General features: G+C 58.3%; 182 protein-coding genes, 3 tRNA genes, 1 pseudogene and 2 riboswitches (1 of these 188 only partly in view). Of the genes and pseudogenes, 87 read left to right on the top strand and 99 right to left on the bottom strand.

Features of this window, described 5'->3' with window-relative positions:
* A pseudogene (locus ABD815_RS09005) lies at nt 1–208 on the top strand (VOC family protein); the annotation flags it as partial.
* Nucleotides 209–649: 441 nt separating this feature from the next.
* On the opposite strand, the gene ABD815_RS09000 reads toward ABD815_RS09005, so the two are convergent.
* Complete coding sequence (locus tag ABD815_RS09000) at nt 650–1,636, bottom strand: zinc-dependent alcohol dehydrogenase family protein (RefSeq protein WP_344846479.1); 987 nt, start codon at nt 1,634–1,636, stop codon at nt 650–652.
* 316 nt (nt 1,637–1,952) lie between these two features.
* Between ABD815_RS09000 and ABD815_RS08995 the strand changes: the two genes are divergently transcribed.
* Genes ABD815_RS08995 through ABD815_RS08970 form a run of 6 tightly spaced genes read left to right on the top strand, consistent with a single transcriptional unit; the run spans nt 1,953 to nt 6,004 of the window.
* Nucleotides 1,953–2,939, top strand: coding sequence for a thiamine pyrophosphate-dependent dehydrogenase E1 component subunit alpha (locus ABD815_RS08995; protein WP_344846477.1), 987 nt, complete (start codon nt 1,953–1,955; stop codon nt 2,937–2,939).
* A 15-nt stretch (nt 2,940–2,954) separates the two neighbouring features.
* A complete protein-coding gene (locus tag ABD815_RS08990) occupies nt 2,955–3,974 on the top strand; it encodes an alpha-ketoacid dehydrogenase subunit beta (protein ID WP_344846476.1) in 1,020 nt (339 codons plus the stop codon).
* Nucleotides 3,975–4,033: 59 nt separating this feature from the next.
* Nucleotides 4,034–4,267 (top strand): biotin/lipoyl-containing protein, encoded by a 234-nt coding sequence (locus tag ABD815_RS08985; RefSeq protein WP_344846474.1) that lies wholly within the window; start codon nt 4,034–4,036, stop codon nt 4,265–4,267.
* Nucleotides 4,264–4,944: a 2-oxo acid dehydrogenase subunit E2 gene (locus ABD815_RS08980; protein WP_344846472.1), complete on the top strand. Its 681-nt coding sequence runs from the start codon at nt 4,264–4,266 to the stop codon at nt 4,942–4,944. Before ABD815_RS08985 ends, ABD815_RS08980 begins: the two co-directional genes overlap by 4 nt.
* Nucleotides 4,941–5,717: a lipoyl protein ligase domain-containing protein gene (locus tag ABD815_RS08975; protein WP_344846471.1), complete on the top strand. Its 777-nt coding sequence runs from the start codon at nt 4,941–4,943 to the stop codon at nt 5,715–5,717. The genes ABD815_RS08980 and ABD815_RS08975 overlap by 4 nt, the downstream gene beginning before the upstream one ends.
* On the top strand, nt 5,717–6,004 hold the full coding sequence (locus ABD815_RS08970) for a putative quinol monooxygenase (protein ID WP_344846469.1): 288 nt from the start codon (nt 5,717–5,719) through the stop codon (nt 6,002–6,004). The genes ABD815_RS08975 and ABD815_RS08970 overlap by 1 nt, the downstream gene beginning before the upstream one ends.
* A 25-nt stretch (nt 6,005–6,029) precedes the next feature.
* On the opposite strand, the gene ABD815_RS08965 is transcribed toward ABD815_RS08970, so the two are convergent.
* The 4 genes from ABD815_RS08965 to ABD815_RS08950 are packed head-to-tail and all read right to left on the bottom strand — an operon-like array spanning nt 6,030 to nt 10,546.
* Nucleotides 6,030–7,937 carry a sigma-54-dependent Fis family transcriptional regulator gene (locus ABD815_RS08965; RefSeq protein ID WP_344846468.1) on the bottom strand — a complete coding sequence of 636 codons (1,908 nt, stop codon included), beginning with the start codon at nt 7,935–7,937 and terminating at the stop codon, nt 6,030–6,032.
* 46 nt (nt 7,938–7,983) lie between these two features.
* The gene (locus ABD815_RS08960) at nt 7,984–8,892 is read right to left on the bottom strand and encodes a 2OG-Fe(II) oxygenase family protein (RefSeq protein WP_344846466.1); all 909 of its coding nucleotides are present in this window, start codon (nt 8,890–8,892) and stop codon (nt 7,984–7,986) included.
* Between the two features lie 50 nt (nt 8,893–8,942).
* The gene (locus ABD815_RS08955; protein WP_344846464.1) at nt 8,943–9,731 is read right to left on the bottom strand and encodes an SDR family NAD(P)-dependent oxidoreductase; all 789 of its coding nucleotides are present in this window, start codon (nt 9,729–9,731) and stop codon (nt 8,943–8,945) included.
* A gap of 38 nt (nt 9,732–9,769) precedes the next feature.
* On the bottom strand, nt 9,770–10,546 hold the full coding sequence (locus tag ABD815_RS08950) for a CmcJ/NvfI family oxidoreductase (protein ID WP_344846462.1): 777 nt from the start codon (nt 10,544–10,546) through the stop codon (nt 9,770–9,772).
* 98 nt (nt 10,547–10,644) lie between these two features.
* Here ABD815_RS08950 and ABD815_RS08945 point away from each other — a divergent pair, with 98 nt between their 5' ends.
* The 3 genes from ABD815_RS08945 (at nt 10,645) to ABD815_RS08935 (ending at nt 13,561) form a co-directional block, all read left to right on the top strand.
* Complete coding sequence (locus ABD815_RS08945; protein ID WP_344846460.1) at nt 10,645–11,556, top strand: LysR family transcriptional regulator; 912 nt, start codon at nt 10,645–10,647, stop codon at nt 11,554–11,556.
* An 85-nt stretch (nt 11,557–11,641) separates the two neighbouring features.
* Nucleotides 11,642–13,252, top strand: coding sequence for an FAD-dependent oxidoreductase (locus ABD815_RS08940; RefSeq protein WP_344846458.1), 1,611 nt, complete (start codon nt 11,642–11,644; stop codon nt 13,250–13,252).
* 15 nt (nt 13,253–13,267) lie between these two features.
* Nucleotides 13,268–13,561, top strand: coding sequence for a GNAT family N-acetyltransferase (locus ABD815_RS08935; protein ID WP_344846456.1), 294 nt, complete (start codon nt 13,268–13,270; stop codon nt 13,559–13,561).
* 660 nt (nt 13,562–14,221) lie between these two features.
* Here ABD815_RS08935 and ABD815_RS15110 read toward each other — a convergent pair.
* The 7 genes from ABD815_RS15110 to ychF all read right to left on the bottom strand — a co-directional run bounded on the left by ABD815_RS15110 (nt 14,222) and on the right by ychF (nt 18,888).
* Complete coding sequence (locus ABD815_RS15110) at nt 14,222–14,443, bottom strand: helix-turn-helix domain-containing protein (protein WP_425549866.1); 222 nt, start codon at nt 14,441–14,443, stop codon at nt 14,222–14,224.
* Nucleotides 14,444–14,600: 157 nt separating this feature from the next.
* Entirely contained in the window at nt 14,601–14,810 is a 210-nt protein-coding gene (locus tag ABD815_RS08930; protein ID WP_344846455.1) for a MerR family transcriptional regulator, read from the bottom strand.
* 108 nt (nt 14,811–14,918) lie between these two features.
* Nucleotides 14,919–15,434, bottom strand: a complete 516-nt coding sequence (locus ABD815_RS08925; protein WP_344846453.1) for a hypothetical protein — start codon at nt 15,432–15,434, stop codon at nt 14,919–14,921.
* 5 nt (nt 15,435–15,439) lie between these two features.
* The gene (locus tag ABD815_RS08920; RefSeq protein ID WP_344846451.1) at nt 15,440–16,063 is read right to left on the bottom strand and encodes a hypothetical protein; all 624 of its coding nucleotides are present in this window, start codon (nt 16,061–16,063) and stop codon (nt 15,440–15,442) included.
* A complete protein-coding gene (locus tag ABD815_RS08915) occupies nt 16,060–17,256 on the bottom strand; it encodes a tyrosine-type recombinase/integrase (RefSeq protein ID WP_344846449.1) in 1,197 nt (398 codons plus the stop codon). Before ABD815_RS08915 ends, ABD815_RS08920 begins: the two co-directional genes overlap by 4 nt.
* Nucleotides 17,257–17,392: 136 nt before the next feature.
* Nucleotides 17,393–17,482 (bottom strand) — tRNA-Ser (locus ABD815_RS08910).
* A gap of 308 nt (nt 17,483–17,790) precedes the next feature.
* Entirely contained in the window at nt 17,791–18,888 is a 1,098-nt protein-coding gene (gene ychF / locus ABD815_RS08905) for a redox-regulated ATPase YchF (RefSeq protein WP_344846447.1), read from the bottom strand.
* Nucleotides 18,889–19,011: 123 nt separating this feature from the next.
* Here ychF and ABD815_RS08900 point away from each other — a divergent pair, with 123 nt between their 5' ends.
* Both ABD815_RS08900 and trpA read left to right on the top strand, forming a co-directional pair.
* Nucleotides 19,012–19,419, top strand: a complete 408-nt coding sequence (locus ABD815_RS08900; RefSeq protein ID WP_344846445.1) for a VOC family protein — start codon at nt 19,012–19,014, stop codon at nt 19,417–19,419.
* Between the two features lie 60 nt (nt 19,420–19,479).
* Nucleotides 19,480–20,271, top strand: a complete 792-nt coding sequence (trpA, locus tag ABD815_RS08895; protein ID WP_344846443.1) for a tryptophan synthase subunit alpha — start codon at nt 19,480–19,482, stop codon at nt 20,269–20,271.
* Between the two features lie 12 nt (nt 20,272–20,283).
* On the opposite strand, the gene ABD815_RS08890 is transcribed toward trpA, so the two are convergent.
* Nucleotides 20,284–21,177 (bottom strand): alpha/beta hydrolase fold domain-containing protein, encoded by an 894-nt coding sequence (locus tag ABD815_RS08890; protein ID WP_344846441.1) that lies wholly within the window; start codon nt 21,175–21,177, stop codon nt 20,284–20,286.
* Between the two features lie 150 nt (nt 21,178–21,327).
* Between ABD815_RS08890 and ABD815_RS08885 the strand changes: the two genes are divergently transcribed.
* Both ABD815_RS08885 and ABD815_RS08880 read left to right on the top strand, forming a co-directional pair.
* Complete coding sequence (locus ABD815_RS08885) at nt 21,328–22,422, top strand: carboxynorspermidine decarboxylase (protein ID WP_344846439.1); 1,095 nt, start codon at nt 21,328–21,330, stop codon at nt 22,420–22,422.
* A 42-nt stretch (nt 22,423–22,464) separates the two neighbouring features.
* Complete coding sequence (locus ABD815_RS08880) at nt 22,465–23,712, top strand: saccharopine dehydrogenase family protein (RefSeq protein WP_344846437.1); 1,248 nt, start codon at nt 22,465–22,467, stop codon at nt 23,710–23,712.
* 60 nt (nt 23,713–23,772) lie between these two features.
* On the opposite strand, the gene ABD815_RS08875 is transcribed toward ABD815_RS08880, so the two are convergent.
* Both ABD815_RS08875 and ABD815_RS08870 read right to left on the bottom strand, forming a co-directional pair.
* Nucleotides 23,773–26,013, bottom strand: coding sequence for a glycoside hydrolase family 9 protein (locus tag ABD815_RS08875; RefSeq protein WP_344846435.1), 2,241 nt, complete (start codon nt 26,011–26,013; stop codon nt 23,773–23,775).
* Between the two features lie 188 nt (nt 26,014–26,201).
* Nucleotides 26,202–26,975, bottom strand: coding sequence for a ZIP family metal transporter (locus ABD815_RS08870; protein ID WP_344846433.1), 774 nt, complete (start codon nt 26,973–26,975; stop codon nt 26,202–26,204).
* Between the two features lie 143 nt (nt 26,976–27,118).
* On the opposite strand from ABD815_RS08870, the gene ABD815_RS08865 reads away from it, so the two are divergent.
* Entirely contained in the window at nt 27,119–28,282 is a 1,164-nt protein-coding gene (locus ABD815_RS08865; protein WP_344846431.1) for an alpha-hydroxy acid oxidase, read from the top strand.
* A gap of 53 nt (nt 28,283–28,335) precedes the next feature.
* Here the strand turns inward: ABD815_RS08865 and ABD815_RS08860 are convergent, their stop codons facing one another.
* Complete coding sequence (locus tag ABD815_RS08860) at nt 28,336–29,505, bottom strand: MFS transporter (RefSeq protein WP_344846429.1); 1,170 nt, start codon at nt 29,503–29,505, stop codon at nt 28,336–28,338.
* A 211-nt stretch (nt 29,506–29,716) separates the two neighbouring features.
* Between ABD815_RS08860 and ABD815_RS08855 the strand changes: the two genes are divergently transcribed.
* Together ABD815_RS08855 and pth are read left to right on the top strand one after the other, a co-directional pair.
* Entirely contained in the window at nt 29,717–30,358 is a 642-nt protein-coding gene (locus ABD815_RS08855; RefSeq protein ID WP_344846427.1) for a 50S ribosomal protein L25/general stress protein Ctc, read from the top strand.
* A gap of 144 nt (nt 30,359–30,502) precedes the next feature.
* A complete protein-coding gene (gene pth / locus ABD815_RS08850) occupies nt 30,503–31,186 on the top strand; it encodes an aminoacyl-tRNA hydrolase (RefSeq protein WP_344846425.1) in 684 nt (227 codons plus the stop codon).
* A gap of 46 nt (nt 31,187–31,232) precedes the next feature.
* Here pth and trpB read toward each other — a convergent pair whose 3' ends face one another.
* The 17 genes from trpB to miaB form a co-directional block, all read right to left on the bottom strand.
* Nucleotides 31,233–32,486 (bottom strand): tryptophan synthase subunit beta, encoded by a 1,254-nt coding sequence (gene trpB, locus ABD815_RS08845; RefSeq protein WP_344846423.1) that lies wholly within the window; start codon nt 32,484–32,486, stop codon nt 31,233–31,235.
* A 113-nt stretch (nt 32,487–32,599) separates the two neighbouring features.
* Nucleotides 32,600–33,241, bottom strand: a complete 642-nt coding sequence (locus tag ABD815_RS08840; RefSeq protein WP_344846421.1) for a phosphoribosylanthranilate isomerase — start codon at nt 33,239–33,241, stop codon at nt 32,600–32,602.
* A gap of 4 nt (nt 33,242–33,245) precedes the next feature.
* Nucleotides 33,246–33,593, bottom strand: a complete 348-nt coding sequence (locus ABD815_RS08835; protein WP_344846419.1) for a lipopolysaccharide assembly protein LapA domain-containing protein — start codon at nt 33,591–33,593, stop codon at nt 33,246–33,248.
* A 28-nt stretch (nt 33,594–33,621) separates the two neighbouring features.
* Complete coding sequence (ihfB, locus tag ABD815_RS08830) at nt 33,622–33,900, bottom strand: integration host factor subunit beta (RefSeq protein ID WP_344846418.1); 279 nt, start codon at nt 33,898–33,900, stop codon at nt 33,622–33,624.
* 403 nt (nt 33,901–34,303) lie between these two features.
* Nucleotides 34,304–35,983 (bottom strand): 30S ribosomal protein S1, encoded by a 1,680-nt coding sequence (rpsA, locus tag ABD815_RS08825; RefSeq protein WP_344846416.1) that lies wholly within the window; start codon nt 35,981–35,983, stop codon nt 34,304–34,306.
* 329 nt (nt 35,984–36,312) lie between these two features.
* On the bottom strand, nt 36,313–36,945 hold the full coding sequence (locus ABD815_RS08820; protein WP_344846414.1) for a nitroreductase family protein: 633 nt from the start codon (nt 36,943–36,945) through the stop codon (nt 36,313–36,315).
* Between the two features lie 166 nt (nt 36,946–37,111).
* On the bottom strand, nt 37,112–37,600 hold the full coding sequence (locus tag ABD815_RS08815) for a BLUF domain-containing protein (protein ID WP_344846412.1): 489 nt from the start codon (nt 37,598–37,600) through the stop codon (nt 37,112–37,114).
* Nucleotides 37,601–37,662: 62 nt separating this feature from the next.
* Nucleotides 37,663–38,280: a (d)CMP kinase gene (locus ABD815_RS08810; protein WP_344846410.1), complete on the bottom strand. Its 618-nt coding sequence runs from the start codon at nt 38,278–38,280 to the stop codon at nt 37,663–37,665.
* 60 nt (nt 38,281–38,340) lie between these two features.
* Nucleotides 38,341–39,687 (bottom strand): 3-phosphoshikimate 1-carboxyvinyltransferase, encoded by a 1,347-nt coding sequence (gene aroA, locus ABD815_RS08805; protein ID WP_344846408.1) that lies wholly within the window; start codon nt 39,685–39,687, stop codon nt 38,341–38,343.
* 71 nt (nt 39,688–39,758) lie between these two features.
* Nucleotides 39,759–40,823, bottom strand: coding sequence for an amidohydrolase family protein (locus tag ABD815_RS08800; RefSeq protein ID WP_344846406.1), 1,065 nt, complete (start codon nt 40,821–40,823; stop codon nt 39,759–39,761).
* 69 nt (nt 40,824–40,892) lie between these two features.
* On the bottom strand, nt 40,893–41,609 hold the full coding sequence (gene trmB, locus ABD815_RS08795) for a tRNA (guanosine(46)-N7)-methyltransferase TrmB (protein WP_344846404.1): 717 nt from the start codon (nt 41,607–41,609) through the stop codon (nt 40,893–40,895).
* Between the two features lie 164 nt (nt 41,610–41,773).
* The gene (metK, locus tag ABD815_RS08790) at nt 41,774–42,955 is read right to left on the bottom strand and encodes a methionine adenosyltransferase (protein WP_344846403.1); all 1,182 of its coding nucleotides are present in this window, start codon (nt 42,953–42,955) and stop codon (nt 41,774–41,776) included.
* 6 nt (nt 42,956–42,961) lie between these two features.
* Nucleotides 42,962–43,010: riboswitch (SAM-SAH riboswitch) on the bottom strand.
* 48 nt (nt 43,011–43,058) lie between these two features.
* Nucleotides 43,059–44,525, bottom strand: coding sequence for an apolipoprotein N-acyltransferase (gene lnt / locus ABD815_RS08785; RefSeq protein WP_344846402.1), 1,467 nt, complete (start codon nt 44,523–44,525; stop codon nt 43,059–43,061).
* The gene (locus ABD815_RS08780) at nt 44,526–45,491 is read right to left on the bottom strand and encodes a hemolysin family protein (RefSeq protein ID WP_344846401.1); all 966 of its coding nucleotides are present in this window, start codon (nt 45,489–45,491) and stop codon (nt 44,526–44,528) included. It abuts the gene before it with no gap.
* 42 nt (nt 45,492–45,533) lie between these two features.
* Complete coding sequence (gene ybeY, locus ABD815_RS08775) at nt 45,534–46,022, bottom strand: rRNA maturation RNase YbeY (RefSeq protein WP_344846399.1); 489 nt, start codon at nt 46,020–46,022, stop codon at nt 45,534–45,536.
* Between the two features lie 17 nt (nt 46,023–46,039).
* Nucleotides 46,040–47,050 carry a PhoH family protein gene (locus ABD815_RS08770; RefSeq protein WP_344846397.1) on the bottom strand — a complete coding sequence of 337 codons (1,011 nt, stop codon included), beginning with the start codon at nt 47,048–47,050 and terminating at the stop codon, nt 46,040–46,042.
* A 382-nt stretch (nt 47,051–47,432) separates the two neighbouring features.
* A complete protein-coding gene (gene miaB / locus ABD815_RS08765) occupies nt 47,433–48,758 on the bottom strand; it encodes a tRNA (N6-isopentenyl adenosine(37)-C2)-methylthiotransferase MiaB (RefSeq protein WP_344846395.1) in 1,326 nt (441 codons plus the stop codon).
* 191 nt (nt 48,759–48,949) lie between these two features.
* Here miaB and ABD815_RS08760 point away from each other — a divergent pair, with 191 nt between their 5' ends.
* The 3 genes from ABD815_RS08760 (at nt 48,950) to ABD815_RS08750 (ending at nt 50,939) form a co-directional block, all read left to right on the top strand.
* The gene (locus ABD815_RS08760) at nt 48,950–49,813 is read left to right on the top strand and encodes a hypothetical protein (RefSeq protein WP_344846393.1); all 864 of its coding nucleotides are present in this window, start codon (nt 48,950–48,952) and stop codon (nt 49,811–49,813) included.
* Between the two features lie 114 nt (nt 49,814–49,927).
* Entirely contained in the window at nt 49,928–50,356 is a 429-nt protein-coding gene (locus ABD815_RS08755) for an FKBP-type peptidyl-prolyl cis-trans isomerase (RefSeq protein ID WP_344846391.1), read from the top strand.
* A gap of 91 nt (nt 50,357–50,447) precedes the next feature.
* Nucleotides 50,448–50,939 carry a hypothetical protein gene (locus ABD815_RS08750; RefSeq protein WP_344846389.1) on the top strand — a complete coding sequence of 164 codons (492 nt, stop codon included), beginning with the start codon at nt 50,448–50,450 and terminating at the stop codon, nt 50,937–50,939.
* Here the strand turns inward: ABD815_RS08750 and ABD815_RS08745 are convergent.
* From ABD815_RS08745 to irrA, 3 genes are all read right to left on the bottom strand, one after another.
* Nucleotides 50,936–51,610 carry an FAD-binding oxidoreductase gene (locus tag ABD815_RS08745; RefSeq protein WP_344846387.1) on the bottom strand — a complete coding sequence of 225 codons (675 nt, stop codon included), beginning with the start codon at nt 51,608–51,610 and terminating at the stop codon, nt 50,936–50,938. The genes ABD815_RS08750 and ABD815_RS08745 overlap by 4 nt on opposite strands.
* A gap of 56 nt (nt 51,611–51,666) precedes the next feature.
* Entirely contained in the window at nt 51,667–52,272 is a 606-nt protein-coding gene (locus ABD815_RS08740) for a DNA-3-methyladenine glycosylase I (protein ID WP_344846385.1), read from the bottom strand.
* Between the two features lie 68 nt (nt 52,273–52,340).
* The gene (irrA, locus tag ABD815_RS08735; protein WP_344846383.1) at nt 52,341–52,772 is read right to left on the bottom strand and encodes an iron response transcriptional regulator IrrA; all 432 of its coding nucleotides are present in this window, start codon (nt 52,770–52,772) and stop codon (nt 52,341–52,343) included.
* A gap of 153 nt (nt 52,773–52,925) precedes the next feature.
* Here irrA and fabA point away from each other — a divergent pair, with 153 nt between their 5' ends.
* The 4 genes from fabA to ABD815_RS08715 all read left to right on the top strand — a co-directional run bounded on the left by fabA (nt 52,926) and on the right by ABD815_RS08715 (nt 57,226).
* Nucleotides 52,926–53,435, top strand: coding sequence for a bifunctional 3-hydroxydecanoyl-ACP dehydratase/trans-2-decenoyl-ACP isomerase (gene fabA / locus ABD815_RS08730; protein ID WP_344846381.1), 510 nt, complete (start codon nt 52,926–52,928; stop codon nt 53,433–53,435).
* Nucleotides 53,436–53,616: 181 nt separating this feature from the next.
* The gene (gene fabB, locus ABD815_RS08725; protein WP_344846379.1) at nt 53,617–54,846 is read left to right on the top strand and encodes a beta-ketoacyl-ACP synthase I; all 1,230 of its coding nucleotides are present in this window, start codon (nt 53,617–53,619) and stop codon (nt 54,844–54,846) included.
* 5 nt (nt 54,847–54,851) lie between these two features.
* Nucleotides 54,852–55,640 carry an enoyl-ACP reductase FabI gene (locus ABD815_RS08720; RefSeq protein WP_344846378.1) on the top strand — a complete coding sequence of 263 codons (789 nt, stop codon included), beginning with the start codon at nt 54,852–54,854 and terminating at the stop codon, nt 55,638–55,640.
* A 422-nt stretch (nt 55,641–56,062) separates the two neighbouring features.
* A complete protein-coding gene (locus tag ABD815_RS08715) occupies nt 56,063–57,226 on the top strand; it encodes a Hint domain-containing protein (RefSeq protein ID WP_344846377.1) in 1,164 nt (387 codons plus the stop codon).
* A gap of 46 nt (nt 57,227–57,272) precedes the next feature.
* Here the strand turns inward: ABD815_RS08715 and ABD815_RS08710 are convergent, their stop codons facing one another.
* A complete protein-coding gene (locus ABD815_RS08710; RefSeq protein WP_344846376.1) occupies nt 57,273–57,881 on the bottom strand; it encodes a hypothetical protein in 609 nt (202 codons plus the stop codon).
* A 231-nt stretch (nt 57,882–58,112) separates the two neighbouring features.
* On the opposite strand from ABD815_RS08710, the gene ABD815_RS08705 reads away from it, so the two are divergent.
* From ABD815_RS08705 to ABD815_RS08675, 7 genes are all read left to right on the top strand, one after another.
* A complete protein-coding gene (locus ABD815_RS08705; RefSeq protein ID WP_344846375.1) occupies nt 58,113–58,892 on the top strand; it encodes a hypothetical protein in 780 nt (259 codons plus the stop codon).
* 51 nt (nt 58,893–58,943) lie between these two features.
* On the top strand, nt 58,944–59,630 hold the full coding sequence (locus tag ABD815_RS08700) for a haloacid dehalogenase type II (protein WP_344846373.1): 687 nt from the start codon (nt 58,944–58,946) through the stop codon (nt 59,628–59,630).
* Nucleotides 59,623–60,459: an alpha/beta fold hydrolase gene (locus ABD815_RS08695; RefSeq protein ID WP_344846372.1), complete on the top strand. Its 837-nt coding sequence runs from the start codon at nt 59,623–59,625 to the stop codon at nt 60,457–60,459. Before ABD815_RS08700 ends, ABD815_RS08695 begins: the two co-directional genes overlap by 8 nt.
* Nucleotides 60,456–61,247: a 3-oxoadipate enol-lactonase gene (pcaD, locus tag ABD815_RS08690; protein ID WP_344846370.1), complete on the top strand. Its 792-nt coding sequence runs from the start codon at nt 60,456–60,458 to the stop codon at nt 61,245–61,247. The genes ABD815_RS08695 and pcaD overlap by 4 nt, the downstream gene beginning before the upstream one ends.
* Nucleotides 61,234–61,956, top strand: coding sequence for an alpha/beta fold hydrolase (locus ABD815_RS08685; RefSeq protein ID WP_344846368.1), 723 nt, complete (start codon nt 61,234–61,236; stop codon nt 61,954–61,956). The genes pcaD and ABD815_RS08685 overlap by 14 nt, the downstream gene beginning before the upstream one ends.
* 39 nt (nt 61,957–61,995) lie before the next feature.
* Nucleotides 61,996–63,213 carry a TCR/Tet family MFS transporter gene (locus tag ABD815_RS08680; protein WP_344846366.1) on the top strand — a complete coding sequence of 406 codons (1,218 nt, stop codon included), beginning with the start codon at nt 61,996–61,998 and terminating at the stop codon, nt 63,211–63,213.
* Nucleotides 63,214–63,293: 80 nt separating this feature from the next.
* Complete coding sequence (locus tag ABD815_RS08675) at nt 63,294–63,482, top strand: hypothetical protein (RefSeq protein WP_344846364.1); 189 nt, start codon at nt 63,294–63,296, stop codon at nt 63,480–63,482.
* Nucleotides 63,483–63,519: 37 nt separating this feature from the next.
* On the opposite strand, the gene ABD815_RS08670 is transcribed toward ABD815_RS08675, so the two are convergent.
* Nucleotides 63,520–63,596, bottom strand: a tRNA-Arg gene (locus ABD815_RS08670).
* A gap of 79 nt (nt 63,597–63,675) precedes the next feature.
* Nucleotides 63,676–63,987: an ETC complex I subunit gene (locus ABD815_RS08665; protein WP_344846362.1), complete on the bottom strand. Its 312-nt coding sequence runs from the start codon at nt 63,985–63,987 to the stop codon at nt 63,676–63,678.
* Nucleotides 63,988–64,451: 464 nt separating this feature from the next.
* Here ABD815_RS08665 and uvrB point away from each other — a divergent pair, with 464 nt between their 5' ends.
* Entirely contained in the window at nt 64,452–66,629 is a 2,178-nt protein-coding gene (gene uvrB / locus ABD815_RS08660; RefSeq protein WP_344846360.1) for an excinuclease ABC subunit UvrB, read from the top strand.
* A gap of 62 nt (nt 66,630–66,691) precedes the next feature.
* On the top strand, nt 66,692–66,946 hold the full coding sequence (locus ABD815_RS08655) for a hypothetical protein (protein WP_344846358.1): 255 nt from the start codon (nt 66,692–66,694) through the stop codon (nt 66,944–66,946).
* A gap of 69 nt (nt 66,947–67,015) precedes the next feature.
* Here the strand turns inward: ABD815_RS08655 and ABD815_RS08650 are convergent, their stop codons facing one another.
* On the bottom strand, nt 67,016–67,609 hold the full coding sequence (locus ABD815_RS08650; protein ID WP_344846356.1) for a rhodanese-like domain-containing protein: 594 nt from the start codon (nt 67,607–67,609) through the stop codon (nt 67,016–67,018).
* Nucleotides 67,609–67,926 (bottom strand): antibiotic biosynthesis monooxygenase family protein, encoded by a 318-nt coding sequence (locus tag ABD815_RS08645; RefSeq protein WP_344846354.1) that lies wholly within the window; start codon nt 67,924–67,926, stop codon nt 67,609–67,611. Before ABD815_RS08645 ends, ABD815_RS08650 begins: the two co-directional genes overlap by 1 nt.
* Before the next feature lie 148 nt (nt 67,927–68,074).
* On the opposite strand from ABD815_RS08645, the gene ABD815_RS08640 reads away from it, so the two are divergent.
* Nucleotides 68,075–68,566, top strand: coding sequence for a pyridoxamine 5-phosphate oxidase (locus tag ABD815_RS08640; protein ID WP_344846352.1), 492 nt, complete (start codon nt 68,075–68,077; stop codon nt 68,564–68,566).
* A gap of 54 nt (nt 68,567–68,620) precedes the next feature.
* Here ABD815_RS08640 and ABD815_RS08635 read toward each other — a convergent pair whose 3' ends face one another.
* The 3 genes from ABD815_RS08635 to ABD815_RS08625 form a co-directional block, all read right to left on the bottom strand.
* Entirely contained in the window at nt 68,621–70,912 is a 2,292-nt protein-coding gene (locus ABD815_RS08635; RefSeq protein ID WP_344846350.1) for a right-handed parallel beta-helix repeat-containing protein, read from the bottom strand.
* A 172-nt stretch (nt 70,913–71,084) separates the two neighbouring features.
* Nucleotides 71,085–71,483 (bottom strand): DUF4864 domain-containing protein, encoded by a 399-nt coding sequence (locus tag ABD815_RS08630; RefSeq protein ID WP_344846348.1) that lies wholly within the window; start codon nt 71,481–71,483, stop codon nt 71,085–71,087.
* Nucleotides 71,484–71,548: 65 nt separating this feature from the next.
* Nucleotides 71,549–73,192, bottom strand: a complete 1,644-nt coding sequence (locus ABD815_RS08625; protein WP_344846346.1) for a lysine--tRNA ligase — start codon at nt 73,190–73,192, stop codon at nt 71,549–71,551.
* A gap of 320 nt (nt 73,193–73,512) precedes the next feature.
* Between ABD815_RS08625 and ABD815_RS08620 the strand changes: the two genes are divergently transcribed.
* On the top strand, nt 73,513–73,956 hold the full coding sequence (locus ABD815_RS08620; protein ID WP_344846344.1) for a tellurite resistance TerB family protein: 444 nt from the start codon (nt 73,513–73,515) through the stop codon (nt 73,954–73,956).
* Here ABD815_RS08620 and dacB read toward each other — a convergent pair.
* Nucleotides 73,944–75,467 carry a D-alanyl-D-alanine carboxypeptidase/D-alanyl-D-alanine endopeptidase gene (gene dacB, locus ABD815_RS08615; RefSeq protein ID WP_344846342.1) on the bottom strand — a complete coding sequence of 508 codons (1,524 nt, stop codon included), beginning with the start codon at nt 75,465–75,467 and terminating at the stop codon, nt 73,944–73,946. The two genes, ABD815_RS08620 and dacB, sit on opposite strands and share 13 nt — an antisense overlap.
* 41 nt (nt 75,468–75,508) lie before the next feature.
* Complete coding sequence (locus tag ABD815_RS08610; RefSeq protein WP_344846340.1) at nt 75,509–76,117, bottom strand: nicotinate-nucleotide adenylyltransferase; 609 nt, start codon at nt 76,115–76,117, stop codon at nt 75,509–75,511.
* 150 nt (nt 76,118–76,267) lie between these two features.
* Between ABD815_RS08610 and ettA the strand changes: the two genes are divergently transcribed.
* The 3 genes from ettA to ABD815_RS08595 all read left to right on the top strand — a co-directional run bounded on the left by ettA (nt 76,268) and on the right by ABD815_RS08595 (nt 78,773).
* Nucleotides 76,268–77,923, top strand: a complete 1,656-nt coding sequence (gene ettA, locus ABD815_RS08605) for an energy-dependent translational throttle protein EttA (protein WP_344846337.1) — start codon at nt 76,268–76,270, stop codon at nt 77,921–77,923.
* 112 nt (nt 77,924–78,035) lie between these two features.
* On the top strand, nt 78,036–78,422 hold the full coding sequence (locus ABD815_RS08600) for a DUF302 domain-containing protein (protein WP_344846335.1): 387 nt from the start codon (nt 78,036–78,038) through the stop codon (nt 78,420–78,422).
* Between the two features lie 108 nt (nt 78,423–78,530).
* On the top strand, nt 78,531–78,773 hold the full coding sequence (locus tag ABD815_RS08595) for a hypothetical protein (protein WP_344846333.1): 243 nt from the start codon (nt 78,531–78,533) through the stop codon (nt 78,771–78,773).
* 108 nt (nt 78,774–78,881) lie between these two features.
* On the opposite strand, the gene ABD815_RS08590 is transcribed toward ABD815_RS08595, so the two are convergent.
* Nucleotides 78,882–79,223 carry a hypothetical protein gene (locus tag ABD815_RS08590; RefSeq protein ID WP_344846332.1) on the bottom strand — a complete coding sequence of 114 codons (342 nt, stop codon included), beginning with the start codon at nt 79,221–79,223 and terminating at the stop codon, nt 78,882–78,884.
* Nucleotides 79,224–79,497: 274 nt separating this feature from the next.
* Here ABD815_RS08590 and ABD815_RS08585 point away from each other — a divergent pair, with 274 nt between their 5' ends.
* On the top strand, nt 79,498–79,704 hold the full coding sequence (locus tag ABD815_RS08585; RefSeq protein ID WP_344846330.1) for a cold-shock protein: 207 nt from the start codon (nt 79,498–79,500) through the stop codon (nt 79,702–79,704).
* A gap of 55 nt (nt 79,705–79,759) precedes the next feature.
* Here ABD815_RS08585 and ABD815_RS08580 read toward each other — a convergent pair whose 3' ends face one another.
* A complete protein-coding gene (locus tag ABD815_RS08580; RefSeq protein WP_344846328.1) occupies nt 79,760–80,269 on the bottom strand; it encodes a PhnA domain-containing protein in 510 nt (169 codons plus the stop codon).
* Nucleotides 80,270–80,446: 177 nt separating this feature from the next.
* On the opposite strand from ABD815_RS08580, the gene ABD815_RS08575 reads away from it, so the two are divergent.
* From ABD815_RS08575 to ABD815_RS08555, 5 genes are all read left to right on the top strand, one after another.
* A complete protein-coding gene (locus ABD815_RS08575; protein WP_344846326.1) occupies nt 80,447–82,228 on the top strand; it encodes an autotransporter assembly complex protein TamA in 1,782 nt (593 codons plus the stop codon).
* Nucleotides 82,225–86,172, top strand: a complete 3,948-nt coding sequence (locus tag ABD815_RS08570) for a translocation/assembly module TamB domain-containing protein (protein WP_344846324.1) — start codon at nt 82,225–82,227, stop codon at nt 86,170–86,172. The genes ABD815_RS08575 and ABD815_RS08570 overlap by 4 nt, the downstream gene beginning before the upstream one ends.
* Before the next feature lie 71 nt (nt 86,173–86,243).
* Nucleotides 86,244–86,963, top strand: a complete 720-nt coding sequence (locus ABD815_RS08565) for an ABC transporter ATP-binding protein (RefSeq protein WP_344846322.1) — start codon at nt 86,244–86,246, stop codon at nt 86,961–86,963.
* A 22-nt stretch (nt 86,964–86,985) separates the two neighbouring features.
* Nucleotides 86,986–89,334 (top strand): ABC transporter permease, encoded by a 2,349-nt coding sequence (locus tag ABD815_RS08560; RefSeq protein ID WP_344846320.1) that lies wholly within the window; start codon nt 86,986–86,988, stop codon nt 89,332–89,334.
* A 3-nt stretch (nt 89,335–89,337) separates the two neighbouring features.
* Nucleotides 89,338–90,540, top strand: a complete 1,203-nt coding sequence (locus ABD815_RS08555; RefSeq protein ID WP_344846318.1) for an efflux RND transporter periplasmic adaptor subunit — start codon at nt 89,338–89,340, stop codon at nt 90,538–90,540.
* 347 nt (nt 90,541–90,887) lie between these two features.
* On the opposite strand, the gene ABD815_RS08550 is transcribed toward ABD815_RS08555, so the two are convergent.
* From ABD815_RS08550 to trxC, 5 genes are all read right to left on the bottom strand, one after another.
* On the bottom strand, nt 90,888–91,622 hold the full coding sequence (locus ABD815_RS08550; protein ID WP_344846316.1) for a proteasome-type protease: 735 nt from the start codon (nt 91,620–91,622) through the stop codon (nt 90,888–90,890).
* 14 nt (nt 91,623–91,636) lie between these two features.
* Nucleotides 91,637–92,434 carry a transglutaminase family protein gene (locus tag ABD815_RS08545; RefSeq protein WP_344846314.1) on the bottom strand — a complete coding sequence of 266 codons (798 nt, stop codon included), beginning with the start codon at nt 92,432–92,434 and terminating at the stop codon, nt 91,637–91,639.
* 4 nt (nt 92,435–92,438) lie between these two features.
* Nucleotides 92,439–93,380, bottom strand: a complete 942-nt coding sequence (locus ABD815_RS08540) for an alpha-E domain-containing protein (protein ID WP_344848587.1) — start codon at nt 93,378–93,380, stop codon at nt 92,439–92,441.
* Between the two features lie 5 nt (nt 93,381–93,385).
* Nucleotides 93,386–94,807, bottom strand: coding sequence for a circularly permuted type 2 ATP-grasp protein (locus tag ABD815_RS08535; RefSeq protein WP_344846312.1), 1,422 nt, complete (start codon nt 94,805–94,807; stop codon nt 93,386–93,388).
* A gap of 212 nt (nt 94,808–95,019) precedes the next feature.
* Nucleotides 95,020–95,478 carry a thioredoxin TrxC gene (trxC, locus tag ABD815_RS08530; RefSeq protein WP_344846310.1) on the bottom strand — a complete coding sequence of 153 codons (459 nt, stop codon included), beginning with the start codon at nt 95,476–95,478 and terminating at the stop codon, nt 95,020–95,022.
* 68 nt (nt 95,479–95,546) lie between these two features.
* On the opposite strand from trxC, the gene ABD815_RS08525 reads away from it, so the two are divergent.
* Nucleotides 95,547–95,729: a hypothetical protein gene (locus ABD815_RS08525; protein WP_344846308.1), complete on the top strand. Its 183-nt coding sequence runs from the start codon at nt 95,547–95,549 to the stop codon at nt 95,727–95,729.
* Nucleotides 95,730–95,750: 21 nt separating this feature from the next.
* Here the strand turns inward: ABD815_RS08525 and gcvP are convergent, their stop codons facing one another.
* The 4 genes from gcvP to gltX form a co-directional block, all read right to left on the bottom strand.
* A complete protein-coding gene (gene gcvP / locus ABD815_RS08520) occupies nt 95,751–98,603 on the bottom strand; it encodes an aminomethyl-transferring glycine dehydrogenase (RefSeq protein ID WP_344846307.1) in 2,853 nt (950 codons plus the stop codon).
* 14 nt (nt 98,604–98,617) lie between these two features.
* Nucleotides 98,618–98,989, bottom strand: coding sequence for a glycine cleavage system protein GcvH (gcvH, locus tag ABD815_RS08515; RefSeq protein WP_344846305.1), 372 nt, complete (start codon nt 98,987–98,989; stop codon nt 98,618–98,620).
* A 27-nt stretch (nt 98,990–99,016) separates the two neighbouring features.
* Nucleotides 99,017–100,132: a glycine cleavage system aminomethyltransferase GcvT gene (gcvT, locus tag ABD815_RS08510; protein ID WP_344846303.1), complete on the bottom strand. Its 1,116-nt coding sequence runs from the start codon at nt 100,130–100,132 to the stop codon at nt 99,017–99,019.
* A gap of 131 nt (nt 100,133–100,263) precedes the next feature.
* Nucleotides 100,264–100,358, bottom strand: a riboswitch (glycine riboswitch).
* 129 nt (nt 100,359–100,487) lie between these two features.
* A complete protein-coding gene (gene gltX, locus ABD815_RS08505; RefSeq protein WP_344846301.1) occupies nt 100,488–101,810 on the bottom strand; it encodes a glutamate--tRNA ligase in 1,323 nt (440 codons plus the stop codon).
* A 99-nt stretch (nt 101,811–101,909) separates the two neighbouring features.
* Between gltX and ABD815_RS08500 the strand changes: the two genes are divergently transcribed.
* The 4 genes from ABD815_RS08500 (at nt 101,910) to ABD815_RS08485 (ending at nt 105,235) form a co-directional block, all read left to right on the top strand.
* Nucleotides 101,910–102,320, top strand: coding sequence for a metallopeptidase family protein (locus ABD815_RS08500; RefSeq protein WP_344846299.1), 411 nt, complete (start codon nt 101,910–101,912; stop codon nt 102,318–102,320).
* 78 nt (nt 102,321–102,398) lie between these two features.
* On the top strand, nt 102,399–103,319 hold the full coding sequence (locus tag ABD815_RS08495) for an MBL fold metallo-hydrolase (protein WP_344846298.1): 921 nt from the start codon (nt 102,399–102,401) through the stop codon (nt 103,317–103,319).
* A gap of 126 nt (nt 103,320–103,445) precedes the next feature.
* Nucleotides 103,446–104,396 carry a 1-phosphofructokinase family hexose kinase gene (locus ABD815_RS08490; RefSeq protein WP_344846296.1) on the top strand — a complete coding sequence of 317 codons (951 nt, stop codon included), beginning with the start codon at nt 103,446–103,448 and terminating at the stop codon, nt 104,394–104,396.
* A 59-nt stretch (nt 104,397–104,455) separates the two neighbouring features.
* On the top strand, nt 104,456–105,235 hold the full coding sequence (locus tag ABD815_RS08485; RefSeq protein ID WP_344846294.1) for an SDR family NAD(P)-dependent oxidoreductase: 780 nt from the start codon (nt 104,456–104,458) through the stop codon (nt 105,233–105,235).
* Between the two features lie 5 nt (nt 105,236–105,240).
* Here the strand turns inward: ABD815_RS08485 and ABD815_RS08480 are convergent, their stop codons facing one another.
* Nucleotides 105,241–106,899: an NAD+ synthase gene (locus tag ABD815_RS08480; RefSeq protein WP_344846292.1), complete on the bottom strand. Its 1,659-nt coding sequence runs from the start codon at nt 106,897–106,899 to the stop codon at nt 105,241–105,243.
* A 233-nt stretch (nt 106,900–107,132) separates the two neighbouring features.
* On the opposite strand from ABD815_RS08480, the gene ABD815_RS08475 reads away from it, so the two are divergent.
* Nucleotides 107,133–108,548, top strand: coding sequence for an MORN repeat-containing protein (locus ABD815_RS08475; protein ID WP_344848584.1), 1,416 nt, complete (start codon nt 107,133–107,135; stop codon nt 108,546–108,548).
* 9 nt (nt 108,549–108,557) lie between these two features.
* Here ABD815_RS08475 and ABD815_RS08470 read toward each other — a convergent pair whose 3' ends face one another.
* Nucleotides 108,558–109,232: an SDR family NAD(P)-dependent oxidoreductase gene (locus ABD815_RS08470; RefSeq protein WP_344846290.1), complete on the bottom strand. Its 675-nt coding sequence runs from the start codon at nt 109,230–109,232 to the stop codon at nt 108,558–108,560.
* 244 nt (nt 109,233–109,476) lie between these two features.
* Between ABD815_RS08470 and ABD815_RS08465 the strand changes: the two genes are divergently transcribed.
* From ABD815_RS08465 to ABD815_RS08435, 7 genes are all read left to right on the top strand, one after another.
* Complete coding sequence (locus ABD815_RS08465; RefSeq protein WP_344846288.1) at nt 109,477–111,054, top strand: 2-isopropylmalate synthase; 1,578 nt, start codon at nt 109,477–109,479, stop codon at nt 111,052–111,054.
* Between the two features lie 381 nt (nt 111,055–111,435).
* Nucleotides 111,436–112,473, top strand: coding sequence for a rod shape-determining protein (locus tag ABD815_RS08460; protein WP_344846286.1), 1,038 nt, complete (start codon nt 111,436–111,438; stop codon nt 112,471–112,473).
* Between the two features lie 59 nt (nt 112,474–112,532).
* Nucleotides 112,533–113,465 (top strand): rod shape-determining protein MreC, encoded by a 933-nt coding sequence (gene mreC, locus ABD815_RS08455; protein ID WP_344846284.1) that lies wholly within the window; start codon nt 112,533–112,535, stop codon nt 113,463–113,465.
* Nucleotides 113,458–113,997: a rod shape-determining protein MreD gene (locus ABD815_RS08450; protein ID WP_344846282.1), complete on the top strand. Its 540-nt coding sequence runs from the start codon at nt 113,458–113,460 to the stop codon at nt 113,995–113,997. The genes mreC and ABD815_RS08450 overlap by 8 nt, the downstream gene beginning before the upstream one ends.
* Nucleotides 113,994–115,913, top strand: a complete 1,920-nt coding sequence (gene mrdA / locus ABD815_RS08445; RefSeq protein ID WP_344846280.1) for a penicillin-binding protein 2 — start codon at nt 113,994–113,996, stop codon at nt 115,911–115,913. The genes ABD815_RS08450 and mrdA overlap by 4 nt, the downstream gene beginning before the upstream one ends.
* On the top strand, nt 115,910–117,058 hold the full coding sequence (rodA, locus tag ABD815_RS08440) for a rod shape-determining protein RodA (protein WP_344846278.1): 1,149 nt from the start codon (nt 115,910–115,912) through the stop codon (nt 117,056–117,058). Before mrdA ends, rodA begins: the two co-directional genes overlap by 4 nt.
* Nucleotides 117,055–117,987, top strand: coding sequence for a 2-hydroxyacid dehydrogenase (locus ABD815_RS08435; protein ID WP_344846277.1), 933 nt, complete (start codon nt 117,055–117,057; stop codon nt 117,985–117,987). Before rodA ends, ABD815_RS08435 begins: the two co-directional genes overlap by 4 nt.
* 3 nt (nt 117,988–117,990) lie before the next feature.
* Here the strand turns inward: ABD815_RS08435 and ABD815_RS08430 are convergent, their stop codons facing one another.
* Together ABD815_RS08430 and ABD815_RS08425 are read right to left on the bottom strand one after the other, a co-directional pair.
* Nucleotides 117,991–118,779 carry an SseB family protein gene (locus ABD815_RS08430; protein WP_344846275.1) on the bottom strand — a complete coding sequence of 263 codons (789 nt, stop codon included), beginning with the start codon at nt 118,777–118,779 and terminating at the stop codon, nt 117,991–117,993.
* Nucleotides 118,776–119,354, bottom strand: coding sequence for a uracil-DNA glycosylase family protein (locus ABD815_RS08425; protein ID WP_344846273.1), 579 nt, complete (start codon nt 119,352–119,354; stop codon nt 118,776–118,778). The genes ABD815_RS08430 and ABD815_RS08425 overlap by 4 nt, the downstream gene beginning before the upstream one ends.
* Nucleotides 119,355–119,441: 87 nt before the next feature.
* On the opposite strand from ABD815_RS08425, the gene ABD815_RS08420 reads away from it, so the two are divergent.
* The 8 genes from ABD815_RS08420 to ABD815_RS08385 all read left to right on the top strand — a co-directional run bounded on the left by ABD815_RS08420 (nt 119,442) and on the right by ABD815_RS08385 (nt 127,344).
* Nucleotides 119,442–119,795 (top strand): ArsR/SmtB family transcription factor, encoded by a 354-nt coding sequence (locus tag ABD815_RS08420; RefSeq protein ID WP_344846271.1) that lies wholly within the window; start codon nt 119,442–119,444, stop codon nt 119,793–119,795.
* Nucleotides 119,788–120,813, top strand: a complete 1,026-nt coding sequence (locus ABD815_RS08415) for a permease (protein WP_344846269.1) — start codon at nt 119,788–119,790, stop codon at nt 120,811–120,813. Before ABD815_RS08420 ends, ABD815_RS08415 begins: the two co-directional genes overlap by 8 nt.
* Before the next feature lie 119 nt (nt 120,814–120,932).
* Nucleotides 120,933–122,213: a Na+/H+ antiporter NhaA gene (locus ABD815_RS08410; protein ID WP_344846267.1), complete on the top strand. Its 1,281-nt coding sequence runs from the start codon at nt 120,933–120,935 to the stop codon at nt 122,211–122,213.
* 212 nt (nt 122,214–122,425) lie between these two features.
* The gene (locus ABD815_RS08405) at nt 122,426–123,079 is read left to right on the top strand and encodes an ABC transporter ATP-binding protein (protein WP_344846265.1); all 654 of its coding nucleotides are present in this window, start codon (nt 122,426–122,428) and stop codon (nt 123,077–123,079) included.
* Nucleotides 123,063–124,808, top strand: coding sequence for a KpsE/RkpR family capsule polysaccharide export protein (locus ABD815_RS08400; protein ID WP_344846262.1), 1,746 nt, complete (start codon nt 123,063–123,065; stop codon nt 124,806–124,808). The genes ABD815_RS08405 and ABD815_RS08400 overlap by 17 nt, the downstream gene beginning before the upstream one ends.
* Nucleotides 124,809–124,955: 147 nt before the next feature.
* Nucleotides 124,956–126,455, top strand: a complete 1,500-nt coding sequence (locus ABD815_RS08395) for a phosphomannomutase/phosphoglucomutase (RefSeq protein WP_344846260.1) — start codon at nt 124,956–124,958, stop codon at nt 126,453–126,455.
* Nucleotides 126,456–126,573: 118 nt separating this feature from the next.
* Nucleotides 126,574–127,134 (top strand): EF-hand domain-containing protein, encoded by a 561-nt coding sequence (locus ABD815_RS08390; protein WP_344846258.1) that lies wholly within the window; start codon nt 126,574–126,576, stop codon nt 127,132–127,134.
* A gap of 135 nt (nt 127,135–127,269) precedes the next feature.
* A tRNA-Gln gene (locus ABD815_RS08385) sits at nt 127,270–127,344 on the top strand.
* A 165-nt stretch (nt 127,345–127,509) separates the two neighbouring features.
* On the opposite strand, the gene ABD815_RS08380 is transcribed toward ABD815_RS08385, so the two are convergent.
* Together ABD815_RS08380 and ABD815_RS08375 are read right to left on the bottom strand one after the other, a co-directional pair.
* Nucleotides 127,510–128,784, bottom strand: coding sequence for a ribulose-bisphosphate carboxylase large subunit family protein (locus tag ABD815_RS08380; RefSeq protein ID WP_344846256.1), 1,275 nt, complete (start codon nt 128,782–128,784; stop codon nt 127,510–127,512).
* Nucleotides 128,781–130,121: a four-carbon acid sugar kinase family protein gene (locus ABD815_RS08375; RefSeq protein ID WP_344846254.1), complete on the bottom strand. Its 1,341-nt coding sequence runs from the start codon at nt 130,119–130,121 to the stop codon at nt 128,781–128,783. Before ABD815_RS08375 ends, ABD815_RS08380 begins: the two co-directional genes overlap by 4 nt.
* Before the next feature lie 128 nt (nt 130,122–130,249).
* Between ABD815_RS08375 and ABD815_RS08370 the strand changes: the two genes are divergently transcribed.
* On the top strand, nt 130,250–131,077 hold the full coding sequence (locus ABD815_RS08370) for a phosphogluconate dehydrogenase C-terminal domain-containing protein (protein ID WP_344846253.1): 828 nt from the start codon (nt 130,250–130,252) through the stop codon (nt 131,075–131,077).
* 93 nt (nt 131,078–131,170) lie between these two features.
* The gene (nanR, locus tag ABD815_RS08365; protein ID WP_344846252.1) at nt 131,171–131,887 is read left to right on the top strand and encodes a transcriptional regulator NanR; all 717 of its coding nucleotides are present in this window, start codon (nt 131,171–131,173) and stop codon (nt 131,885–131,887) included.
* Here the strand turns inward: nanR and ABD815_RS08360 are convergent.
* The 7 genes from ABD815_RS08360 to ABD815_RS08330 all read right to left on the bottom strand — a co-directional run bounded on the left by ABD815_RS08360 (nt 131,865) and on the right by ABD815_RS08330 (nt 140,399).
* Complete coding sequence (locus tag ABD815_RS08360) at nt 131,865–133,607, bottom strand: D-apionate lactonase family protein (RefSeq protein ID WP_344846250.1); 1,743 nt, start codon at nt 133,605–133,607, stop codon at nt 131,865–131,867. The genes nanR and ABD815_RS08360 overlap by 23 nt on opposite strands.
* 8 nt (nt 133,608–133,615) lie before the next feature.
* Nucleotides 133,616–134,632, bottom strand: coding sequence for a Gfo/Idh/MocA family protein (locus tag ABD815_RS08355; RefSeq protein WP_344846247.1), 1,017 nt, complete (start codon nt 134,630–134,632; stop codon nt 133,616–133,618).
* Nucleotides 134,633–134,642: 10 nt separating this feature from the next.
* On the bottom strand, nt 134,643–135,707 hold the full coding sequence (locus tag ABD815_RS08350) for an ABC transporter permease (RefSeq protein ID WP_344846245.1): 1,065 nt from the start codon (nt 135,705–135,707) through the stop codon (nt 134,643–134,645).
* Complete coding sequence (locus tag ABD815_RS08345; RefSeq protein ID WP_344846243.1) at nt 135,708–137,246, bottom strand: sugar ABC transporter ATP-binding protein; 1,539 nt, start codon at nt 137,244–137,246, stop codon at nt 135,708–135,710.
* A gap of 2 nt (nt 137,247–137,248) precedes the next feature.
* Nucleotides 137,249–137,896 carry a DUF2291 family protein gene (locus ABD815_RS08340; RefSeq protein ID WP_344846241.1) on the bottom strand — a complete coding sequence of 216 codons (648 nt, stop codon included), beginning with the start codon at nt 137,894–137,896 and terminating at the stop codon, nt 137,249–137,251.
* 69 nt (nt 137,897–137,965) lie between these two features.
* Nucleotides 137,966–138,913, bottom strand: a complete 948-nt coding sequence (locus ABD815_RS08335; RefSeq protein ID WP_344846240.1) for a D-ribose ABC transporter substrate-binding protein — start codon at nt 138,911–138,913, stop codon at nt 137,966–137,968.
* Nucleotides 138,914–139,259: 346 nt separating this feature from the next.
* On the bottom strand, nt 139,260–140,399 hold the full coding sequence (locus tag ABD815_RS08330; protein WP_344846238.1) for an alpha-D-ribose 1-methylphosphonate 5-triphosphate diphosphatase: 1,140 nt from the start codon (nt 140,397–140,399) through the stop codon (nt 139,260–139,262).
* A 78-nt stretch (nt 140,400–140,477) separates the two neighbouring features.
* Between ABD815_RS08330 and ABD815_RS08325 the strand changes: the two genes are divergently transcribed.
* Entirely contained in the window at nt 140,478–141,167 is a 690-nt protein-coding gene (locus tag ABD815_RS08325; RefSeq protein ID WP_344846236.1) for a DUF1045 domain-containing protein, read from the top strand.
* On the opposite strand, the gene phnN is transcribed toward ABD815_RS08325, so the two are convergent.
* The 8 genes from phnN to phnG are packed head-to-tail and all read right to left on the bottom strand — an operon-like array spanning nt 141,149 to nt 147,086.
* Nucleotides 141,149–141,691: a phosphonate metabolism protein/1,5-bisphosphokinase (PRPP-forming) PhnN gene (gene phnN, locus ABD815_RS08320; protein ID WP_344846234.1), complete on the bottom strand. Its 543-nt coding sequence runs from the start codon at nt 141,689–141,691 to the stop codon at nt 141,149–141,151. The genes ABD815_RS08325 and phnN overlap by 19 nt on opposite strands.
* Nucleotides 141,691–142,374, bottom strand: a complete 684-nt coding sequence (phnL, locus tag ABD815_RS08315; protein ID WP_344846232.1) for a phosphonate C-P lyase system protein PhnL — start codon at nt 142,372–142,374, stop codon at nt 141,691–141,693. The genes phnN and phnL overlap by 1 nt, the downstream gene beginning before the upstream one ends.
* 3 nt (nt 142,375–142,377) lie before the next feature.
* Nucleotides 142,378–143,331 carry a CorA family divalent cation transporter gene (locus tag ABD815_RS08310; RefSeq protein ID WP_344846230.1) on the bottom strand — a complete coding sequence of 318 codons (954 nt, stop codon included), beginning with the start codon at nt 143,329–143,331 and terminating at the stop codon, nt 142,378–142,380.
* A gap of 3 nt (nt 143,332–143,334) precedes the next feature.
* Nucleotides 143,335–144,105 (bottom strand): phosphonate C-P lyase system protein PhnK, encoded by a 771-nt coding sequence (gene phnK, locus ABD815_RS08305; protein ID WP_344846228.1) that lies wholly within the window; start codon nt 144,103–144,105, stop codon nt 143,335–143,337.
* Nucleotides 144,102–144,974 (bottom strand): alpha-D-ribose 1-methylphosphonate 5-phosphate C-P-lyase PhnJ, encoded by an 873-nt coding sequence (locus ABD815_RS08300; protein WP_344846226.1) that lies wholly within the window; start codon nt 144,972–144,974, stop codon nt 144,102–144,104. The genes phnK and ABD815_RS08300 overlap by 4 nt, the downstream gene beginning before the upstream one ends.
* Nucleotides 144,971–146,065, bottom strand: a complete 1,095-nt coding sequence (locus tag ABD815_RS08295; protein WP_344846225.1) for a carbon-phosphorus lyase complex subunit — start codon at nt 146,063–146,065, stop codon at nt 144,971–144,973. Before ABD815_RS08295 ends, ABD815_RS08300 begins: the two co-directional genes overlap by 4 nt.
* Nucleotides 146,065–146,634 (bottom strand): phosphonate C-P lyase system protein PhnH, encoded by a 570-nt coding sequence (phnH, locus tag ABD815_RS08290; protein WP_344846223.1) that lies wholly within the window; start codon nt 146,632–146,634, stop codon nt 146,065–146,067. Before phnH ends, ABD815_RS08295 begins: the two co-directional genes overlap by 1 nt.
* On the bottom strand, nt 146,634–147,086 hold the full coding sequence (gene phnG, locus ABD815_RS08285) for a phosphonate C-P lyase system protein PhnG (protein WP_344846222.1): 453 nt from the start codon (nt 147,084–147,086) through the stop codon (nt 146,634–146,636). Before phnG ends, phnH begins: the two co-directional genes overlap by 1 nt.
* 94 nt (nt 147,087–147,180) lie before the next feature.
* Between phnG and phnF the strand changes: the two genes are divergently transcribed.
* Nucleotides 147,181–147,891 carry a phosphonate metabolism transcriptional regulator PhnF gene (gene phnF / locus ABD815_RS08280; RefSeq protein WP_344846220.1) on the top strand — a complete coding sequence of 237 codons (711 nt, stop codon included), beginning with the start codon at nt 147,181–147,183 and terminating at the stop codon, nt 147,889–147,891.
* On the opposite strand, the gene ABD815_RS08275 is transcribed toward phnF, so the two are convergent.
* From ABD815_RS08275 to phnC, 5 genes are all read right to left on the bottom strand, one after another.
* Nucleotides 147,892–148,506, bottom strand: coding sequence for an LbetaH domain-containing protein (locus ABD815_RS08275; RefSeq protein WP_344846218.1), 615 nt, complete (start codon nt 148,504–148,506; stop codon nt 147,892–147,894).
* Nucleotides 148,507–148,538: 32 nt separating this feature from the next.
* On the bottom strand, nt 148,539–149,858 hold the full coding sequence (phnE, locus tag ABD815_RS08270; RefSeq protein WP_344846216.1) for a phosphonate ABC transporter, permease protein PhnE: 1,320 nt from the start codon (nt 149,856–149,858) through the stop codon (nt 148,539–148,541).
* Entirely contained in the window at nt 149,858–150,709 is an 852-nt protein-coding gene (phnE, locus tag ABD815_RS08265; protein ID WP_344846214.1) for a phosphonate ABC transporter, permease protein PhnE, read from the bottom strand. The genes phnE (ABD815_RS08270) and phnE (ABD815_RS08265) overlap by 1 nt, the downstream gene beginning before the upstream one ends.
* Nucleotides 150,710–150,775: 66 nt before the next feature.
* Nucleotides 150,776–151,681: a phosphonate ABC transporter substrate-binding protein gene (phnD, locus tag ABD815_RS08260; RefSeq protein WP_344846212.1), complete on the bottom strand. Its 906-nt coding sequence runs from the start codon at nt 151,679–151,681 to the stop codon at nt 150,776–150,778.
* A 64-nt stretch (nt 151,682–151,745) separates the two neighbouring features.
* Complete coding sequence (gene phnC / locus ABD815_RS08255) at nt 151,746–152,570, bottom strand: phosphonate ABC transporter ATP-binding protein (RefSeq protein WP_344848581.1); 825 nt, start codon at nt 152,568–152,570, stop codon at nt 151,746–151,748.
* Nucleotides 152,571–152,761: 191 nt separating this feature from the next.
* Here phnC and ABD815_RS08250 point away from each other — a divergent pair, with 191 nt between their 5' ends.
* Nucleotides 152,762–153,829 carry an AbrB family transcriptional regulator gene (locus ABD815_RS08250; protein ID WP_344846210.1) on the top strand — a complete coding sequence of 356 codons (1,068 nt, stop codon included), beginning with the start codon at nt 152,762–152,764 and terminating at the stop codon, nt 153,827–153,829.
* On the opposite strand, the gene ABD815_RS08245 is transcribed toward ABD815_RS08250, so the two are convergent.
* Genes ABD815_RS08245 through ABD815_RS08235 form a run of 3 tightly spaced genes read right to left on the bottom strand, consistent with a single transcriptional unit; the run spans nt 153,823 to nt 156,005 of the window.
* On the bottom strand, nt 153,823–154,746 hold the full coding sequence (locus ABD815_RS08245; RefSeq protein WP_344846208.1) for a phosphoadenosine phosphosulfate reductase: 924 nt from the start codon (nt 154,744–154,746) through the stop codon (nt 153,823–153,825). The two genes, ABD815_RS08250 and ABD815_RS08245, sit on opposite strands and share 7 nt — an antisense overlap.
* Complete coding sequence (locus ABD815_RS08240) at nt 154,743–154,967, bottom strand: hypothetical protein (protein WP_344846206.1); 225 nt, start codon at nt 154,965–154,967, stop codon at nt 154,743–154,745. Before ABD815_RS08240 ends, ABD815_RS08245 begins: the two co-directional genes overlap by 4 nt.
* A 3-nt stretch (nt 154,968–154,970) precedes the next feature.
* The gene (locus tag ABD815_RS08235) at nt 154,971–156,005 is read right to left on the bottom strand and encodes a hypothetical protein (RefSeq protein WP_344846204.1); all 1,035 of its coding nucleotides are present in this window, start codon (nt 156,003–156,005) and stop codon (nt 154,971–154,973) included.
* Nucleotides 156,006–156,219: 214 nt separating this feature from the next.
* Between ABD815_RS08235 and ABD815_RS08230 the strand changes: the two genes are divergently transcribed.
* The 3 genes from ABD815_RS08230 to ABD815_RS08220 are packed head-to-tail and all read left to right on the top strand — an operon-like array spanning nt 156,220 to nt 160,395.
* The gene (locus ABD815_RS08230) at nt 156,220–157,233 is read left to right on the top strand and encodes a glycosyltransferase family 2 protein (protein ID WP_344846202.1); all 1,014 of its coding nucleotides are present in this window, start codon (nt 156,220–156,222) and stop codon (nt 157,231–157,233) included.
* Nucleotides 157,226–159,454, top strand: coding sequence for a glycosyltransferase family 2 protein (locus ABD815_RS08225; RefSeq protein WP_344846200.1), 2,229 nt, complete (start codon nt 157,226–157,228; stop codon nt 159,452–159,454). Before ABD815_RS08230 ends, ABD815_RS08225 begins: the two co-directional genes overlap by 8 nt.
* 20 nt (nt 159,455–159,474) lie before the next feature.
* Entirely contained in the window at nt 159,475–160,395 is a 921-nt protein-coding gene (locus ABD815_RS08220) for a hypothetical protein (RefSeq protein ID WP_344846198.1), read from the top strand.
* On the opposite strand, the gene rpe is transcribed toward ABD815_RS08220, so the two are convergent.
* The gene (gene rpe, locus ABD815_RS08215) at nt 160,392–161,078 is read right to left on the bottom strand and encodes a ribulose-phosphate 3-epimerase (protein WP_344846196.1); all 687 of its coding nucleotides are present in this window, start codon (nt 161,076–161,078) and stop codon (nt 160,392–160,394) included. The genes ABD815_RS08220 and rpe overlap by 4 nt on opposite strands.
* A 183-nt stretch (nt 161,079–161,261) precedes the next feature.
* On the opposite strand from rpe, the gene ABD815_RS08210 reads away from it, so the two are divergent.
* The 4 genes from ABD815_RS08210 (at nt 161,262) to ABD815_RS08195 (ending at nt 165,954) form a co-directional block, all read left to right on the top strand.
* A complete protein-coding gene (locus tag ABD815_RS08210) occupies nt 161,262–162,104 on the top strand; it encodes a helix-turn-helix domain-containing protein (RefSeq protein ID WP_344846194.1) in 843 nt (280 codons plus the stop codon).
* 70 nt (nt 162,105–162,174) lie between these two features.
* The gene (deoC, locus tag ABD815_RS08205) at nt 162,175–163,173 is read left to right on the top strand and encodes a deoxyribose-phosphate aldolase (RefSeq protein ID WP_344846193.1); all 999 of its coding nucleotides are present in this window, start codon (nt 162,175–162,177) and stop codon (nt 163,171–163,173) included.
* 47 nt (nt 163,174–163,220) lie between these two features.
* Entirely contained in the window at nt 163,221–165,554 is a 2,334-nt protein-coding gene (locus ABD815_RS08200; RefSeq protein ID WP_344846191.1) for an aldehyde dehydrogenase family protein, read from the top strand.
* Nucleotides 165,541–165,954: a DUF1801 domain-containing protein gene (locus ABD815_RS08195; protein WP_344846189.1), complete on the top strand. Its 414-nt coding sequence runs from the start codon at nt 165,541–165,543 to the stop codon at nt 165,952–165,954. Before ABD815_RS08200 ends, ABD815_RS08195 begins: the two co-directional genes overlap by 14 nt.
* Here the strand turns inward: ABD815_RS08195 and ABD815_RS08190 are convergent.
* The 3 genes from ABD815_RS08190 to ABD815_RS08180 are packed head-to-tail and all read right to left on the bottom strand — an operon-like array spanning nt 165,951 to nt 167,239.
* Nucleotides 165,951–166,568: a DUF1523 family protein gene (locus ABD815_RS08190; protein WP_344846187.1), complete on the bottom strand. Its 618-nt coding sequence runs from the start codon at nt 166,566–166,568 to the stop codon at nt 165,951–165,953. The genes ABD815_RS08195 and ABD815_RS08190 overlap by 4 nt on opposite strands.
* A 12-nt stretch (nt 166,569–166,580) precedes the next feature.
* Nucleotides 166,581–166,847, bottom strand: coding sequence for a hypothetical protein (locus tag ABD815_RS08185; protein ID WP_344846185.1), 267 nt, complete (start codon nt 166,845–166,847; stop codon nt 166,581–166,583).
* Nucleotides 166,848–166,867: 20 nt separating this feature from the next.
* Nucleotides 166,868–167,239 carry a hypothetical protein gene (locus ABD815_RS08180; RefSeq protein ID WP_344846183.1) on the bottom strand — a complete coding sequence of 124 codons (372 nt, stop codon included), beginning with the start codon at nt 167,237–167,239 and terminating at the stop codon, nt 166,868–166,870.
* Nucleotides 167,240–167,344: 105 nt separating this feature from the next.
* Here ABD815_RS08180 and ABD815_RS08175 point away from each other — a divergent pair, with 105 nt between their 5' ends.
* Nucleotides 167,345–167,902, top strand: coding sequence for a hypothetical protein (locus ABD815_RS08175; RefSeq protein ID WP_344846181.1), 558 nt, complete (start codon nt 167,345–167,347; stop codon nt 167,900–167,902).
* Nucleotides 167,903–167,987: 85 nt separating this feature from the next.
* Nucleotides 167,988–169,466, top strand: coding sequence for an NAD-dependent succinate-semialdehyde dehydrogenase (locus ABD815_RS08170; RefSeq protein WP_344846180.1), 1,479 nt, complete (start codon nt 167,988–167,990; stop codon nt 169,464–169,466).
* Nucleotides 169,467–169,470: 4 nt separating this feature from the next.
* Here ABD815_RS08170 and ABD815_RS08165 read toward each other — a convergent pair whose 3' ends face one another.
* The gene (locus tag ABD815_RS08165; RefSeq protein WP_344846178.1) at nt 169,471–170,679 is read right to left on the bottom strand and encodes an aminotransferase-like domain-containing protein; all 1,209 of its coding nucleotides are present in this window, start codon (nt 170,677–170,679) and stop codon (nt 169,471–169,473) included.
* Nucleotides 170,680–170,845: 166 nt separating this feature from the next.
* Between ABD815_RS08165 and ABD815_RS08160 the strand changes: the two genes are divergently transcribed.
* Complete coding sequence (locus tag ABD815_RS08160; RefSeq protein ID WP_344846176.1) at nt 170,846–172,999, top strand: esterase-like activity of phytase family protein; 2,154 nt, start codon at nt 170,846–170,848, stop codon at nt 172,997–172,999.
* Between the two features lie 85 nt (nt 173,000–173,084).
* Here ABD815_RS08160 and ABD815_RS08155 read toward each other — a convergent pair whose 3' ends face one another.
* From ABD815_RS08155 to ABD815_RS08135, 5 genes are all read right to left on the bottom strand, one after another.
* A complete protein-coding gene (locus tag ABD815_RS08155) occupies nt 173,085–173,555 on the bottom strand; it encodes an Hsp20 family protein (protein WP_344846175.1) in 471 nt (156 codons plus the stop codon).
* A gap of 125 nt (nt 173,556–173,680) precedes the next feature.
* Nucleotides 173,681–174,460 (bottom strand): trypsin-like serine peptidase, encoded by a 780-nt coding sequence (locus tag ABD815_RS08150; protein WP_344846173.1) that lies wholly within the window; start codon nt 174,458–174,460, stop codon nt 173,681–173,683.
* A gap of 59 nt (nt 174,461–174,519) precedes the next feature.
* Nucleotides 174,520–175,803 carry a glycolate oxidase subunit GlcF gene (gene glcF / locus ABD815_RS08145; protein WP_344846171.1) on the bottom strand — a complete coding sequence of 428 codons (1,284 nt, stop codon included), beginning with the start codon at nt 175,801–175,803 and terminating at the stop codon, nt 174,520–174,522.
* Complete coding sequence (locus ABD815_RS08140) at nt 175,803–176,900, bottom strand: FAD-binding protein (protein WP_344846169.1); 1,098 nt, start codon at nt 176,898–176,900, stop codon at nt 175,803–175,805. The genes glcF and ABD815_RS08140 overlap by 1 nt, the downstream gene beginning before the upstream one ends.
* Nucleotides 176,897–178,333, bottom strand: a complete 1,437-nt coding sequence (locus tag ABD815_RS08135; protein WP_344846166.1) for an FAD-linked oxidase C-terminal domain-containing protein — start codon at nt 178,331–178,333, stop codon at nt 176,897–176,899. Before ABD815_RS08135 ends, ABD815_RS08140 begins: the two co-directional genes overlap by 4 nt.
* An 88-nt stretch (nt 178,334–178,421) precedes the next feature.
* Between ABD815_RS08135 and ABD815_RS08130 the strand changes: the two genes are divergently transcribed.
* Entirely contained in the window at nt 178,422–179,117 is a 696-nt protein-coding gene (locus tag ABD815_RS08130) for a DUF599 domain-containing protein (RefSeq protein ID WP_344846164.1), read from the top strand.
* Nucleotides 179,114–179,467, top strand: coding sequence for a hypothetical protein (locus tag ABD815_RS08125; protein ID WP_344846161.1), 354 nt, complete (start codon nt 179,114–179,116; stop codon nt 179,465–179,467). The genes ABD815_RS08130 and ABD815_RS08125 overlap by 4 nt, the downstream gene beginning before the upstream one ends.
* A 6-nt stretch (nt 179,468–179,473) precedes the next feature.
* Here the strand turns inward: ABD815_RS08125 and ABD815_RS08120 are convergent, their stop codons facing one another.
* The 3 genes from ABD815_RS08120 to ABD815_RS08110 are packed head-to-tail and all read right to left on the bottom strand — an operon-like array spanning nt 179,474 to nt 182,741.
* Nucleotides 179,474–180,283 (bottom strand): tyrosine-protein kinase family protein, encoded by an 810-nt coding sequence (locus tag ABD815_RS08120; protein WP_344846158.1) that lies wholly within the window; start codon nt 180,281–180,283, stop codon nt 179,474–179,476.
* A gap of 26 nt (nt 180,284–180,309) precedes the next feature.
* A complete protein-coding gene (locus ABD815_RS08115; RefSeq protein WP_344846155.1) occupies nt 180,310–181,863 on the bottom strand; it encodes a GumC family protein in 1,554 nt (517 codons plus the stop codon).
* On the bottom strand, nt 181,860–182,741 hold the full coding sequence (locus tag ABD815_RS08110; RefSeq protein ID WP_344846153.1) for an ExeA family protein: 882 nt from the start codon (nt 182,739–182,741) through the stop codon (nt 181,860–181,862). Before ABD815_RS08110 ends, ABD815_RS08115 begins: the two co-directional genes overlap by 4 nt.
* A 668-nt stretch (nt 182,742–183,409) precedes the next feature.
* Here ABD815_RS08110 and ABD815_RS08105 point away from each other — a divergent pair.
* The 5 genes from ABD815_RS08105 to ABD815_RS08085 form a co-directional block, all read left to right on the top strand.
* On the top strand, nt 183,410–183,985 hold the full coding sequence (locus tag ABD815_RS08105) for a sugar transferase (protein ID WP_344846151.1): 576 nt from the start codon (nt 183,410–183,412) through the stop codon (nt 183,983–183,985).
* 209 nt (nt 183,986–184,194) lie between these two features.
* The gene (locus ABD815_RS08100; protein ID WP_344846148.1) at nt 184,195–186,663 is read left to right on the top strand and encodes a tetratricopeptide repeat protein; all 2,469 of its coding nucleotides are present in this window, start codon (nt 184,195–184,197) and stop codon (nt 186,661–186,663) included.
* Nucleotides 186,664–186,778: 115 nt separating this feature from the next.
* Nucleotides 186,779–187,360 carry a rhomboid family intramembrane serine protease gene (locus tag ABD815_RS08095; RefSeq protein ID WP_344848578.1) on the top strand — a complete coding sequence of 194 codons (582 nt, stop codon included), beginning with the start codon at nt 186,779–186,781 and terminating at the stop codon, nt 187,358–187,360.
* A 200-nt stretch (nt 187,361–187,560) separates the two neighbouring features.
* The gene (locus ABD815_RS08090; protein WP_344846145.1) at nt 187,561–188,979 is read left to right on the top strand and encodes a mannose-1-phosphate guanylyltransferase/mannose-6-phosphate isomerase; all 1,419 of its coding nucleotides are present in this window, start codon (nt 187,561–187,563) and stop codon (nt 188,977–188,979) included.
* 424 nt (nt 188,980–189,403) lie between these two features.
* Nucleotides 189,404–192,053, top strand: partial view of an SdrD B-like domain-containing protein gene (locus ABD815_RS08085; protein ID WP_344846142.1) — the 5' portion only. 1,454 nt of this gene lie beyond the right edge of the window; only the first 2,650 of its 4,104 coding nucleotides appear in the window; it begins with the start codon at nt 189,404–189,406; its stop codon lies beyond the right edge, outside the window.

Genomic DNA, 192,053 nt, shown 5'->3' with positions numbered 1-192,053 from the left:
CCCGATGCCGACCGGTCGAAAGGACGGCCAAACGCTTGTTAAGCTGGTTTTCGACGTTAAGGATGTCGTAGCATTTTGCCGAGACTCCGAAAAGCGTGGATTGAAGTTCGGCTCTATTCATCGTGCCGACGGCTACTGCTTCACCAACGCGAAAGACCCCGCCAAGAACTCCATTTCCGTTTCAAGCCGGGCTTTTGTTCGTCAGTAACTCTGGGCTCCTTGCTGCCGTTAGCCGCGTTGCCGCATCATAGCGGTTTGACTGGTTGCCGGTTGTCACTCACGGCCCAAAGCAGACATTCGACCACTGCAAAACCCAATAGGCCACTTTGCTGAAAGCTGCCGTTCGAGCAGAGTGCAACACTTTGAGTTTGGACGCCGTCTACCGGTATTCTGAAATGCCACGTAGCGACCCGTTGAAGCGGTTGTTGGTGCATTGTTCAACACAAGATGAGCGCGAGAAGGGTCATCCGCGAGGTACGGCAACCGATCCAATTCTGTCGCTTTCAAGAACAGCTGTGGCGTATTATCTCTAGCTAAACGTCGTGCTCAAGTAAGAAGCAGAGTTTAACCCAATCGCAAACAAAAAGAGAGCCGGCGGAAATCTTCGCATATAGCTCACGAAACCACCGGCTCTAAATGTTCGCCAAGCTTAAATTTCGACGACGACCTTGCCGATCGCTTGGCCACTGGTCAGGCGGTCATAGGCGGCGTCAACGGCGGTGAGGTCAAAGCTGTGTTCATCCAGAAGCGGTTTCATAGCCCCTGCATCTACGATCTTCGCGAGTTCGGCCAAGATTGCCCCGTGCTCTTCGCGTTTGTGATTGTGCAACATCGGTAGCAACATAAAGATGATGTGCAGCGACAGGCCTTTGAAGTGCGCAGGTGACAGATCAATTTCCAGTAGACCGACTGTTGAGGCGATGTTCCCGTTCAGGGCGGCAGCCTCGAACGAGTTTGTCATGTTGGCACCGCCGACAGTATCAAAAATGACGTCGAAACCCGCGCCATCGGTGTATTTGGCCACGTAATCCGCGATCTTTTCGACTGCAAAGTCGATTGGCGTCGCACCATAGCTCTTGATCACTTCAATCTGCTTCTCACCGGTTCCGGTTCCATAAACGTCTGCGCCAAAGTGCTTTGACAGTTGGACCGCCAGGTGGCCCACTCCGCCAGCGCCACCCTGAACGAGAACCTTTTGGCCTGCCGTGACGCCAGCGCGTTGCAAACCTTCATAGGCCGTGATGCCAACCAATGGGATGGCCGCAGCTTCGCGCATCGAGATGGACTTTGGCTTGTGTGCAATCAGTTTGGCGTCGGCCAGCATGTATTCCGCCAAAGCCCCTTGCAGATCAGCCAGACCACCGGCGCAGCCGTAAACTTCGTCGCCCACCGCGAAACCGGTCACACCTTCACCGACTGCATCGACTACACCTGCAAAATCCATGCCGAGAACGGCAGGCAACGCAGGCGATAGCGGCAGGTCAGTGCCCATCGTGCGGATCATGGTGTCAACAGTATTTACGCTACTTGCGGCAACGCGGACCACGACATGGCCGGGAGTCGCGCTGGGCTTTGGCAGGTCCGCTGGCTCGAATTTAGCATTCTCGCCGTAGGCTGTGATTGTTGTGGCTTTCATTGGGGCAACTCCTGAATGTGTTTGATAGCCATCACTTAAACTATCCATAAATCAGGTAAATTGGCCCACTTATAAGTTCAGTATTCCGATTGCGAATATAATGCAGATTCGATCCCATGGCGCGGGACTGGCACTGCCCCTACCCCCAAGCCGCCGAGCGAAAAGCGCACCAAACTGTCTCAAACTGTCTCATGTTGAGACAGTTCTGGCCAAAGCAATCGCCCCGCCCATCTTCTTTATTGCCGAAAAGACAGCGCGGTCGCAGCGTTTATCCAGAAGCCAAGCAGCAGAGCCGCTGCAGTTACGGGAGGAACACATGGCACCTACACGCGATCAACAACATTGGATGTATCGCAACATGGTCACGAGCAGAAAGTTCGAAGAGACCATTGCGAAAATCTACTTCGAAGGAAAAACACCTGTCTTCAGCATGGCGGATGGCCCAATCCCGGGCGAGATGCACCTGAGCGATGGGCAAGAACCAGTAGCTGTGGGAGTCTGCGCGCACCTTGAAGCTGACGACATTGTAACGGCAACCCACCGCCCACACCATCAAGCCATCGCTAAGGGCGTCGATCTGGACAAAATGGCCGCCGAGATTTTCGGCAAGAAAACTGGTCTGTCCGGCGGTCGAGGCGGGCATATGCACTTGTTTGATGCAGACGTAAATTTCGCCTGCTCGGGCATTATTGCACAGGGCATGGGGCCTGCGGTCGGCGCGGCCCTTAGCCGGAAGATGCAGAGCAAGCCGGGCGTCGCCGTTGCGTTCGTCGGTGAGGGCGCGGTGAACCAAGGCGGGTGGCACGAAGCCATGAACTTGGCCGCAACTTGGAAGCTCCCGTTTGTCTGCATTATTGAAGACAACGATTGGGGAATCTCGGTCGCCAAGGGCGATTCTACAGCCATCGCCAACAACGCAGATCGAGCGGCGGCCTACGGTATTCCGGGCAAACGCGTTGCCGACAACGATCCATACGCGATCTTTGAGGCGGCTGGCGAGGCCATTGCGCGGGCGCGCGCAGGCGACGGCCCGTCCTTGATCGAGATCGAGACCTACCGTTTGGCGGGGCACTTTATGGGGGACGCCGAGGGATACCGCCCGAAGGGTGAAAAAGATGCGCTGTTCGCCAAGGATCCAATCCCGAAAATGCGTGACCGGATGTTGGCTGACGGAATGGCCACTGCCGATGAACTTGATGCGATCGAGGCAGAGTCCGCCGCCCGTGTTGAAAAAGCCATCACATTTGCCCGCAAAAGTGCGGATCCAGCGCCCGAAGACGCGCTAACCGCTGTGTTTGCCTGAGGAAAGGAAAAAATCATGACCAAATCGAATGAAAGAAAACTCACGATTGCCCGCGCAATGGCCGAGGCAGTGCAACAGGAAATGCAAAAGGATCCGACCGTCTTCGTGATGGGCGAGGACATCGGAGCCCTCGGCGGCGTTTACGGCAACACCCGCGGGTTGCTCGAAGAATTCGGGCCGGAACGTATCCGCGACACGCCGATTTCCGAGACCGCCTTTATCGGGGCCGCTGTTGGCGCCGCGATGGACGGTATGCGGCCCGTGGCGGAGCTGATGTTCGTCGACTTTTTCGGTGTCTGCTTTGACGCGATCTATAATCTGATGGCCAAGAACACCTACTTTTCCGGCGGAAATTCAAAGGTGCCGATGGTGCTGATGACCTCGACAGGGGGTGGGTATTCCGACGGCGGCCAACATTCGCAATGCCTTTACGGAACCTTCGCGCATCTGCCCGGGATGAAGGTGGTCTGCCCATCCAACGCTTACGATGCCAAAGGCCTTATGACCGCCGCCATGCGCGACGACAGCCCCGTCGTCTACATGTATCACAAAAGCCTGCAAGGCATGGGGTGGCTGGCGACTGAGCCAGGCGCGACGGTCCATGTGCCAGAAGAAAGCTACACGCTTGAAATCGGCAAGGCGAAAGTTGCGCGTCAGGGCGACGACGTCACCATCGTCTCTATGGGGCTTGGCGTTCACAATGCATTAAAAGCCGCCGCGCAGCTAGAAACGCAGGGCGTGAGCGCTGAGGTTATCGACCTGGTCAGCCTTGTGCCATTGGATCGCGACACGATCCGCGCTTCTGTCGCCAAAACCGGACGGCTGATCGTCGTCGACGAGGATTACATGTCCTACGGCGTCTCGGGAGAGATCATTGCGAGCGTAACGGAACACGACATTTCGGCCCTGAAAGCCGCGCCAAAACGGGTGGCCTATCCGGATGTGCCGATCCCGTTCGCGCGGGTGATGGAGCAGTTCTGTCTGCCAAACCCCGAAAAGATCGTTGCGGCCTTTGATAGCATGAAAGCCGCCTGACCACACACCCTCAGGGGCTGCGCAGATGTGTGCGGCCCCAGCCAGCAGAAGGAAACGACATGTCAACGAACATCACCATCCCCACCGACCTCTGGGACGAAGACGAAGAGACCGTAATCACCACTTGGCTGGTCAGCGACGGCGCCAAAGTTGAAGAAGGCGCACTGATTGCCGAGATCATGACCGCGAAGGTGCAGTATGAAATCAACGCACCTGCCTCCGGCACCGTGACAATCACCGAAGAGGCCGATGCCGTTGTGCCCAAGGGTGCGGTTATCGGAACAATCGAATGAGTAACAGTGTGCGCACAGTTCCACTAAAAGGGGTGCGCGGCATGATTGCCGACGCGATGGTCAAAAGCCTCGCGACGGCGGCGCAGCTCACGCATCATGGTAGCGCGGATGCAACGGCGCTGATGGCTGAAAAAGCACGTCTGGCAGAGAATGGAACCAAAGCCTCGGTCGAGGATCTTCTCATGCTGGCTGTGGTTCGGGCGCTTAAGAAACACCCGAATGCGAACGGCCGTGTTGAGGGCAAAGAGGTCAAGCTGCACGATGCCATTGATTTGTCCGTCGCCATCGCCCTGCCGGGAAATCTGCTGGTCGCACCAGCATTGTTCGGCGTAGGGGAGATGGACGTCAGTGCATTGCGGACCGCGCGTCAGGACTTGGCAGCAAGGGCTAAGGCCAACAAGCTGACGGTGACAGAAATGACGGGCGGGACATTCACCATCTCGAACCTCGGCCTTACGCGGGTCGAACATTTCACCCCGATCCTGAATGCTGGACAGATTTGTATCCTTGGCGTTGGCCGGATGACGGATCGCGCGGTGCGCACGGCGGATGGCGGGATTGAACTGCGCCCCTTTGTAGGCCTGTCTCTGACATTCGATCACCGCGCCTTTGACGGCGCACCTGCGGGTGACCTGCTGACCACGATTTGCGACGAAATCGAGGGGATGGCGGTATGAGCAGCGCCTTTCAAAGCGTAAGAACCGCAGCTGACGGGCTGAGATATGAGGACGCTTTGTTCATGGCTGGCGGTCCGCGTGTCGGACTATGGTCTGCGACCCAGCGGTCATTGGTCTGTCCGCGCGCCTTTGGCGCTAAAGTGGGCTACGGCGAAGGGGCCGCCCTTTCCGCCGACAGCGGCTGGCCGGTTTTTCAGCGCCCGACAGGTGGTGGCGTCGTGCCGCAAGGGCCGATGGTCGCCAATCTTGCGCTCGCGTTTGATGCCCCGCGCGGCTTCATGATCGAAGATGGCTACCGGCTTTTGGTTATGGTCATCAAGGCAGCCTTGGGTCCCCATGGAAATGCTCTCGGCGTCAGCGACACACCAGACAGCTTTTGTGACGGTGCTTGGAACCTGACCGCGGGCGGGCGCAAACTGGTCGGGACAGCCCAGCGTTGGCGACCAACCAATGACGGCCGCGCGCGGGTTCTGGCCCATGCCATGATCCTGATCCGCGATGGAATCGCCCCTGCGACTCAGGCTGTTTCAACATTCCACAATGCCATCGGCCTCGCGCCGGTTCGTGCGGATGCGCATACGAGTCTGGAACAGGCTTTCAGCCTACGATCCTTGCCTATTGACGCCATGCATCGCGCAAGCGTGGAGGCATTGGCCGATCTTCAAACATTTAAAGACATCAACTCTGGGAGGAAAATATGTCTAACGAAACCATCCACGTCCATCTTGAGGTCACAGTACCAGACGCAAACCGAGCAGGCTTTCATGGCCTGATGTCTGAACTTGTTGGCCGAGCAAGCAAGGAAGACGGCACGCTTGTTTATGAATGGTATGAGGTCGGTGACACCGGCACATGGCACATCCTCGAACGCTACAGTGATGCGGAGAACGGCGACCTTCACGTCAAGGGCTTCGCCGAGAACTACGCGGGCCGCTTCTTTGACTTGGTCGATAGTTGCAAAGGCATCGTCTCTGACAATGCCACACCATACATAAAGAGCGTGCTCGAAGGTATTTCGCCGCTCTACATCACGCAGAAAGGCGGACTAAACCGCTTCTAACGCTACTTGCCGTGTTCAAGCACGTTCAAATCGGGCGCGCGATGCCAAAGGCCTTCATCTTTCTATGGATCGTCGCCCGCCCGATGCCTAATGTTCGGGCGGCTTTCGAGACGTTCCAGCGGGCGCCGTTCAGGGCGTCGAGTAGCGTTTGTTCCTCGTTATATGGTGAGGGACGCATCGCGATACAGGGTGTCGAAACAGGCGACGAAGTTGCTAGCGCAAGGTCAAGGCGCGTTATTTGCGTGCCATCGCCTTGGATCAATGCCTGCCGCAGCACGCTTTGCAGTTCCCGCACGTTCCCCGGCCAGCCGTAGTTGCTGATCTCGTCCGTGGCATCCTGTGTCAGCGTAACCTGTTTGCCCGCAAGCCTCTGCGCCATGCATTTAGCCAGTGGTCTCGCGTCGCGGTGACGTAGTGGCGGCAGAATGAAAGCAGCGCCAGACAGCATGTAATAGAGGTCATCCCGAAAGGTCCTTTCCTCGACCACATCTTTCAATGGGCGACGGCACGTCGTGACGATAACCATGTTAGCGTCGAATGTAGAATGGGCCTTTCCAGTTTCATCCAGAATATTACGCAACGCCGCCTGCGCGAAGGGGGGCATCTCGTCCACATTGTCAAATACCAGAGCGGTCTTTTGCGGCATTGCGCCATCCAGCGCTACGGCAATACGTGCTTGTTCGATCAAGGATCGGACGTAGTCACGGTTTTCGTCAGAGGCGTCCAAGGCAGCGCAATCAACGGTCACAGTGTTGAACGCATTACCCAGCAACGCCGTAATCAATGCGCTTTTGCCGGTTCCAGTTTCTCCCTCAATCAAAATCGGAAGGCCATGATCCAATGTGGCCTTTGCCCGGTCGCAAATTTCGCGCAGTGCGGGGCTACCGATTGCAAAGTCCTTCAAGGTTGGCTGCTGCCTTTGATGCCGGACCGGCATGGTAACTGGCCGCCAACCGACGACAGCACGATTGTCTTGCAGGGGCGCCCGTGACCAGAGGTCTAGCATAGGCCCCTGATCCCTGCGCACGCTGAGGACCCGTCCCGGAACGTGATCTATGTTCGGCATCTCGGCGCCAAACGCGTCTTCAAACGAGAGACCGGTCAAGTGTGCGTGCGTCTCGTATCCAGCCAAGCTATGTGCTTGGGACGTCGCGCCGAGGATGATCCCGTTTTCATCTACGGCGATCAACTCAGCCCCTTTGATCAGATCGCGCCGACCGTGTGCCGCGACAGAGACAATGCATTGATCTGTGAATTTCTTTTCGAACAACGTTTGCTGAATGCGGCTCGCTGCGGCCCTGAGGAGTTGCTGTGCGAACAAGAAATCCGTTGGGTTGCCGGTGTCGATCGAGGACAGATTAGCGACGCCGATGATCTCATTGGCCGCGTCGCGCAAAGGGACCGAGCAACAGGCGAAGGGTTTCAGCTGGGAGTAGAAGTGATCTTTGCCACGAACGGTGAAGTCCCGACCTTCTGCCAGGGCCATAGAGACACCGTTGGTCCCTGCAATTCGTTCATCCCAAACCGACCCAAGCGCAATCCCGTTCCAATCCTCGCCCGCGTCTTTACTTTCGAGACGGACCAAAATACCGTCTCGGTCGGTGACAATTAGACAGTTCCCAGCGTTCGCCGCGAGAGTTGCAAGTTGGCGAAAGATGCCTTGCTTACCGCCTGTGCGGTCAATCATTGCTTCTTGGCGGGGCGCAACCTCGGACGACTGCAGGCGCAAGATAGGTTGGGCAGCATTGCGTTTAAGGTTGTAGACACGTTCGCATCGCGCCCAAGACGCTGCAATCGCCGGAACCGCGTTTGTTTTTGTCATGTAATCGGCCATCAAAATCCCCTCCCAAAGATTTCGTTCCGCGATGTTTGCCGAGGCTATATCAATCTTAAGTGCGAGTCTTGCTCGATAAAAAGTGAACTGAATCGGCACGTGGAGGGGCGGATTTCGCCGCCCATCCCGTTATTCACTGCGCAACCTAGAACGGCGCGAAACCATCGCCCTTGGTTGTCGGTACGGACCATCGCGCGCGAGGATCAAGTTTGGTTTCACTCCCGCCAAAACGAGGCACCTGACCATCATCGCCATACAGCCAAAGGACGAAATTCGAGCGCTCGCCTTCGGTGATCGGCATGGATTCATGTGCCACGCTGCCGTGGTGGATCAATGCTGTGCCAGGGGCGAACGTCAGCTCGCTGACCTGACGGGTATCGCGATCAACGAACCGCACTCCGGAGCCGGAAAAATCTTCACCGGGCAGGTTGAGGTTGATGTTCAACGTCACCGAGGAGGCGTCCGTGTGGGCGCGCAGGGAGGTATCAGCATTCGCCTGCCACTGGATCGAAAACCCGAACGTTTGCGTGTCGTACCCAACGATATCGGGGAAAAGCAGGCGCGAAATCGGGCGCATGTAGGCATCCATCAAACCACGATAGAAGGTCTGGAAATTCGGCGCACCGAGGTGCCCTTCGGAACGTTCATCAAGCATAGCCCCGCCACGGTTCAGCGAAATTCCATAGGGCGGGCGCAGCGGAATATCAGCGTCTGCCACGCCTTCAAGGTAGTCGCGCAGAACATCCAGGCGATCTGGATCAAAGAATTGGGTTTTGTAGACGCCGGGGAACACTTCTTCCCACAGGTCTTTAACAGCACCTTCTTTGGTGGGGTCTTCCCATGCTTGCTCAACAGCAGCGCGCAATTTTGGGTCGTAAAGGCTGCTGTCGAGAACTGCGGTCTGGCCTGTGCTGTCTTCCCACTCTTTCCAAGCGTCTTTGAACAGGTCCTTGTTTTGGCTCCAGAACTGCTGAACTGAAAATGTGCGTTGCAGCATTTCATCACGGGTGGGACGTTCAATCGCGCGAGCGCGGTCTAGGACATTCGTTTGCATTGTAAATACTCCTGATACGGGGCGCAGGCCCCTTTGTTTGTTGGGTTGGGTTAGCCCAGCTCGGCGATGGCGTCGGTGATGCCTTGCATCACACTCATCACATGGCCGCTGTCCATTGCGGCGGGATGAGGCTGCGTAAAACGCTGGCTGTCGTTGTCGAAATACTTGCCAGTGGCGTTTGCAAAGGATGCTCTCAATGCAGCTTCGCGCAGGATGCTTGCGCCGATGCTCAGATCGTTCCCCGCGATGCCATAGCCCTCTTTCACCATTTTGGAAGCCAACAGCGAACCGGGGTTCACCGCAATAACCGCAGGCCCATCGGGGAGTTCTTTGGCCAACTCTTGTGTCCAGATCGTAATGGCCAATTTGCTTTGGGCGTACGCAGCCGAGTCGCCGACGGGTTTGCGCCCAAGTAATGCCGCAACATCAATTGGTGCTTGTGCGGCGGAAGACAAATTAACGATGCGGCCGTCCTTGGCGATGATCGGCAAGAGGGCGCGGGTCAACACGTAGGGCGCAATGGTGTTGACCATGAACCGCAGATCAAAACCGTCTCTTGTGACCGTATTCGGCGCCTTGAGAACACCGGCGTTGTTTATGACGACATCAAGCTGGTCGTGATTTTTGCGGATGTCTGCCGCAAGCGCTTGGACGTCCGCCATGCGGGACAGATCGGCGGTATAAGTCTTGGTCGTGCCGCCGACCTTCTTTGCCGCCGCCGCTAGTTTTTCCGCACTGCGGCCATGCAGCAATATCGTGTGGCCCTCAGCTGCGAGGTTTTGCGCGGTGAGAAGGCCGATGCCATCGGTGGCCCCTGTAATAAGAATGGTCTTGGTCATGTGATTGTCTTTCGTTCTTTATCCGGGCGTTGGGGCGTTCAGTACCGAACCAGCGTCCGGCTCTCGATGCTTTGGCGCACGGTATGGATGTTTGGATCTTCGACCATGTCCAACGCGCTATGCCCGATAGAGGGGCGACCCTGGTTGTCGTAAATATTGAAATAGGCGACATCGTCCGGCGTCATCTTGGATCTGTAAATCCATCGATGATCAGGGTTCGCCGCCAGGCCCAAGATTTGCCCCTTGCGATCCGGATAAATCAGGTCGAGCAAGATCCAGTCACATTTTTCAACGCTATCCGGCAGGATGAAGCCAAGTGGGGCCGAATTGATAGGCGCACCCACTGGCCGCCAGACGTTGACGAACGCGTAGTGGCCTTTGGCCCATTCCGCCGCTGTTTCTTCGCCCAGAATGTCGATGAGGCGTTGTTTGGCCCCGTGCAGGCTATAGTCACTATGCACGTTGCGTGCGGGTTTTCGAGCGGAATTGGGGTCATCGGAGCGCACGGTATGATCGAAAATGATGACTTCTTTGGCGTCAATTTCGGCGGTCAGAAGCGTGGTCAGTTCGGCTTCATATGTGTGCTGCCAATTCGAGACATCAAAGGCGCGAACCTTCGTCGGAGAGGTCGTAAACCCGACGGAGGATTCTTCGAACGTTGTGCTGGCGCCGACGGCGCGTTCATCAAAGACCTGTACCTGTGTGGGGGCAAGTTCGGGCGATAAGAGGTTGCCAACAATCCCGCCTGCGTCCAACTCAAACGCCTGCCGTTCCGGTTTGTGGACATGGTAATTCACTGTCGCTGTCTGGGTCATGAAAGCCTCCGTTCTTCAGCTTGACACCAGAGATATCAGTATGGAAAAATATAAAAACTTGACAAAATTGATTTCAGTATTTCGAAAAAGGATATAATTTGGACACCCAAAGTCTGCGCCTTTTTGTACTTGCTTGTGAAAAGCTAAATATCAGTGCGGCGGGGCGCGCGCTGGGCATGGCGCCTGCTGTGGCGAGTACGCGCATTGCGAAGTTAGAGCATTTTGTTGGTGCGGAACTTTTGCACCGCTCAACGCGCAAAGTGTCGCTATCGATAGAAGGGCAGGATTTCTTGCCCTACGCCCGCGAGATGATTGCGCAGGAGGAAGCAGCATTGGCGGCGCTTGGAAAAGGGCGCACACAAATCAGTGGCACCTTGCGCTTCGCCGCCCCCAGTTCGTTCGCACAGCTTTATATCGCGCCGCAATTGCCAAAGTTCATTGACCTCTACCCCGACCTCACGCTGGACCTGCACCTCTCCGACACGCAGTTCGACCTGATTGAGGGCAGTTATGACCTTGCCCTGCGTAACTCCGTCCTGGAAGACAGCACACTGACAGCGCGCAAGCTTGCCGACGACCAGCGCATTTTATGCGCTTCTCCGGAATATCTGGACCGACACGGGACCCCCAAGACACCTGACGATCTGCAAACACACCGATTGATTGCTTTCCGCAATTTGGAACAACGCGACCTTGTCTCAACTGATGGGACCTCAGCTGTGTATGACCCCAAACGCGCAGCCCATCGATTACTTTTGAATGATGGCATGACACAAAAGAAATTGACCGTAGAAGGGATGGGGATTTCGATCAATTCCCTCTGGTCTGTCCATAAAGAATTGTCGGACGGATCCCTCATTCGGGTCTTGGATGACTATGAACTGGCCGACACGCCCGCGCTCTGGTTGATTTACCCCAAGAGCAACGTGGTCTCTGCCAAGGTGCGCGTTTTTATGGATTTCCTGATTGAGCAAATCGGCCGTAAAAAGCCGTGGCATGGGGTACCTTGAGGGCTCACCAATAGTGCGGTTATCCTAATTAAAGTACATACGACGCGCCCGAACCCGCCAACACTCAGTAAGAAGGACGCCGAGCATGGAAAGCTTTGCCAACGATCTCAGCCAGATGCAGCGGACTCCTTTACAGGCGGACCATGTAGAAGCATTGCGCAAGGTTGGCACGTCGCGAACCTATGCGGCGGGCGAGACGATCATCCGCCCAGGAGATCCGTTGGATGAACTGCTTTATATCGAAAGTGGCGAGATAGAGGTCGTGCATCCGGTCACGCAGCAGCGCACTATTTCGGCAACGATGGGGCCGTCGCAATTTACGGGGGAAATCGGGACGCTCTCAGGTGCCGCATCGATGATGCAAATGCGGGCGTGTGCCGCCTCAACTGTGATCGTCGTAAGGAACACAGACTTGATCAAGCTAATGTCTCGCATCCCCGAAATGAGCGATATCATTCTGACAGTCTTTGCTGCCAGACGGCGCGGCAACGTCGAACTTGAGCAAACCGAACTTAAACTGATCGGCGCGGATGTTGATAAGAACATCCAGAAGGTCGCCATCTTCGCGCAGCGTAACCGGATCGCCGCGCAGTTAATTGACCTTGAAAGTGCCGAGGCGGACTCGGAACGCGCAAGCTGCGATTTGAAAGGATGCGGACCAGCGGTCATTTTCGGCGGGCAGGTCATTGACGATCCAACCCCGGAAAAACTCGCCCGCATCTTGGGGCTTGAACTGTTAATCGCGAACGACGAGGTCGTGGATGTTTTGATTGTCGGCGGCGGCCCTGCGGGCGTAGCCGCCGGAGTTTATGCGGGGGCCGAAGGATTGTCCGCCGTGGTTGCCGAAGATATCGCAATCGGGGGGCAAGCGGGCACCTCTAGCCGGATCGAGAATTACATGGGCTTTCCTACGGGTATCTCCGGCGGTGATCTGGTGTGGCGTGGCGAGGTGCAGGCGATGAAATTCGGTACCCGCTTCGCCATGCCCTTGCGGATCGAGGCGCTGGCCTGCCGCGATGACCGTTTTTATGCAACCTGTTCAAATGGGCGCGAATTGTGCGCGCGCTCTATCGTCGTGGCCACGGGCGTTCAGTATCGCAAGCTGCCCATCCCACGGCTGGAAGAATTCGAGGGCGCGGGTGTTTATTATGCGGCGACCGAGATGGAATCTCGGTTCTGTCGCAATTCCGAGGCCGTCGTTGTGGGTGGAGGCAATTCGGCGGGGCAAGCGGCCATGTTCCTAAGCCGCGCGGCGGCTCACGTGCATCTGCTGGTGCGTTCTGGTAGTCTGGCTGCGTCGATGTCGAATTATCTGTCGTCGCGCCTTGAGGCCGATCCAAGGATAACTATCCATTATCAAACCGAGATTGCCGAATTGCATGGCGACAGCAGGCTGTCCGCCGTAACCGTAAAAAACAAATCCGAAGGCACGCTGCATCGCTATGAATGCAAGGCGGTTTTCATTATGGCGGGAGCCGCGCCAAACACCGACTGGTTGGCGGGCCATGCCGCTTTGGACGACAAAGGTTTTGTGCTGACCGGACCCGGACATGGGGGCCGCTCGCCGTTCGAAACCTCGACCCACGGAATTTTTGCGGTGGGCGATGTGCGTGCCGGTTCGGTCAAGCGCGTTGCGTCCTCGGTGGGCGAAGGGTCGGTCGTGATGAGCGCCGTTTGGAACCACTTAAACCAATAGAGTAGGATTCACATTATGCCAGAGACCCAAATGCAGGTGGATTTTGAAGACGGCGAGACCGGCGGGCGCTATGTCATCCGCACCAGCGCCGGAGACGCCGAGACAACGTTTTCCAAGACCGGCGACAAAATCATAATTATAGATCACACTGATATGCCCGATGCTTTGCGAGGTCAGGGCTATGGCGCGGTTCTGATCGAACGTATCGTCGCCGATATGCGCGAACAGAGCAAAAAAATCGTGCCGCTTTGCCCGTTCGCCGCGTCACAGTTCAGGAAGCATCCTGATTGGTCTGATGTGCTGAATTAGGCTGACGAGCTTTGGCGCGACCAATTTCATGCGCGATTGCGACTGTGAGATTGCAGAAATTCCAGCCAGTCCTATTGCCAATGCCTGATCCGCATTTTGAGCCTTGTGCGCATGGCTTTCGCCGCAGTTCGCGCATATGCCGGAGCCCTATCGCAGTGCAACGAAGTTGCAGGCAACGCCACGGCTGCATGTTCCGCGCTGCCAGCGCTCAGCGCGCGGAAAGCGACGTCTCAGTTTGGGGTCTCACCTAACGGACCCTCCATCTGTATATGACGAAAGCTGAATCGTGCCTATCAACGCCCGCTTTTGACGACCCGTCCAGATTTGCTTTCACCCGCAGCGAACGACCACATTCCGCCCATCCCGCGCATCCTCCACCAAACAACCCTGGGCTTTTTTCCTCAATTGCGACCGCACAAAAATGATGGTCCCCCCTCCGGCCGATAGGCAGGTCGCTAGAATTTTGAGATACCCCCCCCTGCCCTTCGCGCTTAGGCGGCGCGCTGTGATTTCGCTGGTATGGTAGGATGTATATATGGCGCATTTTTTGCGCAGTGGCGGGGGCTGGTTCTATGGCGCAGTTTTCGGGCTTTCGGGTTCCCCCTCGGCTCGATTATTGCGCCGGCCTGCCCCAAATCCGTGCCATGTCATGCCCCAAAATCATGCCGGGGTTTTGTTTTTGAACTCCAGTGTTGCCGGTCTTCCGTCGACACCGAGATGCGTCAGGGCCCAATGCGCCGCCTGGCCCACACCTTTAGGCCCTAGGCAGGCGCCCCGCGTTTTGACCACGAAGCCCGCCTCTTCGAGCTCGCGATAGTAGCGGCTGACAGTATTGCGCGAGCATCCTAGCCTCTCGGCGGCCAAGCGTTGTGAGAGGAACAGCCGCCCGTTGTTGTGGCCGTTTTAAACGCGGATCAGCTCCCAGTGCAGACCTCGCGCCCCGAGCCCAAGACGCCGGTAGGCGGGTCGTCCAAAAATCCAAGTATCGAGTTTGATAAAGCTCGCGGCATTTCCGCGCTTGTCACGCTTTGCCATGCGCCTAGCCCTCCGAACGAGGCGACACCCGCCGCGCATTGGCCCAGGCGTTCAGATCCGCGCCGTGGTAGACGATCTTGCGCCCCAACCGGAAGTAGGCCGGAGACCGACCATGGTGACGCAACTGTGCCTGGCGGGCTTTGCTTCCCAAAAGCGCCAGGATTTCCGGATCTTCGGGCAAATAGGCCCGCGCTTCATCAAAAAGATTGTTCATTGGATTGCCTCAAGTTTCGAACTCAGGCTTCCAATTATCTTCAGATCTTTTGGGTTGGGAACAGAGTTATCCGATGCCTCGAGCGGCTCGCAGATTTCCCAAAACCGCTTAAGGGGTTTTCTGGAACAGTGCGTAGTACTGCGATTTGTAGGGCTCCGTGGAACGGATGTCGTCGGACAAATAGGCCTCCATCTGGCCCTTACCCTGCCGCCAAAGATCGGGGTCATTCGCGACAGCGTTCTCAAAGGCCTGAGCCACGATACGCTCTTCGGTCATTTTCGGGAACAGATCCGCCAAGGCCTCAATCTCGGACCAGAAAGCCGCCACGCGCGCTGCACGCTTGTTATTGGAGGCTTGGCCTGAGGCAGCGCCGCGCTTGCGTTTGGCCTCCTTCATCGCGACCACCTCATATTCCAACGGCTTGCGGTCAAAGGCGGCGGCGCTCATACCCGCCATGAAGCTGATTTCAGAGGCCTCTTTCAATAACCGATCCGCCTCATCTGGGATCAGCGCCCCGTGCGCCGCATTGCGCCCCGCGCGCTGGCGCACGTACGTGAACCAATCATAGCCTAGGACAACATTGATGGCATGCCAAAGCGGGGTCGACGGCTCGACCTGCCCCAAACTGATCAGCCCCCCAGACTATAGGTCCCATTGCGCCAGGGATACTTGTTCAGCCATGCTTCGGCCCGCGCCCTCTGGGCCGCTGTGACCACGGGATGATAGGCGGGGGGCAAGCCATCACCGGTATAGCCCGGCTCAAAACGTAGCATCCTTCCGAATATGAAGCCGATCTCGCGCCGCGCCCTCATCAGCAGGTTTTGGTAGAAATCGAGATCGATGGTGACGTATCGCTGCCGCCGTGGCGACCAAAAGACGATGGTTGTCTGTTCGTCCATGAAGTCGATGCCTTGCTCCCTCAGATACGCGCGAGCAGCGCCCTCTGCATCAGCAAAAAAGGTCGTCTCATCAGTCGGGCGTTCACTTGTGATCTCGCCCAAAGAAACCCGCAACCAATAGAGCTCTTTCGCAGCCGCCGCCTGCTCCGACGTTGCGGCATGCTCGGGCCGAATGAAGTCCTCATAGGTATCCGTTCCGTCCCCATAGGTGCGCGTGGGCACGAGCGCGGCCAACGTGTGTCGGCGGGCCTCTTTGTCACTCAGAGACGTTGTCACAAGGCTTAATAATTCTTCTTTCACAACGCTATATAGCTCGCCCTGCCAAAGCTTTGGTTCGTCTGACGCGCCCGTCATGTTCCTACCCCCGTGTCCAAGATGCCGCCCGTCACAAAGGCCGACCACTGCTCCATCAACTCCCGCCGCCGCTCGAGCAGATCCGAGCGCGCATAGGCCCGCTCCACGTCCGAGCCGACTTTATGCGCGAGGCTCATCTCCGCTACCTCGCGCGGCGCATTTGCCACTTCGCCGGCCCAGTCCCGGAAAGTCGATCGAAAGCCGTGCACCGTCGCATCCTCGACACCCATCCGGCGCAGCAGCATCAGCATCGCCATGTTCGACAGCGGCTTGTGCCGTTTCTGCCCCTCAAACACCACCTCGGAGCGCAGATCTCGCAAGGGCTCGATCAGGGCCCGCATCGCCTCCGTCAGCGGCACGCGGTGGTCTTCTCCCATTTTCATGCGCGCCGCGGGGCAAGTCCACAGCCGCGCCTCACCGTCAATCTCGTCCCACCGCATGCCGAGCACCTCGCCCGTCCGCGCGCCACTCAGGCAAGTGAACATGAGCGCTTTCGCCGCCATGCCACTTTGCTCTCCCAGACGCGCGTAAAATTCCGGCACATCGCGCCATACCATCGCGGTATGGTGGCGCGGTTTCTTGGCAACTTTTGGCAGAACGCCGCCGTCGCGGGTGGCCGTGACAGGGTTTTCCCCGTCTCGGAATCCACGCGAGCGGGCCACGTCGAGCACGGTCTTGATCCTCTGCGCGAGCCGCCGGGCGGTTTCGTGTTTGGAGGTCCAGATCGGCGCGAGGCACATAAGCACTTCGGGCTGGCCGATGCTATCGACCGGCATCCGCCCGATCTTCGGGAAGGCATAATCGCGCAGCGTGTTGATCCACTGCTGGCCAAGCTTGGCATTCTTCCACGTCGGCATGCGGTCGATATGCACTTGCTGGGAGATCTCTTCAAAGGTCGGGATTTCGCGGGCCGTGTTGAAGCGCGGGTTCAGCCCCTGCTTGGCCATACGGCGATATTCCAGCGCCCGCTCGCGCGCCTGATTGAGCGTGACCGTGTCCGCACCACCCAGACCGAAGTCGGTGCGAAGTGGCGCACCCTTGCGGTTCATCTGACCCTTAACCGTGACCCGCACGATCCAGCGCCGCGCGCCAGAAGGGTCCGCCACTAGGTAGAGCCTATCCCCGTCACCATGGCGACCCGGCCCCAGTTTCTCGACGAGCTTCTTTGTTAGCTTCCCGCTCAGCGCCGCCATGTTTCATACCAGCAACCGAACGCAGACCGGAAACATCGGGCAAAATCCAACCAAACCCGCACTTGCCGCAAACCTAAGAAATAAAATGAAAAAGGCCGCCAAAGGCGACCCATTCAAACCGACCAAAATTGTATGGTGGCGGAGACGAAGGGATTCGAACCCTCGAGACCCTTCCGGGCCTACTCCCTTAGCAGGGGAGCGCCTTCGACCACTCGGCCACGTCTCCGCCGACCCGTTTAGTGGGCAGGCGCGAGCGTGACAAGGTGGAAATGCGGAAATTTTTGGTCAGTGGATTTCATACTCAGGGCAATGGTCGGCGCTGCTTGGGGTCGATGAAACACAAGCTTCGCTGCAATGTCATGAAACCGAGATGTTACTCCCCTACCCCGCAGGAGTGAGGTTCCATGTTCACGGAGTAGCCCGATGACCGAAATTAATCCGATTACCTTCGTTTTGGATTGCCTCTTTGAGCCGTCGCAAAACGGACTACGTGCCAGGCTGAACAAGGTCCTGTGGCGGTAATGCGTCGTTCGCTCAGGTGTTGAACAGGAAGTGCAACACGTCGCCGTCCTGAACAACGTAGCTTTTGCCTTCGGAGCGCATTTTGCCGGCTTCTTTTGCAGGCTGCTCGCCGCCCAAAAAAACGAAGTCGTCATAGGCGATCGTTTCGGCGCGGATGAAGCCCTTTTCGAAGTCACCATGGATGACACCCGCCGCCTGCGGCGCAGCGGTTCCATGTTTGATCGTCCATGCGCGGGCCTCTTTGGGACCGACCGTGAAATAGGTTTCAAGGTGAAGCAACTCGTATCCCGCGCGGATGAGGCGATCCAGACCGGCCTCATCGAGGCCCATTTCGGACAGGAACATTTCCGCTTCTTCTGCATCGAGCTGCGAAATCTCTTCTTCGATCTTTGCGGAAATCACGACTGCGCCGGCACCCTGTTCGGCAGCCATCTTTGCGACAGCTTGCGAATGGGCGTTGCCGTTCGCGGCGTTTTCTTCCTCGACGTTGCAGACGTAAAGGATCGGCTTCTGGGTGAGGAGCTGTAGCATCCGCCACGCTTTGGCGTCCTCGGCATCAACCTGCACAGTGCGCGCGGGTTTGTCCGCCTCGAGCGCGGCCTGAGCCGCGACGAGAAGGCGTTCTTGCTGCGCGGATTCTTTGTCGCCGCCTTTCAGTTTGCGCACGAGGTTGGCGCGGCGCTTTTCGATACTTTCCAGATCGGCCAGCATCAACTCGGTTTCGATGACCTGCGCATCGTCAACCGGATCAACGCGGCCCTCGACATGGGTCACATCCCCGTCCTCGAAACAGCGCACAACATGGGCAATGGCGTCGCATTCGCGGATGTTGGCCAAAAACTGGTTGCCCAGACCTTCGCCCTTCGAGGCGCCTTTGACGAGGCCTGCGATATCGACGAACGTCATGCGTGTCGGAATGATCTGTTTGGATCCCGCGATCGCCGCCAGTTTATCGAGGCGTTCATCAGGGACCGCAACTTCGCCGACGTTCGGCTCAATGGTGCAGAAGGGAAAATTCGCCGCCTGTGCAGCGGCTGTTTTCGTGAGAGCGTTAAAGAGCGTGGATTTGCCCACGTTCGGCAGCCCGACGATGCCCATTTTGAAACCCATAGCGCAGTCCTTTACTGGTGTTGCGCCTCCATAGCCAAGGGCGCAACTCGGCGCAAGCACGGGGACGTCTGTCCAAACTCGCGGTCAAATGGTAATGTGAGTGTAGTTTGCAGGAGCACGGCCATGATACATCCCTATATCCATTTCCAAGGAAATTGCCGCGAAGCGATGGAAGCCTATCAGAGCATCCTAGGCGGAAAGCTCGAATTAATGGGCTATGACCAGATGCCGGATGCGCCGGATGACTTGGCCAAAAGCGATCTTGTGATGCATGCGTGGTTAAATAGTCCCCTCGGCGATTTTGGTGGATCAGATTTCCCACCGGGAGAAGAGGGCGACCCGCAAAAGGCGGTCACGATATCTCTGACGATTGACGATCCGGACACGTCGGAGAAAACCTTTGGCGCGCTCATGGAGGGTGGCGCCCTCATCCAGGCCTATGGTCCGTCATTCTTCGCAGCCGGTTTCGGGATGGGCAAAGACCGTTTCGGGACGCATTGGATGGTTATGGTAGGGGCAAGTCCCGCCTGACCCCTTGCCCTTCGCGCCCATTTGCGGCACTTCGGTGGCAAGCCAACCGGAGTGCCAAACATGACCCGTATTGACGCAAAATTCGCCGACTTGAAAGCCGCTGGAAAGAAGGCCTTTGTTGCCTATGTGATGGCGGGCGATCCGGACGAAGAAACGTCACTGGAAATCGTCAAGGCGCTGCCTGCAGCGGGCGTGGATATCATTGAATTGGGGCTGCCCTTCACCGATCCTATGGCAGATGGGCCGACGATCCAGCTGGCCGGTCAAAGGGCGCTAGATGCGGGTATGACCCTCAAAAAGACACTGAACGTCGCACGGGCGTTTCGTGAAACAGACGACACCACCCCGCTGGTGCTAATGGGCTATTACAACCCGATCTATTCTCACGGCGTGGACCAGTTCCTCGTAGACGCGAAGGAAGCAGGTATCGATGGGCTCATCGTCGTCGACCTTCCCCCCGAAGAGGACGATGAACTCTGCATCCCCGCTCAGGCGGCCGGTCTGAATTTCATCCGTCTTGCAACACCGACAACGGATGATGTTCGTCTTCCCAAGGTTCTTCAGAACACATCGGGATTTGTTTACTATGTTTCCATCACCGGCATTACAGGTGCTGCAGAAGCCTCTGGTGCAAACGTGGCGCCCGAAGTTACGCGGATCAAATCACAGACCGATTTGCCCGTAATCGTCGGTTTTGGCGTGAAGACCCCCGAAAAGGCCCAAGAAATCGCGGCGATCGCGGACGGAACCGTCGTGGGCTCCGCCATCGTCAACGAGATTGCTCAGGGCAAATCGGTAGAACAGGTCGCAGCCTTCGTAAAATCACTCGCCGATGGTGCGCATCGCGCCTAACCGAGGCGAAACTCAGGCGGGGCGGTTCAGGAAATGGGCCGCCGAAGCCAATGAGCGATATGACGGTTCGTAGAACTGGCCGAAGTGATTGAAGCCGTGGTTGACGTCCGCGAAGAAATCATAGGCATGATCGATCCCCGCATCGGCGTATAGCGCGGCCAACCAGCGACTGTCATCAGCGAGGCAGTCCAACTCGGCCTCGCAAAACCACGCCGGTGGCAATCCCGTGACGTCGATGCCGGATAGGTCGCCATAGGGCGCATCCGCCCCGTCAAGATACCAGTCCCAGCACCGCTGCATCGCCTCCGTGGTGAGGCCATATTCGTCGCCGCCGTACGCCCGATGACTGCGCGTATCGAAAGCCTTTCGAAAACAGCCATACCATAGGAGGAGGTCGGAGATCAGGTCGTCCTTGCCTGCATCGCGCAGCTTGGCCGCAGCACCGACACTCAGATTTGCGCCCGCACTATCACCGCCGAGGACGATCCGTGCGCCTTTACGCGCAGCCGCCACGTCTTCGACCAACGCCACAATGTGATCGAGACCCGCTGGATAGGGGTCTTCGGGGGCCAGAGGGTATTCAGGCCCAATGATCTCACAGCCCGTCAGATGTGCAAGATCGACCATCACAGCGCCATGGGTAAAGGTGTCGCAATTCACCCAACCACCGCCATGCACATAGATAACCACGGTAGAGGGGTTGCTATTCGCATCCGGCATGAACAACCGCCGGTCATCCAACTCTGTCACCGTGACGATGTCCGCATGCCGTCCGAGCAAACCACGGCGCGCCTCGGTGGCCGCCTTTCGGATATCGGGCATGCGCTCTTTCGAGTCCTCAATGAAGGTCTTTGCCGAAAACCGTTCAGCGACCGACGTTAGGGCCGGATCAGGCAATTTGGTCATGTCTCTCTCCCTGCATTTATCCGAGTTTCGACCGGTCATTGCACGGGAGCAAGCCCAATCGGCACACAGCGAGTGCGCGGTTTTGCTTGGCAAAGTAGGTGTGATGGCCTATCTGGCCCCTTCAATTCCTTATCCGCGCAGGGGAATCCGATGATCCAGACACCCTACTACCTCATCGACAAATCGCGCCTGCGCCAGAACATGGAAAAGGTCGCGCACTTGCGCGACCGTTCGGGCGCGAAGGCCCTGCTGGCTCTGAAATGCTTTTCAACCTGGCCGGTTTTCGACTTCATGCGCGACTACATGGATGGCACGACCTCATCCTCCCTGTTCGAGTTGAAACTCGGCGCGCAGAAGTTCGGCAAAGAAACCCATGGCTACTCGGTCGGCTGGGCTGATCACGAGATCGAAGAAGCCGTGGCCTGTGCCGACAAGATTATTTTCAACTCGCTGGGGCAGCTCGACCGGTACACGGATGCGTCCGCCGGGATCGCACGCGGTCTGCGTCTCAATCCTCGGTTCTCGACATCCGGTTTCGACCTCGCGGACCCAGCGCGGCCCTTCTCCCGTCTCGGCGAGTGGGATATCGCGCGGCTAGAAGCGGCGGCGGATCGCATTTCCGGCGTGATGATCCACTACAACTGCGAGAACCGGAATTTTGACCTCTTTTCAGAGCAATTGAGCCGGATCGAAGCCGAATTCGGTTCGTTTTTGAAAAGAATGGAATGGGTCAGTCTGGGCGGCGGCATCCATTTTTCGGCCGACGACTATCCGATCGACAAACTGGCCGACCGGCTGCGCGCGTTTTCCGACGCGATGGGTGTGCAGGTCTACCTCGAACCGGGCGAGGCGGCGATTACCAACTCGACATCGCTCGAAGTGTCCGTTCTCGACATTCTCGACAATGGCAAAAAAATCGCCATCGTGGACAGCTCGATCGAGGCGCATATGCTCGATCTGTTGATCTATCGCGAAACCGCAAAGCTGCCCCAAAACGGGGCGCATACATACCAGATTGCTGGCAAAACCTGTCTTGCCGGCGACATCTTTGGCGACGCGCGGTTTGATCATCACCTCAAGATCGGCGATCGTATCTCCATCGCGGATGCCGCCGGTTACACGATGGTCAAAAAGAACTGGTTCAACGGCGTGCAAATGCCGTCCATCGCGATCCGCGAGCTGGACGGAACAGTAAATGTTGCGCGCGCGTTCGGCTATGACGACTTCGTTTCGGCGCTCGGGTAGCGCCGTTTTCGCCCTGTTTCCACCAAAGGAGGTCTTGGACCCTTGAAACGCAATGTTCTCATCATCGGCGCCGGTGGCGTCGCGCAGGTCGTCGCGCATAAATGCGCCCAAAACAACGATGTTCTGGGTGATCTCCATATCGCCAGTCGCACCGTGTCGAAATGCGAAGCGATCCTGGACACAGTCCGCGACAAGGCCGCGATGAAAGAGGACGGTGTATTCGAGGCCCATGAAGTCGACGCCACGGACTCGGACGCGGTGGCGGCCCTGATTGGCTCCACAGGCGCGCAAATCGTCATCAATGTGGGCACAGCATTCGTCAACATGCACGTGCTCGACGCCTGCATTGCGACAGGGTCGGCCTATATCGACACGGCGATCCACGAAGAGCCCGACAAAATCTGTGAAACTCCGCCATGGTATGCAAATTACGAATGGAAACGGCGCGAACTTTGTGCCGAAAAAGGGATCACCGCGATCCTCGGCGCGGGATTTGATCCGGGCGTGGTGAATGCCTTTGCCCGTTTTGCCATCGACCAGATGGACGAGGTCACCAGCATCGACATCGTCGACATCAATGCAGGCAGCCACGGCAAATACTTCGCCACGAACTTTGATCCGGAGATCAATTTCCGCGAGTTCACAGGCGTTGTCTATTCTTGGCAAAACGGCGCGTGGCAAGAGAACACCATGTTCGAGGTGGGCCGTTCGTGGGACCTGCCGGTTGTCGGCCCCTCGCAGGCCTATATGTCGGGCCATGACGAAGTGCATTCACTGGCGACGAACTATCCGCAGGCAGACGTGCGCTTTTGGATGGGGTTTGGCGACCACTACATCAACGTCTTCACGGTGCTCAAAAACATCGGCCTCCTCTCCGAGCAGCCGGTTATGACAGCCGAAGGTCAGGAAGTTGTGCCCCTGAAACTGGTCAAAGCCTGCCTTCCCGACCCGTCGAGCCTCGCGCCTGATTACACCGGCAAAACCTGTATCGGTGATCTGGTTTCGGGTCGCAAAGACGGCAAGCCGGTCGACTACTTCGTCTACAACGTGGCCGACCACAAAGAGGCCTACGAGGAAGTCGGCAGTCAGGGTATTTCCTACACCGCTGGCGTGCCGCCTGTTGCCGCTGCGATGTTGGTCGCCACTGGAGAGTGGGACGCGAAAACGATGCGCAATGTCGAGGAGCTCGACCCCAAACCGTTCTTCACCATTCTCGACGCGATTGGCCTGCCGACCCGTGTTCAGATCGGTGGATTGGGTGGCAAAGATATGCCCTGGACGGAAGTCTAGGACGCCAAAAAGTAGGCCCGCCGGATTGGCGGGCCTTTTTATTTTCCGACGCTGGGTGGGTCAGTAGTCCCGCAAAATACCTGCAATCTGGGCCAAAGAAGCATTCCAGTTGATGGTAATCTCGTTCGTCGACCAGCTTTCGATTTCATCCAGATAACAGAACTGCGCCACGCAGTCGGGGATCACCCTTTGGGCAACCGGATCCTGAATGGAGGAATTCGGGCCCCCTGCGAGGCTTCCTTTGGGCGGATTTGGCAAACTGGGTTTGATCTGATTGGCGAACCAACGCGAATGCTGGTTCTTCGCGAACACCTCCCCATAGCCCGTCACGTAGGACAGATTGAGCGCATTGCGCCCGAAGATGTAATCCATCGCCTCCAGAACCGCGTCGCGATATCGTTTATCGCCCGTCAGGTCATAGGCCTTGGCCACGACAATGGCGTTTTGCAGATGCAGGTGGTTGGAACCCCAATCGTAGTTGTATGAACCGTCAGCTTGCTTGGGCGCGTAAATCTGGCCGAAGTGCTCGCCCGCTTGCGCCTCAACATAGGCGTCGGATGCGTCGATCACTGCCGCCTCGAGTTGCGCGCGGAAGTCCCCGGGCAATTCGCCGTGCGAAAGCAGATTAAGGACCGGCAAAGCACCTACGTTTTTCCAATCAAAGGCTGCAGGGCCGAATAGTTTCTCGACCGACGGCACCCGCGCACGGGCTTCCTGCAGCCACGTTTCATCGCCCGTGGTGATGAACATCTCGGCGGCCGCCCAAAAGAATTCGTCCGATACATCGGTGTCGTCATAGGGACCACCGCCAGAATTGCCGTCTTGCGGTGTTGCGAACAGATCGGGGGTCGCCAAGGCCGCGTCCCACCCTGTTTGAGCGGCCTCCATCAACCGATCCGCAAATTCAGGATCATAGGCCCTCCATAGCCGCGCGCCCTGAGCGGCGGATGCGACAAGATTGAGCGTCGCCGCAGTAGACGGGCGGTGAAGCGAGCGCGGTTTGTCATCCTCATGCGGCATGAGCGGCAATCCGGTCCATTCATCGTCGTGAATTTTGTGGTGGACCATACCCGCGAGCGGCAGCCCTTGTGGCACCTGCATGTTCAACATGAACTCGAGCTGCCATCGCGCCTCATCGAGGATATCGGGGACGCCATTTGACGCTTCCGGAATCGGGAGGGTCCCATCGGGGAAGGCGTCCGGCGCGCGTTCGTGCAGCGCCATGATTTGTGCCACCGAAATTCCGCCGTTCACAACATATTTGCCGTGGTCGCCCGCATCGTACCAGCCACCGGTCACGTCGAGCGTATAGTCGCAACTCCAAGGTGTCCCATAAGCCGCTTGGGAACTCTCGGGAGACTGGCAGGGAACAGCAGTATCGCCGGTATTGGGTGCCACGCCGACGTGGCCCGCCGGACGGGCATAGGCCGCGCCCGCGATCGCGCCGTCAATCGCAATGCCGGACCGGACGGGGTAGAAATAGGTCAAAGCGTCCCGCGCGAGGTCGGCGTAAATATCTGCACTGATGTCAAATGCGTGGGAACGTTGACCATCAAATCCGATCATCATCCCCTCACCCACATCACTCCACTCCGAGAAATCGATGAGGTGTGTCGTTAATCCGCTGGACGCATCCTCGCCCTGCGGAATGGTCTTTCCACGCAGTTGCACTTTTCCCTCGCTATTTCGAAGGGTCCACCCACCTGGCGTGGTGGACTTGGTGACAACGGTTGCGCGTTTTGGGCCGTCGGGAAGGTAACCCACCATATTCACGCGAATATCGGGACCCGTATCGGGACGGTAGGCCTGCACCTCGGCGCCGCCCAGCAAGGCCACATTATCGAGGCAGAAACGCCATGGGTCGGGATGCCCGCCGACCTGAAACGCGACCTGTGCGGCAGGATCATTTGCACTTCCGGGAAAGGTGTTCGAGATGGTGGAGAATTCAGGCGTCGCAATCGGCACAGTAGAGTAGAAAACGGTCCATGGCGCCTGCGCTTCGCCGACGAGCGCGCGAATGGGGGCCGGCGCAGTGCCCATAGCGTCAAAGCGGAATTCGTAGGCCTCGCCCAATTCCTGCGGCACGCCGTTTTGGCCAATGATGGCATCCCATGGATTTACCGTCCCACCGGGCACATCCGCACAGACCATGCCATCCACCAACTCCATGGTGATGTTCTCGCTCGAGAACCAGCCGTCTGTGTTTTCGTCAAAGGTGCCGTTTGTGACCTGATCCGCGGCTAACGCGGGTGCGGTGGCGAAGACGGCCAAGGCCAATGCGTTCATCGAAATGCGTGTCATGTGATCCTCCCAAATCGCTATGACTCGCACTGTTACAAAGGAAACAGGACCTGTCACCTACGTTGGGCACCACAATCTAAAACGTTTTAGGATTTCGCGATTTCTTGCCGATAATTGGCACGTGAACCTTAGAAAAAGCACTCGGCGCGCATGGTGGTTTTATGCGCGCCGCGTCGTGTTTGCGGAAATTAGCCGAGGGTTACATCGAGGAACATCATCAGGATCAACCCCGTCAGAAGACCCCCCGTGGCATAGTTCTGGTAGCCTTTGCGATGGGTCTCGGGGATAATTTCATGGCTAATGATGTAGAGCATCGCACCCGCTGCGAAGGTGAGGCCCCACGGCAAAACATGTTGGGAAATATGGACAAGGCCAACACCCAATGCGCCGCCAACAGGTTCAACCAATCCGGTCAAAAGGGCCAAGGTAAACGACCGCCACTTTGAATAGCCCTGACCACGCAATGCAACCGCCACTGCGAGGCCTTCTGGCGCGTTTTGCAGACCAATGCCGGTCGCTAGGCTGAGGCCATTCGCAATATTGCCGCCCCCGAAACCGATCCCGACGGCCATACCTTCGGGAAAGTTGTGGATCGTGATCGCGATAATGAAGAGCCAGACTTTCGACAATGCGCCCGGATCGGCACCTTCGGGCCCGACGATGAAATGTTCATGAGGCAAAGTCTCATTGAGAAACGCGACGGCCAGTGCACCCAATGCGATCCCGCCCGCAGCGATTGCCGCAGAAATCCAGACGACCCCATAGAGTTCGTCGGCCACATCCAGACCCGGAACGATCAGGGAAAAGTAGCTCGCCGAGATCATGACCCCAGCAGCAAACCCCAAAAGCGTGTCGTTTGCGCGCACTGAAAGCGCTTTGCCGAAAAGCACAGGAATGGCGCCAACGCCTGTCATCAGGCCTGCGCCGAGTGATGCCAAAATTCCGAGCCAGATCACGTCCATGGGAGTCCCTCTAAATGGTTCCGGCAACGCCTACGCTTCTTGAGAATGATTTGCAACTGGAATTGCATTTTGACTTGGCAATAGGCCCCTTTCGTGCAAATTGGTTTATAAAACATACCAATTATGCCCGCTCGGAGATCGAAATGCCCGTGATTACCAATATCTACGACCTCAAACGGCTCCACAAACGGCGCACCCCAAAGATGTTCTACGACTATTGCGAAAGCGGTTCGTGGACTGAGCAGACGTTTCGCGAAAACGTCACCGACTTTGACAAAATCCGGCTGCGTCAGCGAATTGCCGTGAACATGGAGGGGCGATCGACCGCGACGCAAATGATCGGGCAAGATGTTGCGATGCCTGTGGCGCTGGCCCCAGTCGGCCTGACGGGCATGCAGCGCGCCGATGGCGAAATCAAAGCCGCCCGCGCCGCCGAGAAATTCGGTGTACCCTTTACGCTTTCGACCATGTCGATCTGCTCGATTGAAGACGTTGCCGAAAACACGGAAAAACCATTCTGGTTTCAGGTCTACACCTTGAAGGACGACGACTTCATGCGCCGGCTGCTCGATCGGGCCAAAGATGCAAACTGTTCTGCGATTGTCATAACTGTCGATCTGCAAATCATGGGGCAGCGTCACAAGGACCTCAAAAACGGTCTCTCAGCGCCACCCAAGCTCACCCCGAAATCGATCGCCGACATGGTGACCAAGGTCGCATGGGGCCTTGAAATGCTCGGGACGAAGCGGCGCTTTTTTGGCAATATTGTCGGCCACGCAAAGGGGGTGACTGACCCGTCATCGCTGTCTTCCTGGACGGCTGAGGCCTTTGATCCCGCCCTTGACTGGGACCGCATTGCGACCCTGCGCAGGATGTGGGACGGAAAGGTCATCCTGAAAGGGATCCTCGACGTGGAGGATGCCAAACGCGCCGCAGAAATCGGGGCCGACGCGATTGTCGTGTCCAACCATGGCGGTCGCCAACTCGATGGCGCGCTCAGTTCAATCCGGATGCTGGAGCAAATCGTCGAGGCCGTTGGTGATAAGGTCGAGGTCCATCTCGATAGCGGTATCCGGTCAGGTCAGGATGTGCTCAAAGCCGTCGCTATGGGCGCGAAAGGCACCTACATCGGGCGCGCCTTTGTTCACGGGCTCGGTGCAATGGGCGAAGCTGGCGTTACAAAGGCGCTGGAAGTCATTCACAAGGAGCTGGATGTTTCGATGGCGCTCTGTGGACGCCGCGACATCAAAGAGGTTGATCGTGACATCCTTCTTGTCCCCGAAGATTTCGCAGGTCGCTGGGCCTGACTGAAGCGGCGCCCCAAAGGGCGCCGTTTTTCGTTTGCGTCACCTGTGAGCCGTTAGCGTGCCACGGCGGCCGCATGACGGCGTGCCTTGATTATCAAAACCGCCGGAATGATGAACGACACCATTATTGCCACGCAGACAAAGGCGATCCGTAGCCCATATGCCTGCGAGACAAAGCCGATGAGCGACGGCCCAATGAAGTAGCCTGTGAACCCGAAGAGCCATGCACGTGAGATCGCGAGAGCGCGCTGCTGACGGTGAACGAGTTTGCCGAGGAGCGAATTGGCCGTCGGCACGATCACAGCCATGCCCACCGCCGTGATGGCGATGCCGATGAGGACAATGCCTTGGGACTGCGCGCCCGCAATGACGAGCGAGCCGATAACGCCGAGAACCCCCGACCAGAACACCACCCGTTCCTCACCGAGCTTTTCGGTTGTGACCTGCCCGAGCAACCGGAACACAGCCATCACGAACCCGAGCGTCGAGGGGCCAAAGCCGCCCTCCCCCGCTTCGCCGCCCAACTCGCGTTCAATGAACAAGGCCGACCATGCCTCTGTGGCGTTCTCACCAACGAAGGACACAAAGAGCATCACACCAGTCAACGCGATGAACAGCCATGGCAGGTGCTGCGGCACATCCGTGCCTTCCGGTTCGGGGTCGACCGCGCGCCACCTTTTACCTTCCCACACCAGCCCCCCGAGCAGGAATGCAATCCCCCCCATCATCGGAAATACCTGACCGACCGACCACCCGGCTTGTCGCAGGGTCGCGACAATCAAAGCAGCCGCACCAAAGCAAAGGGAAAACATCGCATGGTTCACGTTCATCAGATGCATGCCATGGCGTTCTTCGAGTTGGCTGATACGCATATTGGCATTGATATCGAGGCCGGAGATCGTCACCCCGAGCGCCGCAAGGATCGGGAACAACATCAACGGGGACGAGACAAGCGCGGGTAGCTGCATCGCCGCGACCATCAGTAAAAGCAACACGGGTAGGATGTAGCGCCCGAGCGCCTGCGCCATACGGGGGGCGAGGTACATCGCCGCCATGCCCCCGACCGACGCCCCCAAGAGCGCGAGGCCAAACTGGGCATCCGATGCCCCCGCCTGTTGCTTGATGACAGGAACCATTGCAGCAAAGGTGCCCCAATAAACGCCAATTGCCCCGAGCGCAAAAAACGGGGCGCGCGAGACGGAAATGGCTTTCAGGATCGACATTTAGCGGGCCTCCCGAGAAATTGTGAGCGCTTTCAAGTCGCTTTGAGCGACGGTAGGCGTCACCCGTGTTCGGCTCAATACGCATTTTCGCAAGGCTCATTCCAGAAATGAAAACAGGGGTTCCCTTCACCCGGATTCTCGCCTATACGCGCGGAATTCATGCGGGTCTACAGCCTTGGAGGAGGCCCGCCCTAATTTTGGAGATTGCAACATGGCAGGCGAAATTCCTGATCTTATTGCCACGGAACGCGCGGGGACGGGCAAGGGCGCCGCTCGCCAGGCTCGTCGTGACGGGCTGGTTCCTGGTATCGTATACGGTGGCGAAAAAGAACCGCTTCCGATCAACATCCCTTTCAACGTGCTGCTTAAGCGCCTGAAAGCAGGCCGCTTTTTGTCGACGCTCTTCAACCTGAAGGTTGAAGGTCAAGACGACGTCCGCGTGATCTGCCGCGGCGTTCAACGCGACGTGGTCAAAGACCTTCCCACGCACGTTGACTTCATGCGTTTGCACCGTACTTCGCGCATCAACCTCTTTATCCCCGTGGAAATCGTGGGCGAAGAAGTTGCACCGGGCGTGAAAAAGGGCGGCGTTGTTACGCACGTACGTACCGAAGTCGAACTGATGGTGACGGCAGGCGAGATTCCTGACCACATCACTCTGGACGTATCCAACGGCAACATCGGCGATGTGTATCACATCTCCGACGTGACCCTGCCCAAGGGGTCGAGAGCTGTCATCGAGCGTGATTTCGTTATCGCGAATATCGCGGCTCCTGCCAGCCTCGGCGGCGGCGCTGCTGATGAAGACGAAGCAGAAGTCGAAGCAACCGAAGAAGCGGGCGCTGAAGAGTAATACTTCTCTCCATCGAATTGATCATGAACGCGGGCGCTTCGGGGCCCGCGTTTTTCTTTGCGCCCCAATTAAGTCTACGCAAATCGTTGTCCCTCGGTTCGACCCTTTGCTAGTCTGCGCGCGACATGGAACAGGGAGGTCGTGATGCGGCTCTTCGTTGGCCTGGGAAACCCGGGCGCAAAATACGCGGGCAACCGACATAATATCGGCTATATGGCGGTGGACCGGATTGCATCGGATCACGGGTTTTCCCCATGGCGTGCCAAGTTTCAGGGGCAAGTTTGCGAAGGGCGGCTGGGCCGCGACAAAGTCATCCTCCTCAAACCGGAAACCTTCATGAACCTGTCCGGCCAGTCCGTTGGCGAAGCCATGCGGTTCTACAAACTCGAACCAACGGACGTCGTGGTGTTCCACGATGAATTGGACCTCGCACCGGGAAAGGTGCGCACCAAGTCTGGTGGCGGACATGCGGGGCACAACGGGTTGCGCTCAATCCATCAACACATCGGCGTCGATTATGATCGCGTCCGAATGGGCATCGGGCACCCCGGCCACAAAGACCGCGTTGCGCCATACGTCCTGTCCGATTTCGCGAAATCCGATGCGGATTGGTTGGACGACGTTATCCGTGGATGTTCTGACGGGGCTGCGTCACTCGCCGATGGTGACACTGCCAAGTTTTCAAACGCGGTTGCTTTGCGGGTCAATCCACCGCGCGCGTCCACGGGGACCAAACCGGCCACTCCCAAAAAGGCGGAACAAACGCCAGCCGCCGTCGAAGACACCCGCAGCGCCTTTGAAAAGCTCCGCGACAAGTTCAGGACATAGAAACGGGGCCGCAAAGGCCCCGCTCACACCCATAGGACCAATCGAATTAATCGGTGCTGTCGCGGCCCTCTTCGCCCGCGATGTCGAACCCGAGGTGACGCGCGACTGCGAAGATGTCTTTGTCGCCGCGTCCACACATGTTCATCACGAGAATATGGTCGTTCGGCAGGGTTGGCGCGATTTTCATGACATGGGCGAGCGCGTGGGATGGCTCCAACGCGGGAATGATGCCCTCTGTGCGACAGGAGAACTGGAACGCCTCCAGCGCCTCTTTGTCGGTGATCGAGACGTATTTCGCGCGACCGGTATCGTTGAGCCATGCATGCTCCGGCCCGATGCCGGGATAGTCCAGCCCTGCAGAGATCGAAAACCCTTCGAGGATCTGCCCGTCATCGTCCTGCAACAGGTAAGTGCGGTTACCGTGCAGCACGCCGGGACGCCCGCCGGTAAGGGAGGCGCAGTGCTCCATCTTTTCGTTCACGCCTTTACCGCCGGCTTCGACGCCGATGATATTCACGCTTTTATCGTCGAGGAACGGATGGAACAGACCCATGGCGTTCGAGCCCCCGCCAATCGCGGCGATCAGCGTGTCGGGCAGACGCCCCTTGCCTTCATGTTCCTCCAGCTGCCAGCGAACTTCTTTGCCGATCACCGACTGGAAATCACGGACCATCGCCGGATAGGGGTGCGGGCCTGCGACGGTGCCGATGCAGTAGAAGGTGTCGCGCACATTGGTCACCCAATCGCGAAGCGCGTCGTTCATCGCATCCTTGAGCGTACCACGCCCGGATGTGACAGGGATAACTTCGGCGCCGAGCAGGCGCATGCGGAACACGTTGGGGCGCTGACGCTCCACATCATGGGCGCCCATGTAGACCACGCATTTCAGCCCGAATTTGGCACAGACGGTGGCGGTCGCCACGCCATGCTGACCGGCGCCCGTTTCCGCAATGATGCGCGTTTTGCCCATGCGGCGCGCGAGAATGATCTGGCCCAGCACGTTGTTGATTTTATGCGCACCGGTGTGGTTCAACTCGTCGCGCTTGAGGTAAATCTTCGCGCCACCGAGCTCTTCGGTCATGCGGGAGGCAAAGTAGAGCGGGCTGGGGCGGCCCACATAATGCTTCCACAGATCATCCATTTCCGCCCAGAAATCGGCGTCATCTTTGGCGCGATTGTATTCTTCCTCGAGCGAAAGAATGAGCGGCATGAGCGTTTCCGACACGAAGCGCCCGCCATAGTTTCCAAAGCGGCCCTTTTCGTCAGGCCCGTTCATGAAGGAATTGAAGAGATCGTTCATTTGATGGCTCCCATGCGTCGCGAAAGACCTAGCCCAAGCACCCAAGCCCGTAAAGTGTCCTACCGGTACTTCGCGGTGATTTACGTCTGTGAGACCCGCAAGAGCAAATCGCCCTAGCCTGCGCGCAACGCCTTCATAAAGGCGCGTATCATCGCAGGGTCCTTCACGCCGGGTGCGGATTCCACGCCAGAGGACAGGTCCACCTGCTTGGTACCGGTCATCTGGACCGCCTGCACCACGTTTTCGGCTGTCAGGCCACCGGCGAGCATCCACGGCGCATTCCAGCCGCGTTTGGAGATAAGCCTCCAGTCAAACGGCAGCCCGTTCCCGCCGGGCAAACCATTCTCCTTTGGCGCTTTAGCATCGACGAGAAGCTGATCCGCGACCATCCCATAGGCATCAAGAACCTGAAGGTCGCGCGGCTCGGAAACACCAATAGCCTTCATGACAGGCAGACCATAGCGCGCGCGCACTTCGCTCACGCGTTCGAGGCTTTCATCGCCGTGCAATTGCAACATGTCGAGGGGGACCTCGCCGGTCAGCCGGTCGAGTTCTTCATCGCTGGCGTTCATGACCAATGCGACCTTGGCCACCCCCACGGGAACGTCCAATGCCAGATCGCGCCCCGTGGGAATGTCGACGTAGCGGGGGCTCTTGGGTACAAAGACGAAGCCGACGTATTGGGCCCCCGCCTCAACGGCAGCCGCAACCGTGACGGGCGTTTTCAGCCCGCAGATTTTAACGCGCGTGTCCATTGGATCAGTTGTCGAGAAGTGCGAGCACTTCGTCGCCCTCAGACTTGGCTTTGTCGGTTTTCAGGCGTTTGACTTCACGGGAAAGACGCTGCTTTGCGAGATGGTTGTCGCGGGCCGCTGCACGATGTTTGTGCTCGCGCATCCATTCCCAGAAAAAGCCGATCAAAAGCCCCGCAACGATCGCGCCAAAGATCACGACATAGAGGGGCAGGCTCACAGAGAAGTCGACACCGACAACCCGACCAAGCTCGGAAGGCAGCAGGGCCAACGTGACGGGTTCGCGGTTCGCGAGCGCAACGGTGACGAGGACTACGGCAAGTGCAGCGAGAAATAGATAGCGAATGGTGCGCATCGGCGCGCTCCTCTCGAATAGGGTCGGATCAATCGTTCAGACGATCTCGTAACAGCTTACCGGTTTTGAAGAAAGGCACATGCTTCTCTTCCACCGGCACACTCTCGCCGGTCCGTGGGTTACGACCCAGTCTGGCATCGCGTTTTTTCACCGAGAATGCGCCAAACCCACGCAGCTCGACACGGTCGCCGCGCGCCATGGATTCGATAATCTCTTCGAAAATGGTGTTCACGATCCGCTCCACGTCTCTTTGGTAGAGATGCGGGTTCTCGTCTGCGATCTTCTGAATGAGTTCAGACCGGATCATGAATTCCCCCGTTTTTGTCGGCGTTGGGCCCGTCTCGTGATGCAGGCTTGCCCAGACTATAGGGGGCGATGTGGTTTCGTGGAATAGCCACATGCGCGCTGAGAGGTGTTTTTTCGGCCTAATACCCTGAGTTTGGGCAAGAAAATTTGCCTTTTTCAAATCAACGGGCCTCGATGGCACCTCCCTCACCGGTTGCTGCATTGCGGCACGCGTAGCGCGATTCGGCGCGTTTCAGCCATTGTCAGGCGGCTGCGCAAAGAGCGCCACCCGTTTCACGCCGATGCTCCAAGCGACCAAAACCCCGAAAAGCGTGCGCATGAAGGGCATCCGCCTTTGCCCAAAACGAAAAACGGCCCCGGATCTCTCCGGGGCCGCTTAAAATCAGTTCGCTTGGAACCTAGACTTATTCGTCGCCGGTCTTCAGAGCAGCGCCGAGAATGTCGCCGAGCGACGCACCGGAAGCGGAGGAACCGTACTGTTCGACGGCCTCTTTTTCTTCTGCAATCTCGCGGGCTTTGATGGACAGACCCAGACGACGGGTTTTCTGGTCCACGTTGGTCACGCGCACGTCGATGTGGTCACCGATCTGGAAGCGCTCAGGGCGCTGCTCGGCACGGTCACGCGACAGGTCGGAGCGGCGAATGAAGGATTTGGCACCCTCATATTCTACTTCGATGCCGCCATCTTCGATCGCGGTGACAGTCACGGTCACGATGGAACCACGTTTCACGCCTTCAACAGCACCAGAGAAGCTGTCGTCGAGGGCTTTGATCGAGAGCGAGATACGCTCTTTCTCGACATCAACCTCGGTGACAACGGCTTTGACCATGTCGTTCTTGTGGTAGTTCTGGATAGCGTCTTCGCCACGCTCTTCCCAAGACAGGTCGGAGAGGTGAACCATACCGTCGATCTCGCCTTCGAGGCCAACGAACAGACCGAATTCGGTGATGTTCTTGACTTCACCTTCAACAGGCGTGCCTTCGGGATGGGTTTCAGCAAAGACTTCCCACGGGTTGCGCATGGTCTGCTTGAGGCCGAGGGAAACGCGACGTTTCGCGCTGTCGATCTCGAGAACCATGACTTCCACTTCCTGCGAGGTGGAGACGATTTTGCCCGGGTGGACGTTCTTTTTCGTCCAGGACATTTCGGAGACGTGGACAAGACCTTCGACGCCTGGCTCCAGCTCGACGAATGCACCGTAGTCGGTGATGTTCGTCACGCGGCCCGTGTGAACGGACTCCAGCGGGAACTTGGCTTCGACGGCATCCCAAGGATCGTCCTGCAGCTGTTTCATGCCGAGGGAGATACGGTGGGTCTCTTTGTTGATCTTGATCACCTGAACCTTGATCGTCTCACCGATTGTGAGGATCTCGGATGGGTGGTTCACACGGCGCCATGCCATGTCGGTGACGTGCAGCAGGCCGTCTACGCCGCCAAGGTCAACAAACGCACCGTATTCGGTGATGTTCTTGACCACGCCGTCAACTTCCTGACCTTCGGTGAGGTTGCCGATAACTTCAGCGCGCTGTTCTGCACGGGACTCTTCGAGGATCGCACGACGGGAGACAACGATGTTGCCACGACGACGGTCCATCTTGAGGATTTGGAACGGCTGCTTGAGACCCATGAGCGGGCCTGCGTCGCGCACGGGGCGCACGTCAACTTGCGAACCCGGAAGGAACGCAACTGCGCCGCCGAGGTCAACCGTGAAGCCACCTTTGACGCGGCCAAAGATTGCGCCTTCGACGCGCTCTTCTGCTGCATAGGCTTTTTCGAGACGATCCCATGCTTCTTCGCGACGGGCTTTGTCACGGGAAATAACGGCTTCGCCGCGGGCGTTCTCGACGCGGTCGAGGAAGACTTCGACTTCGTCGCCTACGGCAACGGTCGGTGCTTCACCGGGATTTGCGAATTCTTTAAGATCGACACGGCCTTCCATTTTGTAGCCGACGTCGATGATGGCCTGACCTGCTTCAATCGCAAGCACTTTGCCTTTAACGACAGACCCCTCTTCGGGTGTGTCAATTTCGAAGCTTTCATTCAGAAGGGCTTCGAAGTCCTCCATAGATACGTTCTGAGCCATGTGGTCTCAATTTCCTTTTCAAACGTTTATGCGGGCCGCGCGGTTGTCTCCACGGGTCTTAGTTTCATTTCGTCTCGGGTCGTTTTTGGCGTGTCGCAGATCAGGGTGCGCAAACACAAACAAGAAGGGCCGGAGGTTTCCCTCGGACCCTGCTCACCCTTGCCCACGACTCTTAACGGCCTTCAGACAGGCGCGCGTATAGGCCGTTTAGGCCATATAGGCAAGGGCAAAGCACGTTCGCGGGGCATGGGTGACTGCGCCGCATGCATGCAAAAAGGGCCGCCCAAAAAGAGCGGCCCCATGCAATATCTTCAATTCAGATCGGGCGGTCAATCGATGCGCACGAACAGGGCTTCATCCGGTTTGCGCACCTTTTTCATGTTTACGAGCCAATCACCTTCTTCGGCACGGGTGCCAACGGCGAGAATGGACAGGGATTTCAACCCCTGCTCGGGCAGTCCGAGAATGGCGTCAACCGCGGCGGGATCGAACCCTTCCATCGGTGTCGTGTCGATTTCCAACTCTGCCGCAGCCGCCAGAGCAAAGCCGAGCGCGATATAGGCCTGACGCGCCGCATGTTCCGCGTTCACATGTGCGTCGCGGGGAAGATAGATGGACTTGAGCATGTCGTAATATGCATCCAACGCTTCACGGGTGCCGGGACGTTCCTCGGCGTGCTGGGCGACGACTTCTTCGATGCGCTCTTCGGTGTAGTTGTCAAAGCCTGCGAAGACGAGAACATGCGACCCTTCCAGGATCTGCGCCTGGTTCATTGCCGCCGCCGCGATTTTTTCGCGGGTCTCGGTGTTCGTGATCACGAAGACTTTGAACGGCTGAAGGCCCGAAGACGTCGGTGCGAACCGGATAGCTTTGAGCAGACCCGCGATTTTTTCATCGGACACCGGTTTTGTCGGGTCCATTTTTTTGACGGCGTAGCGCCAGTCCAGATTATCAAGCATCATCAATCCTTCGAACTGCACCCACAGCGGGCGCGCGTATAAATCAGATTGTGTACTTGATGTGTTACGGGGTCGGCGGCAACCTTCGCAGGTGCAGAATGCCTGTGCGCCAATGCAGGGTCGTGCAGGCTTTAATATCGCGCCGCCGCCACCATGCTGCGGGCAAACCTCAGGTCAGTCGTGCGAGGCGCGCGATATAGTCGCCCTCGCTCTCTTTGGGTTTGCGCGCAAAGGGGAATGCGCCCCCGAATTCGCTGGCGTCACGCGCAGCCTGAGCCATTTCATCAATCACACGCATCGCCTTTTCGGGCGAAATGGGCGGACGGGTGCCATCGAGTTGCAGTGACACGCCGAGTATATCCGCACCGACAATGTCATAGCCCATTGACCACTCCGAGAACCGCGTCGGCTGGTCGGTATGTGCGTCATGCAGGACCTCGATGGAGTGGTGACGCGGGTCTTTGAGGATGCGGGCAAAGATCGAACGCACGGCGTCTTCGGTGCCATGGAGGACCTGAAAGAACTGCATTTCAGCACGCCACAGGTATCCGGTGACGCCGGCCGCGCGATTATTGACCAGCGCTGCGCGCAGAATTTCGATGTCGCTGGAATCCAATTCGGGATTGATTGCAACGGATCTGTAGAGAAGCTGAAGCATCTTCGTGGCCTTGAAATTTCGCCCTGTGGACCAACTACCCACGCCATACTGTTTTAATCAACTTAAACCCGCGCAGCCATGGCCTGCGAAACAATCTGCGCCACTATTTTGACCGCCTCATCAATTGTCATATCGGATGTATCGATCACCATTGCATCGTCGGCGGGTATGAGAGGGGCCGCCGCGCGCGCGCTGTCGCGTTCGTCGCGTTCGCGCAGGTTTTCAAGCACCTCCTCGACGCTCACATCTTCACCCGACGCGATGAGTTCTGCGTGGCGTCGACGCGCGCGCACTTCATCGGTTGCGGTAATGTAGAGTTTGACCTCGGCTTCCGGACAAATGACCGTGCCAATATCGCGCCCGTCCAGCACAGCACCACCAGAGCGGCGGGCAAAAGCACGCTGGAAATCGACCAAAGCCGCGCGAACCTCGGGGATCGCTGCGACGCGGCTGGCCGCCTGTCCCGCATCGCCACTGCGCAGATCATCCCGCGCGAGATCATCGGCAGTGAGGCTCTGTGCGGCGTCAATGGGTGACAGTCCCTCATAGGTTTTCGCACCGGTCGCGCGGTACAATAGACCCGTGTCGAGGTAGGCAAGGTCGAATTCGCTCGCAACCGCGCGCGCGACAGTTCCCTTACCGGCTGCGGCGGGACCATCAATAGCGACACAGAACGGCATGGCAAACTCCTTCAATCGGGCAACCTTTTTCGCCGCAAGCAGGCGCTGTGTCAAACGCCGTTAGTTGTCGCGCGAAACCTCTGCGCCAAGGCCGGTCATCAATTTTTCAAAATCGGGAAAGGATGTCGCAATGGGCGAGCCGTCGTCAACCTGGCAGCCGTTCTGCGCGGCCATGCCAAGAACCAGAAACGACATCGCGATACGGTGGTCGATATGGGTCTCGCAGGTTGCGCCGCCTTTGACGCCATTTGGCCCCAAACCGTGAACGATCAATGTGTCGTGATCTTCCTCGATCGTGACCCCGCATTTCTCCAGACCACGCGCCATCGCATCGATCCGGTCGCTTTCCTTGACGCGCAATTCCTTTACGCCCTTCATTACCGTTTTGCCCTCTGCAAAGGAGGCGACAACAGAGAGGATCGGGTATTCATCAATCATCGATGCGGCCCGCTCGGGCGGCACGTCGATGCCTTTGAGCTTCGAATATTTCACGCGCAGGTCCGCGACGGGTTCGCCGCCCTCTTCGCGCTCGTTTTCATAGGCTATGTCCGCGCCCATCTCGACCAGAGTGGTGTAGAGCCCGTTGCGTGTTCCGTTCTGGCTAACACCGGGCACGAAGATTTCGGAGCCTTCGACGATCAGCGCCGCACAGACAGGAAAGGCCGCAGACGAGGGATCGCGCGGAACGGCCACGTCCTGTGGCTTTAGCTCCGGCTGGCCGGTGAGCGTGATCTTGTAGCCCTCGGCGGTCTTTTCGGTGGTGATATCGGCACCGAACCCTTTGAGCATCCGTTCGGTGTGATCGCGGGTGGCTTCTTTTTCAATCACGACGGTTTTCCCCGGCGCGGTGAGGCCCGCGAGAAGCACGGCCGACTTCACCTGCGCGGAGGGCACGGGCGTCGTGTAGGTCACAGGAACCGGTTCCGCCGCACCAATCAGCGTAAGGGGTAGACGCCCCTGAGAGCGGCCAACTGAGCGTGCGCCAAACAGAGCCAGCGGATCGGTGACACGCCCCATTGGCCGTTTGCGCAGGGAGGCATCGCCGGTAAAGGTCGTGGCAAAATCATGCGTCGCGACCGCGCCCATGATCAGGCGCACGCCGGTGCCCGAGTTGCCACAATCGATCACATCTTCGGGCTCGCTAAACCCGCCGACGCCAACACCGTTGACGCGCCATTCACCTGTCCCCTCGCGCGAAATTGCGGCCCCCAGCGACTGCATCGCCTTGGCGGTATCAAGAACGTCCTGACCTTCCAGAAGGCCCGAAATGCGTGTTTCCCCGACAGCCATCGCGCCGAAAATCAAAGCACGATGGGAAATGGATTTGTCGCCCGGAATAGAGGCTGTACCTTTGAGCGCGCCGCTTTTGCGCGCAGACATCGGGATCGGGGTTGCGTGGGCGGACATTGACGTTCCTCGCTCGAATGATCGTGGTTCGCCGCCGGAGTTACCGCAAGGTGATTTGCGCGTCTACCGGATTACGTCCGCTCACCGAGCCAAATTTCAGGATTGTGCTGGGCGATGTCGCCGAAAATCTCTTCGCCCAACGCATCGCGCAGGGCGAGGGAGACGGCTTTTTCGGAATGCTCTTCCTGCAGTGTCATATAGAAATCCGACCCGAACAGGACACGCGTTCGGATGCTTTCATCACGCAGGAAGAGTTTCAAAAGCGGCTGGAAACTCTCGAACCGGAACATCGTGTAGGAAATATCGACCCAGAGGTTCGGATAAGCCCCGCTGGTGAGCATTTTGTTGATTTGATAGACCCAGTTGCGGGCTTTGGAATGGGCCAGATCGGGGTCGAACCCGTCATCGATATAGGACGCCCAATCCTCCTTGCCGCCATAATGCGCCAGACAGAGCCGCAAATCGGGAAATGACGAAAGCACACGCCGGAACGCATAGGGCTCACATACCGCATCGCGCTGCGCCCCATCCCAGCCCTTTAGATATACGCCGCCACGTGAGCAATGGACCATAACAGGCAAATTATTTTCGACGCAGTAGGGATATATCTGGTCCATCAGAACCGGATGGTCCGGCGCGAAACCGGTTGGGGGATAAAGTTTAACCCCCCGAAATCCCAGTTCCTCAACACAGTGGCGCAACTCTTCCATCGCGGTGTGCGGGGCCTCGCGATCGGGATACACGCAGGCAAATGGAATGATGTTGTCAGGGTGCTTCGCCGTCAGTTTCGCCAGTTCTTCATGCTGGTCACGGATCGGTTTTTCGACGGGCCCGTGTCCAATCAGATCCATATCGAGCGGCAACACGACGAACCGCGTGTCGGCGGGGTAGAACCGGCGCAGATGTCGGAACACCTCGGCTTGTGATGTGCGTTGGCCCGCGCGATGGAACGCCTCCAAGCGCAGCATGCTCGCAGCGAAGCTTTCATAGGGGAGCAACTCCGCGACCCACCGCGCAAAGCGCACCAGTCCGGGGAAGTAGCGAAAGACGACCACGAAACGGTTCGGGAAATAGCGCGGCGTATGAGCCGTCGTGAATAGATGCACATGGCAATTGGTAATACGGATGTCGCTCATGTGGTCCCCCCGACGCTACTTCGGGGGAGCCTAGCAGATTTGATGCGCTCTGTGCAGACCGCTCGCCCGCTACTTACGTTCAAAAGTCATGTAGTGTGGTGTGCGCCCTTCACGGAGTGCTTTTTGTTCATAGCGCGTGGAAATCCAGTCCTCCCACGGCGTGTGCAACTCGTCCGGCCCACCCGCGAGCCATCCAAAACCGGCCTTGGGCACCTCTTCAATCGTCTGGCGCACGTAGTCTTCAATATCGGTCGACACGCGAAACTGCGCGCCCGGTTTGAGAACGCGGTGCAAGGGTTCGAGATGCTCCTGTGTCACGAACCTGCGCCGGTGGTGGCGCTTTTTCGGCCATGGATCGGGATAGTTCAGGAACGCTCTTTCGACGGATCCGTCCTCAAGCACATCGAACAGATCACGCGCGTCGCCTGCATGGATGGCGACATTGTCGAGCCCTCCGCAGCGCCGCAGCCGCCCCAGACACATCGCCACCCCGTTCACAAAGGGCTCGCACCCGATGATCGCGATATCGGGATAGGTCTGGGCCATATGGACGAGATGCTCACCGCCACCAAATCCGATCTCGACCCAAATCGGCCTGCCGTCAAAGCGGGTTTTCAGGTCGAGCTTTTCGCGGTCCGGGTTTTCTTCCCAGCTCACAGGACCGGGCGCGAGACCCGGAAGGTCCTCTTCAAGGTAATCGATCTGAGCCTTGTTGAGAGTTTTGCCATGGATGCGGCCGTAGAAATTACGCCACGGGGCGCCGGATTTATGGGTATCTTCTGTCATGCGCGGTCGCTTAGCAGTCCGCCGCATTCTCGGCAAGCCACGCGCGCGGTTCCAGGACGAATGCGCGAACGCTGCGCAGGGTTGTCATCTGCTCCGCGCGCACGCTTAGAAAGCAAAAAGGCGCGCCCCTTATGGACGCGCCTTTTTTAACATATGCGTTCACATCACACAGCGTTGGCCAACGCCTCTGCCAAATCGGTCCGTTCCCATGAGAACCCGCCATCTGCCTCGGGCGCGCGCCCGAAGTGACCGTAGGCCGCGGTGCGCTGATAAATCGGCCGATTGAGCGAAAGATGCGTTCTGATGCCGCGCGGCGTGAGATCCATCACCTTGGGGATCGCGGCCTCGATGACTTCGGGGGCCAATTGGCCGGTGCCATGCAGATCCGCGTAGATCGACAGGGGAGCCGCCACGCCAATCGCGTAAGACAGTTGGATGGTGCAGCGATCGGCCAAACCTGCGGCGACGACGTTTTTTGCAAGATAGCGTGCCGCGTAGGCAGCGGAACGATCCACTTTGGTCGGGTCTTTGCCGGAGAAGGCCCCGCCACCATGTGGTGCCGCGCCGCCATAAGTATCGACAATGATCTTGCGCCCCGTGAGACCGGCATCACCATCTGGTCCGCCAATCACGAATTTTCCGGTCGGATTGACGTGCCAAACCGTGTCGCCGGTGATCCAGCCATCGGGCAGCGTCTCGCGAATGTAGGGTTCGACGATGGCGCGCACATCGCTACTGTCGAGCGTTTCGTCAAGGTGCTGTGTCGAGAGCACGATCGACGTCACACCAACGGGAACGCCATTTTCATAGCGCACCGAAAGCTGTGACTTCGCATCCGGGCCGAGTGCGGGCTCTGTACCATTCTTGCGCACTTCGGCAAGGCGGCGCAGGACAGCATGCGCGTATTGGACAGGCGCGGGCATCAACGCCTCGGTTTCATTGGTGGCATAGCCGAACATGATGCCCTGATCACCGGCACCTTCGTCCTTGTTTTCGCGGGCATCGACACCTTGGGCGATATGGGCGGACTGTTCGTGCAGGAAATTGGAGACCTTCAGAGTCTTCCAATGGAATTTCTCCTGCTCGTAACCGATGTCGCGCACACAATCGCGCACGATACCGTCGATACGGCCCATGTATTCGGTCAGACGGTCCTGATTTGACAGGCCAACTTCGCCGCCAATCACAACGCGATCCGTGGTCGCGAAGGTTTCGCAGGCAACGCGCGCTTCAGGTTCCTCGGCAAGGAAGGCATCCAGCACGGCATCGGAAATGCGGTCGCACACCTTGTCGGGATGTCCCTCGGATACGGATTCCGAGGTAAAAACATAGTTCGGTCGGGACATGAAAATCGCTCCATTGGCTGTCGCCCGTCACGCCAGGAAGCCGTTGTGCGGGCCGTCAAGCGACTCGGATATCGGGGCGGTCGGTGGCGGTCAACCGTTATTTCTAATACCCGCTGCGGGTCCGGACCCGCCGCGAGATACCTCCGATCAATAGTAAGATGATGAACGAAACGATAACGGGCCATTCGCCGCGACGCGCATAGGGCGTTTCAGGCAACGGCTGAGGCAATGCAGCCTCGATCGCACCGGCCTCGCCAAGCGGCAATGACGCCACGACATCGCCGCGCGCATCAATGATCGCGGAAATGCCTGTGTTGGCCGCTCTGACCATGGGCAGTCCGGTTTCGATGGACCGAAATCGCGCCTGTGCCAGTGACTGTTGGGGGCCGGAATAGGTTCCAAACCACGCGTCATTCGTAATCTGCAGCAGGTAGTCGGGACGGCTTTCGGTGCGCAAATCCCGTGGAAAAATCGCCTCGTAACAAATCAGTGGCAGGGCGCGACCAATGGGTGTGTCAAATATGACCGGCGCCGCACCGGCAGAGTAGCCGTAGCCATTCCTCGCAGTGAACGCCTGTAGACCGATGGTTTCCAACAGTCCCGGAAGAGGAATATATTCGCCAAAGGGCACCAAATGCCGTTTGTCATAGATCTGTTCCGGCGCGCCGGTTGCGTCCAGCAGAATGGCACTGTTGTAGCCTTGCCAAAGGTCAACGCGATTGAGCCCCACAATGGCACGCGCTTTTCCGGCGGCCTGCGCGACGGCCACGAGTTCCCGCCCTGCCCCGTCGAGCGGTGTGGCGATGGATGTTTCGGGCCAAACCACCAAATCGGCCGCCCGCGACGGCGTCAGTGCCAGCGCGGTGTCAAAGAACATATCGGTGTATGCAGGATCCCATTTCAGATGCTGCTTTGCATTTGGTTGAACGACCCGAACGACATGATCGGTGGGCGCGGGTGCTGGCTGATCGAGTATAACACCAACAGTGGTCAGGGCGCCCGCCACGACGACAAAACCGAGCAGTGCAGGGGCATTGCGGCGCAGAACCGCCGCCGCCGCAAGCGCGGCCAGCGCAAAGGAAATAAGGGTGAGACCATAGGGTCCCGACCACGCCGAGAGCGCAGCAAGCGGCGTGTCGAGCCAAATGTATCCCGGCAATGCCCAGGGAAATCCGGTGAAAACCCATCCGCGCGCAAGCTCCAATGCGCCCCAAAGCGCCACCAGTCCAGCGAGCCCGAGGTCGAACCTCTTGGCCAGATAAAACGCCGCGCCCCAAAACAGGGCAAGCCCGCCTGACATGGCGAAGAGGGCAAAGGGGATCATCCAGCCATGGCGCCATGGCTCAACGAGGAAGGGATTGGCCAACCACGTCAGGGACACTACGAATGCGCCAAGGCCGAACACCCAACCGGTCCAACCGGCATCGCGCGCGCTGTTAGATCGGGCCCAAAGCACGACCCCGATCGTCAGCCCAACGAACGCCACTGGCCAAGCCGAAAGCGGCGCCTGACCGAACGCAACGGCAACACCGCCGAGCGCGGCGAGTAACCGTCGCAGACGCCACTCCATTCAGGCTGTCACTTTTGCCGCAACTTCCGCAGCCTTGCGTGCGGCACGGGCCGCTTGTGGCAGGCGCACGCGCACACGTTTGATCCGGCGCGGGTCCGCATCGACAATCTCGAACTCGGTCCCCGAAGGGTGGCGGATCACTTCGCCACGCGCAGGAACGCGGCCTGACAGCAAAAAGACCAGACCACCGAGGGTGTCGATTTCTTCTTCGTCTTCCTCGGGTGCGAGCTTCAGGCCGGTTTCGACCTCGAACTCTTCGAGCGGTGCCTTGGCCTGTGCGATGTAGACGCCCGGCGCGGATTTGGACCAAAAGGCGTCCTCTTCCGTGTCGTGTTCGTCTTCGATCTCGCCGATAACCTGTTCGACCAGATCTTCCAGCGTCACCAAACCGTCGACACCACCATACTCATCAATCACGAGCGCCATGTGCATCCGTTCGCTCTGCATCTTTTGCAAAAGAACACCGATGGGCATTGAGGGCGGGGCATAAAGAAGAGGGCGCACCATCCGTTTGAGGTTGAACCGTTCGCCTTTGCCATTGAAGCCGTGGCCCAAGGCAAAGTCTTTTAGGTGCACCAGACCAATGGGGCTATCCATTGTGCCCTGATAAACCGGCAGACGCGTCATTCCACTGTCGCGGAAGATCGTCACCAGATCATCTTTGCGGATATCATGGGGAACGGCGACCACCTCTGCCTTGGGGACCATCACGTCATCCACACGCATCCGGCGCAGGTTCACCATTCCCGGACGCGACAATGATGTCACGGCCATGGCTGGGGGCGCGCTAACGGGTGATGTTTCGGCTGATTTCGATGAACCAAGGAGGGTCGCGAAGCGACTCCACATGGATTTTGGCCGGCGCTCAACTACACGAGACGCGTCCGAAGACGCGCCACTCTTACTCAAAGGATCCAGCGGCGCGCTCTGCGCTGCCGTAGAAGATCCAGGCTCTTTATCGCCCATAGGCCCTTTCCAGTATTACTTACCCATTTCGTGGGTAGATCTCTAATATGGGTCCGGTAGACCCATAATGACAAGTATCTCCGTCTCCGTGCCTTCCATTATTTCGGCATCTTCGTCGGTGATGTGATCATAGCCCAACAGATGTAACAGTCCATGAACGAGCAAATGGGTTACATGATGGTCAAATGATTTGCCCTGCTCATCGGCTTCCCGCGCGCAGGTGTCAAAGGAAATCGCCACATCCCCCAATTCTATCGCCCCCTCAAAGTCCGGCTGTGGCAATGTGGGGCGGTTTCCGGGGTTTGCGCGTTCCTCTGCGGGCCACGATAGCACATTGGTGGCTTTGTCTTTTTCGCGAAACCCTGCGTTGAGTTCACGGATGCGGGGATCATCACAGGCTAGAACAGCCCCTTCGCAGGCTTCGACATCAATTCCCAGATGCGCGCACAATGCCCCAATAGCCGCCTGCGCGAGCGCGTCCATGCCCGCCGTTTCCCAACGGGCATCTTCGATCACAACCTCGATGGGCATTGGCCCGGAACTCCTGCTTATTGCGCCTCGTCGGCCTCATAAGCTTCGATGATCGCGGCGACAAGCGGATGTCGCACGACGTCCTTGGAGGTGAAATAGTTAAACGACACTTGTTTGACGTCAGCCAGAATGCGTTCCGCGTCCCGCAGACCCGATTGAACCCCGCGGGGCAAATCGACCTGAGACCGGTCGCCGGTAATCACCATACGCGACCCCTCACCCAAACGGGTCAGGAACATCTTCATCTGCATAGTTGTTGCGTTCTGAGCCTCGTCGAGGACCACAAAGGCACGGCTGAGCGTACGCCCCCGCATGAAGGCAAGCGGCGCAATCTCGATGACTTTCTCTTCACGCATCTTGAGAACCTGCTTGGCCGGCAGAAAGTCGTTCAGCGCATCATAGAGCGGCTGCATATAAGGATCGACTTTCTCATCCTGCGTGCCGGGCAAAAACCCGAGCCGCTCTCCCGCCTCGACGGCGGGGCGCGAGAGGATCATTTTATCGACCACGCCATTGATGAGCATGTTAACGCCCACCGCGACCGCCAAATATGTTTTGCCGGTACCCGCAGGACCAATTCCGAAAGCCAGTTCGTTTTTGAACAGGTTGGCCACATAGGCCTTCTGCGCTTCGGTGCGTGGCTCGACAAGCTTTTTGCGGGTCTTGATCTCGATATCGCCGCGCTTGAACATTTCCATCTGGTCGCCAAGCGTTTTTCCCTCAGGATCCTTCGACCCCATACGGATCATGCCGTCGATCTCGCCCGCGTCGATTTCGCGGCCCGCTTCCAGTTTACTGTAGAGTTCCTGAAGCACCGCGCTGGCTTTACCGCGCCCGTCCCCCGTGCCCATGACAGACAGCATATTGCCGCGTCGCACGATCTGAACATCCAGTTTGTGCTCAATCTGGGCGAGGTTTCGGTCGAATTCCCCGCACAGGTCGATCAACAACCTGTTGTCGTGAAATTCCAGCAACGTTTCGTGGACTGCGTCCTTCGAGGTCGGGGGGGTTAACGCGCTCAGGCCCAAATACTGTCTCCCTAGGAAGATTCTATACCCTCAGCTTGGCAAGGGATTGCGTTCAAAGCAAGCGGGGACACAAAATCTTCTTCTACGGAGCACAAATTTGCGTGTGAGGCGCGTGATTGCACAGTCAACAGGCACAGTGAAAACAATGCCGGATCCGCGCGCCGCAAGCGCGCCAAAAATAGTTAACGCGAACTGGGATTGGTGGCGCGACGCCAGGCCCCTCACTGCGATGTCGTCGCGCCGATCGCCAAGGGAACCCGAGGCGACACCCTGAACTTAGCAGGTTGTCCGACGCCAATAAGACTTAATCGCAAAGGTATTGTATCGGGTTTCGTATCCAGTCTTGATAAATTGGGGAGACTGTCCCGCGACGATACTATGGTTAACGGATCACCCGACCGCCCAGAGAGTTTGTCGCGCTTTCAGTAATCGCGACTCGCACCATGTCGCCCACGGCCACGGTATCGGTCACATAAACCGCATGCAGATGTTCCGACTTGCCAACCATTTGACCCGGCATCCGCCCTGCCCGCTCTATCAGAACGGAGACTTCGCGCCCGACCATGGCATTCTGGAATTCACGTTGTTGCGCGGTGATCAACTCCTGCAAGCGGTACAGACGTTCGGTTGCCACGGCAGGATCAACCATCTTGTCACCCTTTTCTGCCGCGGGCGTGCCTGGACGGGGTGAGTATTTGAACGAAAACGCGGAGGCGTATTTGACCTCGCGCACCAGCGCCATGGTGTCTTCGAAGTCCGCATCCGTTTCACCGGGAAAGCCGGTGATGAAATCGCCGGACAGGGCAATGTCGGGACGCACTTCACGCATCCGCTCTATCAGGCGAATGTATTCGGCGGCGGTGTGTTTGCGGTTCATGGCCTTGAGAATGCGGTCGGAACCGGACTGCACGGGCAGATGCAGATAGGGCATGAGTTTTTCGCAATCACCATGAGCTGCGATCAGGTCGTCATCCATATCGTTGGGATGGGAGGTGGTGAAACGGATGCGTTTGAGCCCGTCGATTTCCGCCAACCGCCGGATCAGGCGCGCGAGCCCCCAAGTCCCATCGCTCCCCTCACCGTGGTAGGCATTCACGTTCTGCCCCAGCAAGGTAATCTCGCGCACGCCGCGCTCCACGAGGTCTTCAGCTTCGCGAAAGATGCGATCCACCGGACGCGACACTTCGGCGCCACGGGTATAGGGCACAACGCAGAAGGCGCAGAATTTATCGCACCCTTCCTGAACGGTCAGAAAAGCCGCAGGGGCGCGTTTCGCTTTGGGGCGGGCTGTGAGTTTCTCGAATTTATCTTCTTCGGGAAACTCGGTATCGAGCGCCTTAACACCCCCGCCTGCGCGTCGCTCCAACTCCGGCAAGCGGTGGTAGCTTTGCGGGCCAACTACCAGATCGACCATGGGCTGACGGCGCATGATCTCTTCGCCCTCGGCCTGCGCCACACATCCAGCGACACCGATTTTCAGGTCCGGCTTCGCGATTTTGAGATCCTTGTAGCGGCCCAGTTCGGAGTAGACTTTTTCGGCGGCCTTTTCGCGGATGTGGCAGGTGTTGAGAAGGATCATGTCCGCCTCTTCGGGGCTCGACACCTCGGCATAGCCCGACCCGCCCAGCGCTTCGGCCATGCGTTCACTGTCGTAGACGTTCATCTGACAGCCGTAGGTTTTGATGTAGAGTTTCTTCTCGCCAGCCATGGGCCCGCCCGCGCATATCAAGGGAAAGACAAAGCGGTTCTCTATAGGAAGCGGCGCATTGGGGCAAATGGGTTTTGGCGGATGCCCGCCTGACCGGTCACCCAAAGGCCGCGCGGCGCGCGCTTGCATTCGCGCGCCCTTCATGGCCTCTTGGCCGGTATTGGCACACAACGCCGCTAAACGGACGCCCTATGCATTACGACACGCTCGACCAATTCATCGCAGATGGAAAAGACGTATTGGCCAACGGGCCGATTGCCCTCATTTTCGCTGAAGACCCTGTCGAGGTTGTATCTACCCTTTCACATCACCTGAATCTGGGGTTCGGGGCAGTGATCCTATTCGCGCCCGACGAAATCGGGGTTCCCGCAGAAACTGCTGCGCAAATCCATCGCGTCCGCGTCAACACCACAGGCCCCGACGTGGTTCCGTCGACAGTCAATCGTTTGATCGACGAGGCCAGCGGCACCTGGATGTTTTTCTGCTACAACGGCGAATACCTCTTTTTCCCGTTTTGCGAGACCCGAACCATCCGCGATCTGGTGACGTTCCACGCAGAAGAGCGGCGAAACGCCATGCTCACCTATGTGGTCGACCTCTACGCCGGCGACCTCGCCACTGCGCCCTCAGGTGTTGACCCTTCTGATGCCTATCTGGACAAATCGGGCTACTATGCGCTCGGGCGATCAGGTGATGACGGGCGCTCAAAAGAGCGGCAACTGGATTTTCATGGCGGCCTTCGGTGGCGGTTCGAAGAACATGTCCCCCCTGCACGCCGCCGCATCGACCGCATTTCGATCTTTCGTGCCAAGAAAGGCCTGCGCCTTCTCGATAATCGCGTGTTCAATGACGAGGAATACAACACCTATGCCTGCCCTTGGCACCATAACCTCACAGCGGCAGTTGGATCGTTCCGCACGGCCAAGGCGCTCAAGGCAAACGCAGGCTCGACCTACGACATCCCCACATTCCGGTGGCACAATTCGACACCGTTTCAATGGAATAGCCAGCAGTTGATGGATTTGGGCCTGATGGAAACCGGACAGTGGTTCTAGCCACGGGTTTACATCCGTCGATTTAGCCCTATCCTGCCTGCCGTAAACGAGAACCTGCGTGGCCCTGACGTGCCGCGTGGCCTCCAAACTCACCCCCGACACGAAAGCTATCCTATGACCGAAGTTAAATCGGGCGATACTGTCCGCATTCATTATACCGGAACTCTGGAAGACGGGACTGTATTTGACAGCTCGACCGGTCGCGACCCGCTCGAATTCACAGTGGGATCGGGCCAGATCATTCCCGGCCTCGACAAACACCTGCCAGGCATGAACATCGGCGAACAGAAAACCATCGTTGCCGAAGCCGCAGAAGCCTATGGTCCCCGCCATGATGACGCGCAGCAGGACGTTCCCCGCGAACAGATCCCTGCGGAAATCCCGCTCGAAGTCGGGCTGCAGCTGCAGATGCAGAGCCCACAGGGTCAGGTGATCCCGGTGACTGTCATTGAAGTGACCGAAGAGAAAGTCACACTCGACGCCAATCACGCGTTGGCAGGCAAAGACCTGACATTCGCGATCGAACTGGTCGAAATCGTCTAGGGCGCAAACGCACCATCGAATTCTAAAGGGCAGCGCAGAACGTGCTGCCCTTTTTCATTGAATATCATCGACTGACGCGCCAAAGGAAATTATGGAAGAGTTCAATCCGGATTGCGAAAACTGTGCGGCGCTGTGTTGTTTCGCGCTCGCCTTTGATCGCGGCGACATGTTCGGCCATGACAAAGATGCAGGCGTGCCGTGCCATAGGCTCGACGGGAATGCGTGCTCTATTCACGACAAACTCGCGGATCGCGGATACCATGGCTGTGTCGCGTTTGACTGCTTGGGCGCGGGTCAACGCACGACAGCCCTCTTTGATCCGACGTGGCGCGAGGACAGGTCCGTCACACGCGCAATGATCGCGGCCTTTTCAGGGATGCGTGCCCTTCAGGAGGCGCGGCTCATGTTGGCGCTAGCGATGCGCGGCGGACCGGTTGCACTCACAGACGACCAAAAGCATGAAGCCGCGCAATGGGATCAACGCCTGCAGAGCATCGCGGAAGATGTGGACGCTGTGTCCCGATATGACTCAAAGCCGCTGCACGAATGGCTGCAGAGCCTCGCACCAATGGTCACGCGCTAGTCCAGATCTTCGCGCACGATACGGTCCTCATCCACGCCCAGCGCGATCAAGTTCTCGCGCACATCGTCGATCATCTTTATCGGACCACAGACGTAGAAATGCCCAACGCTCGGATCGATGTGATCGGCGAGGAAATCGCGGTCAATGCGACGCGTCGCAACGCCTTCGGCATCCTCTTCGTCGGTCACGGTGAACACGGTTTTCAAACCGGGCATCTGCGCCAGTTCTTCGCGGAGGATGATGTCGTCGGTGGTTTTGTTGGAAAAGATCAAGGTGCAATCCGCCAGCGATCCGTTCGCGCGGGCCCGTGATCGCAACACGGCGAGAAAGGGCGTGATACCTGCTCCTCCGGCGATGAATACACCCGGGCCTTCGTCCGAAATGGCGCCCCAGGGTTCGGATATTTCCACCATCTCGCCACTTCGCAGGGTCGGAATTTCTTTCGTCACGCCGTTGTGGTCGGGATAGGATTTGATGACGAACTCCAATGTCCGCTCATCCGGTCCGTTCACCGGCGTAAAGGGACGTTTTTCATCCCGAAATCCCTCTCGCAGGATCGCAAAGTCAACCGCCTGACCGGGCGTAAAAGTAAACCCTTCCGGCTTGGCAAAAACCAGATGGCGGGTGTCGTGGGTGACTTCTTCGTTCAATTCGAGTGTCAGCAGTGGCATGTCGCGCCTCCTTTTGATGTCAAAGGATGAACGCGGGGAGCCGCCCACAGGTTCCCCTATGCCGGAGGTGTAAAGCCTTCGCGCAGGCGTTTCGCCTTTTGGCGATGTTCGCAGTCGGGCATGTGATCGTTCACCAATCCCATCGCCTGCATGAACGCATAACAAGTCGTCGGGCCGACAAGTTTCCAGCCGCGTTTTTTGAGATCCTTGGACAACCGCTTTGACGTTTCCGTTGTTGCAACCATCAACTGACCATCCTTCTCGTCCTGCGTGGGCTCAAATGACCAGAAATATGTGGCGAGCGACCCGAACTCCGTTTCCATCTCGATCGCACGGGCGGCGTTGTTGATAACCGCTTCGATTTTGCCGCGATGGCGCACGATGCCCGCGTCCTGCACGAGGCGCTCTACATCGGCCTCGTCAAACCGCGCCATTTTGTGATGATCGAAATTCGCGAAACCGGCGCGAAAATTTTCACGCTTTTGAAGGATTGTCCACCACGACAGGCCGGACTGGAATCCTTCGAGGCAAATCTTTTCAAAGAGCCGCCGGTCGTCATCAACCGGATAGCCCCATTCTTCGTCGTGATAGCGGATGTATTCAGGATCGGATGCGCACCATGCACATCGAACCTGTCCATCATTGCCGGTAAAAGTGTTCATGGGCGATCCCCCTGCTGCGCGCACCACAAAAGCCGCGCAGGCATGGTGAGGTCAACAGTCAGATCGGATCAGGTGGATTTTGGCCGCAAACGGATCACCACATCGACCGAGGCAATTTCCATCCCCTCGGGGGCGTCCGGCAGCCGCGCGATTTTGAGCTCTTTGGCGGGCGCATCGGTCAGCTCACCCTTATCTTCCCAGAAGAAATGCGGGTGCTCGTCCATGTTGGTGTCGAAATACGACCGTGTGCCGTCTACCGTGACTTCCTGCATCAGGCCCGCGTCGCAAAAGGCGCGCAATGTGTTGTAGACCGTGGCAAGGGACACCTTTTCACCGCTGTCGGCGACCGCGTCATAGAGGCTCTCGGCTGTGACATGGCGATCATGACCGTCGCCCACCAAAGCACGCGCAAGAGCGAGACGTTGACGCGTCGCCCGCACGCCCGCCTGCGCAAGCCATGCCTCACCGCGACGGATCTCTATTTGGGTAGATTGGCTCATGCATCACCGGATTGCTTCACTAGAGCGCAATATAGGGCCTATGCCCCCCGTTTTTCAAACGAATTCCCATTCCCCCTCCAGCCTTGCACCCGAAGGCGGCGGGGTGGTAGAGGGAGAATAAGCAAAGAAAAGCGTAGGAAGGCGAGAGCAGCCATGGCAAATTACCCCACCAGCTTCACCAAAGAAGACCTTCTGAAATGTGCCGCAGGCGACCTGTTCGGCCCCGGAAATGCGCAATTGCCCGCGCCACCCATGCTCATGATGGACCGCATCACCGAGGTCTCCAGCGACGGGGGCGCGCACGGCAAAGGTCACATCATGGCCGAGTTCGACATCACGCCTGACCTGTGGTTTTTCGACTGCCATTTTCCCGGCAACCCGATCATGCCCGGCTGTCTCGGCCTTGATGGCCTGTGGCAGCTTACCGGTTTCAACCTCGGCTGGCGTGGCTGGCAGGGGCGCGGTTACGCACTCGGTGTGGGCGAAGTAAAGCTCACCGGAATGGTGCGCCCTGACCGCAAAATGCTGACCTATAAAATCGACTTCACCAAAGCGATCCAGACACGCCGCCTGACCATGGGTGTGGCTGACGGCATCGTCGAGGCCGACGGCGAAGTGATTTACATTGTCAAAGACATGAAGGTCGCTCTGTCGGAAAGCTAAGCTGCGCGCGGGTCGATCGCCTGCCCGATCTGCACGCGGGCTGCGGCCGTTTCTGATCTCAAATCCGGGGCGCGCATTGGGCGATGTGGCAGGGTTCTACCTCTGCCGCCAAACCCGTTCACGCTTGCACCCCTACGTCAGGCTGGCTTACACAGGATTAACCAAAGGTACAGGAGTATTCATGCGTCGTGTCGTCGTCACCGGTCTCGGGATCGTCTCCGCAATCGGCAATAATGCCGAGGAAGTTCTCGCCTCTCTCAAGGCAGGAAAATCCGGCATAACCGCCAATGAAGACATGAAGGAATACGGGTTCCGCAGCCAAATCGCCGGTGCCGTGGACCTCGACATCAAAGAGCATGTCGACAAACGCGCACTGCGTTTCATGGGACCTGGCGCCGCCTACGCGCATATCGCGATGGGTCAGGCAATTGCCGATGCCGGTCTGGAAGAGAGCGATATTGTCAACGAACGCACGGGCCTGATCGCGGGCTCCGGCGGTCCGTCCACCTCCGCCATGTTTGCCGCACACCAGACGGTTTTGTCTTCTGGCGCGACGAAACGCATCGGGCCGTTCGCCGTCCCCAAATGCATGTCGTCGACGATCTCCGCGAACCTTGCGACGGCCTATAAAATCAAGGGCATCAACTACTCCATCACCTCGGCCTGCTCGACTTCGCTCCATTGCATAGGGTCTGCCTCCGAGCAGATCATGATGGGCAAACAGGACATCATGTTCGCGGGCGGCGGTGAAGAACTCGACTGGACCCTTTCGTGCCTGTTCGACGCGATGGGTGCGATGTCGTCGAAATTCAACGACACCCCAGCAAAGGCCTCGCGCGCATTCGATGCGGACCGCGACGGCTTTGTGATCGGTGGCGGTGGCGGCATTGTGGTGCTTGAGGAACTCGAGCACGCTTTGGCTCGCGGCGCGACGATCTACGGCGAAGTCACCGGCTTTGGCGCGACGTCCGACGGCCACGACATGGTGGCACCATCCGGTGAAGGCGGCGAGCGGGCGATGAAGATCGCACTCTCCACCCTGCCCGCAGATCGCACGGTCGGCTATATCAACGCACATGGCACCTCCACGCCGGTTGGCGATGTGGGCGAAGTCGAAGCGGTGCGCCGCACCTTCGGCGAGGGCAAAACGCCCCCGATCTCTTCGACCAAATCCATCACCGGTCACACGCAAGGCGCGGCAGGCGCACTTGAATCGATCTTCTGCCTACTGGCGCTAAAGCACGATTTCATCATTCCGTCGGTAAACGTCGAAACGCTCGATCCTGCGATCCGTGAAGGCGAAATTGCCACCAAACTGGTCGAAAACGCCGGTCTGGACACGGTGATGACGAACTCTTTCGGTTTCGGCGGCACCAACGGCTCAATGCTATTGTCGAAATTTAAAGGGTAATCACCATGGGCGGACTTCTCAGCGGCAAACGTGGCCTGATCATGGGCGTTGCAAATGAACGCTCTATCGCATGGGGCATCGCGAAATCCTGCGCTGAGGCGGGTGCCGAACTGGCATTTACCTATCAAGGGGAGGCTTTTGGATCGCGTCTCAAACCGCTCGCGGAAAGCGTCGGCTCCGATACAATGGTGGATGTGGACGTCACAAACCCCGACCAAATGGATGCGGCCTTTGCTGCTCTGAAGGACAAATGGGGCTCCCTCGACTTTGTCGTCCATGCCATCGCGTTTTCTGACAAATCCGAACTGACCGGCCGGTTCCGCGATACCTCTGTCGAGAACTTCAAACACTCGATGCATATCTCCTGCTACAGCTTTATCGACGTGGCAAAACGCGCCTCCGAGATCATGACGGATGGCGGCACCTTGATGACGCTGACCTTTGAGGGCTCAAACAAAGTGGTCCCGAACTACAACGTCATGGGTGTGGCAAAAGCCGCGCTCGAAAGCTCGATCCGCTACCTCGCCAACGACCTCGGCCCCGAGGGCATCCGCGTCAACGGCATCTCGCCCGGCCCGATGAAAACACTCGCTGGTGCGGCAATTGGCGGTGCGCGGCGCACCTATAAGCACACTGAACAAAACGCCCCGATGCAATCCAACGCCACGTTGGAAGCGGTTGGCGCGACGGCGGTCTACCTCGCCTCGGACGGCGGCGCGTTCACGACCGGTGAGATTATCCGCGTCGACGGCGGCTATCACATCATGGGCATGCCGCGGATCGAAAACATCTGATGTGGTTCTCCTATCTCCCGCGTATGTGAGGAGAGATAGATCCCACAGAACCGTCGCAGGATAGCGTTTTGCATAGGAGGGCCGCTCCACAACAGGGAGGCGGCCCTTTCTACGTTCTAAGGGCGGCACCAACTCCGTCTGAAACCCCTGTAGCACGCCCACCCTGCACGATATCCACAGCCTATGGGTGATACACTTCGGGCGCATTCTCTGAGCCATTCGGGGATGCCGTCTTTGGCCGCTCACCCGAATTCCTCTCTCGGAACATGACCAATAGACTGACTGACTATCCCAAAGGAGTAGATGGTTAATACCGATGTTACCGGACTATGCCTTTGCGCGTCTGTGCGGTTCCGGGCGGCTCAAATACCCTTAGTTCATACGAATTTTGAGCCCCTTTTCCCAGACCCCGAGGCAATCCAATGGCAACCGAAACCTATACCGATCCGGTCCTGTTGACCGGGGACATGATCGCCACTCTGACTGGGCAGCCAACGAACCAAGGCAACCCCGGAGATGCAAATTTCGGCATCATAATGCCAAACGCCACGGCTCTTGCGACACCGGACGATTTGTATCGCCTCGTTTGGTATCAAAACATCAACACCTCCGCGACGGAGTTCGGGAACGGACAGTTCTGGCGTCTGGAAATCTACACCGCCGCTACCGATACAGATACCGACCCCGCCAATGGCGATGCCGGTTGGACTGCTGTGCCCGGCTTTGACACGCTCAACCCGAAATTCGACCTCGTGAGCGGTCTCGGTGCGGGCGACAACTACATTGTTCTCGAAGGGCCCGGTGGCTACCTGCTCTACAACCACGACGGTGGGCTGCCGACGACGCCGACCACTTTGGTTTACGAGCAAACCATCGAAAACGGCGACCCGTTGGTCGGTGACGAAGATGGTAACCTCGATTTCTATGATATGTATGCGGCATATGAGGCGCTCGTCCCGTGCTTTGCGAAGGGCACGACGATTGCTACCGACACCGGAAACGTGGCTATCGAAGATCTCGGAGTCGGCATGTTGGTGGAGACGCGTGACAATGGACTTCAAGAGATCCAGTGGATTGGAAACCGCACACTCAACGCCGCGGATTTGGAAAAATCTCCGAACCTCAAACCCATCCGAATTCGCGCAGGCGCGCTCGGGCCGGACCTTCCCGCACGCGACCTCGTGGTGTCCCCCCAACATCGCATCGTCGTGCGCTCCAACATCGTTTTGCGCATGTTCGACGTTGCCGAGGTGCTGGTCGCGGCCAAACACCTGGTGAACATTCCCGGCATCGAGGTCGCAGAAGATCTGACAGAGGTCACCTACTACCACATGCTGTTTGAGCGCCACGAAATCGTCCTGTCGAACGGGGCAGAAACGGAGTCACTGCACCCCGGCAAGGAATCCCTCAAAGCCGTCGGAGGCGCCGCGCGGGACGAGATTTTCACGCTGTTTCCCGCCCTGCGTTTCTATGGAAAGGCAAACCCGCCGCCGGGTGCCGCGCCCTTTGTGAAAGGTCGGCAGGGACGTGCATTGGCCCATCGGCATGCCAAGAACGATAAACAACTGGTCGCGCGGATCGCATGAACTCGCATGGTGGGCTAAGCTCCATCGCCGGTCGCATCCACATGCCTCAGTGGCTGCACCCATCGCAGCCTTCACAGGCACGTGCACGGTCTTTCATCTCGATGAATTTCTCGTCCCAGCTTTCGCCATCCCCGTAGTCGAGGAAGTTGGCGTAATGGGTGTGCCGGTCCGGCATATGGCGTGCGTGTTTTACAGGACACCAATAGTATTCGGTGCGCCCCGCAACCTCGCGCACGTAGGCCAGCACGCCGTTGCAATACCCGCAATAAACGCAATTGAGCTTTTGCATGACGTTCAGATAGGTGAGTTTGTGGCGATCAACGGCGATGAATTTTCGCCGCTCCACCTTTGGCAGCCCGTACACCGGAAAGCAGATGGCCTGATAGATCGTTACCACGAGGTCGAGAAAGACGAAGGGCACGATCAGACCGTAGATCACCGGCGCCGTCACGATTTCCCATGGGCGCGCACGCCGCAGGAAGACCGACCATTTGACCCGCAATTCCCGCCCGCGCCGACGCGCTTCTTCTTCGAAAATGACACGCCCGCCGGCGATGGAATAGCGGAACTTTGCCCGCGCTTCGCGCGCCTCGTGCTCCAGTTGGCTCTGCATCTCGCGCAGCGCAACGCGCAGCTTTTCTGTTGTGGTGGTCATTCTTGCCTCCGTGAAACGTCGCTCTGTCAGACCGCTTTACACATTAGGGTAGTTTTGCGTCGTTTTTATTGATTTGTCTTCAATCGCCTTGGTTTCGCTAAAAGAAACAGTCCGTTGAATGCCTATTTTGTTGGCTCCGAACGGCCCGCCCGCCACATTGTCGCCACAATGTCGTCCAAATTGAGACCAACTGCATCGGCTGGGGTGCTTTGGGGTATTATGGGGGCGTTTATGGCGTTTTTGACATTAAGTTTGGCCTTGGGCCTTTTCGCGCTGCCGCTCTACAAATTCGAGCGCAGCATATCAGGACGCATCACCGCAACCGGCCTTTCGGGCCCTGAGTTCTTTTTCGGCTTCGCGATCACCACTGCCATTTCGTTGGTGACATCCCCCCTTTACGGGATCGGCTTTGTCATCGCGGTTCTGTTGCACGAAACGGTGACCGCATTGGCCTGTCGCCATCTCGGCTACGACGTGGCACGGGTGCGCCTCGTGCCGCTACCATGGGTGGCGCAGCCCCGGTGTGACCACGCACATGAGCGCGACATCGATGAAGTATTCGAGGCACTCTACGGGCCCGCCCTCGCAATTGTTCCGATGGCCCTTTCGTTCAGCCTGTTCCACGTGCTTTCTGCGCCTGCCCCGCAGCTTGCGGAGGCGTTTCGCGCCATCGCAATCATGTTGGGCTGTTTCAATTTCGTTGTGCTGCTTCCCTTTCTGCCATTCGCAGGTGGGCGGGCGGTTCGCGCGGTTTCCGCATCTTTTTGGCCACAGCTCGCCCCCGCCGTAACGGTTTTCATGACGGCGGCCTTTGCGACGGCTGCGCTACGTGACGGATCGATTGCCATGGGCGTCTTGGCGGCGGTTGGCGCACAGAGCCTCCTGCACCGCAAACAACCCGACCAACAGCGGCTTTCGCCGAACGAAGCGCTTCTGATCATGGCCTGCTACGCCTTCACGATGACCGTGCATTTCCTCGGTGGTTTCGGGCTATTGAAAGGCGCGATCTGATCTTTCCCCCGTCGGGCTGGCATGCCAGTCTGGCGAGAGGGAGGCTATTCGATGCCAATCACGACATTCGTTTTTGATGCCTATGGAACGCTGCTGGACGTCAACGCGGCAGCACGAGCGGCGGCCAGCGAGCCCGCCTTTGCCCGTCTCGGGCCGATCTGGCAGGATGTCGCAACGACGTGGCGCAACAAGCAACTCGAATACAGCTGGCTGCGCGCCATAACGCAGGCCCATACGGATTTCTGGACTGTTACGCAGGATGCGCTCGACTGGGCGCTAGAGGCGAACGATCTGGACGGTGATGAGGCATTGCGTCAGCGTCTGCTCGACCTCTACCGCGAACTTGACGCCTATCCGGAAGCTCCTGACGTACTGTCCAAACTAAAGAGCGCCGGCAAATCGACGGCAATCCTGTCAAACGGCTCGCCCGACATGTTGGACGCGGCAGTGAGCGCCGCAGGTTTGGGGTCTCTTCTGGATGACGTGCTTAGCGTGGAAACCGTTGGTGTCTACAAACCCGATGCCCGTGTCTACGGGATGGTCGAGGCTCGATTTGGCGCCAACCCGTCGCAGGTCCTGTTCGTTTCGTCAAACGGGTGGGACGTGGCGGGGGCTGCCGCCTTCGGGTTTCAGACCATTTGGATCAATCGTGCAGGTTTGCCCGTTGATCGCATGCCGGGCCGCCCCGCCCATATCGCCGCCGATCTGACCGCAGTGCTGGAGACTGCGGGTGTCTGAGCGCTTTACCTCAGAGGATGGCATCCAATTGGCCTTTGATGTCGCAGGGAGCGGTCCGCCGTTGCTTTGCCTCGCCGGTCTGTCGCGCAATATGGCGGATTTCGAGCCTGTCGTCGCGCAAGTGGAACATCGCGCCACGGTCATCCGCCTCGACAGCCGCGGGCGCGGTGCGTCGGATTTTGCCGATCCATCGACTTACACGATTGGCCAGGAAGGCCGCGATGTGATCGCCCTGCTTGACCATCTTCAAATAGAGCGGAGCGCCATTTTGGGCACGTCGCGTGGCGGTCTTATTGCGATGGCGCTGGCTCCTACGCATGCGCACAGGTTTTCGGGCGTCCTGTTCAACGACATCGGACCCGACCTCGCCGCGCAGGGGCTATCCCCGATTATGGACACGCTGGGGCGTCCTCCCGCTTATCGGTCGTTTGAGGACGCCGCAGATCGCCTGCCCGTCGCGCTCGGAGCGGCCTTTGCGCATGTGTCGCGTGAAGAGTGGCGGACCTATGCAAAGCGTTTGTGGCGCGAAGGCGAGCGGCGTTTGGAATTGCGCTACGATCCACGGCTAAGAGACGCAATTCTGGCGCATGGGATAACCGATGCGTTTGACGATTTCTGGCCGCTCTACGATGCTCTGGCAGGCATTCCGCTCGCGCTCTTGCGGGGAGAAAACTCGACCCTGCTGACACGCGAAACCGTCGCCGAAATGGCACGGCGGCAGCCGGACCTGATCCACGCCGAGGTGCCCGACCGCGGGCATGTGCCTTTCCTCGACGAACCCGTTTCACAACGCACTCTCACCCAGTTTCTCGACCAGATATACCCATGATGATTTCAAACGGCGACATTGCCCTCCATTTCGCCGACGACGGCCCAAGAGACGCTCCGGCTGTTGTTTTCGCACATGCACTCGGGACCGACCTGACACTATGGGACGCGATGATTGCGCACTTGCCCGAGGGTCTGCGGCTCGTGCGGCTCGACATGCGCGGTCACGGCGGATCAGATGCGCCACCAGCCCCCTACAGCATGGGGCAGCTTGTCTCGGACGCGGAGGCGGTGCTCGATGCGCTTGGCCTGCGCGATGTGGTGTTTGTGGGCATTTCGATCGGCGGCATGATCGCGCAGGGGTTGGCGGTGAAACGGCTCGATCTCGTGCGCGGTGTGGTTCTCTCCAACACCGCCGCGCGGATCGGCACGCGATCTCAGTGGGACGACAGGATCGCCTCCATCCGCGCTCAGGGATTGCACGCGATGGTCGAGCCAACTCTGGAACGGTGGTTTGCCAAAGGTTTTCGCGCCTCGCCAGTCGCGCACACGCTGGGCACCACGCTCTCACAGACGAATATCGAGGGGTACACCGGCTGTGCCGCGGCGATTGCGGGCACTGATTTTTACACGCCGACATCGGGTCTGCGCCTCCCCTGCCTCGGCATCGCCGGCAGTCATGACGGGTCAACCCCGCCCGATCTGGTACGCGAAACCGTCGAGCTCATCCCCGGGTCCAGTTTTGCGCTCATGCGGCGGTCGGGGCACCTCCCCTGCGTTGACGCCCCCGAAGACTACGCGCGCATTTTGACGGAATTTTTGGAGAGTATCGGGCATGTCGCGACCTGAAGTTTTGCTCGTCCACGGGTCGTGCCATGGGGCGTGGTGTTGGCGCGATTTGCAGGAGTCGCTAAAGGAGCACGACATACCTTCGCGCGCGATCGACCTCCCCTCTCACGGCAATGACCCGACACCCTATAGCGACGTCACGCTGGCGCATTACCGCGACGCCATCCTCGGCGATATCGCGGATCACGGGGACGCGCCGGTGATTTTAGTGGGCCATTCAGCAGGCGGATTCGCAATCTCCGCCGCAGCAGAAGTAGCGCCGGACAAAATCGTCCACCTCGTCTACGTGGCGGCCTATGTCCCGATCTCCGGCATGAGCCTTGCCGACATGCGCCGTCTCGCGACGCGCCAGTTGGTCCTCGACGCGATTGAGAAAACCAATGACGGGCGCGCGTTTACCTTTTGCGCCGACAGGGCTACCGCAGCGCTCTACAATGACTGCTCGGATGAACAAATCGCCTATGCACTGGAACGTCTGTGCCCCCAACCGATCGCCCCACAGGAGACAGCCCTCTTCCTGAGCGAGGCCTATGAGAGCGTGCCTCGCACGACAGTGATTTGCACCGACGACCACACAATTGCCCCCGAAGAGCAGGAAAAAATGGCGCTAGGATTCGAAACCGATAGTATCCACCGCCTCGCCTCGTCGCATTCACCGTTTTTCTCGATGCCCGACGAATTGGCGAAGAATATTGCGCAAACCACCTGACAACTTGATTTTCTGAGCGCACAGGTTCACATCCAAACCATGCAACACCGCCTCGCCACCGTCTTTATCGTCGTCACATTGCTTATCGACGGGATTGGCGTGGGACTGATTTTCCCCGTGATGCCGGACCTGATCCGCGAAGTCACCGGACGCGCGCTTGCCGATGCGGCCATTTGGGGCGGTGTGCTTGCGACCGGCTATGCGCTTATGCAGTTTTTCTTTGGGCCGCTTGTAGGCAACCTGTCGGATCGGTTCGGTCGCAAACCGGTCCTGATCTCGGCGCTGCTTGTGCTGTGCGTTGATTATCTCATCATGGCGGTTGCGGGCACGATCTGGTTGCTCCTGATCGGACGCCTCGTCGCGGGGATGACTGCGGCCACGCATTCGACAGCATCGGCCTATATGGCAGACATCTCTGCCCCCGAAGATCGCGAACGCAATTTCGGTCTGGTCAATGCGGCCATCGGCATCGGCTTTGCTTTGGGTCCGGTCATTGGTGGGATGCTAGCGGGAATTGATACGCGGGCCCCGTTTTACGCCGCCGCGATCCTCGCCGGTGCGAACGCCATTTTCGGAATTCTCGTCATGCCCGAAAGCCTACCCAAAACGAAACGGCGCAAATTCACCCTTGCGCGGGTCAACCCCTTTGCTGCCTTTCGCGCCATTGGATCCCTGCGCGGCGTCGCCCCGCTCCTCGTCGTCTTCGGGCTCTATGAAGTTGCCTTCTTCGTCTACCCCGCAATCTGGGCATTTTACGGTCAGGAATTGTTCGGTTTTGACGCGCGCATGATCGGCTTCACTCTCTTTGCCTTTGGCCTCGCGATGGGTGTCGCGCAGGCGTTTATGATTGGCCCATTAACCAAACTCCTCGGCGGGTACCGCGTCGCCATTGCAGCAATGGTGGTTGATATCGTGGCCTTTGCATTGTTCGGCTTCACGACGAGCGTGGTTGTCGTGTGGATCCTCACCGTGAGCACAGGCATCGCCTCGATTGCCATGCCCGCCGTACAGGCGATCCTGAGCCGCGCCACGCCGGAGGACCAGCAGGGCGAAATGCAGGGCGTTCTAGGTGCGATTGCGGCCCTCGCGACGATTGTGAGCCCGCTGGTAATGACGGAGATTTTCGCAATTTTCTCGCGCGACACGGCGCCGATCTATCTCCCAGGTGCGCCTTTCCTACTGTCGTGTGTACTCACGATCATTTGCGTCGCGCTATTGATGTCGTGGCGACGCGGTGTCGGGGCAAATCTGCGCTAGAAACCGCGCGCTTTGACCTGACCACAGGACGAACCAAAACAACTGTGCTATGGTCATATTCCCTGAAAGGAGGATTTGAGATGTCAAAACATATCGTAGACAAGGCACATGCCGCCTCAAAAGAAGCTCGGCTGGTTCACTACGCCAAAATTGAAAAGGCCGAAAAACCGAGCGCCGCAAGCATCGCGCTGCAGCGCCGTGCCAAAAATGCTTCGTCAGAAGAACGCGCAAAACAATACGCTCGGATAGAACGCAACATAGAGGCCTGATGCGGCCCGTCTGTCTTAGCGGTCTAGGTGAATTAGGTGGCGATCCCTTGAGGACTCGAACCCCAAACCTGCTGATTAGAAGTCAGCTGCTCTATCCAGTTGAGCTAAGGGACCGCACTTGCGTCGTCTTTCGACCAAAAAGCGCCGGTCATTTGTGAACCGGCGCTCTGAATAACGTGATGACAAAGCCGGATCAATGGGTCCAGGGCATACGTCTTTGAGTCGCGAAGTTTTCGCCATAGCCACCGGGCCGGATGTTATGCGAGCGCGGTTTGGGCTCTTGCACTACGGCGTCGATGCCATTTGCCTCTGCATAGGCCACTGCCGCCTCTTTGGACTCAAAACGCAGGCGGACCTGGCTCTGCGTGTCGCTTGACGATGTCCACCCCATCAACGGATCAATGTCGCGGTGGGATGCGGGCACAAAGTCGAGAACCCAAAGCTTTGTTTTGCCTTGGCCGGACTGCATTGCATTCCGGGCCGGTTGGTAGATACGAGCACGCATCGTCGACTCCTCTTACATATGCCCGACTTATCCCCGTTTATGCCCATCGTTGCAAGCCCTTGGGCGCACGACGGCCTATCGGCGGGGGACACCTAAAAACCCGTATGATCGGGGTGGATCATACGGGTTATAGGATGGAGGTAGTGTAGGCTGCCCAGCCGCGACTGAGGGAGTGAGGGGTGGGGTGGGTTCGTCACCCGCGGCCGGGCAGCCAAGTCTGCTGCTTGCCCTTAAAAGCTACGGCGCGAGATCATTCAAAGCAAGCTTTAATATCGTTTAAGTTGTAATTTTTTATTCATTACTCTCCCCTGAGGTGTAATGATTTCTTAACCTTTTTGGCCATCAGAGCATCCTCCTGCCAGTTTCCGTCATCAAGTCATGCGACATTTTTCTTGAACGACTTGAAACGTGAACAAAAAGGGATCACTTGTTAACGACCCCACCCAAACCGCCGAGTTCCCCCAATGGACCTACCGATCCTCCATTCCCCCGCACCAGACGTGCGTTCGCGCCCGAAGCTCGAAGGGGGGCGGAAGTTCGTGTTGAACACCGACTTTGAATCGGCGGGCGATCAACCTACTGCGATCCGCGAACTCACAGAGGCGATCCGAAACGGTGAGCGCAATCAGGTGCTTTTGGGGGCAACAGGGACCGGTAAGACGTTTACGATGGCCAAGGTCATCGAAGAGACGCAGCGCCCCGCAATTATCCTCGCCCCGAATAAAACTTTGGCTGCCCAGCTATATGGCGAATTCAAAGGGTTCTTCCCCGACAACGCGGTGGAGTATTTCGTCTCTTTCTACGACTACTACCAACCCGAGGCATATGTCGCGCGCTCGGATACCTTCATCGAGAAGGAATCCCAGATCAACGATCAGATCGACCGAATGCGCCACTCGGCGACCCGCGCGCTTCTTGAACGTGACGACGTGATCATTGTCGCCTCCGTGTCCTGCATCTATGGCATTGGGGCCGTGGAAACCTACGGTGCGATGACCCAGGATCTCCTCGTCGGGCGCGAATACAACCAACGCCAAATCATGTCCGACCTCATCGCGCAGGCCTACAAACGCAACGACTCCGCGTTCCAGCGCGGCACGTTCCGCGTGCGGGGGGATAGCCTCGAAATCTGGCCGGCGCACCTTGATGATCGCGCGTGGAAGTTGTCGTTTTTTGGCGAAGAGTTGGAAACGATCACGGAGTTCGATCCGCTGACCGGCGAGAAGACCGATACCTTCGACAAGGTGCGCATCTACGCGAATTCGCACTACGTCACGCCCCAGCCAACGATGAAACAGGCCATCGTGGGCATCAAAAAGGAATTGCGTCAGCGCCTCGATCAACTCACCAACGAAGGCAAACTGCTGGAGGCGCAGCGCCTCGAACAACGCACCAACTTCGATGTGGAGATGTTGGAGGCCACGGGTGTGTGCAACGGGATCGAAAACTATTCGCGCTACCTCACAGGTCGCGCACCGGGTGAACCGCCCCCCACGCTATTCGAATTCATCCCCGACAATGCCATCGTTTTCGCCGATGAAAGCCACGTCTCTGTGCCCCAGATCGGCGGCATGTATCGCGGTGACTACCGGCGCAAGTTCACACTGGCCGAACACGGGTTCCGCCTGCCATCCTGCATGGATAACCGCCCTCTCAAATTCGAGGAATGGGATGCCATGCGTCCGCAGTCCGTCTTCGTGTCGGCTACGCCTGCGTCATGGGAGCTTGAGCAATCCGGCGGCGTTTTCGTCGAACAGATCATCCGACCCACGGGTCTACTCGATCCCGTAATCGAAATTCGTCCCGTCGAAACCCAGGTAGACGACCTTCTCGACGAATGTCGAAAACAGGCCGCCAATGACTCCCGCGTGCTCGTCACCACGCTGACCAAACGCATGTCCGAGGACCTGACCGAATACCTGCACGAACAGGGTATCCGCGTGCGCTACATGCACTCCGACATCGACACCATCGAGCGCATCGAAATCCTGCGCGACCTGCGGTTGGGGGCCTTCGACGTGCTTATCGGGATCAACCTTCTGCGCGAGGGCCTCGACATCCCCGAATGCGGCCTCGTCGCTATTCTGGACGCGGATAAGGAAGGTTTCCTGCGTTCCGAGACTTCGCTGATCCAGACTATCGGGCGCGCCGCGCGTAACGCCGAGGGCAAGGTTATTCTCTACGCCGACCGCATTACCGGATCGATGGAACGCGCCATGGGCGAAACCGAACGGCGCCGTGAACGCCAACACGCCTATAACGTGGAACACAACATCACCCCGGAAACGGTCAAAAAGAACGTCGAGGATGTCCTCGCCGGCCTCTACAAAGGCGACGTCGATATGAACCGCGTCACCGCCACGGTCGACAAGGCCCACGCGGGCGCAAATCTCGCCGCCGTCCTTGAGGGTCTCAAAACCGACATGCGCAAAGCAGCCGAGAACCTCGAATTTGAGGAGGCCGCGCGTCTGCGCGACGAAGTCAAACGCCTCGAAACCGTCGATCTCGTCCTGCACGACGACCCACTGGCCCGCCAATCCGCCGTCGACGCGGCGGTGGAGACGTCGAAAGCGAAAAGCGGCCGTTCAACAGCCGGTCGCCCGGGGCAAAGGGGTGGTAACGCGGGGCGTCGCAAACGATAGCGACACTGTTGTTGTAAATCCGATTTCGGTTTGAGGTTGGGCCAAGGGCGCATCGCGAAAGAATGTCTATAAAATGGCGACCGATACTCGTTCTTGAGGCACTGGCCGCATGTTCGGGCGAATTTCCTCAGAGCCTCGATACGTCCAGTGGCCAAAGCGACTTGATCGGGGAAGTAGGGTTGGGTCAGGCGCCGCTCAAAACGACCACGGGTATTGTGGCATTTGGTGGTAAGCCGATCATGGACACGGCCGAGCCATCCCCGGTGAACGGGTTCATTGATGACTGGCTCACCATCAGGGCCGTCACGGACACCTGATCGCGCCCCAAATGTCCTTCTAGATGGAAAAGACGCGCGCATTCTCACGCGTTTCGCGTGCGACTTCGATCAGTCCCCCGTCACCGTCAGCCCCAGCATTCGCCACCCCTGCATGCCCGCGCGGTAGTAGTAGATTTTGTCCGCCGGAAACCCCGCCTCGATCATGCGCCGCGCCGCGGTCGGGCTCTGTCCGCACCATGGGCCATTGCAGTAGAGAGCCACCGATTTAACCTCCGGCCCGTCGCAGATGAACCCATCAAAGTCCGGCTCACATCCCAATTCGCCGAGGCGGTCGGCGGCCTCCGTATAGGGCACGTTCACCGCTCCGGGGATGGAGCCACCTTCGAAATCGGGGCGCACGCGACCGTCGATGACCACCACATCGGGATCATCTAGGAACCCGAGCAACTCCAACTCCCCGATCGGGGTCACACCCTCGGCGGGGATCATCGGCTGAATACAGAAATTCGGGCAGGGCCGCGCGATTTGGGCGAAATCGCCTTCGATCACCGCCGCATTGTCCTGCACACGGGATATCTCAACAGGACCCGCAGCTGTTTCTACAGTCACGCTCATCATATCCTTCGTGATGCCAACAGGGTCGGCCATCACTCCTCCTGCCGCGCCGATCACCAACGCAAACGCCAGTCCAAAATACCGCATCAGTATACTCCCTGCACATCGTACATGACCGGCTCGAAGGTCTTGCACATCTGGTTGATTTCGCGATTGCGTTTGCGCATTTCGTCGCTGCGTAACATCGCCTGATAGTCTTCCCGTCTCTCCCATTGCGAATAATTCGCCACCCGCGTCTGAGCATCATTCATATGCAGCGCAGCGGCGATGAAGCCGGGTTGTTTTGAAATGCATTCGGCGTAGGCCGCCTGCAATGCCTCAAGCAGGTCAAGAGCCGAAGCAGGTGTGGTTTCAAATGTTGTGAGCACTGTCTGATGGCCGGTGCCAGTTTGAATGGTGAGCATGGTTTCTCCTCCCTTGCTTACCCCATCCTACCACGGTTTGGCGCAATTGAAGCCACTGTTCACTCTCTCGAACCGCGACAGGTTGCAGCACGCAAATGCAAATGCAGATCGCTTGCCTTGTGCGCTTGGCAGGGCTTAGCATCCGGCCATGAGCGACAAACCGACATCCCCGATCCGTCAGACTGACGACGAGGCACGCGCACTCGCCGCCAGTATTCTAACGGGTGCGCGGATCGCCGCACTTGGTCTTTGGGATGCGGACGCCGCGCGCCCTCACGTGACCCGCATCGCCTTTGTGCACGATCCTGACCTTGGCTACTTCACGCTGGTCTCCGATCTCTCGAAGCATGCATCGCTCATGAAACAGAGCCCAGTTGCGTCGCTGCTGATTGGGGAAGCCCCTGACAAGGGCGATCCACTCGCCTTCCCTCGACTGACATTGGCCGCCGATGCCGCATTCATCCCCCGCGATGCCCGCGAACGGGTCGCGATGCGCGCACTTTGGCTGGAACGCCATCCGAAGGCCGCGCTCTACATCGACTTTGGCGATTTCAACTTTGTCCGGTTCACGCCTCTGGGTGCCGATTTGAACGGCGGATTTGGCAAAGCCTTCCGCCTATGCAAAACGGACCTGCCCTGAAAAAACCGGCCCCAAAAATGGGGCCGGCGTTTTGAACTTTGGTGTAAGCGGCCCTTAGACCGGTCGATCGACCCGTGCCACAACTTGCACTGTGCCTTTGCAAGCGGTCTTGAACGTGATCGCAGCGCTGTTGGATTCCGCACCATATGCCAAGGTGGCATAGGGCGTTTCATAGACACCTTGCCCCGCAACAGAAGTCAGCGCCCCGACAGGCACCACGCTTTCCACACACCGCGCCCAGCCTTTGAACGGCAGGTACTCCGAGAAATCGAGAACCCATGTCGTCGCCTCGGTGTTTTGCGAAAACTCGAGCGAAACGGGGTTATAGCTTTTGTCGGTCACACCATTGTAAGTGTTGCCGGCGAAGACGACGTTTCGCATCCGACCATAGTCAAGATCAGCATAGGTCGTGTCGACGCGATCAATTCGTTCAATAAAGCCATTGAGCGATTTGAACGTGTTCCCTTGTACTGAGAGACCTTGGATAAAGTGCCCCGGTCCATAGGGTTTCACCACGATAAAGCTGAACCAGTCCGCACTATCGTTCACGGTGAAAATGTTGCCCGTAATCGTGAGCCCGCCAAAGGAGTATTCGTTGGAAAAATCGGGCTGCGCATCATGTTCGTTCGTCATCTCGATAAACGAGTTGTCGATATAGTTGCCTGTCACGACGGATTTGACATTGGGATAGGTGAACACCAATCCCGCCAAACGCGGGCTGTCCGTATCGCCATCGCCCTGAAACCAGTGGTTGCCTGTGAACAGGTGACCGTTGCCAAAACAGATGGCGGTGTGACCAAACCGCTGGAACCGGCTGTCGCGGATTTTTGTATCATTCCCGTTCACGTTGAAAGCGATGGACTGACGGTTCTCGGCACGGACGTCTTGTTCATTGGAAACGAACGAACAATTGTCGATGTGCAGGTCCTGGCACCCTCCCCCATGCGAGGTGATCCCACGGTTGAGCGGCGATTTGAAATGGCAGTTCTTGACCGAGAAATTGTTACCCGCCGGCGCGAGCAGAATGCCGGATGCACGTCCGTTCAACAAAAACTCGACATGGCTGATCTCAATCTGGGACAGTTTGGAAAAGCCGGAGAAGTCGAGCGCATATTTGAAACGCGTGAACGTATAGGTCTGCGATCCGGGGGCTGCAAATAGAGGCTGCGACAGGGTCACGGTTTGCGCCCCGACGTTCACCGCCTCCACATAGACCTCGCGACCGACGCCCTGCCCCGTCACGAGGCTACCGACGGCCACGTTCGCGACATTGGCCACGTTGGTCAATTGGCGCGGATTGGCGACTGAGTAGGCCCCTGCCGAAGTCACTACGTCGCTGTCCCACGCACTGGAAGCCTGCACGTTGATTTGGCCGTTGTGGATCAATCGCCGGATTTCAAAGCTTGATTGATTGCCAACAGCGGCGGCTACGTCGATTGGCGACGTGATTTCGATCCGACGCCCGCAAAGATCAAGCGCTTCGTGATCCGTGTAGTTCAAAAGCGCCTGAAACGCCTTTCTCAGCGCCAGTTCTTCATCGCCAAACGCATCGATGTAACTGTTGAGATCAAAGCCCCGTCGCAACGCGAGACGATCCCCGTCAGCCATGACCAAAGTGCCCTGAAACACCGGTTCATGCACCAATGTCAAATTGCCTGCGATCCTGTAGGACCCGGTCGGCACGATGATTTTGCGCCCGTTGGCCGCCGCATCTGCGGCATTGAACGCGGCCAGACAATCTGTGGTCCCGTCGCCCACCGCGCCAAAGTCGCGAACATCAATGACGCCAGAGCTGTCGGCGAGGAAAAAACCGGAGACATCCTCGATCCGGATGTCATCAATGCGCACTGTGCCCCCATTGGAGCCGGTCAGGTCGAGTCCGAAGTGGCCGTAAATCGAAGACAGGCCCCAAGGCATGTCCACGCCGCTGCGCGCGCCGGACCCCACAATCGCGGACACTTCAACCACCTCGCCATAGGAGGTAAGCGCGACAGTTTCGCCCGTCTCGACTAAGCCGGATACATGGGTCTGGCCACTCGCACCGGCCCAACCGGCAATGCGTACAGAGGGCAAATTGCCCGATACCGCTTTGATGCGCGCTGTGATGCGAAGGTACATGCCAGGCAGCAAAGGCGTCTCGCCCATGTAGCGCAATTTGGTGACCGAGGCCTGCTTGACGATCTCGAGACACCCGCCGAAATCGGCATCCGCCGCTACGATTGCGGCGTTGGGTGCGCCTGCATAGGTCGCCGACCCCACCGTACCATCTTCGCTGGACCATTGGCCCAACCCGTTTGCAAATGCCGGCGGCATAAGCACCAACCCGTCCGTAATCGCCTTGTTCATCGAAGCCCCTTTCACATCGGAAAGGACAGACGCGACCCCCAAACTCACAGCCCGTCATTAACCGGCCGTAGGTTCGGTCAGGCGCGTGTGTCCCGATATGAAAAGCGGTTTACCCTCTCACCCCTGACTTCGCGGTTACACCTGCGCGCGCCCTAGCCGCATGCACGCAACGCTAAACGGCAAAATCCGGCATTTCGACAGGGCGCACCCCGTTGATCTTCCACCCCGCGTCCGTTTCGACCATGTCGTATTCGAATGCCTGCAGCGCACCGCCTTCGCCTTTGATCACCACCGTCTGGCGCAGGCGGCCGTCCTGTTCAATGCGCTCAGAAAACGTCGCCCCGCGATTGTCCCAGATGACGCTATAGCCATTGCGCACCATCATCTCGAAATTCTCGGGGGATCCGAACATGCCTTGGATCATAGGGCTTGCATGGCCCCACGCCCGCGCCACATCGCGCGCGGCAAATGCGCCGAGTTGATCGGAAATGACATCCGTCACCGCATCGGCCATCGCCGATAGCGGCAGGCACAGCGCAAATAGGGTGGCTGAAATTCGTTGTGCAAACATGAAAAACCCTCCGAAAGACTGCCAAAAGGCTAGCCCGCCGGAGGGTCAATTCAAGACGTCAGGTTTTAACCCAACTCGCCGTTCAACCCCTGCTCGATAAGCACACGGGTTTCTTCGGCACCGTAGAGGGCGGCAAAGGAGCCAAAACGTGGCCCTTGCGATTGTCCCAAAAGCACCTCGTAGAGCGCTTTGAACCATTCACGCAGGTTTTCGAACCCATGGTTCTTGCCGACTGCAAAAACGATGGACTGCAGGAAATCACCATCCGACATATCGGCGACAGGCAATGCCTCGTCGACGCCCGCAGCGGCGTTCTTTTTCGCGATCTGTGCGAGTGCAACTTCGGGCGACCCAAAGGCCGCGCGCAGGTCTTCCATCGCGGCGCGCTCGGCCTCGGTTGGTGCGCGAAACACCTTCTCGGGTTTCACGAAATCATTGTAGTAGCGCACAGCATAGCCTGCGGCGGCGTCCAACTGCGGATTGCCCTCAGGCGACGCATCGGGCGCATAGCGGCGGATATAACCCCAGAGCTGGTCCTTTTCCTCAGCACCCGCCACGGAGGCAAGGTTGAGGAGCATCGAAAACGGCACGACCATGTCAGAGGCCGGCACATCCTCTCCGTGGATATGGAACACCGGATTGTTCACACGCTGGGCCGCATCCTGCGTCGCGTAGGCGCGCAGCTGCTGGTGATACTCGTCCATCGCACGCGGGATCACATCGAAATGCATCCGCTTTGCCGTTTTCGGCTTTTGATACATGAAATACGACAGGCTCTCGGTCGAGGCATAGGTCAACCATTCATCAATGGTCAGGCCGTTCCCCGTCGATTTCGAAATCTTCTGACCATTTGCATCCAGAAACAGCTCATAGGTAAAATGCGCGGGTTTCACACCGCCGAGGATCTCGCAAATCCGGTCATAGATCGGCGTGTTAGTGCTGTGGTCTTTACCGTACATCTCGAAATCGACATCCAGCGCCGCCCAACGCGCGCCGAAGTCAGGTTTCCACTGCAATTTCACATTGCCGCCCGTCACGGGCAACGTCCACTCGCGTCCGTCTTCGTCGTCGAAAGTGATCGTGTAGTCGTCACGGTTTACCGACTTCATTGGCACGTAGAGAACCCGCCCCGTTTCGGGGTGAATAGGCAAGAAGATCGAATATGTCTGCTGACGCTCATCGCGCAGAGACTTCAACATCACTTTCATGACGTCATCATACTTGTCGACGGCACGCTTGAGCACCTCGTCGAACTGGCCCGATTTGTAGAAATCCGTGGCGGAGTAGAATTCGTAATCAAACCCGAAGGTATCCAGAAACCGGCGCAACATGGCATTGTTATACGCACCGAAGCTTTCGAACTCTTCAAACGGATCGGGCACCGAGGTCAGTGGCTTTTGTGTGTTTTCGCGCAGCATTTCCTGGTTGGGCACATTACCCGGAACTTTGCGCATCCCGTCCATGTCATCGGAAAAACAAATCAGCCGCGTCGGAATATCCGAGATCACCGAAAAGGCGCGCCGGATCATTGTCGTGCGCAGGACTTCGCCAAAAGTCCCGATGTGGGGCAGACCCGAGGGACCATAGCCGGTTTCAAAGAGCACATAGCCCTTCTTGGTCTTGGACGCCTCATACCGTTTGAGCACCGCCCGCGCTTCTTCAAAAGGCCAGGCTTTCGTGGTCATTCCGGCGTCGCGCAGGTCACTCATCTGAGGCGTTCCTTGATCCATCGCGGAAGGGTTCCCGCAAAGTCCGGTTCCTATTGCGGGCTGGCCGCATGGTCAAGAATTTCCATACATTCATGACGCAGTTGCCCCAATTTCCTGCAAGCCTTCCAAACCTGTGCGCTGCCTTTCGAAGTGCACTTCAACATCGCAGTTTGCCGAGGAGCCTTTGTCGCGATGGTGTCTGGCTAATTTGATGCAGACCACAACCTAAATTCGAAAATTCTCCTCACCCATGACCACCACCCTTGCCGGTAGCGGTATGGAGGCATATCTTCAGGTGTGGTAAAAAAAGTGAAAACAAAATGACAGACATGCCCCATTCCCTCACGCCGCAGGATTGCCTCGTCGCCGTGATGATTGCCGTGTCAATGTCCGACGAGAACATCCGCACTTCCGAGCTTATCACGATCGAAAACATCGTGAACCATCTACCGGTTTTCGCGGATTTCGATCCCGACCGCATCAAAACCGTATCTTCGACAGTGTTCGATCTGTTCGGCGAAGAGGACGGTCTGGACGCACTATTTGGCCTGATCCGAGACAACCTGCCCGACTACCTGCATGAAACAGCCTATGCTCTGGCCTGCGATGTCGCGGCAGCCGATGGTCACACCTATGAGGCGGAACTACGCCTGCTCGAAGAAATCCGCTACGAGCTGTCAATCGACCGGTTGCACGCGGCCGCGATCGAACGGGGTGCACGCGCACGCTATATGAACTTCCACCCCGAAGATCAGAGCGCGTAATAGGCGCCCCAGCGCCGCAAAAGCGCCTGCTGCATCCGTTTGGCACGGGTATTATAAGTCTTCGCGCCGCGCGGCACCTCTGCGCCATTCGCTTTGGCCGCGGCGCGCGTTGCCTCATCACCGGCAAAAATCGCGAACGCCATCCGCTTTCCGCCCGGTGCCGTCACGTAGCCCGCGAGCGTTGAAACGAAATCGAGCGTTCCGGTCTTTGCCACCACCGACACAGGCGGATCGAGAGCATTGCCATCTAGGTCGTAAACCGGAATTGGTTTCAGAATCGGGGCCAACTGCGCCTCGACACCCTGCGCGGACAGCATTTTGACCATATCCGCGACAGACACTTCTGACGCGCCGCCAAGGCCGGAATGATCAACAAAAGACATATGTCGCATCCCGAGCCGAACGCGCGCCCACGCGTTCATACGCCGCGCAGAGGCCTCCAAGGATGTAATTCGCCCACCCCGCGCATGGCTCGCCGCGATGCCAATTACTTCTGCTGTCAGGTTCGTTGAGTACTTCAACATATCGCGCAGCATATGCGTCAAAGGCGGGCTGTCATGGCGCGCCAGATCCTTGGCTTCCGGTAAATCGGACACTCGCTCGGCTCGGGGCAACCGTAGGCTTTGTGCACCGCACAAGGCGACGAAAACCTCTCCCGCATAAAGTGCGGGCAATCGTACCGGCAACCACCGCGCGCCCCCGTTACCCAAAGCGCCGCGTGCGACTGACCACCGGTCCACACTCTCACCCGGCTCATGATCAAACACCGGCACCGCACGATCAGAGATGACCATCCGCGCAATGCGCACATCCGGGGCGTGGGCTTGCGCGCGCGCGTCCATTTTGACGGAGTACCCGTCCGAACCCCGTTTCCACTCGAAATGCACACGGTTGTAATTGAGATTGAGCCCTGAAATCGTGGGGTTGTATCCCGCGTATTCTGTCTGGGTCGCGTCGATTTCCTGTATTCGCGGCAATTCTCCGTCCCACACCAGAAACCGCCCCGTTACACCGTGCACGCCCGCATCCACCACTGACTTGGCGAGACCTGCCAACATATCGGTGTCCAACGTGGGATCACCGCCGCCTGCGAGGATCACATCCCCTTGCACGACGCCCTCCACGACCGGTCCGGTCGCCAAAACTCGCGTGCTAAATCGATACTCCGGCCCCAGCGTTTCTAACGCATAGAGCGCCGTCATCGCCTTTGCCACGGAGGCGGGCGGCAACTGGCGCAGCGGATCATGCATTTCTAGAACTGCGCCCGTTGCCACATCGGCCAACGCATAGGATACCGCGCCAGACAGCCCCGCTTCGTCAACAATCTGGTCGCCATCCGGGATCGCACGCAGACCCAAACCGGTGGGGCGCGCCAAAGGCAGGGGGGAGCGCACCACTGGCTCGCCAAAGGCCGCCTGCGCTACACCACCCAAAAGCAGCCCGATCGCACCGCGTCGTGATAAGCGAGCGGCGACGGGATGTGTTGTGCGGTTTGTATTCTTGCCTGTCATGGGCGCGAATTAAGCCTTCGTTGGCACCAAAGGGCAATCCCTCACGTGTCGGCTTTCCACTCACCGGCCTGACGAATGCGTGTAGAGGAGGCGTCACTCATGGGCACATTGATGAAACACCAACACGGTGGCGTGCGCCGCCCCAACAACCGCGATGCGCGCCCGGGTAATTTCGCGGCGCCAAAGGTCTGGGCTGCCACCGAATTTCGCGCAGCTCCACGCGTTCCCGGACGGGCAATGACGCCGACTGCAACCCGCTCCATAATTCCCTGCCAATCCTGCCAACGATGAAACTGCGCAAGATTGTCCGCCCCCATCAGCCACACGAAATGCACACCGGGATAAAGACGCTGGAGGGCCTCCAATGTCGCCGCCGTGTACCGCGTCCCCGTATGTGTTTCGATATCAGTAACCTGCACTCGGGGATGGTCCATAACCGCACGCGCATGTGCTAGGCGCTTTTCCATCTTCGCAGGCCCTGCCTGTTTTAGCGGATTGCCCGGACTGACCAGCCACCACACTCGATCCAACCCGAACCGTTTCAGCGCCATTTTTGTGATATGCACGTGCCCTTCATGCGCGGGGTCGAACGATCCCCCGAGCAAACCGATCACCTGACCGGCGCGGGCATATGGTAGCGAATGTCTCACCGCCTCTGATTGCTGGGCACAGTTCCTATTGTCAATCGTCGCGCTAAGTAACGGTCCCATGAATCCATGCCTCGGGGCGAAAACTGACGCCCCATTGCCCCGCGCGTCGCGCTCCGGTATTCAGCGCCAAACCCATTCACGGAGTCCCCCATGGCAGCCAATAAATTCGTCTACTTCATGGACGGCGTGTCCAAGACCTATCCCGGCGGGAAAAAGGTCTTTGAAAATATCCGCTTGAACTTCCTGCCCGGCGTTAAAATCGGCGTCGTCGGTGTCAACGGCACCGGTAAATCGTCCCTCATGCGGATCATGGCCGGCATCGACAAAGACTTCCAAGGCGAAGCATGGGCCGCCGAAGGTGCACGCGTCGGCTACCTCCCGCAGGAGCCCGAACTCGACCCGTCTCTCGATGTACGCGGCAACGTGATGCTCGGCGTGGCGGACAAAAAGGCCATCCTCGACCGCTACAACGACCTCGCGATGAACTACTCCGACGAGACCGCCGACGAGATGGCAAAACTCCAGGACGAAATCGACAGCCAGAATCTCTGGGACCTCGACGCGCAAATCGACGTTTCTCTGGAGGCCCTGCGTTGCCCGCCCGATGATGCCGATGTCACCACCCTCTCGGGCGGCGAAAAACGCCGTGTCGCGCTGTGCAAATTGCTGCTCGAAGCGCCCGACATGCTGCTCCTCGACGAACCGACCAACCACCTCGACGCCGAAACCATCGCATGGCTGCAACAGCACCTGATCGACTACAAAGGCACCATCCTTATCGTCACCCACGACCGCTACTTCCTCGACGATATCACCGGCTGGATCCTCGAACTCGATCGCGGCGCAGGCATCCCTTATGAAGGCAACTACTCCGCCTGGCTCGAACAAAAGGCAAAACGCCTGTCCCAGGAAGCGCGCGAAGACAAATCCAAACAGAAGACGCTGGAACGCGAACTCGAATGGATCCGCCAAGGCGCCAAAGCCCGTCAGGCCAAACAAAAGGCCCGTATCAACGCCTATAACGAGCTCGCCGGTCAGTCCGAGCGCGACAAAATCACCCGCGCCCAGATTGTCATCCCCAACGGCCCCCGCCTCGGCTCCAAGGTGATCGAAGTAAACGGCCTCAAAAAGCACATGGGCGACAAACTCCTGATCGAAAACCTCTCCTTCTCGCTGCCCCCCGGCGGCATTGTCGGCGTGATCGGCCCCAACGGCGCGGGTAAATCCACTCTGTTCAAGATGCTCACCGGTCAGGAAAAACCCGACGCAGGCACCGTTGAATACGGCGACACCGTCAAACTCAGCTACGTCGACCAGTCCCGTGATGACCTCGACCCCAACGCCAACGTTTTTGAAGCGATTGCCGACGGTCAGGACATTATCAAACTCGGCGACGCCGAAGTGAACGGGCGTGCCTATTGCTCGACCTTCAACTTCAAAGGCGGCGACCAACAGAAAAAGGTCGGCATCCTGTCGGGTGGTGAGCGTAACCGCGTCCACCTCGCCCGCCTGCTCAAAGACGGCGGGAACGTCCTCCTCCTCGACGAACCGACCAACGACCTCGACGTCGAAACACTCCGCGCTCTAGAAGACGCGCTGACCGACTTCGCCGGCTGCGCCGTGGTCATCTCCCACGACCGCTTCTTCCTCGACCGCATTTGTACCCACATCCTCGCCTTTGAAGGTGAAGCGCATGTCGAATGGTTCGAGGGCAACTTCGAGGACTATGAAGAAGACAAGAAGAGACGACTTGGAGCAGATGCGCTGGAGCCGAAGCGGCTCAAGCATAAGAAGTTTGTCCGCTAAACAAACAAAGGCGCCCTCGGGCGCCTTTGTTATGCGTGCGCCGCGCCCTCCCCCACTTGCCCAACCCCCACCAACACCCCACATATCCCTTAACACCAATGGGAGATCCAAAATGTCCTACACCTTCAACCGCCTCATCACCGATGCTGATTTTGACGCCGTGGATGCGCGCACGCGCAAGGCGCTTCAGGACGCAGGGTTTGGTGTCCTCACCGAGATTGATGTCGCCGCGACGATGAAAAAGAAACTCGACCGCGACATGCCCGCCTACCGCATCCTCGGCGCCTGCAATCCCACGATGGCCTATGAAGCGATCCAGATGGAACCGCGGGTCGGCGCGATGCTGCCCTGCAACGTGATCCTGCGCGACACGCCAGAGGGCGTCGAAGTCTCCGCCATCAACCCGCGCGCGTCCATGGCCGCAATCGACAACCCCGATCTGCCCGATCTCGCCGGTCAGGTCGGCGAAATGCTCAAAGGCGCGATTGCCGCGATCTAACATGCGTTTTCTGCGCGAAAATTCGCTGCTGGAAACATCGCCACTATCCTTGAATGCAAATATTCTTATTTATGCACGCATTGAGAAACTAAAGAAGAATTATGGCGCATGAAAAACTTGATCCGTCCCGTGGCCTTTGTCGTTCTGGCCGCTCCCGCGTTTGCAGGCCATAACAACCCTTGGGCCACGGCAAATGACGTGATCCTTGAACAATACCATACTGAAAATCAGGCACAGAGCATCAATACGCCCGGCGAAGATGAGATGCGCGGCGTCATGGTCCAACGCGCCCGTGGCAAACTCGACCCCACTGTCGGCAAACCCGATGGCGCCGGAATTGCGGCCGATTGACTGCATCCGCCTCGGCCATAGATTGGCCGGGGCGGCGCGACTTGGTTCGCAATTTTACATGGTTTGTGGGTTAGATTCGGCCAACGCCGGAGGTCCTTAAATGCGCCGTTACTTTGCGGCCTTTTCGACAGCCGTTTCGACAACATCTTCAACCGCATCTTCGGCCGCCTCGGCGGTCTCAGCGACCTCTTCGGCTGCCTCGTCCACGATCACGTCCTCGCCCTTTTCCGCAGGCGTCGGCGCGGGCAAAGCAAGCGCTTCATCGGGAAAATGTTCCGGCAAATCGAAAGCAACATGGCCCGTCGCAGGGTCGATCGTCACTGCCGGCTTGTCGGGCAGTGTATCGAGCGCTTCATTGAGTTCACTAACCAGCCGTTCAAAAGTCTGGCGCTGCGACTCAATCGCGACCTCGGCTTTGTGGCCTCGGCCAAAACGTAAGAATTTGAACATGTTACTTCCCCCAATGACGATTCTGCACGTGCAGCATAGCCGCTGCATACACGGCAGAAAGGGTGAAAAAATCGAAACCCTCGTCACTTAGCGGGCCTCCGCCGACCCAGAGCAATTCCCCTATACATCCCGCCAAAAACCTGTCATATGCGCGATTGCTACGTTATCTCTTTCGACCCTTCTGTTCTCCTTCATCGGCCACAGTCCTCGATCGACGCTTGACTGAGCCAAGTTGCCGCAACTCCGCGGGCAACGTAATTTAGGAGTACACACGATGGCTAATGGCACCGTGAAATGGTTCAATTCTACTAAAGGTTTCGGCTTTATCGAGCCCGAAGGCGGCAAAAAAGACGTGTTCGTTCACATCTCTGCTGTTGAGCGCTCCGGCCTCACCGGTCTCAAAGATGGCGCGAAAGTTACTTTCGACATCGAAGCTGGCCGTGACGGTCGCGAATCCGCAGTGAACCTCGAACTGCTCTGAGCTTAACTGCTTGGTTAGAAAGAGAAAGCGCCCGCATTTGCGGGCGTTTTTGTTTTTAGCGCTTGCGCACGAATTCGGTGAGGATCACGATCCGCTGACCTTCGACACGCCCTTCAATTTGCCCTGCATTATCCGCCACGAGTGAGATACCGCGAACTGCCGTTCCCCGCTTTGCGGTGAACCCCGCGCCTTTGACCTGTAAATCCTTGATGAGCGTGACATTGTCGCCCGCCGATAGAACCGCGCCAAGGCTATCGCGATGGATGACCTCCGGTCCTACCGCCTTTGCCCAAGCTTCCACCTCAGGCTCAAGATAAAGCATGTCGAGCGCGTCTGTCGCCCAGCCCTCAGCACGCAACCTGTTCAAAAGCCTCCACGCGAGCACCTTTACCGCGTCGTTTTGCGACCACATGGCATTCGTCAGCGCCTGCCAGTGCCCGTCCGGAACCGCCTCGCCCCGAAGCCCCGCTGCGCAGGTTCCACATAGGCGGGCCACATCGGTTCGCGGCGCCACAGGCGTATCGACCAAAGGCGAAAATGCGCCACAAATTTCACACCCGTCCACATGCGCCTCCTGACAATACAGGCCTACCCTAGGCGCGCGCCAAGATCGCGACAAGACGCATTGCGCCGACCACCAAAATCCACATAAACTCCCCGTGACGACCACTGGCATCTGACGCGCGAAAGCCGCATAGTCATAACGCGTTTTAAAAGTGACGCCATACGGGGTGGGGCCTTCGTGAGCAGTTTTAGACTAACCACTTTCGCACTATGCATTGGCGTCGCGGCGTCAAGTGCCGCGGCTTTCGACGCCACTTTTGAGATCAGCGGCGACGACAAGGATACCAAACGCGCAATCCGCGCGGCCTCTGCGCTCGCCATCGCGGACAACGACGACGTCACGCGCCCCGACGAAATCATCGCCGCCGCCCAAGCCGACTATCGCAACATCGTCGGCTCCCTCTACCGCGAAGGCTATTATGGCCCTAGCGTTTCGATCCGCGTTGACGGGCGAGAAGCGGCGGATATGTCGCTCATCTCCCTGCCCGCGTCCGTGGGCAACGTTGTGATCACGGTCGACCCCGGGCCCCGTTTCCGTTTTGGTAAAACCATCGTGGCACCGCTCGCGCCCAACACCGTGCTGCCAACCGAATTCGCCGCGGGCGCCATTGCCCGCGCACCGGTCGTTGGTGAAGCAAAAGATGCCGCTGTTTCCGGCTGGCGCGCGGTGTCCTACGCCAAGGCGCGCCTCGCAGACCAGAGCATTGTCGCCGACCATCCCAACAAAGAACTGGACGTCGCTCTAGCCATTGATCCCGGCCCCGAAGTCCGGTTTGGCAAGCTTAGCTTTTCCGGTGACACAGGCGTGCGCGAAAACCACCTGCGGCGCATGGCGAACCTGCCTGAAGGTAAGGCCTTTGATCCCGATGCCCTCTTGCGGGTTTCGCGCAGACTGCAGCGCACGGGAACCTTCCGGTCGGTGACGGTGCGCGAGGCTGAAACGCTCAACCCCGACGACACACTCGACATCACTGTCCTACTGGAAGAGGCCGAACCACGCCGCTTTGGATTCGGCGCAGAGGTGTCTTCGCTTGAGGGCGGGGCTGTCACGGCATATTGGATGCACCGAAACATCACCAATCGCGCCGACCGGCTTCGCTTTGACGCCTCGATTTCAGGTATCGGGGGCAATACCGGCGTCGACTATCGACTGGCCACAACGTACCGGCGACCTGCGACACCGACGCGCAAGACTACGCTCGTCCTGGGTATCGAAGTTGCCCAGACCGAAGACCCCACATATTTCGAAAAGAGCGGCCAGTTTACCGTCGGTGCCGAGGTCGAAACGGACGCCTTTTCGAACTTCGAATTCGCCATCGGCTATCGCTACTCCGAAGTGCAAGACGATCTGGGAACGCGCCGTTTCCGCCACGTGATTTTCCCGATCGAAGGGTATCGTGACGAACGTGACGATTCGCTCGACGCCACATCCGGCTACTACTATGCCGCTGAAATAACGCCATTTATTGGTGTCGATGGATCCGCGTCGGGGACACGTGTGCATGCGGACGGGCGCACCTATTTTTCCTTTGGCACGGATGACCGTTTCACCCTCGCAGGCCGATTGCAGCTCGGCGCGATTTTTGGTGCCGAGGGTGCGGATGTGCCTCCTGAAATGCTGTTCTTTTCCGGCGGCGGCGGGACAGTTCGTGGCCAACCCTACAAATCGCTCGGCGTGGACCTCGGGGGCGGCATTGAAATAGGCGGGACCGGTTTCATCGGACTTTCAACCGAGCTTCGCGCCGGCATATCCGAGAAAATCGAGGTCGTGGGTTTCTACGATATCGGCGGCATAGGACCCGATCTGCCCGGAGAAAACGCAGAGTGGCATTCCGGTGCGGGCCTAGGCCTACGCTACGACACCGGCTTTGGTCCGATCCGTCTAGACGTGGCGGCTCCTGTGAGTGGAGACACCGGTTCGGGCGTGCAGTTCTACATCGGGATTGGTCAAGCATTTTGAAACGCGCCCTCACCATAGCCGCGACTCTGATCGTTCCTACCGCCCTTTTCGCGCAGGACGATACCGCGCAAACCGAACGCGATCGCTCGCTGATCGTCGCCTTTATCGAAGACAACCTGTCGAGCGCAGGCCGTGACATCCGGATCGAAGGATTTCGGGGCGTTCTCTCGAATGAGGCGACCCTCGACCTCCTGACCATCGCCGACGAAGACGGCGTCTGGCTCACGTTGGAAAATGCGGTTCTCGACTGGAACCGGCGCGCCCTTCTAACCGGTCGGCTGGATGTGACGCGCTTGTCCGCGCAGAGCATAGAACTCACCCGCCTGCCGACGGTGCCATCCGATGGACCAACGCCACAGGCCACCCCATTTGCCTTGCCCGACCTGCCGGTCGCCATCGACATTGGCGCAATCGAAGCGGAGCGTGTCCGCCTTGGTGCCTCTGTTTTGCGCATCGGCGGGTCGGTGGACATCTCTGTGAGCGGCGCGCTCCAACTGGCAGATGGGTCGGGCGCTGCCCACTTGGACATCGCGCGCCTCGACGGACCAGAGGGCAATTTCAACGTCGATGCGTCCTATTCCAATGACACCGAAATTCTTGCCCTTGACCTGTCCCTCACCGAGGCCGCGGGGGGCATCGTTGCGGGGCTTATCAACCTGCCGCGCGCACCGGAACTCGCATTGAGTGTCGCCGGAGAAGGTCCCCTAGATGATTTTGCGGCTGAAATCGCGCTAAGCACCGAAAACCAACCGCGCCTAACCGGCACTGTCGCCATTCGCGCCGCAGAAGATGTGCCAGCGGACCCCGAAACGCCACCTGCGCGGGTATTCGACGTTGACCTTGCAGGCGACATGTCGCCGCTGGTCATTGCGGAGTATGCCGCCTTTTTCGGCACAAACTCGGCGCTACAGGCCACGGGGACGACATACCCCGACGGACAGCTTTCGCTTGACCGTTTTACCCTTTCAACCCGTGCCCTGTCCCTGTTCGGCTCACTGGATCTGGCCGCCGACGGCCTGCCCACGGCCTTTGGCGTCTCGGGCAAGATCGCAGACCCCGACAACCGCGCAGTCCTCCTGCCGACTGCCGGGACACGCACCTTTATCGACGGCGCAGAACTAATCGCCCGATATGACCGCGCCGAAGGGGAGGCATGGACGTTGAGCGGGGACATTTCGAACCTGCAACGTGACGGCCTTTCCGTGGACACTATCGCTCTCAGCGGTGGCGGCACCATCGCGCGTGAAGGCACCGACCTCGCCACGTTGCTGCGCGCCGTCGCGGCGGAAATCGATATTGATGCACTGGGCATCCTGTTCGACGACGAGGCGCTGGCCACTGCCGTTGGACCCATCCTATCCGCTCGCAGCGCATTGCGCTGGCGGGACGGTCAGCCCATGGTTTTCGACAGCCTTGCCATCGACGCAGGCGACGCGCGACTAGAAGCGGCCGGGCGCCTTGGCGGTCTTTCGACAGGCCTCGAATTTACAGGAAGTCTTTGGGCCAATGCCCCTGATTTGGCGCGGTTTGCGCAAATCTCCGACATGGACCTCGCCGGCAGTGCCTCCGCCAAGGGACGTGGAACATTGCATCTGCTCGACGGACGGTTCGATTTGGACCTGAACGCAAATGCGCAGAACCTCCAGACCGGGGTGGCGCAAATCGACCCGATTGCTGGCGCGACCACGGCGATCCAGCTGGACGCCAAACGCGACGAGACCGGACTGCAATTGCGCAACATTGTTCTGGCGACACCCACTCTGGACGCCACGGCGACTGGCGTTCTGTCCAGCGATCGTGATGGAAAATCATCCTTTGACGGTCAGATATCAGCCGACGCTCGCGATCTCTCTGTATTCTCCGCCCTTGCCGGTCAAGACCTGTCAGGTAGCCTCCAAACCGACCTCGAAGGTGCGCTTTTTCTCGATGCGTCCCGATTTGATCTGCGCGGCACCGCCGTGGCCACGGACCTTCAGACCGGCATGGCAAAATTCGATCGCATTCCCGGTGCGCGCACGACCATCGACATCGCCGCGGCGCGCGACGCAGGCGGTATTTCACTGAGCCAATTCAAGGTCGCGACACCGACACTCGACGCACAGGGCGCGGGGCGGTTCACCGATCTGGACACTGACGCGCCCGTCTTCGATGGCACAGTCGACCTTTCTGCGACCGACCTGTCTGTCTTTGCCCCGCTCGTCGGGTATCCGCTCCGCGGTGGACTGGATGCGCAATACGCAGGCCGGATGTCTCTCGACGCCCAAAGCTTTGACATGGAGGCCACGGCGACCGCGACTAATCTGGTCACAGGGATAGACCGCGTCGATGCGCTCACCGGTGCGCGCACAGTGATCGATTTCGCCGGCGCGCGCGAAGGGACCGAGGTTTCGGTCCGGCGTGGACAGCTCTCCTCCGCCGCCCTCGACGCCACCCTGTCAGGGGCCATTACCGGCAGTCAGGGGGCGCTCGATCTGAACGCGCGCCTTGATGATGTTGCTCGCCTTGGCACTGGCTTGTCCGGCCCATTGACCGTGACCGGCCAACTGGGGCGCGCGGTATCGGGCACTGCATGGCGCACAGACGTGAATGCAACCGGACCAGGTGGTGCATCTGCGCGTGTTGCCGGCACACTGTCGGACGACTTCAAAACCGCGAACCTCGACCTTAACGGCACCGCGCCACTGGGGTTGGTCAATAGCTTTACCTCGGCGGCTTTGCTACAGGGCACCGCAGCCTTCGATCTCGCTCTCAACGGGGCCCTCGAACTCGGCTCACTTTCGGGCCGCATTACTACACCCCAAGGCGCGCGGTTGGTGGTCGTCAGTCAGACGCTCGCATTTGATATCAACGCCGCCACCGTGGACTTGCAGGGCAATGAAGCCCGCGTCGACATCACTGCGCAGGCTGAAACAGGCGGGCAAGTGTCGCTTGCCGGCCCGATCGGCCTCTCCGAGGGGTTGCGCGCCGACTTGGCCGTCCGCCTGCGTGACCTCGTTCTCGAACAACCCCGCCTCTATCGAACATCCGTTTCCGGCGATCTGAGCATTTCCGGCAACCTATCCGGTGGTGCGCTCATCGCAGGTCAGATGGAATTGGGCGAGACGAACATTTCGGTCAACCCCACAGCGCTTGGCGCGAACGAGGATGTGCTCGACGTCACACATCTCGGGGCACCATCCGATGTCACACAAACGAGAGAGCGCGCAGGTCTTCTTGCCAGCGAAGGCAGCACCACCACGGCCTCCCGCGTGGCCTATCCCATCAATGTGCGGGTCAGCGCTGCGAACCGGATATTCGTGCGCGGGCGCGGGTTGGATGCGGAAATGGGCGGCTCCCTCACTGTGCGCGGCACCACCGCAAATGTCATTCCTGTGGGTCAGTTCAACCTCGTGCGCGGGCGTCTGTCGCTCCTTGGCAACCGGATCGACATGCAGGAAGGACAACTGACCCTGCGTGGCGATCTCGACCCCACTTTGCGCCTCGTGGCGAGCACAACCACCGATGATCTCACCGTCTCGATCATCCTTTCCGGCCGCGTGAGCACGCCCGAACTGACTCTCGCATCCTCTCCGGAACTGCCCGAAGAAGAAATCCTCTCCCGCCTGCTCTTTGGACGCGGGATCACGGAAATCACAGCCATTCAGGCGGCACAAATGGCCGCGGCGATTTCAACGCTGACGGGGGGCGGGGGCGGTCTCGTGGGCAATATTCGTGACAGTTTCGGCCTCGACGATCTGGACCTGACCACCTCCGAGGAGGGCGATGCCTCCCTGCGCGTCGGCAAATACCTCTCCGAAAAGGTCTACACGGACGTCACAATCGACAGCAACGGACGATCCGAGATTAACCTGAACCTCGATGCCACGGACAATGTGACGATCAAGGGCACGTTGGGGTCAGATGGGGAAACCGGATTGGGCGTGTTCTTCGAAAAGGACTACTGACGGTTTGACCTTGGTCAAGCGAAGTTGGTGCCGGGGTGGTATACTGTCACCTCTAAAAGGAGCGCCGACCTTTGACCGAACCTGATCGCGAAGCAGTCTTTCGCACCGAAAACCTTGTGAAAACATATCACACGGGTGGTGTGGACGTGCACGCATTGGCCGGTGTGGATTTAACACTTTATGCGCGCGAATTGTCCGTGCTTCTCGGGCCATCAGGTTCGGGAAAATCTACCCTTCTGAATATTCTTGGCGGCCTTGATCATGCGACTTCGGGAAGCGTGCGGTTTCGCGATCTTGACCTGAACACGCTCAATGACCGCCAATTAACCCGATACAGGCGTGACCACGTCGGCTTTGTGTTCCAGTTCTACAACCTCGTGCCATCGCTCACGGCGCGCGAGAATGTGCAAATGGTCACGGACATCTCGCCAAACCCGATGCGCCCCGAGGAGGCATTGGACCTTGTCGGTATGGGCAACCGGATTGACCACTTCCCCGCCGAGCTTTCCGGCGGCCAACAACAACGCGTTGCCATTGCCCGCGCGATTGCCAAGCGACCAGAAGTTCTGTTGTGCGACGAACCCACCGGCGCGCTCGATATCACTACCGGCGTTCAGGTCCTCGATGCGATTAAGCAGATCAACGAAACGCTCGGCACCACTGCGATTGTCATAACCCACAACGCCGGCATTCAGGCGATGGCCCATCGTGTCGTGCGGTTTCTCGACGGGAAAATCGCCTCCGTCGTAGAAAACGACACGCGCATCGAACCGTCACAGATCGAGTGGTGAGACAATGCATGCGCTCGACATAATGCTGCTGAGAGACTTCCGGCGATTGTGGAGTCAATCTCTGGCCATCGCGTTGGTTTTGGCCTGCGGCGTGATGATCCTTCTTACGGCGTTTGGTATGCACCGCGCGCTCGACGACACGTTGACCGCGTTTTACGAACGCAACGAGATGGCGGATATCTGGGCCAATGTGGACCGCGCGCCATCCCACGTGGTGAATCAGATCGCAGCCCTCGACGGAGTGACACAAGCGCGCGGGCGTATCGAGAAATACCTCATCCTCGACATCCCCGGCCGGATAAAATCCGCCTCTGGCCTCGCGCTGTCTCTGCCCGTCGATGGTGATCTACCCGATCTCAACGTCCCAATCGTCCGATCCGGACGGCTCCCCGCCCCCCGTGCCAGTGATGAGGTCATGGTGAACGAACCCTTCGCCATCGCCAACGGGTTCGAAGTGGGTGACACGTTCTCGGCGCTCCTGTCGGGCCAAAAACGCGAATTGACCATTACGGGCACCGCATTGTCGCCGGAGTTCGTCTACGCGATTGGACCGGGAAATCTCATGCCCGACGATGCGGGATTTGGTGTGCTGTGGCTGCCCGAAATCGCCATGGCAGCCGCCTTTGACATGACCGGCGCGGTAAATTCTATAGCCGTGTCCCTGACGCGAGATACCCAACCCGAGGCAGTGGTCGCCGACATCGACGACCTGCTTGACCCCTATGGCGGCTCGGGCGCGTTTCTGCGCAAGGACCAGATGAGCCACGCCTTCGTTTCAACCGAGATCGAGCAACTCAAAAACATGGCGATCATCCTGCCACCGATTTTCTTCGGCATCTCCGCCTTCCTTGTGAACATGGTGATCGGGCGGATCATCGCGTTGGAGCGCACCGAGATCGGATTGATGAAGGCACTGGGCTACGCCGACCTGCACATCGCCGCCCACTTCGTGTTGCTCGCAGGTTTGACAGCCTTGATCGGAATCGCGCTTGGGTGGCTCACTGGTGGTCTGGCCGCGCGGGGCATGGCGGGGCTCTATGCGCAGTATTTCAAATTTCCCTATCTGATTTTCAATGTGTCCTATGACGCTTATGCCATCTCCGGTTTCCTCGCCCTTCTGACAGCGGCCATCGGTGCCTTGCGCTCTGCCTTGGGGGCTGCCCGTCTACCTCCTGCGGTGGCAATGTCACCACCGGCCCCCCCGCGCTACAAAAAGGGCCTTTTGGATCGCATGCTGTCGTCCCTGCGCCTGTCGCAGCCGACGATGATGATCTGGCGTTCGCTCCTGCGTTGGCCTGTGCGCACGTTCATGTCCGCAGTTGGCCTGTCCATGGCGGTCGCGGTGCTGATCGCGGCGGGATTTTTCATCAGTGCGATGGATAAGATTGTCGATGTCGCCTTTTCTCAATCGAACCGCCAAGACGCCATGCTGGTCTTTACCGCACCACGCCCCCTCTCCGCCCTCGAAGACGTGCGCCGCCTGCCCGGTGTCATCGCGGTCGAGGGAGAATACCAAGCGGCAGTGACATTGCATAACGGGCATCTCAACAAACAACTCGCCATCATCACCCGCGGCGAAGGGGCCACTCTCGCACGCGCGGTGGACGATCAGGGACGGACTGTCGAGCCACAGGGCGAAGGGATCATCATCACCAACCGCGTTGCCGAGGTTCTCGATCTGGCGCGGGGTGACATGGTTGACGTTGAGTTCATGACGGGGCGCAAGGAAACCTTCCGCCTTCCCGTCAGCGGCGTCGTCACGCAATACTTCGGCCTTGGCGCCTATATGGCGCGCGATGCGATGGCGCACCTCACGCGCGACGGGATTGAAATATCGCTGGCCAACATCTCGCTCGACAGCGCGGCGAGCGACGCCTTCAACCAGACGATCAAGGAAACCCCTGCAATCGCAAGTGCCGTGCGGCTCGGCGATATGCTAAGCGGGTTCGAAGATACGCTCGACCAGAACGTGAACACCACGAACACGCTGTTCATCGTCATTGCGATGCTGATCACTGTGGGCCTGACATACAACAGCGCGCGTATCCTGCTGTCGGAGCGGGCGCGCGAACTGGCCTCGCTGCGCATTCTGGGGTTCTCCAACTCCGAAGTATCCTATGTCCTCGTCGGGGAAACCATGCTGATCGCCGTGCTTGCCCAACCCCTTGGCTGGATATTTGGCGCGCTGATCTCATCGGCCATGGCCAGCTCCTTCACCTCCGACCTCTACTCCATCCCATTGGTCCTCACCGCGGCGAGTTTTGCGAAAGCTTCGCTCGTTGTCTTGGGCACCTCCCTGTTGGCCGTCTTGTTCGTGCGGCGGCGCATTGACCGTTTCGACCTCGTATCCGTAATGAAAACCCGTGAGTAACCCATGACCTCAAGATCACGCAAATCGCTCCTGTTCCTGCTCGTCGCGGCCCTCGCGGGGGCACTGTTCTTTGTGGCATTCCGGCCCCATCCGGTTGCGGTAGACATTGCGACCGCGACGCGGGGGCCTCTGCAGGTCACCATAAACGCGGACGGAAAAACCCGTATCCGCCACCTCTACGAGGTCTCGGCACCCATTTCGGGCACCGCCCTGCGCTCGCCAGTGGCAGAGGGCAACGAGGTCATTGGGGGGCAGACGGTTGTGGCACGCGTTGAACCCGTTGCCCCCGCACTCATCGACAGCCGGACGCGTCTGCAACTCGAAGCCGCGATTAGCGAAGCCGAGGCCGCATCCCGCCTTGCGACCGCACAATTACGTCAAGCCGACGAGGAGCTTGCCTTTGCGCAACGTGACTTTGAGCGCACTCAGGCGTTGGTGGAACGCGGGGTCGCCTCCCTCACAACTTTGGAAAACGGTCAGCAGGTTCTCAAGCTACGCCTCGCCGCACGCGAAGCCGCCGCATCCAATGTGGACATGGCGCAGTCCTCCCTCGCGCGCGCCAAAGCCGCGCTGGTTGATCCCAATGGCAGCGACGACACCAAAGCGATGGATATCGTCGCCCCGATCAGCGGCGTTGTTCTGTCCATCACTCAAATTTCCGAACATGCGGTGCAGGTCGGCGCCCCCCTCATGTCGATTGGTGCGGTCGGAGATCTGGAAATCACGGCGGATCTTTTGTCTTCGGACGCTGTCGGCCTCACGGTCGGTGCCCGCGCGCTGGTGGAACGGTGGGGCGGAACGCCTGCGCTAGAGGCACAACTCACGAGCCTCGCCCCCAAAGCGGAAACACATGTGTCGTCCTTGGGGATCGAGGAGCAACGCGTCTCTGCCGTATTCGATCTTCTGACACCACCGGAGGGCAGGATTGGTCTCGGCCATCAATACGCCGTCTTCCTACGGGTCATCACATGGGAAGATCCCGATGTGCTGCGCGCGCCGATTTCGGCGCTGTTTCGCGATGGACCCGATTGGGCCGTCTTCACTGTGCAGGGCAACGTCGCGAAGGTGACGCATGTCGAAATCGGGCACCGTGCCGAAGACCTCGTCGAAATCACTGGCGGACTAAATGAAGGTGATCAGGTGATCACGCACCCGAGCAACGAGGTTGCCGAAGGGGTGACGATCGTCGAACGGACGACCCTCTAACCCGCTCTGAGAGGTGAATCCACAATCCTTTGTCGCATTTTCGCCCACATATTAGGCATTTGCGACTTAAAAGTGCGATAATTTCGCAACGCGCGCCTTTACTGCACCTGCGGGGGCCACTCCCTATTTCGGGATATGCTGCAGAGCGGCATAGTTGAGGTGTGGAGCATTGCTGTGGCGCTCCAAAACGACGGCCCCGACGGCCTACTTAAATATCGTTTCTTTAAGTAACCAAGGGTTCGAAAAGCCGCGTGATCCGCTACCTTACCTCCTCCCGAGGTGGTGTGATCCGCGGCTTCCCTAATTTCGGATGGCTAGAATTCTGACGTCACCCATTCGAGGTTTCGTCATTCCATCGTGTAGTCTGGCAGGCTATCCAGAGTTGCTTTCAACGCATCTCCCCACCCCTGCGACAGGTCGTTGTAATAGGGATCTTCGGCCTCAATGCGCCCTTTGTGACGAATTTCAAGACTGTCAGTTTCGTAAAAATGGAAATCGAACGGCGCAGCCACCGTCAGGTTCGCCTTCAACGTGGAATCGAAACTCACGAGCAAAAGCTTCATCGCCTCCTCAAACCCCATTTCGGGATCATAGGCGCGCACGAGGATCGGGCGACCGTATTTTGTCTCGCCCACCTGAAAGAACGGCGTGTCTTCGCTGGCTTCGATGAAATTGCCCTCTGGGTAGATCAGGAACAATCGCGGAGGTCCGCCCGCGATCTGCCCGCCCAGAATAAGGGTCGCGTGGAACGTGCTGCTTGCGCGCTGTCCGACGTTCGCGTGCCCGTCGATCACTTCGCGCAGGGTTTCGGCAACCATGCGGGCCGCCTGAAACATGGACGGCACGGCCAAAAGTGACGGTGCGCGGTCCTCGGGGCTTTTGGAGCGTTCGTCGAGAATGCTCACAACGGCCTGCGTCGTGGCGAGGTTGCCCGCGGACATCAGGGTCAGAACCCGATCGCCCGGCGTATCCCAGGTCGTCATTTTGCGGAACTTGGAGATATTATCGAAACCGGCGTTTGTACGCGTGTCCGACATGAAAACGAGGCCCTTTTCGAGCATCATTCCTACACAATACGTCATATCGGTAATTCCCGTTACTGCTGCGCGACTTCTATTTCGACGCTGAGCTCTTCGCCTTTGCCGCCCACTCGCGTTCCTGATACGGGAGCGGCATCTGAATAGTCCAGCCCCGTCGCGACACGGACGTAACGTTCATCAGGCGAGATGCCGTTTGAAACGTCAAACCCGACCCACCCGAGACCGTCCACATGCGCCTCGGCCCATGCGTGCATCGCGTCCTGTACCGTCCGGTCGTCCAGCATCAGATAGCCCGACACATATCGCGCCGGAAATCCCATAGCGCGGGCGCAGGCGATAAAGATGTGTGCGTGATCCTGACACACGCCTTTACCCGCCTCCAATGCATCCTCGGCGGACCAATCAGACATCGATGACCCGACTTCATAGGCCACGGTATCGCGAATTCGGTCCTTTAGCGCGTGCAATTCGGCAAGATCCCCCTCGCCTTCCAAGTCGCGGATCAGCGCCTTGGCTGCGGACCGCGCTTTGGTGCGTGGCGTTTCGCGCTGAAATAGCCACAGGGGTGCGGGACCTAAATGCCGGCCAAGTACGCCATGCGTGTTGGTCAGCTCCACCTCTCCCTGTGAGGTGACCGTGAGAACCTTTGCCCCACGATCAATACTGATCAGTTCGACAACATTGTTATGGTGATCGTCGTAGGATAGCTCGCTGCGCCCGCCCTCAATGGTCGTTGACCAATGGATCACCGACTGCTGGTGGGATGATTTGGGCGTTTTGCGCAATTGCTGCAGGCCTGACTTCACAGGCTCTTCGAAACGGTAGGTCGTTTTGTGCAGAATGTTCAATCGCATGACATCACTCATAGAACCTGTAATCGATTTCGATTTGTTGCGCGAGTTCCCGGAATTGCCCGAGCATTTTCTGGATGAACTCGTGGAGACCGTAATCGAAAACAGCTTCGATATCGTGCGAAAGATACATTCGCTCCATATGCGAGACCAATTTCTGGCTCGGCAGGCTTTGCCCTGTTCCGGACCCCAAATGGGTCAGGTTCTCGCGCAGCTTGCGCGTGCAAAAGGCCAGAGATCGCGGCATGCGCCGGTCCAACACGAGGAAATCGGCGATTTCCTGTGGCCCTGCCCCGCCACCATATTCCATCCGGAACCCGCCCCGTGCCGACACAGACCGCAGGATCGTTTCCCACTGCACGTTATCGAGAGATGTCCCCACCGCCGAAACGGACGGCAGTAGCACATAGTATTTCACATCAAGAATCCGCGCCGTGTTGTCCGCACGTTCCAAAAAGGTGCCAATACGGGCGAAATCATAGATCTCGTTGCGCATCATCGTCCCGTGCGTCATCCCGCGCACCAGTGCCGCGCGCTGCCGGATCGCCCCCAGAACTTTCGGCAAATCGCGTTCGCTCACCTTGCGGGCCAACAACTCCCGCGCCGCCATATAGGCCGCGTTCGTCGCTTCCCAGACTTCGCCGGTGAGTGCCGTTCGAACGAGGCGCGCGTTATGGCGCGCAGAGTTCATGCATGACAGGACCGAGGAGCCGTTTGTTTTCGAACGAAGAAGATAGTCGATGACATCGTCTTTGTTGACGTCGTCATATTCTTCCTTGAACGCTTCATATGCGCCCGCGGATTGCAGAATGGATTTCCATTCGTCATCGGCATCGCCCAACCGCGTCAGCGCAATCCGCTGACCGGTCTCGATCAAACGAGCGGTATTTTCTGCCCGCTCCAGATAACGGAACATCCAAAAAAGACCGTTGGCGGTTTTTCCAAGCATCGCCATCAGTCCTCCAAAACCCAAGTGTCTTTGGTGCCGCCGCCCTGCGATGAGTTCACCACGAGTGAACCGCTTTTCAACGCGACACGGGTCAACCCGCCCGGCGTCACACGAATGCCCTCCGGACTAACCAGCACAAAGGGGCGCAAATCCACGTGACGCGGCGCCAATCCGTTGCGCGTAAAGATCGGTACGGTGGACAAGGCAAGCGTAGGTTGTGCGATGTAATTTGCCGGACGCGCCGAAAGTTTCTTGCGGAAGGTCGCGATTTCCTTTTTGGACGCCGTCGGGCCGATCAGCATCCCGTAGCCACCTGACCCGTGCACCTCTTTGACCACCAATTCTTCGAGGTGCTCAAGGACATATGCCAAGGCATCAGGTTCAGAACACCGCCACGTTGGAACGTTCTGCAGCAACGGTCGCTCACCGGTATAGAACTCAACGATTTCAGGCATATAGCTGTAGATCGCTTTATCATCGGCGATGCCTGTCCCCGGCGCGTTGGCAATCGTAATCCCGCCGGAACGGTAGACATCCATAATACCGGGAATGCCGAGCGAGCTTTCAGGATTGAAATTCAAGGGATCGATGTACTCGTCATCAACACGACGATACAAAACATCAATCGGCTTGTAGCCGCGTGTCGTGCGCATCGCGACTTTTCCATCGACGACACGGAGGTCATTGCCTTCGACCAACTCGACGCCCATTTGGTCGGCGAGGAACGCGTGCTCGAAATAGGCAGAGTTGAAAATGCCCGGAGTCAGCACTGCGACAACCGGCTTTCCCTCAACCCGATTGGGCGCACAGGCGGCAAGAGACCGGCGAAGGTCGGATGGGTAGGATTGGACCTGTTGCACGCGATTGCGCGAAAACAGCTCTGGGAACATCTGGAGCATCGTCTCGCGATTTTCGAGCATATAGGACACGCCCGACGGCGTGCGCGCATTATCCTCCAGCACAAAAAAGTCGCCCGGCCCCGTGCGCACCAAATCGATGCCAACGATATGGGTGTAGACCCCACCGGGAGGCTCGACACCAATCATATGCGGTTCGAACGCGATATTTCTCGAAATCATTTCGGCCGGAATCCGGCCCGCTTTGATGATCTCTTGCTTGTGATAAATGTCGTAGAGGAATGCGTTGATCGCGCGAACGCGCTGCTCGATACCGCGCGTCAGTTTTTGCCATTCGGCGTTCGAAATGATCCGCGGAATAATGTCGAACGGGATCAAACGCTCTTCGGCTTCGGCGCGACCATAAACGTTAAATGTAATGCCGGTCAGGCGAAAAAGGTCCTCGGCTTCGCGTTGCTTTGCGCGCAGCCGCCCGAGGTCTTCACCACTGAACCAAGCGTCAAAACCGCGATATGGATCCCGCAGGGTTTCGTCCTGCCCCCACATCTCGTCGAATACAGGTGTTGTCATATTTTGATCCCCATACCCAAACTAGACACGAGGTCGCTAGGGAGGATCAAGCCCCCATCGCATATCTAAGCCTTCAATCGGGCTACATTTTTTACCGCACAAAAAGTAGTCACGCGCAATTGGGACAGGGTATCACATGCCGCACAGCGCGGATTGGACCCCGCACCGCCGCCAATCTGTCGCCGCACTGAAAGAGATTGCGCGCGATGCCTTTAGCGCGGCAGTTTTCCGTTTTCTTCGACAAAGGCCACGATATCACGCGCCGGACGCGCGCCTGCGATCCGGCCCACCTCTTTGCCACCCTGATAGAGGATCAGCGCCGGAATGCCGCGGATGTTTTTCTTCATTGATACTGCCGGATGGTCTTCGGTGTTGATTTTGGCAAAACGCGCGCGGCCCTTTAGCGCCTGAGACGCTTTTGCAAATTCGGGGGCCATCATCCGGCACGGTCCGCACCACGGCGCCCAGAAATCCACCAGCACCGGCAGGTCGTCTTTTTTGGACAGCGCATCGAGCGTTCTTGGGTCCAGTTCCTTGACCTTACCGTCCAGCAATGGCTCGCCACAGGTGCCACATTTCGCACCACTTCCGAGCCGGTCCACAGGAACCCGATTGACCTGACCGCAGGTTGTGCAGGCACATTTGACGTCGGTTTTGTCGAGCAGAGCCATGCAGGCCTCCTTTATATTCTCTTGATTGAATATATATAAAGCTGGGCCTTAACTTCAAGAGGCCGCAGATGACCCCGTTCCGTGATCTCCCGCGAGAAATCCAGACCAGCCTGCGTGACGCTTACGCCGCCGAGATGGCGCTGCAGACCACGACCTGTTCACTCGACGAAAAAATCAGACGGTTCGCCGCATGGCTGGCCCCGCAAGGGATCAGCTTTGAAGCAAACGATCTACCGCAAAAGCGTGGGTGAGCCGGACCAGAGTCCTGCCGGCTATTCCGCGGCTTCGATGTAGCTCTCGACCGGCGGGCAGGAGCATACGAGATTGCGATCGCCATAGGCGTTATCGACCCGTCCGACGGGTGGCCAATATTTGTCCACCTTGAACGCACCGGGAGGGAAACACCCCTGCTCACGGCTATAGGGACGATCCCAATCGGCAACCAAATCGCCCACAGTGTGAGGCGCGTTGACCAAAGGATTGTTGTCCTTTGGCATCTCGCCCGTCTCGACCTGCGCGAGCTCCGCGCGGATCGACAACATCGCCTCGCAAAAACGGTCCAGCTCCGCCTTGGGTTCACTCTCCGTGGGTTCGATCATCAGCGTGCCCGCCACCGGCCAACTCATCGTTGGCGCGTGGAAACCGCTATCGATCAGACGCTTGGCAATATCGTCCACACTCGTATCCGTCGCCTCGCAGATCGCGCGCGGGTCGACGATGCACTCATGCGCCACGAACCCTTCACGCCCCTTGAACAGCACCGGAAAAGCCCCGTCCAAACGTGCCGCGATGTAGTTGGCGTTCAGGATCGCCACCTTGGTTGCCTGCGTCAGACCTTCGCCGCCCATCAACATGCAATAGGCCCATGAGATCGGCAGGATCGACGCGGAGCCGAAGGTGGCCGCAGAGACCGCCCCCTCTGCGTCCGGTGCGCCGTCCACGGGCGCGCCTGGCAAGAACCGCGCGAGGTGCTTTTTCACACCAATCGGCCCCATGCCCGGCCCGCCGCCGCCATGCGGGATACAGAAGGTTTTGTGCAAGTTGAGGTGGCTCACGTCCGACCCGATGTCACCGGGCTTGGCCAATCCAACCAAGGCGTTCAGGTTCGCACCATCCAGATAAACCTGCCCGCCATGATCATGCGTGATCTGGCAGACTTCGCGCACAGATTCCTCGAAAACCCCGTGGGTCGAAGGGTAGGTGATCATGCACGCAGCGAGGCGATCACCTGCCGCCGCCGCCTTTGTACGGAAATCGTCCAGATCAATGTCGCCATTGGCAGCCGATTTAACGACCACAACCTTCATCCCGCACATCTGCGCAGAGGCCGGATTGGTGCCATGGGCGCTCACGGGGATCAGGCAGATATTGCGCGCTCCCTGCCCGTTCGCACGGTGGTAGGCCATGATCGTCAAAAGCCCCGCATACTCGCCCTGCGCGCCCGAATTGGGCTGCATCGACATCGCGTCATAGCCGGTGATTTCGCAAAGCTTCGCAGAGAGATCATCGATCATCTGCGAATAGCCCTCTGTCTGATCCGCAGGGGCATAGGGGTGCAACGCGTTGAATTCAGGCCATGTAATCGGCATCATCTCGACGGCTGCGTTGAGCTTCATCGTGCAGGACCCAAGCGGGATCATAGTGCGATCCAGCGCCAGATCACGGTCTGCAAGGCGGCGCATATAACGCATCATTTCCGCTTCCGCGCGGTTCATCCCAAAGATCGGGTGTGTCAGATACTCGCTGACACGCTGCAACTTTGACGGCACAGCGACTGCGGGGATCGCCGCAGGCACCTCTGCGTCGCGGCCAAACGCGCGCCAGACCTTTTCGATGATTTGCGCATCCGTCGTCTCGTCGACCGAGATTCCGATCCGGTTTTTACCGATCTTGCGCAGGTTGATCCCTTCGGCGACCGCCGAACGCAGGATCACGCCCTGCATTGCGCCGACTTCGACCGTGAAGGTGTCGAAAAACGCTTTGGGTGCGATGTTAAAGCCATCGGCACGCAGCCCTTCGGCCAAACGCACAGCGTTGAAATGTACGCGCTCACCAATCGCGCGCAGGCCTGCAGGACCATGAAAAACCGCATAAAACGACGCCATGACCGCGAGCAACGCTTGCGCGGTACAGACGTTGGATGTTGCTTTTTCACGGCGAATATGTTGCTCGCGCGTTTGCAGGCTGAGCCGGTAGGCACGTTCGCCACGGGAATCGACGGAGACGCCCACAATCCGCCCGGGCATGGAGCGTTTCATGTCGTCACGACAGGACATGAAGGCCGCGTGGGGTCCGCCGAACCCCAAAGGGACGCCAAACCGCTGCGCTGATCCAACCGCAATATCTGCGCCCAGCGCGCCGGGTTCTTTGAGCATCGTGAGTGCCAAAAGATCGGTAGCCATGATCGCCACGGCTTTGGCTTCATGCAGGGCGGAGATCTGCGCCGAGAAATCAGGGATGTCACCGAAGGTACCCGGATACTGGAAAATCGCGCCGAATACTTTGGCCGCATCCAGTTCATTCGGGGCGCCAACGATAATTTCGATTCCGAGCGGCGCGGCGCGCGTTTTCATGACGGCAATGTTCTGAGCGTGGCAATTTTCGTCCACGAAGAAGCGCGTCATTTTCGATTTCGACACGCGCTGCGCCATCGTCATCGCCTCTGCGCAGGCCGTGGCTTCGTCCAACAGCGATGCATTTGCGACCGGAAGGCCGGTCATATCCGACACCATCGTCTGGAAGTTCAACAGCGCCTCTAGACGCCCCTGTGCGATCTCCGGTTGATAGGGCGTGTAGGCGGTGTACCATGCCGGATTTTCAAGGATATTGCGCTGGATCGCGGGTGGCGTAACGGTGCCGTAATACCCCTGACCGATGAGCGAGGTCATGACCTTGTTTTGCCCCGCGACCTTGCGGATGTGGTCAAGCACCTCGAACTCCGTTTTCGGCTCCCATGTGAGAGGCGACATTTGCCGAATGCTCATCGGAACAGTGCGATCGATGAGCGCATCCAATGATGCCACGCCAATCGTCGCGAGCATTTCTTCCATCTCTGAAGGAGACGGGCCGATGTGGCGGCGATTGGCGAAATCGTAGGGATTATAGGTGCTTGGGGTATAGGTCACGGGGGTTGGTGTCCTTAGCCGATGTGCTTGTTGTAGGCCGCTTCGTCCATGTAGTCGTTGAGCGCGGACATATCTTCGATCTTCATTTTGAAGAACCACGCCTCGCCCATCGGATCATCGTTGATCTTGGACGGTTCGTTCACGAGCACTTCGTTGACTTCCATGATCTCGCCGTCGAGCGGGGCGAGAATATCGGAGGCCGCTTTCACGCTTTCGATCACGACCACTTCGTCGTCTTTGGAAACAACCGTGCCCTCTTCGGGCAACTCGATAAAGACGATGTCGCCAAGCTGGGTCGCGGCATGTTCGGTGATCCCGACAACGATGAGGTCATCCTCAACGCGGAGCCATTCATGTTCTTCGGTGTATTTTGTATCGATGGTCATAGGATATCTCTTCTGCAGAATCGGACGTTAGCGTTTGTAGTTGGCAGGATGGAACGGAAGTGGCGCGACGTGAAGAGGCAAGCGCTTTCCACGCACCTCTCCCCACAGCGCCGTCCCTTCGGCTGCAAATCTCGTAGGCACATAACCCATAGCCACGGGCGCGCCGACTGTCGGGCCAAAGCCGCCCGAGGTAACCGTACCGATAGGCGTTTGCGCGGTCTCACTTTCAAATAGCACGACACCTTCTCGCATCGGGGCGCGCCCCTCGGGCAAGAGGCCGACGCGGATACGGGTGGGTTTACTATCGAGTTCGGCGAGAATCCTCTGTGCGCCGGGGAAACCGCCCGCACGTGCGCCACCGTTCCGGCGCACTTTCTGGATTGCCCATGCAATATTGCCCTCAACCGGACTCGTGGTGGTATCGATGTCGTGGCCGTAAAGGCAGAGCCCCGCTTCGAGACGCAGACTGTCACGCGCACCGAGGCCGATGGGTTCGACTTCCTCCATCGCGACGAGGCGCTCGGCCAGATCGACCGCTTCACCGGCGGGCAGGGAAATCTCGAACCCGTCTTCGCCGGTATATCCCGACCGCGAAATCCACCATTGCGACCCGTCAACATCAAATGCGCGGCTATCCATGAACCGCATATCCGAAACTTCGGGCACAATGCGCTCCAGCGCGGTTTGCGCGCTCGGGCCCTGCAGCGCGAGCAGCGCGCGATCAGTGATTTCGGTGACAGTGATCGTGTCGGGCAGGTGCGCGCGCAGGTGGGCGATATCGTCGACCTTGCAGGCCGCATTCACCACGAGAAACAGGTTTTCGCCGGTATTCGCGATCATCAAATCGTCCAGAATACCGCCGTCCTGGTTGGTGAAAATCCCATACCGCTGCCGACCCGCCTCAATCCCGATGACGCTGACAGGTACGAGGGCTTCCAATGCTTCGGCCACATCGGGACCGGCGAGGATGACCTGCCCCATGTGGCTCACATCGAACAGGCCCGCTGCGGCACGCGTGTGCAGATGTTCTTTCATCACGCCGAGAGGGTATTGTACCGGCATGTCGTATCCGGCGAAGGGGACCATTTTCGCACCCTGTGCGACATGGAAATCATATAATGGCGTACGTTGGTTATCGGCCATCGGGCCCTCCCCTGCGCCATAAGACGCGGCATGCATGACAGGGTTATCGCCTGCCCGATGCCCCCTCTGTCCTTTGCGCCTGAGATCGTTATCCCTTCGGCGGGTGCGCGTGCACCACTCTCCAGAGTTCTATCCTCGCGAAGGTCCTTGGGCCTGAGAGTTTACCGGGGCGGTTGCTCCTTCGGCACGCATCCCAAAAGGGGCGGCGTTCTCCCAACGCGAGATATTTCGCGGACGTTAGGCGAGGCATGGATTCGGGGCAAGAGCGATGTTTCCTATCGGAAACAGATTTTTCAAATCGCGTCACATGCCGCCGCCATACGGGTAGAATTCAACCCCGATTTCAGTCGCAGACCTAAAGCGAGGGCGCTTTCTGCAGGAGTGGCAAAACGTCCGCCATTTCCGGCCCGCGCTGCATGCCTGTGATCGCTTTGCGCAGGGGCATGAAGAGGCCTTTGCCTTTGCGACCTGTGGCTTCCTTTACGGCGCTCGTCCACTCTTTCCAAGTGTCGCCATTATAGGGGTGCGCGGGCAGCATGCTGAAGGCCGTGGCGATAAATTCGCGGTCTTCCTCGTCCACCAGAGGTGTCGCACCATCGCGGAACAGGGCCCACCAGGTCGCCATGTCACCTTTGACGGTGATGTTTTCACGCACAACGTTCCAGAATGCTTCGGCCTGATCTGCGGGCACACCGAGGGCCAGAACATCGTCTTTCACATCCGCAAAGGGGCGGGCGTGGTTAACTTGGGCTGTCAGGGGTTTGAGGTCTTCGGCGTCGAATTTCGTGGGCGCGGAGCCAAAGGTCGAAATGTCGAACCCTTCGATCAATTCGTCCATCGTGGTGCGCAATTCGACTGGCTGGGACGAGCCCAGACGCGCGAGAAGCGACAGCAACGCCATTGGTTCGATCCCTGCTGCGCGCAGATCGCGCAGCGCCAAGGTACCAAGGCGTTTGGAAAGCGCTTCACCCTGCGGACCGGTCAAAAGAGAATGGTGCGCGAAGGCCGGCGGCGTCGCGCCGAGCGCTTTGATGATCTGGATTTGCGTCGCGGTATTGGTCACGTGGTCGGAGCCGCGCACAACGTTAGTGATCCCGAAATCCACATCGTCGCAGACCGAGGCGAGTGTGTAGAGGAACTGGCCATCGGCACGGATCAAAACAGGATCGGAGACGGAAGCCGCATCAATCGACAAATCGCCCAGAATACCGTCAGTCCATTCAATCCGCTCGTGATCGAGCTTAAAGCGCCAAACACCGTCGCCGCGCTCGGCGCGCAGGGCATCCTTTTCGGCATCCGTCAGGTCGAGATGCGCGCGGTCGTAGACCGGCGGCTTGCCCATATTCAGTTGTTTTTTGCGTTTCAGATCGAGTTCGGTCGGCGTTTCGAAACACTCGTAAAACCGCCCCTTGGCGCGCAATTCATCGGCCGCAGACGTGTATCGATCCAGTCGATCAGACTGCTTTTCCACCCGATCCCACGTCAGACCGAGCCATTCGAGATCTTCCATGATCCCGTCCGCATATTCCTGCCTGGAACGCTCCGGATCGGTGTCATCAAGGCGCAGGATAAAGGTCCCGCCGTTCTTGCGCGCGATCAGGTAGTTCATCAACGCGGTGCGAAGGTTGCCGATGTGAATATATCCGGTGGGTGATGGCGCGAAACGTGTGACGGTCATGGGTGTCTCCTGTTGGCGCTTCCTCTTTCATATCGCACGCGAAGAGTCCATATCGGGGCGACGCGCAAAACCGCCACGCCAACCCGAATGGACCCCGCGATGACCCTCGAAGATGCCTATGCCCCCAACCTCGATGTTGTCGAACAAATCGCCCGCGCCACCATTGCCGACTTGCCCGAAGGATTTCGGGTTCTGGCAATGGGCCTGTCGCTGGCGGTGATGGACTTCGCGCCCGAAGATTTGCTCGCAGAAATCGGGATCGAAGACCCCTTTGAATTGACGGGCCTCTACACGGGTATTCCTCTCACCGAGAAATCCGTGATGGATCAGGCAACCGCGCCCGACACCATCTGGCTATTCCGCCGGCCTATTCTGGACGAATGGATCGCGCGGGGAAACGTGACGCTTCAGCAAATGGTGGCCCATGTCACGGTTCACGAGTTGGCGCACCATTTCGGATGGTCGGACGAAGACATTGCGACCATCGACAAATGGTGGGAATTCGACTGACGCGAAAACGCATCGCCTTCCATACCCGCCATGCTATACATGCAGAAGAATGCATGTTTTGAACGCAGGGAGGGCGACATGCCTAACACCAATTTTTCGCGCCGCCGTTTTCTAACCACCACTTTGGCGGCCCCGTTTGTCGCCTCTTTGCCGAGCATAGCACAGGCGGGCGCTCCCATGTTGGGCGCAGCACTTCCGCCCTACCGCCGCTTCATGCTCGGGTCCTTCGAGGTGACGACATTGCTGGCGGGCACGCGCGAGGTTCCCAATCCGCACAACATCTTTGGCATCAACGCCAGCGACGAAGACTTTGCTGCCGCCTCGGCGCAGAACCTGATCCCTGTCGACAGGACGCAAATGTTCTTTACGCCAACGCTGGTAAATACCGGGCCAGAACTCATCCTGTTTGACACCGGACTTTCCCCCACAGGCACCACAGCCGCACTGGAGGCCGCAGGATATACCACCGACCAAGTGGACCGCGTGGTCATCACCCATATGCACAGCGACCACTTTGGCGGGATTTTTGACGGCACCCCGACCTTTGGTAATGCGTCCTATGTGACGGGCGGCATCGAAATGGAGCATTGGGATTTCTCGGGCGACGAAGGATTTGAGGCCAAAGTCCGCCCCCTCGAGGATCAATTCGACCTGCTCGATGATGGCGATGATGTCGTCTCCGGCGTCACGGCGGTCGCCGCTTTCGGCCACACACCCGGGCATATGGCTTATCATTTGGAGAGCGACGGCAAACGCCTTCTGCTAGGCGCTGATTTCGCCAATCACTACGTATATTCCCTCGCCCATCCCGATTGGGAAATGCTCTTTGATGCCGACAGGGCGCAGGCGGCAAAGACGCGCAGGCATTTGTTGGACATGCTGGCGACGGACAAAATCCCCTTTGTGGGCTATCATATGCCGTTTCCGTCGTTGGGTTTCGTGGAAACCCGTGGCGATGGGTTCGCCTATGTGCCCGAAAGCTATCAGGTCATGCTCTGACATCGCATAGCGGGCATTCCAATTCATCACGCAGGATCTCTGTCGAACGTGACATGCATCAAAGTTGTTACCGCTATCCTGAGGCGATACTAATGCGACTGAATCGTTTGCAAGCGGGAGGCAGGGATGTCCGACATACTCACGGTGACGCTGAACCCGACCGTGGACCTGTCCACATCGGCTCCGAGCATTTCCGCCGGACCCAAGCTGCGCTGCACGACACCCAAAGCCGACCCGGGCGGCGGCGGGATCAACGTATCGCGCGCCATCCGTTTTCTGGGGGGCGACAGCACCGCGTTCATCGCCACCGGCGGCGAAACCGGCGCGCGACTTTTGCGCCTGCTGGCCGCTGAGGGGGTCAAATTCACGGCCTTTTCGGTGACCGGCGACACGCGCCAATCCATCGCCGTGACTGATAGCGGTACCGGCGAACAATATCGGTTCGTCATGCCCGGGCCCTATTGGAATGCCGACATGGTCGACGAAGCCCTTAGCGCGATCGATAGCGCTGCCGCGCGTGACGGAATTGTCATTCTGTCAGGTTCACAACCCCCCGGCGTACCCGTCGATTTCCCCGCCAGACTGTCCAACAGGCTGTCCTCGCACGGAGGCCGCCTGTTTGTGGATACCTCCGGCGAACCGCTCCACCTTTTGGTGCGCGAACCTGCGAACACATCGGTTCTGCGCATGGATGATGTCGAGGCCGAAGACCTCGCCGGGCGTGCGTTGCCGACGCGTCTGGACACCGCCGACTTTGCAACCAGTCTTGTTGAACGCGGCATCGCCGAAAACGTGATCATCGCGCGCGGCGCGGATGGGTCGACCTTGGCCAATAGCACGGGTCGTTGGCACTGTTCGCGCGCCGTTGACCCCGCCGAAGTGGTATCGGCTGTTGGGGCAGGCGACAGTTTTGTCGGGGCCTTCAGCCTCGCCCTCGCACGCGACGAAGACATCGTGGATGCACTCAAATTCGGGACTGCGGCGGCTTCGGCGGCCGTGATTACCGAAGGCACGGACCTGTGCTCTGCCGAAAACGTGGCCCGTTTTCTTCCGGGCTGCGAATTGACCACGCTCTAACGCTTGACGCTCGCCAAGGTGCGGTGCGAAGTTTCTTTCCTGTCAGGGGGAGGACACTCATGGATCTTGAGCTCGCAGGAAAACGTGCCGTGATTACGGGCGCGACAAAGGGGATCGGATTGGGCGTGGCGCGCGCGTTTGCGCGCGAGGGCGCAGATGTCGTCATCGTCGCCCGCTCACAGGCGTCGATAGATGACGCAGTCGCAGGCATCTCAAAAGACTTCGGGACAATCGCCACGGGCGTTGCCGCAGATGTAGCGACAGAAGCCGGTTGTGCGGATGTGCTGGCCCACGTGGCCGCGCTGGGTGGCTGCGATATTTTGGTCAATAACGCTGGCACCGGGTCGAACGAGACGATCCTTGAGGCGGGCGATGACAAATGGTTGGAGTATTGGAACCTTCACGTGATGGCGGCCGTTCGCCTCGCGCGGGGATTGGTCCCGCAGATGGCCACGCGCGGGGGCGGTGCCATCCTCAACAACGCCTCTATTTGTGCGGCCCAACCCCTCTGGTACGAGCCCATCTACAACGTGACAAAAGCCGCGTTGATGATGCTGTCCAAAACCATGTCGACCGAATTTATCCCGATGGGCATTCGTGTGAACTGCATCAACCCAGGCCTTGTTCGCACGCCGGACTGGGAAAACACCGCCCGCGAGCTTTCCGGCGAAAAATGGGAAGACTACCTGCAATCGGTCGCGGATGAACATGCGTCGATCAAACGGTTCGGGACGGTCGAAGAACTGGCCGATTTCTTTGTCTTTCTTTGCAGCCCCCGCGCGGCCTACTCGGTCGGATCGACCTACTTCGTGGATGGCGGGATGCTCAAAGGACTGTAGTGCCGTCAGCTTTCGTCGCGCCAGCGGTTCACAATCGGGTAGCGGCGGTCGAGCCAGAATGCCTTTGGCGTCAACCGCGTGCCCGGCGCGGATTGGAAGCGTTTGTATTCGCTGATGTACAGGAGGTGCTCGACCTTTTTAACGGTCGCACGATCAAACCCCTTTGCGACGAGATCGGAAACGCTCTCCTCGTGATCCACCAAGCCTTCGAGAATTGCATCGAGAATGTCGTACGGTGGTAGGCTGTCTTCGTCCTTTTGGTCGGGACGCAGTTCCGCAGAGGGGGGTTTATTGATGATTGATACGGGAATGACCTCGCCTTCGGGGCCCTTCATCCAATCGCGGTGGTTGGCATTGCGCCAACGGCAGGTCTCAAAAACCCGCATTTTGTACATGTCTTTGATCGGATTATAGCCGCCGTTCATGTCACCATAGATCGTCGCGTATCCAACGGCGACTTCGGATTTATTCCCTGTGGTCAGGACCATTTCACCGAATTTGTTCGACAACGCCATGAGGAGCAGTCCCCGCAGACGCGATTGGATATTTTCCTCGGTGATGTCGGCATCGCGACCCTCAAACAGTGGCGCAAGCGTGTCTGTGATCGCATCGCGCCCCGCCTTTATCGGCACAAAATTATACGTGCAGCCAAGGCGCTCCGCGATATCTTTGGCGTCGTCCAGCGAGCTTTGCGACGTGTATTCGGACGGCAGCATCACACAGCGTACGTTTTGCGCCCCGATGGCATCCACCGCAATTGTCGCCACGATGGCAGAATCAATGCCGCCCGACAGACCAAGCAGAACCTTTTTGAAACCGGTTTTGCCGAGGTAGTCGCGCAACGACAGAACCATGGCGTTATAGTCCTGCTCCCACACATCGCCGTGGTGCACGATGTCACCGTCTTGGGCGACCCAGCCGGACCCTTCGTTCACGAAGTCGACGTGGCGCAGAGCCTCGGCAAAAACCGGCAACTGATGGGCAACACGGCCATGGCGGTTCAAGACAAACGATCCGCCATCGTAGACCTGATCATCCTGCCCGCCCACGAGATTGAGATAGACAAGCGGCACATCATTTTCGGTGACACGGCTCACCATATGGGTCAGGCGGATGTCGAATTTGGCCCGGAAGTAGGGCGACCCGTTTGGCACCAACAGGATTTGCGCACCGCTTTCGACCTGCGCTTCCGCGACGTCTTCGTGCCACGCGTCTTCGCAAATCGGCATCCCGATGCGCAGTGGCCCAACCGCAACCGGCCCGTCAATCGGCCCCGATGCAAACACGCGCTTTTCATCAAAAACATTGAAGTTCGGGAGGTGGTGTTTACGCACAACATGGGCCACGCGCCCGTCCGAGAGAATCCAATAGCCGTTGTAGAGTTTGTCTCCATAGGCATATGGCCCTCCGACACCCATCGCCGGACCATCCAGCGTTAGCGCCGCGAGGTTTTCCATCTCCGCCATCGCTGCATTCACAAATGCCGGCTTCATCACCAAATCCTGCGGCTGGTAGCCGATCAGAAACAGTTCGGGAAACGCGATCATCTGCGCGCCCGCAGCCTTCGCTTCGGCGTAAGCCGTGCGTATCTTTTCTGCATTGGCGGAAATCGCACCCACTGTGGGATTCAGCTGCGCGAGGGTGAGACGGAAACTCTCGGTCATGTGAACAGGCTCTCTTTGCACTTCCTGTGCGCTTCAACTCGCGGTTTACCAGACTGAGCGGCAAGGGGAAGCCAACGCCACCAAAAACATTTGCGCCGGTCGGGCCGGTTGCCTAGGTTTGACCCGATCGGGGCGTGGGCACATTTGGGCGAACGCCGGTGGAAATTGGGACGGGAACACATCACGTGGCACGACTTTGTTCGACTTTGACCGTCACGGCGCTCTGCGCCGCGATGACATTGGCCAGCGCGGCTTATGCGCAGGACGACACCCGTGTGCAGACCCGTCAGTACGACGAAGGCGGCATTTACGAAGGCACGTTCAAAGACGGCGTCCAACACGGAACGGGCACCTATCGCCTGCCAAACGGGTTTGAATACACCGGAGAATGGATCGACGGTGAAATCCTCGGACAAGGCATTGCGCGATATCCCGATGGGTCTGTCTATGAGGGTGCCTTTGCCAAGGGCAAACCCGAAGGGTTCGGAAAAATCACTTTTGCGGATGGCAGCACCTACGAGGGCGATTGGGCGGATGGCCGCGCCTCGGGATCCGGCGTTGCGGTCTACGCAAACGGCATCCGGTATGAGGGCGGATTTCTCGCCGACAACCATCACGGTCAGGGTCGCATGGAAAGCCCGTCGGGATATGTCTACGAGGGCGCGTGGATCAATGGCGTCAAAGAGGGGAAGGGAAAGATCTCCTACCCCGAGGGCGCGATCTATGAGGGCGAGTTGAAAAACGACGAACGCGACGGCGCAGGCGTTTTGACTTTGCCCGAAGGCCTCATCCTCGATTGCCAATGGGCATCGGGACAATGTAACGGCACCGGAAAAATCACCCAGCCTAACGGCGACATTTACGAGGGTGATCTGGTCAACGGTAAACGTCAGGGCCAGGGAAAGGTCGTCTACGCCAACGGTGACATCTACGAAGGCGCCTTCGTTGACGACAAACGCCACGGTCAGGGCGCATTCACAGGGTCGGACGGCTACGTTTACCAAGGCCAATGGACCGAAGGCCGCATCGAAGGCATGGGGCGCGTCACCTATCCCGACGGCTCGGTCTACACCGGCGAATTTCTCGACGACCTGAGCCATGGCAAAGGCACAATCGTCTACCCCAACGGGACCAGCTACACCGGCGACTGGACCTATGGCGTTATTGAGGGCGAAGGCCGCGCCGAGTATGCCAACGGGCTGATCTATGAAGGCGAATTCAAGAACGCCCAGAACCACGGAAAAGGCAAAATGACCTATGCTGACGGCTTCATCTACGAAGGTGACTGGGTAGAGGGTCAGCGACAGGGCCAAGGCACGGCGACCTATGCGGACGGGACAGTTTACACCGGCGCGTTTGTCGCAGGGCAACGCGAAGGCATGGGCTCGATCACGATGCCGTCCGGATTTAGCTACACCGGCGAATGGAAGGCCGGCGAGATCAATGGCGAGGGCCGTGCGACCTACGCTAATGGTGATATCTACGAAGGCATGTTCGTCGCCGGAAAATCCAATGGCCGCGGCACAATCACCTATGCGGACGACGGGCGATCCGTGTCAGGGGACTGGGTCGAAGGCGCATTGGTCAACGAAGACGCACCAGAAACGCCCGCACAACCCGATGATACCGGCGAAGCCCCAGCGGAATAACTCCAACCCTCACCACGCCACAATATCGCCGCGCCAGTCGTAGAATTTGCCGGTGTCCTCAGGGCTGCGGGCCTCCATGACCTCGACCAAATGCTTCGCGGCTACTGCGGGCGGCATCGATTTGTGTGACCCTTGATAATCTGCGGTAAATGGCGTGGCGACTGTGCCCGGGTGGTATGCGTAGACGCAGGACTGTTTGAATTTTCGCGCCAACTCAATGGCCGCGCCATGCACGATCTGGTTCGCCGCCGCTTTCGCAGCGCGGTAGCTATACCACCCTCCCAAACGGTTATCGCCGATTGATCCGACACGGGCGGTCAGAACGACAACCTTGCTCGGCCGGTCACGGGGAAGAAGGTTTTCGATGTGCTGCAAAATCAACGCGGGGCCAATAGCGTTGATTGCGAATTGATCTGCCATGGCCTCTGCCGTCAGCGCCGCGAGAGATTTCTCCGGCGGGTGGCCCGCTCCATCGAGTTTTCCCGTGGCAATGACGATGCGATCGAACGGTCCTTCGAGATTGCCGAGTGCATTTGCGACGCTTTCGGGGTCGCTCACATCCAACCCGTCATCGCGGCGCGATAACCGCGTGACCGCCCACCCCATTTGCTCAAACTCGGACGCGGTGGCAGCACCAATGCCTCCCGATGATCCGATTACCAACGCGCGTTTTTTCTGTTCCATAATCCTAATACGCCCCAAACGCCTATCGAGTTCATTTTGGGGGTTTTCTTTGAACCCGCCGCGACTATAGTTTGGCCCCATGACGACTTTGGCACATATCCCTGCCCTGCCCACGTGCATTTGCACGGGCCGTCGTCGTGAGCTCCTCCTTCTTAGCTGCCTCTGAGCGTGCCTTTGGCGCGACCGCTCAGAGGTGACCATTGCGCCGGAACGCAGAGCTAAGGATCAAGAGAAAGACATTCCGATGACAAACGAGACCAAACAGGACCGCGTCCTGATATTCGATACGACGCTGCGCGATGGCGAACAAAGCCCGGGCGCCACGATGAGCCACAATGAGAAGTTGGAAATCGCCACGCTGCTCGACGAGATGGGCGTGGATATCATCGAGGCGGGTTTCCCGATTGCCTCGGAAGGTGATTTCCAAGCGGTCAGCGAAATCGCAAAGCTCTCCAAGAATGCGGTGATCTGTGGCCTCGCGCGGGCGAACTATAAAGACATTGATCGATGCTGGGAAGCGGTGAAGGGTGCCGCCCGTCCCCGCATTCACACCTTCATCGGCACCTCGCCGCAACACCGCGCGATTCCGAACCTGACTATGGACGCGATGGCCGACCGCATCCATGAAACGGTTTCTCATGCGCGAAACCTCTGTGACAATGTCCAATGGTCACCGATGGATGCGATCCGAACAGAGCATGACTACCTGTGCCGCACGGTTGAAATCGCGATCAAGGCCGGCGCGACCACCATCAACATCCCCGATACCGTCGGCTACACCACGCCGCGCGAGAGTGCCGACATCATCAAGATGCTGCTTGAGCGGGTTCCGGGTGCCGATGAAATCGTATTCGCGACCCATTGTCATAACGATCTGGGTATGGCGACCGCCAATGCCCTGGCGGCCGTTGACGCGGGCGCGCGCCAGATTGAGTGCACGATAAACGGCCTCGGCGAACGGGCGGGCAACACCGCGCTCGAAGAAGTTGTGATGGCGATGAAAGTGCGTGGCGACATCATGCCCTACCACACAGAAATCGACACGACGAAGATCATGAACCTGTCGCGCCGCGTGTCACAGGTCTCCGGCTTTGCGGTGCAATACAACAAAGCAATCGTGGGCAAAAACGCCTTTGCGCATGAAAGCGGCATCCATCAGGACGGCATGCTGAAAAGCGCCGACACCTTTGAGATCATGCGACCGCAGGACATCGGCCTGTCGGGCACGTCCCTGCCTCTCGGCAAACATTCCGGGCGTGCGGCCCTGCGCGCCAAACTGGGCGAGATGGGATATGAGTTGGGCGACAACCAACTCAAAGACGTTTTCGTGCGCTTCAAGGAACTCGCCGACCGCAAAAAGGAAGTCTACGACGAAGACCTCACAGCCCTGATGCGCGACTCGGGTGCCGGCGAACAGAACGAGCGGATCAAGGTCAAATTCCTGCGCGTCATCTGTGGCACGGAGGCTCCGCAATCGGCTGACCTGATCCTAGAAGTGGACGGCGTTGAGCGTCAGGAAACCTGTCAGGGCGATGGCCCGGTGGATGCCACGTTCAAGGCGATTAAGGAAATCTTCCCGACCTCTGCGCGCCTGCAGCTCTATCAGGTGCATGCGGTAACAGAGGGAACAGATGCACAGGCCACAGTGTCGGTGCGACTGGAGGAAGACGGCAAGATCGTCACGGGACAATCGGCAGATACCGACACGGTTGTGGCCTCTGCCAAAGCCTATGTGAATGCGCTCAATCGGCTGCTGGTGCGTCGCGAAAAAACCGGGCCGGATGCGGATGTGAAGATGGTGAAATACACCGACGTCGGCTAAGTCAAGAACAGGCCAATGCCGCCCCTCGGGGTGGCATTGGTGCTTTTTCGAGGTAATCGAATTGCAATTTTCGAGAACTTTAGCCTGCTGACACGGCACACAGGGCGAAGTTGAAACTTGTCATATTCGAACATTTTGACGCGAAAGAGCGGCTACTGCTCCCCCAATTTGTAATTCTGCCACTATTTGCTCTGGTCCGCCGCGCGGACATCGCGCGTTTTCGCCCTGTGAACGCGGCGCAATTGGCGGAAGGTCGCACAAATCTGGGCGCGGTGCTCTTTCAACTAAGCCAAGCCACTCTTATAAGATAGCGGGTCGGGGCCAGAATCTGTGGGTCCGATCATTGGCAAATGACAGGTTTCAAAGGCGGCGTAGGAACATATGGCTTGGTTTTCGGGTATCTTCTCTTCGGACATGGCGATTGACCTCGGGACGGCAAACACGCTCGTCTATGTCAAAGGCAAAGGCATTATTCTGAACGAACCTTCTGTGGTTGCCTACCACGTGAAAGATGGCCGCAAACAGGTTCTCGCCGTGGGCGCGGACGCAAAACACATGCTGGGTAAGACACCTGGGTCCATTCAGGCAATCCGCCCGATGCGGGATGGCGTGATCGCAGATTTCGATACCGCCGAAGAGATGATCAAACATTTCATCCGCAAAGTTCACAAGCGCACGACATTCTCGAAGCCAAAGATCATCGTCTGTGTCCCCCATGGCGCGACCCCAGTTGAAAAACGCGCGATCCGCCAATCGGTATTGAGTGCCGGTGCGCGGCGCGCAGGCCTCATCGCCGAACCGATCGCGGCGGCAATCGGAGCCGGCATGCCGATCACCGATCCGACGGGAAACATGGTCGTGGACATCGGCGGCGGCACGACCGAGGTCGCGGTGCTCTCGCTCGGCGACATCGTTTATGCGCGCTCTGTTCGTGTCGGCGGTGACCGCATGGATGACGCAATCATTTCCCACCTGCGCCGTCAGCAGAACTTGCTCATTGGCGAGGCCACGGCCGAGCGGATCAAAACCACAATCGGCACCGCCCGCATGCCCGACGACGGGCGCGGCGCGGTTCTGACCATCCGTGGGCGTGACCTTCTCAATGGTGTGCCCAAAGAAATTGAAATCAATCAGGCGCAGGTCGCAGAAGCGCTGGCCGAGCCCGTTCAGCAAATCTGTGAAGCTGTGATGACCGCTCTGGAAACCACTCCGCCGGACTTGGCGGCCGATATCGTCGACCGCGGTGTGATGCTGACAGGTGGCGGGGCGCTATTGGGCGAACTCGATCTGGCGCTGCGCGAACAGACAGGTCTGGCAATTTCGGTGGCCGATGAGTCACTGAATTGTGTAGCCTTGGGCACGGGAAAAGCGCTGGAGTATGAAAAGCAACTCCGGCATGTGATCGATTACGAAAGCTGACGGTCCGGCCCGCTCCGGCGGGCCATGGGCCACCCACCACCGGTTCTTGAAAGGCGCGTGTGGCCAGAGACAGAGGAAATGGCGACGACTATGTCCGCCCGATCCGGCGTTTGCTGGTCGGGCTGCTTGTCGTTGTGCTTTTCGGCCTCTTCATTCTCTGGCGCATTGATAGTCCGCGCGTCGAACGAATCCGCGCGCAGATGGTCGACCGTTTTGTGCCCTCGATGGAATGGGCTCTCGTGCCGGTGACGAAATTCGTCTCCATGGTCGAGAACTTCCAAAGCTATCAACGCATCTACGATCAGAACCAAGAGCTGCGCCGCGAGTTGCGTGACATGCAGGCATGGAAAGAGGCCGCCGTTCAACTCGAACAGCAGAACGCAAAGCTGCGTGCGCTCAATGCCGTGCAGGTCGACCCAAAGCTCACCACTGTTTCTGGGATTGTGCTCGCCGACAATGGATCTCCGTTCCGCCAATCCGTGCTCATCAATGTTGGCGCGCGCGACGGGATACGTGACGGATGGGCCACGACGGACGGTCTGGGCCTCGTCGGGCGGATTTCGGGCGTGGGCGAAAACACGTCGCGCGTGATCCTACTGACCGATTCCAACTCGCGTTTGCCGGTGACGATCCAGCCCTCGGGGCAGCGTGCGATCCTGTCGGGCGACAATTCTGCGCGTCCACCGTTGGACTTCATCGAAAGCCCGGAACTGGTGCGTCCCGGGGATCGTGTGGTGTCATCGGGCGACGGCGGCGTGTTCCCTCCTGATATTCTGATCGGGCAGGTTGCTCTGGGAACGGACCGGCGGCTGCGAGTAATATTGGCGGCAGATTACGAGCGGCTCGATTTTCTGCGCGTGTTGCGCACGCATGACGAAGAGAGAATCGAGGGGCCCGGTAGCCTGATCCTTCCCATGATCCCCGTCGAAACCTTTACCGAGGAAAACCCGACCGGAGATGCGGGCGAACAAGAGGACGCCGCCGATGGTTGATCCCCGCACGCTTCGCCGATGGCTGTACCGCATTGTCTTTGTCGCAATCGCGTTTGTCGCGGTCTTTATCTATGTTCTGCCCCTTCGCGTCGGATCAGCGCATTGGCCCGGTCCCGATCTCCTTTTGGCGCTGGCATTTGCCTGGGTCATGCGGCGTCCGGATTACGTGCCTGTCCTTTTGGTCGCGGTTGTCATGCTCACGGCCGACTTTGTGTTCATGCGGCCGCCCGGTCTATGGGCCGCGCTCAGCATCATTGGTTTGGAGTTTCTGCGCCGACGTGAACCTACGTCACGTGACCTGTCATTCCTTTTGGAATGGGCGATGGTTGCGGGGGTGATGTTGGCGATGGCCGTCGCCTATCGTCTTGTCCTCGCGATCTTCATGGTTGAACAGGCCACTTTGGGCCTCGTGATCCTTGGACAGGTTTCCACGCTTCTGGTCTATCCTTTGGTTGTTGTGGCCTCGACATGGGCGCTCGGGATCACCAAAATCACACCATCCGAAGCGGATGAGATGAGATCGCAGTCATGAAACGTTCGCCCGCAGACACCGCCGCCTCCGCCCGCAAGATCACCCGCCGTGCGCTCTTTCTCGGCGGCTCGCAGGCGGCGTTCATGGGCGTCCTTGGGTTGCGAATGCGGTACATGCAGGTCGAAAAGGCCGACCAGTTTCGCCTGCTCGCCGAAGAAAACCGGGTCAAAATCCGGCTTCTGCCACCGGCCCGCGGATTGATTTACGACCGCAATGGCAAAGTGCTGGCGGAAAACGAACAAACCTTCCGGATCGTGATCCGCAAAGAAGATGCCGCGCAACTCGATGAAGTTCTGGTCCAACTCGAAAAACTGATCGGGCTGTCGCAGGACGAGCAGGACCGCGTGCGTCGCGAATTGCGCAATGCAGGTCCATCGGTGCCTGTCACCATTGCCGACCGCCTGACATGGGAAGCCTTTTCAGCCGCCGCGGCCAACGGTCCGGCCCTCCCCGGTGTCACACCGGAGGTCGGCCTGTCGCGCCACTATCCTTTCTCGACGGACTTTGCGCATCTGGTTGGATACGTCGGGCCCGTGTCCGATTATGATCTGTCGAAAATGGACGTCATCGATCCGCTCTATCGCACGCCCAATTTCCAGATCGGGAAGTCCGGCGTGGAGGCGCGCCTCGAACAGGACCTCAAAGGTCACGCAGGCACGCTGCGGGTAGAGCAAAACGTGCACGGGCGAATTATTCGCGAACTTGACCGGCGCGAAGGCGACCCGGGCACGAATATCCAGATGACCGTAAATTCAGACCTGCAGCATTTTGTGCAGGCGCGCTTGTCAGGCGAGAGTGCAGCAGCGGTGGTTATGGATGTCGAAACCGGAGATGTGCTGGCCTCCGGGTCTACTCCTGCATTTGACCCGAACCTGTTCGTACGCGGGATTTCCGTGTCCAACTACAACGCGCTGCTGGAAAACAAATTCCGCCCCCTTCCCTCGAAATCGGTTCAGGGCGCATATCCTCCCGGCTCGACCTTTAAAATGGTTACCGCCTTGGCCGCATTGGAGGCGGGTGTGGTCAGTACCGATGAAACGGTTCGGTGCGTGGGCCATACAGAAGTTGGCGGAAGACGTTTCCATTGTTGGAAGCGGTCGGGCCATGGCAATATCAACCTCAGCAATTCGCTGCGCCATTCCTGCGACGTCTACTATTATGAGATGGCCCAGCGCACGGGCATCGAACGGATCGCGGAAATGGGCAGACGCCTCGGGCTCGGCGAGGCCTATGACCTGCCGCTTCCGGGTGTGAATTCGGGCCTGATGCCGGACAAGAGTTGGAAGCTCGCCAAACGGGGTGCCGATTGGGTTGTGGGCGACAGCCTCAATGCCTCTATCGGTCAGGGCTTTGTTCTGGCCACGCCGCTGCAGCTGGCCGTGATGAGTGCGCGGCTGGCGACGGGTCGCGAAATCGTGCCACGTCTGGTGAAATCCGTTGATAGTGAAGAGCAGCCGATCCGTGGTGGCGCCCCTCTCGGCATCAACGAAAATATGCTGCGCGCCGTCCGTCAAGGGATGTTCGAAGTGTCCAATTCGCCGCGCGGCACCGCCTATGCGTCACGCATCGCGGAGGCCTCAATGCGGATGGCGGGCAAGACAGGCACCAGTCAGGTGCGAAATGCCGTGGTGGATAACAAAGAGGTGCCGTGGGAGCAGCGTGATCACGCGCTTTTTGTCGCCTTCGCCCCCTTTGATGCCCCCAAATATGCGGTTTCGGTCGTGGTCGAACATGGCGGTGGCGGGTCGGCGGCGGCAGCACCCGTCGCGCGCGACCTCATGCTATTTGCCTTGCATGGCAAACTTCCCCCGCTCGACTCCTACCCATCGGGGCAACGCGAGCGCATTCGGGAATTGTTTGAATCCCTGCCGCTACAGAACCCGGATGACGCCGCTTCTGGGAGCAGCCGCGCGTGAGCTATCTCGAACATAATCTAAAGACGGTCCCGACCGGCCTGAGCAAAATTCTATACGTCAATTGGGCGCTCGTGGTTCTGCTCACCGCTGTGGCATGCGTTGGTTTCTTGATGCTCTACTCCAATGCGGGTGGCTCGTTCCTGCCTTGGGCGGAGCCGCAAATGAAACGCTTTGCCGCGGGTGTGTTTCTCATGCTGATGTTTGGCATGGTGCCAATCTGGTTTTGGCGAAATCTGGCGGGACTGGGGTATATCCTGTCTTTTACGCTGTTGGTTTTCGTGGAATTTTTTGGCGAAGTCGGCATGGGGGCCCAACGTTGGATCGACCTCGGATTTATGCGGCTGCAGCCCTCCGAATTGATGAAAATCTCGCTCGTTATGCTTTTGGCGGCCTATTACGACTGGCTCGACATCTCCAAAGTGTCACGACCGCTCTATGTGCTCATTCCCGCAGCGCTCATTCTTATCCCGACCATGCTGGTTCTCAGGCAGCCAGACTTGGGGACATCCATTCTGCTGATTGCCGGTGGCGCGATTGTCATGTTCGCAGCCGGCGTGAGTTGGTGGTATTTCGGGGCCGTCATCGGAGCCGTGGGCGGGTTGGTTGCTGCCGTATTGACCTCGCGCGGGACACCGTGGCAATTGCTCAAGGACTACCAGTACCTGCGCATTGACACCTTTCTGGACCCTTCGGCGGATCCATTGGGCGCAGGCTACCACATTACCCAATCCAAAATCGCCTTTGGGTCGGGGGGCTGGACGGGACGCGGATTTATGCAGTCGACCCAGTCACGCCTGAATTTTCTGCCCGAAAAACACACCGATTTCATCTTCACCACATTGGCCGAAGAGTTCGGGTTTCTCGGCGTCTTCTCACTTTTGATGCTCTACGCGCTCATCATCGGGTTCTGCCTCTTCTCGGCTATGGCGAACAAAGACAGGTTCGGATCGCTCGTCACGATCGGCATTTCTGCGACGTTCTTTTTGTTCTTTGCCGTGAACATGTCGATGGTGATGGGGCTTGCGCCTGTGGTTGGCGTGCCTTTGCCGCTGGTCTCTTATGGTGGGTCGGCCATGCTCGTCCTGCTCGCCGCATTCGGCATTGTCCAATCCGCCCATATTCACCGACCTCGGGGCCATAAATGACTTTGAACCTGTTGTTTTCTGCGCCGGAAGGCCGTTGGGCGAGCTATCGAAACGTCCTGCCGCGCGCCTGCGACGCCGCTGGATTGGATGTGAATCTGTCCCGCGATACCGCGCCCGGGGATGTGGACTACGTCGTTTATGCGCCCAATGACACAATGTCCGATTTCGCCCCCTTCACCCGCGCGAAAGCTGTGCTGAGCCTTTGGGCCGGTGTCGAAAAAATCATTTCCAATGAAACGCTCACACAGCCGCTAACGCGGATGGTTGATCCGGGTCTGCGCGAAGGCATGCGCGACTATATTGTGGGGCACGTCATGCGTTACCACCTCGGGATGGACGCCCATATCAATAACCCCGACCGTCTATGGGTTGCAGACGCGCCTCCTCTGGCCCGGCATCGGCGTGTGGGCATTCTCGGCCTTGGCGAGTTGGGGGCGTTTTGTGCCAGCGCGCTGTCAGAGCTCGGCTTCGATGTCGCAGGATGGTCGCGTCGTGAAAAGACGCTTACCGGTGTTACAACCTACGCAGGCGAGGACGGGTTGCGTGAAATTCTCAGCCGGTCCGAAATCCTCGTCCTCCTGCTTCCATCGACCCCCCAGACAGAGAACCTCTTTAGTGCGGAAGCTTTTGCACGGCTCCCGCGTGGCGCGCGCATCATCAATCCGGGCCGCGGAGCGTTGATCGATGATGACGCTCTACTCGCCGCCTTGGCCGCAGGGCGCGTGGCGCATGCGACATTGGACGTGTTTCGCCAAGAACCTCTGCCACGCGATCACCCGTTTTGGTCAGAGCCGCGCATTACCGTCACACCGCATATTGCGTCCGAGACCCGACCGGAAACGGCCAGCGAAGTTATAGCGCAAAACATCAAACGATCAGAGGCGGGTGAACCCCTCCTCTATCTCGTTGATCGCTCGGCAGGCTATTGATGCCTATCTGAGTTTTGGTGGGGTATCCGGGTCCATGCCCGGTGCCGCGGGGCCGGATTGTTCTCGGGCCAGATCCGGCAGATCAAAGCGGAGACCGAAGCGTGCGAAGGATGCGCAGATCGGATCGGACGCTTTGAAGAAGGCGACGTCGAGAACACCGGCTTCGACGCCGGAAAAAATCAGCGCCTCCGACACCAATCGCGCCAGCGCGTCCTCTGACCCCGGCACCGGATCGACAAAGGCAAGAAGGTGGGATTTGAGCCCGCCTTCATAGGTTACACCGGCCAGATACACCAATTTCGCTAAACCGGCAGCCAAGGCCAGCTTGGTGTCGAGCGCGGTGATCAACACCTCGGGCAGGCCATGTGGGGGCGCGATTTCTTCGGGACGTGCCTGCGATTCTTGCGGGGTATTTCCCAGTGTTGAATGTAGCCAATCGACCGCTTGCGCGGGCAGGAGATATTCCGATGGCGCGACCGACAGGTTCAACCCAAGTCCGATACCCGAACCGGCGATCATCTCGACCAGCACGCGCCCTGACATCGCGACATAGGGCGCGGCACCCGCGAAATCGGCCAAACGCCCTTCGCGGTCGAAAACCAATGCGAACTTTTGGTCCTCAACCTCAAACAGGCGCGGCGTGACCGGACCTTCGGGCTTCGGCTCTTCTTCGAGCAGCAGGAACAACTCGCCATCCGCAATCCTCTCAAAGAATCGCAAACGTGCAGCGTCATCGTTGGGGGCGTTTTGCATCTGCGCATGCGCGCGGTCGAGGGGCGTCGTCTCGGTCATATCAGCTCCTTCACGCGGGCCCGCAAGACGGGGAGGAGATCGTCTTCAAACCACGTGTTTTTCTTTAACCATCCCGTATTGCGCCATGACGGATGAGGCAAGGGAAAGGCGCCGGGCGCATGGTCGCGCCATTCCCTCACCGCGACCGTGAGCGGCGTTTTGATCCTTAGGTGATAGCGGATCGCATGCAGACCGACGGGAATAACGAGGTCGACCGAAGAGAGCACGTCCATGACCTTTCCATGCCATGTCTCCGCGCAAATTGGCGGAGGCGGTAGATCGGAACCGCGCGCGTCATAGCCGGGAAAACAAAACGCCATCGGGACAATCGCAATCCGGTCCCGGTCATAAAACGTTGCCTCATCTAGCCCGAGCCATTCGCGCAGTCGCGCGCCCGACGCGTCCGTAAAGGGTCGCCCGCTCTCGTGCACACGCGCGCCGGGGGCCTGACCGGCAATCAAAATGCGTGCGCCTTCGCGAAACCACGGGACCGGACGCGGCGTATGTGCCGTGGCGGTTTTTGCGAACCTGTCCGCGCAAATGCGGCAAGAAAAAATGTCATCAGTAAGGGTCATGAAATCAGGTGTACCGGTTCGTTTGCCAAATCTCCACTTGACTCATTTCGATATTTTTAGAAATGTAGAATCATTGGAGGCTTTCGCATGAAACACACCGATTTGGACGACGCACAACTGGCGAGGGCAGCCAGCACCTTTGCGGCACTTGGATCAGAGCAACGATTGATCGTGTTGCGGGCTCTGGTGCGTGCAGGGCCGACGGGTCTCAGTATCGGCGACTTGGGGGCCCGCACAGGGATTACGGGTGCGACGCTCACACATCATATGAAAACATTAGCCGCCGCACGTTTGGTCCGTCAGGAAAAACAGGGCCGCTCAATCATCTGTATGGCCGCCGACTACCGCGAGATCGAAAATCTGGCGAGCGGGTTGTTGGCCGAGTGCTGTGCGGATTGCGATAACGAAACCTGCACCGAGGACGAGCATTGCCATGACTGATATCAGCACCACGCCCCCCCTCCTTCCGCGTTTGTGGAAAAAGTCGGACAAAGCGCTGTTGTTCGCGGGAACGGTCCTCTTGGCCATTGCAGTATTTGACCCTTCGGGGCTGCCGGATCGGGTGGGTTTCGCCCTGCGCGCGCTTGCCGAGGCTGCCCCGTTCCTTCTCTTTGCGGTCTTGGCCACTTCCTACGTGAAAGCGTCGGGTGCCGAGTCCCTTTTGTCGCGTGCATTCGAGGGGCGCGAGGTGCGCATGATCGTGATGGCCGCTGTGATCGGAGGGATTTCTCCGTTTTGCTCCTGCCAGGTCATTCCTTTCATTGCAGGCGCATTGGCGGTGGGCGTCCCTCTGACGGCTGTGATGGCCTTCTGGCTTTCGTCGCCTCTCATGGACCCTGCAATGTTCATCATCACCGCAGACGGATTGGGCCTCGACTTTGCGATCGGGAAAACCGTCGCGGCGGTTTCTGTTGGACTGCTGGGCGGTTTCGGCGTGAAAATCCTTGCTCGAACGGCCATCTTTACCGACCCCCTGAAACCGCGCGCCGCACCGTCGGCCTGTGCGACGGCGTCCCTGCGCGGAACACCCGAATGGCGGTTCTGGCGCGACGGGAAACGTATTCAGCGGTTCAGGGATAACTTCGTCGAGAACCTGCTTTTCTTGGGGAAATGGCTGCTGGTTGCCTATATCCTGGAGGCGGCAATGATCGCCTATGTGCCGTCAGAATGGATTGCCACGGCTCTGGGCGGCGAGGGTCCCCGTCCGGTTCTGGTCGGCGCTCTTATCGGTGCCCCTGCGTATCTAAACGGGTTTGCGGCCGTTCCCTTAATGTCCGGCCTTCTTGAACAAGGCATGGCCAAGGGTGCTGCCATGTCCTTTATGGTCGCTGGCGGAATTACGTGCATTCCTGCCGCCGTTGCGGTCTGGGCCCTCGTCAAACCGCGCGTCTTCGCCAGCTATGTCGGCTTTGCGTTTCTGGGCGCGCTGCTCGCAGGGACCGTTTGGTCGCTCATCTAACAGGCTGACATCGTATAAACGGCAAAGCCGGCGCGCGGAAACGCCCGCCGGTTCTTGCTCTGGCCCTTGGCTTCAACTATGTCCGTTTTGACATCAAGAACACCAGGGAGACGACGGGCATGTACAGGGTTTGGGGCTTCATCGCTAACTATTCGCTTTTGTTGATCGCAGGCGCCACAATCGCGCTGATCTGGGCGAATGTGGATGCTCATTCCTACCATGCCTTCGTCGAATACCCGATCTTCGACAATTTCTTCATCGGACACCTGCATGATGACGGCCACGGCCACGTCACGCGTACTTTGACACTGCATTATCTGGTCAATGACGTGCTTATGGCGCTATTCTTTGCCATTGCGGCAAAGGAAGTCTGGGAAGCCGTCATCCTGAAAAACGGCTCACTTCGCGGTAAAAAGGCGGCAACGCCACTGGTCGCGACCGTGGGCGGCATGATCGGACCGATTGCTGTTTACCTCGGCCTTGCGGCGTTCCTCGGCTCCGACACCTATGACGCTGTCGCAAATGGCTGGGCTGTTCCAACCGCGACCGACATCGCATTTTCCTATCTTGTTGGGCGCATTGTATTCGGCGCAGGCCACCCGGCAGTTCGCTTTCTTCTCCTGCTCGCGATTGCCGATGACGCAGCCGGCCTCGTCATTCTCGCGATCTTCTACCCAACGGGTGAGTTGGCAGTATCGTGGCTGCTGCTGTCGCTGGTCGCGGCGATTGCCGTTTTTGTCTTTGCCAACTGGCTGCCGCGCAAACTCGATACCGGTAAGGAACTGCGCCCGAACTCCACATGGGTTCGCAAAGCGCTCGGCTTCTGGCCATACCTCATTGCAGGATGTCTGTCGTGGTATGGCTTTATGCGCGCAGGTATCCACCCCGCTCTGGGCCTTCTGCCGATCGTGCCAACCATTCCGCACGCAGATCGCGCGTTCGGTTTCTTTGCCGAAGCAGAACGCCACCTGTCCGACCTGCTCAACGAAATCGAACACAAGCTCAAGACACCAGTCGAGGTTATTCTGTTCTTCTTCGGCCTGCTCAATGCGGGCGTTGAATTCAACGCAATTGGAGATCCGACGTGGTTGGTTCTTGCAGGGTTGTTGATCGGTAAACCATTGGGCGTTCTGGTGATGGGGGCGCTCGCGGCGCATGTATTCAAACTTGGCCTGCCAGCGGGGATGCGGACCATCGACCTATTCGTCATCGGCTGTGTGGCCGCGATTGGGTTTACCGTTTCGCTTTTCATCGCCGCTGTGGCTTTTGACAGTTCGACAATGCTCGGCGACACACCAGTGCAGGACGCGGCCAAAATGGGGGCTCTGTTCTCCTTTGCAGCAGCGTTCATCTCGATTGCTGCGGGAAAAATTTGTCGGGTTGAGAAGCAGCATTCATAAATCGCAGGGGTAAAACCCAGCAATTTATCGCTCAAGACGCTGAAAACGGCCGTTTTCAGACCATTTTTACCTGCGCGCGCTATTCGGTTATGGATTCAGCGCGCGCCGGGCGACATACTGGCGCAAAATCATGGGCCGCCGTGAGGCCCGTCGACAAGCCCGCAACGGGCACAGGGTCAGGCAGCCCCAGGCAGTTTCGAGGCGCACCGCGAATGCTCGAATTCGATAACGTCAGCAAGTCCTTCTGGACCGGTAAACAGCGCAAGGTGATCCTTGATCGTGCGTCGTTTCGCGTTGAACTCGGCAATAGTCTCGGCATTCTTGCACCCAACGGGACGGGGAAGACCACGATCATCAACATGATGTCGGGTCTGGAAAAACCCGACGAAGGTGAAATCCGCCGCAACTGTCGCGTGTCATTCCCGCTCGGGTTCATGGGCGGGCTGATCAACAAACACACAGGCCGCGAAAACGTTCGCTTTATCGCGGAGCTCTATGATCTGGACCCCGATTATGTGGAAGCGTTCTGTCGCTGGCTCTGCGGGTTGGAAGAATATTTCGAAATGCCGGTGGCCACCTATTCTTCGGGAATGCGGGCGCGACTTTCGTTTGCATTGTTGCTCGCGCTCGATTTCGATATCTATCTAATTGACGAGGGCATGCCCTCAACTGCCGATGTGGAATTCAATCGCAGAGCTGGCGCGATCCTGCGCGAGCGGCTGGAGAAGGCCACCATTGTCGTCGTGTCGCATCAGGCGGCTACGTTGGAAAAGTTCTGTCGCTCTGCTGCCGTGTTACGCAAAGGCAAACTGCACATGTTCGATACGCTGGAAGAGGCGAAGGCGCTGTATGAATACGAAGGTTAAAGCTCAGAAATTCCGTTTGCGCCGCGCCGAGCGCACAGGTGCGCCCACCGCAGATGATGCGAAATCACCCGCGGATGACGCCGCGCTTTTTGACAACGCTGGCGCAGATGACGGTTTCGGTGACGAGGCCTATCCTGGCTCAGCGGCAGCGGACACGCCATCCGATCCCGCAACAAAACGTCCAACAAGGCGCCGTGGCGCTGCCGCTGCGACTTTGGGCACGCCCGGGGGTAAAAGTGAGACGGACGATACGCCCGCAACACCTGCAAAACCTGAGCGCGCGTCGGAAACCTCCACTGACATTGAGACGGTCCGCCGCGAGGGCCTGACAGGACGGCAGCTACGCATGGCACGGCGCGTCGCGCAAAAACACGGGATCGAGACAACATCCGATTTCGAGGCGGTTCTTCTCCTGCGCCAAAAAGGCATCGACCCGTTTCAACGCAACGCCATGCTCGAACTGGTTTCTACTGAGGCCAGCGAGTCGCGCGAACTCACCACTACCGATGGCAATTCCAACCTGCCGGCCGAAATGGGTGGCGGGGCAATGCCATCCAAAGCCATGCTTGATCGCCTGACACGCGACGACGAGATATCCCGTATCCAACAAGACATCGCCCGCCGACGCCGCCGCAAGATGCTGCTACTGGTGGCGCGGCTTGCCGTTTTTGTCGGCATTCCGACCCTAATCGCCGGTTACTATTTCTACAAAGTCGCGACCCCGCTGTACGCGACGAGTTCTGCCTTTGTCATTCAGCAGTCCGAGGCCCCTTCCGCCAGCGGTGGATTGGGCGGGCTGTTGTCGGGCGGCCCATTGTCGGGCGCGCAGGATTCGATTTCGGTTCAGGACTATCTGGAGAGCCGCGACGCGATGCTGCGTCTGGATGCGGATGTCGGGTTCAAGGAACATTTTTCTTCTGAAGCCATCGACCCGATCCAACGTCTGCCAGAGAACCCGTCCAACGAGCAGGCCTATAAGGTATACGGCAAGCACGTCACCATCGGCTACGACCCCACCGAGGGTCTGTTGCGGATGGAGGTCGTTGCGGCCGATCCGGAGACCTCCCAGCGCTATAGCGAAGCGCTGATCCAATACGCCGAAGAACGCATCGACCAATCCACCGAGCGTTTGCGTGAAGACGGCGAAAAGGGTGCGCGTCAAAGCCTCGAGGAAGCCGAGCGCAAAATGCTCGATGCGCAGGAACGCGTCGTCGCGCTTCAGGAGCAGCTTGGCATCATCTCGCCAGACGCCGAAACCTCTGCGGTCATGGGACAGATCGGGAACTTCGAAACGCAGCTGCAGGAAAAGAAACTTCAGCTACAACAGTTGCTCGACAACACCCGACCCAACCAGGCCCGCGTCGATGGCGTGCGCGGCGATATTCGCAGGCTGGAGGCAATCATTGCCGATCTGCGTTCACAACTGACCCAAGAGCAAGGCACATCCGGTTCGCTGGCACGTATTTCGGCTGAATTGCGCATGACAGAGGTCGAATTGCAGACCCGCCAAGCGCTCGTGAGCCAAGCCGTTCAGGCATTGGAAACTGCGCGCGTCGAGGCCAGCCGACAGGTGCGTTACCTCTCCCTCACCTCTCGCCCGATTGCACCTGATGAACCGACGTATCCGCGCAAGTTCGAGAACACGCTCCTAGCGATGCTGATCTTCTCCGGCATCTATCTGATGGCATCCCTGACTGCCGCGGTTCTACGCGAACAGGTGTCAGGCTGACGGTGGAATGCACGAAATACCGGCTGCGCCCACATGGCGGTGATTATTCACTGCCCACGGACCTACGCTTGGAAACCAATCAGATTTTTGCCAAGTTGAACAACGAGTGACGCCGAAAAGCGTCGTAAAGAAACGGAACCGATTGAAATGAGCAAAATTCCCGCCCCGACTTCGACGCCAAACACGTGGGAGTTTTTGCGTGACCCCATGATTACCCCGACGGGTTTCCGTGAGTATGACGCGCGTTGGAAATACCCCGATGAAATCAACCTGCCGGGGATGACTGCTCTCGGGTTGGGCATAGGCACGCAGATGAAAAAGCGCGGCCTGACCCCCGAAATCGCCGTGGGTAATGATTATCGCGACTATTCGCTGACAATCAAAAACGCGCTGATCGTCGGGCTTATGCAGGCGGGCATCAAAGTCAAAGACATCGGACCCTGCATTACGCCGATGTGCTATTTCTCTGCCTTCCATCTCGATACCCCCGCAGTTGCGATGGTAACTGCGTCGCACAATCCGAATGGGTGGACGGGTGTGAAGATGGGGTTCGAAATGCCGCTGACTCACGGGCCGGACGAGATGGCAGAACTCAAAGACATCGTGCTGAACGGCAAAAGCGAGCCGTCTGATGGCGGATCGTATGAAGTCATCGACGGTGTGTGGGACGCCTATATGGATGACCTCGTCGGCGACTTTAAAATGAGCCGCAAACTGAAAGTGGTGTGCGCGACGGGCAATGGCACAGCGGCGGCATATGGCCCTGCCCTGTTCGAACGCCTTGGCGTCGAAGTTGTCGAGAGCCACAACACGCTCGACTACACCTTCCCGCATTACAACCCGAACCCCGAAGCTATGGAAATGCTCCATGACATGTCCGACAGCGTAAAAGCCTCCGGCGCGGACTTCGCGCTCGGATTTGACGGGGACGGTGACCGCTGCGGCGTAGTGGATGACGAGGGCGAAGAGATCTTTGCCGACAAGGTTGGCGTGATCATGGCGCGCGATCTGATCAAACTATACCCCGGTGCGACCTTTGTGGCCGATGTGAAATCCACCGGCCTCTTCGCCTCTGATCCCGACCTGATCGCGGGCGGCGCAAAGGCGGATTACTGGAAGACCGGACACAGCCACATGAAACGCCGCGTGCATGAACTGGGTGCTTTGGCGGGTTTCGAGAAATCGGGCCACTACTTCCTCGCCGGGGACATCGGGCGCGGGTATGACGACGGGATGCGGGTCGCGGTTGAAATCTGCAAACTGATGGATCGCAATCCGGATATGAAAATGTCGGACCTGCGAAAAGCTTTGCCTGTCACCTATTCGACCCCGACCATGTCGCCCTACTGCTCGGACCTCGAAAAATATGACGTTCTGGATCGCATCGTGGCCAAACTCGTGGCGATGGCCGACGCAGGGGAAACACTCGCCGGTCAAAAGATCAAAGAGGTGGTGACGGTCAACGGTGTGCGTCTGATCCTTGAAAACGGCTCATGGGGTCTCGTGCGTGCATCGTCGAACACACCCAACCTCGTTGTGGTGTGCGAAAGCTCCGAAAGCGACGCGCAAATGCGCCAGATCTTTGCGGAACTCGACGCTGTCATTCAAACCGAACCGGCCATCGGGGAGTACGATCAGAAAATCTGATCCTGTCGTTATTGAAACTCACCAAGCGCCCGCCCAACCGGCGGGCGTTTTTCTTTCGACGGAATCGGGCAAGCCATCCGTTCAATGAGTATCGCTGATACGAATTGGAGGACTCGCCATGAGAGCCGGTATCGCAATCGCCCTGACAAGCCTAATTCCCCTCGCTGCAACGGCTCAGGTTTTCACGCCCGGTGAAAATTTCCTGCTGAACTGGGATGTCAACGAAGACGGCGTTGTGACGCGCGCAGAGGTGGATGTGCGCCGCGCGGATATGTTTTACGCCTTTGATGGCGATGAAAACGGCGCGCTCGACACAGAAGAAATGGGTTGGCTCGACGAAACCGCGAAAATGTCGCGCGACGCTCAGGATCGTCCCGGTATGGGAAACCGGCAGGGCGGCCAAAAGGCCGGAAATGCGGCCGGACAGGGCCTCGGCAATGGTCAGACCCCTCCGGGGCAAGGCGGCGCCCTAGCGAGCCGTGGTGGCGGCCTGAACCGCCAAGAGGCCCAATCAGCAATGCTGTCAGCAAGGCTGGGTCCTTATGACCATGCAATTCTCGACACCAATGGTGACGGCCTGCTTTCGCGCGCCGAATTCATGAAGGGAAGTGACATGTGGATGGCAGGTCGCGATCGCAACAAAGACCGTGTCATCACATCCGCTGACTTCGGCCAATAGCCATTTAATAGCGGGTCCTTCTGTGTCCCTCGGGGCCCGTTCGGACGCGTCGCACGTAAACCACGGCGGCGCGTCCAATTTCACCCAAAAAGGGGTTGCGCCGCAGCCGTTGGCAGACTAAATAGCGCGTCACGTTGGGATGTAGCCAAGTGGTAAGGCAACTGTTTTTGGTACAGTGTACCGTAGGTTCGAATCCTACCATCCCAGCCAACTTTCAAAACTCATTGATGTGATTGAGACGCGATGCGCGTTTCGGGAATAGACCCCCCATTTGCACCTCGTTCATGCATCTCGCTCGGCTCGCGAAGCAGGACCTCGCTGCCTCTGCGCGCAAGGGCCGGTAGCGTCCGCGTGTCACGCGCATCTGGCTACGGCTTAGAAATCAGAAAGAGTTATGTTTGGCTTTTTGAAGGTCTCGATGGCTTTTCGCAGCGGCGAATTGGGCGTGGCGAATTCTTCGAGAGGGATGTCCAGGCGCGCGGCTTCGGCGGCGGCCCTCAGGCTATTTACCCCGTCTGCCACGCCGCTTGGGTGGCTCATGATCCCACCACCGGCGCAATAGATGAAGTCGTCGTTTCCTAGCAATTGTCGTGCGGGATCGACTTGCCAGATGGTTTGACCGGACGAATAAACGGGCATGGCGGTATGGGCCGGACCACCATGTTTGGAGATGGGTTGTTGGACGGATCTGGCCGCGCGGGCAACCACATCATCGCTTTCGGTAAATTTGTTCGCGAGGCCGTTTACATGCAGGTGATCGACACCGGCCAAACGCCAGAGTTTTTGCATGACCCCGAAGTCGACGCCAATGTCAGGCGAGCGTGAAAACAGCCCCCACCCTGCGCGGTGCCCGTGGATCAAGGCCTTGCTTCGACTACGGACGGCGCGCAGACCGGTCAAGCCGACGGAATTCACGCAGACCATGGCGCAGGTTGCGCCGACGCGATCCATTGCGTCGAGATTGCGCCACATCTGGTCGATTTCGTCGGTAATGTTTACCGCATAAAGGACCCGTTTCCCGGTGCGTTCCGCATGGTCATTTATGACCCGCATAACCGCGTTCAGCCGGTCCTCAAACGGGCAGTCAGGGCCATTGGCCTGTAGTTCATCGTCCTTGATAAAATCAATGCCCGCGGTCACGAGTGTCTTTACGAGGTCGGCGGTTTCGTCAGGTGTGAAACCGATGCTTGGCTTGATGATCGTGCCAATCAATGGCCCTTTGTGTCCGCCCATAAATGCGCGCGTTCCCTCAACCCCAAATTGCGGGCCGGGATGATCATGGGCGAACTGCTCGGGTAAATCGACGTCAACCAGTCGGATGGCGGAAAGCTCGGCCAGTTCAAACAGGTTGCCTGCAAGCGTCGACATCAAAGTTGGAAGGGATGTCCCGAAATTGCCCATGGGCCAACTGACAGTGACTAGGCCGCGTTCGTATGTGTCGCCTGTCTTGCGACTGGGCAATGAGGGTGTTTTTGCGGTTGCGGTCTGCGTGATGTTTTCGACACGGGCGCCGGAGCGATCTCGCAGTTCATCAGTTTCGCTTGCGAGCCGGACGAATGTGCCGGTTGACTGTTCACCTGCCAATACGGCGGCCGCGTGGGCAAGTCCCGAAGGGGTTTCGATGTCATAGGTTGCCGTAATGCGGGTCATCGGTGTCCTCCTCCGTCACGTATCCACCCGAAATAATCGGGGCTTCCCATCTGGCCACCTTTCAACGCGAGTTCCAAACCATCCATTGGCCCGTCCGCGTGCGCCTTGCACAGTGACGCGCCCGGTATTGTCGGGGCCAGCGCCGAAAGTGCAAAAATGCCCAACTGTTTCGTGGCGTAGCCTGACGTATCCCCACCTGAAATGACAGCGCGGCGGATGCCACTCTTCGTCAGGATACGATCGAGCATTTCGCCCAGGGCCTGACCGATCCGACGGTTCACCGCACCCATGTCAGCGCCCGCGGCATCGACGGCAGAATTCAGACCTGCGACTGCCGGGTCATCGGGCCCTTCGGCGGTAAATATCAACGGGTCTCGCCCCGCAGCAATCGCCGCAAGGGCTTCGTGTACGATGCGGTCCACTTCCGCGGACAATGCGCGGGCGTTTGCGACTGCCCGAGTAGCGTCGAAGCGGAGAGTTTGAAATCCGTTCGCGCGTGACCACGAGATTTGCCCGGCAGTTGTTGGAGACACCGACCCTGACACGACAACCATCCCATTCGCACGTCCCGCGCCCTTGGGGGGGTCAACCTGCTCCAACGCCCCCGTTTCGACCCAATGGCGCACCAGCGCGTATTCAACTCCCTGAGAGCCGACAACAAATCTGTTCTCCGCGTGGCCTTCCCATATCATGCGCCCTGCACCGGTTTCGGTACGGGCATCTTGGCTATCGAGAGTGACCACTTGGATGGTATCGGGCCGCGAAGGTGGCGGTGCGCCTGTCCACAGGGTCGCGTTAATCCGGTCTGACTGGGCCGCGATGTGGCGCGCGACATCGGACTCCGCCATTGGCGTGACGGGATGGCGTGCCATGACAGGGTGGCGGTCAAGGCGGTAAACCTGATCGCCAAGCCCCGCAAACAAATGGCCAAAGACCTGAAATCTCTGCATCTGTGGCGCTGCGATTAGGACCGGAACGATCTGTGGGTCTGTTAAATCAGCGCCAATTTCGATCGCGCGCCCGATTGATCCAATGACGGGCGAAGAATCCAGTGTCGAGCAAACTTTGTAATGGAGAAGTGCCGGGTCCAGCGAAAGAAGCGCGGCGAAAGCGGGTGTCAGGGCGTCGTCCATTTCGTCGGGTGAACTCGCGCGCGCAGTTGATGCAACACCTACCGCGCGCAAATCCGGATACTGTGCGAGCTGCGCCTCAGTGGGCACATCCAGAAACAGCATTGCGGGAATTCCCGAGAAACTGAGCACCTCCATAACAGCGGCGGCACCGGTGAAATCATCGCCATACCACGCAACAAGAAGTCCGTCGGGGAGAGAATTCATCTTCAGTTCCTTTTAGGGGGACAACCGCAAATCGGCCCCTTGACACTCTGGCATACTTAGTAACTTATTATACCAGTTGTCAATTTCGATATATGAGCGGCAGATTGACATGCAATTGGAGGTGTCGTGTGACAAAACTAGCGTTGTTTGGTGCGGGTGGGAAAATGGGCGTTCGGTTGTCCAAAAACCTCGCTACGTCGGAATTTGAGACTTTTCATGTCGAGGTTTCTCCCCAAGGTCGGGCGAGGTTGAAGGAAGAGCTCGGGTTTGACTGCCATGACCCTGATGTCGCCCTGAAAGACGTTGATGTTGTGGTTCTCGCAGTGCCGGATACGGCAATCAAACAGGTCGCTGCGTCGATCATTGATAAGGTTCCATCGGGCGCGATGATCGTGTGTCTGGATGCCGCTGCGCCCTTTGCGGGGCATCTGCCCAAACGCGATGATGTGACCTATTTTGTCAGCCATCCTTGTCACCCACCAATCTACAATGACGAAGAAACGATGGAAGGCCGAAAAGACTATTTCGGCGGGGTTGCAGCCCAGCAAGGCATTGTAAACGCACTTATGCAGGGCCCTGCGAGCGATTACGATCTCGGAGAGAGAGTCGGTAAAACCATTTTCGCACCCGTCGCGCGGTCACATCGTGTCACGGTTGAACAGATGGCGCTTCTTGAACCCGGCCTGTCGGAAACGGTCTGCGCATCCCTGCTCGATGTGATGAGAGAAGCGATGGACGAAGTCGTCGCGCGCGGCGTTCCAAAAGAGGCTGCCCGCGACTTTCTTTTGGGCCATATGAACATCCTCGGGGCGGTAATTTTCAAAGAGATCGACGGGGTCTTTTCAGACGCTTGCAACAAGGCAATCGAGTTCGGAAAGCCTGTTCTGATGCGCGATGACTGGAAGCGCGTCTTTGAACCCGATGAGATCGCTGCAAGCATCGAAAGGATCACCTGACCTTGCAATTCTGATCCTCTTGTAGCACCAGTTGATAAGTTTCGAATGCAGGGGCACGCGCGCCTGCACACCTAACGGATCTGGATGCGCAAGATGAATGACTCTGACGGTAAAATTGTTCGTATGAAACTGTCGGATCAGGTGTTTGAGCGACTGCGCGAACTCGTCGCAAGCGGTGAACTTTCGGCAGGTGACGTTGTTCCATCCGAACGCGTACTGATGGAGCGATTTGGTGTTGGTCGACCTGCGGTGCGCGAAGCCCTGCAGGCGATGCAAAGCAAAGGTCTCATCACGATCACGCACGGCGGTCGCAGCCGCGTAAACGCATTGACCGCAGGCATTGCGTTCAGTCAGGTCGATGACATCGCGAAGTTGCTGTTGTCCAGCGAACCCTCCAACGTTGATCATCTCAAACAAGTGCGCCATCTCCTTGAACTGGGAACGGTCAGGATTGCTGCGCAGAAATGTCGTGCAAAAGATGCCGATGATCTGGTGGAACTCGTCGAAGAACAGCGCACAAATCTGGGCAATGCCGAAGCGTTCATGAAATCCGACATCGCGTTTCACACGCGGTTGGCTTTGATCACTGCAAACCCGCTTATCCATTCCATCACCGAGATGATGCTGACGTGGTTATTTGAATACCATTCGTCACTGCTGTTGTGGTCGGGTCAGGAACACAAAACTCTGGACGAGCACGCCGCGATTGTTGATTTCCTGCGCGCCAATGACGAAGAAGGTGCAGTTCGCGCGATGGAGGATCACCTCAATCGCGCAAAATCCAGATTCACGTCGTCTCCCCAGCGTTAGCAGCAACAATCGACCACGCGTAGGGGCCAAGTGATTGCTGCGCTTTTGATGTCAGGTTTGCATTCAATCTCACATTCCCGACAAATGCCTCGGCGATCCCGTCGGCAACCTGCGTACTATGGATTTTCTGGCCTGCGCATTCTGCCAAGCCTTTAAGGGCTGTTGAAATTGGCCAATGCCCGTCGTCCGCAATCACGCCACGCGGGCCATAAAGGGCAGCTGGCGTCCAGACAGACAGTCCCGCAGGCGCAAGTGCGCAAGCCAAGCCAATGACATAGGCGGCGCCGAACGTGCCGCGATGGCGCGGATCATCATGGGCCATGCAGATACGCTGGTTGTCAGGGTTGGGGATCGTGCGTGACCCGTACGGGTTTTGGCGCATGGCGATCGTCGAGGGGCCGATCCGGTATTCCTTGTCGCCGAAAATGGCGCGGGCGCTGCGGGTGATATGCGCAATCGCCTCAAGGGTTTCCATTACGGAGACATCGTCCGCCGCATGCACGATCGGGCACAACCCGTGGCTTACAAAATCCAACTTTTCGTGGGGCGGGCGTTTGCGGTTGAGTTCGGGGAAGAAACTCACCATGCCGCCTCCCCGTTTGACATCAGGAAAAGCAAAGGATGCTGCGGTGTGGATATCGGCCAATGAGGGGCAGTCAGGCCAATCGGATCCAGGTGGCGTGGATTGGCGATCCACCGACGGGCATACGAGGACACTGTCAGGCGCAAAGCCAGCGTCGCGCATTTGCGCAGCCATAGAAGACAATTCGGTCGCGGGATCATCGGCGAAAAGGCAGATCAACTCCAAATCAAATACCTGATCTGGGCAGGCCCGTTGCGCCGCTGCAAAGGCCTCAAATTGCGCGGGCGTATCGCCGAGTTCCGCATCGAGGTGGCAGAGTAACCGCTGAGGATTCACAACCGCGATATCACCGGGGTGTCGGGCCAATCGCAGTGCATCTTGCGCATCAATTACCAGCGCCATTTCCGGAAAGGTGGCGTCAACGACACCTGTTTCAACACGCGATGGGGGCGTGGTTGAGCACGGGGTCCAACTAAGCTCGACCGACTGCGACAGGCGCTCGCCATCCGCGATTGTGTAGGGCCACGGCAATGCCAACGGACGGTTATAGGTTTTGTAGGACGCATCGCCCCATTGCCGTTGATCTTCCATCTCGAAGGTGTCGCCATGAAATGCGCAACATAGCTCGGCTTTCCCAACCTGATTGGTGAGGGCTGTGATGTCCTTGAAGGGCTGCCAAGGTTCGATCAGGTCTGGGAAGACGCTGTCCTCGATCGACCCATCGCTGTGTTTCACGCGGACTGGTCGGCCAGCGACATCCTTGATCGGATGCAGAACTGTGAACCCGGCCCGGTTCGTTTCGAACGGTCCCAGCGCGTCACCCGTTGCCGACATGACAAGACTGTCGGGCCCGACATCAATCGAAACACGCACGGCCAGTTTCGCATCTGCGCTCTGGAACACTGCGTCGTAAGTAATGCCCAAACTCGTATCGGTTTGGGCAACCTGCATATTGTCGAGCGTCGGCGTCAACGTGCCCCAATCGCGGTCCCTGACCAGAAACGCGATGTTGCGAATGGCTTCCTGCCCATGCAGCGCGATGTGCCGCAAGGCGCCGTTTTCGAGCGTGAACGACCACGGACCAACAGCAAAACATTGACCCTCAACGGGGGGCTGATCTGTTCCGAAAAGGGTCACGGCGTCACTCATATGTCTGCAAGTTTCACAGTGCGTCCTTGCTCTGCGGCCAGATAGGCTGCTTCGACCAAGGCCAGTGTTTTAAGGTTGTCAGCGCCAGATGTTTCCGGCTGGCGTCCAGAGTTGATGCAATCAACGAAGTGCTGCTGAATAGTCAGAACGCTCTCTTGAATATTGTGCCACGGTTTTTGCGCCCAATGCAGGAGAGGCGGAGAGACATCCGTTTGCGTTTCCCCATCTGCCTGCACCGTCAACCGGTACCCGGCATCAAGTCGCAATGTGCCAAGTGTCCCGTCAATTTCGAGCAATGATTGCGGGAAGGTTTCGGGCGTTCGCTGCGTGGCATAGGAACAATCTACAACGCTTGTGGCACCATTTTCATGGGTCAACATCATCGTCGCGACGTCTTCGCCGTTGATCTTGGGGTTAATGCGACGCGTCGTTGCCGCAATCCGCGTGGCATCGCCGAAAAAGGCGCGCGCGATGTCGAGGATATGGATCCCGAGGTCCTCAATTATGAACCGTTTGCCCTCTGCCAAATAGGGCTGGCCTGAAAACACGTCATATCCGGACCGAAAACTAACGCGACCAAAGAAGGGTTCACCAATAGTGCCGGCTTTCACGATTTTCAGGGCCGCCTGGATAGGGGATTGCCACCGGAAGTTCTCATGAACCATGAGGGTTTTTCCAGCCACCTTCGCAGCATCAACCATGGCGCGGGCGTCAGTCATATTCTCGGCGAATGGTTTCTGGCAGATAATATGGACGCCCGCTTTCGCAGCCATTTCCACCAACGCGCGGTGCGACCCGACAGTCGTCGCAATATCAACGAAATCGAAGCCGCCTTCTTCAAACATCTTCGCCGCATCGGTGTAGCAGCGCTCGACGTTAAAGGCGGCAGCGCTGGCGTTCAGACGTTCAGCGTCCTGATCACAAAGCGCGACGATCTCAACGCCCTCAATGTCACGCCAAGCCTCTAGTTGGTTCTGTGCGAAAAATCCGCACCCGATGACTGCGCCTTTCATGGCCTCTCCCTTAGTTGTCGATGGCCGATTGCGCCTGTAGCGCGACGCGGGCCTGCACCTTTTGTTGGGCCTGATCGATGACCACAGCGGCGATAATAACCAGTCCCTTTATGACGGTTTGCCAGAAAGAGGACACGCCCATCATGACCAAGCCGTCCGATAGGACGCCGATAACGAAGGCACCGATGATTGTGCCGCCGATGCGTCCACGACCACCCGACATTGATGTGCCCCCGAGTACCGCCGCAGCAATCGCGTTGAGTTCGAATGTGTTGCCTGTCGCGGGGTGGGCGGCGACCAGTTGCGACGAGATGATGAGCCCCACCAAAGCGGCGCAAAAGCCGGAGAAGATATAGACGAAATATTTGGTGCGATTGACCTTAATCCCAGACAGACCAGCGGCCCGTTCATTGCCACCAACTGCATAGATATGGCGGCCAAGCGGTGTGCGTGTCGCGATGTAGGCCGCCAGAAGACCGACGGCGATGAGCATAACAATAGATACGGGGACGCCCAGAATGTCACCGGCACCGATCCAGCGGAACGTGTCTGATCCGTATTCCGGATTGCCGTTCAGGTTCGGGAACGTCCGCCCGTCCGAGCTAAGCATGGCGGCGCCGCGGGCCACATAGAGCGTCCCAAGCGTGGCGATAAAGGGGGCCACGTTTAGCTTGGTTATCAAAAACCCGTTGATCGCGCCGATGAACACGCCCACGCCAATGACCAGCAAACAGATTTCGAACGTATTGAACTGAATGGACCACCCAAGCCCGACATCAATGCCGTTCAGCACCAGATATCCCGCTACCATGCCACATAGTCCGACGATTGAGCCGACGGATAGATCGATCCCTCCGGACACAATGACGAATGTCATTCCGATCGCCAAAAAGGCGTTCAGCGCCACGTGTTTGGACATAATGACCATGTTCGCCGTCGACAAAAAGTTCGGCGCGTTGAAGGCGAAAAAGGCAAACACCAGGATCAATGCGATGAAAGTGCGCGCCTTGAGCAAGATCAGCAGGGCATCGGGGCTCGATGGCGACGGTGGGGCAGAAACAGTTTGATCGGCCATTTAGACGTGCTCCTTTTTACGGCTCGAAGTGGCATGGCCAATAGCCGATGCCTCGACCAATGCGCCGTTCGTTGCGTCCTGTCGGTTGAATTCACCGGTCACCCGCCCGTTGGACATCACCAGAATGCGGTCCGACAGAGACATGACTTCGTCGAGGTCCGAGGTCACGAAAATGATCCCGAGCCCTTCGGCGGCGAGTTTACGCATGACCCGAAAAACCTCGGCCTTGGCGCCAATATCGATCCCGCGCGAGGGTTCATCCATCAACAGGACTTTGGGGTCTGTCATCAGCGCCTTTGAAATGACCACCTTTTGCTGGTTCCCGCCGGACAGCGACGACACCGCGTGTTCCGCAGAAGCGATTTTGACCGTCATGCGTTTTACAAAATCCGCGACGGTGTGACGTTCGTGGGTCAGGCTCATGTATAGTCCGCGGGTGAACTTCTTGAGGCTCGACAGGGTCATGTTTTCGCGGATCGAGAGAATTTCAACCAATCCGTCGTTCTTGCGATCCTCTGGAATAAGCGCGAGACCGCGGCCAATTCGGCCCGCGACGGTCTTCTCTTTTAGGGCAACGCCATCCACGTACATCTGGCCCCGCGCGTGCGGATGACGGCCAATGACACATTCGAGAAACTCAGAGCGCCCAGCCCCCATCAGGCCATAGATCCCCAATATTTCCCCGTGTTTCAGCGAGAGGGAAACATCATCCACCAACAGCCCGCCTGCAGAGCTGCCAAGCGATACATGTTCGGCACGGAAAACCTCTTCGCCAAACGGGTGATCAATTTCCTTGGCAAAGTCCTTACCGCTTTCGCCGATCATATTGCGCACGATCCAATCAATATCGACGCCTTCCATCGAGCGCGCGCCTGTGATGACGCCGTCGCGCAGAACCGTGATGTAGTCCCCGATGCGGATCAATTCCTCAAGGCGGTGGGAAATATAAACAATACCAACGCCGTTCGCTTTCAGATCCGCAATCACGCGGAACAGGATTTCCACCTCGGCGGCGGAAAGGGCGGACGTCGGTTCGTCGAGGATCAGGATGCGGGCGTCATGGGCGAGTGATTTCGCAATTTCGACGATCTGTTGTTGCCCCACCCGCAGATCGCCCACCAGATCATCAGGGTCGATGTCCTGTTCAAGACGTTCCATCAACGCGCGGGTCTGTTCGCGCTGCGCGGCTTTGTCGATGTCTACGCGACCACGGGTTTTTTCGCGGGCGATGAAAATGTTCTCCGCCACAGTCAGGTTCGGGAACAGGTTCAGTTCCTGAAACACAATCCCGATCCCGTGGCGGCTGGCTTCGTCGGTAGTCCTGAACGTGACGGGTGTGTCGTCGATCAGGATCTGACCGCTCGTCAGCTGCTCGACACCTGAGATGACTTTCATCATCGTCGATTTACCTGCGCCGTTTTCCCCGACAAGCACGTTGACCGCGCCCATATGCAGATCAAAATCTGCAGAACTCAGCGCAACTGTGCCCGGGTAAACCTTGGTTCCGTTGCGAATGGAAAGACCGATAGGGTGTTTCATCGTCACTCCCCGACGGTCATGGCGGTGGGGACCACTTCGAGCGTGCTTTCCAGATCCTTGAAGGTGAACATACCCTCGAACGTTACGGTTTGGCCGACAAGATCCCCCTCCGGGATCGTCAGTCGTTCATGCGCCATCGCGTTCAGACCGTTGCCGAGTTTCGCAAACTCGATCTGGTCGCGGAAATTGCTAAAGAGCAGGAATGGCATCGCATCGCGCAACGTGGTTCCCCGCACGATCGGACCAAGCTGCAAGGTCACATCAATCTCGCCGTCACCGACTGTATCGAGGTGCAGCTTTGCCGCGCGGCTTTCGGTTTTGGCCTCGATCACCGACCCTGTGCCGGTGATCGCGAAATTCCACGGGTTCGCTTCACCGTCAGGGCGCAATCCATGAGCTTCGCCGGCGGCGTCAACGTCGTGGGCGAGTGCGCTGCGCAATTCGTCAAGCGGAACCAAATGCGCCGCGACAGTCGGGATCACATCAGTGTCCCATATCTCACGAGCGTAGTTTGCCATGCGTTCTTCATCCGTCATCGCGGCGGCAACTTCGCCGGCTTCGTTTGGGTCAACGTTCTTGACGATCTTGCAACCCGCCGTTGCCGAAAATGTGCCTATGGCGATGACAGTAAACAGAAATGAATGACGCATGGCTCCCCCGGTTCATCAGAAAAGAACCCGACCGTGAAATCGGGTCCATCTTTTTTGAAGTCTCGCGACCTACCCGCTGAGCGAGAATGTCTCGAGATCGGCCGCGTTATCCGCGTTGATCAGCACGCAATCCATGAGCTGCTTTTCTTCAAGCCCGGTTGTCCCGGTCTGGATGTACATATCCGCCTGCTCAACCGCGAGCTGCGCTTGGCGATAGGCAGGCTGCAGAACAGTCGCCTTGATGCCACCGGCGAGAATGCTGTCGCGAACGTCGTTGGACCCGTCAAAGCCCACAACAATCACGTCGTCACGACCCGCAGCTTCCAGTGCAGCCCATGCGCCCATAGCCATCGTATCGTTGCCACAGATGACGCCCTTGATGTCAGGATTTGCCTGCAGAATGGACTCCATCTTTTCGAAGGCTTCCGTTTGGGACCAATTCGCAGATTGTTGCGCGACCATGACCAGATCAGGATATTGGTCGATGATGTCATGGTAGCCAGACGACCGGATGCCGGCGTTTGTATCTGCTTCACGACCAACCAGTTCAACGTAGTTGCCTTCTTCGCCCATGATCCGGACGAACTCTTCAGCGCCCAACTGCGCGCCTTGGTAGTTGTTCGAAACGATCTGGCTGATGGCGATGCCTGTTTCTTTGATTTCGCGGTCGATCAGGAACGACGGAATGCCCGCATCCTTCGCGCGCTGAACGGCAGCGACCGTCGCATCCGCACCGGCGTTGTCCAGAATGATTGCAGCTGCGCCACGTGCGATGGCGGTATCAAACAGCTCGGATTGCTTGTTTGGGTCATCGTCGTGCACGAGAACAATCGTATCGTAGCCCAGCTCGATTGCGCGTGCTTCTGCGCCAACGGCTTCGGCCTTGAAGAACGGGTTGTCATGGCTCGGCGTCAGAATGGCGATCAGCCCTTTGTCTTGTGCGAAGCCTATTCTGGTACTGGCGAGCGTCACGACACCTGCGAGCCCCGACATAAAAATACGACGGTTAGTTTTCATTGGTAGTCCTCCCTTTGTCTCAGCCAGTTAAGCGCATGGCTGATTGACAAATACCATTTCGACTGCAAGTCACATTGTCAACAGGTATGATGAGTATGTCAAAATGCGGAGCGAACTGCCCGAGACGCACGCTTGCTTGACCCTTGTCACGCGATCCATCGCGCGTTGCAGGCTGGGCGCGTATCTCCCTCCCGTCGGCTGAGTGCACTCTCATAAAGTGGGGATCGCGTCGGTCAATTCGACGCTCTGATCGTGTGCGTCGACTTCGGCTTGAAGCCAAAGATCAACCCTACCACCGATCACACCGTTTGGGCCTATGGCCACCAACAAACAGCGCTAATGCGCCCTATCCGACCTGTCGTCCGTGACACCACACGCCGCGGATCACGGGTGATCCATCGAGGCGTGTAACGCGAACCAGATCTGCGTGTAGTCCCGCCGCGATCCGCCCACGATCATCCAACCCCGCTGCCTTTGCCGGCGCAGACGTCACGGTTGCAATCGCGCGTGGCGTGTCGTCCCACAGGTCGGCCAGAAGAAACGCAGACGACATCAGCGCCGAGGGCACGTAGTCCGATGACACGATGTCCAAAAGCCCACGTTCTGCCAATTCATGCGCAGCGACGTTTCCCGAGTGGGACCCGCCACGGATCAGGTTGGGAGCCCCCATCATCACGGCGATTCCGGCCAGCCGGCAGGCCTGCGCAGCCTCGATTGTGGTAGGGAACTCCGCCACTTTCACACCGTGTTCGCGCGATGTGGCGACATGATCCGCCGTGGTGTCGTCATGGCTGGCAATCACGGCTCCAAATCGGCGCGCCGCGCGGACTGCGGCTACCTCGTGGCGATCACCATGCGTGTCGCGCAGCGTTTTCAGTTTGATGACATGTTCGTCAAATTGCGCATCCGTCATTCCGCGCTTTCGCTGGACATAGTCTTTGAGCTTTGAGACATCGCGGAACTGCCGCTGGCCCGGGGTGTGATCCATAAGGCTCACGAGGCCCACGCGATCCTGTGGCCCGAACTCTGCCAATTCTTCTTCCAGCGTTTCAGAACAAACTTCGGCGCGAAGGTGGAGATAGTGGTTGATCCGCAAGGCGCCCTTCGTGCGCAGGTCCATCAGTTCACGCGACAATGAGCGGGCATATTTCCCGTATCCGTCGTTCTCGTCAGGGATCGACCCGACCCGCATGGCATCAAACACAGTCGTGATCCCGACCGATGCCAATTCTCCGTCATGTGCCAAAATCGCCGCCGCGTGAGGCCAGTCCACGCGCGGGCGAGGTTCAATGTGGCGTTCCAGATTATCTGTGTGCAACTCGATCAGGCCCGCAATGACCATGTCGCCGTCAAAGTCCGTCGCGCCCGGAACAGCGGACCGGCCCTGCGATACCTCGGCTATCTTGCCGTCGCGCAGAACCAGCGTGCCCTCGATCACGTCGGTCTCCAAAACGAGCCGCGCACCGGTGATGATTGTTTCTTGCATGAGAATCCCCTGTTAGACCTGCGCGGATGCCACAGCTTTGTCACCGGATTGTGACAAAACCCGAATAGGTGCGGAGCCATGGAAAACTATCAAAGATTTGCTGTCTACTACGTACCGCCTACGGGACCATTTGCCGATTTCGCCGCGCGTTGGCTCGGGTGGGACGCGGTCACAGGTCGCGACATGGTGCATCCCGACATGGACGGGCTCCCGTTGCCGGTAAGCGACATCACCGCGACGCCGCGAAAATACGGGTTTCATGGCACGATCAAACCGCCATTCCGGCTGGCAGACGGGTCGTCGCGCGCGCGGCTCGAAAGCGATCTCGGGAGGCTTGCGGCACGGCTCAAACCGGTTGAATGCGAGGCGTTGCAACTGCACCGTTTGGGCGGGTTTCTCGCGCTCGTCCCGACGGGAAACACGCGGGACCTCGCGGCGCTGGCGGCCGAGGTTGTGATGGGCCTCGACGCCCACCGACGCCCCGCCCCGCCCGAAGAACTCGCACGCAGGCGGGCCCGCGGGCTGAGCGCTGATCAGGAATCCAACCTGGTCGAATGGGGATATCCCTACGTCCTCGACGCGTTTCAGTTTCATCTGACCTTGTCGGGCGAGCTGGACCCTGAGGGTGCCGAAAAGGTCGCCGAAGTCCTTGAGCCCGCGATCATGCCGCTCACGCCCCGTCCGTTCTCGGTGTCCGAGTTGACGCTGTGCGGCGCAGGAGATGACGGGCGTTTCCATGTGTTGCATCGCTATCCGCTGACCGGCTGAAGCGCGCTCAGGAACGCGCTCACGGCGTCTTCCAGCACGCCATCGTTGATTACTTGGCGAACGGGTAAACCCGGTGCGATGTCATATTGCGCGCGTGACAATCGTTTCTCGATCTGCACCCGCGTTTCCCGCGCCCGCGACGCGAGGCGGTCGGCCAAAACCTGCGGAGAAGCCGTGATCAGTATGACGCCCAGATTTGGGTATATCTCATAAGCGGATGGAAGGATCGCCCGCGAGCCGTTGAACAAAACATCGCGCCCTTCCGCCAGAGCCTTGTCGATCGTCGCAGGCACGCCATAGCGCAGCCCATGTGCGTCCCAATGAAGGGCAAAGTCACCCGCGTCGAGGCGGCTTTGGAATTCAGGCTCGCTGACGCCTTCAAAATCTTCGCCACCCGCGCTTCTCGGGCGCGTGATGACCCTTTTTGCGACATGGATGTCATGGCGCCTCGTCCGCGCGGCGTCGATCAATGTGTCCTTGCCCGCACCCGATGGGCCGACAACGGCAAATAGACGTCCCACCATTATGCAGCCTTTCTCGGTGTAAAGGCACTGACATCCACTTCGCGATCGGCCACGCGGTCGCGCGCCGGTTGGTCGTGGAAAATCCCGATAATCGCGGCGCCGCGCGATTTGGCCTCTTCGATCAGGCACAGAACCGTTTCGCGGTTCGCCGCGTCGAGCGAGGCGGTCGGTTCATCGAGCAGCATGGCTGGAAAGGTATGGGCAAAGCCGCGCGCGATGTTCACGCGCTGTTGTTCGCCCCCCGAGAACGTCGTCGGCGAAAGTGCCCACAGCGGTTGGGGAATGTTCAGGCGGGTGAGAAGGTCACGCGCGCGCGCAATCGCTGCCTCGCGCGGTGTACCAATCGCCAACAGCGGCTCGGCCACAACATCGAGCGTCGCCACACGCGGCACGACCCGCAAAAACTGTGACACATAGCCCAACGTGGTGCGCCGCAACGCGAGGATATCGCGCGGCTCTGCGCGGGCCACATCCGTGTCACCGACCATGATCGAACCGGACGCGGCGAGGTAGTTTCCGTAGATCATGCGCATCAGGGTGGATTTGCCCGCGCCCGAGTCCCCGACGAGCGCCACACATTCGCCCGCGCCGACATCAAATGTCGCCCGATCCATAACGCGGATGGAGGCACCGCCCTGATTGTGGAGGGTGAAGGTTTTGGAAACACTATCGACGCGGATCATTTTCTACAGCCATTTCATCCATTTGAAGAGAAGGAGCGAACCCACGGCAGACGCAATCATGAGCACCGAGGCGATCAAGTAGCCCTGCGGATGGTCGAGCCCGGGAAGGTTTGAAAAGTTCATGCCGTAAACCGAGGCCACGAGAGTCGGCGGCAGGAACATCGTTGCAACGACGGACAGAATCCGGCTCGCAGAGGATTGTTCGAGGTTGATCATTCCCATCGCAACGTCGGTCAATTGAGCCAAACGTCCCGAGAGGAAATCGGAATGGACGGAGAGCGATTGCACGTCACGCAATTGCGCCTTCGACACCTGCTTCAGATCGATAGTCCCATGTCCCTCAAGATTGACACTGAAGGTCGAAAGAGCCCGCTCCACCGTCACCAGGCCCTGACGCAGGCGGGCGATCTGTTCGCCTTGACGTCCCATCGCACGCAACACCCCTGCAAGCGCCACACTGCGCGGCGCAGGTTCGAGAAATAGCCCGTGCGACTCCTTGTCGAGCGTATGCCCAACGCCTTCGAGATGATCGGCAAGCCGCGCCACGATTTCTTCGATCAGCCCGAGGAAGACATGCCGCACACTGCGGCAACCGGTCGACGATTGCCCTGCATGGGTGGGAAAGGTTTGAAACGGTCGCGGGGCGTGATGGCGCACTGTGACGAGGCGCGTTTCGCTCAGGATGAAGGCGACCGGGCCAACTGTCTGGCGTTCTTGCGCATCCTGTCCGGGCAGAACCACGGTCAAGACCTCTGTATCCCCTTCGCGGTAGAGCCTGTTGGAAACCTCGATCTCCTCCATGTCCTCGCGGCTCGGCACGGGAATGCCCAGCTCTTTTAGAGCGTCAACTTCGTTTTGCGAGGGTTGGAACACATCGATCCAGAGCGCATCGCTCAGCGGTGCTTCGGGCGAATTTCGGGAGAGGTTTTGACCCTCAGTGCGATAGGCAAACAGCATGTCTCATACCTGTAAAACGGAGGAAACGAGCAGTTGCGTATAGGCGTGTTGGGGATCATCCAATACCTGATCGGTTAAACCCGTTTCGACCACCCGCCCCGATTTCATGACCATGAGACGGTCGGCCAAAAGACGGACAACCGCAAGGTCATGCGTAACGATGATCGCAGAAAGACCCATTTCGCGCACCAAACCGCGCAAAAGGTCAAGAAGACGCGCCTGAACCGATACGTCGAGCCCGCCTGTCGGTTCATCCATGAAAACAAGTCGCGGTCCCGTGACAAGGTTACGTGCGATTTGCAGACGCTGCTGCATGCCGCCCGAAAATGCCGACGGGCGATCATCTATGCGGTCTTCGGCGATTTCGACGCGTTCGAGCCAATCGACCGCTTGGCCGCGAATGGCACCATAGTTGCGCGCGCCCACCGCCATGAGGCGTTCACCGACATTGCCCCCCGCAGAAACCGACATGCGCAATCCGTCCCGCGCATGCTGATGCACAAAGGCCCAGTCCGTGCGCGACAGCATGCGCCGTTCAGGTTCCGACATTGTGAAGGTATCGCGTAGCCCATGCGTGCGCGTATCGAACATGACCGCGCCTGCATCGGGTTCAATATGGCTGGCAAGGCAGGACAAAAGTGTCGATTTTCCTGAACCGCTTTCGCCCACAATTCCCATGACTTCTCCGGGATAGAGGTCAAAGGACACATCCGCGCACCCGATCCGGTTGCCGTAAAATTTGGTAAGGTCACGGACCTGAAGGAGCGGGGTCATGCCGTATCTCCCGTTGGGGCCGCCATCGCGCCATGATGTCCCGCTGACTGCCGCTTGGCGCAGTAGTCCGTGTCCGAGCAGACGAACATGCGTCCGCCATCGTCGTCGATGATCACCTCGTCGAGATAGCTCGATGTGGCGGCGCAAAGACCGCATGGGTGATCCGCTTTCGAGGCCTCGAAGGGGTGGTCTTCGAAATCGAGGCTAACGACTTTTGAATAGGGCGGCAGGGCGTAGATGCGCTGTTCGCGACCTGCGCCAAAAAGTTGGATCGCGGCCATTGCCATTTTCGGGTTGTCGAATTTCGGGATCGGGCTGGGGTCCATGACATAGCGTCCTTCGACCTTGACGGGGTAGGCATAGGCGGTCGCGATATGGCCGTGGCGTGCAATGTCTTCGTAGAGCTTCACATGCATGAGGCCGTATTCCTCCAAGGCATGCATTTTGCGCGTTTCTGTTTCCCTCGGCTCCAGAAATCGCAGTGGTTCGGGGATCGGCACCTGATAGACGAGGATCTGCCCCTCGCGCAGCGGCTCTTCGGGAATCCGGTGGCGGGTCTGGATAACGCTCGCCTCATCTGTGCGTTCGGTCGTCGATACGCCCGCAGTATGTTCAAAGAATTTCCGGATCGAGACGGCATTCGTGGTGTCATCTGCACCCTGATCGATCACTTTAAGGGTGTCATCGGGTGTGAGTGTCGCCGCCGAAACCTGCACACCGCCCGTTCCCCACCCGTAGGGCATCGGCATCTCACGGGACGCGAAAGGAACCTGGTATCCCGGGATCGCAATGCCTTTCAGGATTGCGCGGCGGATCATTCGTTTGGTCTGTTCATCCAGATAGGCGAAATTGTAGTGCTGGTCCCTCATTCGGCGGCCTCCTGCGTTTCCGTCATGGCCTGCGCCTGATCGCGACGGATTTTTCGGACCAGTTCCAACTCGGATTGGAAATCCACATAATGCGGTAGTTTGATGTGTTCGAGGAAACCGGTGGCCTGAATATTGTCGGAGTGCATCAGAACGAATTCTTCGTTCTGCGCGGGGGCACCCAGATCGTCCTCTCCGAGTTCTTTCCAACGCAGCGCCCGATCCACCAGCGCCATGGAAATCGCTTTGCGTTCGGTTTGTCCAAAGACCAGTCCGTACCCACGGGTAAACTGGGCCGGCTGCGTTTTCGATCCTGTGAATTGATTGACCGTTTCGCATTCCGTGAGAGTGATTTCACCGATTTCCACGGCAAAGTCCAATTCGGGGATATCCATCTCCACCGTCACTATTCCGATGCGAAGTTCACCGACGAAGGCGTGGTTTTTCGCGTAGCCGCGCTGGGTTGAATAGGCGAGCGATAGAACAAAGCCCTCGTCCCCGCGGGTGAGGTTCTGCAATCGCAAATCGCGCCCCGCCGGAAACTCCATCGGCGCGCGGGTCAAATCGGATGGCGTGGCTGCGTTGTCGGTCTCTTCCTGCATCAATCCCTCTTTGTTCAGAAACGACAGAACATGGGGCACAGGGTCGCCGTGCGCGCGCGCAGTTTCGGGCTGCGGGGCCTCTCCTTCTGCAGCGAGTTTGAAGTCGAGCAACCGGTGTGTGTAGTCGAATGTCGGGCCGAGAACCTGCCCGCCCGGAACGTCTTTGTAGGTCGCCGACACGCGCCGATCCACGGCCATGTCCACCGTCTCAACCGGCGAGGATGCGCCAAACCGCGGCAAAGTCGTTCGATAGGCGCGGATCAGAAAAATGGCTTCGATCAGGTCGCCACGCGATTGTTTGATCGCCAAGGCGGCAAGGTCTGGGTCATAAAGTGACCCTTCGGCCATCACGCGGTTCACGGCGAGCGTCAGCTGTTCGCGGATTTGATCCACCGAAAGCTCGGCCACTGATGTGTCCCCGCGCCGCTCCTGGGCAAGCCATGCGTGGGCATTGTCGATCGCGCGTTCCCCGCCTTTGACAGCCACATACATCAGGGTGCCTCCACTTTTGTCGACCGCGGGATCGCCGCAACGTGGTTTCCGGCGGTAAAGAAAAAATCCAGGCCCAGCGGGTAAAGAGTGGCATTACCGGCAAAGGCATTCACCTCGGGCAGGTTCAAAAACGAGACGTCTTTTACGCCGGGTCCGCTCAACTTTGCGCCGCTCGGCTCAAGAGATTGCACTTCGACAATGAGCGTCGCTGACCGGTCGGGATACTCGGCGGTCCCGATGGGAAAATCGTGGATTGGTCCCAAGGCGTCCCACGTGCCGAGCGCAAACATTGCTTCTGAACGGGACGCAATAGGTGTACCGGTGTGGAATGCGATCCATTGGCGGATTTCGGGTGAATCGTGCTCTCCTGCGAGGTAGATCGGTGTCTCATGATCGCACAGGGTGAGGATCAGTGTCGCCGCCGCCTGCGAAAGCGGTTCGGGTGCATGACCGCCCACCATCTCTTCTATGGTGCCCGGACGTGCCATGGCGTTCAGCGCGGCACGAAAAGCGTAGGATGATTGTACAGGCGGGTCGGAAAACCCTCCGTCGAGAGCATCTGTCTGCATCAATCTTCTCCCCTGACGAGCGTGAAGAAATCCACCTTGGTCGCTGCGGCTTTTTGCGCTCTGTCGCGCTTTGCCGCCGCCATTTCAGTGGAAAGCGGGTCGAGAACCTTTGCACGCAACTCGGGCGCGCGGTCGGTTTGCATGAGCGCATCGATGAGAGCCGCACTTTGCGCATGGGCTTTGTCGCGACCCTGTACATAGGCATGCCCGACCTCCCCGCTGACCAGTTTCACCGAACACCTCGTTACACTCATTTCACCGAGGTTGAACGCCGATCCGGTTCCTCCCATCCGACCGCGCACCATCACGGAACCAATTTCCGGGACACGCAGCCATTCGAATTCGGGCGAGCCGAATGCATCGAACAGGTCAACCACGCGACGCGGCGGCGCTTTTGCAAGGAGGCTCATCCAACCTTGGCGGGCCTGTTTGTTCGGAGATAAATCGGACACTAGACATCTGGCCTTTTGATCTAGACAACTATACAAATATTATCAGAGCGCTCGTCGAACGGGCAAGATGAGTCTTGTGAAGTTTTGGTGACAGATGACACGCACACCGGTCTGGAAATCTATCGCAGCGACCCTGCAGAGCGAAATCGCGGCCGGCCATTATCGCGCCGGTGACCGGCTTGCCACGGAGGCCGCACTCGCCACCCGTTTTGGCGTGAACCGCCACACGGTGCGCCATGCAATCAGTGATCTGGTGGCGAGAGGAATGGTGCGGACCCGCCGCGGATCGGGGGCCTTTGTCACCGCTGAGCCGACGGAGTATCCGTTGGGAAAAAGGGTCCGTTTCCATCGCGCCATTGCAGCCACAGGTCGCGTGGCCGCTAAACAACCGTTGCGCATCGAAACCCGTCCCTGCGATGCCGGCGAAGCCGAAGCGCTGCGTATTCCCGGGGGCGATCCGGTCGTTGTTTACGAGGGCCTGTCCAATTCGAACGGCACGCCGATTGCACATTTCATCTCGGTTTTTCCGCAGGCTCGCGTTGGGGATCTGGCCCAGACATTGCACAATGAACATTCGGTCACGCAGGCTTTGGCGCAAAATGGGATCGCCGACTATCTGCGCGCCGAAACGCGCCTGTCTGCCGTAGCGGCGACACCAACACAGGCTTTGCACCTCGGCCTGAAAGAGGGTGATCCAATTCTACGCTCGCTCGCGATCAACACGACGCCGGACGGCATCCCCGTGGAACGCGGCGAGACCTATTTTGCAGGCGATAAAGTCACGCTGACCGTCACGGGTGACTGATCACTCGTAGAGGGCGAGGAAATCTCGCGCTTCAAGGACGCGGAAATTATCGAGTGCCGCGCGCAAGCGGTCATGACCCCAATCCCACCACGCGAGCGCTTCCATGCGCGCAGCCACGCCATCGGGGTATCGGGCGCGGATCGGGACGGCGGGGATGCCCGCGACAATCATGTAGGGCGCGACGTCTTTGGTCACCACCGCGCCAGCCGCCACGATAGCGCCGTTGCCAATCGTCACTTCGGGTTTGATGATCGCACCATGTCCGACCCATGTGTCATGGCCGATATGCGTGCGCCTTGAGGCGCGATGACGAAAGAACGCGGGATCATCCTCTGCGTCATCCCAGTAGTATGACGACCGGTAGAGAAAGTGATGCAGCGATGCAGTTCGATAGGGATGGTCTGTCGGCCCGATCCGCGTAAACGCGGCGATATTGGCGAATTTACCGAGAGTGGTGTTGGCAATATCCGCGAATTGGTCGCAATAGGCATAGTCCGAGAATTCGCAATTCTGGACACGGCTGCCTTTGCCCACCTCGCAGAATGCGCCAAACTGCGATCCGCTGACGACAACCCCCTCGTGGAGGTATGGCTCGGTTGCGCTAAGCTTTGGCATCTGGTGACCTCACGCGGGTTGATGTTGAATTCTCATTCGCCACGGATCAGTTTGCGACGCAGCCATCCCGATACTGAATCCATCACCATGACCATGATGATCACCAGGATGATGTAATAGGTCACCTCTTCCCAGTCCTTTTGCGTGATCATCGCTTGCGTCAAAAGCAGGCCGATCCCGCCGCCCGTGATCGCACCGATTATGGTGGCCGAGCGGATGTTGGATTCAAAGAAATAGAGGACTTGGGACAAAAGCACGGGCGTGACCTGTGGGATCACCCCAAACCGATATCGGTGGGCAACCGACGCCCCTGTGGAGGCGACGCCGTCGATCTGCTTTCCGTCAACATTCTCGAGCGCTTCGGAGAACATTTTTCCAAATGACCCCGTGTCGGTGAGCAGGATAGCGAGAGCCCCGGTCATCGGCCCGGGTCCGAAGGCGCGACTGAGCAGGATTGTCCAAATCAACCCGTCGATACCACGGAACAGGTCGAAGACACGGCGCAGCGCGAAGCGGATCGTCTGCAGGGGGGCGAAATTCTTGGCCGCGAGGAAAGCCAGCGGGAGGGAAATGACAGCCGCACCGAACGTGCCCAGAAAGGCCATCAGGATCGTTTCGAAAATAGCCCATGCCACATCCACATGGCGCCACATCGGGTTTTCCCAGAAATCATTCCATGCGCCCGCAATATTGGATCGGGCGGGGTCGATCCGGTCCCCGAACAGGATCTCGAAGAGACCATGACCGGCATAGGGACTGTCGAGCGTGAACCAGAAGAGTTCCCATCCGGTGAAGTAATTGAACACCTCCGACCTATTGCGTGTCAGCGATACGCGGCCTTCGTCGGTGGTGATCTGCAGGCGGGTTTTGGAAAAGGACACCCATTCAGGCAGTGGCTCTGTCAGGTTGGTGGTGATGGTGCGGCCGTCAACCTTTGCCTCGATCGTCCCGAAGTCGGGGATGACGAGCCTAAGCGCGGAATCCGCCAGAAACGTCACCTGTTGACCGCCGCCGAGATCGACATGCGTTGTTGCGCCGTCAAAGACGACCCAGTCTGGTGAAGTGCCTTCGGGATAGGCCCCTTTGCGTTCGCCTTCGACTGCGACCTTGGTCTCGCCTGTGCGATTGTCGCGCGAGACCACGGTTTTGTAGGAATACATGTCCGATACCAACGTTTTCGCATTGTCCCACCGCGCGCGTTCGGCGAGGCCATGGATATCAAAAGCGAAAAAGATGTAGGTCAAATAGGCCAGAACGACCAAAGGCAGCCCGATGGAGACCAGCTTTTTTCTGGCAATGATCCAGTCGGCCTGACCGTGCAGATCGACCATTTCTAGCATCGCGTCAGACATCAGTGGTGCTCCTGAGAAACAAGCCGGTTGCGCACGTAACTCGACAGTTGGTCAAAGACGACGATCGTCGCGAAGAGAAGGATGAAAATTGCGGCGGCTTCGTCGAACTTTCCCTGCCCCCAACTCATCGCGTTTTTGAGCTCGTAACCAATGCCGCCCGCCCCGACAAAGCCGAGAATGGCCGAGGCGCGGATATTGATTTCGAACCGCAGCAAGGCGTAGGAAAAATAGTTCGGCGCAACTTGCGGGATGATGCCGAGCCACATGCGCTGCCCCCATGTCGCGCCCACCGAGGCGAGGCCTTCGACCGGTTTCAGGTCGGCGTTTTCATTGACCTCGGAAAACAGTTTCCCGAGCGCCCCGCCGGTATGAAAGGCAATCGCAATCATCGCCGGCACCGGCCCCCCGCCGAGTACAAAGATCAACACCAGAGCAATCACGATTTCCGGAATTGCCCGCATCAGATCCATCACACGGCGAAACAGGGGCGCCAAACGGGGCCAGCGCGCAAGACCACGGGTAGACAACAGGGATAGCAACATGGCCAGCGCCGTCCCGATGAGTGTCGAGGCGGCGGCAATATTGACCGTTTCAACAAGAGCGGGGAAGTATTTAGCCAGATGCCCGGGAAGCAGATCCAGACGCGGCAAAGTGTCGGCAATCACATCGGATGGAAATCCGAGGATATTGGGGAGCCCATTCCAAAAACCGCCGGCATTGCGATCATCCGCCAGCACGAAACCGGAGACGAGCAACAACACGAAAACCGCGAACATGATGCCACCGTAAAGGCGTTTGCGCTGCACGAGCGCCAAGTAGTGAGCCCGTGGATCGTGGTCGACGTAGGCCATTGGAAAATGCTCCTAAAAATGGGGCCCGCCGCGCGAAACGGCAGGCCCCGAAGACGGGTCCGGTGATTAGTTGGACTTGGACTTGCGTGCTTCGATGATCGAGAGGTACGCGTCGTGAGAGATCGGATCGAACCCGAGGGATTCACCGGCGGAGATGTTGTAGGTGCATTCCTTGTCGGCGTCATAAAGACCGTCGATGAGCGCGGTCATTTTGGCTTTGACGTCATCGGGCAGCGATTTGCGCAGAACGATCGGACCCTCGGGGATCGGTTTGGAAATCCAGATTTGAACAAGGTCGTTCATGTCGACGAGACCTGCGTCTACCGCCTTGCGCAATGCGCCAGAGTTAAAGCCGTCTTCCCATGCGCCCTGCCCGTCTGCCCAGGTCACACCGCCATCGATGTCGCCATTGTTCACGGCAACGATTGTCTGCTCGTGACCACCGGTGAATTTGACTTCACCAAAGTATTCGCCGGATTCCATGGTGATCCCGTCTTTGTAGGTCGGGATCTCGATCGAGGGGATAAGATAGCCGGAGGTTGAATTCGGATCACCAAAGCCGAACACTTTGCCTTCCATGTCGTCGAGCGAGTTGATGCCGGAATCTTTGCGTGCGAACCCGATGGAGTGGTAGCCGTAGGAGCCATCGAGATTGATTTTTACCAGAACCGGCTCAACCGCTTCGGGGTCCTGTAGGTATGTAGCAGCATAGGCAGATGCGCCGAGCCACGCCATGTCGATAGTGCCGCCCAGAAGGCCCTGAATAACGCCGTTGTAGTCGGCCGGGGCAAAGAGTTTGACCGGAACACCGAGGGCCTCTTCGCTATAGGATTTGAGGCACTCGTGGTTGTTCAGACGGTCCTGCGCGTTTTCGCCGCCCAGAATTCCGATGTTGAACCCAGAGATATCCTGAGCGGTGGCGGCACCGACCAGAGCGGTGGTGGCAAGAGCGGCAGCAAGCAGTTTCTTCATCGTTCTCTCCAGTTGTTGAAACCCGCGTCAGTCATTCATGCGGGGAAAGGGTTTTCGTATGTCGTCAGACCCGCACCTCGGCGGCGCGGATTTCCGTTTCCACGACCGTGTCATGGCTGCGGATTTCGGTGGATGTCGTGGCTTCGGAAAAATCCGCCCCCGCGCCGTAGATGTCGCGGGCGGCACCGGTCGTCAGCTGCTCGGGGGTGCCGTCGAATACCATTCTTCCATCCCGCATCCCGATGATCCGGTCGCAATAGCGCCGCGCGGTATCGAGAGTGTGCAGATTGGCGATCACCATGCGGCCGTCTTCTTCGTGAATGCGGCGCAAATCCTGCATGACCTGTTGGGCGTTCATCGGATCGAGCGATGCAATGGGTTCATCGGCGAGGACAATTTTGGGGTCCTGCATCACCGCACGGGCTATCGCCACCCGTTGTTGTTGGCCGCCCGACAAGGCCTCGGCCCGTTTGGCCGCGTGTTGTGCAATGCCCAGACGTTCGAGGATATCGATCGCTTTATGTATGTCTTCGCGCGCGAATAAATTGAACATTGTCGCAACCGTCGACTGACGCCCGAGCGTGCCGTGCAACACGTTGGAGACCACATCCATGCGGGGCACGAGGTTGAACTGTTGAAAAATCATCGCGCAGTCGGATTGCCACGCACGCCGCTCCGCCCCCTTCAGGGAGAGCACATTGCGGCCATTAAAAATCAGCTTTCCCGATGACGCGTCGGTCAGACGGTTCATCATGCGCAAAAACGTGGATTTTCCCGCGCCGGAGCGCCCGATGATGCCGATCATTTTCGGCCCATCCACAGAAAAGGTCACGCGATCAACGGCGGTATTGGCGCCAAAAGTTTTGGTCAGCTCTTCTACGACGAGCATGTTGTCCCCCACGTCCAGTCGGGGGGACCTAACGCGCGTGGCGACAAGTTTTTGTGACAGAATTTCGAAGGTTTTGTAACGGCCACCGGCGCCCTGTAGATAGGCGATCCGGCTGGCATTGGCTGCAATTCGTCTTGCCCCACCACGCGGGCGCGGGTAGGCAACCTCTATCAACAAAGGATGTCGTTCTGGTGTCTGCCCGTCTCCCTATTGTTCCTCGGCTATCATTGGCGACACTCGCAACCTTGGCGCTTGGGGCTCTGGGTGGTGGGTTGTTTTTCGTTCTCGGTTTGCCTTTGCCTTGGATGCTGGGCGCGATCCTAGTGGTGTTTGTCGCCGTGATGGCGGGGGCCCCGCTGGAAGGGCCCGACAACCTACGCCCCTTTGTGATCCCCGTAATTGGGGTGATGCTCGGATCCGGTTTTGACACCGACACCTTCGGGAACCTGCTCCACTGGGGGCTCTCGCTATTGGGTTTGACGGCGTATATCGGCATCGCCGCATTGTTGGTGGTGCCGTTATACATGAAGGTCGGGCGCCTCGATCCCTACACTGCGTTCTTTTCGGCCATGCCCGGCGGGATCAACGAAATGATGGTGATTGGCGAAGCGATGGGTGGAGACGCCAAGCGCATCATCCTCGCCCACGCAGCCCGTATCGTCCTGTCGATTTCGATCATCGCATTCTGGTTTCGTGTCGTTCTGGGGTACGAAGTCTCAGGCATTATCACGAACTCCGACCCGACGGCGGCACTCACTTGGGCGAGCGCTGGCATTCTATTGATCTGCGCGGTTGCCGGCTCGTGGTTTGGCACACTCCTGCGCTTGCCTGCCCCGGGATTGCTCGGGCCGCTGATGTTTTCGGCGGTGGCGCATATGGTTGGCATCACCCATTCTTCGCCGCCTGTCGCGCTTATTATCGCGGCGCAGATCATTATGGGGGCCACGATGGGTTGCCGTTTCCGGGGGGCGAGCGGGCGTCTCGTGGCGCAAACAGTTGCCCTATCCTTTGGCGGTACAACCATCATGCTTGCAGTGACGCTCGCCGCCGCCTTGGCGTTTCACACGGCTTTCGGGCAAACCACGGAACAAGTGATCCTTGCCTACGCACCGGGCGGATTGACGGAGATGTCGCTGGTGGCGCTCGCGATGGAAGCGGATGTTGCCTATATCTCCATCCACCATCTTGTGCGGATTGTGATCCTGATCGCGATAGCCCCCACGCTCCTGACGCGGATCGCCAAACGCCTCGCCTACTGAGATTTGGTCCCCGACAGCTTCCTTTGGGCGCGGGTCATTGCCTGTCGGAACCGCGGACCGGCACTGCGGGCAAGCACCGCACGGCAATAGATCACGATCAGCCCGGGGCGATCTATTTTCTCAAGCCGCTCAAGCATTTCGCGTTGATAGCGACGCAATTCGCGGCGTTCGCGCAGGAGGTGATAAAACTCTTTCTCGCTCAAGGTGCCCGTGATCGCGCCCTCAACGATAGGTTTGAGAACCCCCATCCGCCCCCACATCGACGCAATTCGATGGCCGAAGTAACGGCATCTGAGTTTCAGAACGTTTGCGCCCCGAAACAGCGCGGCGTGCATGGCGTCCAGTGGGGCAAGCGGGTCATAGAAAAGGTACACCTTATCTGCATCTGAGAGCATGTCAGGCGCATAGCCGTAGCGGCCCGAAAAGTCGCGAGACCATGCTTTCCGGTACCGGGTCTCCCAACTGGCATCATCGCGCGACAGCGTGGCCTGTGGGGAAATCAGAACAACCGTGGCCCCCGGTGCCGCCGCCGAAAAAGCCGCCGCCGCATAGGCGCCCATCGATGCACCATAGAACACCACCTTTTCGAACTGCTCGAAGAACCCTTCCCTGGCGAGCCGGTCGAAGAAATCGAGCACGGCCTCATCGCGGTACCACGTCCAGTCGTGCGCCATCAAACCGAGGAGCGACCACCCGTTGTTGGTCACAAAATCATAGCCCCACGGCAATTTCCCATCGTTGAAATCGAAAACATGATCGAGGTTTTCAAAGGTCACGATGAGCGTTTTGCCCCGCGCAACATGGAGCGCCGAATGTTGGCGACCGAGCTCTTCGAAAAACCCCTCGGCCTCGCCGAGCGTGCGCAGGGTTTGACGCCACTCCACCTTGGTCTCGGCTGTGATCCCATCCTGCGTCATGCGATATCGCCGAACTTGCGTTGGACATCTTCATACATGTCGATACCTGCCTCTTTTTCCAAGTTCGCCATCAACGTCTCGAAATCAGCCGCCCAGTCGGGCTTGAAGTTCTTCATAAAGACAAACCGGCGCGCCGGGGGATCGAACGATGGCAGGTTCACGGTCTGTAGGAAATGCCGCCAATGCGGATAGTTGCCGATGATATCAGCGCAGGTCACCATAAATCAGGTCCCGTCAAAAAGCTTGGCCGCGTTGTCACGGATTTGATCACGACAGGCGCGCACGAATTTGCGGTCCACGTCGAATTCCTTAGCGACCGCGCCGAAGGTAGAGCCGTCTTTCAATGCGGCGAGGCCGATTTGGGCACGAAACTGCGGATCATCGCGATCGACGCTGTCGTCCTCGGTAGGTTTCTCTTTAATCGGGATCAGCGCCAGCGACGGGTCGATGCCGTGGCGGGCCAGCAGCCCGTGCATAAACGAGCCTTGGCGCGGGACGTTATTCTCCTGCTCCGCCAATCTCGGCTTCATCCGTCGTGCCCAAAAATGGACGCCGCACGTATCATCAGTGAACCGGTCTTCGACGGTGAAGCGGCTCATGATCATGTGGTTACGTTGTTTAAAACTGACCGGGTAAAAGGCCGGTTCCGGCAGTGCGTTCTCAATCTCTCCGGTTTCATTGAGAAAATGGGTAACGGATGCGGGTCCGGTAAAACCCCATTCCTGTTCAGTCATATGCACCGGATTTCCTGCGTCACGTGCGGCCTCCAGTTCGGCGATCTGCCAGTCCTTCAACCATGGCGCAATTGCGTACTCATCGTTGAAAAACGACAAAAGCCCATCGAGCGCCTTGCTGTCGCGCGGAAGGCCCAGCACGGCATTGCAGACCAAGCCAGGCTTTTCCCAGCCAAAGACAAACTGGCTCGTGAACGCAAAGGGGCGATAGCAATACATGTCCGCATCGACCCATATCTTGTCGGTTTTTTTCAGCAAATTCAGCCGCCACATGTCGGCGTGAATGGCCGGGGACCCTGTTCGTGCGTGACGGAGAATGGGATCGCCTGGATAGATTTGTGCCGCATCCGCGGTATGCACACCGTGCGGGACGTTTGAAATCGGACTGTAAGAGTATAGCGTCGTGTGGTGGCCCGCATCCGCAAAGCTTTTCAGGCAGAGTTGCTCGAGCCAGCTCAATTCATCGCCGATCCATAGTGACGCTATCTCGGGAAGTGTGGTCATTTTTACGTCCGTCTTGCTCAATCCTGCTCCGTTGGGAGCGCGTTCTATGTCCTGTTTCAGCTACCCTAGCCGATTTGGTGCGCCACGTCGCAGGGGAAAAGAGACAATAAATGAACGGATTTCGTGAGGTTATACAAGGGTTGAGGCATCCTTGACTTGGTCATACCCCTGTGAGACCAACAAAGGACGAAAAAAGCGGGAAAACCGCGGGCGGGGGCAGGATAGGACAATCGGTTTGGAGCGACTTGGCATAACCTGTTTGCGCGATGAGGGGCCTTGGCTTCTCGACTGGATTGCGCATCATCAGGCGGCCGGGATCACGCATTTTCTGATTGCGTCGCATGACCTATCCGACGGCTCGGGTGCCCTTCTCGATGCACTCGCGGATGCCGGTCACATCACGCATCTCCCCTTTACCCCCAAAGGCCCCAGACCGCCGCAATGGCAGGCGCTGAAACTTTTCGCCAAACACGATCTCTACCGCGCAGCAGAGCAGGCGTTGTTTTTTGATGTGGATGAGTATCTTGTCGTAAGCGACGGAGGCAACATCTCAAATCTATTGCCAGATGATGCTGACGCAATGCCGCTGCGGTGGCATCTGTTCGGTCATTCCGGGCGATCCCAGTGGGAAGACACACCTGTCACGGACCGTTTTACCCGCGCCGCGCCGGACTTTGTCGCCGTGCCAACCGCAAATCATTTCAAAACACTCCACCGCCCTTCTGCATTTGACGGATTGGGTGTGCACCGCCCGAAAGGCAAACAGGCGCGTTGGGTTGATACCTTTGCAAAACCCATGCCGTCGCGGTTCATGGAAGGCCAAAGTTTCATTCAGCTCCTCGGTCATTTGACCCTGCCGGAACGTGCGTGGCTCAACCACTATTCCGTGCGCTCTATTGAGGAGTTTGTTCTCAAAGCTGCGCGTGGATTGCCAAATCACACCGAAAAACCGGTCGATGCGGGCTATTGGGCGCTGCGCAATTTCAACACACAGGAAGACCTGCGCATCGAGCCCATGCAGGAAGCCACACGTGCCGCCCGTTCGGCCTTGGCGGAGTTCAACCCGCTACATGACGCCTGTGTGAGCTATCACCGTGGGGTTCTGGAAAAGCTCAAACGACGCAAGGAAGTCGTCGACCTGATGTGGCAACTGGAGCTGATGCAAACCTCCACGCCGCCGCGATTTGGAAAACTTCGCGATCACGCGCGTCTCATCCAGGGCATCGGGCAGGAGGTCTCGGATGGGTGAGTTCTTTGAACGCCGGATTTCCGCCCAACGCCTTGGTGCCGCAACGCTTTTGCAAGCTATCGAAGCCGACGACGGGCAAGCGGAGATGTTTTTTTCGGTTGGGGACCAGGTGTCCCAAGCGGTCGCGGAGAATCTTCTGGGCGACCCTTCGATAGGAACCATAGGCAACGCACCCTGTATTCGTGGCACCCTCAGGGATGGCGGCGTGCGCGCATATTTTGAAGGCGAGGAAATCGTCGTAGCGCTCACAACGCCGGAGCCCGAAATGTTGGAGGGTCGTGATGTTGCGGTCTCGATCCGCAACGGTGAAACGGCTGCACAGGTTTGCGAATGGCTCGAATTTCACGCGCAGCACCAAGGAATGAACGGCGCGTTGATCCTTGACCGATCTGCCCCTGATGCGGACAGGGCGTTTGTTCAGAACCTTCGCGATTGGGTCACAGCGTATGATGGCGATTTACGCGTCATCGTTGTGCATGCAGACGTGCCCCTCGGGCAGCCAGACACCGCAGCGGAGCATTCGCCCTACGCAACTCCGGGCGCTCCCGGAAAAGACCGCATGAAGGTTCCCAAAGACGACCCTTGGCACGCGCCTCTCGGTGCGGTGCAGATATATGAATTGTTGCGCAAACGGTTTCTCGGAACTGTCCGTGCGGCGGCAAATTTCGACGTCCATGATTTAGTGCCATCCACCGATCGCGGGACGATTTTCGACCAAGCGGCGGCCGCTCCCGAAGGGATGATCCAACTCGTTGGCCGCGCCTGTTATCCGTGGCGCGTGCGCAATGGCGAAGACGTGCGATTTGCAGACCACATCTGCGTTCAATTCGATGAACCCGGGCGACGTGGCCGGTGGTGTGTCGCGCCCGCCAACCTGCCCGAGTCCGCCGTGTTCCGGCTGGTGCGCATTGGTGGCGTGACACCGCGCAGCTCGGCAGAATTCTATCGCTGTATGGCCCTGAGGCATCGTGCGCCGACGGTCTCGAAAATTGTGCCAAAGGCGTCCTTGATCGAACATGCCAAACTGATCGATCTGGCGAAATCCGAGTGGGGTCACGACGCTGTGCGGATGCCCGAAGAAAAGCTGTCCAAACCTCCGCGCGGCGACAACTCCGTGACCATCGTCACATGCATGAAGAACGAAGGCCCCTTTATCCTCGAATGGCTGGCCTACCATCGCGCGATCGGTATCGAGGGATTTCTGGTCTACACCAATGACTGCACGGATGGGACGAACAGCTTTTTGCAGCTCCTTCAGGACAAAGGCTATGTCCAGCATCGCAACAATGACTTCCACGGCAGCGGCCTGAAACCCCAGCATTATGCGCTGCAAAAGGCGGAAACCGAAGACGTGGTGACCAGCGCGGATTGGGCAATTTCCATGGATGTCGATGAGTTCGTCAATGTGAAAACCGGCGACGGGACGATTACGGCTCTCTTTGCAGCCGTGCCGGATGCGAACCTCATTTCCTGCACGTGGCGCCTGTTTGGAAACGCGGATATCCATGGCTACGAGGACCGGTTCCTGATCGAACAGTTCACCCGATGCGCGCCAGAATTCGCCAACAAACCGCATCAGGCGTGGGGGTTCAAAACCCTGTTCAAAAACATCGGCCTGTTTAAAAAACTTGGCGTGCACCGCCCCAAGGGGCTTAAACCGCAAATCTGGGATAAAATCCGCTGGTACAATGGCTCCGGCGTGGCGATGCCGCGCACGGAGTATCGCAATGCCTGGCGCTCTACAGCGCGCACCTATGGATACGATATCGTGCAGCTGAACCATTATGCTGTGCGCTCCGCCGAGAGTTTTCTGGTCAAACGGGACCGAGGGCGTGTGAACCACGTCGATCGCGATCAGGGCATGGCCTACTGGTTCCGCATGAACAACAATGGCACCGAAGACCTTTCAATCCAGCGGATGATGCCGAAAGCACGCGCCGAGTTTGACCGCCTGATGGAAGATTCTGATATCCGTGCGGCGCATGAAGGATGCGTTGCAGCGCATCGCGCAAAGATTGCCGAATTGAAAGCGGCGGGAAATTATGCGGCCTTTTACGACGAATTGACCTCTGAACGGCTGGAGAAACTGTCGCGGATGCATCATCATTTCGGGGCTAATGTCTTTCTCTCCGGCCCGGAGTCGATTCCCGATGAGATCGTGTCGCGCGATCCAGAAGACGAGTTCTTCTTCACGGTCGAAAAGGGTGAAACCGCGCATTAGGTCCCACGGAGGAGCCAAGGATGCGAGTTACACTGCACGTCGGACTGCATTTCGCAGGCGCACCCCGCCTCATCGCTGGTCTGCGCGCCAATAATCCCGCCTTTGAGGCGGGTGGTACTTTCGTGCCGCGCCAGAAAGAATACCGCGCACCGGTCGCCGACATCCTGCAGAAACTCGACGGTCTGCCACCCATCGAAGCGGAGCAAATCGAGCTCCTGTCGCAGATCCTCAAGAACCGGAAAACGTCGCATTTGTTGATGTCCGACGTGCTCTGGGCAGGCGCGCTCGATGCGGCCTTCAGCGAAGGTCGATTGTACGCCGACCTCGGGGTAAATGTTGCCCGCGTGGCAGAGCTTTTCGACACTTCCGACGTCAGGATTGCGATTTCACTGCGCGATCCCGTGGGCTTTGTGAGCGATGCACTTTCGACACCCGAACTTGCCGGGAAAATGACGCCGTTCCTGCGCAACTGCGACACTGCCACGCTCGGATGGGAACAGGGGCTGCAAGAATTGCGAGCCGCCCTACCGACGTCTTCCATTGTCGCTTGGCGCGAAGAAGATGCGCCCCTGATTTGGCCACGTGTGCTGCGCGAATTGGGGCGCCTGCCACGCGACGCACCCGTCGCGCGGTCCTATGCGCCGCTGCGGCAAATTTTGAGTGCGAAAGGGATGCGTCAGCTATTTGGTGAGGTTGCATCGACCCCACCGGTTGATGACATTGCCTTCGAAAACCTCGTTCGACGATTCCTGGCCGAATTCGCAGTCCCTGACAATTTGCCCGACAGGCCCGTCGGAAGCGTGAACATTCCGGGCTGGTCACAAGAAGCGTATCACGGCATCACCCAGCGGTATTGGGCGCAAACCGCCGCATTCGGGAAAGAAGAGGGCGTGACCTTCATCGCGCCGCTCTCAGAAGGTGAAGATTCAGAGGGCGCTTAACGTGCAGCCTCGGCTGCCGCGCGAATTGCAGTGATATTGGTGCCGTAGGCCGCCGGCTGCGCCGACGAGCCACCACGGAAAACCGCGGATCCCGCCACCAACACATCTGCCCCGGCTGCCGCAACGAGGGGAGCCGTTTTGGGATCAACACCACCGTCGATCTCGATCGAAATATCGCGATCCCCGATCATCGATCTCAATTTGCGGATCTTTCCGGTCATATCGATAAACGATTGTCCCCCGAAACCGGGGTTTACCGTCATCACACAGACGAGGTCCGCCAGATCGAGAAGGTGCTCCACCGCCTCTGCCGGTGTTGCAGGGTTGAGTGCGACACCCGCCTTGGCTCCGCTCGCACGGATCGCCTGCAGCGTGCGATGGATATGGGGGCCAGCCTCGACATGTGCCGTGATGATATCTGCCCCCGCCTCGGCGAATGCATCGATGTAGGGGTCCACCGGCGCGATCATCAAGTGAACGTCCATCACGGTTTTGATGTGGGGACGGATCGCTTTGCACATCGCGGGGCCAAAGGTCAGGTTCGGCACGAAGTGTCCGTCCATCACGTCGACATGGATCCAATCGGCTCCCTGCGCCTCGACGGCTTCGATCTCACGTCCGAAATCCGCGAAATCAGCGGCGAGAATCGACGGAGCGATCTTGATGGGGCGTGCAGATGACATGGGCGATTCTCCTTGGGTTTTCGTGTTCGGGGCTTAGCTTTTTTGTGGGACCGTGTCACCCTCGACAACCTGAACGCGACAATCTGCTCGCCAAAGGTGCACAGCGACGAAAGCCGCCTTTAAAAATCAGAATTGCATGGGATTTTGACGCCGCAACCGGTGAGGCTGTGATAGGGTGAAGCCATGCTGGCCTCGAAGCTCAATCAAAAAGACATACTTGCGTCCGGAGAAGACTTTCACTTCTCACGATCGGTTCTGTCAAACCGGCGCCCAAAGGCGTTGCATAGTCAGGACTACTTTGAACTCTTCTGGCTCCACAACGGGCGTGCGCGCTTTGTGACCGAGGAAGGACGCGAGACCCTGAACGAAGGCGACATCGTCTTTGTCTCCCCTGGCGTGGCGCACGGGCTGCAGGGCGTCGGTGAGGAAAGCCACCTCGTAAACATCATCATTCGCCGCCGCCGCATCAAAGATATGTGGGAGCGATACCCTCAAACCACGCGGTTCTTTCGTGAGGCGGGCACTGCACCGGTGCGCGTGCACCGCGATAGCCGCCATCTCGCCCGCCTTTCCTCCTCAGCGATTGCGCTGGAAGGCGCGCCTCGGTCGCAACTCTATCTCGATGCTTTTCTCCTGCCGCTCATGGCGGAATTGTGCGGGGAATTGCGCGAGGCACCAGCTGCGGCTCCGACATGGCTCGTGACGGCGATGGCCGCGGCGCAGGACCCCAATGTCTTTCGTGAAGGTGCGGCCGGACTGGTCGCGCAATGCGGCAAAGCGCACGCCCATGTGGCGCGCACGATGCGGGCCCATTTCGATCAGACCCCATCGGATTTCGTGAATGCGCTGCGCATGGACTATGCCGCGCGCCAATTGGCGGGAACACCCGACCCGCTTTCAGAGATTGCGGATGAGATCGGGATCCAGAACATGAGCCATTTTCACCGCCTCTTTCGAGCACGTTTTGGAATGACGCCGCGGCAATATCGCGTCAAACACCAAAAAGGCGTCATTCAGCCAGTTTGACCATATGGTCAAACATTGCCAATGTCCTCTTTCCGTGCGAGCCTTTGCAGGACGGCCACGGAGAAACGCGATGACGAGCGACACCCTCACAAAATCGACACTGGCAACGCATCTGCCACAGGTCCATGAACCGCGTAATGCGGGCATGGCTCTGGACATGGATCTCGTCTTGGCGGTGCAGGCCAATACGTCCGCCATCGAGCGGCGATGCGCGACCCTGCCCGGGCGGCGCAGTGTCAAAAAAGAGTATCAGGCAGCGTGGCTTTTGAAGGCGATTACGATGATCGATCTCACCACATTGTCGGGCGATGACACCGCAGGTCGCGTGCGTCGGTTGTGTGCCAAGGCGGCACAGCCCGTGCGCGCAGACATCCTCGACGCCCTCGGCATGGGGCCCATCACCACCGGCGCGGTCTGCGTTTACCATGATATGGTCGAGACGGCGGTCGCCGCGCTAGACGGGACAGGCATACCGGTTGCGGCGGTGTCCACTGGTTTTCCCGCCGGCCTCTCGCCCTTTCACCTGCGTATCAAAGAGATCGAAGAGAGTGTGAAGGCTGGTGCCAAAGAAATCGACATCGTGATCTCGCGTCGCCATGTCCTCACTGGAAACTGGCAGGCGCTCTACGACGAAATGTGCGCGTTTCGCGCTGCATGCGGCGAGGCACATGTTAAGGCAATTCTGGCGACGGGTGAGCTTGGCTCATTGCGCAATGTCGCGCGTGCCTCCTACGTTTGTATGATGGCGGGTGCGGATTTCATCAAAACATCGACCGGCAAAGAGAGCGTGAATGCTACCTTGCCCGTGTCGCTGACCATGATCCGCGCGATCCGCGACTATCAGGCGCGCACCGGATTCCGTGTGGGATACAAACCCGCAGGCGGGATTTCGAAGGCCAAGGATTCACTCACCTATCTGGCACTTATCAAAGAAGAGCTCGGCGACCATTGGCTGTCGCCCCATTTGTTCCGGTTTGGCGCATCCAGCCTTCTGAACGATATCGAGCGTCAGTTGGAGCATTACGTGACCGGAAATTATTCGGCATCCTGGCGCCATGCGATGGCCTAACGCATGGATGTTCTGGCTAGGAAAAAGACCATGAAGGGCGGCGAGAAATGAACGTGAAAGAGATATTCGAGACCATGGACTACGGCCCGGCTCCGGAAAGTGCGTCGGAGGCGCTCGCGTGGATCGAGGCCCGTGGAGGCATCGCAGGAAACTTCGTGGATGGGAAATGGGGGCCGGTTCGTGATGATATGGACGTCCTCAATCCCGCTACCGGCAAACGACTGGCCGGGCTGACAAAATCCACGGCAGACGACGTGGCCACAGCCGTTGCTGCCGCCCGCAAGGCGCAGCCCAAATGGGCAAAGCTACCGGGTCACCAGCGTGCGAAATACCTCTATGCGATCGCGCGGTTGGTTCAAAAACACAGCCGTCTCCTGTCCGTCATCGAAACGCTGGATAACGGGAAACCGATCCGCGAAACCCGTGATTTGGACATCCCACTGGTCGCGCGGCATTTCTATTACCACGCCGGTATGGCGCAACTCATGGATAGTGAATTGCCTGACCGTGAGGCGCTCGGCGTTTGTGGCCAGATTATTCCGTGGAACTTTCCGCTTCTGATGCTCGCGTGGAAAATCGCACCCGCAATTGCCATGGGAAACACCGTTGTCTTGAAACCGGCGGAATACACGTCACTTTCTGCAATGGTCTTTGCCGAGATCTGCGTCGAGGCCGGATTGCCCAAGGGCGTTGTGAATATCATCACCGGGGACGGTGAAACCGGTGCCGCGCTGGTCGATTCCGATGTCGACAAAATCGCCTTCACCGGCTCCACCGCGGTCGGGCGTCGCATCCGCGAAGCGACCGCGGGCTCTGGAAAATCCCTGACCTTGGAGTTGGGCGGGAAATCGCCCTACATCGTGTTTGAGGATGCCGATATCGACAGTGCCGTTGAGGGGTTGGTGGATGCCATCTTCTTTAATCAGGGGCAGGTTTGCTGCGCGGGATCGCGCCTGTTGGTGCAGGAAGGGATCGCGGATGATTTCCACGCCCGCCTGATTGAACGGATGGCGAAACTGCGCACGGGTGACCCGCTCGACAAATGCATCGATGTGGGCGCGATCGTGGACCCTGTCCAACTGAGCCGGATCGAGGATCTCGTGGCCAAAGGCGGCCCAGAGGGCGTTGTGCATCAACCCTGCGCGGTGCCGGAAGGGTGCTATTACCCGCCGACGCTGATCACCGGACTGCATCCCGCCGCAATGTTGATGCAGGAAGAAATCTTTGGTCCGGTTCTGGTTTCCACGACCTTCCGCACGCCCGCGGAGGCCGTCGAGGTCGCCAACAACACACGCTATGGTCTGGCCGCGACCGTGTGGTCCGAGAACCTCAACCTTGCGCTCGACGTGGCGCCGAAACTCGTGGCCGGTGTGGTCTGGGTCAACGGCACGAATATGTTCGATGCCGCCGCAGGTTTTGGCGGTGTGCGCGAAAGCGGGTTCGGGCGCGAAGGCGGTTGGGAGGGGCTGATGGCCTATTCCAAACCCAAAGGCAAAGCCACGCCCGTGAAACCGGCCCCTGCCGTAAAAGCACCCGACGCGGCCATTGTCGAAGGCCTCGACCGGACATCGAAACTCTATGTCGGCGGCAAACAGGCACGCCCTGATAGCGGTTATTCCCGCGCGGTCTATGGCCCAAAGGGCAAGTTGCTCGGCCACGCGTCGCTCGCGAACCGCAAAGACCTGCGCAATGCTGTCGAAGCGGCACATGGCGCAAAAGGATGGACCAAGGCCACTGCGCATTTGCGTGCACAGATCCTCTATTACATTGGCGAAAACCTGTCCGCGCGCACAGATGAGTTTGCGGGCCGCATTCATGATCTCACCGGAGTGTCCGCGGCAAAAGCCACCTCAGAAGTTGACGATGCGGTGTCGACGCTTTTCACCTACGCGGCGTGGTGTGACAAATACGACAGCGCGGCGAAGCCCGTCCCGATGCGTGGTGTTGCATTGGCGATGAACGAAGCCGTGGGTGTCATCGGTGCGTTCTGCGATGATCGGCCTCTCGGCGGCCTCGTAGACGCGATTGCGCCCGCCATTGCGATGGGCAACCGTGTGATCGCCGTCGCATCTGAGGCCTACCCATTGGCGGCGACCGATTTCTATCAGGTTCTGGACACATCCGATGTGCCCGGCGGCGTGGTGAACATCCTGACGGGGAGCCACACGGAGCTGGCAAAACCGATGGCGGGGCACCTCGACATTGATGCTGTCTGGTCCTTCTCATCTGCAGATATCTCGACCGTGATCGAACGCGAGAGTGCGGGGAACCTGAAACGCACATGGGTCAACAACGGCACGCAACGGGCGTGGTCCGCACGCGATCGGCTCGCGCAGGCGACCGAGGTCAAAACGGTCTGGGTCCCCTATGGAGAAGGCTGAACCAGCCTTCCGTGATCCAGCCACCGAAGCAGCATTTGCTGATTTCGACGAAGATGCGCGGACTGCGTTGTTGCGGGTGCGCGCCATGATCTTCGATGTCGCACGCTCAACACAGGGCGTCGGGCGGCTGGAGGAAACCCTGAAATGGGGGCAACCATCCTATCTCACACCTGAAACAAAATCAGGGAGCACCATCCGCCTCGGCGCGCCGAATCCCGGTAGCATCGCCATATTTGCGCATTGTCAGACGTCCATCATTTCCGATTTCGCCGCGCATTTCTCGGGCGCATTCAGTGTCGAAGGAAATCGGGCGGTGCATGTGAAAGTCACTGACCTAGAGGCCGCAGAGGGCCCCATACGCCACCTGATCGCGAGCGCGCTAACCTACCACAAACGCTAGCGTTTGCGGCGGAACCACCCGCGTGCGCGGGTCGTGGTATTGTCCCACGCTTCATCGACATCTTCGACCAGTGGATCAATCGTGCGTTCGCGGAACTGCAGCCACATACGACGCAGCAGCACGACAATGATCAGCAAAAAGGTCAGAAGGATGATGTTGACCCACGGAATGATGCGCACATCCGGTCCGGCAACGGTTTTGATCCCCATCGCATTTGGGAAAATCGACAGGACTTCGGAACGCCAGCCGTAGTGGGTCACAGAGACCCATTCTGGATCGTCCTTTGTCGAAATGGCATCGTTGGCCTCGGTATAGAGGTTCGCCGTGTCGAATTTGAAATACGGCGGCCATCCCCAACCGGTGTCTTCGTTACGATAGACAATGGATTTGCCGTTCGGGCGCACCGCCTGAATGAACTGCACATCGCGGTTCTGGGTCGTGGCCGTGCCATTGTTTGACCCCTGCCAGAACATGGAGGTCCAACCGGTGAGCTCCTGACGTTCCTCATAGGTGTTTACGATGCGCACAATGTCATGTTGCGGCATGGAGTAATGCAGAAACCCGAATACAAAGAGGATCAGGAAAGCGATTACTGAATATTTGAAATAGCGCATCGGCGGGTGCCTTCAGGAGAAGTTCATAATGTAAAATATCACGCAGAATGCGATCAATGGCAGGACGTAAACGAGTAGGAGAAGCTTAGGAAGGAAAGATTTCTCATAGGCGTCCATCCCCTCTTTTACATAGGTATCCAGATCGCCGATTGAACCCTCTTCGGCCCATTCATCTTCGAGCCGTTCGCGTGTGAGCGAGCGCACATAGAGGACAAGGAGCCCATAGAGAACGCTCAGCGCAATGAACCCAATGATGAGAAAGCGAAAGAACCCGACCAACACCGATCCCCTTTTTCGTTTCAACCGCGGCCTTGCCGCACGATATCGCGGGCGCGGGCATCTTCGATCTGTCTGGCGAGGCTATACCATGACAACGCCAGAATGGGACCCCAGATCAGGACTGCGTAGGCAGATCGTATCAGGAAATACCACATCACGGCAAACGGACGGACCTCAATTAAGGTCAGGCTCGCTCCGCCGCCCAAAATTCTGAGTGCTGCAAAGAGCGCGGCCCCCACAATGACCAACACGACTGCGGAGATCAAAACCGCGCGCGCCAGTTGTCGGTGAGATCGCGTGCCGCGTGGCGCCAAGACATGGGGCAACACCCAACCGAGCACAGCGAGCAAAGCGACGGGCAGAACGACCGTGATCCAGAAATTGCCATTCACTGTTTTTCCTCCCTGCATCTACCGGTGCCTGTCACGGCTGTTCGTTTCACTTTTAGGGTAAGAGATTGTACAATTGTCAGACACTAAAATGAATGGAGCATTCCCATGTCTCATTTGCGCACTGCCGCCTTCGCAATGATCTTCGCAGCATCCCCAGCACTGGGCGACGATGTCACCGATACTTTGGATAGCGCGATGGCGGCCTATGCCGACGGCGACATTTCCTACGCGATCGAAGAACTCGATTATGCCAAACAGCTTTTGCAGAGCATGCAGACCGGCGCGCTCGCCGATTTCCTGCCTGAGGCACCTGACGGTTGGAGCCGTGAAGATGATAGCGAACTGGGTGCAGGCATGGCCATGTTCGGAGGCGGCACGGGGGCAAGTGCGCGCTACTTCAACGACGCAGGTGAGGAATACACACTGACCATCCTTGCCGACAGTCCGATGATCACCATGATGAGCGGCATGATCACCAATGCGGCGATGATGGGCCTCAAAATGGAACGGGTCGGGCGTGAAAAATTTGTGAACCAAGACGGCGAACTGTCAGGATTGATCGGCAACCGCATTCTGGTTCAGGCCTCGGGCGCGGACATCGAAACCATGAAAAATGCGCTCGGGCAAATCGACTATAAGGCGCTCGGCTCATTTGGCGAATGATCGGAACCTTATTGTACGCATCTAGTTGATATGGACAGCCGACCTTCGGGGTGGTTACTTCCCAATCTGACTGCAGGAGCAACCCATGTCCGTATCCGTTTCCGATAGCCTATCCGCCCGCCTCGCCGACCCCGAACTACTCTGCGGCTACGCATTGGTTGACGGGGCGCTGGTTGGCGGTGCCTCCGGAGCGACCTTTGAGGTGACGAACCCTGCCACGGGCGAGGTCATCGCCAATGTGGCCGATCTGGACCGCGCGGATGTGGCCAAAGCCATTTCTGCCGCAAAGACGGCGCAGAAAGAATGGGCTGCGCGCACGGGCAAGGATCGCGCGGGCATTTTGCGCAAATGGCATGATCTCATGGTCGCGGCGAAAGACGACCTCGCCCTCATTTTGACCTCCGAACAGGGGAAACCTTTGAGCGAGGCGGCGGGCGAAATCCTCTACGGGGCATCCTACGTGGAATGGTTCGGCGAAGAGGCAAAGCGCGTTTACGGCGAGACCATTCCCGGGCACCAACCTGACAAACGGATCATGGTTATTCGCCAACCCGTCGGCGTCGCGGCCTCTATCACGCCGTGGAATTTCCCCAACGCTATGATCGCGCGAAAGGTCGCGCCCGCCCTCGCCGCCGGTTGCACATTCGTCGCACGTCCCGCCGAACTTACGCCTTTATCGGCGATCGCCATGGGAGTTCTCGCCCAACGCGCCGGCGTCCCCGCAGGTGTCTTTAACGTGGTTCCCTCATCTGATTCCTCCGCAATAGGCAAAGAGTTTTGCGAGAATGAGGACGTGCGAAAAATCACCTTCACCGGATCGACCCGCGTGGGGCGTATCCTTCTCGAACAGGCGGCCCCTCAGGTCAAAAAAGTATCCATGGAACTGGGTGGCAATGCCCCGTTTATCGTATTTGATGACGCAGACCTCGACGCTGCCGTCGAGGGCGCGATGCAATGCAAATTCCGCAATAACGGCCAGACCTGCGTCTGTGCCAACCGGATTTACGTGCAGGACGGCGTCTATGATGCTTTCGCCGAAAAGCTCGCCGATGCGGTACGGGCCCTGAAAATCGGCGACGGCGCGGAGGCAGGCACTGACATCGGCCCGCTCATCAACACAGCGGCGGTCGAAAAATTCAACGACCATATCGCCGATGCCAAATCAAAGGGCGCGCAGGTGAAACTGTCGTGCACAACCGGTCTGGGGGGCACTTTCGTGGCGCCGACCATCATGACCGGCATCACGCAGGATATGAAAGTCGCCAAGGAAGAGACCTTTGCGCCCCTCGCCCCGCTTTTCCGTTTTTCCGACGAGGACGAAGTGATCGCGATGGCCAACGACACGATCTTTGGCCTCGCATCCTATTTCTTCGCGCGCGATCTTAGCCGCGTCTACAAGGTCGCCGAAGCGTTGGAATACGGGATCGTCGGGGTGAACACCGGCATCATCTCGACCGAAGTCGCTCCCTTTGGCGGGGTCAAACAATCGGGCATGGGCCGCGAAGGGTCACGCCACGGGATCGATGACTATCTGGAGATGAAGTACATCTGCATGTCCGTTTAGGTGCTCAGAGCGCGGCGCGAATTACTTTGGCGAGCCGCGCGATCCCTTCGTTGATTACTGAGGGTCCCGACATCGAAAAATTCAGACGCAGCGTGTTTGTGTTCGAGCCGTCGGCATAAAATGCCTGCCCGGGAACAAAGGCGACGTTCGCCTTCAGGGCGTCTTTGAGTAAGCTTTTTCCATCTATTCCGCGTGGCAGGGTGAGCCAGACAAACATCCCGCCCTCAGGCTCCACCCATGTCACGCCATCCGGCATCTCGCGCGCGAGTGCGTCGAGCATGGCATGCATGCGGGCGCCATAGTTTTCGCGCAGAATTCCAACGTGACTGTCGAAAACCTTGCGCGCCACCTCGTTCACAACGATCTGGTTCAGCGTCGCCGTTTGTAGGTCGGCTGCTTGCTTGGTCAGCACCAGACGGTCGATGACGGGTTTGGCCGCAACGACCCAGCCAACGCGCAAACCCGGTGCCAGCGTTTTGGAGAATGAGCCGAGGTAGATGGTGCGACACGCATTGATATCGCCGGTCTCGGCCATTTCGAGTGCGAGGATCGGCGGTATGGGTTTTCCGTCATACCGCAGGGCCTGATAGGCCGCGTCTTCGATGACCGCGCAGTCGAGCGATCTGGCCCTCTCCAACACAGCGCGCCTTTCCTCCAACCTCATCGTGACGCCGGTCGGGTTGGCGAAATCCGGTGAAACATAGGCGAACTTCACGCGCCCGCCCGCCTCTTTGGCCACCGATGCGATGTCTTCAGACGCGCGGTTATCAGCGGGATCTAGGCGATCAAAGCGCGGCTCATAGGCGTTGAACGCGCCCAATGCGCCGAGATAGGTCGGCCATCCGACCAAGGCCGTGTCATTTTTGTTGAGGAATATCTTGCCGAGGTAATCCAGTGCCTGTTGGGAACCCGCCGTGACCAGAATGTTGTCGCGCGAACAGGTCACGCCGAGTGAGGCCATGTGATCGGCAATCCAGTCGCGCAGCGGCGTGTAACCCTCGGATGTCGCGTATTGCAACGATATGCCCGCCGCGCCGTCTTCCATGGCATGTGCAAAGGCGTCCGCGAAGGCTTCTCTGGGGAAAAGCGCGGGGTCGGGGATGCCCCCTGCAAAAGAAATGATATCGGGCTGGTCGAGAAGTTTCAGCAACTCGCGGATTTCTGATGCGGTCATGCGTTCGGTGCGATCCGCAAAGATATCGGACAGGGTCATGTAAATTCCTCCGCGAGCAGAGTTCGGTGGAACCGTGCGGTAAGTCAATATTGCTGACATAAATCGTGATGCAATCACACGTCATGAAATTGCAATAAATCCGTCACCAAAGCGATACAGCCAAACGCGACACCCTTTCGCGGATAATCAAACCCCGGGGGACTCAATGAAACACCACCTGCATCTTGCAGTATCGGTTCTCGCGCTCTGTTCTGGCGCAGCGCAGGCCGAGATGAATTTTAACCGTATCGCGTCTTTTGAAACCACGCTCAACATGGCCAGCGGCGAAGACAAACAGCGCGAAACCTCTGCCGAAATTATCGCGACTTCCGGCGACGGCATGACATTGATCTATACCGACAGCCCTCTCGGCGTGATCGGATTGATCGACATTTCCGATCCAGGCAATCCTGCCCCCCTCGGCAACATCGCACTGCCGGGTGAACCGACGTCCGTTGCGGTCAAAGACAACATGGCTTTCGTGGGCGTGAACACGTCCAAGGATTACATCGAAACCTCCGGCGAAGTTGTGGTGATCGACCTCGTCACAAAGGAAATCACCGGTTCCTGTGCGCTCGGTGGTCAGCCTGATTCCGTGGCAATCTCGAAAGATGGCAGCTTTGTCTCGGTCGCAATCGAAAATGAACGTGACGAAGACCTTGGAGACGGTCGCACCGGCCAGATGCCCGCCGGTTTTCTCGCCATGGTGACCCTCACTGACGCAGGCTGTGGCGATGTGAAGGTGGTCGATCTAACCGGCCTCGCCGAGGTATCGCCGGAAGACCCCGAACCGGAATTCGTCGACATCAACGCCGAGGGCGAAACGATCATCACGATGCAGGAGAATAACCACCTCGTCATCGTCGCCGCCGATGGGAGTATCGTGAACCACTTTTCTGCCGGCACTGTCGACCTCGAAGGGATCGACGCGACGGACGAACGCGCCGCATTGGTGTTCACAGAGAGCCAGATAGGTCGCAAACGGGAACCCGATGCAGTCAAATGGATCGACTCCGACCACTTTGGCATTGCCAACGAAGGTGACATGGACGGGGGATCACGCGGCTGGACCATTTTCAAAAAAGACGGGACTCTGGTCTATGAAGCAGGCGTTTCGTTCGAACATGCCCTTGTCCAGATCGGGCACTACCCTGACAAGCGCTCTGATGCCAAAGGGGTTGAGCCCGAATCCATCGAGTTCAACACCTTCGACGGCACACCCATGGTGTTTGTCGGCTCCGAGCGTGGCTCAGCGGTTGGCGTTTACGATGTTTCCGACCTCGCAGCACCCGTGTTGAAACAAATCCTGCCTTCAGGCATCGGACCAGAGGGCTATGTGACCATCCCGTCGCGCAATCTTCTTATCTCCGCCAATGAAACCGACCTGATCGAAGACGGAGGCGTGCGTGCACATGTCATGATCTACGAGCGCAGCGAAGGCGCGGCGGCCTATCCGACGTTGACCTCGCAGGGCGCGGACACGCTCATCGGGTGGGGCGCGATTTCTGGCATGGTGGCTGGCGAAGGCCATACCATCTATGCAGTGAACGACAGCTTTTATGGCTATCAGCCGACGATCTTCACCATCGACGCCAGCATGAAACCAGCACGTATCACAAATGCGCTGCCGGTTGTCCGCTCTGGCATGCCGGCGCAAAAGCTCGACATGGAGGGCATCACGCTCGATGGCGAGGGCGGATTCTGGGTCGCATCCGAGGGCCGCACCGACCGCGTCATTCCCCATGCGCTCTACCACGTGAACGCCAAGGGCGAGATCAAGGAAGAAATCGGTCTGCCTGCCGAACTGATGGCGGTCGAAAAACGGTTTGGCTTTGAGGGCATCACCAAGATTGGCGACACCCTATGGATGGCGGTGCAGCGTGAATGGGGCGAAGATCCGGAAAACACGGTGAAACTCGTCGCCTATAACATCGAAAGCGGTGAATGGGGCGCAGTCCGCTATGCCAAGGCAGAACCGGAAACCGGTTGGGTTGGCCTATCCGAAATCGTCGCCCATGGTGATTACGTTTACGTCGTCGAACGTGACAATCAGATCGGGTCGGCGGCCGTGACCAAAAAAATCTATCGCATCCCTGCTGGGGAAATGGTGCCTGCCCCACTGGGGGGCGACCTGCCCGTTGTGTCAAAGGAAGAGGTCCGCGACCTGATACCTGATCTGGCCTCTTTCGGCGGCTATGTCGTGGATAAAGTCGAAGGCCTCGCGATCACTTCGGATGGAGAGATGTTTGTCTCCACAGACAATGACGGTGTCGATGACAGCTCTGGCGAAACCTTCTTTTGGTCCATCGGTAAGATGTAACTCACCCAAATCACCAACATGCGAACGCCCGCCAAATTCGGCGGGCGTTTTCTATCTTAGGGACCAATCGGCCCTCATGGCGACATCAGACTTCGACGGTCTCGATGGCTTTTGTGTCCACCGTATCGCCATTTGCGATCTGGATGCGCCGCGGTTTCAGGGCTTCTGGCACCTCGCGGGTGAGGTCGATATGGAGCATGCCGTTTTCATGGGCCGCGCCGGTCACCTTAACGTGGTCGGCGAGATGGAAACGACGTTCGAATGCACGGTTGGCGATGCCGCGATGCAGGTAGGTTTTCCCAACCTGCTCTTCGCTTTCGGCTTTGCGTGCCGAAACGACCAGCGCATTTTCGCGTTGCTCGATTGTAATGTCTTCGGTTGAGAAACCTGCCACGGCGAGCGAGATGCGCCATGCATCTTCATCGGTTTTCTCGATGTTGTAGGGGGGGTAGCTTGGCTGTGCGATGTCTTGGGTCAAAACCCGATCCATCAGTTCTGCAATTTGGTCGAAACCGACAGTTGCACGGTGCAATGGGGTCATATCAAAATGACGCATGGTATCCTCCTATGAGCGATCCTTGGTTGATGCCTTCCCTTTGAGGGACAGGCGATATACCGGACCCGAATAGTGGCGTCCGATACCCAAGATTTGGGAAGGATTTGATCTATTTCAAGAGGTCGCTAGCGGACAAGATCACCGACGAGTCGGATGTCTGTGACAAGAGCGGTGCGCGCGAGAGGTGCGTTTTGCCGCGAGGCAATCTGGTCATTCTCAACCTGCGTGAGAAGATCCAGGAAACCGCCGTCGAGCGCCGCCCCGAGAGCCACGTGTTTACCCAGATAGCGCGCCTTGGACGAAACAATCGAAACCAGACGGCGATCCGCGCCCTGCCCTTCAAAAATCGGCGCGCCCGACGACCCGAACCCGACTTCGCAAGTCGTCACCACAACACCACCCTGACGGGCCAGAACACGGCAGCTTTCCTGCAGAGACGGGCGGTCAACGCGGTCCATCGCATAGGACACGATGCTCACGTCCGTGCCGCGAATTGGGACACCTGATGACGGGACGACGGCGCCGAGTTCAATTGGCTCGGACAGAACGACCAACGCGATATCATGGACGAGGCGATCACGGGGTCCGGTGGATGCCGAGTATTTGGGATCGGTGTAGAGAGCGGCGGCTTGATGGTTTCCACCGCCTTGGGCGAGTGAAAAACGCACGCTGCCGGGACGATGAGGCGCACCTGTCATCTGATCGTAGACGCAATGGGCCGCCGTCACCACGTAACGCTCTGAAATCAACGTGCCGGTGCAAAAACTCTGACCCGCGAAATCAAGGCGCCCGACCGCAGACCAACCTTTCCCCGCATCCGTCATCATGAACGGACGCAAAAGCGTGTCTGCCGCAGCGGGCATTGCGGTCACGAGAGCAAATACGAGGGCGATTAGGTGTTTCATGCGATCCCCATAGGTTCAGGGATCATGGTTAATTCGCCATCAGGGCGCGAATGTGGCGTCTATATGGACAATTTGGGCGGCATAGGCCCTCCCGTTGCCCAGTCCAGCAATTCCACCGTATGCACCACCGGCACCGTCATGCCTGATCCGATCTGCATGATGCATCCGATATTTCCTGCCGCAACGACGTCTGGTGAACGCTCCGAAATATTTTTTATTTTCCGCGACTTGAGCTCTTTTGATATCTCTGGCTGGAGGAGGTTATAGGTGCCGGCGGACCCGCAGCACAGGTGACTATCGCGCGGTTCAACCACCTCGAATCCAACGCGTTTTAGCAGGTCTTTCGGATAGGTCTTGATCTGCTGACCGTGCTGCAATGAACACGCCGCGTGATACGCCACCCGCAGGTTCTGGGTCCCTTGTGGAAGCTCGAGCTGCATCAGCAGTTCCGACACGTCCATGGCGATTCCCGCGATTTTCGCCGCGTCATCAGCCAATGGATCCATGCGGAACATGTGGCCATAGTCTTTCACGGTGGTGCCGCAGCCGGATGTGTTGATGACAATCGCGTCGAGGCCCTCATCCGCCATTTCACCAGTCCACGCTCGAATATTGCGCGCCGCCGATGCGTGGCTGTCGCGCTCTTTGCCCATATGATGGGTAATGGCACCACAGCAGCCCGCGCCCTTTGCGACGACGACCTCACATCCCAACCGCGTGAGCAGACGGATGGTGGCGTCATTGATGTCGGTGTCGAGTGCCTTTTGCGCGCATCCCGTCAGGAGGGCGACACGTTTGACGCGCTCCCCCTTGGCCTTGAAAACCTGTGCATCGTCGTTGCGGGACACCGGTGGAATTTGTTTGGGAGCCATCTCCAACATGGCTTGGAGGCGTGGATCAGGGAGCAAATGTCTAAAGGGTCGCGCCAGCTTGGCCCCGAAAAGGGCGAGGCGAAACCGGGAAGGATGGGGAATAATCCGCGCGAGCGTCCAGCGCAGAAATCGATCCATCAGCGGCCGTTTGTAGGTCTTTTCCACGTGCACACGCGCATGGTCGATCAGGTGCATATAGTGAACGCCCGATGGGCAGGTCGTCATACAGGCGAGGCAGGACAGGCAGCGATCAAGATGTTTGACCGTGCGCGCATCCGCCGGACGGTCATTTTCCAGCATATCCTTGATGAGGTAAATGCGCCCGCGCGGGCTGTCGAGTTCATCCCCCAGAACTGCATAGGTCGGACAGGTCGCCGTGCAAAATCCGCAATGCACACAAGAGCGCAGTATCTCATTGGCCCGCGCAATTGCCGGATCGCGCAACTGTTCTTGTGAAAACTGCGTCTGCATTAGCCCATGAGTCCCGGATTGAGTTTTTGTGAGGGGTCGAATTTGCGACGGAGCGCGGAGGACAGCTTTGCAACACCCGCTCTTTCGGGATGAAAGGTCCCGACTGTGGCACGAATTTGTGGTGACGCGCAGATCAGGGTGGCATGGCCGTCAAAATCCCCCAATTGTTCACGCAATTTCGTGCCCTCGGGAACACGCATCCAAATTCGCCCGCCGCCCCAGTCGTAGAGCACCTCTTGCGCGCCCGCACGCTCGACAAGATCAGGCGCAGCGCTCGGCCGGACCGAGAGGCACCAGATATCGCCCTCTTGGCGCGCAAGTGTCGATGGATCCGCGCAGGCCGCCCACTCCACATCAAGAACAGTCCAACTCCCCATCGAGCCGAGCCGCTGGCGCAGGGCCGCCAACCGTTCAACCACGGATGTGCGGATACCTTCGAGACGGATCACAGTCTGCCCACCGCCGCGATGCATCGCACCGGACACATCGAGCGGTGCCGTCAAGGCCGCCGACATTGCCGCCACGGCATCTGAATCCGATAGTCCATCAGCCGCCAAGAGCACCACGGCCTCCGATTTTGGCGCAACTTTCAGGCTGACTTCGGTGATGACACCGAGCGTGCCGTGACTGCCGGAAACAAGTTTCGCGAGGTCGTAGCCCGTGACATTCTTCATCACCCGACCGCCGTTTTTGACGACCATTCCGGTTCCGTCCACGAAACGAGCGCCGAGCACGAAATCGCGGCATGCCCCTGCCTTTACCCGCCGGCTCCCCGAGGCGTTCGTGGCCACAACACCGCCGATGGTCGGCACGCCTGCTGATCCAACCATTGGCCGCATATCCAAGGGCTCGAATGGAAGTATCTGGTTTTCATCGGCCAGTGCCGCCTCGATATCCGCCATCGGAGTGCCCGCGCGGACCACCATCGTCAGGGTGCCGGGTTCATACATGGTTATCCCCGACAATCCGCCGGTTTCGAGCGGGGTCCCCTGACTAAGCACTCCGCGAGTGCCACCTCCGCGGATGGAAAACGGTCCGCCTGCGCGGATCATATCGGCCAGCTCGCTTTCACTTTGTGGGTGGAGTGCTTCGCTCACGCTTCCCTCCTGCGCTCGGCGCTCGCCGTAAGAGGAAAGACCTTTGCAGGGTTGAGCATCCACATGGGGTCAAACGCGTCTTTAACGCGCATCTGCGCCTCCAGATCGGCGGTCGAAAATTGGTGATACATCAGGTCTCGCTTTTCGATGCCCACGCCGTGTTCGCCCGTCAGGCAACCGCCCACATCTACACAGAGTTTGAGGATTTCTGCGCCCAGCGCCTCGGCGCTAGCCAGTTGTTCAGGCACATTGGCATCGAACACAATGAGGGGGTGCATATTGCCGTCGCCCGCATGGAAAACATTGCCCACCATATGCCCGTACTCCTTACCGAGCTCTCCGATCCTGTTGAGAACTTCGGGCAGTTTCCCGACCGGAATGGTGCCGTCGAGGCAAATGTAATCGCCCATTTGCCCCATGGCGCCAAAGGCGGATTTACGGCCGAGCCAGATACGCGCACTTTCCTCAGCACTCGCACTTTCGCGGATAGCGACCGGATTGTGACGCCGCGCAATTTCGATAATGCGCGCGAGTTGGTCGGCCTGTTCCTGCTCCGATCCTTCGACTTCGACGATGAGGAGAGCTTCGCAATCGGGATAGCCCGCCTGGACGAAATTCTCCGCCGCCTGAAGGATTGGTCGATCCATGAATTCGATGGCAACGGGGTTCAGACCCGCACGGATGATGTCCGCCACACAGGCGCCCGCAACATCGTTGCTGTCGAACCCGAAAAGAACAGGTCGCGCCCCTTCCGGTTTTGGCAAAATGCGCAGCGTGGCTTCGGTCACGACGCCCAACTGACCTTCCGACCCGCATATGACGCCCAAAAGATCGAGTCCACCGGCGTCCATATGCGCGCCGCCAATCTCAACCACCTCACCATCAGCGAGGACCATTTTGACACCGAGGAGATTGTTGGTCGTGACGCCATATTTCAGGCAATGCGCCCCGCCGGAATTCATTGCGATATTGCCCGCGATTGCACATGCCAATTGGCTGGAAGGATCGGGTGCATAGAAGAACCCGAGATGTTCAACGGCACCGGATACGGAGAGGTTGGTCATGCCGGTCTGCACGCGGATAAACCGATCGTCGGTGTTGATTTCCAAAACATCGCGCAGACGCGCCACGCCCAAGATGACGGAGTCCGCCGTAGGTAATGCGCCGCCCGCGAGCGACGTGCCGGAACCACGCGGAACAACCGGGACGCCCATTTCGTGGCAGATTGCGAGGATGCGGGACACCTCCTCCGTCGTGCTGGGCAAAACGGCGGCAAGAGGCGCGCACCGATAGACCGTCAGCGCGTCACATTCGTAGGCTTTGACCTCTTCGGGCGCATCAATAACGGCGTCATGTGGAAGCACCTCACGCAAGCGGGCGACGAGTTCCTGTTTGCGCGCGAGTACCTGCGCGTTCGGGCGTGGCATCTCCAAGGGAACTGTCCTCTACTCAACATTGGTAAGTTTTTATAACCAATTTTTCCCGCTGACAAGCCATTCCCCGCCGCGTAAGTCTTTCTGCATGCAGTTCCTCGATCAACTCCACTACTTCACGGTGCTCGACGGCGTTGCAGTCGGGCTCTTGCTATTCACATGGATCGTGGCGGGGTTTCTCATCGAGAACCCGCCAAAGTCACGGCCATCGACCTCTGTTCTCGTCGCTGAATACCGGCGCAAATGGATGGTTGAGATGATTACACGGCAGCCGCGAATTTTCGACGCAACCATTCTCGACAGCCTCAGACAAGGCACAGCCTTTTTCGGATCGGCCTGCCTCATCGCGATTGGGGGCGGGCTCGCCGCCATGTCCAACGCCGAGCGCCTGAAAGGAATTGCCGACGATCTGACCCTCTCCGCGCCTGCCGTGATTTGGGAAATGAAAATCCTGCTGGCGCTCGTTCTCATCACAAACGCCTTTTTGAAATTCATCTGGTCAAACCGGCTCTTCGGATATTGCGGCGTCGTCATGGCGTCAGTGCCAAATGACATTGAAAATCCGGTGACCCGCGCCCGCGCGGACAAGGCGGCCGAGTTGAACATTGCCGCCGCGCGCGCATTCAACCGCGGACTGCGCGCCGTCTATTTTGCGCTCGGCGCACTTGGCTGGCTGCTTGGGGGTGCCGCGCTCATTGGTGCGACGGTCGTGACGGTCACAATCCTGTTTCGCCGCGAATTCACCTCCGCTTCACGTGAAGTTCTGCTAAGATCAGAAGAATGAGATGGCTTGCGATCCTGATTTCTGTGATTGGCGCTGCTGCTATGGCGGACCCGCCGGAAATCCGCGCGGTTGATGCAACGATGTCTGAGGGCACGTGGCGGTTTGATGTCACGCTCCTGCACCCGGATAGCGGTTGGGATCATTACGCTGATGCATGGGAGGTCCGAACACCGGACGGCACACTGATCGGGACACGGACCCTCGCGCATCCACATGTCAACGAACAACCGTTCACGCGATCGCTCGGTGCACTTAAAATCCCCGCAGGGTTGGACGAGGTTATCATTCGCGCGCAATGTTCAGTGGATGGTTGGAGTGCGCATGAAACGCGCGTGCCCCTGAAAAACTGAGCCGCGCTACTCCGACTTTGACCGCGCGCTATCCACGACAGCATTCAAAACCACGCCAAGAACGTTCGTGTGCTCTGCAATCTCGCGTTCGCAAGTGTCGAACTGATTATATCGCGTGGCGTTTGCACGCACCACGATCAGCGCGCAATCGACGTTCTTGAGAAACGCCCGCGTGTCATCGTTCACCAGAACAGACGGCAAATCGAAAATCATGATGTCGGGTTTGTAAGTGGCCTCGATGCTCTCGATCACCTCCGCCGTGCCCTCGGAAAGCAGCGTGCGGGTCGGATCCTTGTCAGGGTCGCGCGCCATGGAAACGGCAACATTGTCGCCAATGCGCAGAGCCTGATCGGCGAAATCCACTTCACCCGACAAAACGTCACCAATGCTACGTTCCGGCTTGGTGCCAAACAGCTCGTGGACAGAAGGGCTGCGCAGGTCGAGATCGAGGATGATTGAGCGAAGATCCTTTTGGCGTCCCAGACCCAACGCGAGGTTGCACGCAGTCGTGGACTTTCCAGAGTTCGGCATGGGCGAGGTAATCGCCAGACGCTTCCACCCGTTCTGACGCATTTGCAGAAAGACCTTGGTGCGCAGAATGTCGAAAGGCGTGGCCGCCAAACCCGCCTCACGTGTCACCAACCGATGCATCTCTAGATTTGGCGCATCGAGATCGAGCGGCTTGAGCGCGGCCCAGAGGGCGTCGCGCTCCGACTGGCCGGGTTTGCCGGCGCGCACTTTGGGGGTCTTGGCACGTGGCGCGGTCCCGGTGCGCGACTCGCGCGCTTTGTCCAATGCGGCTTGCAGTTTTTCCATGGTCTGAACTCTCGTTTGCCGCAACCCTAGCCGATACCGAAACGCGAAAGCCCGCGCCGTACCAACTGGTCAAGGGGGATGTAGTTTGTGTCGATATACCAGAGCGCAAGAGGCGTACCGATCAAAACGACGAGCGTGGCCGCGACCATACCTGTCCGGCGCATGGTCTTTTCGCGGCGACTTTCCATGTAGGGAATGATCGCGATTGGCGTCACATCGAATTTGCCGGTCAATTCCTGCGGACGTCGAATGGTCCGATTGATGAACTCGAGCAGCAAAAAGTATCCTGCCGCCAACCCCAGCCCGATCGCAGTGCCCATGGCCGCAATTTTTACTCGGTTGGGCCCGGCCGGAACGCGTGGGACTGAGGCATTTTCAATGACCGAGATACGTTGGCCCTGCGCCGAGGCTTCGATCCGCTCGTTCATGCGCGCCTGATCCAGATTGGACACGGCCGCATTATACCGCGCTTGCACGATGTTGAATTCACGCTCCAGAGTCGCGAGTTCAATCCCGTTTGCCGAACTTTCGATGATCGCTGTCTCAAGATCCGCGAGTTCTTTTGTCAGCGTGTCAATATCGGTTTGAATTGCCTCAGTGCGAGAGTCGATTTCGGCGAGCGACGAATCCAGAATTGCACGTTCTGCGCTCACTTCCGATTGCGGCCCTGTGCTGTTGGAGTTAGCCGCAGCCTGCGCAGCGACGATCGCCTGTAGTTTGTCGAGTTGCGCCTGAATCCGGATCACACGCCGGTCTGTATCAGGATACAATGATTTCAGATGGTCGAGCTCTGCCTGAACGACAATAAGCTCTTCTTCTTGCGCGGTCCGGCGCACTCCCTGACTTTGGCGTACCTGTCCGGTCGCCTCAAAGATGGCAATCATGTCTTCGCGTTGCTTGCGCGAAGCCGCGAGATCACGGTTTAACTGCGACAGCCTTTCTTGGAGAAGGGACTGACGATTCAACCGGTAACTCTGATTTTCAGGCAGGGCGTTTGCATTTTCGGATTTGAAAACGGATATCGCGATGCTCTGCTGGTCCAGATCCGAGGCAAGGCGCTGTACTTCCTGTTGGAAGAATTCGAGCGTGTTCGCCACGCGTCCCTGACGGCTCTTGGTGTTTTCTTCCAAAATCAGGGTGACATATTCGTTGACGACATTCGCCGCCACCTGACCCGAACGGGCCGTGAAAGCGATCGTCATCATGGTCGCACTATTCTTGCCTGCGATCCGTCGGATAGAAGTCGCGGCGCGCATCTGGTCGAAAACCGTATCGGGCGCCATGGACCGAATGTCCTGGAAGACGTTCAGTCGGTTGGCGATATCAATCAGGTTCGCCCGTGTAAGAAGCTTCTGCTGCACGATGTCGAGTTGTTCGATATCGCTGGTCTGGACGGTGGATCGCACCATGCTGCTAGGGATTTGTGGCTCCTCCACCAAAAGACGGGCCTGCGTGCGCCATGTCTCAGGCGTCTTGATCGCTGTCACGGCGCTAAGGCCTGAACAGATGATGATGAACGCCATCATCACCGGCAGGCGACGCAGAAAGAGTTTCCAGTAAAATCGCAGATCGAGGTTCATTCGGCGGCCTTCTTATGCGTGTCGATCCTGTTGGTTAGGAATAGCGGCTCGTCGGCGGGTTTGAGCACAAGACCATCTTTGAACAATTCACGGATGGTCGGCAGGCCCGCCTGCGCGGATTCACTTGTAGCGGCATAGACAAGCGCGAGGTCGCACAATTTGTTGATCATGCGCGGAATGCCACCGGCCTCCTCATGAATCATACGTACGGCAGCGGGCGAAATCTCATGCCCCTGCCCGCCTGCGACGAGCAGCCTGTGCTGAACGTAGTCGCGGGTTTCGCGCAGATCGAAGGGATCAATATGGTATGTCGTCGACACACGCTGGGCGAATTGCCGCAGTTCGGGGCGCGTAATCAGCTGACGCAGTTCAGGCTGCCCGACGAGAATGATCTGTAAAAGTTCATCTTTGCCCGAGTTGATGTTCGTGAGCATTCGCAGCTCTTCGAGCATTTCGGCACCGAGGTTTTGAGCCTCGTCAATAATCAGGACGACATGCCGATTGGCGGCATATTCGGAGATCACGAAATTCTGGAAATGCTGGAACAGCGATACATAATCGCTATTCGCAGGCATCTGCACATCCAGCGCATTGAGAACCCAGCGAAGCAGGTCACCTCTATCGCCCTGTGCGTTAGAGATCAGACCGAGTGTGACGTCAGGATCGACTTTGCGCAAAAGCGCCTGAACGAGGGTGGTCTTGCCAGTGCCGACCTCTCCGGTGACCACCGTCAACGGCGCACGTGTGACCATACCATATTCGAGGACGGCCATAGCGCGGCCGTGAGCCTTCGACCAGAACAGGAAATCGGGATCGGGCGAGAGCGAAAATGGCCGCTCGCGAAATCCGAAATGTGCTGTGTACAGGTTGGTGGTCATGATCTGGCGGAATCCACGTTTACGAAACAAGCAGAAGAGGGCAAGAGGATATCCCCCCGTACCTTATAAACCCACCTTATCCTTTCGCTATTGCCAAATCGTGTGGAATTCAAGGCGATGCAGGCTCTGGTGACCAAACTGTGAGGCGATCGGCACCCTGCGGCCACGCTTTGAGGCCGATTCGTGGCATCAGCGGCTTTATTGTTGCGAATGGCGCAGCAATACCCCCGATCGCGTGGGTATTGGCGCGACCCAGAATTCTCAAACCGATGAAAAGCGGCTCTCAAACACCCCGCATTCGCCCAAAAGGTGCATTTGTGCACAATTTTTTATCTTTTTCCCCTTTGCCGCGAAGCAGAACCTAGCGATTTGGTTACCAGAATGTTAAACATAAGTGGTCGAAGGTCGGTTTGATGCGCAGGAGGGGCTGCATCAGGCAATGTGATCGGAGGCACTTGGGGGGTATATTATTTGGGTTCGGGTTGCTGCCGATGACGTTACATTTTTCGCCTTATGAGGCCGAGGTCAAGATTGCCCGGTCTGCTTTGCAGGTATCGCCTGCAATGAAGAGCACCGCTATGAGCGCCGGCTTTCTGAGCCTGCCCGCTCGTGCCACACAACCCAAAAAACGATCGCGCGGTTTCTATCGCAACACAGTGAAACGTGTAATGGACCTTCTCTTTACACTAGCTGCGGCGCCTGTCGTGCTGCCTTTCGTTGCTGTGATGGCTGTTCTGATCGCGCTTGATGGCTCCAACCCATTCTATTCCCAACTCCGCGTCGGCAAACATGGCCGCACCTTCCGCATGTGGAAGCTGCGTACGATGGTCAAGAATGCCGATGAGCAGCTTGAGGCCTATCTCGACGAGAACCCTGATGCCCGTGCTGAATGGGATGCGACGCAGAAGCTCAAGAAAGATCCGCGGATCACTCTGATCGGTCGCGCCCTGCGCAAAACCTCCCTCGATGAGCTTCCGCAGCTCTTCAACGTTGTGAATGGCACCATGTCCCTCGTCGGCCCGCGTCCGATGATGCTGAACCAACGCGACAGCTATCCGGGTCAGGCCTATTACAACCTCAAGCCCGGCATTACCGGCCTTTGGCAAATTTCCGACCGCAACGAATGTGAGTTCGTGGGCCGTGTCCGTTACGATGATATTTATGACCGCGTTATTTCGCTGAAAACTGATGTTGGCGTTCTATTCCGCACCGTGTCGGTCGTGTTGCGCGGCACTGGCTACTGATCGCGCACTTCGCGATCGTTCGAACACGGATTATCATTCGGATAAGGGCGGCCTAGGCCGTCTTTTTCTTTTTTGGCCTGTAGCACGGAAATGACTGAACTTTATTGTGAATTGCCATAACAATGCCGCCAAGGGCTGGCTGTGTGCGCGCAAATTGCCTAAGCTTCGCGACATCGGTCGCATCATTGATAATTCGGAGGAGTGGTTCCGTGAGTTTCAACCTGTCTGCAAAGGCCGCGGGTCTTGCTGTTTGTGCGTTTCTTGCCCTCTCCGGGTGCCAGTCATCCGAAGAAAAGGCAGCTGAGTTCTACCAGAACGGTCTGAACCTAATGGAGTCCGGAGACTACGACCGCGCCGTCATTGAATTCCGAAATGTTTTCAAAGTGGACGCCAGCCACCGTGAAGCCCGTCATGCACTGGCAAAGATCCTTCTCGAACAGCGCAACGACAAACGAGGCGCTTACGGTCAATACCTCCGTTTGGCAGAGCAATTCCCCGAAGACCTGGAAGCACGTTTGTTCCTGGCAGAAATCGCCTTCGATGCCGGTGATATGGAAGAGGTCGAACGCCATACCGAAATGGCCTACAAACTGGACCCGAACAACAAACGCGTCCAAGCGCTCAACATCGTTCAGGCCTATCGCAACGCGATCCTTGCGCAAGATTCCGAGGGCCGTTCAGATCAGGCGGCGAAGGCTCGATCCCTCTTGTCGTCACTGCCCGACAGCTTTCTGCTGCGAAACCTCATTATCGACGACGACATCCGCAGCGGGAACCTGACCACCGCGCTGGCTGGCGTGGACTGGATGCTCGAACGGGACCGCACAGACATTCGTTTCTGGCGCCAGCGTCTCGGCATTCTCAATGAAATGAACGATTTCGACGGGGTTGAAGCCCACCTTATCGAGATGGTTGAACAGTTCCCCGACGACACAGCCAATAAAGCGACGCTCGTACGGTTCTATCTGTCCCGCCAGCAGAACGACAAAGCCGAAAGCTTTCTGCGCGATCTCGCAGAAGCTGACCCCGAAAACTCAGCCGCCTCCATGGACCTCGTGCGGTTCATCTCTGAACTGCGCGGCGAAGAAGCGGCGCGCGCCGAGCTGAAACGTCTGATCGAAGACCGCGCGGATCCGCTCCCCTATGTGACGCTCGACGCGGGTTTTGATTTTGCCGCTGGTCGACAAGAGGAGGCGATTGCCGCACTCGAAGGAGTTCTCGAAGGTCGTGAGCCATCTAATGACACACGCCAGATCAAAGTGGCTCTGGCACAGATGCTCGCGCAAATGGGGAATGAAGTGGGTGCGCGCGCGCGCGTCGAAGAAATCCTCGCCGAAGCCCCCACAAATCCGGAAGCCTTGAAGATGAAGGCGGCATGGCTCACCCAGTCGGATGATACCGATGGGGCTATCGCGGCGCTTCGCACGGCAATGGAACAAAAGCCGGACGACCCCGATGCGATGTCCCTCATGGCAGAGGCATATGCCCGCGCCGGCCGTCAAGAACTCGCCAATGACTTCCTCGCGCTGGCCGTGGAAACCTCGGGCAATGCACCGATCGAAACGATCCGCTACGCCCAGGTGCTGATCGGCAAAGGCAATCACATCGGCGCTGAGGACATTCTTCTCCCCGCGCTGAAACTTGCCCCGCAGAACCTCGATTTGCTGTCCACGCTCGGGTCGCTCTATGTCACCATGGAAGACTTCGGGCGCGTACAGTCGGTGGCAGAAACTCTGCGCCGTATTGGATCACCTGAAGCGGTGCGTGTGGCAAACTCGCTCGATGCCGCGCGGATCACAGAACAAAGCGGTCCGGCGGAGGCTGTTGCCTTCATTGAAGGCTTGGCCTCATCTGCGGATGCAGACGTCTCCGCGAAAATCGCACTGGTTCGCGCGCGGTTGGCGACGGGCGACACCGAGCAGGCGTTGCAATTGGCCCGCGATCTCTCGGCTGATGCACCTGATGACACGCTGTTGCGCACGATTCTGGCATCCACGGAAGCCGTCGCAGGCAATGTTGACACCGCCGAAGGCATCTACCGCGATATCCTGAAAACAGCGCCGGAACGGTCGGATATCTGGTTGGAGCTGTCTCGCATTATGGGTCGCAAGGCAGACCCCGAAGGCGCACGCGCGGTCGTCGAAGAAGGGCTGGCGATTTTGCCCGAAGACCCCAACCTCCTTTGGGCAAACGCATCCTTCCTTGAGCGTGCCGGGCAAATCGATGAAGCCATCGACATCTATGAAACCCTGTATGCCGAGAACCCGAACTCGATTGTGATCGCCAACAACTACGCGAGCATGCTCTCAACCTATCGCGACGATCCCGACAGCCTTGAAAAGGCTTGGGTGGTTGCACGCCGCTTCAGTGAATCTCCGGTCGCTCAAATGCAGGACACCTACGGTTGGATCATCCACAAACGCGGTCAGTCCGCAGACGCGCTTCCCTATCTCGAAGCCGCTGCGCGCTCCATTCCCGATGACGCGTTGGTTCAGTATCATCTCGCCGAGATCTACAATGCGCTCGGGCGAAAGGAAGAAGCGATTGCCCAGTTCGAGCTGACTTTGGACGTGGCAGGCCCTGCCGATCAACGCGAACAGATCGAAACCGCGCGAGCCCAGCTTCAGGCGCTGCGAGCCAGTGCGGAGGCCGGAGCAGAGGCCGGAGCAGAGAACTGACAAAGTGATGCGCGATGATATTGCCAAGCCTTTGGAAACATCCGGTCAAGATCAAATAAACCGGAGCCCTGCTCTTCTCATAGGGCTCATTGCGCTTTGTTGTCTAATTGAAGGCGTGCTTTTGGCTGCGGATTGGGGGTTCATTCCGATCTCCCGTATGCGACTTCTGGCCTATGAGTTCGCGGGCTTCTGGCCCGGGCTCCTGGGGAGTTGGGCACCGAACTATGGCCTTCAACCCATCTTGATGTTTTTCACCTACGGCTTTTTGCACGGCGGTCCCGGGCACCTCATCGTCAACATGCTGACACTCTGGTCTCTGGGTCGTGTGGTCATCGAGCGCGTCGGCGAACGCCCCTTTGCCATCATCTATGGCCTCTCGATACTGGGGGGGGCGATCGGGTTTGGTCTTCTGGCTCCTTCATTGCGACCAATGGTGGGGGCATCGGGCGCGCTCTTCGGGTTGATCGGCGCGCTGCTCGCGTGGGAGTTTTCGGGACGCGAGAGGTCGCGGCTTGGCTGGCTTCCTGTGGCTCAAACTGTTCTGGCGCTGGTGCTTTTCAACATTCTGCTATGGTGGGTGATGCGCAATCATCTTGCATGGGAAACACATCTGGGCGGCTTCATTGCGGGGTGGCTGGTCGGACAGGTCGTCAAACCGGCGCCAAAAATCACGCCAAAAGATGATACGTCCGAGTAAACACCCACTTGCACCGCGATGGTGCAGTCCAATCGTCATGCTTTCGACATGTTTTTCGCATGTAACCAAGAAAATAGGCAAAGGATCCAAAAGCATAGTCCGCTATGCTGAATCGATGCCGCCGCGCGTTTCGCGCACTTGAAATCAAGGCTAAATACGGAAAACCTATGCCGATGAGGAATGTAAAAGGATTGAGTACGATGATTACGCCTGTGTTGCTATGTGGTGGTTCCGGAACGCGGCTCTGGCCGCTGTCGCGCAAATCCTATCCAAAACAGTTTGCGCCGCTCATTGGTGACAAAACGCTCTTTCAGGCATCCGCAGAGCGGCTTTCGGGCGCAGGGTATGGTGCGCCAGTCGTTGTGACGAATTCCGATTTCCGCTTCATCGTTACGGAGCAACTCCTTGGAGCTGCAATTGACCCCGGCGCAATCTTGATCGAACCGGAGGGACGCAATACGGCGCCTGCCGTTCTCGCCGCTGCATTCCATGTTGCCGCCACCGAGGGACCTGATGCGCTGATGCTGGTTGCGCCATCCGATCATGTGGTTCCCGATGCCGACGCCTTCCGCGCCGCCGTGGACTCCGGAACAGAGGCCGCGAAATCGGGGCAACTCGTCACGTTCGGTATCACACCTACACATCCCGAAACGGGCTATGGCTATCTGGAACTCGAAGGAAAGCCCAAAGGGATCGAAGTCGCAGCGCTGAAAAGTTTCGTGGAAAAGCCGGACGCAGAAAAAGCGGCGGAATTGGTCGCGGATGGTCGCCATCTCTGGAACGCGGGGATTTTCCTGTTCCGTGCCAAAGACATCATTGCAGCTTTTGAAGCCCACGCGCCTGCCCTGTTGGAGCCTGTGCGCGAGGCCTATGAAAATGCGCAGGCCGACCTCGGCTTTTTGCGGCTCGTGCCCGCCGCATGGTCGAAGGCTGACGATATCTCCATCGACTATGCCGTCATGGAAAAGGCCGCGAACCTGAGCGTCGTGCCCTTTGCCGCCGGGTGGTCCGATTTGGGTGGCTGGGACGCTGTTTGGCGGGAATCCGGTCCAGATGGAGACGGCGTGGCAACGTCCGGACATGCCACCGCGATCGAATGCCACGACACGCTTTTGCGTTCTGAATCCGATCAGTTGGAAGTTGTCGGGATCGGCCTCGACAACATCATCGCTGTGGCAATGCCCGACGCGGTTCTCATTGCCGATAAATCGCGCGCTCAAGATGTCAAAAAGGCCGTCGCAGCGCTCAAAGCCAAATCCGCGGTGCAGGCGGAGTCCTTTCCAAAAGACCACCGTCCTTGGGGCTGGTTTGAAAGCCTCGTGATTGGCAACCGGTTCCAAGTGAAACGGATCCACGTCCACCCCGGCGCGGCGCTCAGCCTACAGAGCCACCATCACCGTTCCGAACATTGGATCGTCGTTGAAGGCACTGCAAAAGTGACTGTGGACGAGGACGTGAAGCTCGTTTCGGAAAACCAGTCCGTCTACATTCCTCTGGGTGCGGTACACAGAATGGAGAACCCCGGCAAAGTGCCAATGGTCCTGATCGAAGTGCAGACCGGGACCTATCTCGGTGAGGATGACATTATTCGCTACGAAGATGTCTACGCACGTAGCTAATTCCCGACTCACTGTGCTGGATTGACGCCACGCGCGGTGTACAGCCTCTGGAATTTCACCCGATTGTTTCCGCGCGCGCACAACCCCCGCGTGTATCGGACGCTGCGTCGCCTTGAAAGAAGACCATTTTCGCCTAATTTTAGAAAAAATGGCTACACCTATCCCTTAATAATGGGTTACCCTCACGCATGCGTGTCCGTTTGCTGAGGCGGCGCAGTTCAAAGGCCTGAGGGGGCTGTTTGTGGATGGGGTGTGGCCCGATGTTCGGGTCATTTTGGTTGCTACACATTTGTCGCGTTTTGCTGGGCGCGATCCATTATTCCACTTCATTTCCTTGCGAGCTTGAGCTGCGGTTTTCCGAATCTCATGCCGACCACGCGTGTTCTGGGCGTAAGCCCTGTTGTGGTTTTTTGAGGGAATGGACATGACCTACACTTATAAGAAGTACGAGTGGACCGCGTTCCGCGAAGCAGACCTGCTGAGCGGAAGCGACACCTCGATCGGCAAGTACGATACATTTGTAATGCCTGCGGCATCGACCGTAACAATGTCCACCTGGGACAACGATGGCACGCTCTCCGGCGACAGCCGTTACCATGACGACAGGTCCAGCGACCAGTACGGTCAGGACGCATCTGTCGATGGCGGCCGTGTCGGCGCGAAAATGTATGCGGAAAACTATCGTGTCCTCTACGGTTCCGATGGCAAAACCTACTACCTCATCGAAATCGAGGTCGAAGGGTATAACGCGCCCGGCACCGGTGACGACTACTTCACATTCTACGGCGCTGTTCCTCCCGCGGGCGTCACGCTCACGGTCGGTGGGTCCTGCAACGTGAGCGGTTCCTGGGTCGACTACCGTTGCCTTGGCGCCGGTGACAACGTCCCCGCCAACACGCCGCCCGTTTTCACCGACAAACCCGATTGCGGCATCATTTGCATTGATGAGAACACCACATTTGTCATCGATGTTAATGCGACCGACGCGGACGGCGACACGCTTACATTCTCTATTGCCGGCGGCGCTGACGCTTCCGCATTTGAAATCGACGCCGATACTGGCGAGCTGACTTTCAAAGCCGCGCCCGACTACGAAGCCCCGACCGATGCGGGCGGCAACAACGTCTATGAGGTCAAGGTCAAGGTTGAAGACGGCAATGGTGGCGAAACCTACCAGTTGCTCAAAGTCTGCGTTGAGGATGTCGATGAGGGCACGCCGAACGGCGGTACTTGCATCGTCATCGAAGCCGAAGACATGTCCGACTATGGCTTCCACACTGTTTCCGGCTCGCAGGCCTCCGGTGGCTCGCTTGCAAAGATTGACTGCCTCGGTGGCTCCGGCAAACTTTGGACCACCTTCGATGGCCCAAGCGGCACCTACGACCTGAACCTCTTTGCTCAGGACGAAAACGACGGCGTTTCCGTGATCAAGGTGTATGTAAACGGCGCGTTTCAGGGCGAGATCGTTCTCAACCAGAACGGCGACGGTTCCGGCAATGACAACGGCTCCTTCACCCAGTTCACGCTCGACGACATCCAGTTGAACACAGGCGACACCGTTAAACTGGTGGCCTATAGCAACTGCGGCGAATTTGTCCGGATCGACAAAATCGAGCTTTGCCAAGACGGCGAGGCCTGCCCCGAGGGGTACCAGCTGCAGGACTTCAATGCAGTCGAAGGCGGCGCAACCGTTGCCGAACAATTCGACGGCATCACGATTTCCGCTCAGCGTGCGGGCGATGCGCCCGATAGCGCAAATGATGCGATGATCTTTGACAGCGCGAACCCGACCGGCGGCGACTATGATCTGGCGACATCCAACCTCGGCAAGCTGATCATCATCTCCGAAGACGGCGATTCATCCGACCCCGACGACAACGCGGGCGGCGGTACAATCACGTTTGAATTCGACAATCCGGCAGGCGTGAACGACATCAAGCTCGTCGACATCGAAGAAAATGGCGGCACGATCGAGCTGTTCGACGTTGACGGCAATCTGATCAAATCCGTCGCAATCCCTGCGGCAGGTAACAATTCGATCCAGACTGTCATGCTGCAGGCCGAAGGCGTTTCGGTCATGAAGGTCAATCTCGCCGGTTCCGGCGCGGTGGACGATCTTTGCTGGAAAGAAGGCGACGCGCCTGCTCTGGGTTCTTTGTCCGGTCGTTACTTCGTGGATGAAAACAACAACGACGTGGACGACGGTGAAACCGGCGTTGCGGGCGTTCTCGTTGAGCTCCTCGACCAGGATGGCAATGCCACCGGCGTCACCACCTACACAGACTCCAACGGCGACTACAGCTTTGGTGATCTCGAGGCTGGCACATACGGCGTGAAATTCACCGATGACGTTTCCGGCCTCACTTTGGTTGATCCAAACGTGGGCGCTGACGATGCGATCGACAGCGACGCGATCGATCTGGGCGGCAACATGTCCCAAATCACCGGCATCGTTGTGATTGCGGGTGCAGACACCCCTGACAATGACGCAGGCGTAGAAGATCCGGGCACGGCATCGCTCGGCGATACCGTTTGGTTCGATGCCGACAAAGATGGCATTCAGGACGCGGATGAGGCCGGTGTTAAAGGTGTTGCAGTCACGCTTTCGACGGCGGACGGCACCTACGTTGCTGACACCACCACTGATGCGGACGGTAAATACCTCTTCGAAGGTCTCGATGCGGGCGATTACAAAGTCACCTTCGATGCATCTTCCACAGGGTATGATTTCACCTCGCAGGACGTGGGCGGTGACGATGCAGCCGACAGCGATGCGGATGCAACGACCGGCATGACCGGCACCTATACGCTCGCCATTGGCGAAGAGAACCTCACCGTGGATGCAGGTCTGGTCGATCCGGGCACGGCATCTGTCGGTGACACCGTCTGGTTCGACGCCAACAAAAACGGCGTGTTGGACGATGGTGAAGAAGGCGTTGAAGGTGTCCTCGTGACGCTGGCAACCGCAGGCGGCACCGTCATCGGTACCGTAGCAACAGATGCAAACGGCCAGTACCTCTTCACCGGTCTGGATGCAGACGACTACAAAATCACCTTCGATGCTTCGGCAACCG

This window comes from Celeribacter arenosi (genome assembly GCF_039539485.1).
In the GTDB taxonomy this organism is placed as follows: Bacteria; Pseudomonadota; Alphaproteobacteria; order Rhodobacterales; family Rhodobacteraceae; genus Celeribacter; species Celeribacter arenosi.
Note: the sequence above shows the minus strand (reverse complement) of the source record. Positions and strands in the feature narration are given on the sequence as shown.

Bases quoted from the DNA above. Each gene is read 5' to 3' on its own strand.
- ABD815_RS09000 (WP_344846479.1), bottom strand. From the start codon at position 1,636: ATGAAAGCCACAACAATCACAGCCTACGGCGAGAATGCTAAATTCGAG.
- ABD815_RS08995 (WP_344846477.1), top strand. From the start codon at position 1,953: ATGGCACCTACACGCGATCAACAACATTGGATGTATCGCAACATGGTC.
- ABD815_RS08990 (WP_344846476.1), top strand. From the start codon at position 2,955: ATGACCAAATCGAATGAAAGAAAACTCACGATTGCCCGCGCAATGGCC.
- ABD815_RS08985 (WP_344846474.1), top strand. From the start codon at position 4,034: ATGTCAACGAACATCACCATCCCCACCGACCTCTGGGACGAAGACGAA.
- ABD815_RS08980 (WP_344846472.1), top strand. From the start codon at position 4,264: ATGAGTAACAGTGTGCGCACAGTTCCACTAAAAGGGGTGCGCGGCATG.
- ABD815_RS08975 (WP_344846471.1), top strand. From the start codon at position 4,941: ATGAGCAGCGCCTTTCAAAGCGTAAGAACCGCAGCTGACGGGCTGAGA.
- ABD815_RS08970 (WP_344846469.1), top strand. From the start codon at position 5,717: ATGTCTGAACTTGTTGGCCGAGCAAGCAAGGAAGACGGCACGCTTGTT.
- ABD815_RS08960 (WP_344846466.1), bottom strand. From the start codon at position 8,892: ATGCAAACGAATGTCCTAGACCGCGCTCGCGCGATTGAACGTCCCACC.
- ABD815_RS08955 (WP_344846464.1), bottom strand. From the start codon at position 9,731: ATGACCAAGACCATTCTTATTACAGGGGCCACCGATGGCATCGGCCTT.
- ABD815_RS08950 (WP_344846462.1), bottom strand. From the start codon at position 10,546: ATGACCCAGACAGCGACAGTGAATTACCATGTCCACAAACCGGAACGG.
- ABD815_RS08940 (WP_344846458.1), top strand. From the start codon at position 11,642: ATGGAAAGCTTTGCCAACGATCTCAGCCAGATGCAGCGGACTCCTTTA.
- ABD815_RS08935 (WP_344846456.1), top strand. From the start codon at position 13,268: ATGCCAGAGACCCAAATGCAGGTGGATTTTGAAGACGGCGAGACCGGC.
- ABD815_RS08930 (WP_344846455.1), bottom strand. From the start codon at position 14,810: ATGAACAATCTTTTTGATGAAGCGCGGGCCTATTTGCCCGAAGATCCG.
- ABD815_RS08920 (WP_344846451.1), bottom strand. From the start codon at position 16,063: ATGACGGGCGCGTCAGACGAACCAAAGCTTTGGCAGGGCGAGCTATAT.
- ABD815_RS08915 (WP_344846449.1), bottom strand. From the start codon at position 17,256: ATGGCGGCGCTGAGCGGGAAGCTAACAAAGAAGCTCGTCGAGAAACTG.
- ychF (WP_344846447.1), bottom strand. From the start codon at position 18,888: ATGGGTTTCAAAATGGGCATCGTCGGGCTGCCGAACGTGGGCAAATCC.
- ABD815_RS08900 (WP_344846445.1), top strand. From the start codon at position 19,012: ATGATACATCCCTATATCCATTTCCAAGGAAATTGCCGCGAAGCGATG.
- trpA (WP_344846443.1), top strand. From the start codon at position 19,480: ATGACCCGTATTGACGCAAAATTCGCCGACTTGAAAGCCGCTGGAAAG.
- ABD815_RS08890 (WP_344846441.1), bottom strand. From the start codon at position 21,177: ATGACCAAATTGCCTGATCCGGCCCTAACGTCGGTCGCTGAACGGTTT.
- ABD815_RS08885 (WP_344846439.1), top strand. From the start codon at position 21,328: ATGATCCAGACACCCTACTACCTCATCGACAAATCGCGCCTGCGCCAG.
- ABD815_RS08875 (WP_344846435.1), bottom strand. From the start codon at position 26,013: ATGACACGCATTTCGATGAACGCATTGGCCTTGGCCGTCTTCGCCACC.
- ABD815_RS08870 (WP_344846433.1), bottom strand. From the start codon at position 26,975: ATGGACGTGATCTGGCTCGGAATTTTGGCATCACTCGGCGCAGGCCTG.
- ABD815_RS08865 (WP_344846431.1), top strand. From the start codon at position 27,119: ATGCCCGTGATTACCAATATCTACGACCTCAAACGGCTCCACAAACGG.
- ABD815_RS08860 (WP_344846429.1), bottom strand. From the start codon at position 29,505: ATGTCGATCCTGAAAGCCATTTCCGTCTCGCGCGCCCCGTTTTTTGCG.
- ABD815_RS08855 (WP_344846427.1), top strand. From the start codon at position 29,717: ATGGCAGGCGAAATTCCTGATCTTATTGCCACGGAACGCGCGGGGACG.
- pth (WP_344846425.1), top strand. From the start codon at position 30,503: ATGCGGCTCTTCGTTGGCCTGGGAAACCCGGGCGCAAAATACGCGGGC.
- trpB (WP_344846423.1), bottom strand. From the start codon at position 32,486: ATGAACGATCTCTTCAATTCCTTCATGAACGGGCCTGACGAAAAGGGC.
- ABD815_RS08840 (WP_344846421.1), bottom strand. From the start codon at position 33,241: ATGGACACGCGCGTTAAAATCTGCGGGCTGAAAACGCCCGTCACGGTT.
- ABD815_RS08835 (WP_344846419.1), bottom strand. From the start codon at position 33,593: ATGCGCACCATTCGCTATCTATTTCTCGCTGCACTTGCCGTAGTCCTC.
- ihfB (WP_344846418.1), bottom strand. From the start codon at position 33,900: ATGATCCGGTCTGAACTCATTCAGAAGATCGCAGACGAGAACCCGCAT.
- rpsA (WP_344846416.1), bottom strand. From the start codon at position 35,983: ATGGCTCAGAACGTATCTATGGAGGACTTCGAAGCCCTTCTGAATGAA.
- ABD815_RS08820 (WP_344846414.1), bottom strand. From the start codon at position 36,945: ATGATGCTTGATAATCTGGACTGGCGCTACGCCGTCAAAAAAATGGAC.
- ABD815_RS08815 (WP_344846412.1), bottom strand. From the start codon at position 37,600: ATGCTTCAGCTTCTCTACAGATCCGTTGCAATCAATCCCGAATTGGAT.
- ABD815_RS08810 (WP_344846410.1), bottom strand. From the start codon at position 38,280: ATGCCGTTCTGTGTCGCTATTGATGGTCCCGCCGCAGCCGGTAAGGGA.
- aroA (WP_344846408.1), bottom strand. From the start codon at position 39,687: ATGTCCGCCCACGCAACCCCGATCCCGATGTCTGCGCGCAAAAGCGGC.
- ABD815_RS08800 (WP_344846406.1), bottom strand. From the start codon at position 40,823: ATGAGCGACATCCGTATTACCAATTGCCATGTGCATCTATTCACGACG.
- trmB (WP_344846404.1), bottom strand. From the start codon at position 41,609: ATGACAGAAGATACCCATAAATCCGGCGCCCCGTGGCGTAATTTCTAC.
- metK (WP_344846403.1), bottom strand. From the start codon at position 42,955: ATGTCCCGACCGAACTATGTTTTTACCTCGGAATCCGTATCCGAGGGA.
- lnt (WP_344846402.1), bottom strand. From the start codon at position 44,525: ATGGAGTGGCGTCTGCGACGGTTACTCGCCGCGCTCGGCGGTGTTGCC.
- ABD815_RS08780 (WP_344846401.1), bottom strand. From the start codon at position 45,491: ATGGGCGATAAAGAGCCTGGATCTTCTACGGCAGCGCAGAGCGCGCCG.
- ybeY (WP_344846399.1), bottom strand. From the start codon at position 46,022: ATGCCCATCGAGGTTGTGATCGAAGATGCCCGTTGGGAAACGGCGGGC.
- miaB (WP_344846395.1), bottom strand. From the start codon at position 48,758: ATGGCTGGCGAGAAGAAACTCTACATCAAAACCTACGGCTGTCAGATG.
- ABD815_RS08760 (WP_344846393.1), top strand. From the start codon at position 48,950: ATGCATTACGACACGCTCGACCAATTCATCGCAGATGGAAAAGACGTA.
- ABD815_RS08755 (WP_344846391.1), top strand. From the start codon at position 49,928: ATGACCGAAGTTAAATCGGGCGATACTGTCCGCATTCATTATACCGGA.
- ABD815_RS08750 (WP_344846389.1), top strand. From the start codon at position 50,448: ATGGAAGAGTTCAATCCGGATTGCGAAAACTGTGCGGCGCTGTGTTGT.
- ABD815_RS08745 (WP_344846387.1), bottom strand. From the start codon at position 51,610: ATGCCACTGCTGACACTCGAATTGAACGAAGAAGTCACCCACGACACC.
- ABD815_RS08740 (WP_344846385.1), bottom strand. From the start codon at position 52,272: ATGAACACTTTTACCGGCAATGATGGACAGGTTCGATGTGCATGGTGC.
- irrA (WP_344846383.1), bottom strand. From the start codon at position 52,772: ATGAGCCAATCTACCCAAATAGAGATCCGTCGCGGTGAGGCATGGCTT.
- fabA (WP_344846381.1), top strand. From the start codon at position 52,926: ATGGCAAATTACCCCACCAGCTTCACCAAAGAAGACCTTCTGAAATGT.
- fabB (WP_344846379.1), top strand. From the start codon at position 53,617: ATGCGTCGTGTCGTCGTCACCGGTCTCGGGATCGTCTCCGCAATCGGC.
- ABD815_RS08720 (WP_344846378.1), top strand. From the start codon at position 54,852: ATGGGCGGACTTCTCAGCGGCAAACGTGGCCTGATCATGGGCGTTGCA.
- ABD815_RS08715 (WP_344846377.1), top strand. From the start codon at position 56,063: ATGGCAACCGAAACCTATACCGATCCGGTCCTGTTGACCGGGGACATG.
- ABD815_RS08710 (WP_344846376.1), bottom strand. From the start codon at position 57,881: ATGACCACCACAACAGAAAAGCTGCGCGTTGCGCTGCGCGAGATGCAG.
- ABD815_RS08705 (WP_344846375.1), top strand. From the start codon at position 58,113: ATGGCGTTTTTGACATTAAGTTTGGCCTTGGGCCTTTTCGCGCTGCCG.
- ABD815_RS08700 (WP_344846373.1), top strand. From the start codon at position 58,944: ATGCCAATCACGACATTCGTTTTTGATGCCTATGGAACGCTGCTGGAC.
- pcaD (WP_344846370.1), top strand. From the start codon at position 60,456: ATGATGATTTCAAACGGCGACATTGCCCTCCATTTCGCCGACGACGGC.
- ABD815_RS08685 (WP_344846368.1), top strand. From the start codon at position 61,234: ATGTCGCGACCTGAAGTTTTGCTCGTCCACGGGTCGTGCCATGGGGCG.
- ABD815_RS08680 (WP_344846366.1), top strand. From the start codon at position 61,996: ATGCAACACCGCCTCGCCACCGTCTTTATCGTCGTCACATTGCTTATC.
- ABD815_RS08675 (WP_344846364.1), top strand. From the start codon at position 63,294: ATGTCAAAACATATCGTAGACAAGGCACATGCCGCCTCAAAAGAAGCT.
- ABD815_RS08665 (WP_344846362.1), bottom strand. From the start codon at position 63,987: ATGCGTGCTCGTATCTACCAACCGGCCCGGAATGCAATGCAGTCCGGC.
- uvrB (WP_344846360.1), top strand. From the start codon at position 64,452: ATGGACCTACCGATCCTCCATTCCCCCGCACCAGACGTGCGTTCGCGC.
- ABD815_RS08655 (WP_344846358.1), top strand. From the start codon at position 66,692: ATGTCTATAAAATGGCGACCGATACTCGTTCTTGAGGCACTGGCCGCA.
- ABD815_RS08650 (WP_344846356.1), bottom strand. From the start codon at position 67,609: ATGCGGTATTTTGGACTGGCGTTTGCGTTGGTGATCGGCGCGGCAGGA.
- ABD815_RS08645 (WP_344846354.1), bottom strand. From the start codon at position 67,926: ATGCTCACCATTCAAACTGGCACCGGCCATCAGACAGTGCTCACAACA.
- ABD815_RS08640 (WP_344846352.1), top strand. From the start codon at position 68,075: ATGAGCGACAAACCGACATCCCCGATCCGTCAGACTGACGACGAGGCA.
- ABD815_RS08635 (WP_344846350.1), bottom strand. From the start codon at position 70,912: ATGAACAAGGCGATTACGGACGGGTTGGTGCTTATGCCGCCGGCATTT.
- ABD815_RS08630 (WP_344846348.1), bottom strand. From the start codon at position 71,483: ATGTTTGCACAACGAATTTCAGCCACCCTATTTGCGCTGTGCCTGCCG.
- ABD815_RS08625 (WP_344846346.1), bottom strand. From the start codon at position 73,192: ATGAGTGACCTGCGCGACGCCGGAATGACCACGAAAGCCTGGCCTTTT.
- ABD815_RS08620 (WP_344846344.1), top strand. From the start codon at position 73,513: ATGACAGACATGCCCCATTCCCTCACGCCGCAGGATTGCCTCGTCGCC.
- dacB (WP_344846342.1), bottom strand. From the start codon at position 75,467: ATGACAGGCAAGAATACAAACCGCACAACACATCCCGTCGCCGCTCGC.
- ettA (WP_344846337.1), top strand. From the start codon at position 76,268: ATGGCAGCCAATAAATTCGTCTACTTCATGGACGGCGTGTCCAAGACC.
- ABD815_RS08600 (WP_344846335.1), top strand. From the start codon at position 78,036: ATGTCCTACACCTTCAACCGCCTCATCACCGATGCTGATTTTGACGCC.
- ABD815_RS08595 (WP_344846333.1), top strand. From the start codon at position 78,531: ATGAAAAACTTGATCCGTCCCGTGGCCTTTGTCGTTCTGGCCGCTCCC.
- ABD815_RS08590 (WP_344846332.1), bottom strand. From the start codon at position 79,223: ATGTTCAAATTCTTACGTTTTGGCCGAGGCCACAAAGCCGAGGTCGCG.
- ABD815_RS08585 (WP_344846330.1), top strand. From the start codon at position 79,498: ATGGCTAATGGCACCGTGAAATGGTTCAATTCTACTAAAGGTTTCGGC.
- ABD815_RS08560 (WP_344846320.1), top strand. From the start codon at position 86,986: ATGCTGCTGAGAGACTTCCGGCGATTGTGGAGTCAATCTCTGGCCATC.
- ABD815_RS08555 (WP_344846318.1), top strand. From the start codon at position 89,338: ATGACCTCAAGATCACGCAAATCGCTCCTGTTCCTGCTCGTCGCGGCC.
- ABD815_RS08550 (WP_344846316.1), bottom strand. From the start codon at position 91,622: ATGACGTATTGTGTAGGAATGATGCTCGAAAAGGGCCTCGTTTTCATG.
- ABD815_RS08545 (WP_344846314.1), bottom strand. From the start codon at position 92,434: ATGCGATTGAACATTCTGCACAAAACGACCTACCGTTTCGAAGAGCCT.
- ABD815_RS08540 (WP_344848587.1), bottom strand. From the start codon at position 93,380: ATGCTTGGAAAAACCGCCAACGGTCTTTTTTGGATGTTCCGTTATCTG.
- ABD815_RS08535 (WP_344846312.1), bottom strand. From the start codon at position 94,807: ATGACAACACCTGTATTCGACGAGATGTGGGGGCAGGACGAAACCCTG.
- trxC (WP_344846310.1), bottom strand. From the start codon at position 95,478: ATGGCTCTGCTCGACAAAACCGACGTCAAATGTGCCTGCACAACCTGC.
- ABD815_RS08525 (WP_344846308.1), top strand. From the start codon at position 95,547: ATGACCCCGTTCCGTGATCTCCCGCGAGAAATCCAGACCAGCCTGCGT.
- gcvH (WP_344846305.1), bottom strand. From the start codon at position 98,989: ATGACCATCGATACAAAATACACCGAAGAACATGAATGGCTCCGCGTT.
- gcvT (WP_344846303.1), bottom strand. From the start codon at position 100,132: ATGGCCGATAACCAACGTACGCCATTATATGATTTCCATGTCGCACAG.
- gltX (WP_344846301.1), bottom strand. From the start codon at position 101,810: ATGACCGTCACACGTTTCGCGCCATCACCCACCGGATATATTCACATC.
- ABD815_RS08500 (WP_344846299.1), top strand. From the start codon at position 101,910: ATGACCCTCGAAGATGCCTATGCCCCCAACCTCGATGTTGTCGAACAA.
- ABD815_RS08495 (WP_344846298.1), top strand. From the start codon at position 102,399: ATGCCTAACACCAATTTTTCGCGCCGCCGTTTTCTAACCACCACTTTG.
- ABD815_RS08490 (WP_344846296.1), top strand. From the start codon at position 103,446: ATGTCCGACATACTCACGGTGACGCTGAACCCGACCGTGGACCTGTCC.
- ABD815_RS08485 (WP_344846294.1), top strand. From the start codon at position 104,456: ATGGATCTTGAGCTCGCAGGAAAACGTGCCGTGATTACGGGCGCGACA.
- ABD815_RS08480 (WP_344846292.1), bottom strand. From the start codon at position 106,899: ATGACCGAGAGTTTCCGTCTCACCCTCGCGCAGCTGAATCCCACAGTG.
- ABD815_RS08475 (WP_344848584.1), top strand. From the start codon at position 107,133: ATGACATTGGCCAGCGCGGCTTATGCGCAGGACGACACCCGTGTGCAG.
- ABD815_RS08470 (WP_344846290.1), bottom strand. From the start codon at position 109,232: ATGGAACAGAAAAAACGCGCGTTGGTAATCGGATCATCGGGAGGCATT.
- ABD815_RS08465 (WP_344846288.1), top strand. From the start codon at position 109,477: ATGACAAACGAGACCAAACAGGACCGCGTCCTGATATTCGATACGACG.
- ABD815_RS08460 (WP_344846286.1), top strand. From the start codon at position 111,436: ATGGCTTGGTTTTCGGGTATCTTCTCTTCGGACATGGCGATTGACCTC.
- ABD815_RS08450 (WP_344846282.1), top strand. From the start codon at position 113,458: ATGGTTGATCCCCGCACGCTTCGCCGATGGCTGTACCGCATTGTCTTT.
- mrdA (WP_344846280.1), top strand. From the start codon at position 113,994: ATGAAACGTTCGCCCGCAGACACCGCCGCCTCCGCCCGCAAGATCACC.
- ABD815_RS08435 (WP_344846277.1), top strand. From the start codon at position 117,055: ATGACTTTGAACCTGTTGTTTTCTGCGCCGGAAGGCCGTTGGGCGAGC.
- ABD815_RS08430 (WP_344846275.1), bottom strand. From the start codon at position 118,779: ATGACCGAGACGACGCCCCTCGACCGCGCGCATGCGCAGATGCAAAAC.
- ABD815_RS08425 (WP_344846273.1), bottom strand. From the start codon at position 119,354: ATGACCCTTACTGATGACATTTTTTCTTGCCGCATTTGCGCGGACAGG.
- ABD815_RS08420 (WP_344846271.1), top strand. From the start codon at position 119,442: ATGAAACACACCGATTTGGACGACGCACAACTGGCGAGGGCAGCCAGC.
- ABD815_RS08415 (WP_344846269.1), top strand. From the start codon at position 119,788: ATGACTGATATCAGCACCACGCCCCCCCTCCTTCCGCGTTTGTGGAAA.
- ABD815_RS08410 (WP_344846267.1), top strand. From the start codon at position 120,933: ATGTACAGGGTTTGGGGCTTCATCGCTAACTATTCGCTTTTGTTGATC.
- ABD815_RS08405 (WP_344846265.1), top strand. From the start codon at position 122,426: ATGCTCGAATTCGATAACGTCAGCAAGTCCTTCTGGACCGGTAAACAG.
- ABD815_RS08400 (WP_344846262.1), top strand. From the start codon at position 123,063: ATGAATACGAAGGTTAAAGCTCAGAAATTCCGTTTGCGCCGCGCCGAG.
- ABD815_RS08395 (WP_344846260.1), top strand. From the start codon at position 124,956: ATGAGCAAAATTCCCGCCCCGACTTCGACGCCAAACACGTGGGAGTTT.
- ABD815_RS08390 (WP_344846258.1), top strand. From the start codon at position 126,574: ATGAGAGCCGGTATCGCAATCGCCCTGACAAGCCTAATTCCCCTCGCT.
- ABD815_RS08380 (WP_344846256.1), bottom strand. From the start codon at position 128,784: ATGACCCGCATTACGGCAACCTATGACATCGAAACCCCTTCGGGACTT.
- ABD815_RS08375 (WP_344846254.1), bottom strand. From the start codon at position 130,121: ATGAATTCTCTCCCCGACGGACTTCTTGTTGCGTGGTATGGCGATGAT.
- nanR (WP_344846252.1), top strand. From the start codon at position 131,171: ATGAATGACTCTGACGGTAAAATTGTTCGTATGAAACTGTCGGATCAG.
- ABD815_RS08355 (WP_344846247.1), bottom strand. From the start codon at position 134,632: ATGAAAGGCGCAGTCATCGGGTGCGGATTTTTCGCACAGAACCAACTA.
- ABD815_RS08350 (WP_344846245.1), bottom strand. From the start codon at position 135,707: ATGGCCGATCAAACTGTTTCTGCCCCACCGTCGCCATCGAGCCCCGAT.
- ABD815_RS08345 (WP_344846243.1), bottom strand. From the start codon at position 137,246: ATGAAACACCCTATCGGTCTTTCCATTCGCAACGGAACCAAGGTTTAC.
- ABD815_RS08340 (WP_344846241.1), bottom strand. From the start codon at position 137,896: ATGCGTCATTCATTTCTGTTTACTGTCATCGCCATAGGCACATTTTCG.
- ABD815_RS08335 (WP_344846240.1), bottom strand. From the start codon at position 138,913: ATGAAAACTAACCGTCGTATTTTTATGTCGGGGCTCGCAGGTGTCGTG.
- ABD815_RS08330 (WP_344846238.1), bottom strand. From the start codon at position 140,399: ATGCAAGAAACAATCATCACCGGTGCGCGGCTCGTTTTGGAGACCGAC.
- ABD815_RS08325 (WP_344846236.1), top strand. From the start codon at position 140,478: ATGGAAAACTATCAAAGATTTGCTGTCTACTACGTACCGCCTACGGGA.
- phnN (WP_344846234.1), bottom strand. From the start codon at position 141,691: ATGGTGGGACGTCTATTTGCCGTTGTCGGCCCATCGGGTGCGGGCAAG.
- phnL (WP_344846232.1), bottom strand. From the start codon at position 142,374: ATGATCCGCGTCGATAGTGTTTCCAAAACCTTCACCCTCCACAATCAG.
- ABD815_RS08310 (WP_344846230.1), bottom strand. From the start codon at position 143,331: ATGCTGTTTGCCTATCGCACTGAGGGTCAAAACCTCTCCCGAAATTCG.
- phnK (WP_344846228.1), bottom strand. From the start codon at position 144,105: ATGACCCCGCTCCTTCAGGTCCGTGACCTTACCAAATTTTACGGCAAC.
- ABD815_RS08300 (WP_344846226.1), bottom strand. From the start codon at position 144,974: ATGAGGGACCAGCACTACAATTTCGCCTATCTGGATGAACAGACCAAA.
- ABD815_RS08295 (WP_344846225.1), bottom strand. From the start codon at position 146,065: ATGTATGTGGCTGTCAAAGGCGGGGAACGCGCGATCGACAATGCCCAC.
- phnH (WP_344846223.1), bottom strand. From the start codon at position 146,634: ATGCAGACAGATGCTCTCGACGGAGGGTTTTCCGACCCGCCTGTACAA.
- phnF (WP_344846220.1), top strand. From the start codon at position 147,181: ATGACACGCACACCGGTCTGGAAATCTATCGCAGCGACCCTGCAGAGC.
- ABD815_RS08275 (WP_344846218.1), bottom strand. From the start codon at position 148,506: ATGCCAAAGCTTAGCGCAACCGAGCCATACCTCCACGAGGGGGTTGTC.
- phnE (WP_344846216.1), bottom strand. From the start codon at position 149,858: ATGTCTGACGCGATGCTAGAAATGGTCGATCTGCACGGTCAGGCCGAC.
- phnE (WP_344846214.1), bottom strand. From the start codon at position 150,709: ATGGCCTACGTCGACCACGATCCACGGGCTCACTACTTGGCGCTCGTG.
- phnD (WP_344846212.1), bottom strand. From the start codon at position 151,681: ATGAAGAAACTGCTTGCTGCCGCTCTTGCCACCACCGCTCTGGTCGGT.
- phnC (WP_344848581.1), bottom strand. From the start codon at position 152,570: ATGCTCGTCGTAGAAGAGCTGACCAAAACTTTTGGCGCCAATACCGCC.
- ABD815_RS08245 (WP_344846208.1), bottom strand. From the start codon at position 154,746: ATGACGCAGGATGGGATCACAGCCGAGACCAAGGTGGAGTGGCGTCAA.
- ABD815_RS08240 (WP_344846206.1), bottom strand. From the start codon at position 154,967: ATGGTGACCTGCGCTGATATCATCGGCAACTATCCGCATTGGCGGCAT.
- ABD815_RS08225 (WP_344846200.1), top strand. From the start codon at position 157,226: ATGGGTGAGTTCTTTGAACGCCGGATTTCCGCCCAACGCCTTGGTGCC.
- ABD815_RS08220 (WP_344846198.1), top strand. From the start codon at position 159,475: ATGCGAGTTACACTGCACGTCGGACTGCATTTCGCAGGCGCACCCCGC.
- rpe (WP_344846196.1), bottom strand. From the start codon at position 161,078: ATGTCATCTGCACGCCCCATCAAGATCGCTCCGTCGATTCTCGCCGCT.
- ABD815_RS08210 (WP_344846194.1), top strand. From the start codon at position 161,262: ATGCTGGCCTCGAAGCTCAATCAAAAAGACATACTTGCGTCCGGAGAA.
- deoC (WP_344846193.1), top strand. From the start codon at position 162,175: ATGACGAGCGACACCCTCACAAAATCGACACTGGCAACGCATCTGCCA.
- ABD815_RS08200 (WP_344846191.1), top strand. From the start codon at position 163,221: ATGAACGTGAAAGAGATATTCGAGACCATGGACTACGGCCCGGCTCCG.
- ABD815_RS08195 (WP_344846189.1), top strand. From the start codon at position 165,541: ATGGAGAAGGCTGAACCAGCCTTCCGTGATCCAGCCACCGAAGCAGCA.
- ABD815_RS08190 (WP_344846187.1), bottom strand. From the start codon at position 166,568: ATGCGCTATTTCAAATATTCAGTAATCGCTTTCCTGATCCTCTTTGTA.
- ABD815_RS08175 (WP_344846181.1), top strand. From the start codon at position 167,345: ATGTCTCATTTGCGCACTGCCGCCTTCGCAATGATCTTCGCAGCATCC.
- ABD815_RS08170 (WP_344846180.1), top strand. From the start codon at position 167,988: ATGTCCGTATCCGTTTCCGATAGCCTATCCGCCCGCCTCGCCGACCCC.
- ABD815_RS08165 (WP_344846178.1), bottom strand. From the start codon at position 170,679: ATGACCCTGTCCGATATCTTTGCGGATCGCACCGAACGCATGACCGCA.
- ABD815_RS08160 (WP_344846176.1), top strand. From the start codon at position 170,846: ATGAAACACCACCTGCATCTTGCAGTATCGGTTCTCGCGCTCTGTTCT.
- ABD815_RS08155 (WP_344846175.1), bottom strand. From the start codon at position 173,555: ATGCGTCATTTTGATATGACCCCATTGCACCGTGCAACTGTCGGTTTC.
- ABD815_RS08150 (WP_344846173.1), bottom strand. From the start codon at position 174,460: ATGAAACACCTAATCGCCCTCGTATTTGCTCTCGTGACCGCAATGCCC.
- glcF (WP_344846171.1), bottom strand. From the start codon at position 175,803: ATGCAGACGCAGTTTTCACAAGAACAGTTGCGCGATCCGGCAATTGCG.
- ABD815_RS08130 (WP_344846164.1), top strand. From the start codon at position 178,422: ATGCAGTTCCTCGATCAACTCCACTACTTCACGGTGCTCGACGGCGTT.
- ABD815_RS08125 (WP_344846161.1), top strand. From the start codon at position 179,114: ATGAGATGGCTTGCGATCCTGATTTCTGTGATTGGCGCTGCTGCTATG.
- ABD815_RS08120 (WP_344846158.1), bottom strand. From the start codon at position 180,283: ATGGAAAAACTGCAAGCCGCATTGGACAAAGCGCGCGAGTCGCGCACC.
- ABD815_RS08115 (WP_344846155.1), bottom strand. From the start codon at position 181,863: ATGAACCTCGATCTGCGATTTTACTGGAAACTCTTTCTGCGTCGCCTG.
- ABD815_RS08110 (WP_344846153.1), bottom strand. From the start codon at position 182,741: ATGACCACCAACCTGTACACAGCACATTTCGGATTTCGCGAGCGGCCA.
- ABD815_RS08105 (WP_344846151.1), top strand. From the start codon at position 183,410: ATGGACCTTCTCTTTACACTAGCTGCGGCGCCTGTCGTGCTGCCTTTC.
- ABD815_RS08090 (WP_344846145.1), top strand. From the start codon at position 187,561: ATGATTACGCCTGTGTTGCTATGTGGTGGTTCCGGAACGCGGCTCTGG.